This window comes from Marinicrinis sediminis, assembly GCF_042685085.1.
GTDB lineage: Bacteria > Bacillota > Bacilli > Paenibacillales > KCTC-33676 > Marinicrinis > Marinicrinis sediminis.
This window is the reverse complement of the sequence record NZ_JBHUMM010000007.1, coordinates 1-230,686: the sequence shown is the minus strand read 5'-3', so window position 1 is coordinate 230,686 and position 230,686 is coordinate 1. Positions and strand designations below refer to the sequence as shown.

The 230,686-nt window shown below is 48.2% G+C and carries 181 protein-coding genes, 5 tRNA genes, 3 pseudogenes and 1 riboswitch (1 of these 190 cut by a window edge); of the genes and pseudogenes, 129 read left to right on the top strand and 60 right to left on the bottom strand.

From position 1 onward, the window contains the following. The 6 genes and pseudogenes from ACFSUC_RS05005 to ACFSUC_RS04980 all read left to right on the top strand — a co-directional run. A protein-coding gene (locus ACFSUC_RS05005; protein WP_379928387.1) for an FtsK/SpoIIIE domain-containing protein crosses the window boundary here: on the top strand, positions 1-5,079 show its 3' portion. The gene continues 264 nt to the left of window position 1, outside the view; only the last 5,079 of its 5,343 coding nucleotides appear in the window; its start codon lies off the left edge, out of view; its stop codon occupies positions 5,077-5,079. 76 nt (positions 5,080-5,155) lie between these two features. Then, the gene (locus ACFSUC_RS05000) at positions 5,156-7,801 is read left to right on the top strand and encodes an N-6 DNA methylase (RefSeq protein ID WP_379928386.1); all 2,646 of its coding nucleotides are present in this window, start codon (positions 5,156-5,158) and stop codon (positions 7,799-7,801) included. Continuing rightward, the gene (locus tag ACFSUC_RS04995; RefSeq protein ID WP_379928385.1) at positions 7,802-8,692 is read left to right on the top strand and encodes a hypothetical protein; all 891 of its coding nucleotides are present in this window, start codon (positions 7,802-7,804) and stop codon (positions 8,690-8,692) included. It abuts the gene before it with no gap. Positions 8,693-9,394: 702 nt separating this feature from the next. Further along, a complete protein-coding gene (locus ACFSUC_RS04990) occupies positions 9,395-10,354 on the top strand; it encodes a D-2-hydroxyacid dehydrogenase (RefSeq protein ID WP_379928384.1) in 960 nt (319 codons plus the stop codon). A 283-nt stretch (positions 10,355-10,637) separates the two neighbouring features. Further along, complete coding sequence (locus ACFSUC_RS04985) at positions 10,638-11,012, top strand: deaminase (protein WP_379928465.1); 375 nt, start codon at positions 10,638-10,640, stop codon at positions 11,010-11,012. Positions 11,013-11,143: 131 nt separating this feature from the next. Then, positions 11,144-11,863 (top strand): annotated as a pseudogene (locus ACFSUC_RS04980) (transposase); the annotation flags it as partial. 118 nt (positions 11,864-11,981) lie between these two features. Here the strand turns inward: ACFSUC_RS04980 and ACFSUC_RS04975 are convergent. The 3 genes from ACFSUC_RS04975 to ACFSUC_RS04965 all read right to left on the bottom strand — a co-directional run bounded on the left by ACFSUC_RS04975 (position 11,982) and on the right by ACFSUC_RS04965 (position 14,849). Next, positions 11,982-12,833 carry a hypothetical protein gene (locus ACFSUC_RS04975; RefSeq protein WP_379928383.1) on the bottom strand — a complete coding sequence of 284 codons (852 nt, stop codon included), beginning with the start codon at positions 12,831-12,833 and terminating at the stop codon, positions 11,982-11,984. A 135-nt stretch (positions 12,834-12,968) separates the two neighbouring features. Beyond that, on the bottom strand, positions 12,969-13,916 hold the full coding sequence (locus ACFSUC_RS04970; protein ID WP_379928382.1) for a hypothetical protein: 948 nt from the start codon (positions 13,914-13,916) through the stop codon (positions 12,969-12,971). Between the two features lie 15 nt (positions 13,917-13,931). After that, positions 13,932-14,849, bottom strand: a complete 918-nt coding sequence (locus tag ACFSUC_RS04965; RefSeq protein WP_379928381.1) for a 3D domain-containing protein — start codon at positions 14,847-14,849, stop codon at positions 13,932-13,934. Between the two features lie 826 nt (positions 14,850-15,675). On the opposite strand from ACFSUC_RS04965, the gene ACFSUC_RS04960 reads away from it, so the two are divergent. From ACFSUC_RS04960 to ACFSUC_RS04935, 6 genes are all read left to right on the top strand, one after another. After that, positions 15,676-16,722 carry an ABC transporter substrate-binding protein gene (locus ACFSUC_RS04960; protein ID WP_379928380.1) on the top strand — a complete coding sequence of 349 codons (1,047 nt, stop codon included), beginning with the start codon at positions 15,676-15,678 and terminating at the stop codon, positions 16,720-16,722. An 89-nt stretch (positions 16,723-16,811) separates the two neighbouring features. Then, the gene (locus tag ACFSUC_RS04955; RefSeq protein ID WP_379928379.1) at positions 16,812-17,825 is read left to right on the top strand and encodes a FecCD family ABC transporter permease; all 1,014 of its coding nucleotides are present in this window, start codon (positions 16,812-16,814) and stop codon (positions 17,823-17,825) included. Beyond that, positions 17,822-18,859, top strand: coding sequence for a FecCD family ABC transporter permease (locus ACFSUC_RS04950; protein ID WP_379928378.1), 1,038 nt, complete (start codon positions 17,822-17,824; stop codon positions 18,857-18,859). The genes ACFSUC_RS04955 and ACFSUC_RS04950 overlap by 4 nt, the downstream gene beginning before the upstream one ends. 17 nt (positions 18,860-18,876) lie before the next feature. Beyond that, positions 18,877-19,677, top strand: coding sequence for an ABC transporter ATP-binding protein (locus tag ACFSUC_RS04945; RefSeq protein ID WP_379928377.1), 801 nt, complete (start codon positions 18,877-18,879; stop codon positions 19,675-19,677). 606 nt (positions 19,678-20,283) lie between these two features. Then, positions 20,284-21,399 (top strand): slipin family protein, encoded by a 1,116-nt coding sequence (locus tag ACFSUC_RS04940; protein WP_379928376.1) that lies wholly within the window; start codon positions 20,284-20,286, stop codon positions 21,397-21,399. 367 nt (positions 21,400-21,766) lie between these two features. Continuing rightward, complete coding sequence (locus ACFSUC_RS04935; RefSeq protein ID WP_379928375.1) at positions 21,767-22,825, top strand: GGDEF domain-containing protein; 1,059 nt, start codon at positions 21,767-21,769, stop codon at positions 22,823-22,825. A gap of 24 nt (positions 22,826-22,849) precedes the next feature. Here the strand turns inward: ACFSUC_RS04935 and ACFSUC_RS04930 are convergent, their stop codons facing one another. From ACFSUC_RS04930 to ACFSUC_RS04910, 5 genes are all read right to left on the bottom strand, one after another. Next, complete coding sequence (locus ACFSUC_RS04930) at positions 22,850-24,109, bottom strand: MFS transporter (RefSeq protein WP_379928374.1); 1,260 nt, start codon at positions 24,107-24,109, stop codon at positions 22,850-22,852. Positions 24,110-24,162: 53 nt separating this feature from the next. Next, complete coding sequence (gene aroA, locus ACFSUC_RS04925) at positions 24,163-25,542, bottom strand: 3-phosphoshikimate 1-carboxyvinyltransferase (RefSeq protein ID WP_379928373.1); 1,380 nt, start codon at positions 25,540-25,542, stop codon at positions 24,163-24,165. Continuing rightward, complete coding sequence (locus ACFSUC_RS04920) at positions 25,520-26,737, bottom strand: Coenzyme F420 hydrogenase/dehydrogenase, beta subunit C-terminal domain (protein WP_379928372.1); 1,218 nt, start codon at positions 26,735-26,737, stop codon at positions 25,520-25,522. The genes aroA and ACFSUC_RS04920 overlap by 23 nt, the downstream gene beginning before the upstream one ends. A gap of 79 nt (positions 26,738-26,816) precedes the next feature. Continuing rightward, positions 26,817-27,953: a DUF1611 domain-containing protein gene (locus ACFSUC_RS04915; RefSeq protein WP_379928371.1), complete on the bottom strand. Its 1,137-nt coding sequence runs from the start codon at positions 27,951-27,953 to the stop codon at positions 26,817-26,819. Positions 27,954-28,028: 75 nt separating this feature from the next. Continuing rightward, complete coding sequence (locus ACFSUC_RS04910) at positions 28,029-29,183, bottom strand: DUF1611 domain-containing protein (protein ID WP_379928370.1); 1,155 nt, start codon at positions 29,181-29,183, stop codon at positions 28,029-28,031. Positions 29,184-29,693: 510 nt separating this feature from the next. Between ACFSUC_RS04910 and ACFSUC_RS04905 the strand changes: the two genes are divergently transcribed. From ACFSUC_RS04905 to ACFSUC_RS04860, 10 genes are all read left to right on the top strand, one after another. Then, complete coding sequence (locus ACFSUC_RS04905) at positions 29,694-30,113, top strand: DUF3995 domain-containing protein (protein WP_379928369.1); 420 nt, start codon at positions 29,694-29,696, stop codon at positions 30,111-30,113. Between the two features lie 247 nt (positions 30,114-30,360). Next, complete coding sequence (locus tag ACFSUC_RS04900) at positions 30,361-30,840, top strand: DUF6530 family protein (protein WP_379928368.1); 480 nt, start codon at positions 30,361-30,363, stop codon at positions 30,838-30,840. A gap of 34 nt (positions 30,841-30,874) precedes the next feature. After that, positions 30,875-31,222, top strand: coding sequence for a GIY-YIG nuclease family protein (locus ACFSUC_RS04895; RefSeq protein ID WP_379928367.1), 348 nt, complete (start codon positions 30,875-30,877; stop codon positions 31,220-31,222). Positions 31,223-31,435: 213 nt separating this feature from the next. Further along, complete coding sequence (locus ACFSUC_RS04890; protein ID WP_379928366.1) at positions 31,436-32,386, top strand: calcium/sodium antiporter; 951 nt, start codon at positions 31,436-31,438, stop codon at positions 32,384-32,386. A 106-nt stretch (positions 32,387-32,492) separates the two neighbouring features. Continuing rightward, positions 32,493-33,371, top strand: a complete 879-nt coding sequence (locus ACFSUC_RS04885) for a phosphorothioated DNA-binding restriction endonuclease (protein ID WP_379928365.1) — start codon at positions 32,493-32,495, stop codon at positions 33,369-33,371. Between the two features lie 36 nt (positions 33,372-33,407). After that, positions 33,408-36,563 carry a DUF3427 domain-containing protein gene (locus ACFSUC_RS04880; protein WP_379928364.1) on the top strand — a complete coding sequence of 1,052 codons (3,156 nt, stop codon included), beginning with the start codon at positions 33,408-33,410 and terminating at the stop codon, positions 36,561-36,563. Between the two features lie 12 nt (positions 36,564-36,575). Further along, entirely contained in the window at positions 36,576-36,980 is a 405-nt protein-coding gene (locus ACFSUC_RS04875; RefSeq protein WP_379928363.1) for a (deoxy)nucleoside triphosphate pyrophosphohydrolase, read from the top strand. 196 nt (positions 36,981-37,176) lie between these two features. Then, positions 37,177-38,241, top strand: coding sequence for a Bug family tripartite tricarboxylate transporter substrate binding protein (locus ACFSUC_RS04870; protein WP_379928362.1), 1,065 nt, complete (start codon positions 37,177-37,179; stop codon positions 38,239-38,241). Between the two features lie 76 nt (positions 38,242-38,317). After that, positions 38,318-38,806 (top strand): tripartite tricarboxylate transporter TctB family protein, encoded by a 489-nt coding sequence (locus tag ACFSUC_RS04865; RefSeq protein WP_379928361.1) that lies wholly within the window; start codon positions 38,318-38,320, stop codon positions 38,804-38,806. 15 nt (positions 38,807-38,821) lie between these two features. Next, positions 38,822-40,324 (top strand): tripartite tricarboxylate transporter permease, encoded by a 1,503-nt coding sequence (locus tag ACFSUC_RS04860; protein ID WP_379928360.1) that lies wholly within the window; start codon positions 38,822-38,824, stop codon positions 40,322-40,324. Between the two features lie 12 nt (positions 40,325-40,336). On the opposite strand, the gene ACFSUC_RS04855 is transcribed toward ACFSUC_RS04860, so the two are convergent. After that, positions 40,337-41,791, bottom strand: coding sequence for a helix-turn-helix transcriptional regulator (locus ACFSUC_RS04855; RefSeq protein WP_379928359.1), 1,455 nt, complete (start codon positions 41,789-41,791; stop codon positions 40,337-40,339). A 95-nt stretch (positions 41,792-41,886) separates the two neighbouring features. Here ACFSUC_RS04855 and ACFSUC_RS04850 point away from each other — a divergent pair, with 95 nt between their 5' ends. The 3 genes from ACFSUC_RS04850 to ACFSUC_RS04840 all read left to right on the top strand — a co-directional run bounded on the left by ACFSUC_RS04850 (position 41,887) and on the right by ACFSUC_RS04840 (position 46,334). Continuing rightward, entirely contained in the window at positions 41,887-43,365 is a 1,479-nt protein-coding gene (locus ACFSUC_RS04850) for a sulfatase family protein (protein ID WP_379928358.1), read from the top strand. A 50-nt stretch (positions 43,366-43,415) separates the two neighbouring features. Next, positions 43,416-44,867 carry a family 43 glycosylhydrolase gene (locus ACFSUC_RS04845; protein WP_379928464.1) on the top strand — a complete coding sequence of 484 codons (1,452 nt, stop codon included), beginning with the start codon at positions 43,416-43,418 and terminating at the stop codon, positions 44,865-44,867. Between the two features lie 111 nt (positions 44,868-44,978). Beyond that, entirely contained in the window at positions 44,979-46,334 is a 1,356-nt protein-coding gene (locus ACFSUC_RS04840; protein WP_379928357.1) for a sulfatase-like hydrolase/transferase, read from the top strand. An 89-nt stretch (positions 46,335-46,423) separates the two neighbouring features. On the opposite strand, the gene ACFSUC_RS04835 is transcribed toward ACFSUC_RS04840, so the two are convergent. Continuing rightward, positions 46,424-48,049 (bottom strand): stalk domain-containing protein, encoded by a 1,626-nt coding sequence (locus tag ACFSUC_RS04835; protein ID WP_379928356.1) that lies wholly within the window; start codon positions 48,047-48,049, stop codon positions 46,424-46,426. A gap of 187 nt (positions 48,050-48,236) precedes the next feature. Here ACFSUC_RS04835 and ACFSUC_RS04830 point away from each other — a divergent pair, with 187 nt between their 5' ends. The 3 genes from ACFSUC_RS04830 (at position 48,237) to ACFSUC_RS04820 (ending at position 53,917) form a co-directional block, all read left to right on the top strand. Continuing rightward, positions 48,237-48,758 carry a YkvA family protein gene (locus tag ACFSUC_RS04830; protein ID WP_379928355.1) on the top strand — a complete coding sequence of 174 codons (522 nt, stop codon included), beginning with the start codon at positions 48,237-48,239 and terminating at the stop codon, positions 48,756-48,758. A gap of 180 nt (positions 48,759-48,938) precedes the next feature. Continuing rightward, positions 48,939-52,232, top strand: a complete 3,294-nt coding sequence (locus ACFSUC_RS04825) for an S-layer homology domain-containing protein (RefSeq protein WP_379928354.1) — start codon at positions 48,939-48,941, stop codon at positions 52,230-52,232. Between the two features lie 205 nt (positions 52,233-52,437). Then, a riboswitch (purine riboswitch) is annotated at positions 52,438-52,537 on the top strand. 84 nt (positions 52,538-52,621) lie between these two features. Continuing rightward, positions 52,622-53,917 carry an NCS2 family permease gene (locus tag ACFSUC_RS04820; protein WP_379928353.1) on the top strand — a complete coding sequence of 432 codons (1,296 nt, stop codon included), beginning with the start codon at positions 52,622-52,624 and terminating at the stop codon, positions 53,915-53,917. On the opposite strand, the gene ACFSUC_RS04815 is transcribed toward ACFSUC_RS04820, so the two are convergent. Both ACFSUC_RS04815 and ACFSUC_RS04810 read right to left on the bottom strand, forming a co-directional pair. After that, positions 53,907-54,125 carry a hypothetical protein gene (locus tag ACFSUC_RS04815; RefSeq protein ID WP_379928352.1) on the bottom strand — a complete coding sequence of 73 codons (219 nt, stop codon included), beginning with the start codon at positions 54,123-54,125 and terminating at the stop codon, positions 53,907-53,909. The two genes, ACFSUC_RS04820 and ACFSUC_RS04815, sit on opposite strands and share 11 nt — an antisense overlap. Positions 54,126-54,229: 104 nt before the next feature. Further along, positions 54,230-55,714, bottom strand: coding sequence for an MDR family MFS transporter (locus ACFSUC_RS04810; RefSeq protein WP_379928351.1), 1,485 nt, complete (start codon positions 55,712-55,714; stop codon positions 54,230-54,232). 194 nt (positions 55,715-55,908) lie between these two features. Between ACFSUC_RS04810 and ACFSUC_RS04805 the strand changes: the two genes are divergently transcribed. The 8 genes from ACFSUC_RS04805 (at position 55,909) to cydC (ending at position 65,001) form a co-directional block, all read left to right on the top strand. Then, positions 55,909-56,544, top strand: a complete 636-nt coding sequence (locus ACFSUC_RS04805; protein WP_379928350.1) for a TetR/AcrR family transcriptional regulator — start codon at positions 55,909-55,911, stop codon at positions 56,542-56,544. Between the two features lie 254 nt (positions 56,545-56,798). Continuing rightward, complete coding sequence (locus tag ACFSUC_RS04800) at positions 56,799-56,999, top strand: cold-shock protein (protein WP_379928349.1); 201 nt, start codon at positions 56,799-56,801, stop codon at positions 56,997-56,999. 209 nt (positions 57,000-57,208) lie between these two features. Beyond that, the gene (locus ACFSUC_RS04795) at positions 57,209-57,442 is read left to right on the top strand and encodes a cold-shock protein (RefSeq protein ID WP_379928348.1); all 234 of its coding nucleotides are present in this window, start codon (positions 57,209-57,211) and stop codon (positions 57,440-57,442) included. A gap of 94 nt (positions 57,443-57,536) precedes the next feature. Continuing rightward, entirely contained in the window at positions 57,537-58,259 is a 723-nt protein-coding gene (locus tag ACFSUC_RS04790) for a class I SAM-dependent methyltransferase (protein ID WP_379928347.1), read from the top strand. Positions 58,260-58,563: 304 nt separating this feature from the next. Further along, positions 58,564-59,967 carry a cytochrome ubiquinol oxidase subunit I gene (locus ACFSUC_RS04785; RefSeq protein WP_379928346.1) on the top strand — a complete coding sequence of 468 codons (1,404 nt, stop codon included), beginning with the start codon at positions 58,564-58,566 and terminating at the stop codon, positions 59,965-59,967. A 227-nt stretch (positions 59,968-60,194) separates the two neighbouring features. Next, entirely contained in the window at positions 60,195-61,211 is a 1,017-nt protein-coding gene (gene cydB / locus ACFSUC_RS04780; RefSeq protein WP_379928345.1) for a cytochrome d ubiquinol oxidase subunit II, read from the top strand. Positions 61,212-61,213: 2 nt separating this feature from the next. Further along, entirely contained in the window at positions 61,214-62,953 is a 1,740-nt protein-coding gene (cydD, locus tag ACFSUC_RS04775; protein ID WP_379928344.1) for a thiol reductant ABC exporter subunit CydD, read from the top strand. A 131-nt stretch (positions 62,954-63,084) separates the two neighbouring features. Further along, positions 63,085-65,001 (top strand): thiol reductant ABC exporter subunit CydC, encoded by a 1,917-nt coding sequence (gene cydC / locus ACFSUC_RS04770; protein ID WP_379928343.1) that lies wholly within the window; start codon positions 63,085-63,087, stop codon positions 64,999-65,001. 39 nt (positions 65,002-65,040) lie between these two features. Here the strand turns inward: cydC and ACFSUC_RS04765 are convergent, their stop codons facing one another. Beyond that, positions 65,041-66,330, bottom strand: a complete 1,290-nt coding sequence (locus ACFSUC_RS04765) for a glycosyl hydrolase family 18 protein (RefSeq protein WP_379928342.1) — start codon at positions 66,328-66,330, stop codon at positions 65,041-65,043. A gap of 200 nt (positions 66,331-66,530) precedes the next feature. Between ACFSUC_RS04765 and ACFSUC_RS04760 the strand changes: the two genes are divergently transcribed. Together ACFSUC_RS04760 and ACFSUC_RS04755 are read left to right on the top strand one after the other, a co-directional pair. Beyond that, a complete protein-coding gene (locus ACFSUC_RS04760; RefSeq protein ID WP_379928341.1) occupies positions 66,531-67,205 on the top strand; it encodes a GntR family transcriptional regulator in 675 nt (224 codons plus the stop codon). A 160-nt stretch (positions 67,206-67,365) separates the two neighbouring features. After that, a complete protein-coding gene (locus ACFSUC_RS04755) occupies positions 67,366-68,163 on the top strand; it encodes a formate/nitrite transporter family protein (RefSeq protein ID WP_379928340.1) in 798 nt (265 codons plus the stop codon). A gap of 156 nt (positions 68,164-68,319) precedes the next feature. On the opposite strand, the gene ACFSUC_RS04750 is transcribed toward ACFSUC_RS04755, so the two are convergent. The 3 genes from ACFSUC_RS04750 to ACFSUC_RS04740 all read right to left on the bottom strand — a co-directional run bounded on the left by ACFSUC_RS04750 (position 68,320) and on the right by ACFSUC_RS04740 (position 70,086). Further along, complete coding sequence (locus tag ACFSUC_RS04750) at positions 68,320-68,838, bottom strand: NAD(P)H-dependent oxidoreductase (RefSeq protein ID WP_379928339.1); 519 nt, start codon at positions 68,836-68,838, stop codon at positions 68,320-68,322. A 25-nt stretch (positions 68,839-68,863) separates the two neighbouring features. Next, positions 68,864-69,574, bottom strand: coding sequence for an SDR family NAD(P)-dependent oxidoreductase (locus ACFSUC_RS04745; protein ID WP_379928338.1), 711 nt, complete (start codon positions 69,572-69,574; stop codon positions 68,864-68,866). A 71-nt stretch (positions 69,575-69,645) separates the two neighbouring features. Continuing rightward, positions 69,646-70,086, bottom strand: coding sequence for a MarR family winged helix-turn-helix transcriptional regulator (locus ACFSUC_RS04740; RefSeq protein WP_379928337.1), 441 nt, complete (start codon positions 70,084-70,086; stop codon positions 69,646-69,648). 165 nt (positions 70,087-70,251) lie between these two features. On the opposite strand from ACFSUC_RS04740, the gene ACFSUC_RS04735 reads away from it, so the two are divergent. The 5 genes from ACFSUC_RS04735 to ACFSUC_RS04715 all read left to right on the top strand — a co-directional run bounded on the left by ACFSUC_RS04735 (position 70,252) and on the right by ACFSUC_RS04715 (position 75,506). Further along, positions 70,252-70,872 carry a helix-turn-helix domain-containing protein gene (locus ACFSUC_RS04735; protein WP_379928336.1) on the top strand — a complete coding sequence of 207 codons (621 nt, stop codon included), beginning with the start codon at positions 70,252-70,254 and terminating at the stop codon, positions 70,870-70,872. Positions 70,873-71,079: 207 nt separating this feature from the next. Beyond that, on the top strand, positions 71,080-71,748 hold the full coding sequence (locus ACFSUC_RS04730) for a bifunctional 2-keto-4-hydroxyglutarate aldolase/2-keto-3-deoxy-6-phosphogluconate aldolase (RefSeq protein WP_379928335.1): 669 nt from the start codon (positions 71,080-71,082) through the stop codon (positions 71,746-71,748). Continuing rightward, positions 71,745-72,764 carry a PfkB family carbohydrate kinase gene (locus ACFSUC_RS04725; protein ID WP_379928334.1) on the top strand — a complete coding sequence of 340 codons (1,020 nt, stop codon included), beginning with the start codon at positions 71,745-71,747 and terminating at the stop codon, positions 72,762-72,764. Before ACFSUC_RS04730 ends, ACFSUC_RS04725 begins: the two co-directional genes overlap by 4 nt. A 22-nt stretch (positions 72,765-72,786) precedes the next feature. Then, positions 72,787-73,785 carry an aldo/keto reductase gene (locus ACFSUC_RS04720; protein ID WP_379928333.1) on the top strand — a complete coding sequence of 333 codons (999 nt, stop codon included), beginning with the start codon at positions 72,787-72,789 and terminating at the stop codon, positions 73,783-73,785. Positions 73,786-73,802: 17 nt separating this feature from the next. Then, on the top strand, positions 73,803-75,506 hold the full coding sequence (locus ACFSUC_RS04715) for a glycoside hydrolase family 13 protein (protein WP_379928332.1): 1,704 nt from the start codon (positions 73,803-73,805) through the stop codon (positions 75,504-75,506). Positions 75,507-75,512: 6 nt separating this feature from the next. Here ACFSUC_RS04715 and ACFSUC_RS04710 read toward each other — a convergent pair whose 3' ends face one another. Together ACFSUC_RS04710 and ACFSUC_RS04705 are read right to left on the bottom strand one after the other, a co-directional pair. After that, complete coding sequence (locus tag ACFSUC_RS04710; RefSeq protein ID WP_379928331.1) at positions 75,513-76,409, bottom strand: manganese catalase family protein; 897 nt, start codon at positions 76,407-76,409, stop codon at positions 75,513-75,515. Between the two features lie 230 nt (positions 76,410-76,639). Then, complete coding sequence (locus tag ACFSUC_RS04705) at positions 76,640-76,888, bottom strand: YuzF family protein (RefSeq protein ID WP_379928330.1); 249 nt, start codon at positions 76,886-76,888, stop codon at positions 76,640-76,642. 201 nt (positions 76,889-77,089) lie between these two features. Here ACFSUC_RS04705 and ACFSUC_RS04700 point away from each other — a divergent pair, with 201 nt between their 5' ends. The 4 genes from ACFSUC_RS04700 (at position 77,090) to ACFSUC_RS04685 (ending at position 91,179) form a co-directional block, all read left to right on the top strand. Then, positions 77,090-80,107: an efflux RND transporter permease subunit gene (locus ACFSUC_RS04700; protein ID WP_379928329.1), complete on the top strand. Its 3,018-nt coding sequence runs from the start codon at positions 77,090-77,092 to the stop codon at positions 80,105-80,107. Positions 80,108-80,337: 230 nt separating this feature from the next. Further along, a complete protein-coding gene (locus tag ACFSUC_RS04695; RefSeq protein WP_379928328.1) occupies positions 80,338-81,849 on the top strand; it encodes an HD domain-containing phosphohydrolase in 1,512 nt (503 codons plus the stop codon). Positions 81,850-82,311: 462 nt separating this feature from the next. Continuing rightward, on the top strand, positions 82,312-89,214 hold the full coding sequence (locus ACFSUC_RS04690; RefSeq protein WP_379928327.1) for an S-layer homology domain-containing protein: 6,903 nt from the start codon (positions 82,312-82,314) through the stop codon (positions 89,212-89,214). A gap of 432 nt (positions 89,215-89,646) precedes the next feature. Beyond that, complete coding sequence (locus ACFSUC_RS04685; RefSeq protein WP_379928326.1) at positions 89,647-91,179, top strand: glycine betaine uptake BCCT transporter; 1,533 nt, start codon at positions 89,647-89,649, stop codon at positions 91,177-91,179. Between the two features lie 110 nt (positions 91,180-91,289). Here ACFSUC_RS04685 and ACFSUC_RS04680 read toward each other — a convergent pair whose 3' ends face one another. Further along, on the bottom strand, positions 91,290-92,864 hold the full coding sequence (locus ACFSUC_RS04680) for a glycosyl hydrolase (RefSeq protein ID WP_379928325.1): 1,575 nt from the start codon (positions 92,862-92,864) through the stop codon (positions 91,290-91,292). A gap of 281 nt (positions 92,865-93,145) precedes the next feature. Here ACFSUC_RS04680 and ACFSUC_RS04675 point away from each other — a divergent pair, with 281 nt between their 5' ends. Continuing rightward, entirely contained in the window at positions 93,146-93,964 is an 819-nt protein-coding gene (locus ACFSUC_RS04675; protein WP_379928324.1) for a helix-turn-helix domain-containing protein, read from the top strand. A 39-nt stretch (positions 93,965-94,003) separates the two neighbouring features. On the opposite strand, the gene ACFSUC_RS04670 is transcribed toward ACFSUC_RS04675, so the two are convergent. Next, positions 94,004-95,401 (bottom strand): sulfatase family protein, encoded by a 1,398-nt coding sequence (locus tag ACFSUC_RS04670; protein WP_379928323.1) that lies wholly within the window; start codon positions 95,399-95,401, stop codon positions 94,004-94,006. Positions 95,402-95,559: 158 nt separating this feature from the next. On the opposite strand from ACFSUC_RS04670, the gene ACFSUC_RS04665 reads away from it, so the two are divergent. The 4 genes from ACFSUC_RS04665 to ACFSUC_RS04650 all read left to right on the top strand — a co-directional run bounded on the left by ACFSUC_RS04665 (position 95,560) and on the right by ACFSUC_RS04650 (position 99,913). Next, positions 95,560-97,047 carry a cache domain-containing sensor histidine kinase gene (locus ACFSUC_RS04665; RefSeq protein ID WP_379928322.1) on the top strand — a complete coding sequence of 496 codons (1,488 nt, stop codon included), beginning with the start codon at positions 95,560-95,562 and terminating at the stop codon, positions 97,045-97,047. Continuing rightward, positions 97,044-97,403, top strand: a complete 360-nt coding sequence (locus tag ACFSUC_RS04660; protein WP_379928321.1) for a sensor histidine kinase — start codon at positions 97,044-97,046, stop codon at positions 97,401-97,403. The genes ACFSUC_RS04665 and ACFSUC_RS04660 overlap by 4 nt, the downstream gene beginning before the upstream one ends. Positions 97,404-97,425: 22 nt before the next feature. Beyond that, on the top strand, positions 97,426-98,745 hold the full coding sequence (locus ACFSUC_RS04655; protein WP_379928320.1) for an ABC transporter substrate-binding protein: 1,320 nt from the start codon (positions 97,426-97,428) through the stop codon (positions 98,743-98,745). Positions 98,746-98,842: 97 nt separating this feature from the next. After that, positions 98,843-99,913 (top strand): LacI family DNA-binding transcriptional regulator, encoded by a 1,071-nt coding sequence (locus tag ACFSUC_RS04650; protein WP_379928319.1) that lies wholly within the window; start codon positions 98,843-98,845, stop codon positions 99,911-99,913. Positions 99,914-100,098: 185 nt separating this feature from the next. On the opposite strand, the gene ACFSUC_RS04645 is transcribed toward ACFSUC_RS04650, so the two are convergent. The 3 genes from ACFSUC_RS04645 to ACFSUC_RS04635 form a co-directional block, all read right to left on the bottom strand. Further along, positions 100,099-101,481: a HAMP domain-containing protein gene (locus tag ACFSUC_RS04645; protein WP_379928318.1), complete on the bottom strand. Its 1,383-nt coding sequence runs from the start codon at positions 101,479-101,481 to the stop codon at positions 100,099-100,101. After that, positions 101,478-102,155, bottom strand: coding sequence for a response regulator transcription factor (locus ACFSUC_RS04640; RefSeq protein ID WP_379928317.1), 678 nt, complete (start codon positions 102,153-102,155; stop codon positions 101,478-101,480). Before ACFSUC_RS04640 ends, ACFSUC_RS04645 begins: the two co-directional genes overlap by 4 nt. A gap of 162 nt (positions 102,156-102,317) precedes the next feature. Then, entirely contained in the window at positions 102,318-103,004 is a 687-nt protein-coding gene (locus ACFSUC_RS04635) for a hypothetical protein (RefSeq protein WP_379928316.1), read from the bottom strand. 219 nt (positions 103,005-103,223) lie between these two features. Here ACFSUC_RS04635 and ACFSUC_RS04630 point away from each other — a divergent pair, with 219 nt between their 5' ends. Beyond that, complete coding sequence (locus ACFSUC_RS04630) at positions 103,224-103,781, top strand: flavodoxin domain-containing protein (protein WP_379928315.1); 558 nt, start codon at positions 103,224-103,226, stop codon at positions 103,779-103,781. A gap of 183 nt (positions 103,782-103,964) precedes the next feature. Here the strand turns inward: ACFSUC_RS04630 and ACFSUC_RS04625 are convergent, their stop codons facing one another. The 3 genes from ACFSUC_RS04625 to ACFSUC_RS04615 are packed head-to-tail and all read right to left on the bottom strand — an operon-like array spanning position 103,965 to position 107,330. Next, on the bottom strand, positions 103,965-105,152 hold the full coding sequence (locus ACFSUC_RS04625; RefSeq protein ID WP_379928314.1) for a glycoside hydrolase family 130 protein: 1,188 nt from the start codon (positions 105,150-105,152) through the stop codon (positions 103,965-103,967). After that, a complete protein-coding gene (locus ACFSUC_RS04620; protein ID WP_379928313.1) occupies positions 105,149-106,372 on the bottom strand; it encodes an AGE family epimerase/isomerase in 1,224 nt (407 codons plus the stop codon). The genes ACFSUC_RS04625 and ACFSUC_RS04620 overlap by 4 nt, the downstream gene beginning before the upstream one ends. 1 nt (position 106,373) lies before the next feature. After that, positions 106,374-107,330, bottom strand: coding sequence for a glycoside hydrolase family 113 (locus tag ACFSUC_RS04615; protein WP_379928463.1), 957 nt, complete (start codon positions 107,328-107,330; stop codon positions 106,374-106,376). A 304-nt stretch (positions 107,331-107,634) separates the two neighbouring features. On the opposite strand from ACFSUC_RS04615, the gene ACFSUC_RS04610 reads away from it, so the two are divergent. The 5 genes from ACFSUC_RS04610 (at position 107,635) to ACFSUC_RS04590 (ending at position 112,641) form a co-directional block, all read left to right on the top strand. Next, on the top strand, positions 107,635-108,945 hold the full coding sequence (locus ACFSUC_RS04610; protein WP_379928312.1) for an ABC transporter substrate-binding protein: 1,311 nt from the start codon (positions 107,635-107,637) through the stop codon (positions 108,943-108,945). A gap of 152 nt (positions 108,946-109,097) precedes the next feature. Continuing rightward, a complete protein-coding gene (locus ACFSUC_RS04605) occupies positions 109,098-109,988 on the top strand; it encodes a carbohydrate ABC transporter permease (protein ID WP_379928311.1) in 891 nt (296 codons plus the stop codon). Positions 109,989-109,990: 2 nt separating this feature from the next. Then, positions 109,991-110,821: a carbohydrate ABC transporter permease gene (locus tag ACFSUC_RS04600; RefSeq protein WP_379928310.1), complete on the top strand. Its 831-nt coding sequence runs from the start codon at positions 109,991-109,993 to the stop codon at positions 110,819-110,821. A gap of 100 nt (positions 110,822-110,921) precedes the next feature. After that, complete coding sequence (locus ACFSUC_RS04595) at positions 110,922-111,677, top strand: response regulator (RefSeq protein ID WP_379928309.1); 756 nt, start codon at positions 110,922-110,924, stop codon at positions 111,675-111,677. A gap of 19 nt (positions 111,678-111,696) precedes the next feature. After that, positions 111,697-112,641: an ROK family protein gene (locus ACFSUC_RS04590; protein WP_379928308.1), complete on the top strand. Its 945-nt coding sequence runs from the start codon at positions 111,697-111,699 to the stop codon at positions 112,639-112,641. Positions 112,642-112,751: 110 nt separating this feature from the next. Here ACFSUC_RS04590 and ACFSUC_RS04585 read toward each other — a convergent pair whose 3' ends face one another. Further along, positions 112,752-113,840: a lactonase family protein gene (locus ACFSUC_RS04585; RefSeq protein ID WP_379928307.1), complete on the bottom strand. Its 1,089-nt coding sequence runs from the start codon at positions 113,838-113,840 to the stop codon at positions 112,752-112,754. A gap of 255 nt (positions 113,841-114,095) precedes the next feature. On the opposite strand from ACFSUC_RS04585, the gene ACFSUC_RS04580 reads away from it, so the two are divergent. The 10 genes from ACFSUC_RS04580 to ACFSUC_RS04535 all read left to right on the top strand — a co-directional run bounded on the left by ACFSUC_RS04580 (position 114,096) and on the right by ACFSUC_RS04535 (position 130,437). Beyond that, positions 114,096-115,013 (top strand): lysylphosphatidylglycerol synthase transmembrane domain-containing protein, encoded by a 918-nt coding sequence (locus ACFSUC_RS04580; protein WP_379928306.1) that lies wholly within the window; start codon positions 114,096-114,098, stop codon positions 115,011-115,013. After that, on the top strand, positions 115,010-116,224 hold the full coding sequence (locus tag ACFSUC_RS04575; RefSeq protein ID WP_379928305.1) for a glycosyltransferase family 4 protein: 1,215 nt from the start codon (positions 115,010-115,012) through the stop codon (positions 116,222-116,224). The genes ACFSUC_RS04580 and ACFSUC_RS04575 overlap by 4 nt, the downstream gene beginning before the upstream one ends. 108 nt (positions 116,225-116,332) lie before the next feature. Continuing rightward, a complete protein-coding gene (locus tag ACFSUC_RS04570) occupies positions 116,333-118,024 on the top strand; it encodes a glycoside hydrolase family 13 protein (RefSeq protein ID WP_379928462.1) in 1,692 nt (563 codons plus the stop codon). Positions 118,025-118,207: 183 nt separating this feature from the next. Continuing rightward, complete coding sequence (locus ACFSUC_RS04565) at positions 118,208-118,798, top strand: TetR/AcrR family transcriptional regulator (RefSeq protein WP_379928304.1); 591 nt, start codon at positions 118,208-118,210, stop codon at positions 118,796-118,798. A 195-nt stretch (positions 118,799-118,993) separates the two neighbouring features. Continuing rightward, a complete protein-coding gene (locus ACFSUC_RS04560) occupies positions 118,994-121,015 on the top strand; it encodes a YhgE/Pip family protein (protein ID WP_379928303.1) in 2,022 nt (673 codons plus the stop codon). Between the two features lie 528 nt (positions 121,016-121,543). Next, positions 121,544-123,976 carry a nitrite reductase large subunit NirB gene (gene nirB / locus ACFSUC_RS04555; protein ID WP_379928302.1) on the top strand — a complete coding sequence of 811 codons (2,433 nt, stop codon included), beginning with the start codon at positions 121,544-121,546 and terminating at the stop codon, positions 123,974-123,976. Positions 123,977-123,991: 15 nt separating this feature from the next. Then, positions 123,992-124,327, top strand: a complete 336-nt coding sequence (gene nirD, locus ACFSUC_RS04550) for a nitrite reductase small subunit NirD (protein WP_379928301.1) — start codon at positions 123,992-123,994, stop codon at positions 124,325-124,327. A gap of 37 nt (positions 124,328-124,364) precedes the next feature. Continuing rightward, positions 124,365-125,207, top strand: a complete 843-nt coding sequence (locus ACFSUC_RS04545; RefSeq protein WP_379928300.1) for a formate/nitrite transporter family protein — start codon at positions 124,365-124,367, stop codon at positions 125,205-125,207. A 270-nt stretch (positions 125,208-125,477) separates the two neighbouring features. Then, positions 125,478-126,188 carry a uracil-DNA glycosylase gene (locus ACFSUC_RS04540; RefSeq protein WP_379928299.1) on the top strand — a complete coding sequence of 237 codons (711 nt, stop codon included), beginning with the start codon at positions 125,478-125,480 and terminating at the stop codon, positions 126,186-126,188. A 376-nt stretch (positions 126,189-126,564) separates the two neighbouring features. Further along, on the top strand, positions 126,565-130,437 hold the full coding sequence (locus tag ACFSUC_RS04535) for a carbohydrate binding domain-containing protein (RefSeq protein WP_379928298.1): 3,873 nt from the start codon (positions 126,565-126,567) through the stop codon (positions 130,435-130,437). Between the two features lie 119 nt (positions 130,438-130,556). Here the strand turns inward: ACFSUC_RS04535 and ACFSUC_RS04530 are convergent, their stop codons facing one another. Further along, on the bottom strand, positions 130,557-131,591 hold the full coding sequence (locus tag ACFSUC_RS04530) for a LacI family DNA-binding transcriptional regulator (protein ID WP_379928297.1): 1,035 nt from the start codon (positions 131,589-131,591) through the stop codon (positions 130,557-130,559). A gap of 292 nt (positions 131,592-131,883) precedes the next feature. On the opposite strand from ACFSUC_RS04530, the gene ACFSUC_RS04525 reads away from it, so the two are divergent. The 11 genes from ACFSUC_RS04525 (at position 131,884) to aspA (ending at position 144,356) form a co-directional block, all read left to right on the top strand. Then, on the top strand, positions 131,884-132,537 hold the full coding sequence (locus tag ACFSUC_RS04525) for a hypothetical protein (RefSeq protein WP_379928296.1): 654 nt from the start codon (positions 131,884-131,886) through the stop codon (positions 132,535-132,537). Continuing rightward, entirely contained in the window at positions 132,534-134,339 is a 1,806-nt protein-coding gene (locus tag ACFSUC_RS04520; RefSeq protein WP_379928295.1) for an ATP-binding cassette domain-containing protein, read from the top strand. The genes ACFSUC_RS04525 and ACFSUC_RS04520 overlap by 4 nt, the downstream gene beginning before the upstream one ends. Positions 134,340-134,723: 384 nt before the next feature. Continuing rightward, complete coding sequence (locus ACFSUC_RS04515; RefSeq protein ID WP_379928294.1) at positions 134,724-135,272, top strand: MauE/DoxX family redox-associated membrane protein; 549 nt, start codon at positions 134,724-134,726, stop codon at positions 135,270-135,272. After that, entirely contained in the window at positions 135,223-135,648 is a 426-nt protein-coding gene (locus ACFSUC_RS04510; protein WP_379928470.1) for a hypothetical protein, read from the top strand. The genes ACFSUC_RS04515 and ACFSUC_RS04510 overlap by 50 nt, the downstream gene beginning before the upstream one ends. After that, entirely contained in the window at positions 135,645-136,037 is a 393-nt protein-coding gene (locus ACFSUC_RS04505; RefSeq protein ID WP_379928293.1) for a hypothetical protein, read from the top strand. The genes ACFSUC_RS04510 and ACFSUC_RS04505 overlap by 4 nt, the downstream gene beginning before the upstream one ends. 296 nt (positions 136,038-136,333) lie before the next feature. Further along, on the top strand, positions 136,334-137,635 hold the full coding sequence (locus ACFSUC_RS04500) for a sugar ABC transporter substrate-binding protein (protein ID WP_379928292.1): 1,302 nt from the start codon (positions 136,334-136,336) through the stop codon (positions 137,633-137,635). 87 nt (positions 137,636-137,722) lie between these two features. After that, positions 137,723-139,033 carry a carbohydrate ABC transporter permease gene (locus tag ACFSUC_RS04495; RefSeq protein ID WP_379928291.1) on the top strand — a complete coding sequence of 437 codons (1,311 nt, stop codon included), beginning with the start codon at positions 137,723-137,725 and terminating at the stop codon, positions 139,031-139,033. Next, positions 139,030-139,854 (top strand): sugar ABC transporter permease, encoded by an 825-nt coding sequence (locus ACFSUC_RS04490; protein ID WP_379928290.1) that lies wholly within the window; start codon positions 139,030-139,032, stop codon positions 139,852-139,854. Before ACFSUC_RS04495 ends, ACFSUC_RS04490 begins: the two co-directional genes overlap by 4 nt. Before the next feature lie 70 nt (positions 139,855-139,924). Beyond that, entirely contained in the window at positions 139,925-141,733 is a 1,809-nt protein-coding gene (locus ACFSUC_RS04485; RefSeq protein ID WP_379928289.1) for a glycoside hydrolase family 13 protein, read from the top strand. Between the two features lie 184 nt (positions 141,734-141,917). Next, the gene (locus ACFSUC_RS04480; protein WP_379928288.1) at positions 141,918-142,853 is read left to right on the top strand and encodes a DUF4397 domain-containing protein; all 936 of its coding nucleotides are present in this window, start codon (positions 141,918-141,920) and stop codon (positions 142,851-142,853) included. Positions 142,854-142,931: 78 nt separating this feature from the next. Next, positions 142,932-144,356, top strand: a complete 1,425-nt coding sequence (gene aspA, locus ACFSUC_RS04475; RefSeq protein WP_379928287.1) for an aspartate ammonia-lyase — start codon at positions 142,932-142,934, stop codon at positions 144,354-144,356. A gap of 12 nt (positions 144,357-144,368) precedes the next feature. Here the strand turns inward: aspA and glsA are convergent, their stop codons facing one another. Further along, complete coding sequence (glsA, locus tag ACFSUC_RS04470; RefSeq protein ID WP_379928286.1) at positions 144,369-145,292, bottom strand: glutaminase A; 924 nt, start codon at positions 145,290-145,292, stop codon at positions 144,369-144,371. A gap of 203 nt (positions 145,293-145,495) precedes the next feature. Here glsA and ACFSUC_RS04465 point away from each other — a divergent pair, with 203 nt between their 5' ends. After that, a complete protein-coding gene (locus ACFSUC_RS04465; protein WP_379928461.1) occupies positions 145,496-146,440 on the top strand; it encodes a cell wall hydrolase in 945 nt (314 codons plus the stop codon). Positions 146,441-146,466: 26 nt separating this feature from the next. Here ACFSUC_RS04465 and ACFSUC_RS04460 read toward each other — a convergent pair whose 3' ends face one another. From ACFSUC_RS04460 to ACFSUC_RS04440, 5 genes and pseudogenes are all read right to left on the bottom strand, one after another. Continuing rightward, positions 146,467-146,844 (bottom strand): 2'-5' RNA ligase family protein, encoded by a 378-nt coding sequence (locus tag ACFSUC_RS04460; protein ID WP_379928460.1) that lies wholly within the window; start codon positions 146,842-146,844, stop codon positions 146,467-146,469. Then, a pseudogene (locus tag ACFSUC_RS04455) lies at positions 146,837-147,025 on the bottom strand (2'-5' RNA ligase family protein); the annotation flags it as partial. The pseudogene ACFSUC_RS04455 and the gene ACFSUC_RS04460, both read right to left, overlap by 8 nt. Before the next feature lie 111 nt (positions 147,026-147,136). After that, on the bottom strand, positions 147,137-148,855 hold the full coding sequence (locus tag ACFSUC_RS04450) for a sensor histidine kinase (RefSeq protein ID WP_379928285.1): 1,719 nt from the start codon (positions 148,853-148,855) through the stop codon (positions 147,137-147,139). A gap of 324 nt (positions 148,856-149,179) precedes the next feature. Then, positions 149,180-149,599, bottom strand: a complete 420-nt coding sequence (locus tag ACFSUC_RS04445; RefSeq protein WP_379928284.1) for a CBS domain-containing protein — start codon at positions 149,597-149,599, stop codon at positions 149,180-149,182. Positions 149,600-149,691: 92 nt separating this feature from the next. Beyond that, positions 149,692-149,940, bottom strand: a complete 249-nt coding sequence (locus ACFSUC_RS04440) for a hypothetical protein (RefSeq protein WP_379928283.1) — start codon at positions 149,938-149,940, stop codon at positions 149,692-149,694. Positions 149,941-150,357: 417 nt separating this feature from the next. Here ACFSUC_RS04440 and ACFSUC_RS04435 point away from each other — a divergent pair, with 417 nt between their 5' ends. Together ACFSUC_RS04435 and ACFSUC_RS04430 are read left to right on the top strand one after the other, a co-directional pair. Continuing rightward, entirely contained in the window at positions 150,358-151,863 is a 1,506-nt protein-coding gene (locus ACFSUC_RS04435; RefSeq protein ID WP_379928282.1) for an FGGY-family carbohydrate kinase, read from the top strand. A 174-nt stretch (positions 151,864-152,037) separates the two neighbouring features. Then, positions 152,038-152,688, top strand: a complete 651-nt coding sequence (locus ACFSUC_RS04430; RefSeq protein WP_379928281.1) for a GDSL-type esterase/lipase family protein — start codon at positions 152,038-152,040, stop codon at positions 152,686-152,688. An 81-nt stretch (positions 152,689-152,769) separates the two neighbouring features. Here the strand turns inward: ACFSUC_RS04430 and ACFSUC_RS04425 are convergent, their stop codons facing one another. The 4 genes and pseudogenes from ACFSUC_RS04425 to pulA all read right to left on the bottom strand — a co-directional run. Next, complete coding sequence (locus ACFSUC_RS04425; protein ID WP_379928280.1) at positions 152,770-153,210, bottom strand: bactofilin family protein; 441 nt, start codon at positions 153,208-153,210, stop codon at positions 152,770-152,772. A 47-nt stretch (positions 153,211-153,257) separates the two neighbouring features. Further along, entirely contained in the window at positions 153,258-154,259 is a 1,002-nt protein-coding gene (locus ACFSUC_RS04420; protein ID WP_379928279.1) for a M23 family metallopeptidase, read from the bottom strand. Between the two features lie 179 nt (positions 154,260-154,438). Beyond that, a complete protein-coding gene (locus tag ACFSUC_RS04415; protein WP_379928278.1) occupies positions 154,439-155,047 on the bottom strand; it encodes a TVP38/TMEM64 family protein in 609 nt (202 codons plus the stop codon). 367 nt (positions 155,048-155,414) lie between these two features. After that, a pseudogene (pulA, locus tag ACFSUC_RS04410) lies at positions 155,415-158,327 on the bottom strand (type I pullulanase); the annotation flags it as partial. Between the two features lie 162 nt (positions 158,328-158,489). On the opposite strand from pulA, the gene ACFSUC_RS04405 reads away from it, so the two are divergent. Next, positions 158,490-159,368: a glycosyltransferase family 2 protein gene (locus ACFSUC_RS04405; RefSeq protein WP_379928276.1), complete on the top strand. Its 879-nt coding sequence runs from the start codon at positions 158,490-158,492 to the stop codon at positions 159,366-159,368. Here ACFSUC_RS04405 and ACFSUC_RS04400 read toward each other — a convergent pair. Further along, a complete protein-coding gene (locus tag ACFSUC_RS04400) occupies positions 159,316-160,011 on the bottom strand; it encodes a response regulator (protein ID WP_379928275.1) in 696 nt (231 codons plus the stop codon). The genes ACFSUC_RS04405 and ACFSUC_RS04400 overlap by 53 nt on opposite strands. Positions 160,012-160,086: 75 nt before the next feature. Then, positions 160,087-161,268, bottom strand: coding sequence for a sensor histidine kinase (locus ACFSUC_RS04395; RefSeq protein WP_379928274.1), 1,182 nt, complete (start codon positions 161,266-161,268; stop codon positions 160,087-160,089). Positions 161,269-161,459: 191 nt separating this feature from the next. Here ACFSUC_RS04395 and ACFSUC_RS04390 point away from each other — a divergent pair, with 191 nt between their 5' ends. Both ACFSUC_RS04390 and ACFSUC_RS04385 read left to right on the top strand, forming a co-directional pair. Beyond that, positions 161,460-162,386 (top strand): ABC transporter ATP-binding protein, encoded by a 927-nt coding sequence (locus tag ACFSUC_RS04390; protein ID WP_379928273.1) that lies wholly within the window; start codon positions 161,460-161,462, stop codon positions 162,384-162,386. Beyond that, positions 162,379-163,158, top strand: a complete 780-nt coding sequence (locus ACFSUC_RS04385; protein ID WP_379928272.1) for an ABC transporter permease — start codon at positions 162,379-162,381, stop codon at positions 163,156-163,158. Before ACFSUC_RS04390 ends, ACFSUC_RS04385 begins: the two co-directional genes overlap by 8 nt. Before the next feature lie 92 nt (positions 163,159-163,250). Here ACFSUC_RS04385 and ACFSUC_RS04380 read toward each other — a convergent pair whose 3' ends face one another. The 6 genes from ACFSUC_RS04380 to ACFSUC_RS04355 form a co-directional block, all read right to left on the bottom strand. After that, on the bottom strand, positions 163,251-163,682 hold the full coding sequence (locus ACFSUC_RS04380; protein ID WP_379928271.1) for a bactofilin family protein: 432 nt from the start codon (positions 163,680-163,682) through the stop codon (positions 163,251-163,253). A 14-nt stretch (positions 163,683-163,696) separates the two neighbouring features. Continuing rightward, positions 163,697-164,710: a peptidoglycan DD-metalloendopeptidase family protein gene (locus ACFSUC_RS04375; protein ID WP_379928270.1), complete on the bottom strand. Its 1,014-nt coding sequence runs from the start codon at positions 164,708-164,710 to the stop codon at positions 163,697-163,699. A gap of 81 nt (positions 164,711-164,791) precedes the next feature. Beyond that, the gene (locus tag ACFSUC_RS04370) at positions 164,792-166,189 is read right to left on the bottom strand and encodes a GerAB/ArcD/ProY family transporter (RefSeq protein WP_379928269.1); all 1,398 of its coding nucleotides are present in this window, start codon (positions 166,187-166,189) and stop codon (positions 164,792-164,794) included. A gap of 22 nt (positions 166,190-166,211) precedes the next feature. Then, positions 166,212-166,439: a hypothetical protein gene (locus tag ACFSUC_RS04365; RefSeq protein WP_379928268.1), complete on the bottom strand. Its 228-nt coding sequence runs from the start codon at positions 166,437-166,439 to the stop codon at positions 166,212-166,214. Beyond that, positions 166,440-167,624, bottom strand: coding sequence for a Ger(x)C family spore germination protein (locus tag ACFSUC_RS04360; protein ID WP_379928267.1), 1,185 nt, complete (start codon positions 167,622-167,624; stop codon positions 166,440-166,442). It lies immediately after the preceding gene. Positions 167,625-167,629: 5 nt separating this feature from the next. Then, positions 167,630-169,216, bottom strand: a complete 1,587-nt coding sequence (locus ACFSUC_RS04355; protein WP_379928459.1) for a spore germination protein — start codon at positions 169,214-169,216, stop codon at positions 167,630-167,632. A gap of 145 nt (positions 169,217-169,361) precedes the next feature. Between ACFSUC_RS04355 and cls the strand changes: the two genes are divergently transcribed. Then, a complete protein-coding gene (cls, locus tag ACFSUC_RS04350; RefSeq protein WP_379928266.1) occupies positions 169,362-170,774 on the top strand; it encodes a cardiolipin synthase in 1,413 nt (470 codons plus the stop codon). A gap of 11 nt (positions 170,775-170,785) precedes the next feature. On the opposite strand, the gene ligD is transcribed toward cls, so the two are convergent. Next, a complete protein-coding gene (ligD, locus tag ACFSUC_RS04345; RefSeq protein WP_379928265.1) occupies positions 170,786-171,679 on the bottom strand; it encodes a non-homologous end-joining DNA ligase in 894 nt (297 codons plus the stop codon). 158 nt (positions 171,680-171,837) lie between these two features. Here ligD and ACFSUC_RS04340 point away from each other — a divergent pair, with 158 nt between their 5' ends. The 3 genes from ACFSUC_RS04340 (at position 171,838) to ACFSUC_RS04330 (ending at position 176,428) form a co-directional block, all read left to right on the top strand. Next, entirely contained in the window at positions 171,838-174,516 is a 2,679-nt protein-coding gene (locus ACFSUC_RS04340; RefSeq protein WP_379928264.1) for a LuxR C-terminal-related transcriptional regulator, read from the top strand. Between the two features lie 110 nt (positions 174,517-174,626). Continuing rightward, complete coding sequence (locus ACFSUC_RS04335; RefSeq protein ID WP_379928263.1) at positions 174,627-175,361, top strand: DUF4386 domain-containing protein; 735 nt, start codon at positions 174,627-174,629, stop codon at positions 175,359-175,361. A 122-nt stretch (positions 175,362-175,483) separates the two neighbouring features. Further along, positions 175,484-176,428, top strand: coding sequence for an ATP-dependent DNA ligase (locus ACFSUC_RS04330; protein WP_379928262.1), 945 nt, complete (start codon positions 175,484-175,486; stop codon positions 176,426-176,428). 45 nt (positions 176,429-176,473) lie between these two features. Here ACFSUC_RS04330 and ku read toward each other — a convergent pair whose 3' ends face one another. Together ku and ACFSUC_RS04320 are read right to left on the bottom strand one after the other, a co-directional pair. Then, positions 176,474-177,388, bottom strand: coding sequence for a non-homologous end joining protein Ku (gene ku, locus ACFSUC_RS04325; protein ID WP_379928261.1), 915 nt, complete (start codon positions 177,386-177,388; stop codon positions 176,474-176,476). Between the two features lie 290 nt (positions 177,389-177,678). Beyond that, positions 177,679-178,146: a chemotaxis protein CheX gene (locus tag ACFSUC_RS04320; RefSeq protein ID WP_379928260.1), complete on the bottom strand. Its 468-nt coding sequence runs from the start codon at positions 178,144-178,146 to the stop codon at positions 177,679-177,681. Between the two features lie 266 nt (positions 178,147-178,412). Here ACFSUC_RS04320 and ACFSUC_RS04315 point away from each other — a divergent pair, with 266 nt between their 5' ends. The 7 genes from ACFSUC_RS04315 (at position 178,413) to ACFSUC_RS04285 (ending at position 184,697) form a co-directional block, all read left to right on the top strand. Then, complete coding sequence (locus tag ACFSUC_RS04315) at positions 178,413-178,628, top strand: hypothetical protein (protein WP_379928259.1); 216 nt, start codon at positions 178,413-178,415, stop codon at positions 178,626-178,628. Positions 178,629-178,682: 54 nt separating this feature from the next. Further along, positions 178,683-178,871 (top strand): H-type small acid-soluble spore protein, encoded by a 189-nt coding sequence (locus ACFSUC_RS04310; protein ID WP_379928258.1) that lies wholly within the window; start codon positions 178,683-178,685, stop codon positions 178,869-178,871. Positions 178,872-179,002: 131 nt separating this feature from the next. Beyond that, positions 179,003-179,485: a tRNA (adenosine(37)-N6)-threonylcarbamoyltransferase complex ATPase subunit type 1 TsaE gene (tsaE, locus tag ACFSUC_RS04305; RefSeq protein WP_379928257.1), complete on the top strand. Its 483-nt coding sequence runs from the start codon at positions 179,003-179,005 to the stop codon at positions 179,483-179,485. Then, positions 179,482-180,252 carry a tRNA (adenosine(37)-N6)-threonylcarbamoyltransferase complex dimerization subunit type 1 TsaB gene (tsaB, locus tag ACFSUC_RS04300; protein ID WP_379928256.1) on the top strand — a complete coding sequence of 257 codons (771 nt, stop codon included), beginning with the start codon at positions 179,482-179,484 and terminating at the stop codon, positions 180,250-180,252. Before tsaE ends, tsaB begins: the two co-directional genes overlap by 4 nt. 34 nt (positions 180,253-180,286) lie before the next feature. Then, positions 180,287-180,748, top strand: a complete 462-nt coding sequence (rimI, locus tag ACFSUC_RS04295; RefSeq protein WP_379928255.1) for a ribosomal protein S18-alanine N-acetyltransferase — start codon at positions 180,287-180,289, stop codon at positions 180,746-180,748. 47 nt (positions 180,749-180,795) lie between these two features. Then, the gene (gene tsaD / locus ACFSUC_RS04290) at positions 180,796-181,833 is read left to right on the top strand and encodes a tRNA (adenosine(37)-N6)-threonylcarbamoyltransferase complex transferase subunit TsaD (protein ID WP_379928254.1); all 1,038 of its coding nucleotides are present in this window, start codon (positions 180,796-180,798) and stop codon (positions 181,831-181,833) included. A 536-nt stretch (positions 181,834-182,369) separates the two neighbouring features. Then, the gene (locus ACFSUC_RS04285; RefSeq protein ID WP_379928253.1) at positions 182,370-184,697 is read left to right on the top strand and encodes a hypothetical protein; all 2,328 of its coding nucleotides are present in this window, start codon (positions 182,370-182,372) and stop codon (positions 184,695-184,697) included. On the opposite strand, the gene ACFSUC_RS04280 is transcribed toward ACFSUC_RS04285, so the two are convergent. Then, positions 184,667-186,583, bottom strand: coding sequence for an ABC-F family ATP-binding cassette domain-containing protein (locus ACFSUC_RS04280; RefSeq protein WP_379928252.1), 1,917 nt, complete (start codon positions 186,581-186,583; stop codon positions 184,667-184,669). The two genes, ACFSUC_RS04285 and ACFSUC_RS04280, sit on opposite strands and share 31 nt — an antisense overlap. Positions 186,584-186,874: 291 nt before the next feature. Between ACFSUC_RS04280 and ACFSUC_RS04275 the strand changes: the two genes are divergently transcribed. The 10 genes from ACFSUC_RS04275 (at position 186,875) to ACFSUC_RS04230 (ending at position 201,746) form a co-directional block, all read left to right on the top strand. Further along, positions 186,875-187,825 (top strand): endonuclease/exonuclease/phosphatase family protein, encoded by a 951-nt coding sequence (locus ACFSUC_RS04275; RefSeq protein WP_379928251.1) that lies wholly within the window; start codon positions 186,875-186,877, stop codon positions 187,823-187,825. After that, positions 187,825-188,499 carry a 5-formyltetrahydrofolate cyclo-ligase gene (locus ACFSUC_RS04270; RefSeq protein WP_379928250.1) on the top strand — a complete coding sequence of 225 codons (675 nt, stop codon included), beginning with the start codon at positions 187,825-187,827 and terminating at the stop codon, positions 188,497-188,499. Before ACFSUC_RS04275 ends, ACFSUC_RS04270 begins: the two co-directional genes overlap by 1 nt. A 156-nt stretch (positions 188,500-188,655) precedes the next feature. Then, complete coding sequence (locus tag ACFSUC_RS04265; RefSeq protein ID WP_379928249.1) at positions 188,656-189,165, top strand: MogA/MoaB family molybdenum cofactor biosynthesis protein; 510 nt, start codon at positions 188,656-188,658, stop codon at positions 189,163-189,165. A gap of 92 nt (positions 189,166-189,257) precedes the next feature. Continuing rightward, on the top strand, positions 189,258-189,509 hold the full coding sequence (gene tatA, locus ACFSUC_RS04260; protein WP_379928248.1) for a twin-arginine translocase TatA/TatE family subunit: 252 nt from the start codon (positions 189,258-189,260) through the stop codon (positions 189,507-189,509). A 27-nt stretch (positions 189,510-189,536) separates the two neighbouring features. Then, complete coding sequence (tatC, locus tag ACFSUC_RS04255) at positions 189,537-190,307, top strand: twin-arginine translocase subunit TatC (protein ID WP_379928247.1); 771 nt, start codon at positions 189,537-189,539, stop codon at positions 190,305-190,307. Between the two features lie 344 nt (positions 190,308-190,651). Further along, complete coding sequence (gene groES / locus ACFSUC_RS04250) at positions 190,652-190,933, top strand: co-chaperone GroES (protein ID WP_379928246.1); 282 nt, start codon at positions 190,652-190,654, stop codon at positions 190,931-190,933. A gap of 133 nt (positions 190,934-191,066) precedes the next feature. Further along, positions 191,067-192,710, top strand: coding sequence for a chaperonin GroEL (gene groL, locus ACFSUC_RS04245; protein ID WP_379928245.1), 1,644 nt, complete (start codon positions 191,067-191,069; stop codon positions 192,708-192,710). A 361-nt stretch (positions 192,711-193,071) separates the two neighbouring features. Then, positions 193,072-196,155: a hybrid sensor histidine kinase/response regulator gene (locus ACFSUC_RS04240; protein ID WP_379928244.1), complete on the top strand. Its 3,084-nt coding sequence runs from the start codon at positions 193,072-193,074 to the stop codon at positions 196,153-196,155. A gap of 12 nt (positions 196,156-196,167) precedes the next feature. After that, positions 196,168-197,280 carry a response regulator gene (locus tag ACFSUC_RS04235; RefSeq protein WP_379928243.1) on the top strand — a complete coding sequence of 371 codons (1,113 nt, stop codon included), beginning with the start codon at positions 196,168-196,170 and terminating at the stop codon, positions 197,278-197,280. 113 nt (positions 197,281-197,393) lie between these two features. Further along, entirely contained in the window at positions 197,394-201,746 is a 4,353-nt protein-coding gene (locus tag ACFSUC_RS04230; RefSeq protein WP_379928242.1) for a cadherin-like beta sandwich domain-containing protein, read from the top strand. A gap of 358 nt (positions 201,747-202,104) precedes the next feature. Here the strand turns inward: ACFSUC_RS04230 and ACFSUC_RS04225 are convergent, their stop codons facing one another. Together ACFSUC_RS04225 and ACFSUC_RS04220 are read right to left on the bottom strand one after the other, a co-directional pair. Then, positions 202,105-202,473 (bottom strand): PIN domain-containing protein, encoded by a 369-nt coding sequence (locus ACFSUC_RS04225; protein ID WP_379928241.1) that lies wholly within the window; start codon positions 202,471-202,473, stop codon positions 202,105-202,107. Beyond that, positions 202,460-202,708, bottom strand: coding sequence for a hypothetical protein (locus tag ACFSUC_RS04220; RefSeq protein ID WP_379928240.1), 249 nt, complete (start codon positions 202,706-202,708; stop codon positions 202,460-202,462). The genes ACFSUC_RS04225 and ACFSUC_RS04220 overlap by 14 nt, the downstream gene beginning before the upstream one ends. Before the next feature lie 528 nt (positions 202,709-203,236). Here ACFSUC_RS04220 and ACFSUC_RS04215 point away from each other — a divergent pair. Next, on the top strand, positions 203,237-203,944 hold the full coding sequence (locus ACFSUC_RS04215; RefSeq protein WP_379928239.1) for a hypothetical protein: 708 nt from the start codon (positions 203,237-203,239) through the stop codon (positions 203,942-203,944). Between the two features lie 62 nt (positions 203,945-204,006). Next, complete coding sequence (locus ACFSUC_RS04210; RefSeq protein ID WP_379928238.1) at positions 204,007-208,245, top strand: cadherin domain-containing protein; 4,239 nt, start codon at positions 204,007-204,009, stop codon at positions 208,243-208,245. Positions 208,246-208,316: 71 nt separating this feature from the next. Here the strand turns inward: ACFSUC_RS04210 and ACFSUC_RS04205 are convergent, their stop codons facing one another. After that, positions 208,317-209,669 (bottom strand): dihydrolipoyl dehydrogenase family protein, encoded by a 1,353-nt coding sequence (locus tag ACFSUC_RS04205; protein ID WP_379928458.1) that lies wholly within the window; start codon positions 209,667-209,669, stop codon positions 208,317-208,319. Between the two features lie 254 nt (positions 209,670-209,923). On the opposite strand from ACFSUC_RS04205, the gene ACFSUC_RS04200 reads away from it, so the two are divergent. The 5 genes from ACFSUC_RS04200 (at position 209,924) to ACFSUC_RS04180 (ending at position 214,146) form a co-directional block, all read left to right on the top strand. Further along, positions 209,924-211,051: a fatty acid desaturase gene (locus tag ACFSUC_RS04200; protein ID WP_379928237.1), complete on the top strand. Its 1,128-nt coding sequence runs from the start codon at positions 209,924-209,926 to the stop codon at positions 211,049-211,051. A gap of 78 nt (positions 211,052-211,129) precedes the next feature. Beyond that, entirely contained in the window at positions 211,130-212,266 is a 1,137-nt protein-coding gene (locus ACFSUC_RS04195; RefSeq protein ID WP_379928236.1) for a histidine kinase, read from the top strand. Next, entirely contained in the window at positions 212,263-212,862 is a 600-nt protein-coding gene (locus ACFSUC_RS04190; protein WP_379928235.1) for a response regulator, read from the top strand. Before ACFSUC_RS04195 ends, ACFSUC_RS04190 begins: the two co-directional genes overlap by 4 nt. A 101-nt stretch (positions 212,863-212,963) precedes the next feature. Then, positions 212,964-213,389 carry an ion channel gene (locus ACFSUC_RS04185; RefSeq protein WP_379928234.1) on the top strand — a complete coding sequence of 142 codons (426 nt, stop codon included), beginning with the start codon at positions 212,964-212,966 and terminating at the stop codon, positions 213,387-213,389. 94 nt (positions 213,390-213,483) lie between these two features. Further along, the gene (locus ACFSUC_RS04180) at positions 213,484-214,146 is read left to right on the top strand and encodes a thermonuclease family protein (protein WP_379928233.1); all 663 of its coding nucleotides are present in this window, start codon (positions 213,484-213,486) and stop codon (positions 214,144-214,146) included. 50 nt (positions 214,147-214,196) lie between these two features. Here the strand turns inward: ACFSUC_RS04180 and ACFSUC_RS04175 are convergent, their stop codons facing one another. Further along, positions 214,197-215,138, bottom strand: a complete 942-nt coding sequence (locus tag ACFSUC_RS04175) for a cation diffusion facilitator family transporter (protein ID WP_379928232.1) — start codon at positions 215,136-215,138, stop codon at positions 214,197-214,199. Between the two features lie 211 nt (positions 215,139-215,349). On the opposite strand from ACFSUC_RS04175, the gene galU reads away from it, so the two are divergent. Continuing rightward, positions 215,350-216,258, top strand: coding sequence for a UTP--glucose-1-phosphate uridylyltransferase GalU (gene galU, locus ACFSUC_RS04170; RefSeq protein WP_379928231.1), 909 nt, complete (start codon positions 215,350-215,352; stop codon positions 216,256-216,258). A gap of 18 nt (positions 216,259-216,276) precedes the next feature. Continuing rightward, positions 216,277-217,602, top strand: a complete 1,326-nt coding sequence (gene tuaD, locus ACFSUC_RS04165; protein WP_379928230.1) for a UDP-glucose 6-dehydrogenase TuaD — start codon at positions 216,277-216,279, stop codon at positions 217,600-217,602. A 66-nt stretch (positions 217,603-217,668) separates the two neighbouring features. On the opposite strand, the gene ACFSUC_RS04160 is transcribed toward tuaD, so the two are convergent. Continuing rightward, a complete protein-coding gene (locus ACFSUC_RS04160; RefSeq protein WP_379928229.1) occupies positions 217,669-218,100 on the bottom strand; it encodes a LytTR family transcriptional regulator DNA-binding domain-containing protein in 432 nt (143 codons plus the stop codon). A gap of 378 nt (positions 218,101-218,478) precedes the next feature. Here ACFSUC_RS04160 and ACFSUC_RS04155 point away from each other — a divergent pair, with 378 nt between their 5' ends. The 5 genes from ACFSUC_RS04155 to ACFSUC_RS04135 all read left to right on the top strand — a co-directional run bounded on the left by ACFSUC_RS04155 (position 218,479) and on the right by ACFSUC_RS04135 (position 224,094). Further along, positions 218,479-219,516 (top strand): DUF4367 domain-containing protein, encoded by a 1,038-nt coding sequence (locus ACFSUC_RS04155; RefSeq protein ID WP_379928228.1) that lies wholly within the window; start codon positions 218,479-218,481, stop codon positions 219,514-219,516. 189 nt (positions 219,517-219,705) lie between these two features. Then, positions 219,706-220,869, top strand: coding sequence for an alanine racemase (gene alr / locus ACFSUC_RS04150; RefSeq protein ID WP_379928227.1), 1,164 nt, complete (start codon positions 219,706-219,708; stop codon positions 220,867-220,869). 209 nt (positions 220,870-221,078) lie between these two features. Beyond that, positions 221,079-221,360, top strand: coding sequence for a CopG family ribbon-helix-helix protein (locus tag ACFSUC_RS04145; protein WP_379928226.1), 282 nt, complete (start codon positions 221,079-221,081; stop codon positions 221,358-221,360). A gap of 4 nt (positions 221,361-221,364) precedes the next feature. After that, positions 221,365-221,715, top strand: coding sequence for a type II toxin-antitoxin system PemK/MazF family toxin (locus tag ACFSUC_RS04140; protein WP_379928225.1), 351 nt, complete (start codon positions 221,365-221,367; stop codon positions 221,713-221,715). Positions 221,716-221,856: 141 nt separating this feature from the next. After that, positions 221,857-224,094 carry a Tex family protein gene (locus ACFSUC_RS04135; protein WP_379928224.1) on the top strand — a complete coding sequence of 746 codons (2,238 nt, stop codon included), beginning with the start codon at positions 221,857-221,859 and terminating at the stop codon, positions 224,092-224,094. A 69-nt stretch (positions 224,095-224,163) separates the two neighbouring features. Here the strand turns inward: ACFSUC_RS04135 and cmpA are convergent, their stop codons facing one another. Further along, a complete protein-coding gene (gene cmpA / locus ACFSUC_RS04130; protein WP_379928223.1) occupies positions 224,164-224,313 on the bottom strand; it encodes a cortex morphogenetic protein CmpA in 150 nt (49 codons plus the stop codon). 146 nt (positions 224,314-224,459) lie between these two features. Beyond that, entirely contained in the window at positions 224,460-224,813 is a 354-nt protein-coding gene (locus ACFSUC_RS04125) for a hydrolase/acyltransferase (RefSeq protein WP_379928222.1), read from the bottom strand. A 95-nt stretch (positions 224,814-224,908) separates the two neighbouring features. On the opposite strand from ACFSUC_RS04125, the gene ACFSUC_RS04120 reads away from it, so the two are divergent. From ACFSUC_RS04120 to ACFSUC_RS04090, 7 genes are all read left to right on the top strand, one after another. Then, entirely contained in the window at positions 224,909-225,379 is a 471-nt protein-coding gene (locus ACFSUC_RS04120; protein WP_379928221.1) for a SprT family protein, read from the top strand. 54 nt (positions 225,380-225,433) lie between these two features. After that, positions 225,434-225,509: transfer RNA gene (locus tag ACFSUC_RS04115), tRNA-Asn, on the top strand. Between the two features lie 77 nt (positions 225,510-225,586). Beyond that, positions 225,587-225,675: transfer RNA gene (locus tag ACFSUC_RS04110), tRNA-Ser, on the top strand. A gap of 144 nt (positions 225,676-225,819) precedes the next feature. Beyond that, a tRNA-Glu gene (locus ACFSUC_RS04105) sits at positions 225,820-225,891 on the top strand. Between the two features lie 10 nt (positions 225,892-225,901). Continuing rightward, a tRNA-Lys gene (locus ACFSUC_RS04100) sits at positions 225,902-225,977 on the top strand. Positions 225,978-226,032: 55 nt separating this feature from the next. Continuing rightward, positions 226,033-226,115, top strand: a tRNA-Leu gene (locus ACFSUC_RS04095). A gap of 1,037 nt (positions 226,116-227,152) precedes the next feature. Further along, positions 227,153-228,025 (top strand): DUF3800 domain-containing protein, encoded by an 873-nt coding sequence (locus tag ACFSUC_RS04090; RefSeq protein ID WP_379928220.1) that lies wholly within the window; start codon positions 227,153-227,155, stop codon positions 228,023-228,025. Positions 228,026-228,285: 260 nt separating this feature from the next. On the opposite strand, the gene ACFSUC_RS04085 is transcribed toward ACFSUC_RS04090, so the two are convergent. Next, positions 228,286-228,417, bottom strand: a complete 132-nt coding sequence (locus ACFSUC_RS04085; RefSeq protein WP_379928219.1) for a toxin-antitoxin system HicB family antitoxin — start codon at positions 228,415-228,417, stop codon at positions 228,286-228,288. Between the two features lie 186 nt (positions 228,418-228,603). Here ACFSUC_RS04085 and ACFSUC_RS04080 point away from each other — a divergent pair, with 186 nt between their 5' ends. Next, positions 228,604-228,822, top strand: a complete 219-nt coding sequence (locus tag ACFSUC_RS04080) for a type II toxin-antitoxin system HicA family toxin (protein WP_379928218.1) — start codon at positions 228,604-228,606, stop codon at positions 228,820-228,822. A 32-nt stretch (positions 228,823-228,854) separates the two neighbouring features. Here ACFSUC_RS04080 and ACFSUC_RS04075 read toward each other — a convergent pair whose 3' ends face one another. Both ACFSUC_RS04075 and ACFSUC_RS04070 read right to left on the bottom strand, forming a co-directional pair. Then, positions 228,855-229,184, bottom strand: coding sequence for a DUF2628 domain-containing protein (locus ACFSUC_RS04075; RefSeq protein ID WP_379928217.1), 330 nt, complete (start codon positions 229,182-229,184; stop codon positions 228,855-228,857). Positions 229,185-229,195: 11 nt separating this feature from the next. Then, a complete protein-coding gene (locus tag ACFSUC_RS04070) occupies positions 229,196-229,873 on the bottom strand; it encodes a stalk domain-containing protein (protein ID WP_379928216.1) in 678 nt (225 codons plus the stop codon). A 152-nt stretch (positions 229,874-230,025) separates the two neighbouring features. Here ACFSUC_RS04070 and ACFSUC_RS04065 point away from each other — a divergent pair, with 152 nt between their 5' ends. Further along, positions 230,026-230,529: a GNAT family N-acetyltransferase gene (locus tag ACFSUC_RS04065; RefSeq protein ID WP_379928215.1), complete on the top strand. Its 504-nt coding sequence runs from the start codon at positions 230,026-230,028 to the stop codon at positions 230,527-230,529. The last annotated feature ends 157 nt before the right edge of the window (positions 230,530-230,686 follow it).

Genomic DNA, 230,686 nt, shown 5'->3' with positions numbered 1-230,686 from the left:
TCTTGTGATAAGCCCGCTATCTTACTGGCGAACACGAATGATGATCAAGGACAATCGTTAAGAGATATCGCAAGGGTTGGTGCAGCGGATCTGAAAAGTCAACCTGATATATGGGTTCAAGTGGCTAGTAGTGATCTTCCTCTAAGTGATGATCAAAAAAGACATTGGCAGCAAGCGTTAAAAGGTTTGCAAGAGGCAAATGAATGCAGCCTTGAAGAGTTCAGTGAATTTACTGTTAAAGTGCGTGAAACAATTGCAGAGAATGGTATTCCGGTTGTTAGAGCACTTGGCTGGGCGCTACCAGCACTTCGCATTCCACGTGATTCTTATTTTTTTGATGGAATCCCAGAGAATGCTTTGGGCCATGCAAGCAAATGGAAGAAGTTTTTTACAGATGCATATAATAAACGTGCTTGTTATCTATATAAGCAGCATCCGAATCGTCAAATCATTGAAAACAATGAAATTCGGGATTCTTACGATAAAGTGAAAAGTCAAATTGATCCTTCTGTTCAGCCAATCATGGAATTGTTCATTGAATCCAATGTGAGTTGGTCCACGGCTTCGGATAATCTTTCAGAACTAGAATGGGAAACAGATAAAGTCAACCTTCTATTTTTTGAATTGAAGCCAATGAAAATAAACCTAGCAGAAAAAACTAGGCAGTTATTTGATGACGAGTTTCCAGATACTCTAATGGATGAGGAAATTATCTATCTTGATAATTTAAATGAACTCTTTAAAAAGAAGAAAGCAAAGGAAGCCACGGAAGAAGATAAAGAATTTTACGACAAGCACCGTCACAATCTAGAGACAGAGAAGGCTCTTAAAGCAGAGTGGGATCGTTTTGTTTATGGTAAGGCAATTGAATGCACAGACTTTTTGGTTGGTTTATTAGAGGCAACAGAGCGTCTATTTGCCCAATGTGATAGTTTCATTGGAAAGAAGACTCTTAGGATTCGCACTCAGAAGACCACTAGTAAAAAAGCTTGGTTGGATATAAATGAAGATGTGGGGCTAGCTTTCTGTAATGCTTACAGGGGGCTTGAGAAGTTAACCAATTGGCAAGTAAACTGGGAAACTTACCATTTGTTTAAATACGATCAGTTAGTATTAGAATCTAGACAGAAGAAAGGCTTCAAAAAGAATACATCAACGGCCAAAGCGGCCATTCAAATCGCATTCTATATCGAGCTTAGTTACCTTGATTTACAGGGGTCAAAGCAAAAAAATGAAGTGAAACTGGTATGGCAAGGTAATCCTAATGAGATTGGACTAGAACTTCATGATGATTTAAGGAGACTTGCTGATAACCCTTTCTCTTACTCCAGTGTTTCACAAAATCCTGTTAGTAAGAAAGGTAAGCTACAGGGATTATCATTGAGCGATGTCGGTACAATCCAAGCAGTATTCGGACAAGATAGAGGGTCTCTAGTCGGTGTCTATGCAAAAACCACTGATTTACAGAAAACAGTCTTAAATAATCTGAAGAAGTTGCTTGAGGATGCAAGACTAACTCAGAACGACTATGAAACTCTAAAAGAAGCATGGGCTAATTTTTCAACTAAATATAAACAATCTATCAATGATTGGCTAATAGATGGAATCAGTTCAGATTCAATGATTGAACAAAGCGAGCTGTACGATAAGTTTTTACGAGTTCTCCAAGAGCATGCCTTGGGCGATATGAATAGAGTCCAGATTGCCCAGCCTGTTATGGATATCGGGAATGTCAGGGTAGATGGAGAAAAGAATAAACCCATGACTATTGTGACTCCTTGGCACCCCATGCGAATGGCGGCAAAGGTAGTTAAGGCGAGACAAGTCATTGGTTTAATAAACTATCTATTAACATCGGACCAAATTGATTTTGGCGATCAGCGTTTGTTCTTTACGGATCTCAAAGAAGAAATAGTAAGCCCATACTATCCAGAAGTTGCTATAGGGTATAAGGGGCTTGAACCGGTGCTTCTTTCAATTACAGATGCTAAGAATGATTACACCTTAATGGAAAGTCCGGTACGTACTGAAGAAGAAGTGCAGACGAATGAAGACCCGAAAGAAGCAAGTAGTAAACTTCTCAGTCTGGTAGAACGTTATTTGGATCTTCAACCTCATGAAAAAACGAACTTAAGCCTTGTTTTGTACAACTGTGATTCCACTAGACTTCCGGAGACAATTGTAAACTCGCTAGCAGCAATGCATGAAATTGAAGATGAAATTCGCTGTCAGGTGATTCTAAGGCATCGTGATACGAATAAGTTGAATGAATTATATATGAAGATGATAGAGAGTGCAGATAGCGACGCCGACTCCTTTGTTGCGAGTGAGGTCACCCGTGATTTTATGGCACGCCTTCGAGTAGGAGTGATGGCGCATGAGGCTACTGTAACTGACCCCAAAGAGGGAAAACTAGCTGATATTGTATTTTTACAAGATGTCATCTCGAGGCAAGCCAATCTTGAATGGGATGAGGTTCAAGTGAGGCAGATGCCAGAATTGCTTAACCATTATCCTCCGCGGTGGGCTAAAAGAAGATCGACGGCGAAGGACGAACTTAAATCTACTGTGTACTTGACATGCCCAAGTCAACCTTCTGTGGGTTGGGCTTACTTAACGTCCGTTTATTCAGTTGTTAAGGGGAAAGACGTTAACCCAGGTGCTTTTTATTTACCAGCAAGACAAATTTCGTTCCAGAATGACAAAGTGAAGGCCATTTTTGATGAGGCACACAAGCTCGGCGAGTGGGTAGTCAACTATGATGAATTGTTAGAACGTAGACAACTTAGGAACCTTGGGGTAAAGGTGATAAAGTACCAACACAATAAGTCCCATGGCTCAAACGTTGTTGTTTCGTCTAAATCTCAATTAAATTTGTTACATGTCCTCGTCAAAAGAAGGTTGAATGCTTTAGGTCTGGGATTATCTGAATCGGAATTAGTGCAGCTAACGGAGCGGTATATTGAGGATGCCAATGCAATATCAGGCGACATCGTTCTTCGTGCTGCGAAACGCGGTGTGTTTGCTGGTGAATTGATAGGTGTTGTACTAAGTAAGATGATCCTTCAATCCGAGATGGAAACAGAACAGGCTGTAGGGTGGTTTTTCCTTGATGATTACGCAAGTTGGCTTGGACAAAAGGAAGAGCAGATCGCAGATATATTAGCGCTTGCACCCAAAATGGTTGAAAACAAGCCGCGTCTACAAGTATTTGTTTCTGAAGCTAAGTATGTTGATGCCAAAGGTGTGTCCGAGGCGAGAAAGAATTCTTCAAAGCAGCTGCGCGATACCGTCTCGAGAATGCATAATGCACTTTTTGGCGATCCTGGTAGACTTGACCGTGACCTATGGCTATCTAGATTTAGTGATATGTTAAATGATGGTATTGAATTAGCCCCGAATTCTCCGTTCACTGTTGAAGAGTTGCGAGAGGGGATTCGGGCAGGGGAAATTCCAATTGAAATTAAGGGATATTCCCATGTATTTATATCAACGTTTCCCGATACATCTTTAGACAGTGAAAGAAATCCTATTACAAATGCTAAGAATTCTCATCAGGAAGTTTTTACTAGGGATCTTGTGAGAGAATTAGTCTTAGCCTATCATCAGGGAAAATCCATCATCGAAATCAGAGAGAAGCTTGATGATAGTAAGCCATGGGAATTAAGCGATGCTACATTACCCGCTCCAAGAATTAATTTTGTTGCTGCGAGCAATAATGGACTTGCTACGGGACAAAGTAATACCCCTAATAATTCCGATGACGATCAAATTGAGTTGAACTTTGTGAGAGATGAAACTCAAGGAGAGAATGAGGGAGCTGATCCCTTGAACAAGGGGAAAGCAACAGAATCGGTAGACCCAGAGGGAATGGAAGCCATCGTCAAAATGAGCGGTGAAATTCCTTGGGCGAATGCTCAGTTAGCAACGTGGATATTACAGAATGCTCAAAGTACTGAAGAAACCAGTGAAGATCAATCGTGGGTTAGTGAAATAGTAAATAAACTCAGAATGGCTTTGATTAGCTATAACTTGCAGGCGAAAGTAATTGGCCATCGATTGACGCCTAATGCTGTTGTCATAAGGCTTAAGGGATCGGACCAGTTAAAAGTTGATGATATCGATAAGAGGAGATCCATCCTTCTTACGACACATGCTCTTGATGTCATAAACATCATGGCTCGGCCTGGAGAAATAATTGTTTCCTTAGCACGCCCGCATAGGCAGAGCATATCATTAGCAGATGTATGGAAGGTAAGGAAGGTCCAAAACAATGCATCTGGGTTAAACATGAGCTTTGTTATCGGTGTCAAAGAAATCGATGGGGAACTGCTCTATCTAAATTTAGGTGGCGAGTTCGAAGGCGGGGCTCAGCATGCTCCACATACACTTATTGCGGGTGCTACCGGAAGTGGAAAATCCGTCTTACTACAAAATCTAATACTTGATATCTGCGTAACGAATAGCAAGAATCTGGCGCATATTTACTTAATTGACCCTAAATATGGTGTCGATTATATGCATCTTGAGGATATACCACATCTTGTTGAAGGTATTATCGATGACCAGAATAAAGCAACCCAGATACTAGAGGATCTTGTCGGTGAAATGAACGATAGGTACCTTAAGTTTAAAGAGTTCAAAGTAAACAACTTAAAGGATTATAATTCTAAGGTGGCTGATGCTGAGAAGCTTCCCCTAATATTTTTAATACACGATGAATTCGCTGAATGGATGCTTGTCGATGAATACAAGAGTGCTGTTTCTTCCATCGTACAGCGGCTCGGGGTAAAGGCACGTGCGGCAGGAATTCATTTGATCTTTGCAGCTCAACGGCCAGATGCAAATGTTTTACCGGTCCAATTGAGGGATAACTTAGGTAATCGACTAATCCTGCGGGTTGAGAGCGTAGGAACCTCTGAGATTTCCCTTGGGGAAAAAGGTGCGGAGAAGCTACTCGGAAAGGGACATTTGGCTGCAAGGCTTCAAGGGGAAAGTGGGTTAATATTTGGGCAAGTACCTTTTTTATCAATCGAGAATTTAAATAATGTGACTGGATTAATATCTAACCATAACTAAATTATAGGCTAGTTTGTTTCGAAATGTTACAAACTAGCCTCTATTACTAAATATATAAAAGATTGGAGGTTAAGTAATGTATGATTATGATAAAATAGAGATCTTCAAACATAGGCTCTCTCGTATTCTTGATATCGTTAGAAGTGATATCTCTGTAAGAAATTATGATCTTGATTTGTATGTCTTGAGTTTAGTTTTCTTAAAACGTGTTGCTGACAATACACCACATATTCAAAGATTATGGAAACATATTAGAAATAATGCTACCCACCTAAGAGAGTCTCGTATTGTAGCTTCAGAATTAGATAAAACTTTTTCTGAATTGGATGAATATCTAGGTAAGTATAATAATTTATTTCATGGAATTAAGTTTGAAAACTGTAATTTCATGACTAGTATTTATGCGATAATCGCTTACCTTGATAGTCTATCACTTTCATCAGATGAAATTTCTGATCATGATATGGGGGTTGCTTTTGAATATTTAATTCAAAGACTACGTTTCTATTCCTTAGGAGTTAGGCCTTACCCAGATGAAATAAAAAAATTACTTGTGAATTTACTAGATGTAAAACAAAATGAGAGAGTTTATGACCCGTTTTGTGGTACTGGGGGTTTTTTAACCGAAATTATTACAAATGCAAGGGAATACTCTGTGGAATCAAAAAGAATATCAATATTTGGACAGGAAAAGGACAGTAAAAATCATAGTATCTGCATAATGAATTTTATTATGCATGGAGAATATGATGTAAACATTTTTTTTGGTGATACACTATTACATCCTGGGAATATCCATGATAATCAAATAACTCAATTCGATAAAATAATTACCCGTATTCCATTTTCAGTGCGCAGTGATAACTACTACAGTGAGTATGTTCATGACAGATATGGCAGATTTCAATATGGTTTAGCACCACGGAAATCGTCTGATTATGCATTCATACAGCATATTATATCGAGCTTGAAACAAAATGGTAGGGCAATTGTTGTTGTTGATGATAGGCTTCTTGCAAGTGAAGGAAATGAGAGGGAAATAAGACGGCGTATTATCGAGAATGATTTAATAGAAGCTGTAGTATCAATACCGATGAAAGTAAGTTCTTTTTCAAAAAAATCATTCTCATTATTAGTGTTGAAAAAAAATAAAGAATCTTATAAAACGGGCAAAGTGTTATTTATAAATGGCCTATGGTATTCCGATTTTGATGGTAAGAGACATATGTCAAATGTAAGTTTGGATACAGTTGCAGAAATATTAAAGAAATACGATGAAGTAGAGGGAACTTCAAGAGTTGTTTCGTTAATTGAAATACAGGAAAACAATTTTAGTCTCAATGTAAATAGATATGACAGTATTTTTATTGAAAATGAGGTTCTTTTAAAAAAAGGAATAGGGAAGAAATTAAGGGATGTTTTTGAGATAGTAAGTGATGTTTTTATAAGACAAACAGAAGAAGATGAGCATGGATTACCTTATGTAAGAATTAGAGACTTAAACGAATCGATAAAAGAAAAATATATTAATACAAATGAAATTGAAAGAAGAAGGATGTTGATAAATAAGGAAGTCTTATCCAAACAAGCAATAATTATATCATTACTTGGAGAAAAATTAAAGCCGACTATTTATGATACTGAACATTCTCCTACAAAAGAGATAATTATAGGTCAAAACCTATTGGCACTAGTACCCAGAGTAAGGTTGATTAATATTGAGTATTTATACTATCAACTTTATAGTCCGAGAGTTTTAAATCAAATAGCAAAACTAAGAGCAGGTACCATCCCTAGAATTAAAAAAAATGATTTTTTAAACATTGTGATTAACGTTCCAGACCTAAAGTCCCAAGAGGAATACATAAAGGAGCAAAAGTTATCCCTAATAGAGATAGAGAGTCTACGAGATTTCAGTATTGAAAAAGAAAACGAGCTAGAGAGAACAGCACAAGACGCTCAAAAAGAAATAATTAGTACTCTTTCTCATAATGCATTACCATATATTTTTTATATTCATAGTAATATAAGTATTTTAAGAAAATTTTTATATTCTAAAGGTATGTTAGATGAATTTGTAGAAAACCCTATACAGAATACTAAAGATATTGATATAGAATTATTAATTGCTAGTGAGAGTAGCCTTGTTCGAGATAGTATAAGAGGTATATTTGATAGATTAGAGGTATATACAAAGACTCTCGAGGAATATATTGATCGTACCAATAAAATTATTAAATTAGATTTAAAAAAGAGTGATTTTAAAATAGTGAATTTATGCGATTTTTTGAATGAACTAGTGGATATTCATAGAAGAGAGATAAAAGACAAGTATCAAATATCAGTCGATTGTTTGAAAAATATATATTTGAACATGCATGAAGTGTCTTTTCGTGAGCTATTTAACCAGCTATTTAGAAATGCAGAGATGCATGCATTTGATATGAAAAATAATAAAAAAAATAAGAATACAATCAGAATTAAAGTCACTGAGAACGGGGATTTTTTAAATATTATCTACACAAATAATGGAAGACCATTTGATTTGTCAAAAAACGATTATATATCACCTTTGAAAAAAGGTAGAGAAAGCAACGGACAGGGCTTGGGTGGGGCATATATAAACAAAGTAATAGGTGCACATTCAGGCAGGCTTGAAATTAATCAAAGAGACAGTGGAATGGAACTTCACTTTATTTTACCCCTAAAGGAGAACTTGTAGATGTCCTCTAAAAATTATGTGTTATTAGTAGATGATAAAATAGGATTTGCAGAAGAACTAAAGAGATCCGCCCGCCCCCATAATATTGATATAGTACACAAAACCAATTTTAGAGATATGGAAGTAATATTACCATCCATTGCATCAAAGCTAACGCTTATTGTTCTTGATATAAAGTGTTTGAAAGAGCCAAATCAGCCGATAGAAGGTGAAGATTTTCTAACGATAGCTTTGTCATTACTTGATGAAAAATATAAAGAACTTCCACGAGCAATTTTAACAGCCGATGCAGAAGGATTCTCGACTGTGAAAACGTGGTTTCCTCAGGAGAAGCTATATAAAAAAATACCGGGAGATATCGAAGCATTATTTAATTATATTACTCAAAAGGGTCTTGAACTTGAGAATATTAAAATAAAAAATAAGTATTTTAATGTATTTCAGATTTTTGAGAGAGGTCATGTCGATATATCGATAGAGAATGAATTAGTAAACTTAATAAAAAATATGCATAGTGATGATTTATCCCAAATAAAAAGTAATTTAGTAACAATCCGTAGAGTTCAAGAATCAATTCTCCAGACAATAAATAAATTAGATAAAAGTATAGTTCCTGACAGTTGTTTCAAGCCAAATAATGACGTGAAATTTTGGGATGCTCACAAACATTTAGGTGGAAACAAACACCGGAGAAATAATCATCAACCTACCCAAACTGAATATTATTCTGGAGTAATTAAAGTGTTTTCTGAATGCGTATATAAAGTGTCAAGTGATAACGGAGCTCATAATCCATACCTTAATCCAGCATATCAGCCAACCTCATTTACTGTACAAGCAATGGTGTATTCATTATTTGATTTGTTACTTTGGTTCAAAACAACTGTTTGATTCTGTTGACGAACATCATCAACAACCAATAAAACTCAAACAAATAGAACAATATGCGTTGGATAAAATCCTTATACATCAAGGGTTTTATCCAACTAATACAGGACCAAAATAACTACCACATGTTCCCGCATGTGGTACATCCTGAAACACGGAAGCACATATTGAGATAAAATTTCACCCCAGAATACCCCAAACGCCCCTCGTTTTTTTTAGTCAAGGTGTAGCCAAAGGTCCTCACCCATGCAGGAGAGACAGTAATGACTTCTGGTCAACATAAAAGCAATTATCAGTGAACATGAATATAATCAAAATTACGGTGCAATGCGAATGCTGCTAGCGCTGACGCAAATAGACATTCTCACCAGTTAAATACATTGTGGAGGCTGAAACTTCAGGATTGTCAAACGATCTGAATGTACTGAGATTGCATCCTCACAGGATCTGATGTATCGCCATAATAAAATGCTTTCAAACAATATATTTAAGCACGTACCACATAGTAAGGTTGATATAAAGATTGAATGTGGCGTATCATGTAAACTAGTGTTAGCGTTTACAACAGGACTTGTATGTAGCTGATCGGAGAGTATTATCGGCATACAGGAACCAATAGATAGGTGGCTTGAAGGTCAGGAATGCAAGCTCTCAGATTACAAGACGGATTGAATGATGAAATGACCAGAAAAGAGGGACATATATATGAGAAAGATGATTTGTCTTTTAGATATGACAGATTCACAAAAAGAGCGGATAAGGAAACAAGCGCCGAATCTTGAGATTCATTTCGGCACTGCTTCAAGCATAGAGGATAGACTTTTTTTGGAGGCAGAGATCATTTTCGGCTGGGATACACGAATAGAAACCGAGACGCTTTGCAAACCCTCCAAGCTGAAATGGCTGCAAAGCTGGTCTTCAGGTATCGAATACTTGCCTCTTTCGCTCCTTGAGGAACGGAATATACATGTAACCGATGCGAGTGGAGTCCATGCCAAATCCGTTTCAGAAACTATATTAGCGATGATGCTGGGTTTTTCCAGAGGGATTGTGTCAGCACTGCATAATCAGGAATGCGCAAAATGGGAGAGTCCAGTAACATTGGCCGAAATGAACGGCTGCACAGTATCAATCATTGGGACAGGTGAAATAGGGAAAGAGGCTGCTCGATTATGTCGTGCATTCGGAATGCAAGTCATTGCAGTTCGACGTTCCGGAGAACCTATTCCAGAAGCAGATCTAACTTATCCAACGAGTTCGCTAAATAATGCGCTTAAAGAAAGTGACTTCGTCATTAATATTCTGCCATTGACAGAAGAAACGCACTATCTGTTTGACTTCGAGAAATTTAGTCAAATGAAGAAAAGCGCATATTTTATTAATGTTGGACGAGGCTCTACTGTGAAGACGGAAGATTTGGTCAAAGCTCTTAAAGAAGGTCGGATAGCAGGCGCTGGCCTGGATGTTTTTGAGGAGGAACCGCTCCCTGCAGAACATTCTTTATGGTTACTATCGAATGTCATACTCACACCTCATAATTCAGGCGGAAACACGATGAAAAACAGGGAGCGTCTTGTAAACTTGTTTGTGATGAATTTAGAGCGTTATCTAAACGGCGAAGAGCATGCAATGAAAAATGCCTTGGATTATCGAAAAGGGTACTAGACCTTCAGTAGCACAAAACAAAAAAACGCCATACCGTTCACGTCGATGAGGAAGGAACTTTCCCATTAGACTTGATGGTATGGCGTCTTTTTATAGGATGCGTGCCTAGAGGCACGCATCTTCTAGCAGGTGAAAGTTCGATCGCCGGAGGAATCAAGTCCCCGTATAGCTTGGATACTTGCGTATGGCAAAGTCTGTGCGTAAAGCGTATCAACGAAAGAACCTGTCAGAGACGGGGCGAGCAACCAACCTGGCCGTAACATGAAGTGAATCTTGCTAAGCTATTGGGCAATTTAGTGGAAGAAGGATTTTTGAAATAGATGTCATCAGACAAGCTGGGCAATTACTTATGGACAAGAAGTACAAAAACAAATGCACATTGTACTCAACAGTTGAACCTTGCCCGATGTGTGCAGGTGCGCTAATACTTGCGGATATAGCAAGATCCGTCTGGGCTCTAAGTGATGATTACTTGGGTGCTGTACGAATCATGAAGGCAGGGAACCATTTTAGACATAAGTTCGATAAGATATGCGTAACAGCAATGCCGTATAAGGATTTGGCAATATGGTCACAGAAACTGCATCGACTATGGGGTGAACGACGCGGGGTTAAGTATAGAGTAAGCGATGTCTCAGAGAATACCTGGGCGGATTGAGCGATGGTAGATCTCCAATATCATTATTACAATTAGACCACTGAGCCATTTCGCAACTTATCTGATTTGGAGCCGAATGCTTAGTAGTAAATACTGGGTATAAGAGTGGAATCTTTAATAGTAATCGATGTAAGTTTTTACAAAGACATACCGGAATCGAAGATCAAATCGTTGCCCTATATGCCAAAGAAGGAGTCAACAACCGCGAGATTCAGGATCATTTGCAGCAATTGTACGGTGTAGAAGTCTCTCCCACCTTCATTTCCAACGTCAAGAACAAAATTCTGCCCCTAGTGAAAGAATGGCAGAACCGACCACTCCAGGGCATCTATGCGGTGGTCTATTTAGATGCCATTCACTTTAAAGTGAAGCAAGATGGCGCGATCATCAACAAAGCAGCTTACATGGTCATCGGGATTGATCTCGATGGGATCAAGGACGTACTGGGCATGTGGATTGGCGAAAATGAATCTGCAAAGTTGTGGCTGAGCGTACTGAATGATTTGAAGAACCGAGGCGTAAGTGCATCATTCACCAGATTCGCAATTCCACCCGTTATGTCTCCTACAAGGATTTGAAAAAGGTGAAGCAGATCTAAAGCCCATTTATAAAGCCGCGACAGAGGAAATGGCTTTGATGGAACTGGATCTGTTTGAAGAAACCTGGGGAAGCAAGCATTCCCTCATCATTCGCTCCTGGTGCAACAACTGTGAGGAGCTTGCCACCTTCTTCAAGTATCCATCCGAGATCCGAAAGCTGATCTACACCACCAATATCATCGAAAGCTATCATCGCCAATTACGGAAGGTGACCAAGGGAAGAGCATCTTACCGACAGATGACGCTCTTCTATAGATGCTTTATCTCATCACCATGAATGTCACTTGACAGACCCCAGAAATGCACCTCAACCATATGGTCGGAGCCATTGCTTTGTAAAAATGTGAGGATGGCATCCCTATTCGTAGGATTATTCGTAAGAAGTCTCTTTTACGATTGTCGGATTTTCCATAAACACACCAGGCGAAGTGAAAAATGACTCTTTTGTTAACACAAATGCATCATTTATCCAAATGTAATTATATTTAAAGAACCCTAGTGGACTTTCCTTATTAAGGCCAGGAATCATTTTTGTACAACTAATTTCAGCATTTCCTGTCTGTGAAGTTGTAAGATTCACTTGAGTAAACCAGTTCGAAGGCTTGAACAAAGATAGATTGGGATTTTCAGAATAGAGATCAGATTTAAAATCAACAGTGAAATTGGTGCTGTGATCTAAAATATTGAAATGATCTGGTGAGGTGAAACTAATTTTAAAATTGTTTTCAGTATGAGATTGGTCCGTCATCGTATTTAGTAATGTCATAAAACGATTGTTTTGCGATCTCAAAATCAAGTAAGCCCATCGTTCATCGACGGGGTTTTGAATAGTTGCTTCTGGCTCATAGTAATTTAGTTTTATTGATAAAGCAGATTGTCCTTCTTCCAATTGAATCACTTGAACATCCTCGGGGTAAGCAAGTTCAGGGAGATCCAAATCCCATTCTTCATTAGTTGTTTTTATTTTCAATTGAAGTATATCACTTAGTCGATAGCTAATGTCTAACTGCTCAGGATCTTCGTCTGCATACCATTGTACCTGTAATGTAGAAAGATTTAAATATTCCTTCTGAGAACTAATTTCTTCAACAGTAGACAAATTTCCTTGTTGAATGTCATTAGGTATCCTTTCCTCTTGACCTGGATCGTTATTCATTTCCTGACCGCAACCAACAAGGATAATCATTAGTAACGTTATTATCAAATACACCTTTCCTGACATAAATATTCACCACCTATATGAATTATATTATTCACTTGAAAACAGTTAGGTTTCGAAAGGTCATCAGTCATAGAACCATAGAAGGAGAGATATGAATGAAAATCAACAATTCATATCTCTCTGATGACTTAATGCTCAATTATTTTTTTCTTGGAACTTTAAATCTAATTCTATTTTTTCAGGGGTGTCCGTTCTTGTTAGTAGAGCTTGTTGATTTAAGTCATATTCAAGAATACTATATCGACCATTTATTTTAATTGATTTATGATCTTTCCACTCAATTTTACCTATGTCATGTTCCCATATTGATTTCTTTATATTGCTAACTGATCCCTTATTATTCGATTTGGTAGCTGTTACAAGAAAGATATCATTGGTAGTCATATTACCTTCAAAAAAAGCGATGTTTTGACCTGTTTTATCAATGTTTGGACCTCCATAAATGACTACATCTATTGGGGATTCATAATAAATGTTACCCAAGTCATCTACAATCTTATTTTTCCCTTTTTCTCCTTCACCAAAGTGAGGTTGTGGAACATTGAAAAGTAATCGGTTATGTTTGTCATCCCAAGTAAACCCTAAACCGTAATAAGTATTTTCAATTTTTTTGCTTTCAATGTTTACTATCTCTATAACTTCAAGGCTAGGATTGATTTGTCCAACTACACCAAATCTTTTATTATCAAACCATCCGACTTTTAACCAGCTCGTTGCTAAATGATCAATAATTGGAATGTCTATTGTTTCTCCTGATTTAATATCTACAAATCCGATTTTTGGATCTTGATTTGAACTAGCAAATAAGTTATAAGCAAACGCCACCATATTTCCATCTGGTGAAGTAACGGGAAGAAGCTTCTCCTGTTTGGAGGAGGTTAATTTTTTACTTTGAAAATGAATTTGATTATTAATGATAGATGGATTAGATGTGCCAGAATTTTGATTAACTTCTGTTGAATTCATTTCGAAAAATGATAGATTATCAGTACTTATTGCACTGACGGTAACCGCAGAACAAGTAGCTAATATGAAGCAAATTATTATCCAATATAATAATGTTTTTGATTTGAAATTTACCATATCAACAAACCTCCATTACCATTTGTTGTTGCCAAGATAGGTGACAGAACGATTACTATTATTACAGATCGGATCTGTTTTCCATGCATTCCCTACACCCATATAAATATCGATATCGTATTGATTTATGGCACCACCTGCGTCTTCTGCAAGTCGTTTTCCAACGCCACTTATATCAACAGTTCCTCTTTGCCATGTTCCACTTGGTGCCCATCTTGGAATGTAGTATCTGTCTACCGCAATCGTTTTATTTTTTACTGGTGTTGTTCCAGAAGCAGTAGTAGGTGCTGTAAAAGAGTAATTGCTGGTCGAGGCATTATAGCGAATCCAAGTGCTGTCCTGAGACCAACCAGATCCATTTAATTTTACTGCATCTAAAAAGGATTGTTTGTACTTTCCTGTAATACCAGTTGCAGTTGCAGTTCGATTTCCTGAGAAATCTTTTTCATCTGGCGTGTTATAACATGTGCAATAAAAGGTAGATTGATAATTTGCTGTTAGTACATTGGTAATGTTGTTTGTTCCAGAACCGATATATGTCCCATCGTTAATTGAAGCTGTTACAGAAAAAGTCTGCACTCCGCGAACTTCGTAAGTAGCATATGTAGCATAACTAGTATTGATAGAAGATTCAGTGCCAATTTTTTTAATACTAGATGTATTAGGGTTGCTGAATGTTAGATATTTACCGATGATACCATAACCGCCACCAGACACTGTTGCTTTGACCGTTACTTTATATAAAACTTGAGCATTAGAATCTACAATATTCCAACCATTAACTGAAGAAGATGGAATTGATTCATAAGCATACGATAAAGTAATTCCTACTGTAGTAGCTGCGTGTGATTTAGTTTGATTAATAATTAAATAAGATGAACTACATAACAGAATCAATACAACGGTAAATAATACGTTCTTTCTTGAAAACACTTCACTCACCACCTATAGAAGTTATAAATCTACCTACTTTTTTAGAACAAAAATGCTTCAACTATCTGACTTTTTACAGATGATTTTTTAGAAAGATGCTCTTTTAAAAAGGGTATTTTAAGAGTTGATTTCTATGGACGAAGAAAAGCACGCATCCTTTCTTTTATATTTTTTTAATAAATAATTATAATAGGGTATATATCCCAGTTACAATCACATGAAAATAATACCACCTTTTAATATTGTTGTATATAGATCATTAGAATCACAAAAATTGAAATAGGATCATCTATAGCTTGATATTTGATCTTCAGATTAAAAAAATATTTTCGATATATTTGCTTAACGCTAAATTAAAACATACCAGCCGCCCTAACGTTACTATAAAAGATGTGAATCGTTAAGCAGGTCAGCTGCGAATAGATAAGAGGTATAAAAACAAATGAACACCATACTCAACGGTTGGAACTTGTCCTACGTGCGCTAGAACGTGAATACTAGCGGATATTGCAAGGTATGTCTGGGCGTTTAGCGATGATTACTTGTGTGCTGTACGCATCATGAAAGAAAGGAACCACTTTAGAGTAGCATCTTTGTTCGCGCCTGCACTATGGCAGGTGGTCTCTCGATGATACAGACGAGGGTCAGTTCCATAACCTAAAGACACCCGAAAGGGTGTCTTTATTGTGACAAAACAAATATATGATTGACAATTCAGTTGAAAATGATTATCATTTCATAGGTAATGATAATCATTTTCGACAATGATAAGTCTCACAGAGACAGATAACATTACATTACATATATAGGGAGGAAAACCACGAAGATGAAGAAAACGTTAATGATCGTGAGTATGATGATGGTGGTGCTTGTCATGATCGCAGGATGTGGGGGAGCAGGGGAGAATAACCATTCCAATCATGCTGCAAATCATACTAATCAAACGAATAACGAAGGTTCCAGCAATGATACAGCTGCCAATAATACGAGTGATAACAAGGATGTGCGCGTTATCCAGCACGCCATGGGTGAAACAACCGTGGAAGGAACACTAGTGAGAGTAGTAACCCTTTACCAGGGGGCGACAGATGTAGCCGTAGCCTTAGGGGTAATTCCAGTGGGAGTGGTGGAGTCCTGGACACAGCAGCCGATGTATGAATACTTGCGTGATGAACTAAAAGATGTTCCTATCGTTGGCTTGGAAACACAACCAAACCTGGAGGAGATATCCAAACTGAATCCGGATTTGATTATTGCTTCCAAGCTGCGTCATGAAAAAGTGTATGAACAGCTCTCACAGATCGCACCTACCGTGACGCATGAAACGGTATATAAATTCAAAGATACGGTACAGTTAATTGGACAAGCAACCAATCAGAAGGAAAAGGCAGATGAATTGCTGTCTAACTGGAATGAGCGGACAGAAGATTTTAAAACAAAAATCGCAACCAAGCTTGGTGAGAATTGGCCGTTAGAAGTATCCGTCCTCAATTTCAGAACGGATCATGCGCGGATTTATGTAACTGGTTTTGCCGGAGATATCCTGAGTGAACTAGGCTTTGTCCGTTCTGAAGTGCAACAAAAGGCAGCGGATGATGGCAATGTCGTATTGAAATTAACGGATAAAGAAAGTATTCCTTCGATGGATGCAGATGTATTCTTTATTTTCAACGCGGACGGTCATAGTCCGGATGCAGCCATGATTGAGCAAACTTATAAAGAGTGGACCAATCATCCACTTTGGAAGAACTTGAATGCGGTTCAGAATGATCAGGTCACGATCGTAGATGAGGTAGCATGGAATATGGGCGGAGGATATATCTCTGCAAATCAGATGCTCGATCAAATCTATGAACATTACGAATTAAAATAAGAGTAGAAAGTGCATAGGGGGAGTCATCCCCCTATTTTTAGCATCTAGGGATTACATAGCATGCAAGTTGATGGAAAAGAGTGATACATATGAATCCTATCTTCATCCGAACATCTCATAAAATTGTCGGCATTTGGTTAGGAATGGGCTTCTTGTTCCTCGCTTTTTGGAGCAGCATGGCTTTTGGTCAGACGACGACCTCTCCTGCGACCGTCTTGGAGGCCATTTTCCATTATGATGACAATTCCACCGAACATATCATCATGATGACCAGCCGTCTTTCCAGAGCTGTTATAGCCGTAACGATTGGTGCGAGCCTTGCAGTGGCAGGGGCGCTGATGCAGGCATTAACGAGGAATCCGATTGCATCGCCAAGTATCTTTGGAATTAACGCAGGTGCGTTATTTTTTGTTGTGTTTGCGACCGTTTTTTTCTCCTTTCATTCCTTGATTCAATTAATGTGGTTTGCTTTTCTGGGAGCGGCAATCGCGGCGGTTATGGTCTTTACGCTGGGATCGTTGGGAAGAGAGAGATTGTCTCCTATCAAAATCATATTAGCGGGGACGGCATTGACCGCATTATTCAGCTCTTTTACACAAGGTTTATTAGTGCTAAATGAGCAGAGCCTAGAGGGCGTACTATTTTGGATAGGAGGCTCAGTCTCTGGCAGAAGTATCGAGATGCTTCAGCCAATCTGGCCATTGATGCTGGGAGCCGGCGTACTGTCTTTTTTTCTTGCGCGTTCGATTAATATACTGACTTCTGGTGAAGACATCGCGAAAGGACTTGGCCAAAAAGTCATCTCAGTAAAAATAGGGATGTCGATTTCCATTGTTATATTAGCTGGAGGCTCTGTGGCTGTGGGCGGTTCGATTGGCTTTGTGGGACTTATTGTCCCTCACATCGTTCGTTCTATGGTAGGAACCGATTATCGCTGGATCCTCCCCTATAGTGCAATTTGTGGTGCAAGCTTGTTACTACTGGCTGATATAGGAGCAAGGTTTATCATTATGCCTGAAGAAATGCCAATTGGGGTTATGACTGCTATGATCGGCGCACCCTTTTTTATTTATCTCGCACGCAGGGGGGTTAATCAAAAATGAAAAAATATACGATCCTGCGTAATCGGACGGATACCGTATCGATTTTGCTGGATCATTTCGCGATAAAAATGTTCCTAGCCTTGTTATGTTGCACGGGTGTCCTGATTATGATCAGTCTATCCGCTGGAAGTACGTGGATAAATCCCCTGGATGTCCTCAAGCATTTGATTGGTTTGGGAAATGGAGAATATACCTTTATTCTCGATACACTCAGACTGCCTAGAATTGTGCTTGCCTTTCTTGTTGGGACATCACTGGCTATTTCAGGATTAATCTTGCAAGGAGTTGTCCGCAATCCACTGGCTTCTCCAGATATTATCGGGATCACGGGAGGAGCTTCAGTTGCTGCGGTTAGTTGTATGACGTTTTTTTCAGATATAAGCTTAAAGTGGATACCCGTGGCCGCGATAGCAGGAGCAGGGATCGTCTTTGTCATCATCTATTCCTTGTCATGGAAAAATGGTATTTCTCCAATCAGGCTTGTCCTTATCGGAATTGGGGTTCAATCCGCTGCTGGAGGGCTTGTGACTATGATGATTGTGCTAAGTCCCACTTACTCCACGAGTGAGGCCTATATATGGTTAACAGGAAGCGTATATGGGGCCAATTGGAACGATGTCTATGCGATGTTGCCATGGGTCATTGTATTCGTCCCGCTATCCCTCCTGTTATCTCGCAAAGTAAATGTGCAGGAACTTGGAGATGACTTGGCGCTCAGTCTAGGTTCTAAAGTGCAAGTGAATCGATTTGTATTGCTTTTTATTAGTGTAGCACTGGCAGGATCAGCGGTAGCGTTTGCAGGAGGCATTGGATTCGTAGGATTGATCGCGCCACATATCGCTAGAAAGTTGGTAGGACGATCGTTTGCGAGTCTGCTCCCTGTATCTGCATTGCTTGGGGGTCTAATCGTCGTCCTGGCGGATACGGTGGCGAGAACCGCATTTCTTCCGCTAGATTTGCCTGCTGGAGTTTTTGTATCCGGAATCGGTGCTCCATTTTTTATATATTTACTGTATCGTAATCGTTATGCCTAATAAAGGAGTGAAGCCGCATGATTGCTTTGGAAACAAAAAAATTAACGTTAACTTATGGAGAAAAACAAATCATTCATAACCTGGATATAGAGCTTCCCAAAGGAAAAATAACCGTTTTTGTGGGGAGTAATGGTTGTGGGAAATCCACCTTGCTTCGATCTCTTGCCCGTTTAATGAAGCCGAGCAATGGGGCAATCATGCTGGATGGAAAAAAGATTTCTTCCATGGTTACCAAGGAGCTGGCCAAACAACTGGCTATACTCCCCCAAGGTCCCATTACACCTGAAGGCATGACAGTGTTTCAGCTTGTCAAACAAGGACGCTATCCCCATCAGAGCTGGCTACAGCAATGGTCAAAAAAGGATGAGCAGCAGGTGCAAATGGCTCTGGCGAGCACTCATTTAACGGAATATGCGGATCAAGCGGTTGATTCATTGTCCGGGGGGCAGCGGCAACGGGCCTGGATCGCGATGACGTTGGCGCAAAATACCGATACGATCTTATTGGATGAACCCACGACGTTCCTGGATATGACGCATCAAATCGAAATATTGGACCTGCTCGCTCAGTTGAATCAGAAAGAGCAACGAACGATTGTGATGGTTTTGCATGATCTCAATATGGCTTGTCGCTATGCAGACCATATTGTTGCGATCAAAGATCAGGGGGTATATGAGCAGGGTGATCCGAAAGCGGTGATTACGGAAAGATTAGTCCATGACGTGTTTCATTTGGAGAGCAAGATCGTCCAGGACCCCGTCTACGGGTTCCCCATGTGTATTCCTTATAGCAACAATCGACCCCGAGCGCGAGAGTAGAGTCACTCGTTTCGAGAAAAGTACAAGTTGAATCCTGAGTTTCTGTAACGAAAAGGACACCCGATGAGGTGTTTTTTTATTTGGTCTTGTAATACTTTCGCCATGTTCGATTCGAATGAAAAGTGTGATGATAGAACCTGTAAGACACATCGGTTCTTATGCAGACGGTCGTAACGAGGCTGGGATGTCGAAGTATCCCGCAGTGCCATGCCAATTGGATGATGGTATCCTGTACGATCTCGTCGGTAAGATCCGCCACTGGGGTTCGATTCCCCAATCGCCTAGGGAGCGATTTTGGAAACTCGACTGTGGATCGAGCGACAACTTCTAAATGAAAGACCAGAAACAGAATCCTCAGTGGCTCGTTCGTGCACACTGCAGGAAGGCCATGAAATCCGTGGATACCGATAAGCGGAAATCCGGTTGTTGTGATCGGACAGAGGAAGCAAAAGGGTGAAAGTAGCGAGCATATCCGAGGACATTCGAGGTCATCCTTTGAATCCAAGTCCAACATAAACACTGGTAAACGGCTTGTCTAAAACGTGATTCCGCCTAAGCTGCAGGAGGATTCTGATCGACTGGTCGAAATATGAAGGGGGAACAAACATGTTTAAACAAGTGACGATACAGGCAGACCAGCGCGGATTGCTGTTTCGAAAAGGAAGTTATATGAAAAAGCTGCAACCGGGCACCTATCGTTATTGGAGCGGCTTGCAAACGACCGTAGTCGTCATGGATATGGCGAAGCCTTTCCTCGTAGAGGGAAGAGAGCTGCAATTGTTTCTGCATGATGAAGACCTTGTACGGGAACTTGAAATCGTACAAGTACGAGACCACGAATATGTCCTACATTACGAGGACGGACAATTTATACAGCTGCTCAAGCCGGGTACATATGCTTACTGGAACATCCTGAAAAACCATACGTTCTTGCATGCGGACGTCAGGAATCCGGAGCTGCCTGCGGAGATAGACCGCTCAATCCTGCCGAGGCTTGCTGTACATGTGCAGGCTTGGGAGATTGCCAGCTATGAGACCGGTTATGTATTTTATGATCATGTCCTGCAGCGGGAGCTTGCTCCTGGCAAGTACTACTTCTGGAAGGGGCCTGTCTCGGTCATGGTCAAGCCAGTGGATGGAAGGCAGCAGCAAATGGAACTGAGCGGGCAAGAAATCATGACAGAAGACAAGATCTCCCTGCGCTTGAATTTCGTCTGCCAATACAAGATTGTGAATCCGATACGCTCTCTGGAGATGAAATCCTTTGATGAGCAGATCCACATCCAGCTTCAGCTCATTCTACGGGAGTATGTTGGAACGCTTAAACTAGACGAACTGTTGAAACGAAAAGAGGACATCGCTTCGTTTGTACTGTCCCGCCTCCAAGAGAAGGGGGAAGCGTTCGGGATACACTTCCTCAGTGCGGGCGTGAAGGATGTCATTCTCCCAGGAGAGATGAAGGATATTCTGAATACGGTCCTGCTGGCAGAGAAGAAGGCGCAAGCGAACCTGATTACCCGCCGGGAGGAAACAGCTTCAACCCGAAGTCTACTAAACACGGCCAAACTCATGGAAGACAATCCGACGTTGTTCCGTCTGAAGGAGCTGGAATTCCTCGAGAAAATATGTGAGAAAATCGGTTCCATCTCCCTGACAGGCGGTGGAGATCTCCTGGATCGGCTAGACTCTCTCATTGGGGAGAAGAAAGCGGCGCGTAAATAGCGCGCTTCTTTTCTCTTCGTTAAACCGATGCAGCCTTCCTTCGAAGCAGAGTGAATCTCTATCTGTCAAATCAATGGCTCAAAAGGATATACGTGATGTACTCTGTCTACAGTGAAATAAATCCTCTGCCTGCTTGTATTCCTATTGAATGGCCAGCCATTTAAACTTAGACAAATGACAAGTGCGGTGAAGATTGTCCTTTCGTTTCCATACAGATCGAACATCCAGATAAGCAGGAATTTGATCACAGATTGCGGAATCTACTTATATACACCATCAATCAGCGTATTCTTGCCATTTGGAGAATAGCGCTGGTGTGGGATCGGAACGCCCTTGAAGGAACGGGGACACCGAGAGGGGAAACGGCATGACGTGGGAAAAATATGTGTATCGATTTGTATGGTTCAGTTTGTGCGTGGGAGCGATGGCGACGACGGCTCGCTGGATATTGGCGGTTTCCAATGGAACTGGTGACGTGATCGAGTACTACGGAGGCCCCATTGCCATCTGTGTAGAGGTTTTTCTGGCAGTGACTTTATGGCGAAAGCCTCATGTGATTGGCAGGGTATTACAGGGCATGTACTGGTTCATGACCGTTGGCATTAGTGTAAAGCTCGGCTATGTCCTGTTTGTCAGTGATGATCGGTTGTACAGTCAGTTCGTTCAGCTTTCGCCCTGGATGTATATCCAGTACGTACTACCATTCCTCATCTATGGCGGCCACCGAAAGGCAACGGTGGTCTCTTCGGTCGTGTTTTCCGGATGGGTCCTGCAAAGTGGCATCTATGTGATCATACAGCATGACCAGGAACTGGCAGAGAAAAGTGAACTGCTGAGTGTATTCATTCAGACGTATGTGGCACAGGGGATTCTGATTGTATTCATGGCGCTGTATGCCAGACTGAAACGGTATTATCTCGATGCGCAGAAGTCCGCGGGAGACATGGAACAGATGGCGAGTACGGACTTTTTACTGAACATTCCGAATCGCAGAGCCATCGAACTGCAATTCACCAAACAACTGTCGGAGGCACAGCAGAGCGGGAACCATCTCAGTGTGATGATGATGGATATCGATCATTTCAAACAAATCAATGATACTTATGGACATCAGGCGGGAGATGCGGTCCTGATCGAAATCTCCCTGCTGTTACGGGAACTGCTGCGGGAGCCCATTTCATTTGGCCGGTGGGGTGGAGAGGAATTTCTGATTGTGATGCCACTCCATGCGGAACAGGCCAATGCGTGGGCAGAACAGATACGCAGCAGGCTGGAGGCCCATGATCTTCCTTCCGGTCCCGTCACGGCCAGTTTCGGAATTGCCGAGTACAAGGAAGGCGATGATGCGAATACTCTGCTGCAACGGGCGGACCAAGCGCTGTATACGAGCAAGGAGCAGGGGCGAAATCGGGTGGAACTGGGTTGAAGCCGAATGAAGCAGCAGGGATCGTCATTCAAATTGCCGGACGGGTTTCAGCCATAACAGGAAGCAGAGCGCCACGATGAAGAACAAGATACCGGTCACACCCAATACCGAAGATGCACTGTAGGCATCCGCGAAGAAAGGGGCAATGATCAGACCGAGGGGCGGAACAACCGAGGTGATCGATCCCAGAGTGGCAAACACTCTGCCCTGGATGCTCTCTTCGACCTTCAAGCGAATGATGACCATAACGAGCAACGTACAATAGGAAAAAATAAAGCCGTGGCACAGGACAAAAAACAATCCCACCCAAACAGATTGAACGAAAGAAATCGCGATAAAGAGAGGGCCGAGCAAGGCCATACTGCCGAGAATCAACCAGCCCCGTTTTCTAAGCCTCTGATCGATACGCATAATCATGAATGCCCCCAGCATGTATCCGAGCGGTACACAAGCTTCAAGCATACCGAATTCAATGGAACTGACTCGCCATTCCTTGACCGCCAGCACCTGAATGAGCAGCAGAGAAGTGAGATAAAACAAGATCAGCAGCGGGTTGATCAAAGCTACACATCTGACAAAACGATTTTTGAAAATGTACTGGATGCCTTCTTTTAAATCGGACAGAAAAGACTTGCGTTCCTTGTTTTGATGAATGGGACTCGGGAATTTTCCGGCAGCCAGCACGCACAATCCCGAGATCAGAAACGTAAGCGCATCGATAAAGATCGCGGAAGCCCCGCCTAATGCAGCCACGACAAAGCCAGCCATAGACAAGCCTGTAATACCGGCAATATTGTCTGCAAAGCTGAGTGCGCCGGTCGCTTTTTGAATTTGGTCTTTTCCCACGATATTGATGAGAGAAGCCTGTGAAGCGGGGGCCTGGAACAAGCCTGCAAAAGCGGTGAGGCTAATCAGGAGGATGATCACACCAAACCGGAATTCTTGAAATGGAAACAGCAGCATGCAAGCGATCCCGACAACAAACAGAACGCGAATAAAGTCCATCCGGTACATCAGTTTTCTGCGATCCGTTCGGTCTGCAATTGTGCCCGCAAACGCTCCGAAAAAAAGGCTCATTGATATATGAATGAGCAGCACAATGGACATCAGCCTGGCGCTTCCGGTTTCCTTCAACACCCAAAAACTGATGGCGACGCTATGGAACCGGTCTCCGAGCACAGAGAAAATATATCCGAGCAAAATCCACTTGAATGTCTTGTTTTTCCACAATGATGGATGTGACAGCACCTGGCGATTAGGCTGCATAGACAAGTTGGCTTCCAACAACGCTCACTCCCTTTGATGAACATGCAAATGATGAACCATCCTCTTACAGTTTATTTCGGTATGATGCGAATATCCGCAAAATGAGCCAGATCCTCCAAAAAGGTCGGATAAGAGACTTTGAGACATGCCGCATCCTCAATAACCGACGCCTCAGGCAGGCTGCTTGCCAGAATCGCGGCGGTCATAGCAATGCGATGGTCGCCATGGCTATGCGTGTGGCACGCCTGCAACGACTTGCCCCCGATGATGATCATTCCCTTTGAACAAGTTCGCAGCTCCGCTCCGAATCGCCTCAGCACATCCGCTGTCGTATCGATCCTATTCGTATCCTTGTCCTTCAACTCCATGCAATCGATGATGGTCGTATCTCCATGGATTACCGTGCTGATGGCAGCAAGCAGGGGGATTTCATCAATCAAGCTTTGCACAAAGGCCATCCCTTCGATCCGGACAGGCTGCAGATGACGAGCAGGTTGAATATGAAGGTCCGCTACCGGTTCACTCCCCCATAAAGTTTCCTCGCTATAGCTGATATCCGCTCCCATGGCCTGCAACACTTGCACAAACCCGGTGCGGGTCGGATTGACCCCCACTTTTTTCAGGACGAGAGGCGGCATCTCCTCCCCGCGAAGCAAATAGGCAGCCATCAAAAATGCGGCAGAGGATATGTCGCCCGGGACATGCCTGTCTTGCGCTTTCAGCGGCATACACCCTTGAAGCTCAGTCACCTGCTCGCTTACCATCTTAACGTGAGCCCCCATGTCTTGGAGCATGAGTTCTGTATGATTGCGGCTCTGACATTGCTGCCGGAAAGCGGTGACCCCATTCGCAAACAAGGCGGCTGTCAATACGGCCGATTTTTGCTGGGCACTGGCAACGGTGGCGTTCCAGTGGATGGGCTTTAGCGGAAATGCCCCTTGTACTCGCACAGGCAGAAAACCTTCCTCGCCCAAATACGTAATCGCGGCGCCCATTTGACGGAGCGGCTCTACCACCCAATCCATCGGTCGTCTGGAAAGCAAGGCATTTCCTCTGATGACCACATCCAGCGAACTGCCTGCGATCAGGCTCATGATCAGCCTTGTCGCAGTCGCCGAATTTCCGATATAGAGGTCAGAGCGGGGCTGTTTCAATCCCGTCAGCCCCACCCCTTTCACGATGACATCAGCCTGATCCCACTCGATATGTACACCGAGCTGCTTCAAAGCCTCGATACAGTGGAAAATGTCGTCCGATTGCAATACTCCGCAGATTCTCGAAGTGCCTTCTGTGAGTGCGCTCCATACGATTGCTCTTTGCGAGATGGATTTGTCTGTCGATATCTGTTCAAATACCGTTTGGCTCATCAGCGGCTTTCGCCGGATAGCCAGATCAAATTGTTCAGGCAAACTGGAAACAGATGCCGTATTATGTCTTATTACGGATTCCAACCGCGATCACCTCATCGTCAGATAAAATATCTCCGCTAAATGATTCATGTACAGGTGGCAAGGGGATTTTCCGTGCTGAATTTGTTTCATAGTGGCGGTAACGCTGTCTCTTTCTCTCCAGGCCAAGATTGTTGATAAAGGTATAGTCCTTTAACGTGAAATGCCCCTTTGCAAGGCCCAGGTTCATGAGTTGTTCCCCCATCTCGGTTCGCACCAGCACTGTGGAGGAAGGAGCGTGATTGCCACCGAATTTACTGGATTCGAATATGTTGGGATCTCCGTCCGAAATGGAGATGTCAGCCACACCGGACCACCAGTCTGGGCACGTGAGACAGCGGAACGTCTTGTGCGCCTTGAACTCCTCGACCAGCCTGAAGAACGGCAGGCGGTGTTCTTCGCCGGCTTTCGTTATGACCTTGAATTCACCCGGGTAGCCCCCGTCCCGATACTTCATCTCTTGCACCTCGTCGAGGGAGAGATGCAGCAGATCGGTAATGATATGCTCGGTGCCTGCAATGGCGGTACTAGAAGCACAGCCGAGTTCAATCGTAAACTGAATGCGATCGGCGAGTGTTTTCAGTGCTTCCTGCTCGCCATGGTTCAGCAACTTTTGAATTCCCTGAATTTGGCAGGGCACCCCGATCAAGCCGATTTTCTCATAGTGAGTTTCTTTTAACAGATGCAGATTTGGGGTAATGCAATAGCTGGACTGCGCACTCTCTATGATCTGATCGACAGAGTCCGCTAGAAAGGCACGGGGTCTCCAGGGCTCTTCCTCATCTCTGCCCACCACAATAACGGCATCAGCCAAGCCTTCCGTCAGGGCTGTGATGGCAAGGGTTGTGCCAGCCCCTCCTGCCGAAGCTTTTTGCAAAATGTCCGGCGAAGACGCTGTAAGTTGGCAGGCATAACGATAGATGCCGGTCCATCGTTCCTCTTCCGATCGGGTGCGCGCAAACATCCGCTCTTCCGTCTGCGGCACACCGGTATCATAGCCTGGACAAATGTCTGAACAAAGGGTGCAGTCCTGACAGACGTCCAGCACTTCATTCATCTCCCCCTTGAACCAGGGAAGGGGAATGGAATCTGTTGCATGAAAGCCTACCACGTCTTTCGGACAGACTGCTTCACATAAACCGCAAGATGTGCATAAGTCAGGCTCAATAATATCCCTGTACAAGGTCATAAAAGACATTCATCTTCACCTCTTCCTTCTCCTATCCCTTCATGAGATGTGCGAATCGATACATGGCAAGATCGCAACTTGTACGCTCCTAGAGCATGACAGCGGCATGTTCTTTCTGTTCCCGCAATTGTTCCAGACGGTCTGCTATTTGATCCGGCTGCTTGATATAAACGACGGGAATGTCAAACTGGCTTTCCAATTGCTGTTTTCGCTGCGCCATCTCTGCGGGGGTCTTAAAGACAATCTCAGATAAACCGGTTTCCATTCGATCAGGAAGAAGCAGTTGAATCGGCTTTTCATAGCCATATATACGCAAGAAATCGAGACTGTCCCGAATTTTCTGATCATCCTCATATTCGACCACTAGCAATATGGCGTCTGGATCGAAAGCTTTCAGATAAGCAACCTGATTAGAGGTAATCAGGAAGTCATGGTGAGGCAGCAGCGCGCCCTGTCCGGCCAGTAGAATATATGGCGAACCGGCTTGCTCAGCTTTTTTCGCAACGGTTTGAATATAATAGGGATATTGGTCTATGGTCTGGGTAGCCAAGAACTTGAAAATATCTGCACTCGGCTGCTGGAACAGAAAGGCGGTCGGTTCTGTAATGATAGAGGTAGCGGATCTTCCTCTTTTTTTCAATTGGCGAAACAGACTCATCTGAGTCGTGAATTTGCCCAAACAACCTCGGGTGGCAAAAATTCCGACACGCAGGGAAGAAGGAGACGAGGTGTAACCCGTATGATCCGCTTCCAAATGCCGAAAGTACCTTTCCAGTTCTGTCTTGCCACGCAGAGGATGCATGTCCATATCCGCCAGCAGCTCATGATCCAGCTGGTCATCAAATTGAAGGGAAATCTCATGGGCACGCAGCCATTGCTTCGTTCCCGGTTCCACAATCTCATGCAGGCTGATGATGGTTATGCCTTTTTCATACGCACATTTGACGAGTGTTCGCCATTTTTCCGCCAGGTTATGGGCAGGATCGGCAAAAGGGTTGTTCCCCAGATCATTTACAATCAGGATATCGACTTGCTGTAAGCCTTTTTCGATGTCGTTCGTCATCGGAATGCCGGTCGTTTCACCGCCTAGCCGTGATCCAATATCCTCTGTGTGGTCACATGTAAAATCGATAACGGAACGAATCTCGACCTGCAACAAATCGCGAAACCGGATGAGACCACGCGTAATTTTATCAAACGGGTACAAGGCAACCTGATTCAACATCCCTTGCATTCACCTCTTTTTCCTGAATTAGGTGACGGCATTGTCATGTGAGCGCAGACGATCGCATGGAAATCGCTATGAAACGGAGACCGTGATCTTTTTTTCATCGATTAATGCCTCCATCTCATCGACAACCTTGTCTGCATGCAGGACAAATTCCACCTCTATATTGAATTTGCGTTCAAGTTCCTGTTTCCGTTCGTTCATTTCTGCCTCAGATCGGATATCGTACTCCCCGAATCCAATTTCAATTCGATTAGGCAGCAGCAGCCTGTGCGGTTTTTTCTGATTGCCATAGATTCGCAACACGTCGAGGCAATCTTGTATTCGATCGTCGTCATCATAGCCAACGACAAGCAAGGTAACATCCGGCTGATAGGCACTCAGATATGCGAGTTTGGTAGAAGCAATGATAAAGTTATGGTTTGGCAGCAACGATCCCTGTCCGGCCATCAGGACAATCTCCGCTCCGGCTTGCTCGGCTTTTTGCACGAGTGCATGAATGTAGTAGGGGTATTGGGCCAGGGTTTGCTGAGACAGAAACTTCATAATATCTGCTCCGGGCTGCTGAAATAAAAAGGCAGTCGGTTCCGTGATAATCGCGGTAGTCGCCCTGCCCCTGTGGGTTAATTCCCGGTATATGCTCATCTGGGTCGTGAATTTGCCTAAACAACCTCTCGTTGCGAAAATGGCTACTTTTAAAATGGAAGGGGAGCTGTCCAGCAGTCGTTGATCAAGCTCAAAGTGTTTGAGATAGGTACCGATTTCTGTATCATCCTGCAGGTTATAATGTTGGCTCATTTCACTTAACATGTCTGCATTCAGTTGCTGATCCACATGCAGTTCAATATCATGTGCTTGCAGCCAGCGCCGGGTATCCGCATCCGTAATTTCATGCACGCTGATGACGGTAATGCCGCGATGGGCAGCGTATAGGACCAGCTTTCTCCACATCTGGGTCAGGTCAAATTTCTGATAGGCAGATTGGCTATTGCCAAAAGGGGTACCCGTATCATTCAAAATCAGGGTATCGATCCCTTCCAGTCCTTCCTCCAGATTGTTCGTAAGGAAAATACCAAGACTATCTTCTTGTAATAGTTTCCATTCCACATGATCGCGAGAATCAATCGTAAAGTCGATGACCGCACCAATTCGTGCATCGATCAAATCTCTGAATTTGATCAAACCCTTCGTAATTTTGTTGAATGGATACAGGGCGATATTCTTCATCATTTCACCTCATTTTCATTTTTTCTTCGTGCACCGGGATGAACCCGGCAAAAGTCTATTCCTCCTTTAGTTGATGATCTTTGCTAATGTTACCATATTTTACATGACCTCTCCATAGCGAAATATAAGAGATGTTGTCAGTCAGAGTCGAAGTGCGTATGATCCTGACCGAGGAAAAGCGTGCTGTAGCTTCATCGTGTCAAATGCTTGGACAAGGCAAGGCATTATCCGCTATACTAAATGCAGGCAGATTGCCAATCGAATCCATGTTCCGCTGAACTGACGGGAAGCGGAAAGGTTCGCCTAGAGGATAGGCGCGAGAGGGCGCTATGCCCAGCAGCGATAGACTAATAGAGAAGATAGTGAACACAGAGAAGATAGTGAATACAAAGACACAAAAAATACATAGAAGATAGTGAAGTTCAAGAAGCTAGAGAAGATAATGAAGATAGAGATCATAGAGAAGAGAGAAATAAGTAACATGACAGAAGCCACAGGAGGAAATCAACGATGATGATATGGACCTGGACGATAAGTGGATTATTAGGTTTGCTTGGTTTGGTACATGTTTATTGGCTGTGTGGAGGTACACGTGGGGTAGCAGCGGCCATCCCCAGTCAGGATACAACCCCTCTCTTTCGTCCTGGAAAAATGGCGACGGGTGCAGTAGCGGTCGGATTGCTGCTTGCCAGTGTATTTGTGCTGGAACTCGGAAAGAGGGAAGACGCGCTTTGGATTCCAGAAAGGCTTCATGTGTACGGAGGTTGGCTGCTGGTGCTTTTGTTTCTTCTTCGTGCGATAGGTGACGGAAAATTCATGGGATTGTTTAAAAAACAGCACGGCACCCTGTTTGCCAAGTGGGATACCAATCTGTTCACGCCACTCTGTCTATTTATCGGCCTTTCTATTTTGGTCATAATGCTTGTATGACATAGAGGTATCAGGGGGAAGTTGACATCGTTCCATACAGGAGTGTAGAATGTATATAATTGAATTTAGTAAATTAGTAAATTAGTAAATTAGTAAATGAGTAAGTGAAAGATGACCAGCTCAAAAACCGGTGAATCAATGGACCATGTGATCTGAGGATCATGGAATGCATGTGACCAAGGGATCACTGAATCTAGTCATTTAGTAAATGAGTAAACAACTAAAATAAAAAGGTGGCGATTAGTTCATGAAAATTCCAACAAACCTCAAGCATAAACCTGTGATCGTATCGGAGGACTATGAGAAAGTAGATGGCCGATTCTCGCAGGATTCGGATGCCAAAGGCCTGTCACTTGGACTGGCACAGTGGAATGACCGTGGAAGAGTAGATATTTCTGCGAAGGTATGGCGTCATACAGGTGGAAAGTGGTCCAGACAGTCTGAGGAACTGCCGTTGCATCGCGTATTGGATCTGACCATTTTAATCAGTCGCACCCTGCAACATTTTCGTGAGGCCTATCGCTATGACAACTTGTATGATCCGGAGCAACCGGCGATCGATCGGGTGGGTTTACAAGGGGATGCGATGAATGTAGCCGTTTGTACAGAAAATGAACAGATCTTATCGGACATCCAGTTGTTTAATCAGGCGCTCAGTGAGGATGGAGAAATTATTGCAGAACGTCTGCGCATCTTATCCGGTATTTTAAGGGAAATGGGCTATTGATCGGGTAAGTGAAGAAGGAAGAGGAGTGAGGACCATGGATCGACGTAAGGAATTGCAGATGCAATATAAAAACATGAAGCCGGATATGGGGGTGTACATGATCCGTCCCAAGACGGAGAAGCGTGCATTCATTGAGGCATCAGCCAACCTGAAGGGAAAGATAAACAGATTAACGTTTACCCTAGGAATGAACCTGCACCCTAACCAGGCTTTGCAGCAGGATTGGTCAACATATGGAGAAGATGGAATCGAAATCGTGATCCTGGAAAAGCTGGAGTATGACAAGGACGAAACCAAGGAAGATTACTCAGCCGAACTGGAACTACTGCTTGAGATATGGAAGGAGAGACTGGAGGCAGAGGGCTATACCTGGTATACCTAGCATGCATGCTTTCCTTCCATGCAGTGTGAATCGTGTAATATAAAATGTGAAACGGACTGAAATGAACGACGTAAGCACTTCATAAGCGAAGTGCTTTTTTTGTTATACTGAATAAAACCATACAAATGATCATTTCCTTCTGAACCTTTGTATCAGCTTGATGAAATTCGGAAAAGGTATGAAAAACAGGAGCGAGGAGGCTATACGAATCGAATGGCATACATATGGTTGAGTGCCGGATTCATTTTGCTTATTGCTGGAGCCAATTATTTTGTGGACGGTTCATCGAAAATTGCAGCGTTTCTCCGTGTCCCTCCTATTCTCATCGGTCTTACTATTGTGGCTTTTGGTACCGGTTCGCCTGAAGCAATGGTGAGTATTATGGCTGCGATTGAGGGAAATGCGGGGATGTCACTCGGGAATGTGATTGGCAGTAATGTGTTCAACACGACCCTGGTTATTGGCGTGACCGCAATCATCATGGCCATTCGGGTGGAAAGTGAGACCATCAGGAAAGAGATCCCCTTCACTTTGCTGGCTACGACCGCTCTGCTTGTCATGATTAGCGATAGAACCCTGCAAGGTCACGATGTCAATGTCATTACCCGTGGAGACGGGATTCTGTTGCTGCTCTTGTTTAGCATCTTCATGTATTACATCTTCGAAGCGGCAAAGAACAGCCGTGAAGCCAATACGGTTGAGCAAGAGACCGGAACCAAGGCATCCTGGATGAAATATACCCTGATCAGCGTGGTCGGACTGGCTGCCATTATTTTCGGTGGGCAGCTGGTTGTGACGAACAGTACGACCATTGCCCTGGAATTAGGTATGACCCAAACGATGGTTGGCCTGACCATCGTCGCTCTGGGTACCTCCTTGCCGGAGCTGGTGACATCAGTGGCCGCTGCGCTTAAGAAACAGAATGAAATCGCGGTAGGCAATGTGGTTGGGAGCAATATATTCAACCTCTTATTCGTCGTCGGCGTCTCCTCTATGATCACACCTATGGAGCCTGAGGCGAAGATCGGAACCGATGTGTGGATGCTGATCTTTCTCACGCTGCTGCTGTTGATCGTATCCAGAACCCAGTACAAAGTTGGACGAATCGAAGGGATCTTGCTCGTGATCGGATATGCCGCGTTTATGGTATATGTCATCATGTAAAGGATCGAATAACCCGCCTGGATGATGGATGCAGAAGGAAATAGAGGAAGATATGGCGAATGCAGTTGTAGGTTGAATGAACTGAATTCCAGCTGAGTGGATTAACATGGATAAACACGAATGGTTGCGGCGTCTGTCACACTTATCGATATGGAAAAAACATGGGCAGCGAGCTCCTCATAAGCCACTGTTCATCCTTTATGCACTGGGCAGATTTCAACGCGGAGAGAATATCGTCGTATCCTATGAAGAGGCAAAGGGGCCCCTGACTCAATTGCTCAAAGAATTTGGCCCCCCAAGACGTTCCTATCACCCTGAGGAGCCTTTTGTTCGGCTTGCGACGGATGGGATTTGGGAACTTAGTGCTACAGTGGATCGGAGTAGCTTCACGGATAAACAACTGCGAAATCAGGGCATCAAGGGACAGTTTACGCCAGAGGTTGAAGAGTTGTTGCAGCAAGACCCGGCCCTGATTAGTCAGTCTGCTATCTATATTTTGGAGGATCATTTTCCTGAAAGTATCCATGAAGACATTTTACAGGCTGTCGGTCTAGCCCTTCACGTCCATACTTATCGGAAGAAGGCACGAGATCCAAAATTTCGAGAGCGGGTGCTTCGAGCGTATGCTTATTCCTGCGCGGTATGCGGGTTTCATGTGCGACTGGGACATCAACTTGTTGGCGTGGAAGCGGCACATATCCGCTGGCATCAATCGGGAGGACCGGACAGGGAAGAGAACGGTCTTGCACTATGCTCGCTTCATCATAAACTGTTTGATCGCGGTGTATTTACAGTGACAGACCAACATCGGTTATGGGTGTCGGAGGAAGCGCACGGTACCCGAGGTTTTGAAGAGTGGCTTCTTCGTTATCATGGAAAAGCCATCATGGAGCCGGTTCGATCTGAGTATGCACCTGGAGATCTGTACCTGGAATGGCATGTGCGTGAAGTGTTTCGGGGAAATGCGCGCAGGTATGAAGCATAATGAGATGGGGTAAGGATCTCGTCGGGGAGGCATCACATGAAACAAGGAATCTATGAGCAAGTCATCAATAAACTGACCGCACAGCAGTTGTTAATGCTAAACGAAGATGAATACCAGATTGGCAGAGAGCCATTGAACGTTGAGGAAGCAAGAAAACTTTTGTCCAACTACATTGCGACTGTGACTCGACGCGCCCTGAAGATGGTTCGCGAACAGCCCGGTAGTGACGAAGCGTTAACGCTTGCTCAAGTACAAACTTGCAACGACATGATTGCGACATTGAAGCATGCACTTGGGCCAGAGGAATGTGAGCAATTAAGACTTGATGAACAGGGAGAAATCCTCACATATATTTATACAAGACTGAATCATATTCGATCCGTACGGGATGAAGAGGTTATTCGTCCTACCACGCCACTTTCTCAAAGCTCCTTATTTACAGGATCTCACTATGAACCCAATATGCTGTTTGAATTAAAGAGAGAGATTATGACATCAGATCGAATCGATTTTTTGATATCATTTATCAAGTGGAGTGGATTACGCTGTCTCATGGATCAATTGGAGAGCTTTACATCAGAGGGTGGCAAGCTGAGAGTGATTACGACGACTTACATGAACGCTTCAGATTATAAGGCGATTATGGAGTTAAGCAAGTTGTCCAATACGGAATTGAAAATTTCTTACGATACAAAACGCACAAGGTTGCATGCGAAAGCCTATTTGTTTTACAGGGAAACGGGGTTCAGCACAGCTTACGTGGGTTCATCAAATCTGTCTAATCCTGCGCTGACGAGTGGACTCGAATGGAATTTGAAAGTAACGGAAAAGGATGCTTGTGATGTTCTAAAGAAAATGGAGGCATCATTTGAAAGTTATTGGAATGACCGTGAATTTAAATTATTTCGTGCCGCAGACGAGACTGAACATCATAAGCTACGCAGTGCCCTACAGTGTGACCATTCCATAGATTCTTCCTCAAAGATTTTCCCTTTTGATATTAAGCCCTATGACTATCAGAAAGAGATATTAGATAAGTTGCAAGCGGAACGGGAGATATACGGTCGTAACAGAAATCTCGTCGTTGCCGCAACAGGAGTAGGGAAGACGGTCGTTTCTGCCTTTGATTATAAGCGTTTTATCCAACAAAAGCCTCATGCTAAACTACTGTTTGTTGCTCACCGAGAAGAGATTTTAAGACAGAGTTTAGATACTTTTCGCTACATATTGAAAGACCTGAATTTTGGAGAACTTCATGTTGGCCAGTATCAAGCCGATTCGATAGATCATCTTTTTATAAGTATCCAAAGCATGAACGCACTGAATCTCACAGAGAAAATCTCCCCGACCTTTTACGATTACATCGTTGTCGATGAGTTTCATCATGCGGCTGCTCCTTCCTATCAAAAGCTGCTTGCTTTCGTTCAACCCAGCATTTTACTAGGGCTAACGGCTACACCTGAACGAATGGATGGTAAAGAAATTTTGTCCTATTTTGGAGATAGTTTTGCAGCAGAAATCCGTCTAACGGATGCGATTGATCGCAAGTTGCTTTGCCCTTTTCAATACTTTGCAGTCACGGATGAAGTAGATTTATCCAAAATAAAGTGGACAAGAAAAGGTTACGATTTAAATGAGCTTGAGAATGTATACACCCGTAACAAGCGAAGAGTCATACAAATTATAAAGAGTATGGAAAAATATGCGACCGATATGCAGCAGGTGAAGGGATTAGGTTTTTGTGTAGGGGTAGATCATGCTAAGTATATGGCGAAAATGTTTAATGAAGCAGATATCCCTTCTGTGGCATTGCACGGAAACTCAACGGCAGTAGAGCGTCATCAGGCGAAAACGAGGCTGGAAAATGGAGCATTACGCATGATTTTCGTCGTTGATCTATATAACGAAGGCATAGATATTCCAAGCGTAAATACACTTTTATTTTTACGCCCGACGGACAGTTTGACCGTCTTCCTGCAACAGCTCGGCAGAGGTCTGCGTCTACATGAGGACAAGGAGTGCTTAACGGTTCTTGATTTTATTGGACAGGCTCATCACAAGTATCGCTTCCAGGATAAATTCAGGGCCTTAACCGGAAAAACGAGGCACTCTATTAAACATTATGTTCAACATGGCTTTTTTCATCTTCCTCGGGGTAGTTTTATTCAACTGGAGAAGCAAGCGAGGCAGTATATCCTGGCGAATGTACAAGGAGCCGCCATCACACGTCGAAATCTGATTCAGAGAATGAAATATTTCGAGTCCGATACGGGTTTTACGTTGACGTTGGCTCATTTTTTGCAAGTCGAAGCGATAAGTGTGCATGAATTTTATGGTGGTCGTATGGGTCAACGAAGTTTTTATGGATTGAAAGCGGAAGCAGGGCTCTATGAGTTGGCCACACCAGAACAAACCCGTCCAGATTTGGTTAAACGAATCCCTGCTCTGCTACATCTTAACTCCAGAAGACTCCTTCAATTCTTGCTGTCCTACTTGAAGCAGGGAACAAAACCAGCAACGGAAGAACAGCAGCTAATGCTACAGATATTGTATTATACATTTTATCGCACAGAGCCTGCCAAGCTAGGATACAGCCATGTAGAAGAGGCCTTGAAACATATATTCGATGCAGAATCATTCAAACAGGAAATCATCGATATTTTTTCTTATACATTGTCAAAGCTTGACTTCGTAAGTAAACCAAATGAATTTCCGTACACTTGTCCTTTGGAAGTGCACTGCACGTATTCCGTCGATCAGATTCTGGCTGCATTTGGATATTGGAATGAGGAGCGTGCGCCTGCTTTTCGGGAAGGAGTGAAGTACATGGCGGATAAAAAAACGGATCTATTCTTCATTACCTTGAATAAATCGGACAAGGATTTTTCACCATCGACACAATATGAAGATTATGCGATAAATGAACATTTGTTTCATTGGCAAACGCAGAGTCGAACATCTGTAGAGTCCAACACCGCTCAGAGATATATTCATCATCAAGAGAGGGGAACAGGAGTAGCGCTATTTGTGAGAGCCTATAAGGAAGAGAACAAGTTCACCGCTCCCTATGTCTTTTTGGGAGAAGCGGAATACGTGCAACACGATGGAAATAAACCAGTCAACTTCGTATGGAGACTCAAGGAAGAGATGCCTCCTGCGATGTTGCCTGCTGCAAATAAGGCAATCATATAGGGAGGATCGGTTATGATCGATGTAGCGGCAGCCATTGTTACGAATGAACAAGGAGACGTGCTGATTGCGAGGCGAAAGGCAGGAAAGGCGCAGGGGGGGCTATGGGAATTTCCTGGCGGGAAGATCGAGCAGGGGGAATCGGTAGAGGCTTGCTTGAAGAGAGAACTGCTAGAAGAAATGAATATACAGATTGAACCTGTTGCTTTTTTCGGGATGCAGAAGCATGCGGAAGGGGATACAGCCATACGCCTGATCGCATACACGGCCAAATATATAGCGGGAGAAATAGAGTTAGTTGATCATGATGCGTGTGATTGGGTAGAACCCATAGCGCTGACTCACTATCTGTTTGCCCCGGCGGATCGTCCATTTGTATCGGCGCTCGCTGCAAGTCAGAGCCGGTTGCCAGAAGCCTGATTTATGAAAAATAGAGGTTTCGCTCCTCGGGCGAAACCTTTTTTCATTCGGGGTAATGAAACTTGCGGAAGATCGCTATGAGATCCATCACACAAAATGATAAATGAATTTCATACAATATGGTATGGGACAAACTCCTTCATTGACCTATGATCAGGATAGAGCATCCAAACAAATGAAAAAAGGGGCTGATCATATGCTAAACAAATCAGTAAAATGGAAGGGCTTCACTTGCCTGTTGATCGTATTGCTTGCTATTTCTCTTGCCGGTTGTGGAAGCGCTTCCGATAATCAGGCCAATTCGAACAAAGAGGCAAACCAATCATCCAATCAAGCCGGTTCGTCTAATGACCAAGGATCAGAAGGAATGGCCGATACCTATCCGGAAGGGCCCGTCACCATGATTATTCCGAATCCGCCCGGTTCAGTACTTGATCTCGTTGCCAGAGCGATGCAGCCGGCTTTTCGTGAGATTACCGGACAGCCACTCGTTGTAGAGAATCATCCAGGCGGGGCGGCGGTCATTGGTACACAAAAACTGGTGGAATCTGATTCTGACGGGTATACCATCGGCATGATTGCCAGCGGAGTGATGAGCTTGCGTCCTATCTTCATGGATGTAGCCTTTACGTATCCGGACGACTTCAAGCCCATCATTGGCGTTGGGGATTTTGAAATGGTATTCGCCGTAAAATCAGATGCGCCGTACAACACCATGAAAGAGATGGCAGATCACTATGCGGATCTGGAAGACCCGATCCGTGTCGGAACACCGGGTGCAAACAACTTTGCCCACATGAATGCAGTGCTGACGTCACAGAAAACGGGTATCAAGATCAATCACGTTTCCTTCGATGGAGGCAATGAAGCGACACTGGCTTTAATGGGAGGGAATCTTGACCTTGCCATTGTCAATTTGACGAATGTTTCCGCTCAGCTGGAAGCGGGCAATCTCAAAATATTAGGGGTGCCAGCCAATGAACGCTACAGCAATTTGCCGGATGCGCCGACGTTGAAAGAACAAGGAATAGATGTTGCATTGCGTTCCACCTTTTCGATCTATGGACCTGGACAAATGCCGGCAGAGCTTCAGACCAAACTGAATGAAGTCTTTCATCAAGTGATGGATTCGGATAAATTCCAGGATTTCGCAACCAAATCCAATCTGCTAGAGGCCAGAATGACACCGGAGGAAATCTCTGCAGAAATTCAATCCGATGTGACCAATGCCAAGTCCGTGATTGGCGAGTTGCAGAACTAAAAGCAACGAGAAAAGATCCTCTTTCCTTCATCCCTCGAACAGGGCTTACAACCATAATGAGACAGGTGTGGTTATCATGCATAAGAAAATAGAAGCCAAGCAAATCTACACAGTTTTGCATTATGTGTTTCCGGCGCTCGTAGGGATCATCCTCTGGATCATGATTCCATATCATGTTGAAACCGGACGATCCCTGCTGAATGAGCCGCAGAACACGAAGCTGTTCCCCAGTTTACTTGCATGTATCATGATTGGCATTACGATCATTCGGATTGTCATGTTCTTGATCACCAAGAAAGTAGAAGAGACAGGGACCAATCCTGCACTAAAAATGAATCGGAATCTCATTGCCGGCATTTTGCTGCTGCTGTTCTACGTGGTGAGCATGCAAGGATTGGGTTACCTGATTACAACGTGTATCGTCATCAATGTGGCTGCTTATTTGCTGGGGAGCGCAAAAGGATATAAGGTCATCTTGTTTTCGATTCTGGTGACCTTCGCCATCTGGTATCCTTTTGCCGTCGTACTGAATGTGAATTTGCCGGCATTACCCTGGTTTTTATAAAAGGAGTTGAACAACGTGGATATCCTCACAGCCATACAAACCCTAGCAGATCCAACGCTGATTCTGTTTATGATCCTGGGCGTATTGACCGGAACCATTGTAGGGGCCATACCGGGTCTGACCGGACCGATGGCCCTCGGTATTGCCATTCCGCTTACGTTCACCATGGAGCCGATGCAGGCTATTCTGCTGCTGTTTGGGATTTATTTTGGGGCGGTATATGCGGGCGCCATTACCGCCATTATGATCAATACACCGGGTACGAACGCCGGTGCCGCAGCGGCGCTCGATGGATATCCGCTAACCCTGAAAGGACAATCTCGAAAAGCCTTGCAAATGTCGGCCATCTCCGAATTTATCGGTGCCTTCATTTCTGTCCTTGCCCTGGTTCTGTTTGCGCCGTTACTGTCAAAAGTGGCCATGAACTTTGGCCCCAGCGAGTACTTTGCCCTCGGGATCTTCGGTTTGTCAGTCGTGGCAAGTGTAGCAGGCAAATCATTATCCAAAGCGCTTTTTGTTGCTGCGATCGGTGTATTTATTTCCTTGATCGGTCGAGATCCGGTGACCGGTGTAGCCCGTTTTACCTTCGGAAGTCCGTACCTGGAAGATGGCGTGCCCCTTGTAGCCGCACTCATTGGATTATTCGCCATCTCAGAAGTGCTGAAGAAATTTTTGTCTGGTCATCACTCGCAACAGCAGAACCAGAAAATTGAGGTCACAGGCGAAGCCCTGACTTTCAAAGAATTCAGACGTTCATTCAAAACGATGATCAAGGGTGGATTTATCGGGGTTTTCATCGGCATCTTGCCTGGTTCAGGCGCCGTCATTGCCTCTTTTCTCAGTTACAATGAAGCGATTCGATCATCGAAAACACCTGAGAATTACGGCAAAGGGGAGCTGGATGGCGTCGCAGCCGTCGAATCCGGTGCAGGTGGAACTGAAGCATCCTCCGTCATTCCGCTGTTAACCTTCGGTATTCCGGGGGATGTATCGACCGCGATCATACTGGGTGCCATGATTCTGCATGGGATTCAGGTAGGTCCCCAACTGTTTGAACATTCCGGGGGAATGGTGAGCAGTCTTTTCCTGGGCATTCTGATCCTGGAGATTATCGTGCTCATTGTAGGCTGGTATGGTTCCATTTACATTGCGAAAATCGCCAAGGTGCCCACCCAATTCTTGTTTCCGATCATTATCGTTCTGATCGTAACCGGAACCTTTGCGCTGCAAAACAGCATCTTTACCGTTTGGGTCACGCTGCTGTTTGGATTGATCGGTTTTGCCATGCACCGTTTTGGCTATCCCGTTCCACCGCTGCTTCTCGGATTGATTCTGGGCCCCATCATTGAACGGAATTTCCTGAGATCGGTGGCGACCACGGGTGGCGATCTGTCATTCCTGTACACCCGTCCTATTACACTCGGCATTTTGATTGCCGCCGTCTTTTTCATCTATCTCACCATCAACATGCACCGCAAATCACAAAAACGGATGAAGCCGGCAGGAACCGACTCATAACGAGGCAACGGTCTATCCCCATTCGTTCATCATCCACATGAGGGAAAGATCGTCAAAATAGGCAGAACCCGTTCCTTGCATCCCGATTCTCAACTTGGAAACCGGATGAGAAGAGGATTCAATCCGGGCATGATGGACCGCGAGAACATGGTTGAAATGAACGGAGTAGCGCTCGGTATCCAAATCCAGCTCTATTTCAACATGATGCCAGATGTCTGTTTGATATTCGATCCTGGATTGCGTCCAGATGCTGGCTTCCGTATAGGAAAGCGTGCCGGAGTGATTCAGACTGATACGCATGACGGGCGCATTTAAGACATTGATGAAATGAATGGCCATCGGTGAAGTGGTTTGCTGGACCATGACCCGAAACGTTAGTCGCAGGCGACCCGTCACCGGTGAAAATGTTCTTTCCGCGAACAGGGAGCCCGTGTCCTGCTTGGAGAAAAACAGGGCATGTCCAATCAGATCAGGCGCTTTCTCCACCGTAATCTCAGATCCGAAAATCGCATAATCCCGAGGCGTGCCACCAGCAGGCTGATCGTCAAACGTATCGTTGATGATCAGGGCACCAAATTTGAGAGGGGTCTGGGTTGTCGCCTGAGATATACCTGAAACAAGGTTTTTCCGATACTCGCTGGGCGACATGCCGAAATGATTTTTGAAGGCTCTGGAAAACGCAAATATATCCTTGGTTAAAAAAAGGGCGATATCCGAAATGGAAAGATCCGCATGTTCAAGCATGGAAGCTGCTTTTTTCATCTTGATGCTGTCCAGGTATTTTTTGGGGCTCATGGATAGCGATTGACTGAATGTGTTGGAGAAGTGAGAGCGGCTGATGCCCAGAAAGTCGGCCACATCCTGTACCGAAATATTCAGGTAATGCGTATTCATAAATTCCACGGCCTTGCGCAGCCAGCCGACTTCACCCACCACTTGATGAGGATGATCTTCAGTCTCTTTCCTGAGCTCGGCCATGAGGAGGAAGAAGATGCCGAGAGCCGACAGATGAGAATGGCGTTCCCGCGTGCTGACGATCTCCTCAAACTCCTCCACACGCTTGACAACGCTTTCATTCATGCGAGTGGCCTGGAATGGTTGAAATGGGGTAAGTCCAATCTGCTGAAGCAGGCTTTCGGACTGCATGCCGCCAAAAGAAATCCAGAACGTTTGAATCGGAGCGTCTGGACTTGTCTCCACACTATGAATGTGATGAGGAAAGACGGCGAAAATATCCCCTTTCTCCAACCTATAGGATTCGGAATCAAATCGAAAAGTTCCTTGTCCTTCAAACACGAAATGAAGACTGTAATAGGCCAGCATGCGAGGTGGAATGCGAAAATGAGGTTTGGCTATCTTTTTACCCGCGCGCATAATCCAGATGCCCCCCTGTTTGTCAAAGGAAGACGGATTCAAAAACCAGCGGGTCGAGTATTCGCCGGCATATTCACTTAATCCCTTATGCATATAGAGCCCCCTTGAACTTCGTGTGATGTTATCCTAGCACATCACATTATGATAAATCAATGGGCGAACCTTTTTTCAAGGAGGAGAATGGATCCATGACCACTCACAAAAACGTACTCCTGATTTTGACCGACCAGCAGCGAAAAGATTCCATGGGCTGTTATGGGAATCCGTATGCCCATACTCCTCATCTCGATCGGCTTGCCGCACAAAGTGTAAAATTTGAACGGTGCTATGTAGCCAATCCGATATGCATGCCCAACCGCATGTCTATCTTTACCGGGAGATATCCGCGCAGTCATGGCATGTGGACGAATGGGCTGCTGCTGGATCGGCAACCAGCTACAGCCGCAGACTGGTTTGCCCAGGCCGGCTATCAGACGGCTTCGATTGGAAAATTGCATTTTGCTCCGTATAGCGCAAAGGCAGACAGTGGGAGCCTGGAGTCAGCAGACAGGTGGAGATCGTTTTCGGACGATTTCGACTGGAATGGGCCCTATTGCGGATTCGATCATGTCGAACTGACCATTGGCCACACCAATCCCATTGCTCATTATGGGCGCTGGTTTCGTGAAAACGGCGGAACGCCTGAGATGTTAAGCCGAACCCCCTTGTCCGGGATTGCGGATACGGGAGCACGCGGATTGCCAGAGAAATTACATGATTCGACCTTTATCGCAGACCGGACGATTCAGTATTTGAAGACACAGCGGCAAGAGGACAAGCCCTTTTTCCTCGTTGCCAGCTTTCCTGATCCCCATCATCCATTTGATCCGCCAGAAGAGACCGCCGCTCGCTATCGGGACAAGCCGGTCAAGGAACCTGTTGGAAGCAAACAGGACCTGCAAACAAGACCGGATCATTACCAGATGCATTATGAAGGAAGATGGCATCGCAAGGGAGAGATTGAACCGGACTACCCCGATGAAATGACAGATACACAGATCAAGGAACGCATTCGAAATACGTATGCCATGGTGGAACTTATCGATCAGAACATCGGGAGAATGCTGGATTCACTCGAGGAATCGGGGCTGGCGGAGGACACGGTGATCGTCTTTACCTCCGATCATGGCGAATTGCTGGGGGATCATGGTCTATGGTACAAGGGGCCTTTCTTCTATGAAGGACTGATGAATGTTCCGCTGCTTGTTTCAGCCAAAGGCACCCTGGGTGCCCGCGTCACTAATCACCTGGCTTCCTCCGTCGATATTTTCCCTACTTTATGTGAGTTGGCAGGTATTTCTCCGCCAGACGATATCGATGGCCTTTCCTTAAACAGACACTTGATCGAACCGGATGAGGTCGTACGGGATCGCTGCATCATCGAATACAGACCGGGATTCGGGCAGACCGATACCGATTCCAAAGCGATTGTGACCGACCGCTGGAAGCTCGTCCAGTATGGCCATGGGGCCTGTGAATTGACAGATCTGAAGCTCGACCCTGAGGAAAGGCAAAACAGAAGTTGCCTTCCTGAAAACCAAGCCGTGATCGAAAGCCTGAGGCATCAGTTGCTCTGTGAAGTCATCCTGACAGAGAACAAGAAGCCCGAACAGCTTTCGCATGCATAATAGAGGATTGCATGAGGCGTCACGAATTTTAATGAAGAGGTGATGAGTTGATGTTGCACAATGCAAGCAAAACAACGACAACCAGAAAAGGATTCAAAGTCGTGCTGTCGCTACTGCTGGTGATGTCCCTGTTTGGTACGTTGATGGTACAGGCCGCCCAGGTGGAAACAAAGACGAATGGCATTCCATGGTATGACACCACGAACAATACGATCGACGCACATGGGATGAGCTTCATCAAGGTAGGCAGTTATTATTATGTATTTGGTACTCAGAGAGAGAATGGCACAGGGGTATATGACAATGTCTTCCGGACGATCAAAAGCTATCGATCTACCGTTTTGAAGAACTGGGAATACGTAAATGATGCACTGACTATCAACGACATGCCGGATGCTGCGAGCGGAGGAACGGGCTCCAGACCAAGTGTTATTTATAATCAGAGCACCGGCAAATACGTCATGTACATGAAACGCAAAGTCAATGGCGCCAAATATGCTGCCATCGCGACGAGCGATACGATCGATGGGCACTTTACATTTGAGAAATACCTGACCCCGTGGGGTGGAGAAGCGGCAGATTTATCGTTGTTCCAGGACGATGACGGAACGGCCTACCTCGTCTATGCAGAAAATGTCAATGCAAACGGCCATTCCGGACGTTCGATCTGTATCGATCAATTATCCAGTGATTATCTAAGCTCTGTAAGTGGTTCGCGTGCCTTGGAAGGAAGAGAAGCACCGGTCATGTTCAAAGCCAACTCCACCTACTATCTGCTTACATCGGGTGTGACAGGCTGGAATGCCAATCAAATGAAATATGCGACCTCCAGTTCGGTGCAGAGTGGCTGGAGTGCCATGCAAAATATCGGAAATTCAGTTACGTATGAGTCCCAGCCTAGCGACATTCTTGTCGTGAACGGCAGTGCCACGACCTCTTACATTTATGTGGGCGACCGTCACGATTCCAATTATCTGGGAGATTCCACGTACGTATGGCTGCCGATTCAATTCAGTGGCAGCTCCATCTATCTGGATTACTATGATTCTTTCCAACTAGATGCGGCGACTGGACAATGGAGTACCGGACAAAGTTCCAAGACCGTAGATAGTGTAGGCGGCGCAGCGAATGGACGAATGAACCGGGATGCCGGGACAGGAAATGTCGATACCGTTTCCGTTACGATGTCAGGTACTCAGGTGACCTGGAAGCTGAAAAGCACCGAACACGATATGTATTTCTATCTTGATAATGATGCTGGTGGTACGTCAGGACGTTTGCATTACGACCCTGCTACGGGCAATGTAGACACCGTTTCAACGACCAAAACCGGCAATAACGTCAAGTGGAGACTGTATGCCGCAGGGAACGGCAAATATTACATCGACAATCTCGGAGCAGGTTCGAGTGGAAGACTGCATTACGACCCTGTTACGGGCAATGTAGACCTGGGCTCCACGGGCTGGGTCGGGTCCAATGTACAGTGGACGCTGAGCCCATAGAACGCATGAATGGCATGGAAGCCATGACCATGCAGGTGCAATAACCAGACAGACCCTGGGATCAGGATCGCAATCCCGTGGATAAGAGAGGCAGTAGAGGAGAGGATCAGCTTGAATAAACAGCAGCAACCAAACGTGATCGTATTTTTTACCGATCAGCAGCGGTGGGACACAACGGGTGTACATGGCAACCCGTTGAATCTGACACCGAACTTTGACCGCATGGCCCGGCAGGGGACGCATCTTGCCCATACCTTCACCAGTCAGCCCGTCTGTGGCCCCGCCAGGTCCTGTCTGCAAACGGGACAGTATGCCACCACCACAGGCTGCTATCGCAACGCGATTCCGTTGCCAAAAGAAAGCAAGACGATGGCCCACTATTTCAAGGAAGCGGGTTATCGGACGGGCTATATTGGCAAGTGGCACCTGGCAGATGAGGAACCTGTTCCTGAGCGAAAGCGAGGGGGATACGAGGATTGGCTGGCGGCCAACGTGTTGGAGTTTTCATCGGATGCATATGATACGGTTCTATACAATCATCGCAACGAATCCATTAAATTGGCTGGTTATCGGGTAGATGCGATGACCGATGCAGCGATCCGATATATCGATCAGCATCAGGATGATCCGTTTTTCCTCATGGTATCCTATCTGGAGCCGCATCATCAGAATCATTCCGATCATTATCCGGCTCCTGAGGGTTATGAAGAGTCGTATACCGGACGTTGGTGTCCGCCAGATCTGGCGGCTTTGGGAGGAACCAGCCATCAGCACTTGGGCGGTTATTATGGCATGGTGAAGAGACTGGATGAAGCATTGGGCCGCATACGAGATGCACTGAAAAGCTTGCAATTGTCGGAGAACACGATCCTCTTGTTTACATCGGACCACGGGTGTCATTTCAAGACGAGAAATACCGAGTATAAACGCTCCTGTCATGAAAGCTCCATTCGTATTCCTGCCGCGATTTGCGGCTCCGTCTTTAATCGGGGAGGGCAGGTCAATGAACTGGTCAGCCTGATTGATCTTCCCCCAACTTTGCTGGATGCAGCGGGCATTCCCGTTCCGGAGCAGATGCAGGGTCACTCCCTGCTGCCCCTTGTTCAAAGGAAGTCCTGCGACTGGCCATCAGAAGTGCTGGTTCAAATCAGTGAAACACAAGTTGGCCGAGCGATCCGGACAGAGCGTTGGAAATATGCGGTTCATGCGCCGGACAAAGATCCCGTCATGGATGCAGGATCGAATCAGTATGAGGAGTTATTCTTGTACGATCTTCATTCAGATCCGTATGAGTTGGTGAATTTGATTGGCATGGACCCTTATCAGCCCGTACTGGAAGAACTGAGGACACGGCTGATAGCCAAGATGACTGAAGCGGGTGAACCCGAACCGATCATTGTCCCGGCAGCAAGACGACTTGCCGGACAACGAAGAGTCAGTGTGAAAGATCAGCATAAATATAAATAACATGGAACGAACAAACCCGACCAGCTACCGCATGGTCGGGTTTGTTTTATGGCAGATTCGCTTAAATACGTCGATCTCTTCTAAACGTTCTAGTGTGACTTGATCGTACCATCTGCCGATTTCCGTACTCCTTGTCCAACGGGTTCGCCCTTCAAGACTTCGCCGATGTAGCGGTCCCTATTCTCATAATAAAGGATGCCAACACCGGTTTTCTCCCCTTGTACGACTTGTCCGCGATAGAGGACGGTGCCGGACTCATCATAGAATACACCGAAGCCGTGCTGGTAATCATTTTCGAAGCTGCCTTCATAAATAAGGCTGCCGAAGAAATACATCTTCCCGTTCTTGCGCTCACCCTGAGACCACTCTCCTTCAAAGACCAGACGCCCCTGATAATACATCTTGCCTGATCCTTCGAAGGTCCCTTTCGCATACATTCCCTCATACATGTAGTTGTTCATATAACCGATGCCGCTTCCACTATAGGCATTTTCATGAAACATGCCGGAATAGAGCAGGGTGTCCGTATCGTCATACATCTTGCCTTCGCCTTCCCGGTTTCCATCTACAAACGGACCGATATAATAATGTCCATTGCCGTATACGAGCTTCCCTTCACCGTGATAACGGTTGTTCACAAAAGTTCCTTCATAGTAGGAGGCGGGGTAGATGACATCATACATTTTACCTTGGCCTTCAATCATCCCGTCTCTGACTTCGCCTTCATAGAAAATCTGTCCTTTATGCGTAAAGGTTCCTTTCCCATGCGGAACCCCGTCCCGTCTCTCACCCTCGTATCGGGTATCATCGGCGTACAGGATTTCGAGATTAATGGAGGTAATGCTCGTGTAGATGTCAATGGTTTGCGTCTCGCCGTCCCACAGCACCCGGCGACCCGTTGCTTCTCCAACGAAGCGAAGCGGAATCATCGTATGTCCGTCAAGAAGAAGGGGGGCAACCGGCAGGGAGACAAGCTGGCCATTAACTTTCGCAGTGCGACTGTCCATGGTGAGCTCAATCAGGAGCTGTTCCTTTTTTCCGGTTACGGTGCGGGTTGCAGCGTCCCATTCAACGTCCATCCCGAAGGTTTCAAACAAAGGACGGAACTGCACCATCGTGGTCCCCTTCATGATGACAGGATCTTTGGTGAAGGAAACAGGTTCGGTATTGTTGAAAACCTGGATTGCGGGACGGGAAGGATGCTCAGGTTCGTTAACAGGTTCCACAATCCGAATGCCCTTGTCTCTCAATTGTTTGACCGTGTCAGCTGAATCAGAGATCATATCGCTGCTCATATGTACCGTTTCCAGCGCGGGCATTTGCAATAGCGGACTCAGATCCTGAACCGGATTATCGGATACATCCAGCACACGCAGATTTGTCAGATGGGCTAGGGGTGTGAGACGGCTGATCCTATTTCCACGCACGGTCAGTTCTTGCAGAAATGTAGCGTTCTCCAGCCCAGACAACGAGGCAACGTTCATCGTCTCGTCGATATGAAGCTCCGTCAAAATCGCGATATCATCTGTCGTAACCGGTGCGTCTGCAGGGAGTAAAAGCTCGCTGTGTATCCACTCCGCCAATTTCTCATCGGCTACTACGGGTTGAGCTGTCTGGTCAGCATGAGCGGTCGCGGCGGCCGGTGTGACGGCCATGCCAATCATACTGACCCATAATACGAATGTCATAAAGCTTGCGGTCATGGTTTTGCGCAATGTGGGTTCACCATCCATTTTCGATTTTTTTGCCAAATATAATGAATACGCCAGAAGAAAGGAAATTCCTCCCTCTCCTTGGATGAAAGTTATGCAATCATCCAGAATTGGGGAAGAGGAGATTACGGGTGTCAGCGCGAAGAAATGAGGGTATAAAGAAGGCACAAACGCGCAAGGAGGAATGGAAATGACAAGCCAGTCGAATATAGATGAGGAACACAACAACAACACCGACAAGCAGCAGGAAGGAACATCCAACACAAAAAAGCATCATGAACTAACATCCAACATGGGCAAGGAGCTGGAAGTAAGATCCCATATGAATGAAGAGTCAGAAAGCTATCAGGCCTATTATTCCGATGAAGGGTTCTGGCGCAAAGTACGGAAGAAAGGCAAAAAGGCCGGTAAGAAAACCGTATACAGCGGACTGTTGCTCTATTACGCTCTGCAAAGCCCCCATACACCGCTGAAAGCCAAGATTCAAATTTATGGCGCGCTCGGCTACTTTATTCTCCCGCTCGATCTCATTCCGGATTTGATTCCTGCGGTCGGCTACACCGATGATTTGTCAGCTCTTGCCTGGGCAATCGGGATGGTCGCTATGAATATCAGTCAGGAGATGAAAGACAAGGCCAGGCAGAGAGTAGATGAATTATTTGGAGACGCGGAACATATCGGTGAAGACGAAACCCCTCTGTCGGAAAGCTGACAGAGGGGTTTATTTGTCGGCAAGTCGCGGGAACGGACTGTGATAATAAACAAGGAGTTCCGTACAATTTGTCGAATTTTTTACCAAGTGTGGAATATATGCAATCCCATACATAACCAACATGACGAACGCATCATGAGCCACATCACAGGATAAATGCCAACTACAGGAGGGTAAAGAATGACACGTATCTACAAGAAAGGACTTTCTATTTTATTACTCGTGATCATGGCGATCAGTACAGGGCTGCCGGGCAGGGCGATGGCGATCGATATCTTGCCAGGTCCAGCTGAGCCACTGACCATTCATCACGTTGCAGGAACGGGCTTTGCTAGCTATATCGGGGACGGCATTTCGGCGAAGTCAGCCGGACTGGCCAATCCATTTAATATGGTGATAGATGGAGAAGACAATCTCTATATTGCCGATCAACAAAATCACCGAATTCGCAAATTGAATTACCGGACGGGGATCATAACCACCATCGCGGGTACGGGCACGCCAGGTTTTAGTGGAGATGGAGGACCGGCTATACAAGCGCAACTGAACAACCCTGGAAATCTTCAATTTGATCCGCAAGGCAATCTGTACGTGGTCGATTCCTATAATGATCGCATTCGGAAAATTGATGCAAATACCGGCATCATCCAGACCGTAGCTGGAAGTGTCACAGGCTGGGGCTTTGATGGAGACGGAGGACCGGCCACGGAAGCGCGGATGGCTCTTCCTTATGCGGTTGATTTTGCCGCCAATGGGGATATGTACATCGCAGATGGCATGAACGGTCGAATCCGCAAAGTGGATGCACAGACGGGCAACATCGAGACCTTTGCGGGCGGTGGCAGCCTGGTGGGTACGGATGCAGACAATGGGCCTGCGGTAGAGGCTTTGTTAAGAGGAACCTATGATGTGGAAGTGGGACCCGATGGACATATCTATATTGCGGAGGAAACGGGTAACCAGATTCGCAAGGTCGATGTGAACACCGGTATCATCACGACTATTGCCGGAACGGGCGTGAAAATGACAAGCGGCACCGACGGATTGGCAATCGATGCGGCTATAAACCGGCCGTGGTCTGTTGAGTTTGATGCACAGGGAGACCTGTATGTTGTGGAGAGAGACGGCTTTATGATCCGTAAGATCGATATGCAATCCGGCTATATCACCCATGTGGCTGGAACAGGGGTAAATGGATACAGTGGAGACGGCAACAATGCCAAGGATGCCACGTTTAATTATCCGACAGGCGTTGCGTTTAACAGCAAGGGGATCATGTATGTCGCGGACAAGACGAATGATGTCATTCGTAAAATTCAGCCCGCAGATATCTCAACGCCAGCGGTGGAAAGTCTGCACTTTCAAACGGACGGACATGCTGCGATGAGAAATCAGGTTCAAATCGTCATGGATGAGTATGTGACGCCTGTTGCGGGCACCTATTTGACCATTCGAAAGGCAAGCGATCAGTCGGTGCATCAGCAGCTGGAGCTTACGGACCCGCGTATCGTGGCAACAGGGCTGATCGTGACCGTCACGCTGGATGTCCCGCTTGAGGATGGAGAGGTGTATTATCTCGATATAGACGCGCAGGCATTTGAAGATGAGAGCGGCAATCTCTTTCTGGGGATCACCCAATGGTATGAAGCTCCGAATAAACCGGTGATCACAGCCGCGGAGGAAGCAGACCGTCAGGTGACGGTGCGCTGGAATCCGGTATATGGAGCGGATCGCTATCAGATCTATCAAAGTGTCACAGAAGCGACCTACGGGGACGCCATTGCGACTGTGACCGGATCGGTGTATGCGTATGAGGCTAGCGGATTAACCAATGGATCGACGTATTATTATACGGTCGTCGCATCCAATCAGATGGGAGACAGCCCCTATGCGACTCAGGTGAGTGCCTCACCCAAGGCTGTTCCAGGCGCCCCGACTGAGGTAAGAGCGAATGCGGCGCATCGCAAAGCGACGGTGTATTTCACCGCACCGGAGGATGATGGAGGAAGACCGATTACGGGTTATGAAGTGACCGCTTCGCCAGGAGGGCTGCAGGCGACAGGAACGAGCAGTCCGATTGTCGTAGAGAACCTGGATGTTTTTCAGAGTTATTCCTTTACCGTTCGCGCCATCAATGAAGCGGGGACGGGCCTGGCTTCCTCGCCATCTCAATCCGTCATTCCGCGTGATCCGGCTGGAAGTGTGAATGTGCCTGCGGACGAACGTGCAGAAGTGCTCGTGAACGGCAAGCCGATTCAAGCAGGGAAAGTCAAGCTAGAGAACCATTCAGGAAGAACGACCGCTACACTCATTTTAGACCAGCAGGTGCTGGATAAGCGTCTGCAGGAAGAGGGAGATGGAGCCCGTATTTCTGTCGTGATGGATCAAGATGCTGATCGGACGGTTGCGCAGTTAAATGGGCAGATGGTGCAGAACATGAGCGCCAGAACGGCTGTGCTGGATGTTCAAACGAATCAGGCCCAATATACCCTTCCCGCTCAGCAATTGAATATAGAGACGTTGATGAAACAGTTTGGCACTGAAGTGAGTCCGTCTGAGGTAAAGATTGAACTTCAAATTTCAAAACCGGAGGAGCAGACCATTCAGCTTCTGGAACTGGCGGTTGCTCAGCAAGGGGTTTCGCTGGCCGCCAATCCTGTTGATTTTACGATTACGGCCTCGGTGGGAGACCGGATGAACTCCATTACAGATTTCAGTCGCTTCGTATCGAGAAGCATCCCCATGCCATTAGATTTTAGCAATAATCAGGTTTCTACAGCTGTGGTTATGGATAATGATGGACTGCTTCGACATGTACCAACCCAGATCACCCAGGTGGAGGGTGAAATGGTCGCCGTCATTCACAGTCTTACCAATAGCACCTATGGCTTGATCTGGCATTCGACCGAATTTGAGGATATGGAGAATCATTGGGCGAAGGAATCGGTTGAGGATCTAGGCGGCAGACTGGTGACAAGCGGATTTGAAGATCAGACTTATCGACCTGACCAATCTGTCACCCGTGCTGAATTCACAGCGATGCTCGTTCGAGCCCTTGGCATGAGGCTGGAGCGTGAAGCGGATTCCTCCTTTACGGATGTCACAGCGGACAGATGGTATCAGGATGGAATCGAAACCGCCTATCAGAAAGGGCTGGTGCAGGGATTTGAAGACGAGACCTTCCGTCCCGGTGAACCGGTAACGAGAGAGCAGGCGATGGTCATGCTGAATGGAGCGATGAAGCTGACCGACCTGCAGATAGAAGTCGCTGCGGCTGATGCGGAGCGTATGCTGGCTGTCTTCGAGGATGGGAAGGCGGTGTCCGATTGGGCATGGCAAAGTGTGTCCAACAGCTTGCAGGCCGGCGTGATTGCTGGCAGATCCAAGCATGAACTGGCTCCAAAAGCGATGGTAACCCGTGCAGAAGCAGCCGTGATGATTCGGCAGCTGCTAAGTAAAGCCAACTTGATCTAAGCAAACTGTATCCGAAGGTGAAAGGCCCCTTGTGAAAAGGGGTCTTTCATTTGCACCGATATCTATCATAAACGAACGATGTCGGTACATAAAATGCAATTGTTCGGAAAGAAGAGAGAAATCCACGAAAAACGGATTGACTTTTCCACCGTGTTCAGATAATCTATGAAAGGCAAAATGAATCACGCACGTATCATCACCTATCATCACGCATAGAACATTCACTCGTATATCCTCATAAAGATGGTTTGAGGGTTTCTACAAGGAGCCAAGCGATCCTAACTACGAGTACGGGATCCGTCTATCTAAAACGGCTCCTGTACGAATAGGTAGGATTTATTTGTTTGAACAGAAAACAATAGAAAGAAAGGCAAGGGAGGCAGCATCTTATGAACAGATGGTTTGCACTGAAGGAGCGCGGCACGACCGTACAGACGGAAGTGATGGCCGGGATTACAACCTTTTTTACCATGGTGTATATCGTTATCGTAAACCCGGGTGTACTAGGTCAGGCAGGCATGGATTTTGAAGGGGTGTTTATGGCGACCATATTCGCCAGTATCATCGGGACGCTAATTATGGGGATGGGCTCAAACTACCCGATCGTGATCGCACCCGGGATGGGGCTCAACGCCTATTTTGCCTTTACCGTTGTAGGGGGCGAGGTAACCTGGCAAATGGCTCTTGCAGCCGTTGCCATGTCCGGCATTTTGTTTGTGCTGCTCTCGCTGACCTCGTTTCGCTACATGCTGCTGGATGCGATTCCGGCCAGCCTGAAGCATGCGATAACAGCGGGCATTGGCTTGTTTATTACGTTTATCGGGTTGCAGAACGCCGGGATCATTGTCGATTCCCCTGCCACGCTGGTCACACTGGGTGATTTGCGCGAACCGATGACGTATCTCACCCTGATCGGACTCGTCATAACCCTGGTGCTCATGTCCTATCGGGTAAAGGGATATCTCTTCATCGGTATGCTGCTGACGGCTGTGCTTGCCTTTCTGATGGGGCTGCTGGATATGCCGGACAAATGGATCGGCTGGCCGAGCGGTTTATCGGAAACGGCCTTCCAGATGGATTTCAGTGGTGTATTTGAACACGGCCTGTATGCGGTCATCTTTACCTTTTTACTGATCACGTTATTTGATACAACGGGTACGATGCTGGGAGTAGCCGAGCAGGCTGGATTGATGAAGGACGGGAAGTTTCCTCGCTCACGGGGCGCTTTGCTGGCTGATGCGGTGGGCACGACAGCCGGTGCTGCGCTCGGAACGAGTCCTACGTCTGCCTATATCGAATCCAGTGCAGGTGTGGCAGTAGGAGGGAGAACGGGACTTACCGCTGTGGTCGTCAGTGTCTTGCTCGGCCTGACCTTGTTCATTGCCCCGCTGGCTCAGGTACTGGCAGGCATACCGGCGATTACGGCGCCAGCTCTGATTATTGTCGGATTTTTAATGATCAGTGTCGTTCAAAAAATCGAATGGACCGATTTTGAAGTGGTTTTTCCCGCATTTCTGATCATTGTCCTCATGCCGCTGACGTACAGCATCGCCACAGGCATTGGAGTGGGTTTCATTGTCTATCCGGTATTAAAGGGAATCAGAGGCAAATGGCGAGACGTGCATCCGATCTTTTATCTGTTCGCGGTATTGTTCTTCATCCAGTTGGTCTTCTTTAGTCACTGACTTTGTTTTCGCTTCGCTCCAATAAGGCCAACAATTTGACTGCAAGTTCCCTGTTTGCACAATCCGCCCAGACCTCCACCATCTGTTCCTTTCTTCGATTGGACAGCACGCGGAGGTCTTTTTTTACGATGCCCATCCAGTCCGGAGATTGCCACGTTTTTCGGCACACCCAGAACCTGCCGTCCTGCTTCATAATTTTCCATTTCATGCGCGCTGTTCCTCCATTCGAAAAATCCCTATCTGCAGGATCAGGGATATGCCTGATGCCTGAGCAGATAGGGAGCTGATTGTGGATATATATCCGTAGTGTCTTTAATGTCCGGCCATGATCGGAGCTTCAACCTCTGGTGAGCTGCCGTCTGATGGTGCCTGCTTTGGTTTCTTCAGTAAGAATCCAAGCAGCATGCCGATAAAGGCGATGACAGACAGGATGAAGAAAGTATCACTATAAGAGTCAAACAAGACGCCGAGCCCTTGCATCATGGACATCGGATCGAATTCGGGATGCGCCTCCATCCGGTTGGCCAGAATCGTGCTCAGTCCGGCAACGGCGAAGGATGTCATGACCTGCTGGGCCGCAGTAGTCAAGGAAGTGACACGTCCCACCAGATTTTGCGGAGCAGCCTGAATCAAATGCGTATTAAGCGGCATCATGGACAGACCCATACCTGCACCGAGCAGAGCGAGCGGCAGCATAATCATGAAGAGTCCATCCTCTGCCGAAACGGTAGAGAACAGATAGGAAGCGAGTGTTACGATTCCCATTCCGGTAACGAGCAAAGGTCTTACACCGAATTTGTCGAACAGCTTGCCGCCAATCGGCATGAACAATCCGGAAGCAATCGCTTGTGGCAGCATGATCAGACCGGTTTCCAGTGCCGTATAGCCTTTGGTGAGCTGCAGGAACAGGGGAACCAGGAACATCGAGCCAAACAGCGCGATTTGCGAGATCCACTGAACGATAATACCCTTGGTAAAATCAGGTGAACGGAATACACGCAGTTCCAGGAGCGGCTGCTTGCGAGACAGCTCGGCGATGATGAAGATAATCAACGCCACGACCCCGATGGCGATACCTCCGATGGTTTTACCGGACGTCCAGTCTACGGCTCCTTCACTGACACCGAAGGACAGCGCAGCAAAGGCAAGCGGTCCAAAGATAATACCTAGCATATCCAGGGCGGCAACCGCCTGGCGTTCGATATTAGGCAAAGTGCGTATGCCGGCAAAGATACCGATAATACCGATTGGAATGTTAATGAGGAAGATCCATTCCCATGAGGCATAGTCAACGAATAGTCCTGCTACCACTGGTCCGAGAGCCGGAGCTAGCAGAATGGGCACACCTAGCATCCCCATGACGGTTCCTACTTTTCCAGGCGGGCTGAGTCGGTAAATGATCGCCATCGCGATCGGCATGACCATACCGCCTCCCAAACCTTGCAGGATTCGGAAGAGAATCAGCATTTCGACGGTGTTGGCCAGTGCGCACAACAGGGAGCCGATGGTGAACAAGCCAACAGAGATGATAAAGATGCGTTTGGCGCCATACCGGTCAGACAACCAGCCAGCTAGCGGAATGACGGCAGCCTGGGCGAGCGCATACCCCGTTACAGTCCATTGAACCACGGACAAGTCGCGGCCGAATTCGGACATGAGGCTGCGCAGGGCTACGTTCATGGCGGTACCATCCAGAATAACCATGAATAATCCGATAATGATCGCCACGAGAGGGGCAAGAATCGCTTTGATGGACATCGATTCTGCTTCCGGGCTTGCTTTTGATGCAGTTGACATTTTTCTCCTCCTCTATCTTTCTCCTCCTTGATTGACCCCTGTCTCAATCAGGGATACAATAAGAAGAAATCATAACGTTATATGTTGTGTTAGGGCGGACAATTGTCCGCACTCTTTGGATCATAGCGGACAATTGTCCGGATGTCAAGAACACACACCGCCCCACACAAACTTTTAACAATGAGGTGACCAGCATGATCGCACCGGATGAAAGACCCCAGCTATCAGACAGAAGACGATTGATTCTGCATACAGCGCAAAAACTGTTCGACGAAAAGGGCATTGAGAATGTCAGTATGCACCAAATTGCCAAGACAGCGGGCATCGGGCAGGGTACCTTGTACCGTCGTTACCGTCACAAGGGGGATCTGTGCCTGGATCTCATGCAGGAAAGTTTTTATCGATTCAAACAAGAGGTGAGTCTGTATCTCGACCCGGTTGTATCCGACAAGTCGATCAAGCACATCCTGATGCAGTTTACACTGGACGTCCTCCAATTTATGGAGCACAAACCGAAATGGCTGAATACCGTTCAGCTCGCCAAGCAAACCTGCAATGAGGACAGGGGGCGTTTCTTTGATTCTGCTCCGTATCAATTTATCCAGGGGACCATTCGCCAGTTGCTGGAAGAAGGGATGAAGCGGGGGGAATGTCAGGAGATGGACCCGGACTTTGCCTCAAGAGCCATGCTGGCTGCCATGGCCCCGGATTTATTTGTTTACCTTACCCAGGACTGCGCATATACCGTTCCTGAACTGCATGAGCGATTTTGCAATCTTTATATTCATACGTTATTCCCTGCGCAAAAAGGAGGCATACATGGATCATAACTGGCATACAATAGGGTAGAGCTCGCCGAACGGGGAACCGAAAACGGGTGAAGATTCAGGTTGCAACTTGCTGTCATGTGTGCTACACTATGGGTATTATGGATCAGATTGATCGCGACCTGAATTCACGTGTTGTTGAGGGTTAGATTTCTCGTTGATTTAACCTTGAGCAATATGTGAATTTTTTATTTTATAAGCTTTTTATAACAATAAAGAAGATCATATAATTTAAAATGTAGTGGAGGTTTTCTTTCATGGAAACAGGAACAGTAAAATGGTTTAACGCAGAAAAAGGTTTTGGATTTATCGAAGTAGAAGGCGGCAACGATGTATTCGTACATTTCAGCGCAATCGTCGGAGACGGATTCAAAACACTTGAAGAAGGACAACGTGTTGAGTTCAACATCGTTCAAGGAAATCGCGGACCACAAGCTGAGAACGTAGTTAAGCTGTAAGCTTACGCGTTTTGGAAAGTGCCCTTAACATCGTGTTAAGGGCATTTTTTCATGAAGAACCTAACCTCATGCAGGGTGGGTTCATATGAATGGACTGGATTGTATAAAATAGGAAGTGAAGGTTCATCCTTTGAATATAATATCAGGAAACACACAGCTTGAATGGAAAACAGGCCGTAATCCGTAATCCATGACAGGGGGTATATGCGATGTACGTTCGAAAAAAGTTTGCAGAAGAAATCGTGGAAGAGGACACACAGATCTGGTCGTGTCCGGAGGAAGGCTGTAATGAGTGGATGCGCGACAACTTTTCCTTTGAAGCAGCACCTACATGCAGCCAGTGCCACACACCGCTTGTGAAAAGTGTGAAGAAACTGCCTGTGCTCGTGAATACGAACAAAAACCAGAAGTCATCTGAGAAAGGCATTCAGATTGGGAAGTAAAGAGCCAGACATCACGCTTTTCATCTTCTCTGTTACATCTGCCTCCTAAACGGGTAATCTAAGAAAAAGCAGGTTACTGAAGGAGGCGTTTCGGATGGAGACCTTTACAGAGAAACGGACGGAAGAACAGGCTAGACATCAACAGATGTATGAGGAATATGAGCTGTTTGAGCAAGGGACCTGGCTGGAGAAGCCAGATGAGCAGTTGATGGAAGAATTGCGGCAGATGACCCGTCATACACAGGCTGCTTCACTTCGCGTACTCGATCTTGGCTGTGGAATTGGACGCAACAGTATCCCGATGGCGAAGATCATTGGACCGCGAGGCGGGAAGGTTACGGGTGTAGACGTACTTGAAGATGCCCTTTCCAAACTGGAATCCTACAGCAGACAATATCAGGTTGAGGATGTTATCACGGTAAAAAAGGGAGACATCGAATATATTCGTATTCCCCCTCAATCCTATGATGTGATCGTCGCTCACGGCTGTCTGGAGCATGTCTCATCAGTTGAGCGATTCCAGCAGGCACTGTTGCAGCTGGCAGAGGCAGTCAAGCCTGGTGGCTTGATCTCTGTGGTCGTGAATACGCATGTTCGGGAAAAGGACGCGGAAACCGGAGAACCGTTAGAGCCTTCTCTTGAATTGAACATGTCTACAAGCGATACGATGGAAAAGATGAAACAGCAATTTAAAGACTGGCGGATTATGGAGCTAAGCACTTCGCCGCATGAAGTCGAAGAGGTGAGAGAAGATCGGGATATCCGGTTCCAGCATGATCTGATTCGCCTGACTGCCTATTGCCCGGTTTCGAACTGAGCATCCTCATCTGATCCATATTCATTGCAAGATATCAACGGATTAGCGTGGACAAAATCATATCTTTCACCCTCATGCATCGATCTGTACCGTATGAATTTACGGGAGGATCGATGTTTTTTTTGTTGCAGAAATGTGACTGTCTTCATAGATTTTCCGCTCACTCTCCCCAAAATGTGATAAATGTTACATCGCGGATGTAGGGGCTTTTTTATAATATCAGAAAGTCCACATGGGATGAGTTGAACGAGTGACAACAAATATGAAAATGAAGACAGCATGCAGCTGAAAAGGAGTGTTGGATGTGTTTGAAAGCTTGGATTTGGCACGCTGGCAATTTGGGATTACAACGGTGTATCACTTTTTGTTTGTCCCGTTGACCATCGGGATGGTATTTCTGATTGCCCTTATGCAGACCAAATACGTGATGAGCAATGACGACAATTATAAACGGATGGTGCAGTTCTGGGGGAAATTGTTTTTACTTAACTTTGCCGTGGGCGTCGTGACCGGGATTATGCAGGAGTTTCAGTTTGGCATGAACTGGTCGGATTACTCCCGCTATGTGGGAGATGTGTTCGGTGGCCCGCTGGCGGTTGAAGCGCTGGTTGCCTTTTTCCTGGAATCGACCTTTATCGGAATCTGGATCTTCGGTTGGGATCGTCTGCCGAAGAAAATTCATCTGGCTTCCATTTGGCTTGTTTTCGTGGGGACGTCGATATCTGCGTTCTGGATTTTGACCGCGAATTCATTCATGCAGGAGCCGACGGGTTATACGATCCGTAATGGGCGGGCCGAGATGACGAGTTTTGGAGACTTGCTGACCAACCCGCAGCTATGGGTTGAATTTCCCCATGTCATTGTAGCGGCTTTGACGACGGGCGGCATGTTCGTAGCCGGGATCAGTGCCTACAAGCTGGCACGCAAGCAGCAAGTAGAAATATTCAGGCCTTCCTTCTCCATCGCGATCGTCGTGACTTTGATTGCCAGTGTTCTGGTTGCCTTCACCGGTCATGAGCAGGCACAGCATTTGATGGAATCCCAGCCGATGAAGATGGCCGCATCCGAAGCCCTTTGGGATACGAGTGAAGATCCGGCACCTTGGACCGTGTTTGCCTCTATTGATACGGAAAAAGGGGAGAATGGTTTTCAGGTTGACATTCCAGGCGCTCTCAGTATGCTGGCCTACAATAAATTCGAAGGCAGCGTAAAAGGGATGAATGATCTGCAAGCGGAATATGAGGCGAAATATGGACCTGGCAATTATATTCCACCGGTTAAAACGACGTTCTGGAGCTTCCGCATCATGGTGGGTGCAGGCATGCTGATCATCCTGCTCAGTCTGATCGGTACGATTCTGATGCTGCGCAATCGTCTGGAGGGCAAGGTTCGTTATCTGAAATGGATGGTCCCAGCTATTGCTCTGCCATATATCGCGAATTCAGCGGGATGGATTATGACGGAAGTAGGCAGACAGCCTTGGGTTGTGTTTGGCCTTCAGAAGACCAGTGACGGGGTATCCCCGACGGTATCCGCCGGTATGGTTCTGACATCCCTGATCGGTTTTACCGTTATCTATGGCATCTTGGCAGCTGCACTGGTCTATTTATTTGTTCATTTTATCAAGATAGGCCCGGATGCGGATGTGCATGCTGGCCATGTGCCTCATCATCCTGACCGCGATGCGACGCAAGCGGGAGCGCTCTGAGGAATCATAGGGCTATCAAAGCTGTCAGGTGATCGGATAGGAGTAGAGAGCTAAGATATATAGCTCGGAATAGAGACAGAGATAGAGATAGAGAGAAAGAAAAAGAAAAAGAGAGAAAAAGAGATGGCAGAGAACCACGCTGGACACGCGATAGAAACACAATAGAAAAGCGATGGAATCGCGATGGACACGTGAGCGAGGGACAATAGAGGAGGCGAAACTGGATTATGATCGAGCTTGAGGTCGTATGGTTTATATTGATTACGGTATTGTTTGTCGGCTTTTTCTTTCTGGAAGGTTTTGATTTTGGCGTGGGTATGCTGATGCCGTTCCTGGGTAAAAAGGATATCGATCGCAGAATCATTATCAATACCATTGGCCCATTTTGGGATGGTAATGAAGTGTGGTTTATTACGGCGGGGGGCGCGATGTTTGCCGCATTTCCCCACTGGTACGCAACTTTGTTTAGCGGATTTTACATGGCGTTGTTCCTGATGCTGCTGGCCTTGATCGGACGGGGTGTGGCCTTTGAATTCCGCAGCAAGCTGGAGAGCAAGCGCTGGAGAGCGACTTGGGACTGGGTTATTTTCGTTGGCAGTCTGCTGCCTCCGCTACTGTGGGGGGTTGCCCTTGCGAATCTGATGCGGGGCGTGCCGATTGACGAGAGTATGAACTATGTAGGCAGCTTCTGGGATCTGATCAGTATATATTCCGTAACAGCGGGCATCAGCATCGTACTGCTGTTCATCTTGCATGGCGCGCTGTTCCTTTCCTTGAAAACAGAAGGGGAACTGAAGGAGAAAGCGCACAAAGTGGCGATGAAAGCCGGAGCGTGGACATCTGCCCTGCTATTGCTGTTCATCGTGCTTAGCTATGTCGAAACAGACATGTTTACAAGAGACGGGATTAGTCCTGGTGCGATTCCGATTTTGGCAGGATTCGCGTTGTTGTCCGTGCATTTTCTGATCAAGTCCAAGCGGTTCGGCTGGGCTTTTGTGATGACCGGGATTACGATCGCGCTGTCTACCATTACGGTATTTATGGATCTGTTCCCGCGCGTCATGATCAGCTCGCTGAATCCGGAATGGAATCTCACCATATACAACGCAGCTTCGGGCCAATATTCCCTCAAGGTGATGACGATCGTTGCGCTGACGACCGTACCTTTTGTACTGGCTTATCAGGCCTGGACGTACTGGGTGTTCCGTAAACGGGTCACGGAAAGTGATCATTTGGATTACTGATTATGAAAGGATTGTTTAAGCAGATTGGTTCAGCGCGCAAGCTGCTTGTCATCAGTATCGGCTTTGGCATTCTTACGGGCCTGTTCATCCTGCTGCAAGCGACGACTCTGGCCGCCATCATCGATGGCGCCTTCTTGCAGGAAAAGGATCTCCAGGCGCTGCTTCCACTGCTCTGGCTGCTCTTGTTGTGGCTGGTCCTGCGTATGATGATACAGACTGCCGGAGAGTGGGCGGCCAGCGCGATGACCATTCGCATCAAGCAAGATTTGCGAAGCCGGCTCGTACGGCATCTCGCGAAGCTGGGCCCCCATTATATGAAGCGGGAGCGCAGCGGGGAACTGATTCATACGGTATATGCCGGAATCGAGCATCTGGATGCGTATCTGGCCAAATATATTCCGCAAGCCGCCTATTCCATGATCATTCCGTTCGCCATTGGCATCACAGTGCTGGGGCTTGATCTGGTCACGACGGCGGTATTTATTGTGACCCTGCCCTTGCTGATCCTGTTCATGATTCTGATTGGCATCGGCGCCAAGGCGATGACCGATCGTCAATGGCGAACACTTGGACTGCTTGGCGGTCATTTCATGGACATTCTCAAGGGATTGACGACGCTGAAGCTCTACAATCGCAGTAAGGCTCAAATCGAAATCATTCGCGGAGTCAGTGAACGCTATCGCAAGACTACGATGGGAACGCTGCGGGTTGCGTTCCTTTCTGCTTTCGTGATGGAGCTGTTTGCCACGCTGAGTACGGCAATCATCGCCGTATTTTTAGGTCTGCGTCTCATTTCGGGCGAGATGGACTTTCGCAGTGCCTTTCTGATTTTGCTGCTTGCCCCGGATTTCTATGCGCCGATTCGGCAATTGGGCACGCAATACCATGCCGCGATGAACGGCATCTCGGCGGCCAAACGCATTTTCGAGATTCTGGATACGAAGCCGCTCGGATGGACGGAGGAAGACGGAGGCAGCAAACAGTTGCCAGCACAGAAAAAGGGCTATGCGATTGAATTTGATCAGGTGAGTTTCCGTTATCCGGATTCGGAGCAGGACGTGCTGAAAAATGTATCCTTTCGACTCGAACAGGGACACTGGCTGGCGATTGCCGGTCCGACCGGTTCAGGCAAAAGCACCCTGCTGGAGCTGTTAATGGGGTACCTGAAGCCGACATCTGGACGGATTCTCATAGAGGGCGTGGATTTGGCGGAGCTGTCGATCCAATGGTGGCGGGAACAGCTCGCGCCTGTGGCCCAGCGGGTGCATTTGTTTCACGGCACCTTGCAGGATAATCTGACGATCGGACATGCACAGGCTACCGCCACCGAAGTGCAGGATGCATGCCGAGACGCCAGACTGGATCAGCTGGTTGCGACGCTCCCTGAGGGGCTGGAAACGATCATGGATGAATCCGTACGTCTGAGCGGAGGCCAGGTACAGCGGATTGCGATCGCCAGAGCGTTGCTGAAGCCGTCCCCGGTATGGCTGTTCGACGAGGCGACCGCTCAGCTTGATGTGGAAACCGAGCAGATGATTCAGCATACCTTAAATCCGCTGTTGGCTGCGCGTACGGCCATTACGGTTGCTCACCGACTTGCGGTGACGAGAGAGGCCGATCATCTGCTGGTGCTGCAGGATGGCGAAGTGGTCGAAACCGGGACGCACGAGACCTTGCTCCAGCAGCAAGGATTGTATGCCTCCATGCTCCAGGCTGAGCATATGGAAGGGGCTGCGCATTGAAGGCGGCTGTCCGCAAACACATAGATGGAAGATTGGATTGAAAAATAGATGGAAGAGTAGAAGGAAAAATCATTTGCAGGATAGATGGAAGGGTGCGGGAACGAGCGCAAACTTGGAGAGGGGGAGGACAAATGAATATCATCAGGGAACTGCTTCGCTTTATCTTCCCTCATAAGTGGCTGGTGGCACTGTCTGTGCTGTTTGGTTTTCTCACCGTAGGAACGAATGTTGGCTTGATGGGCACCTCCGGCTACCTGATTGCATCGGCTGCGCTGCAACCGGAAACGGTCTTGCTGCTCTGGATGCCGATTGTCGGGGTGCGTTTCTTCGGATTGAGCAGGGGCGTCTTTCGTTATCTGGAGCGTCTGGCCTCTCACGATCTCACCTTTCGTATTTTGGCCAGACTTCGCGTGTGGCTGTATACCGGGATGGAGCCTCATGCCGTACGGTTGCTGGAGGAGCATCGCAGTGGAGATGTATTGAATTCCGTCATGAATGATGTTGATCAGATGCAAAACGTATATTTGAGAGTGTTGTCTCCGCCTGTCATTGCGGTGCTGACCGCGTTGTTGGGATTTGTCATTCTGGGAAGCTATGACCTTACATTAGGCCTGGTACTGCTTGCGATGATGACGCTCGCCGGGATCGCCATTCCGTGGTGGAATCGCCGGGCTACCCGGCAATGGGGGGATCGCCATGTGGCGGTTCGGTCAGAGCTCTATACGGAAACCTCCGACCTGATTGCGGGAATGGGGGAACTGACTGCCTACGGCAAACTGGATGACAAGCTGAATCAGCTGGAGGCAACACAAGAAGAACTCTCCCGCGTTCAGCGTAAAATGGGCGGCATCAGCAGTGTCAGCTCGGGCCTCATGTTCGGTGTCAGTCACATCGCGATGTGGCTAACCCTGCTATTGGCTATTCCGTTGACAGCCAGTGGGGAAATCGGGGGGATCGCCCTTCCGACGATTACCCTGGTTGCCCTGGCTTGCTTTGAAGCCATCATGCCGCTCCCGCTGGCCTTTATGGAATGGGATCAGACCGTTGCAGCAGGTCGCCGTCTGCTGCGTTTGGCGAAGGGGAACGCATTTGCCGATAAAGGGCAGGAAGATCGTGCACCGTTAACGGATCAGCAAACAGATCAGATAACAGATCAGACAATAGATCAGCAGGCTGTTCGGCGCTCTGATGATCCATATTCTCCGTCTGTGCATTCAGAGTTGCCTGATTCTGAACGTTCTTCGCAAACCGCTTTTGAACTGACAGAAGTGACGTACGCCTATCCGCAGCAAAGCTGTCCGGCATTGCAGCAGGTGTCGATGACCATTCCGGAAGGGGCGCATGTGGCGATCGTAGGCGAAAGCGGCTCGGGCAAGAGTACCCTGTTGCAGCTGCTGCTCAAGCTCCGTCAGCATGAACAGGGAGAGATCAGGCTGAATGGCATGGATATTCACCAGATCACAGAGGAAAATGTGAGAGAAGGCATCGCGTATATGCCGCAAAATCCGTATTTGTTCCATGCCTCGATTGCCGATAATTTGCGGTTGGCTAAACCGGATGCCACGCAGGCGGAACTTGAGGAAGCAGCTCGTCAGGCACTGATCCATGACACGATTGCTGCCTTGCCGCAAGGCTACGAGACGATTGTCGGAGAATGGGGAACGCGATTTTCAGGAGGAGAGCAGCAGCGTCTATCTCTGGCCAGAACGCTCCTGAAGGATGCCCGCATCGTATGCTTTGACGAACCGACGACTGGACTGGACCCGATCACGGAACGCGCCTTTTACAACAGCATGAAATCGGTACTCCGGGATAAAACAGTTGTTTGGGTCACGCATCGCCTGACGGGATTGAGAGAGATGGATCAGATCTGGGTGATGAATAAAGGTCGCGTGGAAGAGCACGGAACCGAGGATGTGCTGCTGACCAGAAACGGCAAATATGCACAACTGTGGAAGCAGAGACAGACGCAGCTGCACTGGCCTGCCGACTCCGGCCTGTCCGCCTCATCCAGCGGAAATACCCCTGCCTCCTCCCTGCGAACTTGATGAATGCGGGTGGACAGGGGAACCGCTCTGAATGGCGGGCTATGAACGCTTGACGACGTTGAATTGATCTTCGATGAGCAGCCAGTTCTGCGGAAAATCCAGGCCAAGCTTCCAGTAGCTCACCCCTCTGAGACCGAGCTCTTTTAGCAGCTTGAACTTGGCGAGAATCGATCTGGCATCCTCAAACCATACGATATGTCCTTTTCCCTCATCATCGATATAACGGAAGAACGGCGCCTGGGCCTTGTAATCATACTGGATGGCGCTGTTTTCCTTGCGTGCAAGCGCGATGGCAGCCTGCGGGCTGAGCGCTTTGGCGTACGGACCGCCCGGCACATACGGCAGCGTCCAGTCATATCCATACAGATTTTGCCCCATCATGATTTTCGAGCCGGGCATTTCGGTGAGGGCATATTCCAACACCTGACGAACCGGCCCGATGGGCGACACGGGCATGGGAGGACCCCCGCTGTATCCCCACTCGTATGTCATAATGACCACAAAATCCACGATTTCGCCATGGGCGCGGTAGTCGTGAGCGGTATACCACTCCCCGGTCTGCTGCGCGCTGGTTTTGGGAGCCAGTGCAGTGGAAATCAAATAGCCCTCCTGATGGATGCGGTCTGCAGCCTTGCGTAAGAAGCGGTTGTAGGCTTCTTTGTCTGCGGGTCGCAGAAATTCCATGTCAAAATGGATATCCCGGAATCCGAGCTGCCTGGCTGTGCGCAAGATTTGATCGAGCAATCGATTCTGCAGCTCTTCGCTGTTTAGGATGATACGGCCCAGCTCATTGCTGAACTGATCCCCTTCGAGATTAGTAACGACCATCATCAGGGTTACCTGCTGATTCGCAGCGATCTGGGATAAGCCGGTCAGCGGCGGAGCCTTCAGGGAGCCGTCCCGTTGAATCTGGAAACTGAACGGGGCGAGATAGGTCAGGTGGGGAGCTGCCTCCCTGGCTGCCTGAAGCAGGTCGCTGGAGACGCTCTCGCCACGCGGTTCGATATAGGCATTGAACTCTGCCGGGCGCTTGTTGGCGGGCGGTATATACAGGCGGGTCCCGATTTGCAGCGGCTGGCTGACACTGATCTGGTTCACAGCGGCAAGCGTGGGATACGGGATGCCGAATTTCTGTGAGAGGGTATACCAGCTGTCCCCCGACTGAACCCAGTAATAGGAGCCGGTGATGGGCAGGACGAGTGCCTGTCCGACGACCAGCGTCTGATCAGCCTGAATGTCATTGGCCTCGGCAATTTGTGCGATCGATACGCCGTATGCCTGTGCCAGACCGAACAACGTTTGACCTGGCTGAATCACATGAATCTGCATGCTTCTCTCCTCATTTCCGTTTCATTCTGAGCGTCGTTTCATGTCCACGATCTCTTTCGATTAGCGTATGCATGAAGGGCATACTGGGTGAATGTCTATTATAAAAAGAGATGAGAAATCCTGTCCTTCCATAAAACGGATTGAAATTCCAGTTGGGGTGAACTAGTATAGAAGTACACCATTATGGGAGGTTCCCGGTCATGAAGTCTGTCAAAACATCCACGAGAGATACGGTATACAATATACTGAAAGAAAAAATAATCGATTTGAGCCTGGCGCCTGGCATGACCATCAGTGAGAATGAAATGGCGGAGTCTCTGAAAGTCAGTCGCACCCCGATTCGGGAAGCGCTCATTCGCTTGTCCCAGGAAGAACTGGTTGAAATTTATCCGCAGAAGGGAACCACCATTTCCCGCATTGATTTATCTCTTGTGGAAGAAGCCAGATTCATGAGAGAGCAGCTGGAGCGAGCCGTAATCCGTGAAGCTGCCGAGCGGATTCCTGAGGCCATCCTGCATGAGATTCACTCCAACCTGGCGATGCAGGAAATCTACGCCAAAACCAAAGATATGAAGAAGCTTTATGAGCTGGATGGAGAATTCCATGAATGGATTTTCATTGGATGTGGGAAGCATAGAATATGGAAACTGATTTATTCCATGGATGCTCACTTGAACCGTCTGCGTATGCTACAGTACACCACCAGCCTGGACTGGGTGCAGGTAGTTGGCGAGCATCAGCAGATTGCCCGGGCGATTGAGCTGCATGATATGGAACTGGCTGAACAGCTCGTGCAAAAGCATCTGAATACCGTTCAGATTGATCAGGAGAAATTGAAGGAAGCGTACCCTACCTATTTCAGTCCATCCGTGTAACGAGAAAACAACGCCATATTGCTTAAAAGGCAAGCCGTCTGTTCCTGCTAAGGGGAATAGCGGCTTGTTGATTTTTGTAGCAATGACGATTGTCACATCTTCCGTCCTGGAAATGTGATAGTTTAAGTAGAGACAAATATATAGAGGGAGTTTGAGAGCCATGAATAATTTGGAGAGCGCACTGCTACAGGTAGAAGAGCTGGCTCTGAAGAAGAGAAAGATTCTGAACACCAGCTGGCCTCAATTTATGCTGAGAGCCATCATCGCAAGCATGTTTATCGGCATGGGAGTTGTGGTGGCCTTTACGACAGGAGATTTATTTTATCAGGTGCATTCCCCTTGGGCGTATCCGCTTGCCGCCTTTACATTTGGTGGCGCGATTATCCTGATTGCTTACGGGGGCGGGGACTTGTTTACGGGTAACACCTTTTATTTTACGTATGCAGCTCTGCGCAAGAGAAGCTCCTGGATCGATGCGATCAAACTGTGGCTGTTCAGCTACACAGGGAATCTCATTGGCGCATTTTTATTTGCTTTTTTAATTTTGGCGGCAGGCTTGTTTGCGCATGCCGATGCGGACTCGATGCTGATGGTGATTGTAGCCAAGAAAATGACGGCTCCGACGATGGAACTTTTTTTTCGGGGCATCCTTTGTAACTGGATGGTCTGTCTGGCTTTCTTCATTCCGATGACTCAGCAGGGAGACGGGGCGAAGATGTTTACCATGATGCTGTACGTGTTCGGATTCTTCATCTCCGGGTACGAACATAGCATTGCCAATATGGCCTCGTTCGCGATTGCGCTCGTATCGGAGCATCCGGACAAGATCTCGATGGCCGGCTTTGTTCACAATATTATTCCGGTTACTCTGGGCAACCTCGTTGGGGGCGGACTCTTCATGGGTGCCGTATATGCCTTTATCAACCGCAAAAAATCGGAACCTTCTCCCGATGCCTGATCACCCCTCTCGTGGGGCTTGATCCCGTATTGTGACAGGTCCTGACAAAGAACGCCTCCTGTGTATCTGGCCAGGAGGCGTTTTGCATGGTACAGATTGAATTAGGATGAACAAGCTCAATTTTGTATGATACCGGCTAATTCAGGATGAATGCGCTCAATCTTGCAAGGTGCGTACTAGGTCTTCAGCGCTTTCCTGAATCTGCTCGTCCGTCAGGGGATGTACGCCGTGCAGTACGAATGAAGGGCGAAACTTCATGCCAGTCAAGTTTGCCATAGCCTGGAAAGGCTTGGTCAGTTCACTTATACTGTACTGATTATATCCGCCGGCCTGGTAAGCGGGCGCCGGACCACCGGTGGAAATGGCCAGCATGAATGTTTTTCCATGCAGCTTGTCGCCTTTGGCTCCGTAAGCCCAGCCGTACTCCAGCACGACATCCTGCCATTCCTTCAGCAGGGAGGGGCTGCTGTACCAATAAAGCGGAAACTGAAAGACCACTCGCTCGTGAGCCAGCAAACGTGTCTGCTCTTGTTCTTTGTCAATCCTTCCGGTCGGATAAGCGCCGTACAGATCATGAACCGTCATATTTTCCTCCTGTTTTAGTCGCTCCATCCATGCCTTGTTTATTTTTGAGTTTTCCAAATGGGGGTGTGCAACGATGACCTGTGTCTTCATAGGGAATCTCACCTTTCAGATCGGATTATTTTTTAGTTTCCAGTATTTTATTTTCAAGCATTTCAGTTTCCAGTGATTTGGCTTCAAGCATTTCAGCTTTAAGTATCACTTCGATATCGGTACGTTCCTGCGACATGCGATAAAAGGCTTCGGCGGCATGGTTGGCTGTCAAACCGCTTCCTTCTTGTACGAATCCATTTACGGTTAAGGTGCCCACATAGATACCCACAGGTTGCAGTTCCTGATGCAGACTGTAGGAGAGACTGCGCAAACCGGCTTTGCTAATGGCCAGCGACGAATACGAAGCATGTGGCTGCAAGGCCAGACCTCCGCCCGTCAGCAGAATGGCCCCTTCCTTCATATGCGGAACAACCGCCTGTACACTTGTCAGTGCCCCTCCCACACTGATCTGAAAATCATGCAGCAGATCAGATACCTCCACTTGGGTCGGCATACCCGGCGTTCCCGCAGCAGCATTGTAGAGCAGTACATCGATACGTCCAAATGCACCAATCACCCGATCAATGGCCCCGCGTAGGCTGGATGCTTGCGAGGCATCCCCTACAGAAGTCTTGGCCATGATTCCCTGCGCGGCCAGCTCTTCTTCATAGCGCTGGAGCGTTTCGATGGAGCGCGCAACAAGGGCAATCTTATATCCCGCTTTCCCAAACTTTCTGGCTGTGTGTAGACTGATGCCAGGTCCAGCCCCGATAATCAGCATCGTTTTGTCTTTCATTCGGATTCCTCCTGTCCCCTATGGGGAAATTTTGATTTATATTTGTACATACAAATTAAGGTTAAAAAAAATTAGATGTCTCTGTCTGTCTCCAGTTTCACACTCGCTTCATGCAGCATTTTACTGAGCTCCAGGCTGAATTCACGACCGATGGAGGCCGCATAAGCGTCAAAAAAGCTCTTCAAGGCTTGTCTAAACTGCTCATACATGCGCTCTCCTTCATCCGTCAAGGAAATGGCGGTTTCTTTGCCGATCACATGACGCGTGACCAGCTTTTTCTTTTCCAGCTTATCGATGAATCGGGTACTGGTAGAAGGAGCAATCGACAGCCTTTGACATAGATCCTTTTGTGTAAGTTTCGGGTGAAAATGGATGACAAAGATCATGTACAGATAAGAAGGAGCGAGATCATCAAAGTCAAACATCTGATCGGCCATTTTGGTAATGTTGCGTGCAAACCGATTGGTTGTGAAGAACAGGCAGTTCATCAACACACTTTCTTCTTCTGTCATGTCATCCCATCCTTTACTAATCATTCTGCTCGGGTCATCATCATTTGTATATACAAATTAGCACACAAATCGGCAACGGTCAACTTGCTAACGACAGACGGGACATTTTGGTATAATAGCGGGAAGTGCAAGGCACAATACTAGATTTTTGGACAGGTGGTACACATGGATACACATGCGGGGAAACAGTCGGAAAAGCCAAATAGATCAGATAGACCGGAAAGACTGGAAAAGCTCATTTTGCATCCTGTACGGATGCGGATTATTCAGGCCTTGGTGGATGGAGCTCAATTGACAGCGAAACAGCTGCTGGAACGATTGGATGACGTATCCCAAGCGACCTTGTACCGCCACATACAAGTGCTGGAGCAGGCCCACCTCATTACCGTGACCGAACAGATCAGAAAGCGCGGGACGCTGGAGCGAATTTTTATGCTGCCTGAGCATCAGTCCCCGCTTACGCTGCAAGCACTGGAAAAGGTGTCCTCAGAAGAGCATTTCGCGTTGTTTATGAAATTTGCGACCCACGTAATGGCTGATTTTGGCGAATATGTGCATCAGAGTTCTGCGCAACTGATGAAAGACGGCGTCACTTATCGCCAGGTACCGCTTTGGTTGTCCGATGCGGAGAATGAGCAGCTTATCCGGCAGATGCGGGAGCTGATCGAGCGTGCTGCACAGAACAAGCCCAGAGCGGATCGGCGGAGACGATCGGTCACCACGATCATATTTCCTGAAGCAGAGGCGGACAAGGCAAGTGAGGAGGCAGGTGATGATCCGTCCTGACGCTCTTTTTCCATTACGGAACCTACCTCCGTTACCGTCTCGGAACTTACAGGCTGCCCGCCTTCATGTACGTGTGCAGGGGAGGCGTATTTGAGAAAATCAGGTACGCTTCGGGCAGGAAAAGCCATTGCACGACTTTATACTTGTATGCTAGTATACAAGTATAACATGACCACATGAAGCTAAAGGAAAGTCAGGTGGAGCAGCATGAACAAAATACACGTATACAACAGCATCATGGACAGTGGGATCGTCGCCATTATTCGGGAAAGCAGAGCTGAAGTGGCGGAGTCGATGACCGCCGCTTGCCTGGAAGGAGGCATTCAGTCCATAGAGGTCACGTTTACCGTGCCGAAGGCGGAACAATTGATCGAGAAACTGAGAGGAAAGCAGCAGCACCCTGCCATTACGATCGGAGCGGGAACGGTACTGGATGCAGAAACAGCCAGAATCGCGATCTTGTCAGGAGCCCAGTATATTGTCAGTCCGGCCTTCGATGCAGAAACAGCCAGATTGTGCAATCGCTATCAGGTGCCTTATATGGCGGGTTGCATGACGATCAAGGAAATGATCCAGGCGATGGAAGCGGGCGTTGATCTGATCAAGCTGTTTCCTAGCAATCAGTTTGATCCATCGTTCATCCGGTCCGTAAAGGGGCCGTTGCCCCAGGCCACACTCATGCCTACAGGTGGGATTGGTCTGGAGCAGATCGAAGCCTGGGTGAGAGCAGGCAGTGCGGCTATAGGTGCAGGAAGCGAGCTGACGAAGAGCGGGCGCCAGGGCGATTATGGTACGATTGCGAAGCTGGCAGCTCAGTTTGTGAACAGAGTGAGAGAGACACGGGAGCAGATGAACGGGTCAGGTGAGGCGGGATGAGCCAATACGTCGTAACCTTTGGTGAGATGCTCATTCGGCTCTTGCCCCCTGGACGGCTGCGATTTTCTCAAGCCGATTCGTTGGATATGTTTTTTGGCGGTGCGGAGTCCAATCTGGCGGTCAGTCTTGGACAATGGGGCTTGCCGGTTCGCTATGTAACCAAGCTTCCTGATCACTGGGTCGGAGACGGAGCGATTCGCTATTTGCAGCAGTATGGCGTTTGTACACGGCATATTGCGAGGGGCGGCCCGCGGATGGGGCTCTACTTTATGGAAAGAGGGGCCTCTACCTTACGGTCTCCCAAAGTGGTATATGATCGGTCGGGTTCCTCATTTGCAGCGGCCCGGACAGATGATTTTGACTGGAAGGAAGCGCTGGCTGATGCAAACTGGCTGCATGTCACGGGCATTACGCCAGCGGTTGGTCAGTTGACCAGTCTCCAGGAGGCGATCAAGGAAGCGAAGCGGCGTCATATTCCGATCAGTCTGGATCTGAATTACCGTGCTGCATTATGGAGCCGGGAAGAGGCAGATCGGGTCATGCGTCCACTGATTCCGGATGCAGACACAATCATCGGGTTGGACCAAGACTTGATTCAGGGTATGGGCGAGCAGCTTTTGCCCAATCAGCCTTATGCGAAGCGTGCGGAAGCGATCAGAAGAGGTTTGCAGCAAATGGAACAGCGGTATGGTACCGGCAAAGTCTATCTGTCCACACTTAGGAATCCGATTTCTGCGGCACGTAACCAGTTAAGCGGATACAGCCTGCAAAATGGTGAGATCAGGGAATCAGCCCTGTATGATTTTGAGATTGTGGACCGCGTAGGTGCAGGGGATGCCTTTGCGGCAGGATATATTTATGCCAAGCAGCAGGGTATGGAACCACAGCCTTGTATCGAGTTCGCAGTTGCAGCTGCGGCGATGAAGCATTCGATTGAAGGAGATGCCAATCAGGTATCCGTGAACGAAATTCAGGATTTTATGGCAGGAGAACGGTATGGCGTTGTAAAAAGATAATATAAATGGGGAGTGAATGAGAATGAAAATGAAAAAAGTACGTGCAATGGATTTGAATATTTCTGCAGTTGGCCTGGGTTGCTGGGCGTTTTCGGGTGAGAATCAGTGGGATGATTATGACGACAGTATGTCGATTCAGACGATTCATCAAGCGCTGGATCTGGGGATTAACTTTTTTGATGTGGCCCCTGTGTATGGACTTGGTCATGCTGAGAAAGTGCTCGGTCAGGCACTGAAAGAGCGCAATGTAAATCGGGCCGACGTCATCATTGCCTCCAAGGTAGGGCTCGTCTGGGATGCGGAGAATCGAGTGACGAACAACCTGACGAAAGAGAGCATCATGAAGGAGATTGACGACAGTCTCGAAAGACTGCAGACCGATTACATCGATCTCTATCAGATTCATTGGCCAGACCCGAACACGCCGATTCAGGAGACCATGTTGGCCCTGAATGAGGTTCAGAAGAGTGGAAAGATTAAATATATCGGCGTTTCCAATTTCAGCCTGGCTCTGACGAAGGAAGCGATGCAGTATGCAGAAGTGGCTTCTTTCCAGGGCTTGTACAATATGATTGAACGCAATCCATCGGAATATCACACGATTCCGCTCGGGTACCGGGCAGCGGACGAAATTCTTCCATTGTGTGAAAAGGAAGGCATGGCGTTTCTGCCATACAGTCCATTATTCCAGGGCCTTTTGACCGGCAGCTTTACCCGTACGAACAACTTCAGTGATCAAGACGTGAGAGCAAACAATCCGAAGCTGAGCGGGGATCGTTTTGATGCTTATTATGAGCTGGTAGAAGAGCTCAAGGCATTTTCGGATGAAATCGGCAAGCCGCTCAATCAGGTGGCGATGAACTGGCTGATTCAGCAGGATGCGGTAACCTCGGTCATTTGCGGGGCACAGACACCGGAACAAATGGTGTCAAATGCGAAGGCAGTGGAGTGGGCATTGACAGCAGAACAAATGAACCAGCTTAATGCAATGGTAGAGAAATCCGGCTTGCATCTGGAGTAAGAACAGGAGGATACGGTATGCGTAAATGGTGGAAGGAAGGTATCGTCTATCAAGTATATCCGCGCAGCTTCTATGACAGCAACGGGGACGGGATTGGCGACTTGCAGGGTGTCATCGAGAAGCTGGATTACATCCAGTCACTCGGAGCCGACATCATCTGGCTGAATCCAGTATATCGCTCTCCGAACGATGACAATGGTTATGATATCAGTGATTATTACAGCATCATGGAAGATTTCGGAACGATGGCAGACTGGGAGCAATTACTGGCGCAGATGCATCAGCGCGGTATGAAGCTCATTATGGATCTCGTTGTGAATCATACATCGGACGAACATCCGTGGTTTGTCGAAGCCCGCGCTTCCAAGGACAGTCTTTACCGGGATTATTACGTCTGGCGTCCGGCTGATGGCAAGCAGCCTCCGAACAACTGGCGATCCTTCTTCAGTGGATCGGTCTGGGAGCTGGATGAGCAGACTGATGAATACTACCTTCATCTGTTTTCCAAAAAACAGCCTGACCTGAACTGGGAGCAGGAAGAGGTCAGACTGGACATTTACAGCATGATGAAGTGGTGGCTGGACAAAGGTATTGACGGCTTCCGTATGGATGTCATCAATATGATCTCCAAGCCCCCTCAGTTTGAAGACGCAGCGCCAGTCGGGGATGACGGATACGCCAACGGCGGTGACGCCTTTATCAACGGCCCCCGCGTACACGAATATTTGCAGGAAATGAATCAGAAGGTGCTGCGGCATTATGATATCCTGACGGTTGGAGAGTGCCCGGGTACGAGCCCGGAAGAGGCGCTGAAATACGTGGGAGAGGATCGACAGGAGCTTCAGATGCTCTTCCAGTTTGAGCATATGAAAGTCGATCGCAGTCCGGACAACAAGTTTGAGACCATTCCGTGGAAATTGACGACATTGAAGCGGGTGTTGACCAAGTGGCAGACTGAGCTGCATGGTCGCGGATGGAACAGTTTGTACTGGATGAACCATGATCAGCCCCGAACCGTTTCCCGGTTTGGGAATGATGGTCAGTACCGCATTGCTTCGGCTCAGATGCTGGCGACATGTAATCTGACGATGCAAGGTACGCCCTACATTTATCAGGGTGAAGAAATTGGCATGACCAACGTCCATTTTACCGATATCGAGGATTATCAGGACCTGGAGTCCGTCAATTATTATCATACACGCATGAAACTCGGTGAAGATCCACGGCAGGTGCTCGAGCAGATTCATCAGCAGAGTCGCGACAACAGCCGTACACCGATGCAGTGGGATGCGAGCGAGCATGCCGGGTTTACGACGGGCTCCCCATGGCTCAAGGTGAATCCGAACTATGCCTCTATTAACGTGGAGCAGGACAGGGTCGCTGACCGTTCGATCTTCGCCTACTATCAGCAGCTGATTCAACTGCGAAAAGAACACCTTACCCTCGTGTATGGTTCCTTCGAAAACCTGCTGGAAGAGGATGAGCAGCTGTTCGCTTATGTTAGAAAGGACGAGCAGGGCACATATCTCATCATCTTGAACTTCACAGAGCAGGAAGCAAGGTTCCAGCTTCCCGATTATCTTCCGCATGGGGGATGGGAGAAATTGCTGGGCAACGATGATAACTATCACGACTCTGATCAAGATAAGCAGACACCAGCGAATCTGCAAAACATGATCTTTTCCCCGTATGAGGCTGCGGTCTATCGGTTGCAGCCCTAATGGACGCTAAAAGCCGGCTTCTCGCTGCAGACGCTTGGCAATCTCCATAAAGTCCTCCTGCGAGATGCCCGGGGCGAACTCCTCGGGCAGATCGTCAAGTTCTGGAATCGGGCCTCCTTGTGGTGTACCTTGTATGACCTCAAGGGGCTGCCCGTCTTCGGGATGTGTTCCCTTCCATATGTATTTAATATCCTGGTAATCCTGATCACTAAACGTATACAGCTTGCGATGAACGCCCTGTGCCTCATATTTTCTGGCCATGTCAAATTTGGCATTGTCGAGATTTGGTATCGGGACCAGCTTCGTGATATTGACACCTGTCGCGATTTCCAGCGCCTTGGCATAGGCCACCACATGTACCCCGCCACGCACCAGCAAATACCCGATCATTTCACGGGCTACCGGATGATTGGTCATCTCATAGACCCGCATTTTATGTGTTCGCGCCCCGCATTCCAGAAAAAAGTTGTGCAGCAAATCCAAAATGAGATTGCCACTATTGAACACGTTGTCCCCTGACCATGATTTTCCCATGGAATCGAACGGAAGAGATGTCTGCGCCGAGGCGATGAAGTGATACGTATTGCGTTTGTCTAGCCCGTCTCTGAGCGGCGTGTTGTCTGGCGGGTTCGGATAGGTCGTGCCTGTCAGACACTGATTAATGGTATGGGAAACGAGCTCCACATGACCGAATTCTTCCGCCGTAATGCTGGAGACCAGGTCATAGAACGGCTTCAACTTCTGCTTTTCCCTGAAATTAAACGATTGATACATATAGTTGTTCAGCGTGGACATTTCCCCGAATTGGCCACCGAGCAGCTCCTGAACAGCCGCTGCTGCGTTGGCATCGGCATATTTCGATTCCGGCAGCTCAATGAGCAGTCGGTTCGATCTTTTGATCATGTTTCAGCCTCCTGTTGTCAGTCATCCTGTTTATATGTATGGAGGAGGGGTTGTCGATTATGTGTGATTAGAAGAGCACGAGGAGAAGGAAAGGGAGAACCCTGATCCGGCGGGGTACTGAACCAGGGCCGCAAGCAGACAACCAGTCTGATAGACTTTTCACAGATAGACTTTTAGACAGACATCCCCTAGACATTCAGACAGACACACAGTTAAGAACGGAGCGTCTTTCAGGTTTCCGGCATGACCCAAACGATTTGCGCGATGCGAACAAAAAAAGTCGAGGTGCCTTTCGGTTCCTGCAGCACAATGTGATCAGGCTGCACCTCTGCCAGCGTTCCGCGTATGGAGCCGCGCACCGTGTCCACCACAATCGATTTTCCTTTTACGGTCAGCAAGGTTTGATACACATAGGGATCGACCAGTGAGATGGGCTGAACAGGGGGTTGATAAGTAGAGGTCGCGGGTTGATTATACATCGGGTAGTTCCTCCTCTGAAGATGGGGTTCAGCCTATTTTATGCAGACGCCTCGGCAACGTGAATGGACGGCGAGTTGCAGGATATGACCAAAGTCATGCCGAGGTTATGACTCTCTCCACGTCTCATCATGACTTTCACCCGATATAATAAGGATAGATCAAGGAAAAAGATGGGTACATATGGAAGGGGAAGAGAAACAATGACATGGTTTACAAGGTGGGCATTTGGCAATAAGGCGGCCGTCATGCTGATCGTGGCGTTATCGCTTGTGGTGGGGATTTTCAGTTACGCGACCTTGCCGATGGAACTGCTGCCAGAGGCAGACAATCCACAGGTTACGATTACTACGATCGGTCCGTCCAAGGATGCACGAACAATGGAGCAGCAAGTGACAACTCCGATTGAAGAGGCCGTTCTATCGGTAAAGGGAAAGAGTGGAATGTTCTCTCAAACCGGAGATGGATTCTCGCAAATCAACATGAATTTCGATTCCAAGACCAATATGAAAGATGCCAAGGCCGAAGTGCAGGAAGCGATTGCGAGCTTGCAGTTCCCTGAAGGGGTCATGAACCCTTTCGTCTTGCAGCTCAACACGAGCATGATTCCTGTCGCTCAGATTACGCTGGCCTTTGAAGGCGGACTGACCGATGAGAATGTCAAGCGCGTAGAGGACACCGTTGTGCCGGCGATTCAGAAGCTGGATGGGGTCAGCAATGTCGTGCTGTATGGGAAGACCACTCCCAAGATTATGATCGAGCCGAACATGCAAAAGCTCACTGAATTGCAAATCCCAGTGCAGGCTATCTACAGTGTGCTGGAGGGCAAAGAGGTATCGGTGGCAATCGGCGAACAGAATATTGATGGAATGAGTGGAAATGTCAAGGTACAGGCCGAGGTTCAGGATCTGTCCACGCTGAAGAAACTGCCGCTTGTTCCAGGGGTGGTGCTGGAGGACGTTGCAAACGTTCGTACGACCAGCGGACAGGAATCCATCAGCCAATTGAACGGAAATGACATCCTGTTCATGATGGTTTCCAAGGAAGCCAACGCCAACCAGGTAGCTGTAGGACATGCGGTAGAGCAGCGATTGGAAGAGTTGAACGGGGACATTGAGGGCGCAGATTTCAACATGCTGATGAATACCTCAGATACCATTCAAAGCTCTGTTAATCATATGATGCAGGAAGTATTGCTGGGTGCGTTGTTTGCCACGATTGTCATCCTGCTGTTCCTGCGCAATTTCAAAGCGACGCTGATTACAGCCGTATCGATTCCGTTGTCGCTCGGCATTACGCTATATCTGTTGTCCCTGTCGGGCGTCACATTGAATATCATTACCCTTGGCGGGGTGGCGGTTGCAGTCGGAAGGCTCGTTGATGACAGTATCGTCGTCATTGAGAATATTTTCAGGCGCATGCAGAAGGAAGCATTGTCCAAAGAACTGATTCTGAACGCTACCAGGGAAGTGGCTGGAGCCATTACGTCCTCTACCATTACGACAGTTGTGGTGTTTCTGCCAATGGGTCTGTTGCGCGGATCGTTGCAGGACTTCCTGTTGCCTTTCGCCCTGACCGTATCTTATTCCCTGCTGGCCTCCTTGCTGGTTGCCTTGACCGTGGTACCGATTATGAGTGCCTGGTTGCTTAAAAACAGCAAGCTGAAGGAACATCAGCCATCCAAACGATTTGCTTCATTTTTGAAATGGAACCTGGATCACAAGTGGCTGCCGCTTGTCCTGTCCGTCGCCTTGTTTGTCGGATCGATCTGGGCGTATGCAGCCATGCCGAAAGGGGCACTCGATGCGTCGGATGCTACCTTTATGACCGCAGGCATGGAATTTGAGAGCGATACCCCTATTGACACGGTGATCGCCAAGGGACAGGAATTTGCCGCACTGCTTCAAGGGCAGGAAGGCGTCAAATATGTATTGATGGAGCAGGGCAATAACGCTGAGCTGGCACAGTGGGGAGAAGTCGATTCCCCGACCAACGTGACGCTGACGATGGTCATGGAGGAAGATGGCGATGCGCAGGCTGTCATCGATCTTATTGAAAACCAGAAACCCAATTATGAAAATGCCCAGCTCTCTGTAGGCCAGTTGAGCATGATGGGCTCGACTTCTACCAACATCAACATCGACCTGTTGGGCGGAACAGAAGAGGAGCGCAGGGCTGCTGCAGCGGAACTTGTGCAGAAGATCAGAGAAGTCGAGCATGTGGAGAAAGTATCAAGCAATATGGATGCGACCAAACCGGTCTTCTACTTCAATGTGGACCCGACGGCTGCCAATGCGCAACAGATTGCCATGCAGTTGCAAATGATGCTGAACCCGGTCCCGATTGGCAGCATTCAGCTGGAAGATGCAGAGGCGCAAGTATTGGTTGATGCGATCGTCAAGCCGAGCAGCCAGCAAGACTTGACCTCCATGCAGATTCAGACCGAGCAAGGTCTCGTACCGATTACCTCCGTGGCCAGCTTTGAGGAGACAGAGGAAGCCACCGTTCGTTACCACAAGGACGGCAAAGACTATATTCGTGTCAGTGCGTCAGCCGTAGCCGAACAGCTGTCTGTGGTTGGAGCAGATATGAACAAGATCGTCAATGACATGGAAGTAGCCGAAGACCTCGAAATTGTCGTAGGTGGAGCGTCTGCTGACCAGATGCAAGATTTGATGGATCTGTTCGTTACGATGTTATTGTCGATTGCGATCGTTTATCTGGTGATGGTCATGACCTTCAAAACCATTCGGGCACCTCTGGCTATCATGTTCTCGCTTCCGCTCGCCTTTATCGGGGCCGTCCTGGGTCTGATCATTACCGGGATCAATCCGGACTTTACAGCAGCCTTCGGGGTACTGATGCTGATTGGTATCGTAGTCACCAATGCCATCGTACTGATCGATCGGGTGAGACATAATGAAGAGACCATGACGATTCGGGATGCCGTTCTGGAGGCTGCAACGACCAGAATGAGGCCGATCCTCATGACCGCGATTGCAACCATTTGTGCGATGATGCCGCTATTGTTCATGAAAACGGAAATGGGCAACATCGTTTCCCAATCTCTGGCGATCGTCGTCATCGGCGGATTGACGACAGCCACGGCGCTAACTTTGATCATCGTTCCCGTCGTTTATGAAGGGCTGTACTTCCGCAAGTCGAAAAAACAACGCAAGGCGCAAGCCGCGCTCGCAAATGGCGAAACACACAGTGTGTAAGCCATTGTAGCAACCCGAATAAGCACAGCTCATGCAACATTTACGAAATCGAAATTAGTAGAATCAGAACATCTGCATCGCGTCATGGCTTCTGCAACAGGCAGAGCCATGGCGCTTTTTGCATCCCCGGACATTTTTCTTGCAGGCTGAGGGGCGGAAAAGAAGGGAAAGCCAAAAAAAGAGAGAAGTTTGTAAGGTGTCATTCATCGCAACATGAAATGAGGGTCAACATGATACACTATCATTCCTTTGTCAGACAGGTTGTCAAAAATTATTTGGTCGGCTCTTCCATCGCCGTCATTTTGCTCGGAGGGGCGTTTATTTTTTTCAGCGCCCGCATTGCGGCTTCAGAATTTATTTATTTGTTTTTTCTGATGATGATCTCGTGTACCGTGATGGTCACGATGGAATTGTGGTTTTTCCGAAAACATTTGAAACCGATCAAGGACGTTTTTGTCCAGTCTAACCCTTCATGGCAGCAGTTGAAGGAAGCGTATGTCCATATTCATCGCATGCCACTGCTGTCCATTTTCCGAATCTTTGGCCCGCATTTTCTTGGCATGTCCATTCCTGCCTTTTCCCTTTCCGCGCTACTCATTTATTTCGATCGATTGAATATCCCTTATTCGTATCTTGCGTTTGCCTTTGGCGGTGCCGTACTGATCGCTGCGATGCATGCGCTGGTGGAGTTTTATTTAACGACGCGCAGCATTCGCCCGCTCATTCAGCAGGTCCGCATACTGGGCGTTCATGAACATCAGCAGGAGCTGACCCTGGAGGGGAAAGTGCTCGTAAGCATGGAGAAAAAATTCCAGCTGGGAGCCTTCCTGGTCGGAACCATCCCCTTGCTGCTCTTTAGTCTGGCGGTGCAATTCCGATTGGCGGATATGGGGATCTCCACCGCGGCTACGTTTTGGATGTGGACCCTGCTCATGCTCATTATCGGCATCACCTTTTCCTTCTTCGGCTCCTGGCTGCTGACCCGTGATGTGCAGCATCCTATCGGACAGCTTTATCATGCCATGAAGCAAGTACAGGATGGGAATCTGGAACAGAAGGTGCCAGATCTCTACTCTGATGAATTTTCCCGTCTGGTAACGGGATTCAACCATATGGTCGATTCTATCAAGGATCGAAACCTGCAAAACCAGCAGCTGGTAGAAAGCTACATCTCCACACTCGCTGCTGCACTCGATGCACGTGACCGTTATACGGCGGGTCATTCCCAGCGGGTTGCCCAGTTTTCAGTCATGATTGGTCACATGCAGCGCATGTCCGATATGCAGATAGAGCGGCTAAAGCGCTCTGCACTCCTGCATGATATCGGTAAAATCGGCATCCGGGATTCCGTCCTTCTCAAGGATGGCAAGCTGACAGAGGAAGAGTACGAGCAGATCAAGCTGCATCCCGCACTTGGAGAAGACATATTAAAGCAGGTTCACCCGCAAGAGGCGATGGCCGACCTGCTGCCGGGGGTACGTTCACATCACGAGCGCTATGATGGTTTTGGATATCCGGACGGCTTAAAAGGCGAGGACATTCCGCTTTTCGGACGGATTATTGCCATTGCAGACGCTTTTGATGCGATGACGTCCGATCGACCTTACCGTAAAGGCATGTCGATGCAGCGGGCGCTGGACATCATTGAGCAGGGCAGCGGAACGCAGTGGGACCCGGTATTTGCACCCAGGTTCGTCCAGGAAATGCGTAAGAAACTGGAAGAACAGTCCTTTGTTTTATAGCAACCAGTAGCAACATACGATCAAGCAGGAGCATGACGTGAGCTTAACGCTTGCAAGCTGTTCATCACTGGGGATGACCTGTGTGGTGGTTAGTGAACGTGAACAAACGGTACCATTGATCTGTCACCATTTGCGAGATCGATCTGAAGTGGATTGTGAGATAGAGCGGAATAGAAGTTAATAAGAAATGAAACAGCAGTGGTTACAGGATAAGTCGTAATCAGAAGAAGTGAAAGTGACGAATAAAGGATTTAGCAGAAAGGGACTCAGAGGGAGTCCTTTTTTATGTTGTCTTGCATTTATAGTCAAGGCGCTGTTTTTTCGCTAGCTTTACAAATTTACAACGTGATTCGACACGCATTTACAATTTGTTTATGCTATCTTGATCTTCTCTTAATAGAATATCCCTACACTTATCCTGATAGAGATCGGATGTGGGAACATCTAACAAGGAGGAGTAACATGATCAGCAAGAAGATTCACAAAAGCTTGTCCATGATGCTAGTCATTGCGATGCTGCTTAGTCTGACGGTACCCCTGAATGGGACACCTGTCGTACAAGCAGCGGTCACCAATGGGGAGCAGTCCCCGATTTTGATTACCGAAATCTTACCGAATAACGAAGGAACGGATGTGTATGAGTATATCGAATTTGTCAATGTATCCGACAAGCCGATCTATACGTCCGATCTTGTACTTTGGTACAACTACTCGGAACTGGGCAAGGATCTGTCCTTGCAACCGAAAGAAGACACCTTCATTCAGCCAGGAGAAGTGATGGTGGCCTGGTATAATACCAGCAGCCTGACTCTGAATGATTTCAATGCGCATTACGGAAGCAGTGTAACCGAGGAGCAGCTGCTAGAAATAGATGGTGACGGCTTTACAGGCGTCTCCAATGGCGGAGATCGTGAATTTGCATTCGCCAATCATGCGGATGAATGGATCTCGCATGCCTATTACGAAGGAGCAGACATTGGCAGCGGCTTGTCCGCGCAATATCGCTTCAGCACAAATGGAATCAAAATGGAGTTGTATGCGCAGCAGGCAACCCCAACGCCAGGGGTTATTGATCCTGCCCAAATCCCAGCCTCTTCGCTGAGTTTGCCAAGTGTGGCAACGAATCATTCCGCTCCGGCTTCTATTCCTGCGAATGCGGATTATGAACTGAACCTGACCATTGACAGCAGCAGCGAAATTCAGGCCGCTGAAATCCAGATAAAATCCGATACCATGCCGGCCTCTGAACGCATGCCGATGCAGTTGCAGAACGCCTCTGTCACCGGCGCGGTTTACACGAGTGACTATCAGGTAGTGGTGCCGAAGACGTACTTCGAGAGTGCCAGCCAATTGCAATATGGGATTCGCATGGTAACAGAAGCGTACGTCGCCTACGAACCCGATCCAACAAGTTCATATGTGGTGAATGTGACCGGTTCGGTCGTCAATGTGGCGCCGACAATGACGCATACCCCTGTAGATCTCATCAGCAGCACCGATGATCTTACGTTGTCCGCTACAGTGGAGGATGCAGAAGGGGATGCCATCGTTCAACCAACTGTGCATGTCCAGGCGGGTGCAGAGATGCCGTGGACATCCTATGCGCTAACCTCCGTATCCGGCCATGTGTATGAAGCCCATATCCCGTCTCATACGATTCTTCCCGGGGAACTGAGGTATTATCTGACAGCCGAAGACGATCTGCTTAATGAAGCGCGGCATCCGGCCGCCGCCGACACGTATCATCAGGTCGAGGTGACGCATCCGAATGTAACAAAAGTCAACCAGATGCCAAAGCTGCTCATTACCGAACTGGTACCCGACAGCACCAATACAGGTTCTGCGGACGGCTATGAGTTCATAGAGCTGTACAACAATACAACCCTTGATCTGCAACTTCAGGATTATCAGATTCTCTACCGTTATCCGGACGACAAGCCGGATCTGGTATGGGATATCACGGTAGACAAGATACTGCCGAGCCAGCAAACCGCTGTCATCTGGATGGAGAACAGCAGCAATCAGACGGAAGATACGGCTGCATTCAATGCCAATTATGGCACCGCACTGACAGATGCCCAGTTGTTCAAGCTGGCCAGTGACGGCATGGCCAATGGCAGTGAGCGAACCTTGATTGTGGCTGATGATTTCGGCAATGAAATCTCAAGTGCTGCTTACAATGATGGTGCTGAAGATGATACCGAGTCCGATCGGGGCATTGTGTACAAATACGCGCCGGATCAATCGAGCATGATCAAGGCAGGGCTGAATGAGCGTGCGACCCCAGGCAGCATCATGAGTGGACAGGTGCCAGCCCAGGCCGTCGATCTCGCTGCAGACATGGTGGCGCCGGTCATCCATCATATACCTGTTTCAACCGAATTGTCGCTCGAACAGGATTGGACGATTTCTGCAGACATGACCGATGACCGCAAGGTCGAGGGGGCACTTGTCTATTACCAATTGCATGACAGTCTTCCTTTTCAATCAGTTGAAATGAAGAAAGTGGCGGGTACAGAAGCGTCTTATACCGCAGACATCAAGCGCAATCTCTTATGGAGTGCTTCTGTTCGCTATTACATCGAGGCTTCTGATGGTGTGAACCTGGTGCAGAGCGATGTCCATACGACTACGCTTGAACAGCAGGAAGCGAGTCATGAAGTGATGCCACACCTGCTGGTAACCGAAGTGGTGCCGGATTCAACAAATGTAAACGGCTTGGACGGTTATGAATTTATAGAAGTCTACAACAATACGGATCAGCCGCTTTCTTTCAAGGATTACGTCATTCGATACCGCTATCCGATGGATGGACCGGAAGCTGACTTGCTGTGGGAACCCGAAACCGATGTACTCATTCCATCAGGCGAAACACTGGTGTTCTGGATCATCAACTCCGGCAATGGCGATCTGACCGTTGCAGATTTCAACAGCAACTATGGAACCAGCCTCGTTGAAAATGAAGACATCGTGCGTGTCTATTCCAACGGCATGGCCAATGGCAGCAAACGAGGTCTCATCGTCGCTACCCATACAGGATTCGAGGTGTCAGCAGGCTACTACAACTTGATTGAAGGAATTGATGACACCCAAGCGAACAAAGGGATCGTATACCGCTACCCGGCCAATGGCTCCCAAGACATGCTCAAGGTGAGCAGTGGGGAATTGGATGCGACACCTGGCAGTGTGATAACGATTCAGATTCCGGAACAGCGGGTGCCTTTGCTGCCGGATACAGAGGAACCTGTGTACACTTTCGAACATATGCCGGAGCACATTGGGGAAATGGAAAACCTGGCACTTGTGCTCAATGCCCAGGATAATCACCAAGTCAAAACCGTCTCCATTCACTATCGGGTAAATGGAGCGGGTGCATACAGATCTGAATACGTACGTGAGAGTTACGAAGATAAACGCTATTCTTACACAATCTATTATCCTGAATATTATCAGCAGCCATATATCGAGGTGTACTACACGATATCGGATGGGTCCAACACCGTGACCACTCCGGTGCAGACTATTCAGGTTAATCGGGCAGAAACGGCGCTCCCACTTCGCCTTAACATCCAGAATGACGAGATCGTACAGGGCAATGTCATGCTCAAGGCCACCTCTTCCGATGTGCAGCCAGAGCAAATCACGATGACCCTTGACGGTGAAGTGATGAATACGACGACGAGAGCGATGGAATCGGATGCCTACTTCGTGTTTGACATGAAGAAATCCAATCTGTATTTCAAGAACGGTGTCACGATTGGCGATGAGATTCTGCACATTTTCGATGACACGATCAATGAATATGTGACCCTATCCGTGCCCGTTCCTGCAGACAAGTTGCAGGTGGGCAGCAATCTGATTGCCGTCCGCTCCGGTACGAAGCTGTCTCCGTTCGATGCCAATCCGGAAGAGAATCGGGATGACTTCTATATGAAGAATGTCAGACTGCTGCTGGCAGACGGCACGCTGCTGCGTGATCCCGCCTATGCAGACCCGAACGAAGAGTTGACGATGGGAGATGGCGGCGGGGCTACGGCCTTTATTGAATTTGATTTCAATCTGGCAAGTGAAGCCTTCCAGGCACAAGCCTATGCATGGGATACGACACAAGCAGAAGACGGTCCCCATGTGGTAACTGCGATGGATGGTGTAAACGCGGATGTGACAACGACTTTCTTCGTCGATAATACCGCTCCGGTTGTAACGCCGAGTGTGGAAGAAGGACGCGTTTACAAGGGAGACATCCTGCTTGATGCGGAGGTGACCGATGCGATCTCCTCTATTGCCAATGTGACGGCTACTCTGAACGGAGAAGCGATTACGCTGCCGTATGAGACCTCCTCAGCTGAACTGACCGCTGGCGTACAGCAATTCTACATTCATGCTGCGGACACAGCGGGGAATGAGCAGGAGATGACCATTCACTTTACGGTAGACGCAGAGCATCCGGACATGCCGGTTGTCATTTCACCAGCCCATGGTGCGACAGGCATCGGCAGCAGTGCGGCGTTGTCCGTACAAGTCTCTGATCCTACTGGCGACCAGATGGATGTTCATTTCTACCGTGGTTTCCAGATGAAGCCGGGAGAGGCAGAAGTGAAGGTTTATGCCAATCAGGTGAAGACCGAGCCGCCTGCCATGCTGCATCCGGACGGAGAAACCTGGCTTCAGGCTCAGCAAATCGAGCTGCTTGAGGCCAGTGATGATCAATATGTCACGACAGACAGTGTCGGGGATTTCCCTTATCATCGCTTCGTTGTGGATATCGATTCCGCGGTAAGCAGTCAGGATGAAGTCGAACTGAAGTGGGAAGGCCATTCCCTGACAGGTCGTAAAGTCAGCATGTATGTATGGCAGCCGCAAGCAGGCAAATGGGTGATGGTGGCAGACCATATTGCGCAGGATGAAGAAGACTTCACCCTCATTGGCAACGTACAGGCAGGAGACGCGCTGCTGGATGGTCAAATCCATGTCATTGTACAGGATGAGATTCCAGCATCACCGGCAGAATACGATTATACGCTGGTCTGGATCTCGGATACGCAGTATTACTCGGAGAGCTATCCCCATATTTTCGAGAACCAGATGCAATGGATTGCAGACAATGAGGAAGAAATGAATATTCAGTATGTGTTTCACACCGGTGACCTGGTCGATGAAAGGGACGAGGAATACCAGTGGCTCCATGCCGATGAATACATGGGTATTCTCGATGACGCCCATATCCCTTATGGCGTGCTGGCTGGAAATCATGATGTGGGTCACAAGGAAGGAGACTATGAAGCCTATTCCCGCTATTTCGGTGAACAGCGCTTCAAGGACAAACCATACTACGGCGGCTCCTATCAGGATAATCGGGGGCATTATGACCTAATCTCAGCTGGCGGCAATGATTATGTCATGGTATATATGGGCTGGATTATCGGACAGGGAGAGATCGACTGGATCAATGAGGTCCTCAAGCAGCATCCGGATCGCATTGCCATCCTGAACTTCCATGAATATTTGATGGTGACCGGGTCCCGCAGTCCGCTGGGCGATCAGATCTATGAGCAAGTTGTGGTGCCCAATCCGAATGTGGTAGCGGTACTGAGTGGACATTACCATGACAGTGAAACGAAAATCGATCAGATCGATGATGATGGAGACGGTCAGCCGGATCGTCAAGTCTATCAGATGCTGGCAGACTACCAGGGTGGCCCGCAGGGTGGACAGGGATATATCCGTCTGTTGCATGTCGATCAGGATCAGAATCGCATACTCGTCAATACGTACAGCACGCTGCTGGATGATTACAATTACTATGATACGGCAGACTATCCAGGGAAAGATGAATTCATAATTGAGCTGGATTTGCAGCCGAAGGAGAAGCGGGTCGCAACCGATACATTTGAAGCCAATGTGTATACGAAGTCCATGATGGATACGGTTGAGAACGTCGAGAGCGGCGCACAAGCCGAAGTCGTCTGGCACGGATTAAAGGACAATCAGGAATATGGCTGGTATGTCATGGCTGAGGATGATTTTGGTGGTAAAATACGGTCGGAAGTAGCTACGTTCATGACACGAAAGCATACATCGGATTCCGGTTCTTCTCAACCAGATACGAATGAAGAGCAAGAACGCGAGCAACCGGTGAATGGCAAGAAGCAGGTAAAAGTAAAAGCCGACCCCCAGTCAAACGGCACGATCGTTTTACCAGAGGCATCCTTGCTGGAGGAACTTGAACGAGAAGACGTCAATGAGCTTGAAATACTCATCGAACAGCTGCAAGATAGCACTGGAAATGAAGAAATACAGCCGCAGGTTCGCCTTCAGTTTGAGAGCAGCCTCTTGAAAAAAGCGAAAGAAAAGAAAAAGAATCTGACGCTGCGTACTGGACAGATCGAGATCAAGATTCCGGCTGGATTGTTCGGTTCCGTCCTGGATGAGATCGGAGAAAATACCGATATCGTGCTCCAGGTTGCCACCCATACGGAGGAAGGCAAAGCGGAAACCAGACAAGCTGTAGCCGGAAACGCAGCATATGAAGCGACCGACATCGTCATCGATCTGACGTTTGCCATGCAGCACGAACAGGCGCAGGGAATGTCGAAAGAAGAGGAAGCGCAGTGGACAGGTAGCTTGAATCAGTTTGAGGAACCGATCACCGTTTCGTTCAAACTGACCGATGATCAATGGGCGCAGCTGGATTCGCGATATGCTGGCGTCTACTATGTGAACGGTGATCAGGTTGCATATATGGGTGGTACGATCGAGAACGGTCAAGTCACATTCGAAACCAATCATTTTTCCACCTACACGGTTTTGGAATATCACAAGCAGTTTGCAGATCTGTCGTCCCACTGGGCAGAGCAAGCCGTGGAAGAGCTGGCAGCCAAATGGATCGTCTATGGCGTCAATGAAAGTGAATATGCACCGGATGTCAACGTCACCCGCGGGCAACTGGCGGCGCTCATCGCACGGGCACTGAAGCTGGATACGGAGTCTGCATTCAGCACGGCCTTTGAAGATGTTCAGCAGTCACGATATGATGCGGACGCCATTGGCGCCGTGGCTCAAGCCGGCATCATGCAAGGGTATGGAAGGAGCTTCAGACCAGATGACGCCGTCACCCGTGAGGAAGCGGCGGTCGTACTGATGCAAGCTTATGTGTATCGCCACGGAGCTGCCCAAGAGACGGGGCAGGATGCTGCGTTCCGGGATGCGGAATTAATTTCCGACTGGGCATATCCATTTGTCCAGCAGGCTGCACACCTGAACCTGATTGAAGGGACAGGTGACGGGCAATTCGAGCCAGCAGCCGATTTGACCCGCGCCCAGGCGGCCATGCTGATCTGGAAATGGTTCAATCTCGAAGAATAGAAGAATAAAAGTTGCACCGAGCTATTGTACAAGTCGCATGTGTATAAATCGGCGCGATAGATGAAGAAACACGGAAAGGGAGATGCTGCTATGGCATCTCCCTTTTGCGATTCAGAATAGACATAACAGATACACAACAGATACACAACAGATACATGACATAGCTGATACAGGACAGACAGATCCATTCAGATCAAGTGAGCTTATGTCAGATCCATGCAGCTTAGGGCAGCCATGTTTTGACAGATTGTTTTGGAGGTAAAGATAGACAACACACCTATCGTCCGTCCTGAAACCGGAGGATTCGAATAGTAAATTTTAAATTTCAGTGCACAATATGGGAAAGAACCAGATTGAATGGTAGACGGGCTATGCGGTAAACTGATTTCATTTGGTCAACATTCGATTCAGACTAGAGAAGGGGGAAATTTCATGGTTTTTTACATAGCGGTTGCTGTCATTGTGCTCTTTGTATTATGGGGGGCCGTTTCGCCTGGGGGATTAGCTGCATCTTCCGATGTCGCCCTGGCGTTCATGATTGAGAAATTTGGATGGATGTACTTGATTGCAGCTTTTGCTTTTCTTGTGTTTGCCCTGTTTTTGGCGTTTAGTGAATTCGGCAAGATTCGTCTGGGTTCTGATGATGACGAACCGGAATATTCCAATCTCACCTGGTTTGCCATGCTGTTTAGTGCGGGCATGGGGATTGGCCTCGTCTTCTACGGGGTGGCGGAGCCGATGTATCATTATTTGATTCCGCCGGTTGGTGAAGGTGAAACACCGGAAGCAGCCAAGACGGCACTGCGCTATTCGTTCTTTCACTGGGGACTTCATCCCTGGGCGATCTACTCCGTAATTGGATTATCCCTGGCCTATTTCCAATTCCGCAAAGGCCAAAGAGGACTGATCAGTTCGACTTTTTATCCTTTGCTCGGCGAGAGAATCAATGGACCGATTGGCAAGGGCATCGATATTCTGGCCGTTATAGCCACAGCCTTCGGAGTGGCCACGTCACTGGGGCTGGGTGTGCTGCAAATTAACGGCGGTCTCTCGTATGTCTTCGACATTCCGAACGAAACCTATACCCGTATCCTGATCATTGTCATCGTGACGGTGTTGTACATGATGTCGGCCGCTACCGGTCTTAACAGAGGCATCAAGATCCTGAGCAACACCAATCTGGTGCTGGCACTTGGTCTGCTGCTCTGTGCGCTCATTCTGGGACCTACCGCCTTTATTTTTGATACGTTGACGGTAACGGTAGGCGGGTATATCCAGAACATTGTTCAAATGAGTCTGAGACTGACCCCGTTTACGCAAAATGACTGGATCGCGACCTGGACGTTATTTTATTGGGCATGGTGGATTGCCTGGGCACCATTTGTCGGCATGTTTATCGCCCGTGTGTCCAAGGGAAGAACGGTCAAGGAATTTGTGCTGGGTGTGCTGATCGTACCCAGTATCTTCAGCTTCCTCTGGTTTACGGTATTTGGAGGTACCGCCCTCCATTTTGAAATGTTCCAAGGCAAAGAAATTGCGGAAGCCGTCAGTGCAGATATGACCTCGGCGCTATTTATTACACTGGGGCAATTTCCGTGGGGGATTCTGCTTTCCCTCATTGCGACTTTTCTGATTATCACCTTCTTCATCACATCAGCGGACTCCGCCACATTCGTTCTGGGCATGCTGTCCTCCAAAGGGAAGCTGAACCCGACCACCAAAGTCAAGCTGACATGGGGGGTTCTGCAGTCCTCTATTGCGATTGTCCTGCTGCTGAGCGGAGGGCTCAAAGCGTTGCAGACTGCGTCGATCATTACCGCTCTGCCCTTTGCCATCGTGCTCGCCTTCATGTGTGTCTCCCTGCTTAAATCCCTCCGACAGGAGGCCAGGGAGGAACGCAAGAAAGAGAAGCGTCGCCGCAAAAAACTGGATGCCCTCCTCCTGGAAAGTGAAGAGAATAAATAATCCCCTCACGCAAACGGGGCCGTTCCAAAGGATATTGAATCCTCGGGACGGCCCCGTTTGATGATAGGGGGACAGGACGGCCTGCTGGCCTTTATCCTGCTCCGGATGTGTTATTCAATGGTGATCTGATCGACATAGATGGCACTGCTGCCGCTGCTGCCAGTAGGTGAGAAGAATTCGACCCCGATTTCCTTCACATCCCCACTATTGGAAAGCGAAGAGATTGGCAAAGTGAGCGTTGTGGTTCCCGAGCTGTTGATGGAGAAGCTGCCGCCATCCTGCCAGGTCCAGCCGGAACCTGTTTTCACGAACAGCTTCGCCGTCATGCCAGAACCCGGGTTCCCCCAGGAGGCATGCTTGACACGAGCTTTCAAGGTGGTTTTGCCGCTGAAATTATGGTTCTCCGTACGTTTTAACGTATACTTCTGATTGCCTGCCAGCGTAACATTTGCCTTCAGGGAATGCGTCCCCTCCGATTTCCATTCTGTTACAGACCAGGGCCCTCCGCTTACATTGAGGCCTGTCCAGCTTTGGGTAGAGCCCTCGAAGCCATACAGGGTGGTGGCAGATGTGCCTCCGCCAGAGCCCGCCTCGACGATCGGAGTCAGGGTCGAACCGTTCCAGATTTCCCCTCGATTGACCGTCCAGCTGTCATTCATCAGAGCGGACGCCCCCTGATTGTTATTGGGTCCCCATGCATCGTTCCAGGCCAGGAAATAGACGGCTTTCGGGAATTTTTGCTTGATCGCTGTCATCCATTGACTGTAGTCGAATGTGCCATTTGTCGTTTGCGGACCTATTTCGGCAAAGGCAAACGGTTTGCCGAGAGCGACCATTTCATCATAGCCCGTCAGGTTGGATGGATTGTCGATATAGGCGTCTAGTCCGGTCATATCCACGTATGCATCACCAGGATAGTAGGAGGTCTTGTTGTTGCAGTTGGCATCTGCTGAATAGACCCAGATCAGGTTGTTCAAGCCCTTGGTCGTGGTCAGATAGTTGTACATGTTGATCCACGTATCCTTGTAAGCCTGGGCACGGTTGGCATCGTACTGATTGTAGCCCGTGCTGCCCCACCAGAACCACTCACCGTTCATTTCGTGCAGGGGACGGAAGAGAACAGGCACGCCGGCATTCTCCAATTCCTGCAGACCGAGCGCAATCTTGTCCATCATCGCTTTCCAGCGGGCGCCTTCCGTCGTGGTGTGATTGTCCAGATTTTGAAACTTGGCCGTGGAAAGTGTGGTTTTGTAGCCACCGCCATTCGGATTGTCCGGACTTGGCAGATGCATACTAATCGCAACCAGCCCACCCTGATTCCAGTAGTTGATCAATTCCGTGTTGCAGCCATAGCTGATGGCATCGGTCAGACTGTTTAGTCCCGTCCACCAGCCTTTGGCATAGTCACAGGACAAGATGCCGGCATATTGATTGGTTTGGTTTTTCAGGTTATTCGTTTGGGTCATGGAGAATGTATCGTCACTGTAACCGGCAAAGTGACCGGATACGACTCGATTATCAGTCCGATTCGGCAAATGGGCAAGCCAGTTGTACACATCCTTGGTGGCCACACTAGCTCCTGAGTTGGATAAGGAAACCGTATGTGCGACGGCCTGACCAGCTGCGGACAGGGCCATGATCGCCACCAGCAACAACATCCATCCTTTTCGATTCCAATTTTTCATAGGGTACCTCCTATATTTTTTTGTCAGCGCTTACAAAAAGATTGGGTTTGATAGTGAGGAATCTATCATTCACCTCCAATTCCTGTTATTATAGTTATACAATAAATTGAATAAAGCGCTAACAATTCTAAATATAACACAGGTCAATTCGACTGAAAATGGACTGGATTGACCCAAAGTGGTTAATTTATGTGCTAGAGCCCCCATTTTTGTGCATGTCCAGGTCGATGTAGCCCTGGAATTTGCAGCATGGATGGTTGAAAACGAAGGAGGAATGGTGTGTGGTACCCTGGGAGAGACTGACGGTAGCCTGTCATCACGTGATGCTTCACAAGCAGGATCACAACTGGAAGGTAGTCAACCGAACCAACCCTTTCTCAGCACTGTGGTATTTATATGAGGGGGAGGCTCGGTTTCAGATTGGGGAAAAGGAGATAGGGGCAAGTGCAGGAGACGTACTGATCCTTCCTGCGGGACAGACTTTTCATGCCCGTCTGCTTCCGTCCTGCCGCAGGATTTCCAACTTTGCCGCTCGGTTCACACTGTACGCCGGTGATTCAATGGATTGGTTCAAATTGTATCAAATGCCTGTGGTCATTCACAAAGATGAGCATCCGATCCGGGAAGATGATCTGGAGGAGTTGATTCACTGGTCCCATACCCACACCCCGATGCGGCAATTTTTCATGGATCATGCGCTGCTTCGACTAGTCGGCCTGCTCATGGAGGCGAGGCTGCAGGAAGTGACGCCAACCTTCCACCCTGATCATCCGCTGCATGATCGTCTCTATCACGTTCTGCAATGGGTACGCAGTCATCTGCATGAAAAAATAACATTGGCAAAACTGGCTGAAATGATCCATGTTTCGGAAGATCATTTCATTGATCTGTTTCAGCGATATACGGGAAAATCACCCATCCAGTATGTGAATCATCTGCGGATCGAGAAGGCGAAGGCGTATTTGCTGAATCATCACTTCTCTGTCAAGGAAACGGCATATGCTGTCGGGATTCGGGATCCCCTGTATTTCTCCAAAATGTTCAAAAAACAGGTGGGTCAGTCGCCTGCCTATTACCGGAAGATGATGAGCGATTGGTAACCCCGTAAGCGAAGCGACTGACTGGAAGCCATGTTTGTCTTAGTATACCCATGTACGCGGGCGAGGCTGCTGCACCTGAATCATCTTCTGTATCAGGAGCTTGCGCATGTCGGCCAGCACCTCCGCATAGGCAATATCCTGCGCGAGATTATGGTATTGCATCGGATCTTTCTGCAGATCGTACAGTCCTTCCTTGCCGTTATCCTCACATAAATAGCGATACTGCTGTGTGCGAATGTTGCGCCATCCTGTAAATTCCATCAGGGCACATGCCTTGCCAGCGAAAGGTTCATTGCGCAGTGCCGGCAGAAGTGAGGTGCCCTGCAAATGGCTCGGGATCTGGATGCCGGCACAATCAAGCAAGGTAGGCAGCACATCGACGGCTTCCACAATCGATGTGCAAGATCGTCCCGCCTCTCGCATGCCCTGAGGCCAGTAGATCATCAGCGGTACACGGCTGATACAGTCCTCTCCAGGGTAACCTTTCTGATAGCGAAGATGATCGCCGAGATACTCCCCGTGGTCGGACGTAAACACAATTAGCGTGTTGTCATCCAATTGAAGCTCCTCCAGCTTGCTGCGGATTTGCCCGACATAATGATCGACCTCACTAACCATGGCGTAATAGCCGTGCTTCACAGATCGCAGCTCTTCATCCGAGAAATAATCCTCCCTGCGCAGTTGGTCCAGCTCTTCGGGCAGATCGGGCAGGGAAAGGGTCTGCGCATCATACAGATCCAGAAAAGACTGGGGGGCTACCCATGGTGTGTGCGGAGAGTAGAAGCCTGCGATACAGCACCAGGTATCCTGTTGATGTTTCTCGATAAAAGCCATCGTCTGTTCAGCCACAAAGGCGCTGTGTGTCAAATCCTCACGAGCAGGAAAAGGGACCGCATGCTTGGGCTCGCGCTCGATATGGGTGATGTCATCCTGGATGCCCATCAGGGAATACCAGGTCTCTGTTGCGGGCGGCAGTCCGAGACTGATCTTCGCCGCTTCCTCGGGCGCCTTCGCTCTAGCCCAAGCCCGGTACGCATCTTCATAACAGCCCGGCTCATCCGAAATTTCCAAATGATCGAATCCGTAGGATGGATGAATATCACGGTGATCCCGGTTCGAATGAGGGAGGGCATGCAGTTTGCCTATATTTCCAGATACATAACCGGCATTTTTGAGCATTTTGGGCAGCGTGACCGATTCCTCAGGCAGCGGCACCGCCATATGGGTAATGCCCAGCGCAGAAGGATAGAGGCCGGTCAGAAAACTGGCACGGCTTGGCATGCAGATCGGATTTTGTACATAATGATGCTGAAAATTGACACCTTGCTCCGCCAGTTTGTCCAGATGAGGGGTTTGAATCTCCTTGTTGCCATTGGCACCAAGCGCATCCCAGCGCTGTTGATCTGTATACACGATCAGAATATTGGGTCTCTTCATTGTGGTGGTCACCTCGTCATGAAAATTCAAAATGTTATATTTGTTATTTATATGTTATCACTAAAAACTAATATTAGAAACCTATTTTGTTTGGTATAATGAACGAGAACACCAAGAAAAAAACACCAACAAAGTCAATGATAGAGGAGATGTCCCTCATGCTTCACAAGATGCGTGCATCGATGAACCGACTGAAGGACATGCGGATGGAACGCAAGCTGATTCTGGTGTTCCTGCTGATCATTACCCTGCCGCTGTTTCTCATCAGCTATATCTCGTACAACAATTATTCGGACTCCATCGAAGATAATACGATCGCTTACTCCAAAACGGTGCTGTCGAAAATGATGGAGCGTACCGACGACTATATTGAGGATATGATTCGCATTTCTTCGATTCCTGCCTATGTCGATGAGATTCGCACCAATCTGATTCGATCGAATGAATATGAAAAGCAAAAAGTGAAGGGAGAGGATTCGCATGCGTTGCCCAGAGACTTCGATACGCTGCTCATGATTCAACGGGGAATTGAAGATAATATCTCTTTCATCAATACGATCAAGCGCGGAGCGAACTCCGTTTATATTTTCGATCAATTTGGAAACGGTTACTATACCGCCAAATCGGGAGGCGTACGCTTGGACATCCCGAAAAGCTATGAGCAATGGAAGCTGGAGGCCAGCGAATCCAACGGGGAGGCCGTCCTCGTCAGTACGCAAAAGTTTGTCAGCAATTTGCAGAGCACCCGCTATGCTTTTACCGTTGTACGCAAAGTGATTGACCGCTCCCTGAATCCGATCGGACTGATCGCAGTCGATGCGGATATTCGTTTCATTGAGGATCAGGTCATTGGGTTGGATCAGCTGACGAAGGGAAACACGGTCATCGTGGATGAACATGGCCATGCTATCTATGATAGTGAGAAGAAATGGGTCGCCACCAATATTCAAAATGAGCCGATCATCCAGCAGGCGAAGGGTGGCAGCGGCAGCTTTTACGAAATGGTAAATGGAGAAGAACATCTGTTTATTTACACGACCTCTGAGAATACGAACTGGAAGGTGCTCATCTCCATCCCGGTGAAGGAACTGACGAGAGAAGCCGCTGTTATTCGCAATGTGACCTGGTTTGCGACAGGTGCGGTGATCATCCTGGCCCTGGCGGTGTCCATCGTGTTCTCCTACGCCTTGACCAAGCCGCTGCGCAAGATGATTGCTCTCATGAGAAAGGTTCAGATCGGTGACTTGAATGTCCAGTTCCAGGTCAAGCACCGGGATGAAATGGGTCAGCTCGGCAATCAGTTTAATCGAATGCTGTCACGCATCCGGCATTTGATTCAGGACATCTACGAGATGGAGTCGCAGAAGAAGGAAGCAGAGCTGCATGCGCTGCAAAGTCAGATCAATCCGCATTTTATCTATAATACGCTGGAAGCCATCCGCATGATGGCCGAGATCAACGATGACACCGAAGCAGCCGATATGATCTCTCTGTTGGGCAAGCTGATGCGGTATAGCATCAGTGACTTGCGGGAGGTTGTCACGATAGAGAAAGAGCTCGAACATGTGCGCAATTATGTGGAGATTTTAAACTACCGTTATCCGAACCGTTTTGTACTGACGGAAACGGTACCGCGGAAGCATTGAAGCCTTATCCGGTCGTGAAACTGATCTTCCAGCCCATTATTGAAAATGCGATCTACCATGGCATGGAAGACGGACAGCCGACGATGCATTTGTCGATTGAGGTAGAGCAGAAAGAAGATTGCGTTGAATTCAGATTACGTGACGATGGCAGCGGCATCGGGCCAGAGCAGCTGGAACGGTTGAACGACCGTCTTCATCAGCAGCTGAAATCGGGTACAACGGATGGCAAGCGCCAAGGGATCGGACTGAAAAATGTCCATGACCGGATTCGACTGCACTATGGACATGACTATGGTCTGCATATAGAGAGCGAGCGGGGAATTGGAACGGAGATTACCATCTGCGTGCCGAAATAACACTGCAACGGGGGGATCTGCCATGTACAATCAAACAGAGAGAAAGCTGCATTTCAGGTGGATGGGTTGTCTGCTCATCGGGATGTGCCTGATGATGGGATTGGGGGCATGCAGCCAACAGGAAGAGGAAAACAACAGCGTGATCGACGGACCGGCAAGCGATCCAGAGATGCAGGGAACGATTACCTTTTTGACCAACCGTGTCGATTTAATTGAAAACGGAACGATGCGTCGATATGCGGAAGCATTCAGTGAAAAATACCCGGGCGCGACCGTCCAGTTTGAAGGACTGACGAATTATGCAGATGACATCATTGCCCGGCTTACGATGCGTGATTTGGGAGATGCGCTGCTCATTCCCAAGAATCTGACCAATCGGGAGCTGCCCAATTATTTCGAGCCGTTGGACCCTGCCATGATGGAGAATATGCGATTTACTGATCACAGAATGCATGAGGGACAGAATTACGGGCTTGCAACAGGCAGCAGCATTGAAGGCATTATTTATAACAAACGGGCCTTTGCAGCGGCGGGCATCGAGGAAGTGCCCAGGACGCTGGATGAATTTTATGCGGCCTGCGAGCAGCTCAAACAGGCGGGCATTGTTCCCGTTTACCTAAATTATGGCGCACAGTGGCCGATGAAGCAGTGGGGAGAGGAACTGGTGGTCTTTATGAATGAAGACCCCAATTATGTGAACAACATGATCAATCAGCCAGAGCCTTGGCAGCTGGACAATGCGTGGGGGCGCAGCATTATGATAGCGAAGACGCTGATCAATCGCGGGTACGTGGAAGACCGGCTCTTTGCAGACTACTGGGAAATTTCCAAGACCGAAGTGGCGACCGGAGAGGCAGCCATGTATTTTCTGGGCAACTGGGTGATCAATCAGGTGGTGGCAGCAGGGGCCAATTCGGAGGATATCGGTTTCTTCCCTTTCCCTTATGATAACAGCGGCAACTATTACGCACCCGTTAATCCGGACTGGTTCGTCGGGGTAAGCAAATTCAGCGAACATAAGAAGCTGGCCAAGGCCTGGATCGACTTTCTGGTTAAGGAATCCGGTTATATTGCAGACTCTGGCTTCTTGCCTGTCATCAAGGGGGAGGAAGCTGCGTTTCCGCAGATTCAGGAGTTTCTGTCCTACGAGCCGACGCTCGTCGAATCCGTACCCGTCTCGGACACGCTGCTTGAAATTGCCAACCGTGCCCAGATTGCCTTTTGGTCTGGCGAATATGTGCAGGAACTGGTTGCATCGCGGGATCTGGCCGCCTCATTTGAAGCGATCAACCAGCGCTGGAAGCGGGCCAGAGAAGAAGTGCTGGAATTGCCTGTGCAGTAGCTAACAAATAAAGCAGTTATCGCTAACAATACATGACGCATGCTAACAGAAATGGTATAATGGTGGCATATTAGAGGATAGGGGAAGGGACACAACCATGGCGAAAAAAGTAACCATGCAGCAAATTGCGGATTATCTGGGTGTTTCCAAATTTGTTGTATCAAAGGCGCTCTCCGGAAAAGGCGGCGTCAGTGATTCCACGAAGGAGCGGGTCATTGATGCCGCTTCCGAGCTTGGGTATTTCACTCAGAAAAATGCTTACGTGAAGCAGATGAAAAACGAGCAGGTCCGTCACCCCGCAAACGGAAGCAAGCAGTCCGTGCTGGTGCTCATGCCTAACATCCGTTTCCAGACCAAGGAGTCTCTCTACTGGGGCCGAATCCTGGATGGTTTGTCCGCTCGTCTGGAAGAGCGGGGCATCGGAATGGTGATCATTTCCGAGCAGAGCATGGATCATTTTATGAGCCTGCTCAATCCAGATGGCATACTCGGTCTCATCGGTGTCGGAGAGATCAATACGTCGCTGTTGATTGAGGTGCACCGCGTAGGTCTGCCGATCGTGCTGGTGGATCATGAGGATTCGTTGATACCTTGCGATACGCTGTTTGTTAATAATGTGGATTGCATGATCCGCATGACCAAGCATCTGATCGGGATCGGCCACACGGACATCCAATTTCTAGGTGATATTACCTACTCGCGCAGTTTTAAGGATCGCTGGATGGGCTATTGGGCTGCGATGGAAGATAAGGGATTGCCAGTCGATATGGAGGAACGGGTGCTGACCTTGCACGGGTATGAGTCTTCCGACTTTCTGGAGGAACTGAAAGGCTGGATCATGAAGCGGAAGAAAAATCGGACGCTGCCGACTGCCTTTGTCTGCGCAAACGATTCGATCGCTGTGGCGGCAGTAAAAACGTTGCAGGAATTGAATATCTCCGTTCCCGGGGACGTATCTGTGAGCGGATTCGACAATATTGAAGATTCCTATCAGATTAGACCGGCTCTTACGACCGTCAACGTCCCGAAGGAAGCGCTTGGCAGAAGGGCTGTCGACAAGCTCATTGAACGAATGGCAAACCCTGAGGCGCCATTTGAGAAGGTACTGATTGCGGGCGAGATCGTATTTCGGGATTCCATGCAGGAACGGGAAGGTCGTAAGCGATAACGATAAGCAGAACGAAAGCGAATAAACAAGATTGGACGCGGCAAGAGAATAGCGTATAACGGATAACGGAAAACAGGGAAGCGTGAGAAACCATCCGGTTGGAGGTCTCATGCTTCCCTCTTTGGTCTTTTCCCTGTGTCAGGCAGTTGCCTTGCCCGTACTTAGAAGAGGGGGCGGGCTCTTGGTTACGGGGAAGAAGGGGGCTTGGCTGGAATGAAGAACGTAAAGGCCACCCCGTTGCGTTCATTTTGAAGTCGTACCTCTGCATGATGGATGTGGGCGATGCGCCGGACAATCATCAGGCCGAGTCCATGTTGTCCATGGCTGCCTTTTGTATAGGGCATGAACAGCTTATCCTGCAACTTTTGCTCCAGTTCCGGACCGTCATTCCAAAAACGGAGAGCCCACATACCGGAAGCGTTCGGGCCGGGAACGTCGGTCAGACGAATTACAATACGATGACGGGCATAGCGAAGCTGATTGTCAATTACATTCTCGATGGCGATATTCCATTGTTCCTCATTTCCAGTGATGAAGGCTTCATCGAGCTGAACGTCCCACTCGACCTCCGGCTTTCGCCATTTCAGCCTTTCCACCGCATCCTCGACCAGCGTATGCAACGGAAAAGGCTGCATGGACAACTCCATTTCAGACAAATATTCCAGCTTGGTCAGATGAAGGAGCTGGGCGATCTTGCGCTCCAGCCTCATCGCTTCGCTCTCAATGACCTGAATCGATCCTTTCAGATCGCCTTTCGGGTAAATATCATCCTGTACGGATTGTGCGTAGCTGCGAATGACCATCACGGGCGTTTTCAGTTCGTGTGAAATATGCTGCAAATATGACTGCTGGGCATGATCCTGATGAATGAGCTTCTCGCGCATCCGTTCAATGGAATCAGCAAGTTCTCCCAGCTCGTCCTTGCGCTCCAGTGTGAAAGGCTGATGCCAGTCTCGTTCGCTGATCCGTCTGACATGCTCCTTCATCTGAACGAGCGGTCTCGATAAATAACGCGCCGCCAGCAGAGAGGGAATCCAGCTGACGAGCACCACGATGAGCACGACCCAGAGCAGGCGCTTGAAAAGGGTCCTCACCAATTCATCCCGGTAGTCTCCCCACATGTAGGATACGATAAAGTAGTCTTTCCCCTGGACATATCCTTTACGAATGACGTAAAACACGGTTTTGCCCTCGATGTCCCTCGAATAGCGCTGTGACATCTCCGTCTGGGTTTTCGCGTCCTGGATGATGATGTTCGTGTAGGGCGAGAGACTTTTGGAAACAGGGAGGATTCGCCCGTTCGGCAGGATGAGCAGATGATTGACCTTCCGAATATCCTGCGGATTGACTTCCTGGGAGGGCAGCTGATTGAAACGCTCCTGATTGACCGCTCCCCGATCAATCATCAGATGCTGCGCTTCTTCGATCGTCAGGAAGATTTCTTTATTGAAAAAGGATTTCAGGGTACTCGGGATCAGCAGTGCAATCAACAGGGATATGCCCAGACTCACAGCTGCCAGCAGCATCCAGATCTGAACAGCCAGCGAGTAGTTGCGGATGCTCTTCACGCCTTGACCATCCGGTATCCGAAGCCATAGATCGTCTCCACTCTCAGCTCGGGCAGACGCTTGCGTAAGCGCCGGACCAGATCATCTACGGCTCGATCCGTGCCGTAGTAATCGGCCCCCCATACGTGCTGGAGCAGTTGCTCTCTGGAAAAAGCTTGCCCTGGATGCCGGACAAACCACAAGAGCAGATCAAATTCCATGGAGGAGAGGTCGATCGAAGAGGTTCCGTGTATGACGATGCGCTTGTCTTCATCGATGTGGTATGGACCTGTTGCATGGATGCGGGTCGCTTCAGTGGACGCGGAAAGTTTATAGGCCCGTTCTAAAATATTTCTTGCCCGGATCATCAGCTCTCGCGGGAGGAACGGCTTGGGCAAATAATCGTCGCTCCCCATCTCGAGTCCGATGACACGATCAAGGTCTGCGTCCCGGGCTGAAATAAAAATGACCGGAACTTCCGGTGTCTCAGCCTTGATCTCGCGAATCAGCTGATATCCATCGAGATCAGGCAGCATAATGTCCAGAATCCACAGATGGGGCGGCCGGGAAATGGCAGCTCTCGCAGGTTCACCGGCTGTAAACGCGGTCACTTCCCATCCTTCTTTCTCCATATAGCTGACCAGCAACTCATTGAGATTCAGCTCGTCCTCGACCAGATTGACGCGATATCCCATGGCCATACCTCCTTGTACAGACCTTACGCTGCAATGACGACATTTTGTCTTCTGATGTTACTATACCAAGATTTGTACAAATGCAAAAGAAGGGATGCATCCTCGATGATGAGATGCATCCCTTCGCAAATCTGGCTGTGCTCGTCATGTACCTAGGTGGAATTAGGCATTTTCGGCATCTGCAGCATGTTGCAGTTTTTCAGCCAGCCATGTATTGCCTTGCTGAAGCTGTGCAAGCAGTTCATTCAGGGTAGACTGAATGGTCTCGGCATTATCGGCATCCAGTGCTTCGCCCAACTGCTTCATCAGTGCGTGCATGTTCTCATGATGAGCTTTGATCGCGTCTTTGGCTTCCGGGTTGATGCGATCCTTTTTCTCTTGCATGAGCGCTCTCAATTCTTCCTTCGTGATTTCACCGTTTTGAAGCTTTTCTTTTATGGCTTCCATTTCGGCTTTCATTTCCTCACTCTTCGCATCCTTCAGAGCCTTCATCTGTTCCATTAACTCACTCCGGGTGTCGAACGCGGCTTCCCATTCATCCGTTTGGTCAGGCGTGTATTGATCAGATAGCAGCGTTAGATAGGTTTGCTGATGGATGCCGGCCTGCAAGCCATGCTTGTGATGCTCACCGCGTTGTTCTTTACGATCCTGGAAGCGATCTTTCATTTCACCAAAGCGTGCCTTCATGTCACCGAAGCGCCCATCTTGCCAATTGCCCTGCTGGTTGACGGGTGGTGCCGGCTCAACCGTACCTCCTTCGCTAGTTTCCGAAGCGGCCATGCTTCCTGCCGCCGGTACCGCGATAGCTAGTGCAAGAACAGAGCTTGCGATGGTTTTCTTCCAATTCATGTTCATCGACTCCTTTGATTTCGTTTTCGTTGTTACACCTATAATGTAGACAAGAATTATGGGCACAATGTCAGAAGATTGTGGGAAATGATGTGAATGATGAAAAGGGAAAATGGGAACAGCATGAAAACGGTCACGGCAAAAAGGTGGAAATCGATCTATCATGGGGATAAACACAACTGTCAGGTATGACGCTACGTGTAAAGGAGGAAGGATGACGTGAAGCCGTCTTGCAACGAAAAAGCAGATGCTGCGCACATCGGTCTGCAGGCGAATGGAAGCCATACAGGCAGGGAGCGCTCGATCGTGGTTGTCTACAAGACGAAATATGGGAGCACACGCCGTTACGCGAACTGGATCGCAGAAGCGACAGGGGCGGATCTATATGAGCATGGGCAAGTATCCAGCGAGGATCTGATGGCATATGACACGATTGTATATGGCGGTTCTCTGTATGTGGTAGGTATGCTGGGTCTCTCGCTAATCAGGGATCATATGTCTGGCTGGAAAAACAAGCACGTCATCGTATTTTCCGTTGGCGCATCACCCGCCCATGAGTCTGCCATCACGGAAGTGAAGAAGAACAATTTCACAGTGGAGATGATGAAACAGGTTGATTATTTTCACCTGCGAGGAGCTTTCGATTACGGGCGGTTAAACTGGACAGACAAGCTGCTGATGTTCCTGCTCAAGAAGAAGCTGCAGTTCAAAAAGGAAGCGAAGCGGACGAGAGATGAGAAAGGCATGCTGGCCTGCTATGACCGTCCGGCAGACTGAACCCGGGAGAGCGAAATCGAGCCGATTGTGGCATGTATAAATAAGAGATATATGCAAAAGGAATGAGTACAAATGGAATGAAAATAGCCTCTCCTTTCTGTCCTCTGTAAAAGAGAATGGAAAGGGGAGGCTGTAAACGGGGTTAGGTCATAAATGGATAGGTTAGCTGAACTGCACCTGCTGCTAGCGGGACTGGGTGTAGGAGAGATTGCGCTGGATCAGATCCATACGCTGCTGCACACAGGCATAGGAGCGCAGGGGATCTTCCGGAGTATGCATGACGTAATCCAGCAATTGATCGACTGTGGTCGTGGCGACATGACAGCGCGTATCCGAGGAAGCATAGTAGATATACACATCCCCGTTCTCGCGTGCAATGACGCCATTGCAGAAGACGACATTGGATACATCTCCGATTCGCTCTTCTCCCTGCGGGGCGATGAGATGACCAGCAGGAGCGTGCAGAAGCCGCTCTGGCTGTTCGAGATCGGTCAGGAAAGCATACAGGACATAACGAAGGCCTGCAGCTGTATTGCGAACGCCATGTGCGATATGCAGCCATCCTTGTTCGGTCTTGATCGGGGCAGGACCCTGACCGTTCTTCACTTCCTTGATGGTGTGATAGTAACGGCGATCGATGATGACTTCTTCATGAATGACGGCATTTTCCATGGAATCGGACAACCCCCAGCCAATGCCTCCGCCTGAACCGGTGTCGATGAAGCCATCTTGCGGTCGCGTGTAGAACGCATATTTGCCATGAACAAATTCCGGGTGCAGAACGACATTCCGTTGCTGCGCGGACGGGGTTTTGAGATCGGCGAGACGTTCCCATACTTTCAGATCCCGCGTACGGGCAATGCCACACTGGGCCACGGCACTGGACAGGTCGCCGGCTGGTGCATCAGGGTCCTTGCGTTCTGTGCAGAAGAGCCCGTAGATCCATCCGTCTTCATGCTGGACAACACGCATATCGTATACATTGATGTCCGGGTCATCTGTCTCGGGCATGACGACTGGCTGATCCCAGAATCGGAATCGGTCAATCCCGCTCTCACTTTCGGCGATGGCAAAGAATGACTTCCGGTCATCCCCTTCTACTCTGGCTACCAGATAGAACTTCCCGTTTAACTCAATCGCCCCCGGATTGAACACACAATTGATGCCCATCCGTTCCATGAAATACGGGTTGGTTTCCGGGTTCAGGTCGTATCGCCATATAACCGGAGCATGTTCGGCTGTCAAAACAGGATGCTCGTATCGGTCAAAGATGCCATTTCCGAAAGGCGCTTTCTCATTCTTCTTGCGAATGGTGGCTTCATACTTTTCATGGATTTGCTCATATCTCGTTTCAAATACAGATTGGCTCATCGTGATCCCTCCATTGTGATAAGTTGATCGATGCGTTCGATCATTTCGATACAGGCACGACCGTTGTGGTATGGACATTTCCAGGCACTGACCTTTGGTGCGTCCGGGACGGGCTGTCCTTCTCGGGTGACACCCCAGTACCATTCGCCGTGCTTCCGGTCAATCAGATACTGTTGAATGAACGACCAGGAATTTCTGGCAGCCTCCAGATACGATTGGTCCCCACTCATTTGATACGCATTGAAGAACCCGACTACTGCCTCGGCTTGCGGCCACCAGTCCTTATTCGTGTCGATCAGCCCGTCGCGGGCAGAGGCTTCATTCAGGAGGCCCCCATCTGGATCCACCCCTTCCTTCAGCGTGGCTTCGGCCATCTTGAGCGCCACCGTCTTCACCTGTTCCAGCAATCCCGGATTTTCCAGCACTTGAGCAGCCTCCACGAGCAGCCAGCTGCCTTCGATGTCATGTCCGTAGGAAATATGATCAGACTTGACCGTCCATGCCTCATCCAGAAACAGGTGGAAGTGTCCGGTCTCGGTGTCGATGATGTAGCGGATCGTCGTTTCAATAAGCTCGGTGAGCTTGTCTGCCAGCTCGTCAGCAGGCCATATCCGATACAGATTCGTATAGGCCTCCAGCACATGCAAATGGGTGTTCATCGACTTCTTCTCATTCATATCCTTGGCGCTGAGGCTTACTTCCTCCATCGGCTCCCACGCTCGGGACAATGCCTCCACATATCCCTTGTACTGTCGGTCATAGCTGTAGCGCTCCATAAGATGGAAGAGCGCAATCGCCTGCTCGCGTGCTTGATCGTGGCCAAAGGCCCGGTTGTATTCGGCCAGGGCGTAGATCACAAATGCCTGTCCATACACCTGCTTCTTGTCCGCTGTAGGTCTGCCGATTGGGTCCACCGCCCAGAACAATCCGCCAAATTCTGCATCGACGAACTGAGAAGTCAGAACCTCATAGGCCCGGTTGGCCATGTCGGCATATGCCGGATCAGGATTCAGGCGATAGGCGGACGAAAAGGTCCATAATATACGTGCGTTTAATACCAGTCCTTTTTCAGCGTCTGTCTGGACCTGCATCGTCGGGGAGATTTCCCCGTAAAACCCGCCTTGTTCTTCGTCTCGCGTATGCGTCATCCAAAACCGTAAAATGTTGTGCTGCAGCTCATCCTCGAATTGTTGCTTCCATGCTTGCATATCTGCATTCATGTCAAGAGTTCACCTCGCTTGATTGACTTTGCTTTTCCAGTTTTCTCTGATAATAAGTCGCCACGATTTCTTCCGCAGGCTTGGCGTAGACGTTGTAATCTTTGTCTGCGGCTGCCTCTTCTGCGGCATACAGTTCAGCAGGCCAGTCCCACAGCATAAATCCGCCGACCCATTCCCGCTGTTCACAGTGCCGAAACATTTCTTCATAATAAGCCTTTTGTTCCTGCAGGTTCACCTCTCCTGCCAGTTCCCAGTCATTAGGGAGCAGGCTGGAGCCCGTACGGCTCGGACAACCGGCCTCCATGAACAGGAAAGGCTTTTCATGCTTCTGTACGACCGCTTCAATGCGATCGAGCTGGGCTTCCCAATCATGAATCGGATAATAGCCGCTTGAGGAGATCACATCTACCGCATCCCACCACTTCACCTGGTCTTCCTGATATTTGTCGCAGTTGTAGGTGAGAGGTCCTTTGTATACGCTGCGAATCTGTCGAATCAACTGTCTCCATTCCGCTTCTCTGCGGTCTGTCTGCACCATTTCACAGCCAATGCACAGCATGTCGCAACCGGTGGCTTCTGCAAGACGTGCATAGTGCAGCATAAAGGAAGTGTAAGACGCAAACCATTCAGACCATTTAGGCTCGCAAGGCACGTCGATATCAAAGAAATTGATGTGGGCCCGCCAGGTGCCATCCGCACAGTTGACCACGGGCTTCAGGCAAACCTTGAGTCCCAGACTTTTGGCCTGCTGCACGGCCTGGATCACCTCCTCGTCCGTTACGGTAGGGGCCTGCCAGTATGGAATTTCTGTGGCATGGGCATGCGCCTGAAGGGCGCCAAATGCAAGCGTTGTCCAGGAAACGTGCAGATTTTGCTTCATGGTTTTCATAGAATGCTGCGCGGATGCAGAGGTCCAGCTTCCTCTTATACCGGTCCATCCCCAAGTCATGCCCGCCATATAGTCTAGTGAAAGGGACACGCTATCGCCTCCATTTCTAGTTATGATTGTTATGCTAACAAATATAACTAAAGCATATCAGGGTCTGTTCAGCACGTCAATATCGGAATCTCTTTTCCGTGATGCACGCTTCATCTTTATACATTAAAGCGATTACATATTCATTTGTTATGAATTTGTTATGGTCATTTTTACAGGACAATTGAAGACTATAAAAGAAAACGCAGACCATTTTTCGGCACTGCATCATGAAGTATACTGTACCTGTAAGCGTTAACAAACAACCAAACGAGGGGGATTTCAAATGAAAAAGTGGTTACCGTTAGCTTTAACATTAGTGATGATGCTAACAATACTGGCGGCTTGTGGCGGAAACAACAATAACAACAATGCCAATGGCAACTCCGGAAGCAATGCCAATGCTGGAGCCAATAACGGGGAAGATGGAGCAGGCGAGGCGGAACTTAGCGGAAAAGTTGTCTTTCTGACCAATCGTACGGATATGGTCGGCAAGGAATATGCCGATTATGAGAAGCGCTTTGAAGAGAAATATCCGGAAGTAGATCTGGAGTTCGAAGCGATTCAGGATTATGACAAGAATGTCAAGATCCGTATTGCTTCTGGCGAATTCCCGGATGTTGTCTTCATCCCATCGCTGCCTAACTCGGATTTGCCGAAGTACTTCGCGCCACTAGATGATATTGAATTCTCCGGCGATATCTATTTCAAGGATTTGAAAGCTTATGAAGGAAACATGTACGGGGTTCCATCCGGTGCTTCCACTGTCGGGATCGTATATAACAAGAAAGCTTTTGAAAAAGCAGGCATTACAGAAACACCTAAGACGTTGGATGAATTCTATGCCGCTGCTGAAAAGCTGAAAGCAGCAGGGATCGTGCCTTTCGCTTCCAACTTCAAGGACAAATGGCCACTGCAGGCCTGGTATTATGATGTGCCGACGATTTTGACCGGTTCTTCTACCCATCAGGCTGATCGTGTAAAAGTAGATGATCCGTATGCCATGGACGGTCCATATGGTCAATCCTTCACTATTTTGAGAACGATGTATGAAAAAGGTCTGTTGGAGAAAGACGTCAATTCGACGAACTGGGAGCAGTCCAAGAAAGAAATCGCACAAGGCAATTTCGGCATGTACCTGCTTGGTAACTGGGTTATCAATCAGATTATTGAGAATGGCGCAGCCTCCGAAGACATTGGCTTCTTCCCGTTCCCGGCTGACAACTCTGGCGAACTGAAAGCGCCTCTGAACAATGACTGGGTGTATGCGGTCAACAAAAACGGAAATGTAGAAGCGTCAAAAGCTTTTGTGAAGTGGATGGTGGAAGAGTCTGGTTATGATGATTTCGCTGGATTTATTCCGGTATTGAAGTCGAAGGAGCCTCAGCTTCCACAGCTGGCTGAGTTCAATGGATACAATCCGACTTTTGTAGAAGCAACGCCAGGTAATGACGATGCAACCGCTACCCAAAACAAGGCACAGCTGGATCAAGGCTCTCTCGTACAGGAATTCGTCTTGACGGATGATCCGCAAGCGGTCGTAGACAAGTACAACGATGCCTGGGCTAAAGCGAAAAAAGATCTGGGAATCGAATAAAGATAGTTCGACACACGTTTCAACACGGATTATGGAGCGTATCGGGACGGAATGGATGATCGGTGGGGGTCATCCATTCTCCTGTTCCTCCTGCAAGGTAATCTGCAGGATGGTGCCCGGCACGGATCTTATACAGGAGGAAGGGATCACCAATGCTGAGTAAAATGGGGTTCGCTGCACAGAGAAAATGGATCATCGTAACCTTTACGATCATTCCCTTGGCACTCCTTCTGACCTTCTCTTATTATCCCGCAATGGAGCTCGTCAGACTGAGCTTTACGAACTGGGATGGTTTGAGTCCGGATCAGGACTGGATTGGATGGGCGAATTACAAGGAAGTCTTCTCGAACCCTGAAATTTTCGGGGTGTTCAAACATAACTTTGCGTATTTTGTAGTAGGGATTGTGCAAAACATCGTCGCGATTTATTTTGCTGTGATTTTGAGCAGTAAGCTACGAGGGAAAAACTTTTTCAGACTGTTGTTATTTTTACCGTACATTTTAAATGGCGTAGCCGTAGCCTACTTGTTTGCCTATGTATTTGATACGACCAATGGTTCTCTGAACTTCTTACTTGGAAAACTCGGATTTGATTCCCTGGCTGAAACGAGCTGGCTCGGAAATCCATCCTTCGTCAACTATACATTGGCTTCTGTTGGTTTCTGGAGGTTCATGGGCTTCAACATGGTCATCTATCTGGCTGCCCTGCAATCCATTCCGAAAGACATGTATGAGGCAGCAGCCATCGATGGAGCCAGTGGATTCAAATCTTTTCTCTATATTACGTTACCGAACATCTACAAGATTATTGAGCTGAACCTGTTCCTGACCGTAACCGGCGCCCTCGAAGTCTTCGATCTGCCGTTTGTCTTGACCAACGGGGGACCAGCGGGAGCGAGTGAGACGTTTGTATTCAAAATTATTGAGACCGCCTTCCAGTTCAACAACTATGGTCTGGCATCTGCGATGAGTGTTGTGCTGCTGACCTTCGTCATCTTTGTCCTGTCGATCCAGCGGTATCTGCTTAATAAAGGAGGGAACTAGATATGGAGCAACGGAATCGGTTGGTAGAAGTGATCAAATATATGTCCTTGATCGTGGCCGGATTTGGCGTCCTGTTCCCTCCGTACATTATTATCGTCAATGCGTTCAAGACGAAGGATGAATTTTATGACAAGTCATCCATTGCCCTGCCTGACAGCTTCCTGAATCTCACGAACTTCATCGAAGCGTTTCAACAGGCAGACATGGCGCTGGCCTTTGGCAACACGATCATCATTATCGGTGTCACCCTCTTTCTCAATGTATTGCTCGGTTCGGCTTTCTGTTATGCAGTTGGCAGATTCGATTTCAAGGGAAAAGGACTGATGGTCGGGCTGTTCCTGTTTGCGACGATTATCCCGCAAATTACCACACAGGTCGTCAACTTCAAGACCGTCCAGGCACTCGGGATGACAAACAACCTGATGGGACCGGTACTCATTTACGTCGGGGCGGACATCTTGCAGATCTACATCTATTTGCAGTTTATCCGCAACATTCCGTATGAGCTGGACGAGGCGGCCATGCTGGAGGGTGCTTCCCTGTTCCGCATTTTCCGGACGGTAATCTTCCCGCTTCTGGCCCCTGCGACCGCAACGCTCGTCATTTTGAAAACGATCCATATTTATAATGACATGTTTGTCCCGTTTCTCTACTTGCCGAAGCAGGAGCATGTCGTGGTATCCACGTCATTGATGCGATTCTTCGGTGTGAACAGCGGAGACTGGCAGATGGTCTCATCCGCGATTCTGATTATTATGATTCCGACCGCGCTGCTGTTCCTGTTCCTTCAACGCTACATCTTCTCCGGCATTACAAGCGGAGCGGTGAAATAAACCGCCCCATAGTGAACTTTGTGACCAATAAGACTGGGCTGCTGCCTGGTCTTTCTGTATACTGGGAATATCACATATCGATAACAGGAGGCGTCCATACATGAGGATGATCATTGTAGATGATGAGGATTTCATTCGATTGGGCATGGAGAAGATATTGTCCAAAATGGATATGGACATTGACATCATCGGTTCCTACAGCAATGGCATGGATGCGCTGAATCACCTTTCCAAGCTGAATGAGCAGGAGATCGATGTGTTGATTACGGACATCAAGATGCCGATTATGGATGGACTCAAGCTGGTGGAACACGCAGGTGAACAAATGAAAGGGCTTTCGATGATCATACTCAGCGGATTCAGCGAGTTTGAATATGCACGCAAAGCACTTCGGTACGGGGTCGTCGATTACTTGCTCAAGCCGGTAGACAAGCAGCAGCTCTATCAGTTGCTGCGTCAGATTTATGACCGCAAGGCACGTAGTCCGCAGGTTGAGCGGGAACTGTCAACGAGCGGGGATAAAGCCCATTCGGAGCACTATGTAATCGATCAGATCAAGTCCATCCTGGATCAGGAGTACGATCAGCCCTTTGAACTGGAAAAGCTGGCCGAAACGATCGGCATGAGTTCCAGCTATATAAGCCGCCTGTTCAAAAATGAGACTGGCGCCACCATTACGGATTACCTGATCCAGTTGCGCATTGCAAAGGCGAAGCAATTTCTCACCGATCATCCGAATTTGCGCAACTATGAGATCGCCCAGTTTGTCGGATATGGGGATGCAGTCTATTTCAACAAGCTGTTTAAGAAAATGGTGGGCATGACGCCCAAGGAGTACAAGGAAAAAAGTCGCTAGCGAATAAGGGGAAGAGAACATGAAGCGTTTTGCAGTGGGAATTGATATTGGAGGAACGAAGGTCGCCATAGGGCTGGTATGTCCGGAGGGAGAACTGCTGGCTCAGCAGCGGATTCCGATGGACAGACAGGCCTCGGCAGAGGAAATGGTTGCCCGCATCATGACGACGACGGAGGAGTTGCTGGAGGCGAATGATCTGCGGATTGGCGATGCGGCCGGGATCGGGATCGGGGCACCGGGCCCGCTGGACACGAGCAGGGGCATATTGGATTGTCCGCCTAATTTGCCGGAATGGCACGGCTTTGCCGTCGTAGAGGCGATGAAGCAACATGTGCCGGCATCCGTGCCGATTCGGATGGAGAATGATGCGACAGCTGCGGCGTTGGCCGAGAAGTGGGTCGGCGCAGCCCAGAATGAAGATCATTTTGTTTATTTGACGATCAGTACAGGCATCGGAGCGGGTGTGTATACACATGGCCGACTGGTGACGGGTATGTCAGGCAATGCGGGGGATGTGGGTCATATTGTAATTGATCCTTCTCAGGGAACCTGTCCGTGCGGACAGAAGGGTTGCTGGGAACACGTTGCATCCGGTACGGCGATTGCCAGACAGGCTGCCGCGCTGATGGAGCAGCCAGGGGACAAGCCGAGGGACAAGCCGAGGGACGCACGGGAGGTCTTCGAGGCATATGCTGCGGGAGATGAGCGCATGACAGCGTTGGTTGAACAGGTGTTTACGTATATCGGCATGGGCTGTGTAACACTCATTAACATCCTGGACCCGCAAAAAATCGTGATCGGCGGTGGCGTGTCACAGGTTGGCGATCCGCTGTTTCACTCGGTTCAACAGTATGTCAGACAATATGCGCTCAGTCCGAAAGGAAAACAGACCGAGATCGTACCGGCTCACCTTCATCAGGGAGCAGGGGTTATCGGGGCTGCGGCGCTCATATGGGTCTCATAGAAAGGCAGCGGTATCCTAAGCGGTGAGGAGGATACCGGATGACCTCCGCAACGAAAGCCCTCTCTCCGGGGAGAAAGGGCTTTTTTGCGCTGTGTATATAAATTCCGGGCCTATACGGATAAAAACTGGATGCAAACCGGCTTGGAAATGTCGAGGCTGTGTTCGGTTTGAGTCAGCTTGCCGGACTTGGCGTCACGGGCAAAGGTCACAATGTTGTTCGAATCCCGATTGGCTGCGAGCAGGAAGCGTCCGTCTGGTGACAGCGCGAAGTTGCGTGGATGCCCGCCGCCTGTCGGCGTATGCTCAACCAGCGTCAATCGTCCGCTTTGCGGATCGATGGCATAGACCGCAATACTGTTGTGATCACCGCGATTGGAGCCATAGAGGAACAGTCCGTCAGGAGAGATGTGAATATCGGCACAGGACGCTTCTCCTTCTGCGCCGTCTGGCAGTGTGGATACGGTTTCGATTTCGGTCAGTTTCCCTGCAGAAGCCTCATAGTGGAACGCAGTGATGGTTCCGTTCAGTTCATTGATGACGTAACCGTATGGCAATGCGGGATGGAAGGTGAAGTGGCGCGGGCCGGAACCGGGTGCAACCTTTACTTCATCGTGTGGAATCAATTGATGTCCATCCACGTCGAGCTTGTAGACGAAGATGCGATCCAGGCCGAGATCGGACACGATCGCGTACTGATTGGCTGCATCCATGAAGACCGAATGGGGTCTGGCCTGGGTTTGGGCCGGATGAATGCTTGTGCCCTCATGCTGCTGAATCTGGGCGACAGGTCCGAGCGTCCCATCTTCCTGGATCGGAGAGAGACCGATCATGCCGCCGTGATAGCTGGATACAATGGCGTTGCGGCCGGTGGCATCCAGAGACACGTGACAGGTGGTTTTGGGCACCGTAGACGCCTGATTCAGCCTGGACAGGGATGCGCTCTGTACATCGAAGGAGAAGGCAGCGGCTGCGCCTGTCCGGTCTCCTTGCTCATTTTGCTCCTCGGTCAAGGCATACAGATGGTGCGTGCTCGCCTTGACGGCAAGAAAGGTCGGGTTTTTCAAATCCGAAACCTGGGATTGGATCTCCAGCTGACCGGTTTGCGGATGGTAGAGACAGACCGTAACCCCCGGCTCATCCTTTTCTGCATAAGCTCCGATCATGGCAAACACTTTTTGAGAAGAGTCCTTCATCGTCATCATGCACCTCATTTTCTATAGAATGATATGTAAGCATTATCGCAAACGAAGAAAATTTAGGCAAACGGCATTCATTAAACGATGTGAAAAGGGGGAAAATAGGAACAGTTTCAGCGAAAATGTGCAGCAGGCACTTCATTTGAACCTTTGCAAATGCATGCAGTTGTAATATAGTGGAGTAAGTGCTTTATCATCATAACGTGTGAAAGTGCCATGCGATCAATCTGATTGGATACATAAGATAGGAGGGATAAAATGAATCCGAAGCTGAAAAAGACCATCTTTTTCACGCTCAATGCCCTCATATTGGCCGTGGCCTTTTACTTTCTGTTTACAAAAGTAAACATGACCTTTTCAGATATATGGAACTTTCTGCTGCATGCCAATCGCTGGTTTTATCTTTCTCTTGTTGTGTTTACGCTCTTCCTGGTGATGCAGGCTTGGAACTGGGTGCAGATTCTCAATCATCCCGGTCGCCTCATTGCCCAGACAAAGGGGCTGCTCATCTACATCAATTCCCAATTCGCCAAGTACATCCCCGGGGGTGTATGGAATTATGTCGGTCGCATCTATATGACCAGTCAGGCAGGGGTGGCGCTGCCGCATCAAATGCTGACGATTTTCTATGAGAACGTACTGCTGGTCATGGCAGCTGCGATCTATGCGGTCTATTTATTATATTTGCTGAATATGTTAAGCTTGTTCGGAATGATTTTGTGCTTTATTGGTTTCGGACTGTTTTATGTTTTCTACAATCCCGTTACGCGATGGTCAGAGAAGAGGCTGCGAAAGTTCAAGCGATTCCGCGAATTGCAGTTGACCTTGCCGCGTAAAACCTTCTTTACCTTTTTGACCTACTTTCTGATCAGTCACTTTATTATGGGTTTGGCGTACTGGATGCTGCTGAAGAGCTTTGGTCTTGAAGATGTCTCCCTGTTTTTTGCGGCGGGCACGTTTGCGCTTGCCTGGCTGGTGGGGCTGCTCAGTCCCTTGCCTGGTGGCATTGGGGTTAGAGAAGGGTTTTTAATTTACTTGCTATCCTTCGAGGTTTCGCTTGATATGGCTACGCAAATCTCGATTATTACACGCATATGGAACGTGCTCAGTGAGCTGGTGTTCTTCCTGCTCATGAACGCTTATGCCTTATTGAAGAAAGGTTGGAAACATACATGAAGAAAAGAAACGTCCTGCTGGTGACCGGTGTATTTCCGCCAGGCGTCGGCGGGATGCAGAGCTATTATCATAATTTGAGTCGCGAGACGAAGCATGACATGACCGTGTTGGCCCCCCACTATCCAGGGGATGAGGCGTTCGATGCGAAGCAGACTTACCGGATTCAGCGTGGTCACTTCCTCCAGGACGAGAAGATTCAGCCGTCCAGCTGGATTCGCTTGTTTCGAATGACGAAGAAGACCATCAAGGAGCAACAGACGGACATTACGATTTATGGCTACATTCTGATCGGTTTTATCGGCTGGCTGCTCAGTGTGTTTTCCGGCAAGAAATACATGGTTTCTACGCACGGAAAGGACATGCTGGAGTTCAAGAAAATTCCGATCCTGCGTACGATTACGAAGATGATTCTGCGCAGAGCCGATGGCGTACTCGCGAACAGTGAATATACGCGGAACCTGGTGGAAGGCTATGGCGTCCCCCGTTCCCGGATTCATATCGTGAATCCCGGCGTGGAGCAGCACTTTGAGAAACGAGACAAGTGTCCCGAACTGGTCGAGCGCTTTGGCCTGCAGAACAAATATGTGCTGATGACGCTCAGCCGCCTGGTGAGAAGAAAAGGACACGATAAAGTGATTGAGGCGCTTCCTAATATTCGTAGGCAGGTGCCCAATGCCGTCTATCTGATCGTCGGGGATGGTCCTGAGCGGGAGCGACTGCAGGCGCTGGCACTGGAGCACGGGGTAGAGGATGCTGTGATCTTCGCGGGTCGCGCCAGGGACGACGAAGAAATTCATCGTCTGTACAATACGTGTGACCTGTTTATTATGGCCAGCCGTCATCTGAAGGTAAAAGGGGATGTTGAAGGCTTCGGCATCGTTTACCTGGAAGCGGCAAGCTGCGGCAAGCCGGTCATTGCCGGGAACTCCGGTGGTGTGGCTGAAGCGGTGCTTGATCGCAAAACAGGTCTGCTGGTTGATCCGCTGAATGTAAAGGAAATTGGCGACGCGGTGATCGAGATGGTAACAAATGATGTGCTACGCGAGGAATTGGTAGAAGCAGGATTTCATCGGGCCAAGCATCAGTTTGACTATGTCTATCTGGCAGATATCATGGACAGCTACATTACGAAGCTCTGCGAAGCGCCAGGAACTTCGGGCCGATCTCGCAAAGTGGCTTCCAAAGAGTCCGAGCCGCGCTTTCACGTATAAAGACAAACCAAATCAAGAGACAAAGAGATGGACAAGCCTGGGATCGGGCAGTTCCATCTTTTTTTCCTTAAATGAACCGCACATCAGGAGGAAACGTACATGACAGCAATGAAACGCACATGGTGGAAAGAAAGCGTTGCATACCAAATCTATCCGAGAAGTTTTATGGATTCCAATGGCGACGGCATCGGTGACTTGCAGGGGGTGATCTCCAAACTGGATTACCTGAATCAGCTTGGTGTGGATGTCATCTGGATCTGCCCAATCTATGATTCCCCGAACGACGACAACGGCTATGACATCCGCAACTATTATGATATTATGCGCGAGTTTGGCACCATGGCTGATTTTGAAGAGCTGCTGGCCCAGGCCCATGAGCGCGGTCTCAAGATCATTATGGATCTCGTTGTCAACCATACCTCCGACGAGCATCCGTGGTTTATCGAGTCCAGACAATCACCGGAGAGTGAGAAGCGAGATTACTACATCTGGCAAGATGGTGAGAAGGGTCAACTTCCTAACAACTGGGAATCCTTTTTCAGCGGACCGGTGTGGGAATGGGATGAAGCAAGCCAATCTCATTACCTGCATCTGTTTTCCAGAAAGCAGCCCGATTTAAACTGGGAAAACCCGAAGGTCGTGGAAGAAATCCATGCGATGGTCAAATGGTGGCTGGACAAGGGTATTGACGGCTTTCGGGTAGATGCCATTAACCATATCGGCAAGGCAAAGGGCTACCCGAACGCACCGAATCCCGACAAGCTGGATGTGGTTCCCGCACACTATTACTTCCTCAACCTGCCGCTCGTGCATGACAAGTTGAGAGAAATGAATGAGAACGTGTTTAGCCATTATGACATCATGACCGTCGGAGAAGCGCCAGGGACGTCACCAAGAGAAGCGCTGCTCTATGTGGAGGAAGCTCGCAAAGAACTGGATATGGTCTTTCATTTCGAGCATATGAATATGGATCATCCTGGCGGGTCGCAAGGGAAATGGGGCCTGAAGCCATTCCCGCTGACGCGGCTGAAGCAGGTGATGACACGCTGGCAGGAGGAATTGCACGGCAAAGGCTGGAATGCCAACTATTTGTCCAACCACGATCAGCCGAGACAGGTTTCCCGTTTTGGCGATGAAGGGGAGTACCGGACGAAGTCAGCCAAAATGCTGGCTACCTTTATTCATACGCTGGAAGGAACCCCTTTTATTTATCAGGGGGAAGAAATCGGGATGACCAATGTGAAGTTTGATTCCATTGCAGCTTATCGGGACGTGGAGATTCGCAATTATCATCAAGCCCAGCGAAAACGCGGAAAGTCCGAAGCGGACATTTTGAAAGCGGTCTGGGTGAAAGGCCGGGATAATGCACGGACCCCGATGCAATGGGATGATTCCGCTCAGGCCGGCTTTACGACCGGAGAACCATGGATCGCCGTTAACGACAATTATCGTGCAATCAATGTGGAGCAGGCTCTCCAGGACCCGTCATCTGTGTTCTATTATTATCAGAAGCTCATTGCACTGCGCAAGCAGTCGGATGCCTGGGTATATGGTCGTTATGAATTGCTGCTCGAGGAGCATCCTGACATTTATGCCTATACCCGTACGAGTGCAGAGGAAAAGCTGCTCATCATTCTGAATTTCAGTGCCCGTGAAGTCTCGCTGCAACTGCCGGACGGTCTGGTCAAGGCAAGTCCTGAATTGCTCATTACGAATGCCGACGAGGCTGAGGCTGCAAAACAGGCTGATCTGAGCGCACGTATGCTGGAGCCGTACGAGGCAGCTGTCTATCGAATTTGATAAGTTGCCATGTGTCTGAGTTCGTTTGATCTAAATCAAGGGAAGGCTATGATCAAGTGGAGCAGGACTTGTCTGCTTTGCTTGATTTTTTTATCCTTCTGTCATACAATCAAATAGTGACCAAATGACCGAATTTGGAATTTGGTCAAATTCAGGTCTGGAGACAGTTAGGGGACAACTAGAATGAAAAATCCGACCGAACGCAAGCAATGGGTGATGGAGGCTGCTTTCAAGTCCTTTGCCTTGTTTGGATACAAGGCGACGACGATGGAGCAGGTGGCGAAGATTGCGAATGTAGGAAAAGGGACGATCTATACCTTTTTTGCAACAAAAGAAGAGCTGTTTCAATCCATTATCGAACAGCTGATTATTGAAATGAAAGTCGTCGCGGAGGATTTGATAGACCGCAAGCTGTCCTTTTTCGATAATCTGCATCGGGTACTGTACGGCATGCTGCAATTTCGGGATAAGCATGAACTAACCATACGGCTCTCGCATGAGGTTCAGGAAATGGGGACGCCCATGGCAAAAGAAGGACTACAGCAAGTGGAGCAAGCCATCCGCAAATTTATCGAGCGGGAAATTGAGCGCGCGATTGCACAGCGAGAGATCAAAACCTGTGATCCGAAAATCACCGCTTATGTCATGTTCAAACTGTATATCGCGTTCATCTCAGACTGGTCGAAGAAGCATGAAGCCTTGTCCAAGGAAGAGATTGCGAGACTGTTTCAGCTGTATTTGGGTGAAGGACTGCGCCTCGATTCAGCGAGATAAGCAGTCATTTTTTTTCAATAAAATTGACCAAATGAACAAAACAGTCATTTAGACTGATCACATAGATGAAGAACTGGCAACCCTTCTCACCAAGAGAGAATAAGAAATGGTGAGAAAAATAAAGAGAGAAAAAGAAAAATTGAAAAAGAGAAGAGAGAAAAAGAGAAATCAAACAGAGGATAAGGGAGAGAAATCATGAAAAAAACGTTCAGTTCCATTGCGGAATGGAAAGCCATTTTTCGTAACAGAAAAGTATGGATACCGGTTATGGCCGTTTTATTTGTTCCACTCTTGTATACGTTTTTGTTCTTATGGGCGTTCTGGGACCCGTATGACCGGCTGGATGTATTGCCGGTTGCAGTCGTCAATGAGGATGAAGGGGCCCAGTGGAACGGGGAATCGATTCAGCTTGGAGATGGCTTCGTGGAATCCTTGCAGCACCATACCGGGTTTGACTGGCGTTTTGTATCCGAATCGGAAGCCCGGGCAGGGCTGGAGAACAACGATTATTATATGATGATTCACATTCCGGCCGATTTCTCCCGGCAGGCGGCCTCGATATCGGGAGATGTGCCAGAGAAAGCTGAACTGATTTTCGTTCCGAATGAAAGCTATAACTTTCTGTCCGCCCAAATTGGCGGCTCGGCTGTCAAAGAATTAAAGGATAAGCTGGCCGAGCAGTTGTCTACCGCCTATACCGAGGCTATATTTGTGCAAGTGTCCGCCTTGGCTGACGGACTGACGACGGCTTCGGAAGGGGCCATCACCCTTTCTGAAGGAGTAGGCGAATTATCCATTGGCGCTGAAGAGCTGGCGAACGGGACCGCAGCATTGAAGAATGGAAGTGAACAGCTCGAGTTGGGTTTGTCTCCACTCCTGGGTGGCGGTCAGGAACTCGCAGCGGGAACCGGTGAATTGCGGTCAGGAATGGCCGGACTGCATGAGGGCCTTGCACGGCTGCATGACCGTCATGGACAGCTGGTGAGCGGAGGAAACGAGCTGAAGCAGGGTGCATCTGAGCTGAAGACGGGATTGACCCTTCAAATGGCGGCCATGGCTCAATATGAGGAGCAGGCTCAGCGGTTAACGGAACAATGGCGTGCATATGGTGAAGCGAATGGATTAAATGAAGACCCGGCCTTTCAGCAGCTTGTTGCCCTCAGTCAGCAGTTGAATGGTGAATGGGCGACGATGATGAAGCGTTCTGAACCGATTGCGCAAGGGGCGGAGCACGTTCAAAGCGGAGCGGTGACTCTGGCTTCGAATATGGAGGCCTTTCAGGTCAAGCTGGCCGAGACGCTGCAGGGCGGTGAGAGCCTTGCGGCTGGAGCCGAGGAGCTGAATCAAGGTGCTGCCCAGCTTGATCAAGGGTTGCAGGCTTATGTGTCTGGGGTTTCGAATCTTCATGCAGCATCCGGGCAGTTGCAGGCAGGCTCGCTGCAATTGAAAGAGGGTCTCTTGTCCGTACAGGAGGGAGTGACTGAATTCAGTACAGAGCTGTCAGAGGGTGCCCGGTCCGCCCAGTCTGTTCGCGGGGGTGAAGAACGGTATGATATGATCGTCAATCCGGTTCAGATTACAGAGCAGAAATATACGACCGTGCCGAACTACGGCACCGGATTTTCGCCGTATTTCATCTCTCTGGGTCTGTTTGTAGGAGCATTGCTGTTTACGATTGTCTTCCCGATCAAGCAGCCTGCGGTTCAGCCTGCTGCGGCATGGCGATGGTTTGTCAGCAAGCTGGCTGTTCTGATTCCGGTAGGCATCGCGCAGGCGCTCATCGTGGACGGCGTTCTGCTGTGGGTGCTGAAGCTGGAAGTCGATCATACCAAAGCTTTTATCCTCTTCACCATCCTGACCAGCGTGGTCTTTATGACACTCATTCAATTTCTGGTCAGCGTTATGGGAGATGCGGGTCGTTTCGTTGCCATTCTGATTCTGATTCTGCAATTGACGACCAGTGCCGGAACCTTTCCGCTGGAGTTGATCCCGGAATTTCTGCAAGGTTTCCATGCCTGGCTCCCGATGACCTACTCTGTGACCGGTTTTAAGGCCGTGATTTCAAGCGGAAATGCCGCGCAGATGTGGGACAGTATCCAAACAATGCTCCTTTACGCAGGCGTCCTGTCTGCCGCTACATGGCTGTACTTCACCTGGATATATGTCAGATCGAAGAGGCAAGACACGGCACAGCAACCGGATGCGATGGCTGTCTGAGTCATAGTGAATAGAAAGTAGTAGCAGATAGAAGCAGGTAGAAGGAGATAGAAGTATCTAGAAACAGATAGATGGAGTTAGAAGGAAGGGTATAGAAGCAAATAGAAGGGTATAGAAGGGCATAGAAGCAAATAGAAGAAAATAGAAGCAAATAGAAGGGTATGAAGCAAATAGAAGGAGATAGTAGTAAATAATAAGAGATAGAAGGAATCAGATCCAGCAGGGAAGCAGTCGCTTTCCTGCTTTTTTGGTATGCGCCCGGCCTGCCGAAGCGGATCTTTCTCACACAATTGTCACAATTTCGGGTCGAAAATGAAGCCTGGAGTGACGATTGTCACGTTAGGAGGCCCTCTTTTTTCTTACAATGATTACGAAATCAAGAAAGCAAGAAGCAGCACCAGGAACGCTACACATCCATTCAGTACTTTTTGTACGTTTAATCAATTTCAGGGACAGAAGATGATATGCCGGAACGCATCGGCCTTCATCACAACCTGATAGACATGAGGAAAAAAAGGAGTGGCACACATGACGGAAAAGCGCAAACAGCTCGTTCTGATTGGCAACGGCATGGCAGGCATCAGCACGATTGAACAAATATTGAAACTGACCAGAGAATATGACATTACCGTATTTGGACAGGAGCCCCATCCCAACTATAACCGGATTATGCTGAGCTATATGCTGGAGGGAAGCAAGCAGCTTGAGGATATTATTCTCAATCCGATCAGCTGGTATGAAGAGCAGGGTATTCGCCTGTATCTCGGCAATGCGGTGCAACGTATCGATGAAGGGCAACAGATCGTATATGCTGCGGACGGAACTAGTGTCCCGTATGATGAGCTCATTATTGCGACCGGTTCGAAGCCGTTTATACTGCCGGTTCCAGGCGTGGAACAAGAGGGGGTCATCGGCTTCCGGGACATTCAGGATTGCGAGAGTATGATGCAGGCTTCCCGGACGGTTCGCAAGGCCGCAGTTATCGGAGGCGGACTGCTCGGTTTGGAAGCAGCGAAGGGACTCACTCAGCTCGGCATGGAGGTAACGGTCGTTCACTTGATGGAGCATCTCATGGAGCGTCAACTCGATCGTGTGGCCTCACGCATGCTGAAGTTGGAACTGGAGAGACAGGGCATCTCCTTCCTGATGGGCAAACAAACCGCAGAACTGCTCGGAGACGGACAGGTGAGCGGACTGAAATTTACAGATGGCACGGAGCTAGAGGCTCAGCTGGTCGTGATGGCGGCAGGTATTGTGCCGAACAAGGATGTCGCAGCGGAGACAAACATCGCCTTGGGCAGAGGGATCATCGTGGACGACACCATGCAGACGAGCGTACCGCATATTTCCGCAGTAGGGGAATGCTGTGAGCATCGCGGTGTGTGCTACGGCCTTGTTGCCCCGCTGTTTGAGCAGGGACAGGTGCTGGCGAAGCGCTTGGCTGGTGTCGAGACGGAACCGTATACGGGTTCAACCGTATCGACGAAGCTGAAAATTTCCGGCGTCGATGTGTTTTCTGCTGGTATCTTCCAGGAGGAAGAACATCATCAGGTGCTGACCCGTCAGGATGACTGGAAGCAGACCTACAAGAAAGTGCTGCTGGATCAAAATCGTATCGTGGGAGCAGTTCTGTACGGAGATGTCACAGACGCCGCCGTGATGGATCGTGCGGTGAAGAAGCAGGAAATCATGACCGATGAGCTGTACGGGCAATGGTTTGGCGGAAGTACAGAAACTGCCGGAGCCGGTATTGCGGTAGAAGCTATGGATGACAGTGAGATTGTATGTGGCTGTAACGGAGTGACCAAGGGCAACATCGTGAGCTGCATTCAGAATGAAGGATTTACCACAGTCGATGAGATCAAGGCTCATACCGGAGCGACGCGCAGCTGTGGAGGCTGTAAGCCGATGGTAGAGCAGATACTCTCGTATGTGCTGGGAGAAAACTATGAACAGGGTGAACAGAAGGAAACCATCTGCGGCTGTACGGATCTGAGTCGGGATGAAGTGATTGCCGCCATGAAGGAAAAACAGCTGATGCACGTCAGGGAAGTGATGAACGTGCTGGGCTGGAAGCAGGAGGAAGGCTGTTCGAAATGCCGTCCTGCATTGAACTATTATCTGGGTATGCTATGGCCCGAGCAGCATGAGGACGAGAAAGATTCCCGTTTTGTCAACGAGCGTCTGCATGCCAATATCCAGAAGGATGGAACCTTTGCGGTCGTGCCGAGAATGTATGGCGGGGTAACGACGCCGCAGGAACTGAAGCGCATTGCGGATGTGGCGGAAAAATACGAAGTCAAGATGGTCAAGGTGACAGGCGGACAGCGCATCGATTTGCTTGGGGTGAAGAAGGAAGATCTGCCGAGCATCTGGGCAGAGCTGGATATGCCGTCGGGTCATGCGTATGCCAAAGGTTTGAGAACGGTCAAAACGTGCGTAGGTTCGATGTTCTGCCGTTTTGGCACGCAGGATTCCATCTCGATGGGCATCGCGATGGAGAAGCGCTATCAGGGACTATACATGCCAGCGAAGTTCAAGATGGCCGTCAATGGCTGTCCACGTAACTGTGCGGAGTCCGGCACGAAGGACTTGGGCATTGTAGGGAATGACGGCGGCTGGGAGCTGTACGCCGGCGGGAACGGAGGCATACGCCTGCGGGCCGCAGATCTGCTGTGCAAGGTGAAGACAGATGAAGAGCTGATGGAAATTTCTGATGCGTTTATTCAGTATTACAGAGAAACTGGAAAGTACGGCGAGCGTACCTCTGACTGGGTGGAGCGCCTCGGTCTGGAAGATATTCGCCAGGCGGTGGTAGAGGATGTCACGCAGCGCAAGGAGCTGGCAGCACGGTTGATGATCGTGATCAATCAGTATCAAGATCCTTGGAGAGAAGTGCTGGACAACGATGAGCTTCGCACAGGGCTGTATGAGCCGATTCAGATTGCCATTGAACAGTAGGGAGGAATCGTCAGTATGAATACACAGGTGAACGAGCAAATGCGTTATATCTCATTAGGCAGCAAGCATGCTTTTCCAAAACATTACGGCAAGCTTATCCGGGCAGGCGAACAGGAAATTGCTATTTTTCATACTTCTGACGGACAGCTCTATGCACTGGAGAACAAGAGCCCGCATCCCAAAGGCGGGACGCTGACAGAAGGGATCGTAAGCGGACATGATCTGTATTGTCCCCTCCGGGATTTGCGCATTAATCTGGAAACGGGAAAGGTGTACGCCCCTGATGAAGGTCAGGTTCGCGTTTTCCCGCTGAATGTGAAAGGTGAAGAGGTCTGGCTGGGACTGGAATAACCGAGTTTGAACGAGAGTGGAATAAGGAGTGATGGAGATGGTGAAAGACACCCTGGATGTGATGACACAAGGGGCATTGAACAAGAAGAAAATGATGGAAGAAAGCCTGCTTCGCTATCTGGTAGCTGCGGCTCTGGCTGGCGGATATGTGGGACTTGGTATCGTGCTCATATTCCGTGTAGGCGGGATTCTGCATGCAGGCGGTTCCATCTATACGACGATGCTGATGGGCATGTCCTTCGGGGTCGCCCTCACGCTGGTCATCTTTGCCGGCTCAGAGTTGTTTACCGGCAATAATATGTTCTATACCATTAGTACCTTGTCCAAGGCGACAACCTGGAAGGATACCCTTTATAATTGGGTATGGTGCTATGCAGGCAACCTGCTGGGCGCCCTGGTGCTATGTCTGCTGATTGTAGGCAGCGGCATCTTCAATAACATCCCCGAGAATCACTTGCTCATGAATGTTGCGAAGATGAAAATGGAGCTGGGATTCAGTGAATTGTTTTTCCGTGGGATTCTTTGTAACTGGTTCGTATGTCTGGCGATCTGGACTTCCATGCGCACGAAAAATGATGCCGCCAAGCTGATCTTAATCTGGTGGATGCTGTACGGCTTTATCGCATCCGGTTATGAGCACAGCATTGCCAATATGACGGTCCTTAGCCTGTCTCTCATGCTTCCGCATCCGGAGACCATTACGATGGCTGGCTGGTTCCATAACCTGATTCCGGTTACGCTCGGCAACATTGTGGGTGGCGGACTGTTTGTGGGCTTCATGTACTGGTATGTATCCGGCAAGAAGAAAACGAAAGCACAAGAACAACCCGTTGTGCAAGAGGCGCCCGTACAGGCCGCAACTCCTCAGGCGCAGAACTGAGCAGAATAGAACTAATCAGAACAGAACTAATCAGAACAAAACTGAACATATCTTGGTGAATAAAGGCATCTGGACCTCGTTCCAGATGCTTTTTTCGTTCAAAGGGCTATGGCTGTTGCCTCATATCTGTCATAATGTGGATACCCATGATACTGATACTTACGATATCTATGATAGCCATGATACACACAATACCCGCGATACCTGTCATCCTGTAGATACAGATTCCAATCAGGTATCAACGTTGAGTCAGAGAAAGGAGTCTCGATCATGCAGTTATTGCCACAGCAATGGAAGTCTGTTCTTCCCGATCCGCTGTTTCCCGATCCGTTGCACCCTTCTGCACCCTCAGCCTTGAACACCTTTTTGCAGAAGGAATACGAAGAGCATCGGGTCTATCCGCCGGCGGATCTGATTTATTCCGCGTTTACGTATACCTCCTATCAGGAGGCCAGGGTGCTCCTATTGGGACAGGATCCTTATCATGGTCCCGGACAGGCGCATGGACTCAGTTTTTCCGTTCAACCCGGTATACGCATTCCGCCATCATTAAAAAATATCTACAAGGAACTTCATGCCGATACCGGACTTGCCATTCCCAAGCACGGCTGCCTGATCCCCTGGGCGCAACAGGGGGTGCTCCTGCTGAATACCGTCTTGACAGTACGGGAAGGGAAGCCAGCCTCACATCAGGGATACGGCTGGGAGGATTTTACCGATCAAGTGATTCGTCGTTTGAATGAACGGGACACCCCAATGGTCTTCGTGCTGTGGGGCAAGCATGCGCAATCCAAGCAGGAACTCATAACGGGCGGGCATCACCTGGTTCTCACCGCTGCTCATCCGAGTCCGTTTTCTGCTCATCGCGGATTTTTTGGCAGCAAGCCCTTTACCCGGACGAACGAGTTTCTCCAACAAAGCGGACAGTCGCCAATCAACTGGGCGCTTCCGAAGGAACTACCTCCAAATGGCTCGGCCTGATGATGTGCTTGAAAATGACCGCTGATGAAATCATGCATTGACCCCGTTGGACGACCCATGTTAAAATAAGAAAAAGAAACCGGTTTCATTTACATGCAGATCGGTTTCTTTTTCTACTTATTTTCCTCCCCATTCCCTGTATGACCCTGCATGTTCATCCCATCTCCCATCTTCCAGCCATACACCTTCATTCGTGATCGGATTCAGCGTACCTAGCGTACCCGTGATTGCATTCAGCAGGCAGATAGAAAAGAGGGGGTTTTCGTGAAAATAAGTAAGCGCTTACAGAAAGGTGGTGAACAGAGATGCAGCCTGAAAGAGCTGCTTGCGGAGCGGTTGGAGAGCCGAACCCATAACTAAATAATGGAGGTATGTAATGAGGAAAAAAAGAAGGATTCAAACGGCACTATTGTTGCTGTTGTCGCTGATGCTAATGGTTCCGGCCATGGGCTTGCAGAGCGCCTCGGCAGAGATCGCGGCTTCCCATGTCTATCACAATCACATGCCGAACTTCTGGGCTTACTATGATACCGGACAATACGCCAGTACACCGGTCGGGGCTCCGATCCGGTATACCTATGATGGACAGGTTATTGAGCTTAAGAACAATCCACCGTCAAACTATACGTACTTTCTCCCCAATGGCAGCCCGATGCCCCATGACGATCTGACCAGCTATTACTCCCATCATGCGAAAACAGGTGCCTATCTCGACTGGCCATGGAACGTAGCAGGAGCGCTGGATCAGAATCATCCCCAGGCGCAAATGCATGTCACCATGTCTGGTTCAGTTGTAACCAATGTCAATGATTTGATGTACCATGGCAATGTCCCGGGGTACGCTAATCCCAACTGGGGCACACCATGGAAGAATGCCTACAACAATTTGCGCACAACCAACAATCAGCGCACGCTCGATCTGATTCATTTTACCGGGCATCACAGCATGGGGCCGCTGGTTGGCAATGACTACATGCTGAAGGACCTGATCTACCAGAGCGCCGTGCTTGCCCAGCCTTACTTTATGGGCAATGACTTCAAGAGCTCCAAAGGGTTCTTCCCGACAGAGCTCGGCTTTTCAGAGCGCATTATTCCGGTCTTGGAAAAGCTGGATATTGAATGGTCAGTCATCGGCAACAACCATTTTTCCCGTACACTGCGAGATTATCCATACCTGAATAACCCCGGTGTTGATACCCTCGTATCGCCACCGAACCGGGCGGATATGCAAAATGTAAGCAATGTCGGCTCGTGGGTATCCCAGCCAATGTTTAATGAACAGCAGGTCGTGCGCAACAAGTTCCCGTTTGCCTCGACCCCGCACTGGGTGAAATACGTCAATCCCGAGACCGGACAGGAATCTAAGATCGTAGGAATTCCGGTAGCCCAGGCAGAGAGCTGGGAGGAAGGATATCAGGGAAGCGTAACCGCTAGTGCGCTCAAGCCGTTTGAAGGGCTGGTGCCGCAAAAGCAGTTTTTCGTCATCGCCCATGACGGCGATAATTCGTCCGGTCGTGCCGGATCGGAAGAAACCTGGCGCAATGCTGGCAATGTGACGTATGCAGACAGTGGCGTGAAGGGGATGGGGATTGATGAGTATCTGCTTCAGCATACGCCGCCTGCTTCGGATGTCGTTCATGTGCAAGACGGTTCCTGGATCGATACGAGAGATTCCTCTTCCGACCCGCAGTGGCATCACTGGAAACTGCCATTCGGCATCTGGAAAGGCCAGTTTGCCGATTTCAACCAGGTGATGGGAACCAATTATGCGCCTAAAACCAATATTTTTGGCCAGGAAGAGGGGATGACGGTTTCCTTTGAATATGGCTATCACTATCTGGAGCGCAATTTTGCCCTGTTGCAGGCTGCGCTGAATTATGCCCAGACTGCCGAGCAGATTTGGCTGGATGGCCATCCGAATCACTGGCAGCCGACAACCGCACTGGACCAGGAAATTACGCACACAGGCAATCAGCTGAATCCATGGATGATGTCCTTCCCGGTGAAAGGCAATGAGGCGATGGATTATGCAGGAGGGGCCAATCCGGCGGAACTGTCCTGGTACTTCCTGCTTCCGGCACTGGATTCCGGCTTTGGCTACTATGATGAGAATCAGGATGATCATGTCAAGCCGACCTTGTCGTTTAACCAATCGCTGCATTTCTCCAAGCCGTATGTCAACGCTCGTTTGAATCAGGACGACACCGGTCCTTCTGTCTGGTGGCCGCAGCGCTGGCCATATAACCCGGGAAGCGCCAACAAGGACAAATCCCAGGGGTGGACGCTGCACTATTATGACAATTCATTTGCGGTGTATACGTATGCTTATGATGTCAACGGCATTCAGAGCATCAAGCTCAAAATGCGTACACATCAAGGTCAGTGGGCTGATACGGCCGACAATACGTTCCGCGTGTATGATCCTGCTGCCCTCGCTGCTCAGGGCGTACCGAACATTACGCCGTCCAAAGTCGGCAACTGGACCGAGTACAATATGAATGTACGGGATCTGACGCCGGATATGAACGGTGTGGACTGGCAGTCTGCGACGAAGCAGACGATGCAGGTGCTCCCGGCACAGGAGATCGGAGATCTGTACTATACGTATATTGATGATTACCAGAATGAAATGGTCGATTACTACATTGAAGCGGTAGACAGCAAAGGAAATGTGACGAAGAGTGATATTCAGACGGTATTTGTGGGAGCGGGCCAATACCGTGAGGAAGCGGATGGCACGATTGTGGAGGATATGAACGGCCCGATCCAGGGAACCTATCCGTTCGTGACCGATACTCCTCCTGTGGTGGATACGACTCCGCCAACGGTCCCAGCCGGCATCACTTCACCGTCCCAGACGAAGAGCACCATTACCCTCAACTGGACCCCGTCTACGGATGACGTGGGCGTGGCCGGCTATCACATTTATCGGAACGGTAGCCAGGTCGGAAGCAGTACAACGCCGTCCTTTACTGACAGTGGACTGACTGCGCTGACCGCCTACACCTACAAGGTATCTGCTTATGATGCCAAGGGAAATGAATCAGCCCAAAGCTCGAGTGTTTCCTTCTCGACCAACAATCAGGGCAATGAAGTGACAGTGTACTATAAGAAAGGGTTCAGCAACCCGTATATGCATTATCGTCCGGCAGGCGGCACCTGGACTGTCGCGCCCGGCGTACAGATGCCAAATGCGGAAGTCAGCGGCTATGGCAAGTTGACGATCGATATTGGCAGTGCAAGTGCCCTCGAGGCCGTCTTCAATAACGGCAGCGGCACCTGGGATAACAATGGTGGTCAGAACTACCTGTTCAATCCGGGTACCTGGACCTTTAATGCGGGCACCATTACGGCAGGAGCTCCCGCTACTGATACGACCGCACCGTCCGTGCCGGCAGGCTTGCAGGCATCAGCCCAGAGCAGCACGGCGATTCAGCTGTCATGGAATGCGGCAACGGACAATGTGGGCGTACAGGGCTACAAGGTGTATCGAGGCGGCAGCCAGATTGCGACGGTATCTGGTACTTCCTATACCGATACGGGTCTCTCCGCCGGGACGTCCTATTCCTATACTGTCAAGGCCTATGACGCGGCCGGAAATGAATCCGCGAGCTCTAGTACAGCCACCGCTACCACTTCTGCCCAGGGTAGTCAGGTGACGGTGTATTACAAGAAAGGGTTCAGCACGCCGTATATGCACTATCGTCCGGCAGGCGGTACCTGGACCGCTGTTCCTGGTGTGCAGATGCCAGCCTCTGAAGTCAGCGGCTATACCAAACTGACGGTAGACATTGGCTCAAGCAGCAGCCTGGAAGCAGTCTTCAATGACGGCGGCGGCACCTGGGACAATAATGGTGGTCAGAATTACAACTTCAACCCGGGTACCTGGACCTTTGACGGTGGTACGATTACGGCGGGGGCGCCCAGTCCCGTCACCCAAGTCAGTGTGACGTTTCAGGTGACCGTACCGGGCAATACACCTGCTGCCGGTCCGGTTTACATGGCAACCAGCCTGGGCAGCTGGAATCCGGCTGCGCCTGCGTATCAGTTAACCAAGCAGGGAAATGGCACCTATGCCATTACCTTGACCGCTGCACCCGGTACCCAGATGCAGTACAAGCTGACACGCGGTTCCTGGGGAACTGTCGAGGTAAACAGCAATGGTTCGGACATTACGGATCGGAGTTACACCTTCCCTACGTCCAGTGCGACGCTTTCCCTGAATGTTCAGAGGTGGAAGGATCTGTAATCCAGTCGTACAAGATTGTATACAGCAGCAGATATAGAGCAAAAACAGAGTAAAGACAGCGTATCGCGCAAGCACGAAAACCCGGGGCCTGAGGGCTCCGGGTTTTTCATCCATTTCGTTTAAGGTCGGGCAATCTGATTCAGTCTGGTCGATTCACGTTCGATCAGTACGGGCGAGATAAAGGACTGATGAGGGGCTGCGACAGATTTCTGTTGATGCAACTGACTCATGAGCATTTGTCCGGCATCGATGCCCAATTGAAAGGTATCCGTATTGAGACACGTAAGGGGAGGCGTCGTATAAGGTGCCAGCGGGTAATTGTCGAAGGTGGCGATGCCCATTTCCTCCGGTACCTTGATGCCGGCTGCTACGATCGTCTGCAGAGCCCCGAAGGCTACGTTGTTGTTCATGCAAATAAACGCGTCAGGACGTTCATCCTGCTCCAGCAGGTGCCGGATAAACGCGCGGCCATTCTCTTCGTTGGAGAAGCCGGTGCGAATCCACTTTTCCTGTACGGGCAGTTGATGTTCAGCGAAGGTTTTCTTGTAGCCCTTGATCCGGTTTTGGAAAATACGGTCTGCCCGTTCGCCTCCCAGGAAAGCAATGCGCTTATAGCCCTGATCGATGAGATGCTGGGTCAGCATACTGCCGCCGGTTCGATTATCCAGATCGACAGAGAAGATATCGTCCCTTCCATCGAGTTCCCCGAGGGAGACAAACGGAAAAGACAGCTCCAGCAATTCGGAAGCCATCTCCTGTGTCAGGATCGAGTTGTCCAGGACAATGCCGTCTACACGCTTGTTGTAAATGTACCTTGCAAAAAAGTCCGATGTCTCCAGATTGCCGATATTGCATATGGTTAACTCATAGTGATGGGACGCGATCACACTTTCCAGTCCCCCCATGATATTGTAGAAATCATGATTCAGGAAGTCATTCTGGCGAGACATATCGACGACAAGCCCAATGTTGAAGCTGCTCTGTCTGGCCAGTTGGGTAGCAATGCTGCTGGGTGTATAATTCATCTGCTTCATAATCTCGCGAACCTTGCGCTTGGTCGCTTCCGAGATGGTGGGGGAGTCGTTCATTACTTTGGATACGGTGGATTTGGATACACCAGCAGCCTTGGCGATATCATTGATTGTAACCTTCATAATCTTCTCCTTCGGCAAAAAAAATTAGCATCACATAAAAATATTGCCAAAAATTAATAGATGTGCTAGATTTAACAATAGAAACCGGTTTCTTTGTCCATTGTTGTTTTAAAATTACTGTATAATCGGTAGTTTTTCGATAACAAGAACATCATGCCATTTCGTCCTTAGGATACCCTGGTTTCTCACTTTTAAATAAAGGAGGTGAGCTATATGTCTTGTCCTGGTGGATGGACCGTGAGTTCTTGTGGTGGAGAATACATCTGTGATTCCAGTCATCCTTGTGTAAACGGTGGAAAGTATTATATTACAAAAACCAGATGTACTAGTCCTACAGGCGGTACTACTTATTGTTATAACTCATCCAGAAGTTTTGCTGGCTGTTGCTAATGCAAGTATATCCAACTCCCTCTGCGAAGGGGGTTGGATTCTATATGATTATACAAGGGATGATTTAATGATAGACAAATTTATTAAATATGACAATGAGGAAAAAGAACATTTGCAGTTTTTAAAAACGTTGAATCCATTAGAAGTAGGTGAATATATATCGAATATTTCTCTGAATTCGATTGAGAAGAAAGAAGTACATTTGTATGATTTAATCACGGATCATTTAATTGTAACAATTTTTAGCCAGCACTGTGATGTCTGCTCAGAAGGGATGGAATCATTGTATCAGTTCTCAATTGAGAATCCTCATGTAAATATAGTGGGGCTTTTTCAATTTGATGAAGAAAAGTATTTAAGAATTGAGAATATGTATGAAGGACGTATTCATACTTTTTCCTGTTCAATAGATCAACTACATAATGAGCTCAGAAGCTTTGCTATGCCCTGGGCATATTGTGTGAATCAAGCCGGTCAAGTATTAACTAGTTCGCCTTGTAATCGTGTGGAATTATTCGAACAACTCGTATTTCCTTTCAAGAGACATTGGATATGAAGAGGAAAAATGCCATATCAGCCCTCTTCATTCTTATCAAATACGCTCCATTTACAATTTCAATAATCCTCGTAATTGTTTGTTTAATTCCATTATTATCAGGAATAAATTTGAGTCTTACTCAGAATTTGATTAATGAAATAACAGAGCTATATCATTTCGGAGATGTTATTGATTTGTTATTTTTAATAGCCAGTATTCAAGTATTAATCGGGATACTTGATGTAGTAAAAAAATTTTTGGAAGAAAAGTTCTCTATGTATGGGCAGCAAAGATTGCAAGAATATCTATTGAAGTCTTTAAATTTCACAACGATTACAAACCTAGAAAGAGCAAAGTTTCGTAATGATATGTTTTATGTCTCAAATAATTATATGCTGATTAACCAGCTTGTAAGTGCAGCTTTGGCGATTATCCAACAAACTGTGCTTATTATTACTTACAGCTACATTATCGTAATTGTAGATATGTACATCATTATTGTAACTATACTATGTTCCATTCCTATATTTATTTTTCATAATCAACTCGTGCTAAAAAGAGAAAATTTAAATATTAAGTTATCAGAAAAGGAAAGAGAGTCACAATATTATTTTGACAATATGATGAGGCCTGAAAATCAAAGAGAGCTTAAAATATTTGATATAAAACCATTTTTTCTATATAAATGGTCGAACGCAATAAAGTTCACTTTCATTAGAAAAGTGAACTTTATGAAAGAAGAAAGCGCTTGGCATGCAGCATCGAAAATAACTAACTTAGCAGGTTTTTTGATTGTTCAAATCATTCTTATTAAAGGAATTGCCGGAGGAAGCGTAAGTTTGGGAGAGTACGTGGCAGTGACAGCCGCTTTTGGAGTCTTAGAAGGGTCTGCGATCTCATTGGCATACCAAATTAGCATAGTTAAACAGTTTTACTTTATAAAGGAGAAGTACGAAAAGTTAATCAATGAATATATCTATTCGTCGAATACTCAAGTAAATAAAGAAGTATCAGTAGCTAATCATACATGCGCATTTAGTCAGATTGTGTTATCAAACTTATCTTTCAAATATCCAGATTTTAATGAGCCAGCTTTAAAAAATCTTAATTTAACGATAGAAGCAGGTCAGTCTGTCTCTATAGTTGGTGAGAACGGATCGGGAAAATCTACTTTAGGTAAAGTTTTACTAGGAATGCATGAAATTATGGATAACACATTATTTTATGATGGAAATGATATAAACAACTTAAATCGAGAAACAATTTATAAGAGTGTATCCACAGTTCAGCAAGATTTCTTAAAGCTTCCTGTTTCTGTTTATGACAATATTACCTTTGACCATAATCTTAAAGATAAGAATAAATGGGGCCAATTTACTGAACTATATGCGAATATTTTACCTTTTAATATTGAGAATCACGAATCTCAATTGCTTGGTAATGAATATTTGGGAGGGAAACAACTGTCAGGTGGTCAATGGCAACGGATTGCTCTCGCCAGAGCACTATACAAAAAATCATCGTTATTGGTTTTGGACGAAGCCACGTCAGCACTTGATCCAGAAAATGAGGTTGCTATTGTAAATGATATCTTAGAGAAAAGAAAAAAGGAAATGACCATATTTATAACACATAGGTTAAGCATCACTCCACTCACCGATAAGATTCTTGTGATGCACAATGGAAGGATAATTGAAGAAGGGAACTTTAGTGAACTGATGAAACTAAATGGTAAATTCAAGAAAATGTGGATTTCACAAAATAAAGAGAAAGGTGATTTGAATGAAGCAAATGAATTTCAAGGAATTGTTCAATTCTAGTAATCGTACGACTCCATTGAACATAGGAAATCTCTTTCCAAGTGAGCGAAATATTATCGAGGGAAAATGGTCTGCTATATTTGTCACACTCACTTGTCTTCATTGTATTGACCTTTTACCCCATTTAAATACACTCAATAAAGTTACAAAAGTACCGATCACCGTTTATATTGTTGCGAATCAAAGCGAAATAAACCACCTCGTTAACTATTTCAAGTTTGAGTTCCCGGTTGTCATGATTACATTGGATCAACTGGTTAATGAGTTTCATGTATTTGAAACTCCGTATTTATATGTAATGGATGAAGAAAATCGGGTAGTACTAAACAAAAGTTTGGATACGCATGAGCAATTATATGAACATTTGAATACAATCCAATCACAATGATATATGTCTACGTGATTGATTTTGTATTGGCTCTTATATTTGGAGTTAGTCTATTCGCTAAGTGTCTAAATCCAAAAGATTTTTCTATGCATATTCGTTCTTATGGAATCATTCCTCATCAGTACTGCAACTTCATCACAGTACTTGTCATAGGTGCAGAAGGAGCATTACTAATAGGATTTGTATTTCAAATGATGATAAAGGTCGTGGTGTTTTTTGGAGTGGTAGTTGTATGTTTTTTTACAATAATATTGTGGAGAGCGAAAAAGGATAAGTTGAATAATAATATATGTGCTTGTTTTGGTGAAATACATTGGTTAAATAAACATGGAATATTTAGAAATGTGTTAATTATATCAATCCTCTTAGTGAGATTTCAGATGCCTGTGTATGAGATAAGTCAAATTACAGGAGTAATAAAGTTATTAAGTTTAAGTTTCTTAGTTGCGTGCATTGAAAATTTAACGGAATGGAAGAAATTAAGGAGTTCGAAAAATGCTAATAGAAATATTACTTATCCTGGTCATCCTCATCAATATAATTAGTGTGATGGGTTTAATAAAAATAAAGAAAAAGAAAATTAGATATATATCAACCTTACTCGACGAGATTAAATCACGTTCTATACAAGAATGTAATCATATTCATGTGATATTTGTAGATTATGGAGGCTCGCTTTTTTCTTATCTTGACCAAATGCTTGAGATGGATCTTGTCATTATACTATATGCACCTGAATGGTTAATTCAAATAAAGAAAAATCAAAATTTGAAATGTGAACTCATTTCTATAAGTGAAAAGGGATACTGGGATAAATTTATGATACTTCATAATCAAATTGTAAGGCTTGATCATGGGAAACTTCGAATATATAGACAAGTAATTCCTTATCTTCATTCACTTAAAGGGGTAGTTAAATGAAAATTAAAGATGCTCAGCTTATTGTCGGTGATGTGGTTATATTTGATGAAGAAAGAAAAAGACACCAGATTATAGATGTTAGAAATGATTTGCAAGTGGAGATGTGTCCTTCGGTTTACACTGTGCATATATTAGTGAAGATGTGGTTTGAAGAAGGAACTGATCAAGCTTTTTTGATAGTCCTTGATCCTCATAATGATGTTGTTTTTCAAAAAGAATTACCACCGTTAGAGAACTATCGAACAGCTAAAATGAATGCTGGTATGGACTGTTCATTGGAAGTGAAAATGCTAGTTACAGTAGAAGGAAATTATCGTATTGAGCTTTATGGCTCTTCTGGTTTAATGACTGAGTATCCTGTATATGTATTACGAAAAACAATTGAGTAAAAAGTATATGAGAAAAAAAAGAAAATATACTATTGAATAGTGAAGATTATTGTGATAAAGTTATGTCAATGAAACCGGTTTCCTATGAAAGTTATTTCTGTATACAGGAAACCGATCATCCTAAATCTTTTAGAGGAAGTGGTTAGATTTTACTTGATATGTAAGCGATATCAAAGTGAATCTTGAAAGGGGATGAGTGTGGAATTTAACAGTTGCTTAAGCGAAGATATTGATGTGTCACAAAGTAAAGCAATTATTTTCAAAATTATTAGAATTTTTAAACAGGGGGAAATAGTATGTTGAAAAAAAGTATGGTTTTGATTATTGCAATGGTTATGGTATTTTCGATGGCTGCTTGTGCTAGTAACAACAACGCATCGAAACCTGAAAATGGAGGCAGTTCAAATACTCCGAACAATTCAAACAACGGAAATACTGGGGAAAACGCGGAAGCCCCTGCACTGGCACCTGAAGAAGGCGCCAAGCTGCTTGTCTGGGATGACCCGGCTGAAATTGAATATACGAAAGCTGTTGCACAAGCATTTGAAGAAAAGTATGGAGTGCCTGTTACCGTAGAAGGCGTACCTGCTCCTGATCAGGCGAATGAACTTGCAAACCGAGGCCCTGCATTGTTAGGAGCTGATGTTGTCATGTTCCCGCATGACAAGTTAGGTATTGCTGCATCTTCTGGTCTCATATTACCAAACGATGTATTTGCCGAAGAAACCATAGCTAGCAACGCTGAAGCAGCTATTCTCGCTTCTTCCTTCGAGGATAGACTGTATGGATATCCAAAATCAATTGAGACATATGCTTTGTTGTATAACAAGGATTTAGTGACAGAATTGCCTGAAACTTTTGAAGAGTTAGCTGCCTTTGCAGAAGAATTTACCGATAAGGATGCCAGAAAATATGGATTGATGTGGGAAGCTAAATCTCTTTATTATAATCACATGTTTATGGCACCTTATGGAGGATATATCTTTGGAAACAATGGAACAGATATTAACGATATCGGACTGGATAACGCTGGATCGGTTGAAGGGATTAAGTACTATCAGGAACTAAGCAAAATCCTGCCAGTAAATGTGGATGACATTACAAGTGATGTGAAAAATCAACTATTCCAGGAGAACAAACTTGCATTTAATATTGATGGTCCATGGGCAGTCGGATCACATAAAGGGAAAGTAAACTTCGGTGTTATGCCGCTTCCAAAATTGCCAAATGGTAAAGAACCGGTGACATTGTCTGGTGTACGTTCTTACTATGTAAACTCTTATACAGAATATCCAAATGCATCAAAATTATTTGCTTCTTTTGCTACGAACAAAGAAAATGCACTGCTTAATTTCGAAATGACAGGAATCTTACCTGCAAATACCGAGGCGAGTGAAGATCCAAAAATTAAAGAAGATGAAATTTTAAGTGGTTATATTGAGCAGTTTAAACATTCTGTTCCGATGCCTTCTGTTCCGGAAATGAATAGTGTATGGGAACCTTTGCAAGGTGCGTTCACTGCAGTATGGGATGATGGAGCAGATGTGGAACAATCATTGAACAATGCGGTGAAAACCTTGAAAGAAAAAATTCAGTAATAGCTGAAGCTTCAATCTCATAGAATCATCGGCCTCTGGCAGGCTGATGATTCTATGATTTTCTAAGAAAGGAGACCGCAGATATACATGCAGACACACAAACAGAAAGCAACGGTTCTCTCTTTCCTCTTCATGGGACTCGGTCAATTGTACAACCGACAATGGACGAAAGGCATTCTGTTGCTGTCGATCGGTGTCACCGGTTTACTCTTGTCACTGTTCTACGGGATTGAGAAGTTGACAGGACTTATTACATTAGGGGATCAGCCACGAGGAATGGTAGAAGTAGACGGCATCTTCCAAGTGGTGGACGGAGACCACTCTATTTTCTTTATGGTTAAAGGCCTGATTGCCCTGCTGCTGATGCTGCTATTATTCCTCGTTTATATACTGAACGTTCGCGATGCGAGATTTACGGGAGGAACACGGGATCAGGGTGAGCCTGTGGAGAGCTTTCCGGCCATGCTTCGGAGATGGAAGGAAGACCAGTTTCCGTATATGATCCTGGCCATTCCCTTTGTTTTTGTCTTGTTTTTGAATGTTTTGCCGATTATTTTCAGTATTTTGATTGCGTTTACGAATTATGCCGCACCGGTTCTTCCTCCAGCCAATCTGATTGACTGGGTCGGGTTCGAAAACTTTGCGGATCTGGTGACACTGAAAACATGGAGCCGGACGTTCTACGGTGTGTTTGTCTGGACGATGATCTGGGCCGTGCTGTCGACATTCACGACCTTTATGGGCGGAATCTTGGTGGCGGTACTTATTAATCAGAAAGACGTCAAACTAAAGAAGTTTTGGCGTACGATGCTGATCATTCCATTTGCCATTCCGAACCTGGTTTCACTGCTCGTTTTTCGAAACCTGCTCAATACGGAGTTTGGTCCGATTAATCAGTACTTAAGATACTTTGGACTGGACGGGCTGCCGTGGCTGCTGGATCCTTTTTGGGCTAAAGTAACGGTTCTAATGGTGAACATGTGGCTCGGAATTCCAGTCATCATGATTCTGGTTACCGGTATTCTTACCACGATTCCGAAAGATTTGTATGAAGCGGCTGAAGTAGACGGAGCAAGCAAAGTACAGATGTTTGCCCGCATTACGATGCCGATGATCATGTTCTCTATCGCGCCGATTCTCATTATGCAGTTTGCAGCCAATATCAACAACTTCAATGTCATATTCTTGTTAACGAACGGAAATCCCGTCGTATCCGAATATCAATATGCCGGCGCTACCGACTTGCTCGTCACCTGGCTCTATAAATTAACGTTGACGAACCGACAATATAACTTCGCCTCGGTCATCGGCATTATTATCTTCATCATCATTGCGGGCTTGTCCATTTACAACTTCCGTAAAACCCGCTCGTACCGAGAGGATGATATGATCCAATGAATCTAAGATTATTCAGCACCTATGCAATTCTGACCTTGCTGGTCATAGCGGCTGCCTATCCGGCTCTGTGGATTGTCATGTCTTCGCTTAAAGTGGGAGACAGTCTGTACAGTGAGACCTTTATCCCGAGAGCCTTTACCCTGGAACATTACCAGGATCTGTTCAACAGCAACATTCACAAATATCCAATCTGGTTTATGAATACGCTGAAAATTGCCGTATTCTCCACGATCCTGGGGACGTTTATCACCATGCTGGGCTCGTATGCCATTTCCCGCTTCCGGTTCAAAGGCCGCAAGCAAACGATGATGGGCCTGCTGATCTTGAACATGTTTCCCGGATTCATGGCCATGATCTCGATTTTCATTCTGTTGTCCCAGATCAAAATGCTGGACAATCACTGGGCACTGGTGATGGTCTATAGTGCAGGGGCACTGACGATGAATTTCTTCGTGGCCAAAGGCTTTTTTGATACCATTCCCCGGAGTCTGGAGGAAGCGGCACGGATGGACGGAGCGGACCACATGACCGTTTTCATGAAGATCATCCTGCCGCTGTCCAAGCCGATGCTAACCTATATCAGTCTCATGATTTTTACGGGAGCATGGGTGGATTTTATCTTCGCCAAGCTGATTCTGGTGTCGCAGGACAAGATTACACTGGCTGTCGGACTGTATGACATGGTCAACCAGCGCAATTCTACGGAATTTACCATGTTTGCAGCTGGAGCTGTACTGCTTGCGATTCCGATTATCGTCATTTTCTTCTGGTTGCAACGATTCCTTGTCGAAGGACTGACGGCTGGAGCGAACAAAGGTTAAATAAACAGATTGCCATCCATTCATTCGGTCATAGGAAAGGAAGTAACAACAGGCAAAAGGAGATTAAATCATGCTGTTATCAACGATATTACATGTATCTGAACCACCCTTCGCATTCCCGCTCAATGAGCATCAACTGAAGCTGCGTCTTCGTGCGCAAAAAAACCAGATCAAGACCTGTACGGTTCTGTATACAGATCGCTATACCTCGCCTGGGAAGGAAGAGGCGCTGGAGCTGGAGAAGATCGCAACGACGTCCCATTTCGATTACTTCGAAGGCATCGTACGGGCTCCATCCAAGCGGGTTCGCTATTCCTTTGTTCTCACAACCTTCGAGGAAGAGCACATTTGGTATGGCGAGATGGGGGCGTCTTATTGCATTGATGAGGCTGGAACCTTCCAGTATGCCTATATTACGGAAGGCAATCTGCATCATGTCCCTGCATGGCTGGAGGATGCCGTGGTCTATCAGATTTTTCCCGATCGCTTCTATAACGGAAATACCGGCAATGACCCACAGCCGCTGTGCAAGTGGGAACAGGAAATTCCGGAACGGGATTCCATGTACGGGGGAGATCTGCAAGGCATTACCAAGAAGATGGACTATCTGAAAGAGCTGGGCATCAATACGATCTACATGACCCCGATCTTCGAATCGCCTACCAATCACAAATACGATACAACAGACTATTTCAAGATCGATGAGCAATTCGGCGAGATGGAAGACTTGAAGCAAATGATTGAGAAAGCGCATGAAGCGGGTATCCGGGTGATGCTGGATGCGGTCTTCAACCATACCGGAGATGGCATGCGGTACTTCCAGGAGGCGAAAAAGGACCCCGTACACTCTCCTTATCGAGACTGGTATTTCTTTGCGGAGCCGACGGGCACGCACTCAGAAGAAAGTGGCGTATCGTACGAGACCTTCGCGCAGAATGTTCCCAATATGCCGAAGGTAAATACGAGTCATCCGGCTGTTCAGGAATTTTTCGTCAAAGTCGGCCGCTACTGGATTGAGGAAGCCGGCATCGACGCCTGGCGTCTCGATGTAGCCAATGAGGTGGACCCTGAGCTGTGGAAGCTGTTCCGCAGGGAGATCAATCAGCTGGATGATCAGGTGGCGATCATTGGAGAAGTGATGCATGCGGCCGGGCCATGGCTGCGGGGAGATCAGTTTGACGGTGTCATGAACTATTTGTATCGGGAGATTATGCTGGAGTTCTTTGCCAAGCAGCAGATTGGTGCGTCTGCCTTCGTGCGTCGTCTCAATCATATTCGAATGATGTATACGGATCAGGCCTATGCCGGGATGCTTCAGCTGCTGGACAGTCATGATACGGAACGCTTCCTTACTTCCTGCAAAAAGTACGGGAAGGGATGGGAAAGTGAACAGACGGCAAAAGGCCGAATGAGATCAGCGGTATTTTTCCAGCTTACCTCTCCGGGGGTTCCCATGATTTATTACGGGGATGAAGTCGGTATGGAAGGGGAAACCGATCCCGACTGCAGAAGACCGATGATATGGAAGGAAGAGCGACAGGACGCGGAGATGCTCGCGCTATACAAGCAGCTTCTGTCAGCCAGACAGCAGTTTGTTTCCTTGCGCAGGGGGGCGTATCGGGACTGGTTTACGGACGAAGCCAATCAGGTGATTGCCTTCCGGCGTTTTTGCGAGGGTGAGCAGGCTGCAGTGATCATCAACAGCTCTGCGAATGAAGTGAAGCTGTATCCGTCCAATCCATTCCATGGCATGGGTGCGGAGGAACAGGTAGTAGATGCCTTCAGCAGACAGTCAGGCAAGGCTTCAGAAGTATTAAAATCGGTTGTTCTCCCGCCGTATTCAGGACGAATCTATGTTTATAACTCGAATAAGCATTAATCATTTATTCCAAGTGGACGGCTGAGATCGAAGCGTCCACTCATCGTAGACATGTAAGATCAGATCCCGTTGTGACCTTGTACGCAGGTGTCACAAGACGGGGTCTTTTTTTACGCATGTTGAACCTTTCCCTCGCATATGGTTATGACAGTGAGAACATTTCGAGCGAATGAGGAGGTTCCCAATGGAAGATTGGAGAATTATGCTGCAAAAGTCCAGTATGTACGGGATTCTGGCTGATTACTATACGTATACCAATCCGGAGATGCATATTCATTACTACAAGAAATACTTGCACTGTGTAGAGATGCTGGCGGCTTATGTCAAGCATTATGGAGACCCCTATGAGCAGAACAATCCATCTCCTGCTGCCATTCAGCCCTATCAGCAGGGACCATATGCACCAAATGCACCAAACGCACCAGGCGCTGCCCAAGGCGCCAATCTGATGCCGCCGATGCCCGCTATGAACATGCCTTACGGAAACATGCCAATCCATCCGATGCATGGCATGCAGATGTCTCCGCACATGGTCAACCGCATGGAGATGGCTCGCATCAGAGTCTTGCATGCCTCGCCGGATGCGCCGGCAGTCGATGTCTATGCGAACGGCAAGAAAGTGGCCTCGGGTCTGAAATACAAGCAGGTGACGGATTATATGCCGGTACCGCCGGGAGATTACCAGGTCGAGGTGTTTCCGGCAGGGGAAAAGCAAAAGCCGGTTTTGAGCCAGCAGGTTCAGGTATCACCAGGAAATACGTATACGGTAGCAGCCGCAAACAAGCTGGCTGATTTGAAGCTCATCGCCTATCTGGATGAGCCGTTTGTAGCGCCTGGACTGAGCAAATTGCGGTTTATCCATTTAGCACCTGATGCACCTGCGGTAGATGTGGCCCTGAAAAAAGGGAATGTTGTATTTTCGAATATTTCCTTTGGCGGCAGCAGTGCGTATGCCCCGTTGCAGCCAAACCGGTATGATTTTGAAGTGAGAGCAGCGGGTACCCAGCAGTCGGTGCTGGATGTGCCACAGGTCAACCTGGAGGCAAAGGGATACACCATCGTCGCCGTTGGCCTACTCAAGGGCAAGCCGGCTCTGGACGCCATTTTGCTGTATGGGTAGACAGCACACATAGGTATTTCCTCCCTGGATCGGGCACCCTAGAAGAAAAGGATGGTTCTACCATCGGTCGACGGAGGGATGAGGATGCAAGGCTACCGAAAAGAGCATGATTTCTTGGGAGAGAAACAGGTAGAGGCAGGTTCATATTACGGGGTGCAGACGTTACGAGCAGTGGAGAATTTCCCGATTATGGGTGTGCCGATTCATCGGCAGCTGATTGTGTCGCTGGCGAAGGTAAAAAAGGCAGCAGCGCTGGCCAATATGGACATTCAGCTTCTGAAAAAAGAAATTGGGGAGGCCATTGTCAAAGCGGCCGATGAAGTGATGGCCGGAAAATGGATAGAGGCATTTATCGTAGATTCCATTCAGGGCGGGGCAGGGACATCCATCAATATGAATATGAATGAGGTGCTGGCCAACCGTGCACTGGAATGGATGGGACACCAAAAGGGAGAATACTTTCATTGCAATCCGAACAACCATGTCAATATGTCCCAGTCTACGAATGATACGATTCCGACAGCGCTGAGAATTGCGGCGTACCAGCTCACCCAGCGGCTCCTGCAAACGATGAGATCCTTTCATATGACCCTGCTCAAGAAGTCCAGGCAGTTTGATTCGGTCATCAAGATGGGCAGAACCCACCTGCAGGACGCCGTGCCGATTCGTCTCGGACAGGAATTCGCTGCGTACGCCGGATTCATGAGCCGCAACATAGAGCGGGTTGATCAGGCTTGCCGGCATTTGCTGACCATCAATATGGGGGCAACTGCAGTTGGCACGGGTTTGAATGCCGGTACGGCATACATGGAGAAGGTGACAGGTTATTTGCAGCAGTTATGCGGCCTGCCGCTCAAGCATGCCGGCGATCTGGTTGATGCCACGCAAAATACGGATGCCTATGTAGAGCTGTCAGCTGCGCTGAAGGTGACTGCGGTTAATCTGTCCAAAATGTGCAATGATCTCAGGCTGATGGCTTCTGGTCCCAGAGCAGGCTTGTCGGAGATTTTTCTGCCGCCCAGACAGCCGGGGTCTTCGATCATGCCAGGCAAAGTAAATCCGGTCATGCTGGAGGTGATGAACCAGATAGCCTTTCAGGTGATGGGCAATGATCATACGATATGTATGGCCAGTGAAGCCGGGCAGTTTGAGCTCAATGTAATGGTGCCGGTCATTTCCTTTAATTTGTTGCAGTCTCTGGATATCCTGAACAATGGATTGTGCGTACTGGAGAAATACGCCATGGAAGGGCTGGAGGCGAATATGGAGCAGTGCAAGCAGTACGTCAGTCAAAGCTTTGGCGTGATCACGGCACTGAATCCACATCTCGGCTATGAAACGGCAGCTCAGATTGTGAAGGAAGCTCTGAAAACCGGGGCGACGGTCAAAGAGATTATTCTGGAACGGCAGCTGTTGACGGAAGAGGAGCTAACCGTGATTCTCGATCCTTACCAGATGACGTCGCCCGGCATCGCAGGGATTCAGTTTCTACATAATCAGTAGAGCATGCACGACTTAGAACATACTGAACTCCCAGGCCTCACTCATCCGTTCCAGCATGTGCATGCCGGCAATGCTGTTTCCTTTCTCATCCAGGGAGGGTCCGATAATCCCAATTCCCATCCGGCCGGGTACAAGGGCCAGGATGCTGCCAGATACGCCGCTTTTGGCCGGGATACCAACGCGAATGGCAAATTCGCCGGAAGCATTGTACATGCCGCAGGTCACCATAAAGGTTTTGGCAATGCGCACATATTTGGCCGGAATGAGCTGCCTGGAAGTGTCTGGATCAAGGCCGTTATTGGCGAGGATGACAGCCAGACGAGCCAACTGCTTGCAAGTCATTTCAATGGCACAATGCTTGAAATACACATCCAGCTGTTCCTCCACTTTTCCTTCCAGCACGCCTACATCCTTGAGAAAGTAGCCAAGCGAGCGATTTCGGTTGGCCGTGGCTTTCTCAGACTCGTATACGTCTTCGTTGAAGCCGATGTCCGGGTCGCTGGCCAGGTGTTGAATAAAGGCCAGTATGCGATGCCATTTCTCTTCTGGTGTTTCACCTCCGATTAGCGAGGTCACGGTAATGGCGCCTGCATTGATCATCGGATTGAACGGTTTTCCGGGAGGTACGAGCTCCAGTTTCAGAATGGACTTGAAATTGTCTCCGGTTGGCTCCATGCCTACGTGGGAGAATACGACTTCTTCCCCTCTGTCCATCAGAGCCAGGATCAGGGTGAATACTTTTGATATGCTTTGCAGCGTGAAGATTTGGTCACAATCCCCCAGAGTGAGGGGAGAACCTTGCACGGGGTGAATCGTGATGCCAAGCGCATCCGGGCTGGCCTGCGCCAATGCGGGGATATAATCGGCCACTTGACCTTTGTGCACAAGGGCACGGCTCTCTTCCATCCAATTCAGCAGCAAATGATCATTTGTCATGAATCCCTACCCTTTCTGCCATTCATTTCGGCCTGTTTGCCTTTAGTTTACTATAAATCGGGCGATAAATGCTTCACATTCCCCTATCTCTGTGGAAAAGTCAATGGTAAAATTTACGGAAACGGATTCAAAAACTTTCCTGTCCTTTTCCAACCTTGCCATGGTAAATTAAAACAAGAGAGGAGCGATGGTTTTTGAAGCATGTGATGCAATGGACAGGTTTGGTGGCGATCGTGATCGTGATGATGTTCAGTTCTGTACCCCCTACTTCTGCAGCAGCCACTCCGAGCTGGACCATTAACGGTGAGGCGTATACGTTCGACAGCAAACCGCTAATGAAAAATCAGCGCTGGCACTTGCCCATACGTGAGGTAGCCGATGCGCTGCAAGCAAATATTGAATGGGATCAGCAAGCACGTTCTATTACCGTATTGTCTCCCTATGATGATGAGGTCATTATGGAGTGGAAGCGGTATGTGACGACGATGAATGATGAAAAGTATATTTCCGATTCGGCGCCGTTTATGTCAAATGGACGCCTGTATATTTCAATGAGACATGCAGCGGAAATGCTGCATATGCAAGTCAACTGGGAACCGGAAGGCAACGTCATTTCCCTTCAGCTCGTTCCCCTGTATGAAGTCAAGGAAGACGATACATGGCAATCTGTGAGCAAGCAGCTCGAGGTAGAGGTAGAGAAACTGAAACAGCGCAATACCCATATCGAGGGCAAACTGGCCGCAGGGGATTCCATCAAATGGGTGATCCCGTCCATGATGAGTGAGGAACTTGTGAATCCGAACCTGATTTTGCTGGCCAAACTGATTTTCGCTGAAGCGGGATATGAGAGTTATGAGGGGCAGCTGGCCGTGGGTAATGTGGTCATGAACCGGGTCGCGCATTCCAGTTTTCCGTCTACTTTGCAGGGCGTTATTTATGCGCCCGGACAGTTCACACCTGCCCGTACAGGTAAGCTGGAGCGAATGGAGCCCTCCGATGAGAGTCTGCAAGCCGCCAGAGAAGCACTTCTGGGGGTCAATGTAGCGGGGGACGCGTTGTATTTTTATAATCCGAAGGTGTCCGGTGGTTCTTTCTTCAACTCGTTGGAGGTTGTGGTCAACATCGGCAATCACCGATTTGCAAAATAGGACAGTTATGATGATTCGGCCACCCGTCAAATAGAGTGAAACGGCATAATGCGCCAAGGATGATACATGGGAGTATGACCGATTCGGCTTTCATAAATGACGACAGAATGAGCGACCCATTTCAAGGGTGGCTCATTTTGTTTTTCTGTGGAGAGGGAAGACAGATCGAACGCGGAATTCGCGTGACCGGACTGATATCGGCGGGCAACGGTAATATGAGGCATATAGGGACGAGATTCGGGGTGAACGAGCTGCTGCTCCACACAGTAGGTGTAAAGGGTGTGTTGCAAGGTTTGCAAGGGTGGCGGTGACGTACATCCCTTGTACAAAATACGTGGAGCACGTTCGGAACCGAAAACTCCCCACTGTGTCATCTCCAGACAGAATGGGGAATGGGGTGGTATGATGGCATATATCTTCCAGCCATTTGGCGAGCTTGTTGAGCTTGTCTAAGGCAAGGTCTCCGATGAACTGCAAGGTAATATGATAATCTCGGCTGTCTGTCCAGGTTCGAAACTCAGGCTGCATGGCGAGTCCCTGAACCTGCTGATTCAGCCTCTGCCTGATCTGGAGGGGCAGAGGCAACGCGACAAAGGCACGGACGGATGGATGTACCAAACGAAAGCCTCCCCTGGTCGTTCCGACTTTTTCTGCTTGGCATTAAGTTGCCCCATCCAGCCTGCTTTTCATACCTGTTTATTGGTCCAGCGGGATCAATACTGTGAAAATAATGGTGCCATTTTGGGACCATACGTCAATGGAACCGCGATAATGCAGCACCCGTTCTTTCGTAACCGCCAGTCCGATGCCGTCATGGCTGTCAGAGGTTTTGGTACTGTATCCGGCAAGGAACATCCGGTCCACTTCCTCGCTAGACAGGGAGCGCCCGGGATTCTTCACCTGAATCATCAACTGCCGCTCTACCGTTTTGACCTTGAGATCGACGATGCGCTCATCTACTGGGAGCATGAGGACGGCATCGAAGGCATTATCCACAAGGTTGCCGATGATTTTGACGATATCTACCGATTTCACACCGAATTTGAGCTTGTCGACATCGGTGAGCTGGTGACGAAGATGTATTTTTTTAGTCACTGCCACGGTCAGTTTGGACTGCACGATCGCGGCGATAGCCGGCTGTCCGACCCGAATCAGATCATTGACTTCCCGAATCTCGCCAATGAGCTCAGCGGTGTACTGCTTCAGGGCCTCTGTCTTGTTCATGCTGACGAGACTATGTATGGTCTGCACGTGGTTGAGAAAGTCATGGCGCTGACCACGGATGGTCGTAAACATTTCATTTAACTGTTCAATATACGCAATCTGGGCCGACTGGACCGCAACCTCTCTCGTGGCCTTCATAAAGCGCATAATGATCCAGATGACGATCATGGTAATGAGAAGGGCAATCAGGATGGAAATGCCCATCATGGAAAATTGTTTGTTCAGATTGTTCTGTATGGTTTGGTAGTCGCCTACGATGCGGATGACATAGGAGGTGGTATCGTCCTTCACCGGAATATAGGATTGCCATACTTTCTGATCATTGAGCGTCGCCACTTCACTGATCATACGCTGCTGTTTCATAGATCGATTGACATACGTCACATCCGCCTGTTCGTTTTTAAACAAATAGGAACCATACAGAATAGGTCGGTCTCGATGATGAACCCATTCCTCATCATGCTGGTTTTTGGCTTTTTTTAATTTGTCATTGCCAAATTTGCCATGGTTGAATACCGTAATTTCCTTGATGAATGTATTTTCACGGAGCATGGATTCAATGACCGCAGTGGGTCCGGTCATCTGGTCAAACACATCGAGCTTTTTCATATTGATATACGGATCGATCATGTAATTGGTCGTACCATCATAGAAATAGCCCCATTTGAACACTTTCTCAGGGTCCGAATTGGCCACCTCGAAAGGACCAGCCCAAAAGTGAGGAAGGGTTTCGCCGCGACCGACCGTAACCGGCTCCTCCCTGTACAACTGCCGGAATGCCTCGTACCAGAATCCCCAGAAGTTCGTGCTGAGTCCGATTTCATTTGCTTCTGTAGAGCGATAGCCTACGATATCGTCGTCCGTCTGCTTGAACAGCGTGACGGCTTCAAGACCGATTTCGTCACGTAGCTTTTTCAGTTGTTCATTGGTGACTTCCTCCAGATCGGCAGGAAGTGCATATTTATATACCAAAGAAGCGGTTCGTAGCTGTTCCGCCAGTAATTTCTCTACATAATCCGTTCCCAGCTGGGAATGTGTGATGGACATCCGTATATGCTTGGCGACCGTCTCCATCCGTTCGGTGAGCTGATCCTCAAGCGTTCTTTTAGTTGAATAATAGTAGACGAGATTATTGACCAAGAGCAGCAGAATAATAATCAGGCCAATGAAATATAGAAAGCGGGAACGCATAAGCCAGCAACACCTTAATATAGACAGAATAGGTGATCGGATCACCTTCCTTATTATACCTTTTTTTTATGCAAGTTGAATAGAATTAAGTATGTCAAGCTCATGACGGATGAGGAGAGAAAGCCGATTAGCATGCATGCAAAAAGACCCGTGCAACGGGATAACGTTACACGAGTCTCTGTAAATTACAGTCAAGCATACAGATCAGGCTGCAGGGGATGCCAGCAAATCGATGTGGCATGGGCAAAGCTAGGGAACTCGTTATGCCTGATGAGTAGCGGACAAGGAGCAAGCTAAGTCAGCTAGGATCAAGCTAAGAGCAAGCTAAGAGATAGCAGCAGACGATTGCATGAGTGTAGAACAGTATTCAATAATTTCTCTTCGTCTGATCATGCCGATAAAATGCTGCTGGTCGTCGACGACGGGAATAAAATTTTGCGCAATCGCCAAGGTGAGCAGATCTTCAATCTGGGCGTTGATCTCCACCGGCTGATTTTGCATTTTTTGGGGTACGTCCTTGAGACGGATATGCTCTATGGTTTGAAAATTTAATTCAGGCGTTTTTTTCAATGCCCACAACAGATCACCTTCTGTAATGGTTCCCACGTACTTCCCTTCTGCATCTAATAGCGGAACGGCCGAGTACCGATGGAACTCCATTTTCTCCAGTGCTTGGCGAATGGTAGAATCTGGCGTCAGGCACACACATTCATTTTTTGGGAGTAAAAAAAACGCGATATTCACTTTCATCATCTTCCCTTCAATTATGTAAGGTCTATGCGCTCACAGACATACATACGCAGGAAGCGGTGAAAGGTTTCTTCTTTTTTGATCAGCTACTTGTCTCCACGGTCTACCGAGAAGCGCGTTTTGTGGCGATGAGGTTCTTCCTGATCGTACAAGCTTTCCTTGGGTTCCAGACTGACTAGCTCCCAGGTTGCCGTGCCCAGTTGCGGGTCAGAAGGAAAGGCCTCGCCTCGCTTGACCATCTCTTCACGTCCCCATTCATTGCGATATACGCCATCTACTTCACATATCTCGTGCGAAATAGGGTTCATTTGCTGTTTAGGGTGTTGATCTGCCATGGAATGGTCTCCTTTCACGTTTTTTCTCTGTTTATTCTCACTTTATAAGACGAAATATTATCCTTGATGCCTTTTAAGACCGATGAAGAAACGAAAAGAACCCCGCAGGGTTCTTTTCTGTCGATGCGGTTGGTTGTTTTTCCTTTCTCATCCCTCAAAGCCGAGTGTCGATCAATGTCTGAGAATAACCAGACGAATCCAATTACATCAAACATCCAATCTAATGAGTGGCAAAAACGACTGGCGCTACGTTCAACGGAACCATCACCTTTCCTTTCGCACCGACATCCATTATTATGGACAACGATCTGAAACTTATACGTGCACGGTATAGAATTTTGCAGAAAATATTGGTACAGTGAAAGTTGCAGGAAGGAACAGGCCAATGACATTACTCATGAAAGAAGTGAATACATCGTGTACATCATCGGTATCGATATCGGAACCACTCACAGTAAAGCCGGTTTGTTTGATCTGAATGGACGCCATATTCGAACAGCAAGCCGTAAAACCCCCACTCATCATCATGAACAAGGATACGCCTATTATGATCCGGAGGAAATCTGGTCACTGATTGCCTCCGCCTTACAGGAAATTACGGCTGATATACCCGCGGAGCAGATTCGGAGTATTGGAATCGCGAGCATGGCTGAGAGCGGGCTCATGGTTGATCGGTCGAGCGGAAAAGCCAAATCCCACTTCATGCCTTGGTTTGACAGCTGTTCTCAGCCGCAGGCGGATCGGATCAAGCAGGAGACAGACCTGGTGGAGAGATTTTCTCTGTCGGGCTTGCACATTGGATTCAAGCACGGACTGGCCAAGATTTTGTGGCTGAAAGAACATCAGCCTCAGTCGCTGGAAAATGCCGTATGGCTCTCTGCCTCTGGCTATATGCTGTATCGTTTGACGGGCCAGTTTGCCTCTGATTACTCCCTGGCTGCACGTACGCTGGCCTTTCGGATCGACACACTGGAGTGGGACGAGCCGTGGATTCGACATTTCGGACTAGATCCGGCTCTGTTTCCACCGGCTTATCCTGCCGGAGAGAAGATGGGTGATACGACTGCTGCGATTCAGTCGCTCGGGATCGCGCCGCAAACTCCGGTCACGATTGCAGGACATGATCATGTAGCCGCCGCGTTGTCCGTCGGGGCTGTCACCCCTGAGATCGTCTATGATTCGATGGGAACGGCGGAAACGATGGTCGGTACGATGGCACCCAAGTCACTGGGTCAACGGGAATATGACGCAGGTCTGTCCTTTGGTATTCATATCGCGAGGGGACAGATGTTCTGGATGGGAGGCAATGCCTCATCGGGTGGTTCGGTTGAATGGCTTCGCGGCTTGCTGGCTGATGAACAACTAACCTATGAGCACCTGCTGCAGCTCCTCGCTGCCGTTAGTCCGGAGCCAACGGGTCTGCTCTATTACCCGTATTTGACTGGCAGTGGAGCGCCTCTGCCGCAGTCGACGGTGAAGGGCTCGATGATCGGACTGCGCAAGGAACACGGCAAGGGGGAGTGGCTGAAGGGTGTGCTGGAAGGCACAGCCTATCAGCTGCAGATGATCCGGGAAGAAGCGGAGGGCATTTCCGGTCAAGCGATTGATGCGCTTGTGGTCGTGGGGGGCGGCACACGTAATCCGCACTGGCTGCAGGTCAAATCGGATGTGCTGAAGGTTTCCTTGACTGTTCCCGATATTGAGGAAGCTTCCCTGCTGGGTGCGGCTCTTGCTTCCGGCATCGGTGCCGGTATCTATGCAGATGCGCAGTCTGCGGCCGGGGTCGTTCAGTCTGCTGTTGCCAAACGTGTGGAGCCAAATGACGCGCACCATGAGCGGTATCGTCAATTGTACGAACACGGGTACAAGAAACTCCAGACTCCGCTGCGCACATTTTTTCAAGACATCGCTGCCCTGAAATAGATCACGAATCTCTTTCATAGCAGTCGTTAATAGGTTTGAAGTCTTTGAGCTGCGAAAAGGTCGCCCTTTACAAGGGTGACCTTTTCTTTTGTGATTGCCGCGCTTTTTTTGTGTAGAAGCCTGCGATTGGTGAATACATTGGTAATAACCGGATAAAAGGCGGGTGATGACAGAGTGAAGCGTGTCAGTTATACGGCGATAGGGGATTCCCTCACGGCCGGCTACGGTGCTCCTTCGGGGAGAGGGTTTGTACCGATTGTAGCCAGTATGGTCGGTCATCGCATCAAACAAACCGTTACCATCTATGATTACGGGGTAAATGGCGCAACTTCCAGCGATATGCTGCATGGACTGAGGACCAATTCGCTTTTGCGCGCACATATCGGGGAGTCTCAACTGCTGACCATCACGAGCGGGGGCAATGATCTGATTGAAGCCGCGAAATCGTATATCTGGAATGAAAGCAGGTGGCCGCTTAATCGGGCCCTTGTCACCATTAAGCACAATATCGCTCAAATGCTGCAAATCATTCAAAGTATAAAAGGCAAAGACTCCTATCAGCTCATTTTGCTGGAACTGTATGATCTGGCTCCCGATATGGCTGAAGTGGGCCGCTATATCCAAGCGTACAATGCAATTTTGCATGGCTTTTCAAGCCGGCATATTCGAATTGCTCCCATCTATCGGGCTTTTCAGCATCGGGAGCGGTATCTGCTGTCCGGAGACGGGGTTCATCCGAATGAAGCCGGTTATCGGGTCATGGCGGATGCGGTTTATGAGACCATTCAATTTCCGATTGTCAGGACACATCGCACACGCAAATAAGAAGGTGCAGAAGAGGGAAGGGATATCCTCTTCTGCACCTTGGTGTGATGCGAGACTGGTGGTAACTGTCATACGGAGGGTCTAGCGGTTGGCAGAAGCCTGCTGCATGTTTCGCTGATCCGATCCGGACTCTTCCTGGCTGCTGCCCGACTTGATGTTCTGAATGGACTTTAGCTCCATTCGGCTGTTGCCCTGGAAGATGCCGCCTTGGGCAATGACCAGAGAGCCCGCGGTCAGATTGCCAATGAGCTTTCCGGTATGTGTGATGTGCAGATTGCCTTTCGTCTGGACGGCGCCCTGGATATGTCCGGCGTTGATGATATTACGGGCGATTATATTGGATTCTGCCATTCCTTTCTCACCGATGGTGACGTCTCCCTGGCAGATGATATCCCCAATCACCTTTCCTTCAATTCGCAAGCTGGCCTGTGATTTGATTTGTCCCTCGACAATGCTGCCTTCTCCGATTAACGTATCCGTGTGACTGGCTTTCATTTCTTTTTTTCCTTTGCTTTGCAGCATAAGTTCCTTCATCCCTTTCTTGAATCGGTTAGATCCGGCGTCCCTTTTTACGGCAAGTATGCGGCCGGGTTCTGTATGCGGCCTGACTGATGAACCTCATAGTGGAGGTGGGTGCCTGTGCTGCGCCCGGTACTTCCCATTTTGCCAATCGTGCTTCCTTTCTGGACGGATTCTCCCTCCTTGACGAGCCTGCTGCTTAGATGCATGTAGGTCGTCTGGAGCCCATACCCGTGAGAAAGGATGATGTAATGGCCCTGGCTGGAACTGTATCCGGCCGCTTCCACGACTCCGTTGGCCGTCGCATAGATGGGATCTCCAGCTTCGCCGTCGATATCCAGTCCTTGATGAAATCGTACGACGCCAGTGAACGGATCTTTGCGATAGCCGTATGTAGAGGTAATGCGTCTTGTACGAGTGGGCCATACGCTAGGCGTGGCTTGCAGACGTTTCAGCTGATTGTCCAGCTGTTGCTTGGCATCCTGCAGGGAAGTTGTGAGCATACTCGCTTCCTCGGTCGCCTGTTTCAAGCTTTCATAGTGAACGTTCGTCCATTCCTTCCACGAAGTGGACAGATGGCGAGATGGCATTTGCGGGGTCATGGCGGCCTGAATCTGGACGGGATGCGTGGCGGATGAAGCCTCTTCTCCCAAAATGGTTAAACCGGATGATTTGCCCCCCTTTAACATCGCGTGATTGCGAAGCTCTTCCTCAAGCTGTTTCACGGCTTCCATTTGCTCCATGAACTGCTCGGTTTGCTCAGACAAACGAAGCATGTCATGCTCAAGCTGTTGAATGGTTTCGTCTTTTTCTTTTTTCAGATCGGCATATTGCATTTCTTGTGAGCTGATCTCACTACGCAGGAACGAAATGGTGCTCGTAAAACGTTTATGGACATCCATTTGCCAAACAAAGAGCATGAGGATCAGCACAGCCAGGACCAGAGGGAAGAGGAACAGCCAATAAGCAGCGAATCGTAGTCTTCTTGTCGACTGGTTTGCACCAGGAATAAACAAGAAGGTGAACTTGTGATGCCATTCCGGTTTGCTCATTCCAACTCACCAGCCTGTTTTCTAATCTTTCGATTTCAATGTATGAGGGAAATAGGACAGATAGAATCGAAATTCTCAGGGACAAGCAAGAAGAGAGAGGAAGATGGACAGAAAATAAGAAAACCCTCCCTGCAAATTGCCATGCAGCGCATAGCGGTATACAGAGAGGGATGGAATGTTTACGGGCGATGGTCTTCGGAAAGGTGGAATCGCTTTTCCAGTCGCTTGCCCACCAGCCACAGTATCGACAGGATGGCAAGACCTACGATCCATTTCCAGGGTTGATAGAGGAAAGAGGTGATATCGTAGCCAACCAGGGTAATGATCAGGATCATAATGCTTTTCCCCAGCATGATGGCGATAAAAAAGACGCGAGTGGGGAGATTGGACATGCCTGCTGTAATATTGATGAGTGCAGAGGGGGTAAACGGGAAACAGGAAAGCATGAAAATGGGGGTAAAGCCCCTGGTCTCGATCCACCTGAACAGACCCTGGCTTTTGCGCAACTTTCGTTCCATATAATGACGGAAGCGGCTGCCGAGCCATCGGCTGAGACCGAACACACTCATGGCTCCGAGGACGACCCCGATCCAGGAGAGCAGAAAGCCTTCCACTGGCCCATAGGCATTTACATTGGCCACGATGATGGCGAACAGAGGCAGGATCGGCAGAAAGGCCTCGATCATAGCTGCTGCAATCCCCGGCAGCGGACCCAGTGCTTCATATTCATTCAAATAATGCTGAATGTCCGCCATGCTAATTTCTTTAACATTCTCTATGATGCTCACGTTTTCACCTTCTTCTAGAAGTCCATCCTATTCTACCACAATGCTTGTTCATTTATAAGACATGATGAAGTGTGAAAAAAACCGCAGCTTCCAGTAGAAGCTGCGGTTACATCATGGATCATACAGAATGGATCTGACAGATACCATTTATTTAACATAATTAATGAAATATGTCATAAATGATTAAGATCATCAATGATTAGACAGATGTGCTGGAAGACTGCTTGCGCTTCCACAGGAAGAAAGCTCCAGCGGCAAGGATGACCAGAAGCGCGGCGGCAAGAGACCAGATGAGTGTCTGGGAATTCGAGGAGGCTGCCGCAAGGTCCTCTTCGTCACCTTCGGCTGCCAGGCCGTTGTTCTCTCCCTGATAGAGCACCATGGCACTCCTGGCAGGCACGTCAATCTGATTTCCTTCCAGCGTCGTAATCGGCTGGGTTCCCGCCTGCTCGCCGTTCAAGACGACATGCCAGCTTCCATCCTTCGGAAGGGTGACCTGCTGATTGTTCTTGTCTGCGTTGTACACAACCGCAATGGTTTCCCAACTGTCCTGATTGGCATGATCGTTTATGGTGTAGGCGACCACTTCACTCGGCGTGTCAATAAAAGCGATATGCTCCTGAATGTCTTCCGCGGACGTCATACGGAAAGCGGGGTGGCTTTTTCGCAATTCAATCATGCCCTTGAAATAATCCACCACATGCTGATACTGATCTTTGCGCACCCAGTCAAGCTGATTGACGCTGTCAGGGGAGCGATAGCTGTTCTCGTCACCGCCCTTGGTGCGCATAAATTCCTGTCCGGCGTGGAGGAAGGAGATACCTTGGGAAGTGAGGACGATGGCAGAAGCCAGCTTGTGCATGCTTTCCTTTTCCTCATCGGAGGCATCGGGATTGGTAAAGGTCAATTTATCCCACAAGGTGTTATTGTCGTGTGCTTCTACATAGTTGACGGACTGATCAGGCTCTACGGCATAATGCTGAATGAGCGAATTGTAAAAGACGCCCCCGGCCGCTGCTCCCTTGATCAAATAGGAATCCTGGTATTTCCCGTTCACCCAGCCAGGCTCATTTTGGTTGAAGACGGAGCCTTTGATACCGTCCCGGGTGGAATCATTGAATTGTCCAATGCCCGGCAATTGACTGGCATTGTTCTGATTGGCCTTTTCCCCGGCATCAAGCTGTGTACCGAGATCCCACCCTTCCCCGATGGTGATGATCGATGGATCAATCTCATCGAGCGCTGCGCGCACCTCATTCATCGTATCGATATCGTGTATGCCCATCAGGTCAAACCGGAAGCCATCTATGTTGTATTCTTTCGCCCAGTAAACGACGGAATCGACGATCAGCTTGCGCATCATTTTTCGTTCGGAAGCCGTGTCATTGCCTACGCCGGAACCGTTGACCAGTTGTCCATCCTCCGTATAGCGGAAGTAGTACCCGGGAACGAGCTGGTGCAGACTGGAGGTATTGACTGCAAACACATGATTATATACCACATCCATAATGAGGCGCAGATCATGGTCATGCAAGGTTTGAATCGTCTTTTTCAATTCTGTGATGCGTGTATACGGATTGTAAGGGTCTGTCGCGTATGAACCTTCCGGTGCATTGTAATTTTTTGGATCATAGCCCCAGTTGAACTGAGGGGTGTCCAGTTTTGTCTCATCGACACTCGCATAGTCATAGAACGGCAGAATCTGTACATGGGTCACACCGAGATCGAGAATGTGATCCAGTCCGGTCTTGGTACCATTGGGACCGGTGGTCCCTTTTTCTGTCAGACCGAGGAATTTTCCTTTGTGCGTAATGCCGCTCTCGGGATGCATGGATAAATCGCGCACATGAAGCTCATAGATGATGGCATCGACCGCATGTTCGAAGGCTGGCTTGGAATCGGGCTTCCAGTCGTCCGGATTCGTTTTATCCAAATCAACGACAACGCCCCGGTCTCCGTTCACCGTTACGGTACGGGCATATGGATCGACGGCTTCGTTCCAGCTGTCCCCGATCAATACTTTGTACGTATAGATCGTTCCGTCCTGATCCCCGTCCAGCTTGGCGATCCAAGTGCCGTTTGCATCTCTCTGCATATCCAGCTCCGTTCCGTTCTCGGTATCCCAGCTGTCATAGGTGACCAACTTTGCTTCTCTCGCAGTAGGCGCCCACACTCTGAATCGGGTCTCATTCTTCGTATATACGGCACCCAGGTCTTCGCCCTCATACGTCATGATGTCTTCAAAGGATTGGCTGCTGAAAATGTCTCCCATGGTCAGACTGGCCTCGATATAGCCTTCTTTGTACAACGTATAAAACTGATTCAGATCAACCGGGTCCTTGAGCTGAATTTCCGCATTCCTCATATAGCCGTCTTCACTCAGATCAAGCGGAGTGACCTTCAGAATGGCAGGGCTGGCTTGCTCGCTCTTCAGAGAAAAGCCCATGTCGCCGTCCGTCGGCTTGAACGGTATATTGGTTTCGATCGTCAAGGTATCAATTTCATCGAGCTCTGCACTCATAATACGGGGAGAACGATCTACCTGGGATTCCTTATAATGCACGCGTTCCTGGTTCTGGGCCAGCCAGATTTCTGCCGTACCATCCTCCTTTATTTTGGATATGAAGCGATCTCCGAATTCTCTGTCGTTCCATTCATTATCTGCTGTACTTTGCCGTACGATGAATCCGATTTGACTGGCGTCCTGCATGCCAGTCAAGGTGAAGCGAGCTACAGCGCCAAAATCGTCCTGTTCGCTAAAGGAATACGACGCCCCGTCCTTTCCTTCGGGCCATGCCCACAGATTCCATCCTTCGTAGTTCTGGTCATAGCGGTAGTAGTGAACTGTGACCTCTACTTCGTCAAAGCGCTGTTCTTCTTTCGGTTTGCCTTGTTCGGAGGTATAGACGGTCGAATCACCGCCAATCAGCCAGATTTCTGCTTCTCCGCCCAATATATCCTCGATGAAGCGATCCTCATCGATATCTTTTTCCCAGTCATCTGTCCGTACGATAAAACCGACGGAGGTGTGATCCCCGTTCAGGGTAATCTCGGCGACCTGACCGAAGGCATCAGTGCCAGTGAACGGATAAGCGGCCCCGTCTCCACCTTTCGGCCAAACCCACAGATTCCAGTCCTGCGTACTGCCTTCCGCAGCCTGATAGTGAATGGTTACCTGGGTCTGTGCTTCTGCTGAAACCGTTTGCAAAACTGGCGATGGCGAAATCACACTCATCAGCATCATCAAAGCTGCAAGCATCGCGATCCATTTTTTTCTCATTTTATTTATGTCCCCCTTCTGTCTGTCTACCCGTGTGCAAGCGCATTGAAAACGTTTGCATCTTTTATTATATCGGATGATCAGCAGGTTGCCAAGAGAGAAGAGATGAAGAGAAGATTGGAAATTTGATACAATGAAAAGAAAATAGAAAGAGGGAATGAAGTGGATACGAGTGCAGTTGCAACCGTCGTGATTCCTACCTTTCATCGATTGATGACACTGGCAGAAGCTTTAGAATCGTTAAGCAGGCAGAGTGAGAAGAGATTTGAGGTTATCATTGTCAATGACGGGGGAACGGATGTCATGCCCGTGGTAGCTTGTTACCCGGAGCTGTTGATCAAGGTGATTTCATTTCCGCGCAACCGTGGTCATGTCGCGGCGCGAAATGCAGCGATCAAGCAGGCCGTCACCCGATACATCATGCTGCTGGATGATGATGACCTGGTCGCTCCGAGGCACATGGAGCTTATGCTGGAAGCGTTGGAGAGGGAGCAGGCACAGCTGGTCTACAGTGATGCGGAAATTTTCCGGTATGAGATGGGGGAGCTGGGAAGGCAGTCAACGACTCGAACCCCGTTTTCGTTTGCGTATGATCCGGTGCTGCTGCGATCGTTTCTGACGATCATTCCCTCAGGCACCCTCTATGAACGATCCGTTCACGACAAGATCGGGCTGCTCGATGAAGAGGTGGCGAATTACTGGGACTGGGATTTCTTCCTGCGAGTCTCTGCCTCGTGCAAGGTGACGCGTTTGCCGGTGGCTAGCACGTTTTATGCCTTCTCGGGCAGAGCCAGCGATCATCAGTCTGCCCAGTTCACGCCGAAACGCGGGAGGTATCTCGCCAGATTGTGCAGCAAGCATGGACTGGGGATGCTGAAGATGGAGAATTTTGATACGATGACCCGAAGTGCAGAGCTGGCTGCCCGTCAGGCCGTCACCCGCCGCATATGGGATGGCTCGCCCATTTACAGCCGCTACCCTCAATCAGTCAAATCATCCCCTCATCCTGGGCTTTCCTCGCTGCCTGAATCCGATCTCTGACATCGAGCTTGGAATAGATGCTGGAGATGTAATTTTTGACGGTTCCTTCGGACAAATACAGTTTTTCAGCGATTTCACGATTGTTGAGACCGTTGGCGATGCATTCGAGGACCTGCAGTTCGCGTTCACTTAATCCGTACAGGTCGTCCTGGCGCTTGTGAAGCAGTGAAGGCGGGGCGGCTTCCTGTCCTTGTGTGGTTTCATTGGATTGTTCTTTCAACTGGCTGACCAGCATTTGAGCGATATCCTGCGGAATGAGACTGCCGCCCTGCTGAACCCACTTGATGCCGGAGATTAGTTCTCTCGGGTGAATAGCCTTGAGCAGATAACCTTCCGCGCCGCCACTAATCGCTCCCACCACATAGTCCACCTCCTGGAAGGTGGTCAGCACGATCACGCGGATATGTGGATACTGGGCTTTGATTTTCTGTGTAGCTGCTACGCCGTCCATAACTGGCATATGGATATCCATGAGCACGACGTCCGGGGATAGCTCTTCACACATTTCCAGCGCTTTCAGTCCGTTTTCCGCCATTCCTACTACCTTCAGTTCGGGGTCCATATCGAGCACGATATGCAGGCTCTCCCGAATGAGATCCTGATCGTCGACCAGCAAGATTCTGATTTCCTCTTTGATTGACATGAGCAAGACTCCTTTGACATAATCGTTTGCCATCCTGGGCCGCCGTCCCTTGTGTGCATCTGCCGGGGAAGGGGGCTACAGCGGAAATGTGCATGTGACACGGGTGCCCTCATGCAGTCTGGAGGTCGTGCGAAGGGTTCCGTTCAGCCCTTGTACGCGATCCTTCATCGATTTTAGTCCAAATCCGTATATCAGTTTGTCGGTCCCGATGCCATCATCCTCAATTTCAACATGAAAAGCCTGAGGTCGATAAGCCAGCACGACTTGAATATGTTTGGCCTGTCCATGCTTTTTCGCATTGGTCAGCGCTTCCTGAATGCAGCGGATGGCATTCATTTTCAAGGTGCGTGACAACTCCACCGGTGTCCCGATCGTACGCAGGTTGATGCTGGTTTGCGTATGGAGGGCAAAGTCATCGGTGAGGCGCTGCAAGTACGCCAGGAGTTGAACTTCCTCCGATTCAGGCGCAATCTGATGGATGTTTTTACGAATTTCATCCAGCCCGGTACGGGTCACCTCACGCAGCACATCGAGCTTCTTCTTGGCTTCTTCAGGCGCGGTATCCATCAAATAATGAACAGCGTCCATGCCCATGATGACCGATGTAAACGTATGGCCCACGGTATCGTGAAGCTCTTTGGCCAGCCGGTTGCGTTCTTCCAGCTTGCTGAGGGCCTCGACTTCTTTAATATATTGCTGCAGCACTTCATTCTGATAGTTGATGAACTGATACTGTTCCTTGTTCTCATCCAGCAGTTTCTGCATATCCCGATTGGATTCCAGAATGCGTCCAAAGGAAAAGCCAATTCCGAACAGCAGGAAAGTGTTCAGTAACAGATCCGGATAGAGCCATACGCTGCCATCGGAGATGAGCCAGGAAGTGAGCAACGGAAATGCGAGCAGATAAACCGGAAGCACCCATATGTATGTACTGCGATGAGCGAGATAGGCGACCAGCAAGGTCGGAAACAAAATGAGACCGACTTCTTCGCGAACAAAAAACGACAGGTAGAACTGGAGTGTTCCGCTTGTAATCAGAACGACAAATGGAAACCATCCCTTGTGAACATATCCCTGTCTCCAGAAAAAAAGAGGCAGTCCGAATGATCCCAGCAAGGAGAGGGTGAAGGGCCAGAACGGAACATGTCCGAGTGCAGCTGGCTGAAACACAATAAAATACATGCCAAGCAAATGCCAAAAGAAATGGATGGCAAAGAGCCCCCAATCGAGCCAGTGCCACTTTCTGCGATCAATCATTGCCATCCTCCTTTATGATGAATCTTCATAAATATTCGAGATTTTGTAACTATATTGTATAAGAAACGTAAGTAAAGAGATAGTGAAAACAGTCATACATGAATATGACCGATGATATGACGAATTGCACTGGCTGCATGACAGGAAAAAAGAGTAAGATGAGTGAGAGTGTAAGAGAAAGGAGCCAAATCATGTCAGACGTAATCGTACAATTGAAGCAAGTAAGCAAGCGTATCGGTAAAAAGAAAATCATTGACCAGCTTTCCTTTGATATTCCAAAGGGTGAGGTGTTTGGATTTCTGGGTCCCAACGGGGCAGGGAAGACGACGACCATTCGAATGATGGTGGGGTTGATGTCGATTTCCGAGGGTGAAATTCTTATTAACGGACATAGTGTCCGCAATCAGTTCGAACAAGCCATCCGCGAAGTAGGGGCGATTGTAGAAAATCCGGAAATGTATAAATTTTTGACCGGTTATCAGAATCTGGTTCATTACGCGAGAATGAATGATGGCATTACGAAGGAACGAATTGATGAAGTAATCGAGCTGGTGGGCTTAACCAAACGCATTCACGAAAAGGTCAAAACGTATTCACTGGGTATGCGTCAGCGTTTGGGTGTCGCGCAGGCTCTCTTGCACCGTCCATCCCTGCTCATTCTCGACGAACCGACCAATGGACTGGACCCGGCGGGCATTCGCGAGCTGCGGGAATATTTGCGTCGACTCGCGAGAGAGGAAGGCATCTCCATCCTGGTGTCGAGTCACTTGCTCTCAGAAATGCAGATGATGTGTGATCGTGTGGCGATTATTCAGCAGGGCAAGCTGATTGATGTACGTATGATTGAGGATGAGAATGGGGATGCAACGGGTGCACGTACATATGTATACGAAGTAGGGGCAGCCGAAGCCGTCATGAGTCTGCTTGGCTCGGAAACGGCGTTTCAGCTGAAACAAGTCTCTGAGGAAGCGGTCGAGCTTACACTGGAGCGGGCGCAGATTCCGGTGATCACCAAAAAGATCGTCGAAGCTGGCATCGACGTGTATGGCATACGCGCCGTGACCAAATCGCTGGAAGACCAGTTCCTAGAAGTGACAGGAGGGAATCAGATTGCTTAATCTTGTACTAAATGAAAATATGAAAATTTATCGCAGGCTGCGCACATGGATCATGGTCGGCATTATGGTTGTCGTGGCCGTCATTGCTTCGTTTGCCTACCATAACCTGACGCTTGCTGATGGTTCTGCGGAGTTCTGGGGAGCTATGGTCAACCTTTCCATGATCTCGTTCTTTATTTTTATTTTTACCATTATCATTGCTGCTGATATTGTGGCCGGAGAGTTTACGTGGGGGACAATCAAGCTGCTGCTGATTCGTCCATCCAGCCGCTCGAAGGTACTGCTCTCCAAATATATCAGCATGCTGATATTTGCCGTTTTCCTCTGTATTGTATTGTTTGTGGTGCTGTTTCTGCTCAATGCGATCTTAACCGGCTTTGACTTCTCACAGGAAAGCTTTGCAATACCGGATAGTGAACATCCATTCGTCTATTTGCTGAAATATTATGGGCTTACCATGCTTTCCTTGCTGATGGTTGCCACGTTTGCCTTTATGATTTCCAGCGCATTCCGCAGCAGTTCGCTGGCGATTGGTCTGGCGATGTTCATTTATTTTACCGGTTCCATTATTACAGCCATTTTCATGCGATATTCCTGGAGTGATTACCTCATTTTCAAGCATCTCGATCTGACGATGTATCTGATGGATGATACTGGCGGGTTTGCGGATCATATGTCTCTGGGCTTCTCACTGGGTGTACTGGCCGTATACTTCGTGGTGTTCAATATTGTGAGCTGGGTCGTATTTAGCAAGCGGGATGTAGCGGCTTAAGCGAAAACGGATGTTGGATATACAATAGAAATAAAGAAGGGTTGTCTGCTAGCGCGATGCGCGTGCCAGACAACCCTTTCTCTGTTTACTTGTTATGCATCTGCATGGATGGCATTCGATTCTGTTGAAGCCTTCGATTTTGCTTGTGGTTGAGCCTGAGGGGCTTCTGCCGTTTCACGCATGGAGCTGGTGCCGGTAAATCGGGCGCCTTGCTCGATGACGAGATTGGCCGCGCTCACATTGCCTTCCAGTCTGCCCTTGCTCGTGATAGTCAGCATACCGGAAGCTTGAATCTCGCCATGAACTTCTCCGGCGATGACCACATGGCGTGCGGAGATATTCGAGTGGGCATTCCCGTTTTCCCCGATGACTACGTCCCCGTCGCAATGAATATCGCCTTGCATGGTGCCTTCTACCCGTATCGATGCTTTGGAAGTGATGTTTCCTTCAAAAACAGATCCTTCTCCAATTAACGTATCCGTCGTGGCTGGATCGACTGCAGAAGCCGGTTTAGATTTGAACATGTGCATTCCTCGCTTTACTTCGTATTCATATAAGGTCTGGGATCAACACGTTCTCCATCTACAAGCACCTCATAATGGAGATGGGGCCCTGTACTTCGTCCGGTAGAGCCGACTTGACCGATCCAGTCTCCTTTTTGAACCTGATCACCCTTGTCCACAACCATTTCACTCAGATGCATGTACCACGTTTCGATGCCGTTGCCATGCTGGATGCGAATGTTGTAGCCTCTGGATCGATCGTACCCTGCGTGCAAGACAGTCCCGTCCGCGGTGCTCATCACCTTGGTGTGGGTGGAAGCACCGATGTCGATGCCGGAATGAAAGCTGGCATAACCCGAGAACGGGTCTTTGCGATAGCCGAATCTCGATGTGATCTGTCTCGATTGTACCGGCCACAAGCTGGGGGTCATGGCCTGCAAATGCTGATAGGCCAGCATGTCATGCTTGGCATCTTGCAGGTTGACAAACATCGTATCCAGATCATCGGTCAGATGATGAAAAGTATCGGACGTATGTTCAGCCATTTGTCTGGCATCCAGCGTGTACAGGGAAAGGGATACGCCCCCTGTTCCGGTATGAATCGGCACTTGAGCGGCAGAAGCAATCTGGACCACTGATGATGGTTCAGACAACGGTTCAGCTGGCCCATTCGTTTGAGCCTGTTCGCCTTGAGCGGTCATATCACGGAGTTCATCTTCCAGATTTTCAAGCTGCTCCATCTTCTCCAGCACCTGATTGGCTTGCTCGGTTAATCCGGTGATGTCGGCTTCCAGTCGGGCGATGGTTTGCTCTTTTTGCTGCACCGTCTGATTATGCATTTCCTGCTTCATGATCAGTTGCTGTTCCAGTGTGGCGCGCAGTTTGGCATTGTCCTGATACAGGTAAAAGAACAGCACGCAAAGGCTGCACAGGATGAGGATGCTGGCAGGAACAATCCAGAGCAGGCTGCGTTGTATGGCGAAGCGGCGCACAGAGGCGTCTGCTTCAGGAATGACAACAATCGTCAATTTTTTCGTATGTATGCGCATGCAGTTCTCCTTCTAACGAACTATTCCCTTTAAAAAAAGAGGGACGAAAGACCTTATTCGATAAACGGGATACAGAATCCTTCAAGCAGATGGATTTTTTTTCTGTTGTGATTGAGGATCGGCCTTCATGACCTCCATGTATGTGCATAGTGCGAGGAAGAGGAGGAAGAAGGCGTACAACAGCCCGATCATATTGCCCATCCAGGGGGTAGGCATATCCAGCCAGGTGCCGGTAAAGAGCATGCCCCCGATCAGGATTAGTGCGCCCCACCCGAGCCAGTAACTGTAGGATTGCTTTGTTTTCTTCTGCTTGGAACCAGATCGTGACAGACGGGCGCGCACATAGATCAGGACCAGGAGCGGGAACATCACAAAGATCGAATTAAAAATGGAGCTGTAATGGCTGGTGGAATACGCTTTGGACACATTGCCGAATGAAAAGAGGGTGAGCAGCAGCAGAACGAGTGCCAGTCCTTTGTTATCATACCTACTGTGTGATTGTTCGGTTAGCTGGGTCCAGCCGATCAGTATGGCCTTGTATGCGAAGGCCACCTTCATCAGAATGAGCGGCAACCAGATGCTGAATACGACAAGATCGACCCGGTCGAGAAAATCAGTGACGTGGATTTGCTGAACGAGATTGTAATTGGGAAACAAAAAGCGATGCGCCAGCACTTCTCCAAATACAAGCGTAGACAGGACGAGCAGCAGGCAGAGAAAGATACTGGATATCACACCGCCATATCGGATGGCAGATTCGGTACGGTGATGGTCGGAAACGGTGTGCAGAAAGACACCAATCATCATCATGTCCCCGTACAGACCGAGATAGGCCATATTGCCAAACAGCATCTGTCTGGGTTCGCTCATTAAAATAGGTTGTATGAATTGAAAAGAGATTTCATTGAGCAGAAAGAGCGGAAGCAGCAGAATCAGGATGACGGTCATGGGCAGGATCATGCCGTTGATTCGCACCAGCTCTTCAATGCTGATGCTCCCGTAGTACATAATCAGGATAAAGAAGAGCAAGTTCAGGATTTCAAATGGCGTTCTTAACAGTAATGTGGACTGCATGAAGGAGGAAATGGTGAACAAGTCCCGTACGAGAGACATACCGAAAATCATCAGAAAGACGATGTTAATGCCTTTCCCGCCCCATCTGCCAAACAGTTGTTCATTGATGGCATATAAGTTGCGGCCAGGATATTTGGCCGACAGGGTCTTGTAGATATGGGCGATGAGGAAGATAAACAGAATCGGAATAAAGAAGGCAAACCAGGCATCCCGATGCAAAATGTTGAGGATTTCCTTGGGCAGCACGAGCAGCCCGCCCCCGAGCACGATCGTGGTGATCATGCCGGAAAGCTGGCGGTGGCTGATGATTTCTTTAGGCAACTGGGAAGCAGGGGCACTATGACGATTGTCAGGTTGTTTGCTTCTGCTTCCTCGTTGCTGATTGTCCAGCTGCTTGATTCGCATGACCATTTCCTCCTCTGCAAATTCACTTCATCCAACTCATCAGCCAAGGTGCCAGGGTAGAGGAAAAATAGTCGCTTGGCATAGGCACCCTCACCCCTAACAAAACAAACAGGTACAAGATCAATGACAAGCTGTAGATCACGTAAAACGGGTACGGACGTTTCTTCATAGCAGGCTTGGCGGCGAGCTGGTCCCAGGCCAGGCAGGCAAGCCACAGCAGCAAATACAAAATGAGAAACAGACTGTTCAACTAGATGCCCCCCTCGCCGATGATATTTTCTTCGATCAGTCCGATCCGGGTAATCGTGGGATGAACGGTCACCTGAATGTCCAGGTCTCCGAATACGTCAGACCATTCATCTTGATATCGATCCAGCCACAGCTGCGGATACTTGCGTCCAAAAGCGTTGCCAATCCCGATGTTATCCGCCCTTTGCGCCTGCATCAGCTTTAAGGCTGCGTCGATTTGATCTTCTATTTGTTGCCGAATGAGCGTCTTGAAGCGATTCATTGTTTCCTCTTTCAGCAGATCGGTGTTCGTCTGGGATTCCAGAATACCCAGGTCTGCGTCCACCCGAATGGATATACGCGGTTTGCTGTCCTCCAGCTGGATGTCCATCGACAATTCGGCATGGTTGACATTGTACGTAATCGCGGCTTTTTTGCTTATTTTCACCGTGCCGCCAGGAGGAAAAATGTCGGACTGAAGCCAAAGCAGTCCTTGTTCGGCTTCCCCGGTAAACGTGCCTACCATACGTTCGTCCTTGAACTGCGCGTAGCCCAGATGGTTGATTTCCCTGGACGTTTCAATCCCGATTTCATTTTCCTTCACTTCCATATAAGGAATGGTCAGGTCCATGCCTTTTTGAGACATGATGACCGAAGCATTTTTCAGTGTCATGGGCTTCATCCCGAATGATTTGGTAATCTCTCGGATGGATTCGGCAGGAAATCGCTCCAGTCGTGGCTGAGCATTGATGAGTTCATAGGCGGGCCCCTTCGAGATGACCACATAGGCAGACAGCCGGTTTTCAGGCACTCTTGCCAGCGCGTCAAAATAAAAGTGGATGCCTTTTTCGGCAATGGCTTCACTAATGATGAATACACGCCGATGTGCATAGAACAGCTGTCTCGACATGCGTTTCTGAAGCTTGGCTGTCGCGGCGCGAAGGGTGGGGGCAATCGCAGAATCGACATAATAACTGCTGCCGCTGCCTGCTGATCCACCGCCGCCTCCCGTGGCCCCGCCCAGCTGACCGGCAAGCGGGACCTGGACACTCATGCGAACCTGATTGTCTGGCGCGACATCAATGGCGGTTGCGACTACGATAGCGGTATCATTGATCTCCACCCGATCCCAGCAACTGGTGCATAGCAGCAGTACACCGATGCCGCATAGCATCTTGGATATGGTGTTGGTCATTTTGCCTGGCATGATCCCTACTCCTTTGACTTGTGGCCATATTGACCGCCAAATTTAAGAAAGATCGATTTCATGCTGGACGATTGTCGATCTTCATCTTGTACCTGCAAGAACTGTGGTCGCTTCTTCATTAGCTGCAGCGGAGCCCTCATAAGTATATCCAGTAAGGCATTCGGATTGGCAGGAGCGAGCGGGGCGAGATAAGGCACGCCCAGGGAACGCAGCTTGGCCATATGTCCGAGAATAAGCATGGTCATGATGACAATGCCTACCGCACCAAACAGCGAGGCCGAAATAATGAGCGGAAAGCGCAGCATGCGAATGGCGATGGCGCCGTTGTAACGGGGAATGGTGAACGACGCAATTCCCGTAATGGAAACAATAATAACCATTGGAGCAGACACAATGCCGGCTTCAACCGCAGCTTGACCGACAACGAGGGCCCCGAGTATACTCACAGTCTGACCGATCGTTTTGGGCAAGCGCACACCTGCTTCACGCAGCGCCTCGAACGTAATCTCCATAATCAGGGCCTCGATGACCGCCGGAAACGGGATGGCTTCCCTGGATGCTGCCACACTGAGCAGCAGGGAAGTGGGGATCAAATCCTGATGAAAGGTGGACACCGCCACATAGAAGGCGGGTGTAAACAGGGAGACGATCAAAAAAATAAAACGCAGCCAGCGGATTAGGGTGGAAATCGGCACACGTTCATAGTAATCCTCGCTGGCCTGCATAATCATCCAGAAGGTAAAGGGCGCAATGAGAACAAACGGCGTGCCGTCCACCATGACGGCGATGCGACCTTCCAGCAGACTGGCTGCAACCGTATCCGGTCTTTCCGTATATTGAATGAGCGGAAACGGGGTGATGCTGGTATCTTGAATAAATTCCTCGATGTATCCTGATTCAAGAATGCCGTCGATGTTTATGTTTTTAATGCGGCGTATGACTTCAGCTACCGTTGCAGGGTCCGCAATGTCATCCATATAGGCAATCACGATACTGGTATTCGTCTGGCGTCCTACTGTCATGGGCTTCAGTTTGAGCGCAGGGGTCTTGATCTTGCGGCGAATCAGCGAGGTGTTTACGCGCAAGCTTTCTACAAAGCCCTCCCTCGGCCCGCGCACGACGGATTCGGTTTCCGGCTCAGAGATGGACCGAACGGGTGCCCCTCGCACGCCCAGCATCATCGCCGTTGTGCTTCCTTCTACGACCAGACCGGTGTCACCGCCCAGGACGGATACGAGAAAATCGGCAAACTGTTCGGTACTCTGAATCTGCGAGACAGGTAGGGAGACATTTTGCAAGGCTTCCGGTGTCAGCGCTTCTCCTTTCCATACCATGAGAGATTGCAGCATCTCGTTGACCATATCGGAATTGACAAGTCCGTCGACAAATATGATGAAGGCTTTCTTGCTCTTCTGAATCTGGAATTCGCGGATGACGACATCGGAGCAGTCGGAAAAGATGCGAAGCAGATGGTCTTTGTTTTTTTGTAAAGAAGATGCGAAGTGAATGTCTTTCATCTCATCGACAAACGGGTGTTCCATTCCGGTATGGACCGGATTCGCTTTTTTTCTGCCTGCTTTTTTTATCCACATATCCACATATCCACACCTCCGGATTCCGATTCAATGCCTCTTCTTATCCACAAGTGGATAATTTGGCGTAACAGGTATATAATGTCCAAATAGTTGGTTCGTCATGAAAGGTCGCACAAGCCTGGTTCACGGGAGGAGCTGCAGGATGCACTGGCTCGTATTTTTTCTTTGTCTGGTTATCGTTCAGATTTTCACCATATTGATTCTTGAATTTCGAAAGCCATCCAAGACGGTGGCATGGTTATTTATTTTATTTGTCTTCCCAATCATTGGTTTTGTTATGTACTACTTTTTGGCGAGCGAGTATCGTTCCCGCAAAAAGGTAGAAAAACGAACGCTCCATGCTCCCTTTGATATGAAGCGGCAATATCGGTCTTATTTGAAGAGTGAGCCGGTGCCGGCTGTGATTACAGCGAGACTTGGCAAGCTGTTGGCCAGCATTCCCTACTCCCCGCTTTCCTCGAACAATCGTGTTGAGGTGTTGTTTAATGCCGTAGATACATATGAAGCCATGATGAAGGCGATGAAAGAGGCGCAGGAACATATTCACCTGGAATATTATACGTTTCGTCCTGATGAGGCTGGACAACCCTTCTTGAAGCTGCTGCGCAAGAAAGCGATGGAGGGGGTGCGCGTGCGCCTGATCTTTGACGGTGTCGGTACGATGGATTTGAAGAAACCGGAGCTCACCTTGCTGAAAGAGGCCGGGGTAGAATTCACCTGTTTTCTGCCGCCGCTGTTTGCTTTTTTTGACAAGCGCATGAATTACCGCAACCATCGCAAGCTGGTCGTGATTGACGGGAAGGTGGGCTTTCTCGGAGGTATCAATATTGGCGAAGAATACCTTGGCGGCAATCCGAAGCTGGGTTACTGGCGGGATACGCATTTGAAATTGACCGGAAAGGCCGTACATGCGCTCCAGTACGTATTCATGAAGGACTGGCAGCTGTCCAAGGAAGAGGAACTGATCGAAGGCGGTTTGTTTCAAGGGGATCTGGAGGAGCATGGCATGGAGCCGGTGCAGATTATTGCCAGTGGACCCGATGCCGCATGGGACTCGATTTTGGAAGCTTACTTCTCTGCGATTTCCGCTGCCGAGGAATCCGTGTATATTACAACCCCGTATTTTATTCCCGATTCCAGCGTCATCATGGCGCTGAAGACGGCGGCCCTGAGCGGCGTAGATGTACGGGTGATTTTTCCGCAGCGTTCCGATTCTGTGCTCGTACGCTGGGCTTCTCTCTCCTATCTGGAGGAACTGCTGGAAGCCGGAGTGAAATTTTATGAATATACACGGGGATTTATCCATGCCAAGATCCTGATTGTGGATCGCAAGATCGCGTCCGTTGGGACAGCGAATATGGATATGCGCAGTTTTTTTGACAATTTTGAATTGAATGCCATGCTGTATGATCCGAAGAACATCGCGGTTCTGTTGCGGGATTTTCAGCAGGATTTAAAGGATAGTGAAGAAGTAGAGCTGAAGGATTTCGAGCAGCGTTCCAGATGGATGAAGATGAAGGAAGCCGTCGGCAGAATGCTGTCGCCGCTTCTGTAATCTCGGTAGCTTCAGCTTCGGCTAAGCAGATATTGCAATTGATCATGCAGGTTTTGCGGGGGGACCTTCTCGATGAGGTCCCCTTTCTGCTGAAGCCGCTCCGCCATATTCAGTAAATGGAAATCTGCCGCCTGCACGCCGTTGGCTGCTTCTTCCCAGCTGACAGGGGCAGAGACAGGCGCTCCCGGTCTGGCCCTCGGGGTATAGGGGGCGGCCAGCGTCTTGCCATGCCAGTGCTGAAGATAGTCGAGATAAATCTTGTTGCCGCGATCCTTGATCAGGCGTTCGATGGTAAACAGGTGCGGATACGTTTCCACGAGATACTGCGATATGAACTTGCCCAGGGCACGCAGCTGTTCGAAGGTGGGTCCCTTCACCAGGGGGACGAGAATTTGAAAGCCTGTAGCGCCGGACGTCTTGGCAACGGACTGAATGTGCATGCCGGCGAGCGCTTCTCCGACCAAACAGGTGGCTTCACAGACGTCAGGCCCTCGTTCATGGGTAGGATCGATGTCCATCACCCAATAGTCCGGGAGTGGATCATGTATACGGTGCAGGGCCGGATGAAATTCCAGACATGCCAGGTTGGCCATCCAGATGAAATCCGCACGGGATGTCGGGACAATGTAGTTCAGGTTATCCTGTGTATGGGTGTGGATAAAGGGAGGGGCATGCTCGGGACAGTTTTTCTGGTAGAAGGATTTGCCGCTGATGCCCTGGGGATATCGGATGGTAGTTAAACAGCGCTCACCTGTATGCTTCAGTAAATAAGGTACCAGCGCCGCCAGATAATGCACATAATCCAGCTTGGTAATGACAGGCTCTTCCCACAGTCGTTTGTGGGGATGGGTGAGGGTGATTTCCTGGGATTCTACCGTTAGCAAATACGCGTCTTTGACTGCCATTTAATCTGTTCCTCCTCGGATGCAAGGCTTGGACACTTGTGGGACGAGAGACCGCTGAAACCGTGGTTGATGGCTGAAAAAGGCAATGGTATATTTAGGATATGCAGACATCTATTTTATCCACAAAACTGTATATGCCTTCATCGCGGCGCAAAATCGTGGCACGTTCAAGGTTGATCGAGAAACTGGAAAAAGGACTGCATCGCAAGCTGACTCTAATCTCGGCATCCGCCGGATTTGGTAAAACCACGCTGGTCAGCGAATGGATGAAACAAAGTGAACGCCCTTCTGCCTGGCTGTCACTGGATGAAGGAGATCAGGACCCTGTACGCTTTCTGTCGCATGTGATTGCAGCGCTGCAAACAACGCTGACGAGCGAGATTGGAGAAGGCGTATTTCGTGTGCTCCAAAACCCGCAGTCCCCTCCAGTGCCGGTGATATTAACCACGTTGATTAATGAAATTATGGCCGATCCTCGCCCCTTTATATTCGTGTGCGATGATGTGCATGTCATTCAGCATGCTCCGTCTGAGCAAGCGATTGCCTTTCTGCTGGAGCATCTGCCGCCCCACATGCATCTTGTTATGGTTACCCGCGAAGACCCTCCGCTTGCGCTGCTTCCCAGGATGCGCGTACGGGATGAATTGAATGAGCTCCGTGCGCAGGATTTGCGTTTTACCCATGAGGAAGTGACCCGTTTTCTCCATGACTCCATGTCCTTGAAGCTGTCTATGGAGGAATTGCTCCAGCTGGAAGCACGGACGGAAGGCTGGATCGCGGGCCTGCAGCTTGCGGCCATTTCCTTGCAGTCCTCACATGCCTCCGGTGAAGAGAAGGATACCGAACGTTTTATACAGTCCTTTAGCGGCAGTCATCGCTTTGTCCTGGATTATTTACTGGAGGAAGTGCTGCACAAACAGCCGGAAGCAATCCAGCAATTTCTGCTGTATACCTCTGTGCTGGACCGCTTTACCGGATCTCTGTGCGAGGCGATGCTGGGAGAGCGCGAGGAAGGTGGACGAAGCGGGACAGGTGCGGGACAACAGATGCTGGAGGAACTGGAACAGGCCAACCTCTTCCTCGTGCCGCTGGATAACGAGCGCCGCTGGTATCGGTATCATCACTTGTTCGCAGAGCTGCTAAGGCAGAGACTGGAGCAAAGCTTCACCGTTTCTACGGACAAAGGGGCTGTGAGCATAAAGGATTTACATATTCGGGCTAGCAGATGGTATGAGGAACAAGGTCTGGACATAGAGGCTTTTCAGTATGCTGCTGCGGCCCACGATATAGACCGCGCGACCCGCTTGATGGAAGGAAACGGCATGCCATTGCCTTTTCGCGGAGCGGTGAATCCGGTGAGGAAGTGGTTGGCGTCTCTGCCCGTGAAGGAGATGAACGTCAGACCGTCCCTTTGGGTGATGTACGCCTCTGTTCTACTATTTGTTGGTGAGATTGCCGGGGTGGAGCCCAAACTGGAAGCCGCTGAATGGGCCCTTGCGGACTTGCCGGAGGATGAAGCCATTCGGGATCTGATCGGTCATATTGCTGCAATCCGTGCGGCGTTGGCGGTGACGCGCCATGATCCAGATGAGATTATGTTCCAGTCCAAGCGGGCACTCGCGTATTTACATCCAGAGAACATACCTGTGCGTACTTCCACGAGCTGGACCATGGGCTATGCACATGATCTCAAAGGAGAACGCGTTCCGGCGAGCCAGGCTTACGCCGATGCCGTCATCATTAGTGAGCAGATCGGCCATTTTATCATTCAGATGATGGCAGGGATGGGTCTTGGCCATATACAGGAAGTGAATCTTCAATTGGAGCTGGCCGCCGATACGTATCAGCATGTTCTGGATGCGGCAGGGCATCCACCTGTTCCCGTTGCCTGTGAAGCTTATCTGGGTCTTGCACGCATTTATTATGCCTGGAACAGGTTGGAAGAAGCGGGCTCCTTTGCTGAACAGGCGCTTGATTTGGCCGGACAGCTCGACCATGTGGATCGTGTGGTTGAATGCGAACGGTTTTTGGCTCGTCTGAACCGGGTGCAAGGCGATCGAGCGAATGCAGCGGTACACCTGTCGAGAGCGAAGCAGATTGCCAGACAGCATCAGTTTGTCTATCAGCTGGCCCACATCGCAGCTGAGGAAGTAGAGGCCTTGCTTGAAACGGGAGAGCTTGGCGCTGCTGCTTCGATGGTGCAGACCTATGATCTTCCCTTCAGTGAGGTGCGGTTGCTGCTCGCATCGGGCAAGGTCTATGAGGCACTGCAACGATTGGCGCCGCTGCGCAGAGAGGCCGTCGATCAGGGATGGCCAGACCAACGCCTCCAGGTCAGTATACTGGAAGCACTTGCTTATCAGGCGCTTGGGGATACCCATAACGCGCTTATCCGACTGACTGAAGCGGTGAACCTTGCGGAGCCTGCCGGAAGTGTTTGCAGTTTTGCAGATGAAGGAATGAGTATGACAAGGCTGCTAGAGGTGGCAGCAGAGAAGAGGCTGCATACGGCTTCGAATTACGTGCTGCTATTGCGGGATGTATGCCGTGAGAACGGCTCATTCACCCCGGTGCCTGTGACCGGGAAAGACGGCTCTGTAAGCCCCGCAAGCCCTCCGATCGAGCCCCTTACCCCTCGAGAGCAGATGATGCTGCAACTCATTGCAGAAGGACTCTCCAATCAGCAAATTAGCGAGCGTCTCTTTCTTGCATTAAGTACAGTGAAGGGATACAACCGAAATTTGTACGGCAAATTGCAGGTGAAGAGGCGAACGGAAGCGGTCGCCCGTGCCAGAGAACTGGGCCTGCTCTCCACCTTTCCCCATGATCATACTTAAGTAGGTATTCGCCACTCCCTCTGTCACGCTACACTGGAGTCAATGAGTCCTCGTGACAGGAATATACAGACCTGTTGGTGCGAGAGTATAGGGGAAAGAAGGAGAATGGTATGCAGCAATTGAACCATCGAGTGGCAAGGACGGCAGGCCTGCTTTATTTAAGTGTGATCGGGTTTGGTGTATTTGCACAATTTTTTGTACGAAAAAAGTTGATCGAGCCGGGAAATGCGGCTGAGACGGCCCGTCAGATTAAGGAGCACGAAGCGCTGTTTCGTGCTGGATTTGTCAGTGATTTAATGATGATCACGTGTTACTTTTTGTTAGCTCTGGCCTTGTACGAATTGTTTAAAACGGTTCATCAGAAGGCATCCGCGCTATTTGTCCTGTTTACATTGGTCGGCTCTGCCGTGCTTGCGGTCAATATGCTGAACCATTTTGCAGCGCTTGTATTACTAAGTGAACCCCAATATGCAGCGGCGTTCGGCACTGCCCAGTTGCATCATTTGCTGCTGTTCTTTTTGGATATGCATGCAAACGGCTATATGGTCGCCCAGGTTTTTTTCGGTCTGTGGCTGTTTCCACTTGGGTATGTGGTCTTCAAATCAGGCTACGTACATCCGATTTTTGGCCTGCTGCTCATGATGGGCTGTGTCGGATATCTGCTTGATTTTATGGCGTATTTTCTCATTCCCGGTCAAGCAGAGTGGATTTCGGCGGGGACGCTGTTTGCAGATCTCGGGGAATTCTCCCTCTGCTTTCTGTTGCTCTATAAAGGTTTCAAGCCTCAACATTCCGGGAAAAGACGTTCTCAGGGGCAGAAGCTTACGGAGGATGCAGGGAACTGAAGGACGACAGATATCTTGATGCAAGATCATACTTGCGCTTATGCAAGACCCCGACTTCGAGGATGGAACGGGGAGCGGGCGGTTATCCTACATTCAGATGGCAGGATGAAGGAGATACGCAGATGAAACCACTCGTACCGTTTGAACCGGTGAAGGCCAGAGCAAAGGAAATGCCAACAGGCGCGAACTGGATCAGTCAGTTGAAATGGGATGGCGTACGCATGCTCACCTATTTCCAGGATGGACAAATCGAACTGTATAACCGCAGACGAAATGAAAGAACGAGACACTATCCGGAACTCGGAGAGGTGTCTCGTTATCGTTCTGCGAACTCTCTCATCCTGGATGGAGAGGTGATTGCCATGCGGGAGGGAAAGCCGTCCTTCTACGAAGTGATGAAGCGAGATGGTATTCGGCACACGCATCAGATACAGGGACGTATCCAGCGTGTTCCGGTTCATTATATGGTGTTTGATCTGCTGTACCTGAACGGGGAGTGGGTCACCTCAAGGCCTCTGCGTGAAAGGCAGGCATTGCTTCAGGAGGTCGTCAGACCCGACGAAACTGTGCAGCTGGTTGAGAGTTTTACGGATCATCATGCGCTGTCCCGATTTGCCAAGGATCATGATCTCGAAGGTATCGTCTTCAAGGATATGTCCAGTACGTATGTGATCAATGGCAAAGACGACAGGTGGCGCAAGCAGAAAAACCATCAGGAACTGATTGCCGTAGTGGGGGGCGTCACCTTTCGAGGCGCTGTAGTGAACGCACTGTTGCTGGGATTGTATGATGAGGAAGGAAGACTATGGCACATCGGGAATGCGGGAGGAGGGAAGGTAAGTCAGCGGGAATGGCAAGAACTGACCGAAGCCATGCCCTCCCTTGCACAGGAAGCGTGCCCGTTTGTCCACGTACCGGCGGGTACGAAGCAGATGCGATGGACCCGGCCGCTGCTTACGGTAAAGGTGCAGTATCTGGAATGGGCAGAGGGCCATATGCTCAGACAACCGACCATACTGGGATTTGTGGCGATTCCACCGCAAGAATGCCGGTTTTCCTCTATTTAAAACACCCCATGACAAGGCAGGCAGGTCAGTGGGGTGCAAGTCGCTTCAGAGTGATGCCGGCTCTTTTTCTTTCTTTTTGACGGGTGTTCTTTTTTTGGAAGCAGGTTGATCCACAGTGGCCGATTCGGATTTGTTTTTGGCAGCGGCCTTTTTTGGGCTGTTTTTTTTGGTTGACTTCCTGGCTTTCTGATCCGGTTCTGTCGCTTTCAGACTGGCCTGCAGAGCGGCCATGAGATCGATCACGTTGGTTTTTGGCTGCTCAGGCGTCACCTGGACTTCTTCACCTGCGATTTTCCGGTCAATGAGCTGCTGCAGTTCTTGTCGGTATTCATCGTGATATTTTTCCGGCTCAAATGCAGCAGACAATTGTTCGATCAGCATCTGGGCCATGTTTAATTCCTGGTCGTTGACATTCAACTGTTCTGGCAGGTTCGGCACTTGCTGAACGGTGCGAATTTCATCGGGGAAGAAGATGGTTTCCAGGCACAGGCACTGATTGTATACCCGTATGGCAGCCAGGGAACTTTTGGAACGAATGGTCACCTTCGCAATGCCAATTTTGCCCGTAGACTGCATGGCCTGCATGAGCAGTTGGTAAGCATTGGAGCCTGTATCTCCCGGTCCTAAATAGTACGTTTTCTGAAAATAGATGGGGTCGATATCTTCGAGGTTGACGAAATCCAGTATTTTGATTTCCTTGTTTTTCTCTCCGCCCAGTTGTTCGAGTTCTTCTTTCTCAAATAAGACAAAATGCTCGGGCTCGTATTCATAGCCTTTGGCAATCTCTCCCCATTCCGCCTGCTCATCGCAATGCTTGCAGGTTCGAACATAGGAGATCGGCGATCCGCACTTGGTATGAATATAGCGCATGGCAATATCTTTGTGTTCGGTTGCGGCAAACATGCGGATCGGAACATGCACGAGTCCGAAACTAATGGCGCCTTTCCATAAAGTATGCATTCGGGTCATCCCTCCCTCTCTCTCGTCGTGATAGGAAGCAGCGGGCGGCAGGTTGTATCAATGGTTGAGTCAGATTGTTGAGTTAGGTTGCTGAGTCAGGTGCGGGTGAAGAAGCTGTTGGAGATCAGTGACAGGTTGGGCTGCTGTTTCGTTGCATTCGTGAATGGATGTCTGTCTGCGTACGAATAGTATGACCAAAAAAAGACCCCTCCATCATATTGGACGGAAGGGTCGGATTTGTGTGGTTCATTTTGTTGTCAGATGTGCAAGTTGTGAGAGCGCTTGTCGTACTATTTCAACATGACGACAAAAATTTCAAACTGGCCGATCCCTTCCAGCGTGAGCGGAATGGAAAGTGCCTGCTTGGTTGCCAGTGCCCCTTGGGCCTCGTTGTCGCGGATCAGCATAGGTGGGGTGATGTCGATCTGAATGCCCTCATCATAGAGCAGACTGCTCGCATTCCCGCTAATCATGTTGCCAAGTTCTGCGATTGCACTTTGACTCATTTCATCAAATTCAGTAATTGAGAAACCGCCCATCATCCCGGAAACAATTCTTAGTGCCACCTGCTCAGGGAAACCGAACACAATGTCTCCTTCTAATTGGCCAAAGATGCTGATTTTGAGCCAAACGTATGTACCGCTGAATTCAATATGCTTGATAGTAAGTTCACCGCGTGACGGTGTTACCGAGCACATCTGTTCCAGTACGGTCGTTGCAGATTGCAGAAAGGGATTGATATGCTGGGCCTGTTGCATACGAATCACTCCTGGTCATGGCATTCAACCTATAGACCTAACCTGCTCCATCAAATTATGTAAGAATAGTCATGATGTTATAGGATGAATTGCATAGAATTTTTTATCATTATACCATAGATGTTTCCGCTTTCGTAACACAATTTCACAATATTTTCGACAAAGTTTTTGAAAATTCTACACAGATGCGCGGATTAAAATCGGAAGATCAAGGAAATCTTAACAATGAACAGATGAGAGAAATAGAAGGAAGGAGGGAAAGAGAGATGACAGCTTCCCATCAAGATCACGAATATGAAGGACGAGACCGCCATGACATGGATATCGATCGCATGGTAAACGAAGGGCTGGGCGGGGGACAAGTGACGTTTCAGAACGGACTGGTCGATGACTCCACGACGGATACGATGGATGAGGGAGATTCGATTTTGAACCAAATCAATCGCTCCTATGAACAGCCTGAAGCATTCACCGACCTGTAACGGATTCGTCTGCCGATGACGGACCTGCAAATCGAAGGAAAGGAATGAACGACCATGATGGATGCCAAACGGGCACAGGAGATTGTAGACGCTGCGGAAGAAATTGCTGTGCAGTGTGAGGGCCAGTCTGTATGGATTGACAAGGTGGACAAGATCAGCGGTTCAGCAAGCATTCATATGAAAGAGGACCCTTCGATCCAGAAAATTGTCCCTGTTGAACAGCTGAAGGAAAACGTACACTAGCTGGATACGATTCGAGCTATCCTCCTCTTTTGTCCGACAAGAGAGGAGGATTTTCATGTCCGGCTTTATTGCTCCTGTCCTTCGACACCGATATAATAGAAGGCATGGACTTAAAGGATGGGTGGGACGTCATGAATCGTCAATTTACATATCGATCCGGGCAGGTAGCGGATACACAAAGGCTGGCTCAAGCACTTGCCTCCCGTCTAAGCGGTGGCAGTGTAATTGTGCTGGACGGAGATTTGGGAGCGGGAAAGACGACTTTTTCCAAAGCTTTTGCAGCCGGTATGGGTGTGCAGGAGATGGTCAACAGTCCAACCTTTACGCTGATTAAGGAGTACGAGGGTGCCGAGCGCCCTTTTTATCATATGGATGTGTACCGACTGTCGCTGGAAGAGGCGGATGAACTCGGACTGGATGAGTATTTTGAATCAGAAGGCATCACCCTGGTAGAGTGGGGCCTGCTCATTGAGGAGTTGCTGCCGGAAACGTATCTGCATATTCATATTGCACAGACGGACATCCATCAACGGATGTTCACCCTGACGCCATTTGGGTCCCCGTTCGACGAAATATGTGAAGCATTAACGGAAGCAGGTGTACTGAACAAATGATCGAATCGAAACAATCCGTCCAGGAAGCATCTAGGTGGCTGGCACTGGATACTTCTACGGCAACCTTGTCCGTCTCGCTGCTGACAGGGGAAGAGGAAGAGGCATCCATTCAACTGGAGGCGAACCGCAATCATTCGATACAACTTCTTCCTACCGTCGAGAAATTGATGCAGGAGAGACAGTGGCCGATGTCGTCGCTGGACGGTATTGCGGTAGGTAAAGGGCCCGGCTCTTACACCGGCATCCGGGTGGGCGTGACCGCAGCCAAAACATTGGCCTGGGCTTTGCAGATTCCGGTTATAGGCGTCTCCAGTCTGCATGCGCTTGCGCTTCCTCATGTGGCAGAACAAACAGAGGTCTGGGTCGTGCCCGTCATGAATGGACGAAGAGGACAAGTCTATACGTCCCTTTATACCCACCGGAAGCAACCGGGACTGGCAGAGGACGGCATTCGGCTGCTGGATCACTGGCTGTCTGAACTAAAGCAACGTGTGGAAGCGCATGGAGCGGACAGGATCAGTCTTCAATTTATCGGGGAAATTGCCCCGTTTGAACAGGAACTGAACGGGTTTCAGCAAGACATGTCCGGCATCGCCAGTGTCACTGTGCAGGAATCCCTGATGCGTGCAAAGGCTGTGGGATGGCTGGGGATGGATCAGGCCCGTCAGGATGGTTCATCTGCATCTGCCGTGCATACCCTGGTTCCCAACTACACACAGCTTGCCGAAGCAGAGAAAAAACTCAAAGCCAAACAGAAGTCACGATAACCGTGATCAGGTGTCAGTAAAGGAAGTTGCCTACATGGAATCTATCGAATCAATGGAACCGCAAATACGAAAAATGACCCTGCAGGACGTTCCTGCCATTTGCATGATCGAGAGGGAAGCATTTGCTACGCCCTGGTCAGAGGAAGCCTTCATTCACGAATTGACTCAGAATCATTTTGCCTGTTACCTGGTGATGGAGACCGGGAATCAGATTGTCGGATACGGCGGCATGTGGATGGTCATGAATGAAGCTCATATTACCAATATTGCCATTACTGAAGCTTATCGCGGACGCAAATGGGGCGAGAAACTGCTTGATCGGCTGCAGCAGATTGCCAAGGATTATGGTTGCTCAGGCATGACGCTGGAAGTACGTGTCTCCAATGAGATTGCGCAGCAGCTGTACCGGAAATTCGGTTTCCGGGAAGAAGGCATTCGCAAGCGGTATTACTCCGACAACCAGGAGGATGCCCTGATCATGTGGGCGGATCTGTAAGCGGTCAGTTGGCAAGACAATATTGAAGAAATGAATGGTGAGAAATCATGAAGAAACAACCCGTTCGCATTTTGGCTATTGAAACGAGCTGTGATGAGACTGCGGTAGCGATTGTAGAGGACGGAAAACATGTGCTGGTCAATCAAATATCCAGTCAAATGAAGACGCATGAGCAATACGGGGGCGTCGTACCGGAAATTGCCTCCAGACAGCATGTCGAGAGCATGACGATCATTTTGGAAGAGGCGCTGCAGAAAGCGAAGCTTTCACTGACGGATCTGTCGGCCATTGCCGTAACGAAAGGCCCGGGGCTTGTCGGATCTCTGCTCGTGGGTGTCACAGCTGCCAAGTCATTGGCGGCCGCTACACAGCTCCCGTTCATCGGCGTCCATCATATTGCCGGGCATATTTATGCCAATGAGCTGGAGCATGAACTGACGTATCCCCTGATTGCGCTTGTCGTTTCAGGCGGTCATACCGAGCTGATCTATATGAAGGAGCGCGGCTCCTTCGAGATTATTGGTCAAACGAGAGATGATGCTGTCGGTGAAGCCTATGACAAGGTAGGTCGTGCGCTGCAGCTGCCTTATCCGGGAGGACCGCATATTGACCGTTTGGCTATGGAAGCGGACGGCACGATCGAGCTGCCGCGTGCATGGCTGGAGCCCGATTCCTATGATTTCAGCTTCAGTGGTCTGAAGTCAGCGGTGATGTCTATCCTGAACCAGGCCAAAATGAAAGGCCAAACCGTAGAACCTTCACACGTGGCGCACGGCTTCCAGGCCTCTGTCATCGATGTCCTGAGTACCAAAGCGATGCGTGCGGCAGAGCAATATGGGGCCAGGCAATTGCTGCTTGCAGGAGGAGTTGCAGCCAATCAGGGTTTGCGGCAGGCATTGACCGAAGCCTGTGCAGCCGCAAACATCCCGTTTGTTTATCCGTCCATGGCGTATTGTACCGACAATGCGGCCATGATTGGCGCCGCTGCATTTCTGAAATGGGAGCAACAGGCGTTTACCGGACTGGACATGAAGGCGGAGCCGCTTATGTCCTTGCCGGAATGGGCGGAAGGCCAGATATCGTGATAAGATTGCAAGTGTCGATTACCAAACGATGTAGTACGCTGACTCAGCCATAACAGGTTCTCATGCAGCAAAGGCATCAATAAGATTAGCGAATAGAGTCGGCCATAAGACGTAGTATGAGTTTGAACAAACCGTGAGCCCCATCAGTGGATTCCCCGTGAGTCCGTGTGGCGCTCACGGTTTTTTTATATTGAAGTTCCTGTGTATAAAAAGTTATACACAGCTTTGCTTGAGTTGTGTACAACACCGTCAAAGTCCGCTCCAATCGGCTCCATGCTGTGGATGCAGAAGTGGATACTGTGGGGATGAGTTTTTCACCCTAGTCTGTGCATAGTGTGGACAATGTGGATAAAATCTGTGGAAAGAGTGTATACAAACTGTTATAAGTTGTGGGTAATGTGGACAATGCTGTGGATAAATGAAAGATGAATGGACAGAGAAAGGGCTGGCCGCTCTATCGTGGAAGTATGGAAACCCGAGGGGTTGGAAACGATGGAACTGATGAAACGGGCGAGTTGGAAGAGGGGGCGTGAAGGATGATGAGGGCAGTTTGGAAATGGATCGGAACCATCGGTTGCCTGTTGCATATGTTGCTGTCTACAGGGACGGTATCTGCGTTAACGCCCAATAGTCAACAGGGAACGCCACCACGCTCACCGGATACCCATCGGCATGTATGGGTGCTGTCCGTACCCGGTTTATCCTTCCTCGATGTTTCAGAAGTGCTGGATGCAGATTATCCGCATTTGCGTATGCTGTTTACGCAAGGCATGTCAGCAGGTATGAATGTGCGAACACCGGAAAGAGGAGTAGAGGACGTCTACCTCGCGCTTGGGGCTGGAAGGGGAGCGTATAGCCCTGCCACCTATCAGTTTGAACAGGCTGCCACTTCCCCGCCATCACGGGAGATCGCGTATGCGTTTCATACAGGGGAACGCAGAAAGGGACAGATTTTTTTGCCTGAGATCGAGAAGGTGAAGCGGCTTCAGCAACGAGGGGCTCACGATGGTGTGCCTGGCGCACTAGGGGAGGAACTGGCGAAACAGGGAATTCAGGTTCGGGTGTATGGCAATCGCGACAGGGGGAAGGGAGCAGACGCTGCGATGCTGCGACATGCCCCCTATCTGTTGATGGATCATTCCGGACAGGTGGAAGAGGGAACGATTCACCAGGGAACGAATATTCAGCACCCCAATCGTGCTTATGGGATGCAGACGCACTATGCGTGGCTGCAGGAACAGCTTGGAGAGCTCGCGGACATCAGGGATTCTTCCGTCCAGGCCAGTTCGGCTGTGACGCTGGTGGAACTGGGTGATCTCGATCGATTGCTGTCCAGCAAGGAGTTGTTAAGCCTGGATGTCTATCGGGACCAGTATGTGCGGGTGTTGCGCGATTTAGACCGCATGGTGGCTTTTGCCATAGCCCGGTTATCAGCCACGGATACGCTGTTGCTCTTTTCCCCGTTGCCTCAGGGAGAGGCCGTGGTGCAAAAATATTTGCTGGCACCTATTGTCGTTTATCCTGGTTCATTCGATTCAGACTCAGATTCACCTCCCACTGGCGGCTGGCTTACATCGCTCACGACGAAGCGAACAGGGATCGTCAGCTATGCAGATTTTGCGCCTACTCTGCTGAAACTGCTGGGCGTGGAGAGTCAAAGTGAGCAGGGAGGGTGGATCGGGCATCCGATGACACAGATTGCCTCAGAGGATGCCATCTTTCAACTCACGGATTGGATGCGGGAGGCTGCCGAGGTATATCGGTTACGGCCTCGTTTGCTGATTCCTTTTGTAACCTACGAGGTGTTGATGCTCATTGTCCTGATTTTGATTTGGCTGGTCAAGCCAGGTAAACGCAGGCTAAGTGTCGCTACTTTTATAAGTTATACATTGTTAGCAGCACCGGTGGCCATGCTGTGGAGCGGGTATGTCGGTTCTGGCGGTGTAGTCGGCATGTCCTTGTTCTTTCTGCTAGCGTGCCTGTTACTCAGCGTGATTTGCATGCGTTTTCGCGGCTTGTACGGAATCGCCATCATGACGACGATTACGGTCTATGCGATTTTAATCGACGGGTTAACGGGTGCGAATGGCATGCAGCATTCCGTTCTCGGTTATGATCCCATGATCGGGGCCAGATATTACGGGATTGGCAACGAATTGATGGGAGTCCTCATTGGCGCTGCTCTGATGTCTGCCCTGATGTGGATACAGATAAGTCGCATTTCCGGTACAGGGAAGCCGTGGACTCGTTTACATGGTGTGCTGCTCGGTTTGCTGGTATGGGGTTATCTGGCTTCCCCTATGCTCGGAACAAATGCGGGTGGAGCCATAACCACAAGTGCGGCGGTGGTGTATGTGCTATTGTATGGAGGCAAGCGCAGGCTGAGGCTACAGTGGCGGCGATCCGTTGTGGCGGGCTCCCTGTTCGCGGGGCTGGTCGTGGTGGGTTTCATACTTTGGCTGCTGAATCTTCCGTTGCTTACAGGGGGAGAAACGGGGCAAAGCCACATTGGCAAAGCCATGAGACAGCTCGAACAAGGCAACTGGACGTATGTGTCCCATCTTGTCCTGCGCAAGTTGCAGATGAACATGCATTTGGTCAGTGTGTCCATGTGGACGAAGGTATGGGTGGTGACCATTTGTCTGCTGCCGGTTCTGCTGCTTCATCCCAAAGGCTTGTTGCAGAGATGGCAGCAGCAGTATCCCTATCTGATCGCAGCCTGCACAGCTATCTCGATCAGTGCGGTGGCCGCTTTTATCGTCAATGATTCCGGCATCGTAGCGGCTTCCACTATGATCGTGTTTGCCGTGGTCCCGCTATTTATCGTTCATTTTCAGGAGCTCAGTGCTTCCCAGTCGGCATAAAGGACATCTAGCTGGTTTTTGCGGGCTTCCAGTTTTTCATTTTCTTCTTGTAGCTGTACATAATCAGCTGCAATCTTCGGATCGCTGATGGTGGCTTCGATCCTCGCAATTTCATCCTCCAGCTCCGCAATATCCTGCTCCAGCTTTTCGATTTTTCGCTGGCGGTTTCGTTCTTCTCTTTTCTGCTGTTTGCTCTGTTCATAGGAATCTGGGGAAACGGTGGCGTCTTGTTGCATAGATCTGTCAGAACCTGACGAAGTGATTTCCGACAGCTCCTGTTTTTTTTCGATGTAGTCGTCGTAATTTCCCAGGAAATGTTGGACGCCAGATGCAGAAAGCTCGACAACTCTCTCGGCCAGCTTGTTCAGGAAATATCGGTCATGGGAAATAAAAAGAACGGTTCCCTCGTAATCCATCAGAGCGGACTCCAGGATTTCCTTGCTGAACAGATCCAGATGATTGGTCGGCTCATCGAGAATGAGGACATTGGCTCTTTTCAGCATGAGTTTGGCCAGGCTGACCCGTGCTTTTTCTCCTCCGCTTAACGTCGAAATTCGTTTCTGCACGTCTTCCCCGCTGAACAGAAAATTGCCCAACAAGGTGCGAATCTTGACTTCTTCCAGGTGAGGGTGATCGTGCCACACCTCATCAAGGATCGTGCGGCTGAGATTCAGTTCTTCCTGTTCCTGGTCGTAGTACGCGACGGAGACGTTCGATCCCCAGTGAATGGTTCCCTGCTGGAGAGTATGCTGGTTGACGAGCAATTTCAGAAGCGTAGATTTCCCTGTGCCGTTCGGGCCGACCAGTGCAACCATCTCTCCGCGGTGCAATTCAAAGGCCACATCTCTGAACAGCGGCTTGTTTTCCTCATAGCCAAAGGCAAGCTGATCGACCTTGAGTACATCTTTTCCCGTCATTCGATCAATCTCGAATGAAAAGCTGGCCTTTTTCAGCGCGCCGGAAGGTTGATCAAGCCGGTCCATTTTCTCCAGCGCTTTTTGGCGGCTTTGAGCTCGTTTGGTCGTGGAGGCTCTCGCCATATTGCGACGAATAAAGTCTTCCATCTTGGCAATTTCATGTTGCTGCTGCTCGAACTGTTTCATCTCAATTTGATAATCTGCCTGCTTGAGCTGCAAATAGCGGGAGTAATTGCCGGTATACCGTTTCGAACGATGTCGTTCAATCTCGTAAATGGTGTCGACAAGCGCATCTAGAAAATAACGGTCATGGGAGACGACGATGATGGCACTGGGATAGTGACGCAGGTAATCTTCCAGCCAGCCCAAAGTTTCAATGTCCAGATAGTTGGTCGGCTCATCGAGCATGAGGACATCGGGCTGCTGAAGCAGCAGTTTGCTAAGAGCCAGACGTGTTTTCTGACCGCCGCTTAATTGATGGACTTCGGTATCCCGTGGGAAGTCGCTGAAGCCCATGCCATGCAGGACGCTTTTGATTTTCGTTTCGATCTCATAGCCGCCTTCTCTGCGAAAACGCTCGCTCTTCTGATCGTAGTTTTTTAGCAAAGATTCATATTTTGCATCCGCACTCTCGGAAGCACGGTCAGCGATTTGCTGTTCCAGAGAACGGAGTTCTTTTTCAAGTTGCAGGAGAGGCAGGAAGACCTCCTGCATTTCTTCCCACAGGGTTCGCTCAGAGTGAAGACCACTGTTCTGAGCCAAATACCCGATGGTCACCTCTTTCGGACGATGAAGCTCTCCGTTGTCATAAGGGAGCTCCGCTGCGAGGATTTTCAGCAATGTCGATTTTCCTGCGCCATTAACGCCCACAATGCCGATGCGTTCTCGTTCCAGTACTTGAAATTGAATGTTCTCCAAGATAATGTTGGTGCCGTAGCTTTTAGAAATGCCGGATGCTTGCAGCAGCATGATGCTTCCTCCTGTTTCGGTTCTCGTTATTCACATCTTCCGTAATCTGTTGAACGTGATCTCTATTCAATCGTTCTATTCGAATCGATCTATTCCAAACATTCGTGTCATACATTAGGGATACGGATAATAGTCTACCTGAGATAAGGGGGAAAGGAAAGATCATTGCCAATATTTCCATCTCCAGTGTGTAAGCCTTTTCAATTATAATAGTAGAAAAGGAATGTTCCCCACCGTATAGAAAGATTGCTCACTACAGCGAAGGGGTCAGACATCAGGGGGTGGGACGGGATGCTGGGACGGCTTGGAAAACAGCCAATTGTACAAATGGCCTTGCTTGTATTCTTGCTATCTGGCATGTTGCATGCGGGCACAGAGGTGAGAGGGATGGCGTTCAAAGAAGAAACAGCAGTCGCCACTTTCACGGCTTCTGGGTTGATGCCAGGCACGCTGTCGGTGATGACCTATAATATTCGGCACGCGTGGGGGCTGGATCAGACAGTGGATGTGGAACGGATTGAGAGAGATATCCGGCAAATGGATGCAGATATTGTCGCTTTGCAAGAGGTGGATCGCTGGAATCCAAGGAGCGGCTTCCAGGATCAGATCGGACGACTGGGGGAGCGGCTGAATATGGCCTGGGCTTTTGCTCCCTCGTTGAAGCTGGGATTTATGGAATACGGCAATGCCATTCTCAGCAAGTATCCGATTGAATCCGCAGATGTGCATGTACTGCCGGGCAAGACAGAGAAGCGAACGATGCTGTCCGTGACCGTGCGCGTAGATCAAATGCCGGTACAAATATGGACGACGCATCTTGGGGTCAGCGAGGCGGACCGACAGCAGCAATTTCCATTGCTCATGACAGCGCTGGAGCAGACAGATGATTCGCCGCACGGACAAGGGGAACCAGATCTGCTGATGGGTGATTTCAATATGCTGGACAGCCATCCTCTCATGCAGGCAATCATGAAGGGCTGGAAAAAGGCGAGACCGGAAGGACTGACCGCCACCGTGCTGAGCGGAAGGGAACTGGATCATATTTTCTACCGGGACAAGTGGAGACTCTTGCAAAGCGGGGTGAGGGTAACCGAATCCTCTGATCATCATGTTGTATGGGCCCGGTTTATCCGGCAGGATGCTTGGCTGGATGCTCCGCCTTCCCCCATGCCTTCGGTGGACGTTCGTGCTACAATAAGGGTAGCGCATTCTGAGGTTGGGAGAGTTCGGAGGGATTTATGATGACGATGGGTGTAGCCCGGCAAAAACAGCAACTCCGAGAGAAATGGCGACAATGGCGAGAGACCCTGTCCCCGCAGGAGCATGCGATCAAGTCTGAGCGAGTGTGCAGCCGATTGATCGACGTATTGGACGGCCTCCGGACAAGCAGCACAGCTGATACTCCTGGAGACCATTCACCGTTTTCAGTCTTTACCTTTGTACCGTATGGTTCGGAGGTGAATATCCGCCCTGTGCTGGAGTGGATGTGGGGGAAAGGGATACAGGTCATTTGCCCGATCTGCATGTCGGACAACCGGATGACCTTGCACGCGGTTTCCGGATGGCATGCATTAAGACCGGGAAAGTGGGGGATATTGGAGCCGGACAGGTCTTCTCCGGGACCGTTGCTATCCCATGAACTGGATATGCAAGCCGTGATTTTCCCTGGCTTGCTGTTTGATCTTGATGGTCGGCGGCTAGGCTATGGCAAAGGCTATTATGATCGCTGGTGGGCACAAGCGGTTCAAACGATACAGGCGAGACAAGCGGATGATTCTCGGTCTCTGACGGAAGAGGGAGAACCGCTAAAGATCGGAGTTGCCTTTCGAGAACAGCTCCTCGACCACATTCCAAGGGATACGCATGACGTGGTTATGGATCTGGTTGTCACAGATGAAAATTCACAATATTGTTAGAAGGAATTTTGACAGATATAGTTTCCTGCATGAAAATGCAGTACAATAATAGCGAGACATCAGACAGATACTGACATCAACAGCATATCGGATAGATCCATAGATAGAGACGAATGGCAACATCGATCATTTTGGTGAGAGATCGGAGGCATATGGATGAAGTGGAGGACAGCGATCCTGTCGATCAGCAGCCAGCATGGATTGACAGGAACCGAGGACACCAGTTCCCAGGTCATCAGGGAATTAGTCGAAGAAGAGTATGGCAGTGAAGTGGTGGACTATCGGGTGGTGCCGCATCAGATGGAGGATATCATTGCAGCACTGATCGAAATGAGTGATTACTTTAAGGCGGATCTGATTCTGACGACAGGCGGCAGCGGATTTTCACCGCGTGATGTCACGCCGGAGGCCACGAGAAAAGTGGTGGAAAAGCTGGCTCCCGGGATCTCGGAGTGGATTCGCTATCGCGGATTTATGCAGGAAGCGGACTATTATAGTACGGATCGTGGCATAGCCGGCATCCGCGGACAATCGCTGATTGTGAATTTGCCCGCCGAGCCCAAGCAGGTCCATGAGAGTCTCAATGCCATTTTGCCAAAGCTTCCAGGTATGATCCGTGTCCTTCAACAGACGGATCGTGTACAGGACGAGCTGGAGCCGTTTTGATGAAATTTGGACAGACCAGCATGATTCGCATTGTACGATCACTTTACAACACAATTTGAGATACAGCACGATGAGGAAGGAGGAAAAAGAGAATGGGATTAGGCAGTATTGGTGTACCGGGACTTATTCTCATTTTGATTGTCGCACTGCTTTTATTTGGACCGAACAAGCTCCCTGAGCTGGGCCGGGCATTTGGCAAGACGATCAAAGAATTCAAAAAAGGCACAAAGGATTTGCTCGATGATGAGGAGGATCAGAAGTCCTCTGCCAGCAAATCCGAAGGGAAATCTGAATTGGAATCGAAGCAGGAGACGAAGAAGGAATCTCGTCGCTTGCCGGAATAAAATCGAAGTGCAGGTTGGTGGACGTGAATGAGCAGTCAGCCAGAGATGACGTTTGTAGACCATTTACATGAATTAAGAAAGAGAATCATGCGAGCGGTAATCGTGCTTGTCCTGACGATGGTGGTCGGACTGATCCTGGCCAAGCCGATTATTACGTATCTAAAAGGTGTTGAACCCGCTTCCCAGATCAACTGGAATGTGTTCTCGCCATGGGATTCCCTGCGCATTTACATGAATGTTTCGTTCTTGTTCGCGTTTTTGGTTTCTCTGCCTTACTTGCTCATAGAGCTGTGGGGATTTACGAAGCCCGCACTGAAGAAACATGAGCAAAGTGCGACCATTGGTTACATCCCTGCTGCGGTCCTGCTTGGCCTGGTAGGCCTTGCCTTTGCTTATTTTATTGTGTTTCCGATGGCGTTTTATTTTTCGACAACGGTAACGGACAGCCTTGATCTGACAGAAACGTACGGCATATCGCAATATTTTTCATTTATGTTTAATATTCTGATTCCGATCACCCTGCTGTTTGAACTGCCGATTGTGATCCTGTTTTTGACCAAAATTCGCATTCTGAATCCTTTTCTGCTGAAGCGATTCCGCAGACTGGCCTACCTGATCATGGTGGTGACAGGGGCTCTGATTACCCCGCCTGATATGATCTCCGCTGTTGTGGTCTCCCTCCCGCTAATCCTGCTCTATGAATTAAGCGTATGGATCTCACGTCGGGTGTACCGCAAGCTGGAGGAACAGGATCGGGAACGGGAAAAGGCGGCAGAGGAGATGGATGAATCACAGTGAGTTCTGTGAACCCTGTGAACTCTGTGAACTTTGTGAATCTGTGAATGCCTAGATACGTGTGGTGATAAATACCCGACAAGAGACAACGGTATTCTCTTCTCTCTCTGTCGGTCAGGCCGCTCCCAGGAGGAATCCGGGGGCGGCTTTTTTGTGTATGTTTCGGCTTTGTTTGGGAGAGTCTGCTTAAGGTGTGCAGATTATAAAGTTTTTCATTTGACCTCTTGCATTCTAACTCTAAAATCAGTAAACTAATAATTGTTGTTAGCACTTGAAGAGTTCGAGTGCTAAACAAGTCAAGTTTAAAAAAATACATCATAACATTCCATTAAGGAGGCGCATTTTCAATGATCAAACCTTTAGGCGATCGCGTAGTCATTGAACCAATCGCGAAGGAGGAGACTACAGCAAGTGGTATCGTACTTCCAGACACAGCTAAGGAAAAGCCACAGGAAGGAAAAGTGGTAGCAGTGGGCAGCGGAACACTGAAAGATGGTGAGCGCATTGCTTTGGAAGTGAGCGAGGGAGACCGCGTGCTCTTCTCCAAATATGCCGGAACTGAAGTGAAGTTTGAGGGTAAAGAGCTTTTGATCATGCGTGAAAGCGACATTCTTGCTGTACTGGCATAAAGACCGCTCATCCTTAGACGTTTGATGCTTGCGTGGTACAGGGATGTTACGTAACGATAGAGAGTTGAAAGACTGAGTTTTATATTCATGAACAATGGAACAATGAACGAATAACTAGGGAGGTTGTTTACTCATGGCAAAAGAGATTATTTTCAGTGAAGATGCTCGCAGAGCAATGCTGCGTGGTGTAGATGCACTCGCAAATGCGGTAAAAGTAACATTGGGACCAAAAGGACGCAACGTGGTTCTGGAGAAAAAATTCGGAAGCCCGCTTATCACGAATGACGGGGTGACCATTGCAAAGGAAATCGAGCTTGAGGATGCTTTTGAAAACATGGGTGCTCAGCTGGTTAAAGAAGTAGCAACCAAAACAAACGACGTAGCCGGTGACGGTACGACAACGGCTACTGTATTGGCTCAAGCGATGATCAGAGAAGGTCTGAAAAACGTAACAGCTGGCGCAAATCCAATGGTGATGCGTAAAGGAATCGAGAAAGCGGTAAGAGCAGCAGTTGAAAAGCTGCAGGACATCTCCAAGCCAATCGAAGGCAAGCAAAGCATCGCACAAGTTGCGGCGATCTCTGCTGCTGACGATGAAGTAGGCGAACTGATCGCAGAAGCGATGGAGAAGGTTGGAAAAGACGGTGTTATTACCGTAGAAGAGTCCAAAGGATTCGTTACGGAGCTGGAAGTTGTAGAAGGGATGCAATTCGATCGCGGATACATTTCCCCTTACATGATCACAGATACAGACAAGATGGAAGCCGTATTGGAAGAGCCATACATCTTGATTACCGATAAAAAAGTAACCAACATTCAGGAGATTCTGCCTGTTCTGGAGAAAGTCGTTCAACAAGGCAAGCCGCTTCTGATTATTGCAGAAGACGTAGAAGGGGAAGCGCTGGCTACATTGGTCGTGAACAAACTGCGCGGAACGTTCAACTGTGTAGCGGTTAAAGCGCCAGGCTTTGGAGATCGCAGAAAAGCAATGCTCCAGGATATCGCAGCGCTGACAGGCGGTCAAGTGATCACAGAAGAATTGGGTCTGGATCTGAAATCCACTTCCATGGATCAACTGGGTCGTGCGCGTCAAATCCGTGTAACAAAAGAAAACACTATCGTGGTGGACGGTTCTGGTGATCCACAGGATATCGCAGCTCGCGTATCCCAAATCAAAGCTCAATTGGAAGAAACCACGTCCGAATTTGATAAAGAAAAGCTGCAAGAGCGTCTTGCTAAACTGGCAGGCGGCGTAGCGGTTATTAAAGTTGGGGCTGCGACTGAGACTGAATTGAAAGAGCGCAAGCTTCGCATCGAGGATGCTCTGAACTCCACTCGTGCAGCTGTGGAAGAAGGTATCGTAGCTGGTGGTGGTACGGCTCTGATGAACGTCTACCAGGCAGTTGCAGCGGTTGAAGCGGGTGGCGATGAGCAAACAGGTGTGAACATGATTCTGAAAGCACTGGAAGCACCGGTTCGCACGATTGCGTCCAATGCGGGTGTTGAAGGATCGATTATTGTGGAGCGTCTGAAAAATGAAGCTGCTGGCGTAGGATACAACGCTGCTTCCGCAGAATGGGTTAACATGATCGAGAGCGGTATCGTAGACCCTGCGAAAGTGACTCGTTCCGCGCTTCAAAATGCAGCATCCGTTGCTTCCATGTTCTTGACGACAGAAGCTGTCGTAGCCGACAAGCCAGAAGAAAACGCTGGCGGCGGAGGCATGCCTGACATGGGCGGCATGGGTGGCATGGGCGGTATGGGCGGCATGATGTAATCGAGCCATTATCGAAGTCATTCGATGATGAGCGACCGCGATTAAGCGGTAGGCTCGATTGCCGATGGAGCACAGAAAGCTCCATGAGGAAATGAAGGCTGTGAAGCTTTTAAGGCAAGGGTTTCTCTTCAGAGAAACCCGGATTGCCCACATTGTGTATAATGAAGGCACCTCAGAGTGATGGAAATCACTCTAAGGTGTCTTCTGTTTTTTTAAGAAAGGGACATCATATATTAGGCGTATTCCCACTAGATTTTGCCCATAATTGCTTGACACACACCGCACCCGTTGGTCACTGGTTGCATGAACTGGTTTGTGATACTGTAAAGATATTGAAAGGTACTTTCAGAAGGAGCACTACATGTTACATTCACTCAAGCCAAAGCATGTCGGTATCATCGGAAGTATCCTGCTGATCTTCATGACATTGCTCTTAATCGCCTATGCTCAATTATTGCCCAATCGCGATGCTCCGCGAGCCGAGCGTGGACAGCTCGATTTATCGAATTGGAATTTTGAAGCAGCTGGACAGGTATATCTCAACGGACAATGGGAGTTTTACGAAGAGCTACTGTATCCAGCAGATTTTACAGCCCGAACGCCCGGTCACCCATCCTATTTATCTGTTCCAGGTATTTGGACAGGGAAAACACGTAACGAAGGGATGGATCGCAGAGGCTATGGTACATATCGGCTTACGATGAAGCTGAACGAAGCGGATAAAGTTTTCGGATTGAAAACGAAAAATATTCGGATGTCTCACCGCCTGTATATCAATGGACAATTGATGGGTGAAAGCGGTACTCCTGCTGCTGGCGTAGCAACATATAAGCCCGGCAATACGCCGTATACGGTGTTTTTTCAAAACGATACGAATGAAGTGGAAGTCGTGCTGCAAGTGGCCAATTACCATTTTCCCACAGGCGGGGTCGTGAATGCGATCTCGTTCGGGCTGCAGCAGGATCTGATCATACAAAGCGGGATGGAATTTGGGCTCGATTTAGGCATTATCATTATGCTGGCTATATTCAGTGTTTATCATTTGGGTCTCTATATACTTGTGCGCAGGGATAAGAGCTATTTGCTCATTGGACTCTTTTTATTATCCTGCGTATGCTTCCATCTGTTGTATGGGGAAAAGATATTTCAAAGAATGTTTCCTGACTTTTCTTTCGTTTTGACATATAAACTGATAGAGCTTAGTATTTTTTCTATATTTACACTATTCATTATGATTCTTTTTTCTGTCAATGATCGTTTACTTTCATCAGAGAAGTTAAAATGGGTAGTCACTCCATTGGTTATGTATTTGGTGACAGTCGTGGTCGCTCCCTATACGTGGCATATGGATGTGCGATACCTTTTATTTCTTTACATGGGACTGATCTTTCTTTATTTCATCATCAAAGGGATTGTGTTTTTCCCGCGAACAGCTTATGATTCAGCGGATCGTATAGAAGTGTTATTGTTTATAGCTGGAAATGTGTCCATTATTGTGTTTATTGTGAGTGGACTGCTGTACAGTGAAAATATGATTCCGCATGATTTGGCCGGAAAAGGCGGCTTAGTCAGCTTTATTATCATCATCAATATTTTGTTGATGATCCGGTTTTCCAATGCTTATGATAAAAATGAACTGCTTACCCAGCAACTGCGCATGTCTAATCAGCTCAAGGATGAATTTTTAACGAGTACATCCCATGAGCTGAAAACTCCGTTGCACGGTATTTTAAATACGGCTGCCCATATGCTTGAGGATGAACAGCAGCCCTTATCTGACAAGCAGCGACATCATCTATACCTCATTAAGGATACCGCTACGAAGCTGTCCATGTTGATTCGTGATCTATTGGACGTAACGCAATTAAAGCATGGACAGCTGCGGCTAAACCGTGCTGCGGTAGAGGTTAAGGTTGCGGTGCAGATGGTACTGGAATTATTGCAATTTGAATTGACGGGTAAAAAGGTTACTCTCATTAACTCGGTTGAGCCGAATATTTGGGTGCATGCGGATGAGAATCGGATTAGGCAAGTGCTGTATAACATCGTGTCTAATGCCATCAAGCATACAGAAGAAGGCACGATACAGGTTACTGCCCATGTGGAGGCCAGCCAGACTAGCATTGCGGTAACAGATACGGGCGCAGGGATGACGAACGATCAGCACGAGCGAATATTCGATTACTTTGTGCGGCTGGATGAAAGTCGTCTTCAGGACGATTCTTCGGGAGCGGGGGTAGGTCTGTACATTAGTCGTAAGCTGCTCGAGCTGATGGGCGGGGAAATTTGGGTCGATTGGTCCGAGGTTGGACAAGGTACACGAATGAAGTTTACGCTGCCGAGCAATCCGTTTCCGGAGAGCTTGTCCGAAGCAACGGCTGCTACAGCTGCTACAGCTGCTGAATATCCTAAGCAAGTACGGAATTATCCCAATAAGGAGTTAGACATTATAGAGGTGCATGATCATACGATTCTGATCGTCGATGATGAGCCCTCGAACATTCAAGTTCTTTTAAATGTATTAAGTTCAAGCTACAATGTGCTGACCGCTTTTTCAGCAAAGGAAGCAATGGACAAGCTGCGACAGCATCATGACGTTGATCTCGTCATTTTGGACGTGATGATGCCGAGCACTTCGGGAATCGAATTGTGTCGAACCCTTCGAGCTAGCAACACGCTTCTGGAATTGCCTATTTTACTGGCTACGGTCAAAGACGCTCCGCAGGATATCATGATCGGCTTTGATGCGGGCGCGAATGATTACGTGACAAAGCCGTTTGAAGGGAATACCTTACTTGCCAGAATCCAAACATTGATCTCGGTAAAAACGTCGTTGCAGGAAGCTTTGCAAAATGAATATGCCTTCTACCAGGCGCAGATAAAACCGCACTTTTTGTACAATGCGCTCAGCAGCGTCATTTCCTTCTGTTATACGGATGGGGAGAAGGCCGCTCATTTACTGTCCCGGATCAGTCAATATTTACAGACTATTTTGGAGCTGGATCGTTCTGTACAATATGTTCCTTTGCAGCAAGAATTGGAGCTGATTGAAGCGTATGTGGAAATAGAAGAGGCTCGTTTTGGGGATCGGTTTGAATTTCACATGCACGTTGATAAGAGCCTTCAGAACGTAACCATTCCTACCCTGTGTATTCAACCTTTTGTGGAAAATGCAATTCGGCACGGTTTGTTTAAAAAGGAAGGAAGGGGTAAGGGAGTGCTTTGCATGAAGGATCAAGGGGATCGTATCCAGATAAAGATTGAAGATAATGGCGTAGGCATGTCCCAGGCGCACATAGCGTCCATTTTCGAAGATAAACAGGTGGGGCGGGGAATCGGAATTGTGAATATTAGGAAAAGGATGCAGGCCATATCAGGAGCGGAGCTAAAGCTGTATTCCGAGCCGGGAAGCGGAACGATCGTCACATTGCTGTTGCCAAAGTAGAGGGGGATCACATTGTTTGAGGTCGTTATTGTAGAGGATGAGCAACCAATTTTAACTTTAATGGAGCTGTTGATTGGCCGCAATACGAGCTTCACTGTGAAGGGCGCTTTCACGAATCCGCTGGAGGCGCTGGCATGCTTGCATGAGCTGAAGCCGGATGTCTTGTTTCTGGATGTGGAAATGCCTGCGATGAGTGGGCTTGAGCTTGCACAGCAAGTCATGGAGCATTCTGAGCATACACACATTGTATTTACAACGGCGTACAAGCAATATGCATTGAAAGCCTTCGATGTGGATGCGCTGGATTATATCGTAAAGCCGGTCACACCAGAGGCGATAGAACGAGTAAGAAACCGGTTGGTGAAGCAGCGTGGCGGAATGAAAGACAAGAACAGCGCTTCTGCAATGATACCGATTCGCAGCTTTGGAGGCTTTGAGGTTTGGGATGCGCAAGGTAAGCTGGTGCATTTTCCTACCCGCAAAACGGGAGAACTGTTTGCTTATATGCTGTGTCATGCGGACAAGGATATCGATAAATGGCAGCTGGTAGACCTGCTTTGGCCGGATAAGGACGGGGAACGCGCCTTACATAACCTTCATAATACGATTTATAGAGTGAAAAAGGTGCTGCTGCACTGCGAGCTTGGGATGAACTTGGTCAAAACAACACAAGGTTATATGCTGGAATCGGGTAATGGTCTATATGATCTAAAAGCGTTTCAACAAGCAGGCTTTGTGTGGGAAGCTGCGACTTTTGATAGAGCGCGTTCCGAACAGCTCTATTCATGGTATCAAGGAGCTCTGTTCGCCGGTAAGGAGTATGTATGGAAGCTTCCGCTAGAAGAGCAATTTCGTAATGTGTATGAGCGGCTTGTGCGCATGCTAATGCGGGATGATCTGTTGCAAGGAGAACAGGAGAGTGCAGAGCAGCGTTTCCATGCTTGCTTGACTGTTGAACCTGATCATACGGAGCTGCATATTCGATTGCTTGAGATTTATGCGGGAAGTGTACACAAGGATCGTATGAGGCGGCAGTATGCGAGCTTGGAAGCGTTTTATCGCGAACAATTGGGAGTGGAACAACTGAAGGAGCTTAAGCGTAGAGCGGCTTCCATATTAGAATGAGATCGTCTGACTCTGATTGTCACTTCTACCATTCCTTCTTGTGAGAATCTTGTGAGACCGGTTTGTTAGAATAAACTGGACATGAATAAGGCAATCAGAAGGAGTGTAGTCAGATGTTAAAGAGGGGTAAGCATAGCTTCAAAGCATGCATGTATGTACTGCTTATGATCGTCATCCTATTTGGAGGACAACCCGTATTTGCGGGCGTTCAGACTGCAGAAGCTACGATTAACTTTGGTGAAAAAATCGTATTGTCCACTGATAAGTTTGGCAGTTATGATATTGTATCGATGGGTGAGGATGATGACGGAACGTTACATGCAATGGGTGGGCAGTATAATGGCGGGTATCGAGTGTCCACCTTGAGAGATCTAAGGGGGGCTTTGGAGTATGAAGTGTTTAGTGGTGATACACATGATATTTATGGTTCCAGCTTGGTTGACCTCGACAATGACGGTTACTTGGATCTCGTGACGGCTGGTCCGAATGGGGAAAATTTTGTATATCGTTGGAATGCAACAGATGACCGCTTTGATTTAGTAGATACGGTACCGCAAATTGGGTCTGCATTTTTTTATGGTAAAGGTGTTGTTTCTGGCGATTTTACCAATGACGGTAAAGACGACGTATTATGGATTGAACGTTCTAATCCAGATACTAATCTGTATTTAGGTATTAACAATGGCACAGAAGGGAATGTTAGCTTTTCTTCTGTTACTCAAGTCTTGAGTACGGAGCACGTTACGAATTTGGGCAATCCCAACAAAGCTACAGGCGATTTCAATGGCGATGGACATCTCGATTTTATTATGGCAATCAGTGAAGCCGGGGCCTCTTATGCCATCGCAATCGGTGATGGGAACGGGAATTTTTCTTTGGAAGCTGAACCGACTAGCGGCGATACATTCATTGGCACACACGTTTCCGTAGGGGATCTGAATCAAGATGGAAAAGATGATTTTGTATTAGTACGCACGGATAATAGTAATAGAAAGCATGAGGTGCTGCTGTATTACCGGAACAGTGCGAATAATGGGTTTGACAAAATAAAGCTGCGTGAAGAAGATGAATATGCTGTAGGAGAAGCTAAGCTCGGCGATCTCAATAAGGATGGATTTCCTGATCTTGTGCTGACCCCAGTGCAGTTTGGGAGACAACTCGATGTTCATCTAAATCGCGGGGGTTCCTTTCAGACCGCTCCAGACTGGACAAAGAATGTGGGTCATATAATTGATCAGATTTTTCTTTATGATATAAATTCTGACGAAACGGTAGATATCGTGACTTCTAATAATGATGGGATCAATTATTACCCGCAAGCAGCACTGCCCACCGCATCGCCAACGTTAAGCGGAACAGCCGCAGTAGGACAAACCTTGACGGCATCATCCGGCTATGCGGATGCGAACGATGATGCCGAAGCAGGAACCACGTACGCCTTTTATCGCTATGATGCAGACGGTGTGAGCAATGAAACAGAAGTTCAAGCGGCATCGACAACGAACACGTATACAATTCAATCAGCCGATATAGGGAAAGTGATCAAGGTGAAGGTGGTGCCGAAAAACGCGAACGAAACGGGAAGCGAGGCCACGAGTGCAGCCACAGCCGTCGTCTCTTCCAATGACGCTGAATTAAGCGGGCTAACCGTAAGTGAAGGTACCTTAAGTCCCGTCTTCTCATCGGATCAAGTCAATTATACAGTGAGCGTCAGCAATGAAGTGACAAGCATCACGGTGACACCGACATTGTCCGATGCCAACGCCAGTGTCACCGTCAATGGAACGGGTGTGAACAGCGGCGCGGCATCCACGGCGATCAACCTGAATACAGGGGATAACACAATCACGGTGAACGTCACGGCGGAGGATGGCACGACTACGGGTACATACACCGTGAAGGTTCATCGCGATGCACTGCCCACTGCATCGCCAACGTTAAGCGGAACGCTCACAGTGGGACAAACCTTGACGGCGTCATCCGGCTATGCAGATGTGGACGGTGATGCAGAATCAGGAACCACGTACGCCTTTTATCACTATGATGCAGACGGTGTGAGCAATGAAACAGAAGTTCAAGCGGCATCGACAACGAACACGTATACAATTCAATCAACCGATATAGGGAAAGTGATCAAGGTGAAGGTGGTGCCGAAAAATACGATTGGAACGGGAACAGAGGCAAGCAGTGCAGCCACAGCCGTCGTCTCTTCCAATGACGCTGAACTAAGCGGGCTAACCGTAAGTGAAGGTACCTTAAGTCCCGTCTTCTCATCGGATCAAGTCAATTATACAGTGAGCGTCAGCAATGAGGTGACAAGCATCACGGTGACACCGACATTGTCAGATGCTAACGCCAGTGTCACCGTCAATGGAACAGGTGTGAACAGCGACGCGGCATCCACGACGATCAACCTGAATACAGGGGATAACACAATCACGGTGAACGTCACGGCGGAGGATGGTCTGATATCCCAAACATATACGATAACTGTAGACAGAGCTTACTCCAGTAATATGCAGCTAAGCAGCATCGAGAGCAGTGTGGGAACCTTAAGCCCGGTATTTTCACCTGATACGGATACTTACTATATCCATGTAGATAATCATGTAGACAACATAACAGTAACAGCTGATGTCTATGATGAGCATGCTACCTTGAGCATGGATGGGCAAATCACGAGCACGAAAACCATCTCGCTATCAACAGGAAACAACGTAATTCCCATCGTTGTAACAGCCGAAGATGGGGGACAAAAAACGTATACAGTAACAGTGAACCGTGCCAAATCAAGCATTGCCGATTTAAGCAAACTGATCGTGGACAAAGGCGTATTAACACCAAGCTTCTCGCCTGCAGTTGATTCATATCGTGTAGAGCTCGCAAACGTAGAAACAGACATCACGGTTACAGCGGCTGTGTATGAAGTAAACGCGACATTGACCATTCATGGAGAGGCAATAAGCACGAAGACAATCCCGTTAACTCCGGGAAATAACCTCATTCCTATTGTGGTTACGGCCGAGGACGGTACCACAAAACAATATGAAATTGAAGTGAACCGGGCAACAAGGAACAATTCTAGTGATAGTGGATCAGGTGGATCGGTAGAAGAAAGAACTGTGAATGTGGAAAGTGGTAACAAAGGATCAACAGTATCCAAAACAACGATCAAGAGAACGACAGCAACGGATGGGAAAGTTACCGATGCAGTCACATTAACAGAAGAAAGCGCCAAGGAATCGGTTAAAGGACTAACCGAGCAAGGGGATCATACCGCACGTATTGTGATTTCAGATCCGGAGGATAACGCTGATGAAGTTCACGTATCGATTCCGAAAGAAGCACTCAGCGAGCTTAAAAACGGAAAAACAAGCCTAATTATTGAAACAGAGAATGCGACTCTTTCCATAGCGAACAGTACGCTATCTCAATTCGATGAAGACCTCTATTTCCGTGTCATTCCTATCAAGGAACAATCGGAAAAAGAAAAAGTCATAGAAAGAGCGAAGAAGGAAAAAATGGTGCAGGAAGTAGCCAAGGATCGGGAAATTGCTGTATTGGGCAGACCGGCAGAAATTGAAACAAATATGCAATCCCAACCGGTCACGATTACCTTGCCCTTACACTCGGAGGATGTACCTGCCGATGCAGCAAGCAGGCAACAGCTTCTAGATAACCTTGTAATCTTTATCGAGCATAGCGATGGAAGCAAGGAGCTGTTGCAAGGAAAGCTAGCAACGCAAGCGGACGGTTCAATGAACGTTACCTTTAGCATTAACTATTTCAGTACCTTCACCATGGTATACATGGAAGGTGCAGATACGTATTTTGCCCAGCTTGAGGAAGAAGAAAGCCACCTCATCCATCATGCGTATATTGCCGGATATACAGACGGGACCTTTAAGCCTGACCGGAACATTACACGAGCTGAATTGGCAACTATACTTGCAAGGAACTTACCCGACGCGGAACAAAATGATGAGAGTGAAAATAAAACATTCTCTGATTTAGCATCGAGCCATTGGGCCTATGAACATATTCAAAAGGTCGCCCGACATGGCATCATGCAAGGTTATACAACGGATGAGTTTAAGCCCGATCAACTGATGACAAGAGCAGAGATGGCAGCGATCGCTTTTCAATGGCAGGGCTTGGAGGCAACTGGAACGCACAACTTCACGGATATAGAAGGCCACTGGGCAGCCGATATGATCTCCGCTCTAGCTGACACTGAAATCATGATTGGCTACCGCGATGGAAGCTTTCAACCGAACGAAGCCTTGAGCCGAGCGGAAGCCGTTACCGTGATTAATAAACTGCTAGGAAGAGGTCCGTTAACAGAGGTTCCAGCTCCAATCTGGCCAGATGTTCCAACGTCTTACTGGGCGTATGAAGACATTGCGGAAGCATCAATGGATCATATGTTTAGAATTGAAGGGGATGTAGAAATATTTGTTGAGTAGATCAATGAAGTAATGTGTAGCTGCCATGAATTCAAGTTCATGGCAGATACAGTTTTTGTGAGGCTAATCATCAATGTGGATGTATTTATCAGATGGTGTCGCAATTTGAAGTTGCATGCAAACAAAAGCTAACGCAATGAAGTAAAAAACGTAAACTTGGGTTCAAGCTGTTACGGTTTGTTACCTTATGGGATACATGATGTAATCAGGCTCCTGGAGCCTTGTGCATCAACGATTCCTCCTCGGAGGAACGCCGTTTAATCCGTTTGACCATCGTTTAACCCTATAAAATAAGTAAAGGCTTCTCACGTGTTCAAAAGTTTGAACGTGCTGAGAAGCCTTTTTATTAACCGTTACGTTATTCATCAAGTAACTGAATTAATTTTTTATCAAAGGTATGAATGGTATGTCCACCTATCTTTGAATAGGAAAAGAGTAGTGCATCGACAAAATCAATTTTTATTTCACTGTATTTCTTCAGGGCTTCAACTAAGATGTTTCTGTCATGAGTTCTTATGTTGCTATAGGAGAGTAAGTTCCACAGCGAGTCAAAAATATGGGCTCGTTCCACTTTGTACACTTTTTCCAATACATAAACGACTTCCGCAATTACCTCATTGGGAATAAAGATGTTTTGGTCTTCCATCTTTTCTCTGGCTTGCTCTAAGAATTGCTGGGCATCTTGAAGCAAATATCTCAATATAATATTTGCGTCAACGATATTCATGTTTATCCTGTACACCCTTTGCCCAAGCGTCTTGTTCAAGTTGGAGCAAATCCAGGTTAGCGTATTGTTTTAATGCTCCTCTGGCCGTGGGTTCCACTCTTGGGGTTTTCTTAGAAGAAAATGGGTCGTGAATAGGCAATATAATTAGCTCAACGTCTTGGTTCCTAAGGTCATCAGGAAGGTCGACGATGTTCTTTAAAGCATCGCTGTTCGTCACTTTTCTAATAAAACTCATGGAAATCACCATCCTTATATTAAGTATAACTTATTGAGAAACAACACTCAATTGGGGAACTGGAGTGTTACGATAAAAATACGGTAGAAAAACGAATCGTCGAAGAAGCTTGTTGCATTTGAAGTTGCGTGCAAACAAAAGCAAATGCAATGAAGTAAAAAACGTAAACTTGGGTTCAAGCTGTTACGGCTTCTCACGCGTTCAAAAGTTTGAACGTGCTGAGAGGCTTTTTTATTATTCTGTTCCCCCTCTGGATGATTTTGATCAAATATCAGCGATGGAATGTAGTATCTGAATTTTCAATGCTACTATATCTAGATCCTTATACCTATATGAATAAAAAATTATGTCTAATTTTGCTGACAAATGGTATAATTGACCAACAATGAAATGCTTGTTTCTGAAAACATGTAGTCCAATAGGAGGGGGTATACGAAGCGAAATTCATCAAGGGTCATGATAGAAGCGTGCTGTTGTGGCAATTAAGATATTGCATCGAAGTCAATTACATAATGGAGAGGAAAAACAATGACAAAAAGAAAATTCAACAACGAACAGTCCAAAAGAGCCATTGCATGGGTGTCGATTTTAGCGTTTTTCGTTTCATTCTTTGCCCCGTTAGGCGGGATCGAAAAAGTCAGTGCCTCATTCGAAGCAATTACGGGCCTGAATACGCCAGTTGGATTCGATTATTATAACGGAGAAGTGTATGTGGCTCAGGCTACTCCAGGTGGTTCTATCGTTAAATTTGATTCTACCGGAACCAAGACGGACATTGTGACGGGTGTGCATCCTCTTGCTGTGACGGTTCATTCTGACGGTCATCTATTTTACAGAGCCAATAGTACGGTCTATGTGATAAAAAAGAGTGAATTAGATACCCGAACAGACACGACCCAACCGGGAGTCGAGTTATTTGCTTCACAAGTACAGCTTACTGGTATGGAATTTCATTCGAACGGAGATTTATATATCGCGGCTGGTACTTACGTCTGGAAAATACCAAAAGCCAAAATCGATACATTTCTAGCTGATGCCAATCAAAAGTTAATTTATTCAGATGGTCCAGGTGGAACAACAGATAAAATTGAAGTCGTGAAAACACTTAGCTCTCCCAATCATCCCTATGATATCGAATTTGATCCAAACGGCAACCTCTATATTGTCGCAGCGGAAGCCGGAAGATTTGCCAAAGTAGATCGTAGTTCCTTGGAAGGGGTTCACGGGTTGATTTAGTAGATAGTGATTATATCTCACTTTCGGGTGTTGGGGGTATAGCCTATGATGAAAATGGCAAGATGTATTACGTCAACCTTTCGAATGGTTCGATAGGCCGCAACAGCGCGTACGATTCAACACCACCAGCACCAGCAGCACCTGCAACACCAACAGGGTTAACAGTATCTTCTGCAACAGAGACAACCGTAGATCTGACCTGGTCGAACCAAACGGATGATAACGGAGGTTACAAGATCTACCGTTCAACGACATCCGGTGGCTCATTCACTGAAGCGGGTTCAACAAATGCAGACGTGGCGAATTACCAAGATACAGGTTTAACAGGGGGAACGACGTATTACTATCAGATTTCAGCAGTACATAATGCGGCTGAAAGTAGTCCAACAAATGAGGTTTCCGCTACAACCACCGTTCCTGATACAACCCCGGTCGTCGCAATTGGAACCGACGGAATCACAGAGCCAGCCGGTGGACAAGACGATGGGATCATCAATAAAGTAGAAAGTGAAAGCAACTTTACAGTAGATGCGAAATTTACCGATGCTACTTCTGATACGGGAACGATTTATCTAGTACCGAGCGGGAGTTATGCGACTGAGGCTAACTTGCAAGCCGTGGATATTGCAGCTGTATCTGCGCCGTTAAATAACACGGATTATGATTTGACCGTTACAGCTAACTCATTAACAGACCATACGCAATATGACTTGTATGCCGTTGACGCAGATGGTGATGTATCCAGTCCGGTAAAAGTGTTTGACACAGACTTTTCCATAACCATTACATCATCGGGCACCGGCGACTTGGTTGCCGACATCAGCATTGTAGAAGAAACGACAACGATGGATCCAACCTACGGTGATGATAACGGTAAGATTGTCGTATCAAGCGGACAGCTCACTTCGACGGATGGTGAAGCCTTTAAAGTTGAGCGATTTTTTGACTATTTACCAGACGGGGAAATAGACCCAACCACCATTGAACATACCTATAGCAATCGTAACCCTTATGTATATGGAAACGGTCAGTATGGTGCTTCTTACAATGGAGATCTTTTAACGGGATTAGACAGTGACGGGACAGGTTCAACGGGTGGATATATCTTTACGAATGAAAACTATCATGCTTATATTCGTTTTGTTGACCAAGCAGGAAATCCGACCGTTTGGTATTTCGTTAATCAAGATGAGAAGAACAGCGCACCGACAAATGTGATGTTAGACAGCCAACATATAGATGAAGGAACCGGAACAAATGTAAAAGTCGGAACCTTGTCTACAACGGATGATGATCAAGGCGATACGCACACGTACACATTGGTTTCAGGTGAGGGTGATACGGATAATTCTTTATTTGATATTGCCAATACAAATGAACTCGTTGTGAAAAATCGATCTTCCTTAACGGCAGGTCAAACGTATTCCGTTCGCATTCAGACGAACGATGGGAAGGCTGAATTTGCAAAGTCCTTTACCATATCCGTAAACGATGTTCAGTTACCACCTGCATACGAATCAGATTTGTCGGATGGCAGTCACACGGTATCGATCGACGAGACTGTGAATGCCGGAGTCTTGATTTATGATGTGGATGCCAATGACGGGGATGGAGGAAATACGGATACGAACGTGACCTATGCCATTACGGATGGCAACACGGATGTAGATGGAGACAGCACCTTGCCATTTGCCATCGATCCGAATACAGGTGTAGTCACGGTACAGGATGCTGGTGACTTGGATGCAGAAAGCGGGACGACAAGCTTCAGCTTGACCATCCAGGCGAATGATGGTGAAGCTACCCATAACCTGAGCACGGCCGCATTAACCGTTAATCTAAATGATATTTCACCGCAGGTTACGGCAAATCAAAGCTTCTCGGTGGCTGAAAGTGAGACGAATGGCGCGACCATCGGAACCGTAGCAGCTACAGGAGATGATGATTCGGTTACCTTTACGATTCAGAGTGGCAATACCGGCAGCGCTTTTGCGATCGAGGCCACAACAGGCGTGTTGAGCGTAGCGAATACATCCGCGATCGATTATGAAGCCAGTACGAGCTTTGCCTTGACCGTGCGTGTAAGCGATGGCACGAATCATGCTGACGAGACGGTGAGCGTGAATGTTACAAATGATAATGAAGCACCGAGTGATATCGCATTGTCAGTTAGCCGTGTGAATGAGAACGAATCCTCGGGTACACTGGTCGGAACATTATCTGCAACAGATGAGGATAGCGGAGACACGTTCACTTTCAGTTTGGTGAGCGGCAGCGGTCATACCGATAACGCAAGCTTTGTGATTGAAGGAACGACGTTGAAGACAGGTGCTTCATTCGATTATGAAACGCAAGACACTTACAGCATCCGAGTGCGTGTTACAGATCGTCAAGGAGCATTCTTTGAAGAAGCCTTCACGATTGCCATTCAAGATGTGAATGAAACGCCAACCGGTGTAAGCTTAACCACCAGCAGCGTAGATGAAAATGTGGCATCAGCCACAATCATCGGTACCTTGACCGCGACCGATGAGGATGCCGGGGAGACGTTTACCTACCTGTTCGCAAACGGAACGGGAGACACGGACAATACCAGCTTTACAATAGATGGCAGTACACTGAAGACGAATGCGGTGTTTGACCATGAAGTCAAGGACAGCTACAGCATACGCGTTCGTGCCACGGACAGTGCCAACAACCTCTATGAGGAAGCTTTAACGATCCGTATTCAAGATGTAAATGAGACACCGACCGACATCACCTTATCCTCAACAGAGGTGAGGGAAAACCTTTCAGTGGGTGCGATTGTGGGGGCTCTAAATACGGAAGATCCTGATCAAGGAGATACCTTTACGTATACGTTGTCAGCTGGAGGAGACCATTTTTCAATTGAGGGAAGCAACTTACTGACAAAAGCGATCCTGAATTACGAAGCAAAGTCTAGCTATGACATCGAAATAAATGTAACGGACAGCGGCGGAGCGACTTATACAAAATCATTTACGATCCAGGTCATAGACATGAACGAAGTGCCTCCAAAGCCAGCAGACAATGAGGTCGAAGTGCTTGTAAATGGTAAAGTGGAAAAGGCGGGCACTGCAACGACAGAGGAAGTAAAAGGTCAGAAGGTGACCCGTGTTGTTGTAGATGAAGCGAAGCTGCAGAAGCGTCTTGAGGAAGAAGGTATGGGCGCAACCATTACAGTACCGTTCAATCCGGATAGCGATGTGGCGGTTAGTGAACTGAATGGACAGATGATCAAAAACATGGAGCAGAAGCAGGCTGTTGTCGAGATTCGCAAAGGAAATGCATCCTACACCTTGCCGGCTCAGCAAATCAATATCGATGTGGTTTCAGAGCGGTTCGGCACAAATTTGGTACTGCAGGATATTAAAATAAAAATCGAAGTCGCTGAATCACAGGAAGATACGAAGCGTTTGGTTGAGCATGCAGCGAGTCGAGGCGGTTTCACGGTGGTGGCGCCACCACTTGATTTTAAAGTGCAAGCTGTATATGGGAATAAAACGGAGGAAGTGACGAAGTTCAACGCCTATATCGAGCGTACCGTCACCATACCGGAAGGCATGGATCCCGATAAAATCACGACAGGTATTGTGGTTGAACCAGATGGAACGGTCAGACATGTGCCAACAAAAGTGATACAAACCGATGGCCAGTATGTTGCGCAGATCAACAGCTTGACGAACAGTACGTATTCGGTAGTCTGGCATCCCGTAGCATTCAAGGATGTAGAACAGCACTGGGCGAGAGAAGCTGTAAACGACATGGGCTCTCGTATGGTTATCAGCGGTATCGGTCAAGGCGAGTTTCAGCCAGACCGGAATATTACCCGAGCTGAATTTTCGGCCATCATCGTAAGGGGATTAGGACTGAAATTGGAAAGTGGCACCGTGCCTTTTGCAGATGTGGAGCCAGCTGTCTGGTACCATGATGCCATCCATACGGCTTACGCAAATGATCTCATAAGCGGTTTTGAGGATGGTACCTTCCGTCCGAATGAAAGCATCACGCGTGAACAAGCGATGGTGATTATGGCCAAGGCCATGAAGCTGACAGCTCTGACATCCAAGCTTTCATCACAATCCGCAGAGGTGGTATTACAGCCATTTGAAGATGCAGCAAATGCTTCAAGCTGGGCGGCAGAAAGCGCTGCTGCCAGCGTACAAGCAGGAATTGTGTCGGGTCGGAACCAGAACCAATTAGCACCGAAAGCATTTGTTACAAGAGCTGAGGTTGCGATGATGATGCAGAGACTATTGCAAAAATCTGATTTGATTTAGTCAACAAAGCCCCATCCATTTTCATTCACATGGATGGGGCTTTGTGATGGGCTAAACGTCTTCATGGGCATCTATGACAGCATGTGCCCGATATCGGAGGCAGCGGTCGGATAGGCATAGAGCATCTTCTTCAAATCTGTGATCGGAATCTGAAATTGAATCGCAGTGGCAAAATGGTTGATCAGCTCATCGGCTTCGTTGCTGATCAGATGCGCGCCCACAATACAATCAGACGACCTGTCAATGAGCAACTTATAGGCCGCGATTCCTTCGTTCGTTCTTTTGTAGGTGAACCAGTCTGTCGTTTCCTCGTACTTGACTTCAATCGTGTTACTGGATGCCGGTATGTCTTCTTCCCGCATGCCGACCGCGGCGATTTTTGGAATGGTGAAGACGACAGTTGGAATCACGGGATAATCTACGGTCTTGCTCTGCGCTTCCAACAGATTGGCTGCCACGATATGCGAATCCATACTGGCGACAGGGGTAAGCGGAAGTCCTCCGGATGAGGCGGCATCCCCGGCGGCATATACATGTGGGTTGCTCACACTTTGCAAATATTCATTTACTTTTACGCCCTGCTTGTCTCGTTCCACCTGTCCTTTCTCCAATGCCATATCGAGCGCAGGGATTCGTCCTGCCCCATGGACGACCATATCGGCTTCGATCGACGTTTGCTCCTCTCCTTGATCCAGCATCACCTGGTAGGCATTGTCCATCTGCTCAATGGCGTGAAGACGAGCATTCAGGTGCAGCTGGATGCCGAGCTTCTCGGAGTGCTTCAGGAGCAGATCTACCAGGTCGTGATCGAATGCACCCAATGGTTGCTCATCCTTGTGGATGATATGCACTTCAGCGCCAGCTCTGGCGGCTATATGCGCAAATTCGAAGGAAATAAAACCTCCCCCGACAAATACAATTCGTTTCGGCAATGCTTGCAAATCCAAAAATGCCTCACTGTCGATCAGATGCTCTTCGCCCTCAATACCAAGTGCAGCAGGCTCTGCTCCGGTGGCAATGAGGATATAGGTTCCCTCCAGCACTTCATCATCAACCCGCAAGGTTTTTTCATTTTGAAAAATGGCCTTCCCATGGTACGTATCTATTCCCTGATCATGCAGCATCGATTCCTTGTTCTCCGAAACCCCTTCCGTGAAAGTGCGTTTGAACCGCATCAGATCCTCCCATTTCATGGAGGCGCTATTCGGAACGCCTTTATCCTGCATGCGTCGGTTCCAATCTATCAATTCAGCGGCTCCTGCCAATACTTTTTTGGGGTCGCAACCTCGCAGAGCACAAGTTCCTCCAAATGGTTTGTGATCTATCATGGCCACACGCCACCCTGCCTCTGTACACTTTCTTGCAGCAACGGACCCGGCAGAACCGGAACCGATCACAATCAGATCGTACGTTTTCAACTTGATCACTCCTTATCCATCATGCTTTCTGACTCTATACGCATTCTTTGTCACAACCATTCGAACTGAAACAGGATCTTCTATCCATCCGGAGGGAATGCAGACCGAAAAAACCGCTATAGGATACGGGTTGTCGGATCATATATGACATTTGTCATAGGGTTGACCTTACATTTATGACTTATAAGAAAGGCAGATTCATCCTATAGTAAAGGAAAGTGAAAGAAGAAGAAGCGAAAGCTGAGGAGGAAAATCATCACATGAATTCGTCTCGCATTGTCCAACTCAAGAAAGAAGTGGCTCCTCTTGAGCATACCAACCTGAAAACGAGTATCTTCCAGATTTTCAACACGATTTTGCCCTTTATGCTGCTATGGTATCTGGCCTATGCAAGTTTATCGATCTCTTACTGGCTGTCTGCGCCGCTTCTTGTACTGGCCTCAGCTTTTTTGGTGCGTACGTTCATTATATTTCACGATTGCTGTCACCAGTCTTTCTTCAAGAGCAAGCGGGCTAATGACATACTCGGCACACTTACGGGCGTGCTGACCATGGTTCCTTATCAGCAGTGGAAGCACACCCATACGATCCATCATGCGACCAGCAGCAACCTGGACAAACGAGGAACGGGAGACATGTGGCTTCTTACCGTCGAGGAATATCGGGAGGCATCATTTTGGCGCAAGCTGCAGTACCGCTTATATCGCAACCCGCTGGTCATGTTCGGACTGGGACCGATCGGCGTATTTCTCATTGAGTATCGATTCAATCGCAAAGGCGCTCGCCGTACAGAGCGAATCAATACGTATGTGACCAATGTGCTGATTGCAGCTTTGTATACTGGCATGTGTCTGCTAGTCGGCTGGGAAGCATTTCTGTTGATCCAGGGTCCGGTGTTTTTCATTTCGGGACTGCTGGGAATTTGGCTGTTTTATGTGCAGCATCAATTTGAAGACTCATATTTCGAGCACGACGAGGAATGGAGCTACGTGCAGGCTGCGGTAGAAGGCAGCTCTTACTACAAGCTGCCCAAGCTGCTGCAATGGCTGACGGGGAATATCGGTTTTCATCATGTGCATCATCTAAGTCCCAAGGTGCCGAATTATCACCTCGAGAAAGCGCACGACACGGTAAAGCCTCTTCAAAAAGCGACGACGATTACGCTCATGACAAGTCTCAAATCCCTTCGATTCAAGCTGTGGGATGAAGAAAACAAGAAATTCGTCACATTTAAAGAGGCGAAGATGGAGCCTCACACTTCAATCGATCAAGCTGACGATGCTCATGCACGGACAACGGGACTGAGACAAGTGGAACAGGCAATGAAACAGAGCGACAGCAGTCGCAAGCGACGTGGAAATTCAAGACCAAGCCTCCAAGGGAAATGAGGATATGGTAAAATAAAAGCATTGCAACACGAATCAGGATCGGACGCGTAACAGGAACGCCGGGGAAGGATGAACAGCATGCAAACTTGGAGTCAGAAACTGCGCAAGCATACGGGACTTAGCCCCTATGTGTGGGTTGTGTTCTATATCCTGCCGTTCTATTTTATCTTCCATTCCGCTTCCGCTATTACGATTGCCAGCGGCATCATCATGATCACGGCCTTTTTTGTCGCCTATGTGCTGTCATTTATATCGAAGGGATGGACGATCTATCTGTGGACGAGTGTGCAGATTGCCATCTCCACCGCCATGGGCTTACTGTTCGGGTACGTGTACTTCTCCCTGTTTCTGGCCTTCCTGATTGGAAACCTGAAAAACAAGACCGTATTTTTCACCCTTTATTTTATTCATCTTACAAGCACCGCCTTTACGATTAACTATGGCTTCGCGACAGATAATTCCGTGATCATTACACAGCTTCCCTTTGTTTTCCTTAGCCTGATCGCGGTCATCCTGCTTCCGGTAAGCACATATAATAAAAACAAGGAAGAGAAGCTGCAGGGTCAACTGGAAGACGCCAACAAGCGAATTTCCGAACTGGTCAAGCTGGAAGAACGGCAGCGTATTGCCAGAGACTTGCATGATACGCTGGGGCACAAGCTTTCCTTGATCGGGCTCAAAAGTGATCTGGCGGGCAAGCTGATCGACAAGAACGCCTCCCAGGCGCGTCAAGAGCTGGCAGATATACAGTGGACGGCTCGCACGGCACTGAAAGAAGTGCGGGAAATCGTGACCCAAATGCGAGGCGTCAAACTGGAGAATGCCTTGCAAAATGTAGAGCAGATGCTGAATGCAGCCAACATTGAATGGGAGATCGAAGGAGATCCCAGGCTGGAACATACTTCCCTGATTGCGGAAAATGTACTCAGCATGGCACTGAAAGAAGCGGTTACGAATGTCGTCAAGCACAGCAAAGCTACCACTTGCTCGATCATGATTCAGTCATCAAGCACCGAGCTTCTGCTCGAAGTGAAGGACAACGGAGTGGGCATTGCAGATCCAGTGGAGCAGTCCCGGGGCAACGGGCTTCGAGGGATGAAGGAACGATTGGAATTTGTGAATGGCAGCTTGGGAATCATCTCGGAAAAAGGGACTCGAATCCACATTCGGGTGCCCAACACAGTGAGGCAAGTGGGAGCGGAGGGTAAGCCATGATTCGCATTGTAATCGCAGAGGATCAGAAGATGCTGCTGGGAGCGCTGGCCGCCTTGATTGATCTGGAAGAGGATATGACGGTGGTCGCTCGGGCCAACAACGGGGAAGATGTCATGGAACTGGTTCACCAGCACCAGCCCGATATTTGTCTGATGGATATTGAAATGCCGGGGAGAACTGGACTGGATGTGGCAGAAGAGTTGAAAAGCATCGACTGCCGGGTGATCATTCTGACGACCTTCGCGCGGTCAGGATACTTTGAGCGGGCCGTCAAGGCAGGGGTGCATGGCTACTTGCTAAAGGACAGCCCGAGTGAGGAATTGGCCAGCTCGATACGGAAGGTGATGGCTGGTCAGCGGATCTATGCACCGGAACTGATCGATGAGGCCTACAGCCAGAGCAACCCGCTCACTGAACGGGAGAGTGAAGTGCTCGGGCTGATTGCGGACGGCAAAAACACAAAGGAAATCGCTAACGAACTGTTTTTAACCAATGGAACCGTCCGAAATTATATCTCCGTTATTCTGGACAAACTGGACGTTGGGAACCGCATTGAAGCCGTAAAACGGTACAGGGAAAAAGGCTGGTTTAAATAAATGCTCCGTTTCCAGGGGATGTTTCTTTCGTTTCGTAGCCGGTTCTCCGGTTTACAAACATAGAAAGAAATTATGCTCGAGGGAATGGGAGGAATGACCGGATGTATGTAGGGTTAATTGGCATTACCCTGGGATTGTTCTTTTTTTCGCTGTTTGATTTTATGAAAAAGCGAGCATACCGAAAAAGCTATGTCAGCCTTGCGATGTTCATGAAACTGGTAGTGGTCATGGTTATCGTAATGCTGAGTTTTGCTGTGCTCTATTATTTGATGTCGCTTAAAGGCGTCATTCTGGTGGAGAGTCTGTCTTCCCGTAAGCCTGTAGATCCCAGCTTCATGAACTTGCTGTATTTCAGTGGAGAAACCCTGCTGTCTGTCGGTTACGGAGATATGCTGCCTGTTGGCGCCACTCGATTTTTTGCCATGGTTGAGGCACTTATCGGCATGCTTCTGCCGGCAGCTACCTTTATGAAAGCCTTGCATGATACGTATTCAGGGACCTCCTCATCCAAGCAGGAACAAGGATAAAATAGAATCGGTCAGGAAAGTCAGAAAACGAGAAGGCGCGATCGGGAACGACAAGGCGCGATAGGCCACGATTGGAAAGGACGTAATGAACATCATGAGAAAATGGTTGTGGCTTGGATGCCTTTTGCTGCTGCTGACAGGCTGTCAGCAAACCCAGACAGGGATGGATGGCAATACCCAGCTTGTGACTCGGGTTGTGGACGGAGATACGATGAAGGTGATGGTCGATGGCAAGGAAGAGACCGTGCGTCTGCTGCTTGTCGATACCCCTGAATCGGTTCATCCGAACAAGCCGGTTCAGCCATTTGGACTGGAGGCTTCTGCCTATGCCAAAGATATGCTGGAGGGCAAGGAAGTCAGACTGGAACTGGATGTGTCTGAGCGGGACAAGTATGGCCGTCTGCTCGTCTATATGTGGCTGGATGAGCATCGGATGTTCAACGAGATGCTGCTGGAGCAGGGACTGGCCAGGGTTGCATATATCTATCCGCCCAATGTCAAGTATGTCGATCCGTTTCGGGCAATACAACGTGAGGCCCAGCGTAAGGAAGCAGGTATCTGGAGCCTGGAGAATTATGTATCGGAACAAGGCTTTGTAGAGGACGCAGACAAGAATGACCCCATCCCGAGCAAGAGCAACATCTCCTATCGCAGCTGCAAGGAGGCACGAAGTGCGGATGCAGCGCCATTGTATAAAGGGGATGCCGGATATGGCAAACATCTGGATCGGGACGGGGACGGCATCGCCTGTGAATAAATTGAAATATGCCACTTAGCTAAGGCATAAGAGGAGGAAGGGACCCGTTGTTAGCGGGCCCCTTCTTTTTTATGTTGCAGAAATGCTTTACCATATGCGCCATGCGGATGCAGGGAAGCATGCTCCACCTGTACGGTCACATGCTCAATGCCGTATTCAGCCTTCATTTTCTCCGTTACAGCCAGAATGACACAATAAGGCTGAATGTGTTCATGCACGAATAGATGGGCTGTCAGAGATTCATGATCGGTCGAGACGGACCACAGATGCAGTTCATGAACATCCTCTACCCCTTCAATCGCTCCCAGCGCAGCCCTGATTTGATCCAGGTCATACTTTTGGGGGACGGCTTCCATGAGGATCAGCCAGGCTTCCCGCGTGATGCGCGCGCCTCCAGTAAAAATGATGATCCCGATGCACAGGCTGACGAGCGGATCGAGCCATACCTGATCCGTTATATAGATCAGGATTGCGGAAATGATGACCCCGATTGAACTTAGTAGGTCTCCGATAAAATGCCACAATGCGCTGCGAACGTTCAGATTGTTCTCCTCCCGGATGCTGTGGCTGAGTACCAGGGTTAAGACCAGATTGACGACAAATCCGATACTGGAAATGATCAGCATTAGACGGAGATCAATCGCTTCGGGGAAGAAAAATCGGCGTATGCCTTCTACAAAAATACCGATGGAAATGATGCATAAAGTTAAACCATTGAGGAAGGATGCAATAATTTCAAAGCGCAGGAAACCGAAACTGAATCTCGCATTGGGGGGCCTGGCAGCCAAATAAATGGCGGTCATGCTTAATCCTAATGCAAATACATCGGAGACCATATGGGCCGAATCTGACAGCAAGGCCAACGAATGGGAAAGGATGCCTCCAACCATTTCGACCACAGTGAAGAATGCAGTGAGCACCAGCGTCATCCATAATGCCTTCTTTGAGCGGCTCTGCTGTTTTTCATGCCGAAGATGATGATAATCGTACATCTTCCTTATCCCCCTCCATGTACACGATTGTTATTTATCGTAATCAATATCGCACAACGGTACTGTAACTTGTGTCACAGGAAGAGGTTTCATGACAAGCGGCTTCATGCTTTCAGTCATGGAGGGGCTATGTTAAAATGAGGAAAGTAAAAGCACAAATGTCATGCATCGCTGTCTTTATCCTTTATACCGATGAAACGGAGGAAACCGTGTGACCATTAAAAAAGCGATCATTCCCGCAGCGGGACTAGGGACGCGCTTCCTGCCAGCTACCAAGGCGCAGCCGAAGGAAATGCTGCCCATTGTGGACAAGCCTACGATTCAATACATTATTGAAGAGGCAGTCGCATCTGGCATCGAAGATATCTTAATTGTCAGCGGTCGCGGAAAACGGGCGATCGAGGATCATTTTGACAAGTCGTTTGAGCTCGAGGAATCTCTCGAGAGAAAGGGCAAGCAGAAAGAACTGGAGATGATACAATCTATCTCTGAGCTGGCCAATATTCATTATATTCGTCAGAAGGAGCCTCTAGGACTCGGACATGCGGTGTGGTGTGCGCGCAAATTTATCGGAAATGACCCCTTCGCCGTTTTGCTTGGCGATGACATCGTACAGTCCAGACAACCCTGCCTGTCGCAGTTGATCCAGGTGTATGAGCAGGTTCAGACCTCTGTTGTCGGTGTACAGGTGGTGGAACCGGAAGAAGTATCGAAGTACGGCATCGTGGCGCCGAAGGATCTGTTGTCGAACGAATCGGTGCTGGAAGTGGAGAAGCTGGTGGAAAAGCCGTCTCCGGCTGAAGCGCCATCCCGGTTTGCCATCATGGGCCGTTATATACTGATGCCCGAAATCTTGAACATTCTCGAAAATCAGGCACCCGGAGCAGGTGGAGAAATTCAGCTGACCGATGCCATCAATGAACTCAATCAGCGGACCAGCGTCTATGCGTATGCGTTTGAAGGGAGCCGCTATGATGTAGGAAATAAATTCGGTTTTATTAAGGCCACCATCGACTTCGCCATGCAAAGAGCCGATCTCAGGGAAGACGTTCTTCAATACATAAAAACGATTGTAGATCATGAAGCGAACCAACTGGTATCGCCTCAAAGAGATCAATAAGAAAGGGTTGGAGTGTGGATGAGAAAAATCACGGTGATTGGAACAGGATACGTAGGACTCGTATCGGGAACCTGCTTTGCCGAGATTGGAAATCACGTGACCTGCTGCGATATCGACCAGACAAAAATCAATAAACTGAAACAAGGGATCATCCCGATTTACGAGCCTGGGCTGGAGGAAACGGTTGCCCGAAATGTGGCTGAGGAGCGCTTGTATTTTACGACCGATATCCCATCCGCTATCCGGGAAGCTGACATTATCTATATTGCAGTTGGGACGCCGATGTCCGTGACGGGTGCGGCTGATCTCCGTTATGTCACAGAAGTGGCCAAGACCATTGGCGAGAACTTGAACGCATACAAGGTGATCGTCAATAAGAGTACCGTACCTGTGGGGACGGGGAGACTGGTTCAGCGTGTGGTGCAGAGCTACCTGTCAGATACTACCCAAACGTTTGATGTGGTATCCAATCCGGAGTTTCTGCGTGAGGGATCCGCACTGCGCGATTGCATGAATATGGAACGTGCAGTAATTGGGGCTACCAGCGATAAAGCCGCTCAGTGGATTGCAGATTTGCATGCGCCATTCCAAACGGATATTTTGATCACTTCGCTGGAAAGTGCAGAAATGATCAAGTATGCCTCCAATACCTTCTTGGCGACCAAGATTTCCTTTATTAATGCCGTGGCGAACATTTGCGAGCGGGTAGGTGCGGATGTCACAGAAGTGGCCAAAGGAATGGGCATGGACAGCCGGATCGGTTCAAGGTTTTTGCAGGCTGGCATTGGGTATGGGGGGTCTTGTTTTCCAAAGGATACGCATGCGCTGGTCCATATTGCAGATTCGGTAGGCTATGATTTTCATCTGATGAAATCTGTCATCCGTACGAATGATGAGCAGCGTGAGGTTGTCGTGGAGAAGGTGAGACAGGTACTGGGTCCTTTGAAGGGAAGGCAGCTTTCTGTACTTGGACTGGCGTTCAAGCCGAATACAGATGATATGCGAGATGCGCCGTCTCTACAGATTATTCCGGCGTTGCTGCGCAAAGGGGCAAGGGTTAAAGCATTTGATCCGATAGCTTCCAAAGAGGCTGTGGTGCATTTCGGGGATAAAATCGAGTATTGCACCCGGTTGGAGGAGACGATTCAGGGTGCAGAGGCTATTTTGATCCTGACGGAGTGGGATGAGATCAAGCAACTTGATCTGGACAGGGTGAAGGAGCTGGTGCAAGCCCCTGTGATCATCGATGGTCGGAACTGTTTTTCACTTGAAGAAGCGAGAGCGCACGGATTTATCTATCATTCCATTGGAAGACCGGTGGTTGAGCAGGCTGAAGACAACTGACAGGAACCAGATGAGACACCTATTCAGGAAGAATCCTCGGAGAGCCAGTTTCCGGGGATTTTTGCATCAATAATCTTCCTGTGCCTCAGCAGCGCTGGCAGATGTGCCCTTTTCGACCTTGATCTCCAGACTTTTGTTCGTGTTATTTGCAATGACGCGCGCGATTTTTTTGTTATAAAGCTTTTGTTTAATGAATGCAATGGTGGCATACTTGCTTTGCTCTGATGGATGCTCGTCAAAATAAATCTTGCCCTGCTTGCCGTCCATTTTCTTAATCCGATTAAAATTGACGAGATTGGTTTTGTCCGTCAGTTCAAAGCCGCGGTGATAGAGATGCTCTTCCCAATCCGACAACGTTGAGATATGCCAGAATTGCTCGTTCTCCGTGTGGTAGAGAATGTTGCGGCGCTCAAGGCATATGTAAATGACGTCGTTCAGATCCAGCATGACCAGTTCAGTCGTGCCATTCTCTAACTCTTTCAATACAGGTATATGCATCATTCTCACTCCAAAGATTTATATACATTTATTTTAACGTGTTTTAGTAGAATCAATCAAGGATTTTCATCGAATTCCCTGCCAGTGTCAGAGAAGTTCACGTATTGATGCAAGGAATATTCAGATTTCCTCACCGAAATTAGAAGAACAGGTAAATCATCCCTCGATGCTCCAACATTCTGTGATACTAGAGCATTCTCATTGCTCTTCACCCAACGATCCTTCCGCCTTACTTCGTGTCCAGGCATCCCCGAGCACACTATACACCCACCATACTTTCCAATTATGAAAGCTCGTCATGCCAGTCTGCATAAATGTCCAAGTTCCCTCATAGACATGTATCAGTCTAGAACAATTTGGTGAAGAGGGGATGATGATATGCGTAAAATCACGGTGCTGCTGGCTCTTGTGATCTGCGCTTCCGTCTTTATGGCGGGTTGTGGTAGCAAATCGGCAAATGATGTAGTGGGTGACTTGCAAGGAATTTCAGAAGATTTGAACAGTTATTATGGAGCCGGTGTGATGACGCTCAATATGGGTGAGAATCCGCAGCGGTACGGGGTAGAGGTTTCCTATCAGGAACCGCATTATTATCGCATCGCCCTGACCAATATGGAAAAGGACATTACCCAAATTGTTCTCCGCAATGATGAAGGTGTCTATGTATTAACACCGCATTTGAAGAAAAGCTTCCGTTTCCAGAGCGACTGGCCGAGCAATCAAGGTCAGGTGTATCTGTTCCAGACTTTGGCAGCCAGCATACTGGAGGATGAACAGCGGCAGTTTGTGCTGGATAAAGAGAACAAATCCTATGTATTTGATGTGAATGCCAACTACCAGAATCATGCGTTGGTTCGACAAAAAATCTGGCTCGATCAGAAAAGCTATGCTCCGAAAAGAGTCGAGGTCGCCGATGCCAACAATCAGGTGCTTGTGGAAGTACAATTCGACCAATTTGAATTCAACAAGTCGTTCGAAGCCGATTCCTTTGACATGCAGCGCAATATGACCAGCTATCATCTGCAATCCATTCCGACGATGGCGACGGAAGGGGAAGGTGATGCGGGGGAGGCACCTGCTTCCTTCGGGGTACGGATGCCTGCCTATACTCCAGCGGGAGTGGTTCATGACGGGGTGCATGATATTGAATTTGGCAATGGTACGGCCGTCATGCTGCAATATAGCGGAGACTATCAATATACCATTGTAGAATCCCATCCAACGGACCATCCGGTAAGCAGTGAGCAAGGTGAGATCATCGACTTGGGCTATACGATCGGCATTTTGTCCGGTGACAGCTATAAAATGCTTACCTGGTACGATGAAGGCGTGGAGTTTCGTTTGTCTTCTGGCAACTTGCCGAAAGAGGAAATGATGAAGATCGCTCAATCTGTTCAAGGTCAGATGGGCAAGTAATCCTTTCATATCGCGGCAAAGATGCCGAGTTTCGAACAGCGTCAGGCTGAAAAATCACCTTGTTGCCAAGGTATGGTTCCGTCTGTGTTCCTGCATTGACAGCGCACGAGGTTCCCTTTAACATAGAGCTTATTGACAAAATTATCGGGAGGATATCGCATCCTGATTTTTAGAAGAAGGTGAATCTCGGTGGACTCGATTTTTCGGCCGACGCGAGTCGAAATCTCTTTGGATGCCCTTACACACAATGTCGCACAATTTCGCCGCCATCTTCCCCCAGATATGAAGCTGATGGGTGTGGTCAAGGCGAATGCGTACGGTCATGGAGCGGTTCCGATCGCGAGGGAACTGCAATCGCTTGGCGTGGATGCACTATGTGTGGCCATTTTGGATGAAGGACTTGAATTGCGCAAGCATGGGGTACATGTACCCATTATTGTCATGGGCTATACGCCTGCAGAAGGGCTGAGACTGGCAGCCGAACATGATATTGCGTTGTCTATGTATGACCCGGCTTTATTAAATGAAGCAGAAAACATCACCTTGCCCCGACCGCTGCGTGTCCATGTGAAGATCGATAGTGGAATGGGACGAATTGGACTGCATGAGAAGGAGCAGGCAATCCGCTTTATTGATCAGGCCTTATCCAATCCAGCCCTTGAGGTGGAAGGACTTTTTACGCATTATGCCAGTGCGGATGATCGGGACAAAACCGCCACACATGGGCAGCATGCCAGATTCAACGAGATTGTTAGCCATTATGCCAGGCAGGACATTCATTTTCCCTGGATTCACGCCGGAAACAGTGCAACGGCGATAGATACACCTGAGCTTTCCTTCAATGCTGTTCGGATCGGAGTCAGCTTGTATGGCATGTACCCATCGCAGGAAGTAGATCGAACGAACGTTCATCTGCTGCCGGTTATGACCTATAAATCCGGGGTGTCGATGGTGAAGGTATTGCCGAAAGGGAGCGGAATCAGCTACGGCTCAACCTATGTGACGCAAACAGATGAGCAAATTGTGACCATCCCAGTAGGGTATGGTGATGGCTATTCCAGAATGCTCTCCCATCAGGCGCACGTCTTGCTTCACGGTCAAAAAATACCGGTTGTCGGAAATATCTGTATGGATCAATGTATGGCCAATGCTTCCGGTCTCTCCCATATTCAAATGGGGGATGAAGTTGTGCTGTTCGGCTCTCAGCAGGATGCTTCCATTCCAGTTGAGGAAATTGCGGATCACCTGGGCACGATTAACTATGAAGTGACCTGCATGGTTTCCAACCGTGTACCGAGAGTATATATCCGGCAGGGGCAGATTGATCAAATTGTGAACCCGCTATTACATTAAATTCCTGCTAAAAATTATGGCAGAAAAAGAGGAATATTCGACGAGAAGGCGAATATATATGTCTAGGATATCAGAGAGTGATGGCGGTAGAGCGGATGATCGTATAGCATAATGGATATACGATGCACATATACTGCATTTGTATAAAACTGCATGCTTTACGTCATAATGGTAGTATGGGCGTGGAAATGTTTTGGGGGTGCGAATCGGTGACAAATGTGAACAACACCAAAAGGATTATGATTAGCTTGCCTGAGTATCTGCTTCAAGAAGTAGACGGAATTGTACGCAAGGAAAACTCCAACCGCAGTGAATTTATTCGACAAGCCATGAAGGTGTATTTACTGGAGCGCAAAAAAAGAGTGCTTCGTGAAACGATGCAAAGAGGCTATATGGAAATGGCCAAGATCAACCTGAATATGGCTTCAGAGGCTTTTTATGCGGAGGAAGAAGCGGATCTGACTCTTGACCGCTTAGTTAGCGGGGTGTGAGCGATTGATTGTAAAACGTGGTGATGTTTTTTTTGCTGATCTGTCACCCGTCGTAGGTTCTGAACAGGGAGGCGTGCGTCCGGTCCTGGTGATTCAGAATGATATCGGAAATCGATTCAGCCCGACGGTTATTGTTGCTGCCATTACGGCGCAAATCCAGAAAGCAAAGCTGCCCACTCATGTCGAGATTGATGCGAAAATGCACGGATTTGACCGGGACTCGGTCATCCTGCTGGAACAAATTCGAACAATCGACAAACAAAGGCTGACAGATAAAATTACGCATTTAGACGATGAGACCATGAAAAAAGTAGATGATGCCCTGCAAATTAGTATGGGTTTAATTGATTTTTAGTCATCATTCAGTAAATCGGATACAGGGCATACAGCATGAAAAAGGCTTCATCTGCAACGGCACGCTCAGATACACGGTGCGCCGCAGAATGGAAGTCTTTTTTTTCATCATCATACACAATCAGAATCAGGAGGAGCCGCAATGAACGCACCAACAAGTCAAAACCAGAGCGAGGCCGTTGAACAACCGGTCACAGTAGAAATGAATGAACAGCAGCGAAAGGGACAACAAACACGCATATGGAAGCAGATCGCCTCGGATGCCGGTGTCTCGGTCCAACAGGTCCGTACCGCTGTCCAGCTTCTCGATGAAGGAAATACGATTCCATTTATATCCCGTTATCGCAAAGAGATGACAGGCGAGCTGGATGAGACAGCGCTCAGAACCATTGAGGAAAGACTTCAGTATCTCAGAGGTCTGGAGGATCGCAAGCTGGAAGTCATGCGGCTTATCGCCGAGCAAGGCAAGCTGACCGATGAATTGAAGCAGCAGATCCTCGCGGCTGAGAAGCTTCAGCTCGTCGAGGATCTATATAGACCGTACCGCCAAAAGCGTAAAACAAGAGCGAGTGTGGCCAAGGAAAAAGGACTGGAACCCCTCGCCTTGTGGATACTGGAGCAGCACAGGCAGGCTGATCTGGAGGCAGAGGCAGCCAAGTATGTACAGAAGGACGGGGATGTGCCTGCCGTTCAGGATGCACTGGCAGGCGCATCTGATATTATTGCCGAACAGGTATCAGATGATGCAGAGATCCGTGCCTGGGTGCGTACTTACACCTATCAGAACGGTCAGCTGCATACCGAGGCGAGAGATGCGGAAGCTGAATCGGTATATGAAATGTATTACCAGTATCAAGAGCCTGTGCGAAAATTGCCGCCGCATCGCATTCTGGCCATTAACCGGGGAGAGCGTGAAGAAGTCCTAAAGGTCAGACTGGAAGTAGAGACAGACCGCATATACCAGCACATACAGAGAAGGCTGCTGAAAGGGCAATCACCCGTTCAATCATGGATCATAGCTGCGATAGAGGACGGATACAAGCGTCTGATTGCGCCATCTGTGGAACGGGAAGTGCGTGGGGAAATGACAGAAAAGGCGGAAGAACAGGCTATACAGATTTTCTCGGAAAATTTGAGAAGCTTGCTGCTTCAGCCACCTGTACATGGCAAGACCGTGCTGGGTGTGGACCCGGCTTACCGGACAGGCTGCAAGCTGGCTGTCGTGGACGGAACAGGCAAGATGCTGGACATTGCCGTTACCTATCCCACTCCGCCGCACAACAAGATATCAGAAGCAGAGACCATATTCACGGCACTGACTGAAAAACACGGGATTGATCTGATTGTGATCGGCAACGGGACGGCTTCTAGAGAGACTGAATTGTTCGTGGCGTCCTGGATACAGAAACGCAGTGACAAGAAATCGTTGCACTATCTGATTGTGAATGAAGCCGGCGCCAGTGTATACTCAGCCTCCAAACTGGCCCAACAGGAATTCCCTGAGCTGGACGTGGCAGAACGCAGTGCCATTTCTATTGCCAGAAGGATTCAGGACCCGCTCGCTGAGCTGGTGAAGATTGATCCGAAGTCGATTGGTGTCGGGCAATACCAGCATGACGTCTCTCAGAAGAAACTGGAGGAATCGTTGAAAGGCGTCGTAGAGTCGGCTGTTAACCATGTTGGTGTTGATGTGAATACGGCCTCTCCTTCCTTGCTGTCCTATGTATCCGGCATCAATGCCACGACGGCCAAAAATATTGTCAAACATCGGGAAGAGCATGGCAGGTTTTCAGGCAGAAACGGATTAAAGAAGGTACCGCGGCTTGGGGCGAAGACGTATGAGCAATGCATTGGCTTTATGCGCTTGCCAGGGGCAGACAACCCGCTGGACAACACGCCGATTCATCCGGAATCCTACCCGGTTGTAGATCGATTATTTGCCATGTTGCAGGTAAAGGTTAGCGATGTAGGCAGTGAAGCGCTCAAGCAAAAGCTGTCCAGCCTGTCACTCGAGCAAATGGCAGCGGAACTGGAAGTCGGCGTCCCGACCTTGCGGGATATTGTAGACAGCCTGATGCGTCCGGGCAGAGATCCTCGAGAGGAACTGGAAGCCCCGATCTTTCGAACCGACGTACTGAAGCTGGAGGATCTGAAGCCGGGTATGGAACTGAAAGGAACCGTGCGGAATGTGATTGATTTCGGTGCATTTGTAGACATCGGAGTGAAAAATGACGGTCTGGTCCACATTTCCGAGCTGAGCGACCGGTTCGTGAAGCATCCGATGGATGTCGTGGCCGTCGGAGATGTTGTCACCGTTTGGGTATTGGCAGTGGATGAGAAGAAGGGGCGAGTCAGCCTCACGATGAAGCAGCGGAATTAACCTACAGAAAAATGCTCCCGGTGATGGTTCCGAGAGCACGACGACGTGTGAAAGCCCGAGTTCATTCCATTAACCTTGAGGGGTAGCGTGATGATTTTCCACCTGTGAAACCTGTGAGGAAAGACGGTAGAAGAACCAGCAGTCATTCAAGAGCTTAATCTGCCTGAGGTTCTTCATCCGGTATGCATGCTCCAACTGCTTGCAAAGCCAATTCGGCATGATATGAGCTCCTTTCTATTGCAGCCTGCCTGCCGTGCACATGCCTGTCGCAGTATCCGGGTGCAATATCGTAAGGTACTCCTATCATACGTCACATGGGCAAAAGTTGTGCAGGTCCGATCCTGCTTTTTTGTGGAAAACGTCGATTATTGCTCGTTCTCTTCCTCATACCACTGTTCAAGCTGAGCCTGCAAGGCTCGAATTTCGGTCAGCAGGGAAATGAGTGGATAGGATTTCTCTTCGATGCGGGAGAATGCTTCCTCTAGCTGGTTGATATAGTCCAGACCAGAGATGAGCGGATAACGTGGATCATGCAGCTCCAGCGCATCGCACTCCGCAATCAGGGTTGGAAGGGTAGGTACGTTTTGGGCGGTCAGCTTGCTGACTTCCTTTTGCAACCTCACATTCAATGCACTTAACTGATACGCATGGGTAGCAGGCATTTGTACGAATTCGATGCCCGCTCCTATTTGAAAAATAACCGTTCTGAATGTTTGCATATTCGATTATGTACTCCTCTCTGACTGTCGCGCGTTTCTACTTGACAGTTTACCTGATGTGTCCGTCATAATTCAAGACAAAGGGGGGTAGAGGCTTGAACAATGAACAACTGCAAGCCTGGGTGGAGGACATTTCGCTGAAGTGGTTCGGCCTTCCCTTTCGCCACCGGGCTACCTTTAACCGCAGACTCACCGCTACAGGTGGGCGATACTTTACACACAGTCATCATATTGAAATTAGCTGGAAGCAGTATGAAGTGCACGGGGATGGGGAAGTGGAGAAAATCATCAAGCATGAGTTATGCCACTACCACTTGCATTTGCTCAAACGGGGCTACCGGCATCGTGATCCTGAATTCAAGGAATGGCTGCAGAAAGTGGGCGGTACGCGCTATTGCAGACCCGTCAAGCCGAGACAGCCCGCACCCATGCGGTATCAATACCAGTGCAAGGGATGCGGGACAAGCTTTTATCGGCGCCGCAAAGTCAATTTACTCAAGTATGTGTGCGGGGGCTGCAATGGGAAATTGAAGGAAATCCCCCTGGCTAAACTGCCAGAATCATGAAAGAGACGGATGCTTGACTCGGCACCCATTTCATGATACATTATTTCTTGTCCTTCCCTGATAGCTCAGTTGGTAGAGCACTCGGCTGTTAACCGAGTTGTCACAGGTTCGAGTCCTGTTCGGGGAGCCATTTCTTTTTTTACAGCTTAGACATACAGTTGGTTATTGGCTGGTTACGCATCGGATGTTCCGTTGCCAGGCTCAGTTGGAGAGGTACCCAAGAGGCCGAAGGGGGCGCTTTGCTAAAGCGTTAGGGTGTAACAGCCGCGAGGGTTCGAATCCCTCTCTCTCCGCCATAAGATTGTATGGTTTCAGCTGCGTGAAGCGGCTTTTTTCATGGGCAATTGCAGGCTTGAGAGCTGGAAAAAATAAAAGCTTGTCAAATGCAAATCAGCTTGCTATAATATCTCTTGTCGCTAAAAACGACATGAAGCAACCAAGGCCCCTTGGTCAAGCGGTTAAGACACCGCCCTTTCACGGCGGTAACACGGGTTCGAATCCCGTAGGGGTCACTTTAATCAAGAGCCATTAGCTCAGTTGGTAGAGCACCTGACTTTTAATCAGGGTGTCGAAGGTTCGAGTCCTTCATGGCTCACCAGTTTATATCTTCTGCATACAATATGCAGAGAAGGATATAAGCCAATTGCATATGTGCGGTCGTGGTGGAATGGCAGACACGCTATCTTGAGGGGGTAGTGGGTGTATACCCGTGGAGGTTCGAGTCCTCTCGACCGCATACAGACGAAAGTCCTTGCACAGCAAGGGCTTTTTGCTATTCATAGAGATCTGATATAGATGGGAACGTGCGTATTGTTTTCATTAATTGGGGACGAGGAGCAAATTTATCGGATTTTTCAACTGCATCTCGGCTAATCTATCGTGATGTGCGAATAAATGTCGGCTGTGGATTGATGTTTGGAGTGCCCTAGTCACTTCTGTATGGCTCTCATTGATGCTCTTGCTTCAATGAGAAGGGTTGCGCTGGAATTACTCAGATCATGGAATCTCACCTTTTTCAGAGCATGTCTCTTATCAATGTACTCCACCATTCAGAAGGATACGTGCGATAGAATGGTTTTTACTGATCCAGAATGAGATACATACTCTCGATCTTCGCCCTGCAACTTCTCAACATCTATATTTGCTTCTTTTCTAGTCCCCATTTTATCTTGTGAATCTCTAACTCTAGCAAGTACCAGGCTGGCATGTCGAAGGTGCGTTTCGAGTTTTTGACTTCGGCTACTTTTCGACTGCTTTGCTGTTCTCTGTGAGGGAGATGCTTTTCTTGACTCCGATCGTTTTACCCTTGAAACACACCTAGTCATTCAATCCCCAGTAGTTTGTCGCGTCTACAACCTCCAATCATCGCACCTAGTATAAAGAGTCTCCATCGTCTCGGTTCATGGTGATAGACAATCTGGAAAATGAGATGGAATTTCAAGTAAACGATATTACGATTGTTCGGATCATCGTGGCACCTGGTTCAACTGGCCAAGCAGCTCGGAGTCGGGTTCCGGCTGCTCCAGGTGCTGTCCCTCGAACTAGGGATCGTGGCCAGCATTGTTTAGGTGGCTCCAAGTGATCAAAAGCAGACGATACTTGTAGGTATCCTGATGGGTCTTGCCGCAAACTGTTTGTGGAGTGGCGCGAAGAATACGATTCAAAATAAGCCCCTACTCCATTTGCTTCGGCTGATGGAGTTTTTTTATTGCGAATGCTAGTTAATAGATTGTAGTATTAAAGAGATGATATTTTAAAAAGGGAGTAGTGAGAGTGATTATAGATTGGAGGAAAAGACCAACAATCCTTGAATATTGGCCAAATGATTCAGAGTTTATACTTGGTATAGACGAGTGTGGTACACCCGATATAAAGTACATTAAAAGATGTGTTAGGAAAGGCGTTGTTCCAGATGAAAACCACACTCAACTTACTTTAACGGGCATTGTACATACGCGAGAAACTCATACAGAGCTAATTGAATCGATGAATACGATAAAATACAAATATTGGAAAGAGGGGGTGTGTAGGTATGGGAACAGTTTAAAGAGAGTATGTTTTCATAATAAAGAAATCAGGAAAAGGAACTCTCCTTTTAATTTAGTTAATTATGATGAATTCTTCATGGAATTAATTGATGCGATAAAGCTTTCAAAAACAAGGATTATCTCATGCTCAGTTAATAAAGTGGAATTTTATAATAGATATAGAGATAACGAAACATATAAAACTTCGCCTATTCATCCTTATAAATTATCTCTTGAATTTGTTTTGGAAAGATTTTGCCATAGACTTAATGAACTTAACAAAAAGGGTTTTGTTTTATTGGAGTCACGAGGTTTTAAGGAGGATTATAGATTATTACAAGATATAAAGTATTTGTTAGACAACGGTAACTATCACAATCCTAAGAGTCATTTCGAAAACATATCAGGAATTTATTTTAACCCAAAATGGTCTTCAATCCACGATGATAAAAAGTCATACGTAATACTTGAATATGCAGATATTATTTCTTACTTCATTCACAAACAGGTTAAAGAAGGATGGGCTTCTAAAAACCAAATTTTTAATTTAATCGAGAATAAGTTTTATAGGTATCCCAATTACTATGGATGGGGTCTAAAGGTTTTTCCAAAAAAATAACCGCCACAGTATTGCACTGGGCGGACGATCGGGTCAAACCCGATCCCTCGCTAACTATTATACACTATTTTTAATTATTGTAAACACTTTATAAGAACAAATGTTCGATTTACGTAAAGGTTAACAGCAAATTTGAACCACGAAGAGGGTAGAACTCGACAGGGTGCAAGTGAATGGTAAGTGGTTTCAAATTGTTAAAATACTGGACCTGGAAGAATGAAAAATCCCCGCTCAGCTAATAGGCCAAGTGGGGTATAGATTTACTTGTTCAACTTATACAATGTATATTGATTCAATGACACACCCTCATGCTTGGCTTTTTCTGAAAGCTGCCTGTGAAGTGTTTTTGGAAGGCGCAGGACAAATTTCCCGCTGTACTCTTCATCTGCCATAGGTTCAGGAATATCATCGCATGAGCTAGCTTGGTTTCGATGTACCCCTTCATGGCATTTCGAGTCATCGTGTAGGCTTCCTCGATCGCTCTGATCTGGATGTTGTAGGGTAAATCCATGTAGTATTTTATACTTTTATTTTCTACATTTTAAAGATAAGGATAGAACTAGGGTAAGGAATGGGAGTTGTCACTCCACCTTGAACATAACGGATACATGCCAGATCGAACCAAAGGCTCTCATCATAGTTTAGGAAATGCTCAAGGTGAGGTGATCACCATACCGAGACAACATCCGGTCAAGGCGGTATACGTCAAAGACGTATTGGAAAGGATTGGGGACTCGTGTGAGTTCCTCCATCCATATTCCGTAGTATCATATAAAGTATCGAAATTCGACCAATGAACATAAAAAAAGTCCATCCATTTTTGGATGCGCTAAAAAAATCTTTTTCCTTCTGGCTTAATTCGATATTCCCCAGCAGGCATCGAGAGAGGAGAGCGTTCTGACTCAAGATAACCTCTTTTACCTAAATCTACTATGTATCGATTGTTGTACACACTTGCAAAGATAATCCATGTCACGATCATCCCAATCCCCACTGTAAAGATGCCAACAAGAATATCTGTGATAAGCATGATGATCATCCATTTGAGATCGCCCCGGAATATGGGCACAAATGGCCCGAAGAAAAACGTTGTCCAAGAGAAACCTTTTTTACAAATAATCTCGTGACCAGATTGATAATGTTTCAATATAACTCTCATGATTGATACCTCTATTTTAAAATGATCTCAGTTTCGGTCTCATCCGCAACTCGGTTGAAATCTTTATCGATTACATACTTGAGCAATAATCTCATGCTGGTGATGTCCTTGAAGTGACTGTTCTTTACAGGAAATACGACAATACCTTTCTTCACTACTTTACCATTAAATTCAGAAGTAACCCTTGAATCCGACATCAAAGTATCCTCAATCTGCTCCTTCGTATTCAAGACCATGTCAGATTGATCAACATACCAGGTAAGTTTTTCATCAGAAGTATTCTCTGCAGTAACGTCAAGGATAATCACGGGCTGTGTTTCTGCAGAAAAGCTATACTCTCTATAGGCTGGATCGAATGTTACTTTAGATACATTGAGTTTCATCGGCCCGCTTGTTACGTTTACATTTACGTTGAATGTTTTGAGGTCACTGGTTAAGTTTGCTGAAGTATCTTTTCCGACAATCGTAACGGTGCGGGTCGAAGCATCATATTTCACATCAGCTCCGAGCATTTCGGCAGCAGCACGAAGTGGGACGTATGTAGAGCCATCGATGATTTTCGTCTCAGCATTGGAAACCTTACCGTTGACGATCAGGGTCAGGCCGCTGCTTGCTGCAAACACTCCTGCAACAAAAACGGCCATAAGAGTGAAAATAGATAAAGCAGTAATGATAATTTTCTTCTTCAAAGCAAATCCCTCCCAATATTTATACCATGGAAGAGATTCGTCAAAGTTTTACAATTTCCTGCTTCTGTTTCCGGTATATTTGCTGGGGACGAATGGGGGACATTATTCCATGCTATAATAGCGATATGACAGGTAAACAAGGGAGTGATTCGATGTGTGCACCCGTGATTTATCGGGTAGAGGAGATGACTGCTCATCTGGAAGGTTTGTCTGACTTGCTCATTCAGACGGTAGCGAATGGGGCCTCTATCGGATTTCTCCATCCACTGGCCGAATCTGCGGCTCAACAGTATTGGAGAGAGGTGCAAAATGAAGCACCTATCTTCTTAGTAGCTTATATGGAGCAGCAGTTAGCAGGAACCGTGCAAGTACAGCTTTGCATGAAGGAAAATGGCAGACACCGCGCTGAAATAGCCAAGCTGATGACACATCCTGTGTATCGCAGAAAAGGGATTGGTCAATTGCTTATGCAACATGCCGAGCAGCTTGCGCGTGAGCATCATCGTTCATTGCTCGTTCTGGATACGAGAGAAGGCGATCCATCTAACACCCTATACAAAAAGATGGGTTATGTGGAAGCGGGGAAAATTCCGGATTTTGCTCTGTCGAGTAGCGGTCAGCTGGATGCAACCGTCATTTACTATAAACTCATATAGGTGGAAACAAATAGGCCTGTCACGGGAGTGTGTCTGAACTGCTCCCCGTCAAGTAGACAGATAAAATAATAAAACTGTATTCATTGGGCTCCGTCAATCACGGAGTCCATTTTATGCTGCATTTGCGAGCATTTGGCGGTACGTCATCGGAGACATT

Excerpts from the sequence above, each read along its gene's own strand:
- ACFSUC_RS05000 (WP_379928386.1), top strand. The coding sequence starts at position 5,156 with ATGTATGATTATGATAAAATAGAGATCTTCAAACATAGGCTCTCTCGT.
- ACFSUC_RS04995 (WP_379928385.1), top strand. The coding sequence starts at position 7,802 with ATGTCCTCTAAAAATTATGTGTTATTAGTAGATGATAAAATAGGATTT.
- ACFSUC_RS04990 (WP_379928384.1), top strand. The coding sequence starts at position 9,395 with ATGAGAAAGATGATTTGTCTTTTAGATATGACAGATTCACAAAAAGAG.
- ACFSUC_RS04975 (WP_379928383.1), bottom strand. The coding sequence starts at position 12,833 with ATGTCAGGAAAGGTGTATTTGATAATAACGTTACTAATGATTATCCTT.
- ACFSUC_RS04970 (WP_379928382.1), bottom strand. The coding sequence starts at position 13,916 with ATGGTAAATTTCAAATCAAAAACATTATTATATTGGATAATAATTTGC.
- ACFSUC_RS04960 (WP_379928380.1), top strand. The coding sequence starts at position 15,676 with ATGAAGAAAACGTTAATGATCGTGAGTATGATGATGGTGGTGCTTGTC.
- ACFSUC_RS04955 (WP_379928379.1), top strand. The coding sequence starts at position 16,812 with ATGAATCCTATCTTCATCCGAACATCTCATAAAATTGTCGGCATTTGG.
- ACFSUC_RS04950 (WP_379928378.1), top strand. The coding sequence starts at position 17,822 with ATGAAAAAATATACGATCCTGCGTAATCGGACGGATACCGTATCGATT.
- ACFSUC_RS04945 (WP_379928377.1), top strand. The coding sequence starts at position 18,877 with ATGATTGCTTTGGAAACAAAAAAATTAACGTTAACTTATGGAGAAAAA.
- ACFSUC_RS04940 (WP_379928376.1), top strand. The coding sequence starts at position 20,284 with ATGTTTAAACAAGTGACGATACAGGCAGACCAGCGCGGATTGCTGTTT.
- ACFSUC_RS04935 (WP_379928375.1), top strand. The coding sequence starts at position 21,767 with ATGACGTGGGAAAAATATGTGTATCGATTTGTATGGTTCAGTTTGTGC.
- ACFSUC_RS04920 (WP_379928372.1), bottom strand. The coding sequence starts at position 26,737 with ATGTCTTTTATGACCTTGTACAGGGATATTATTGAGCCTGACTTATGC.
- ACFSUC_RS04915 (WP_379928371.1), bottom strand. The coding sequence starts at position 27,953 with ATGTTGAATCAGGTTGCCTTGTACCCGTTTGATAAAATTACGCGTGGT.
- ACFSUC_RS04910 (WP_379928370.1), bottom strand. The coding sequence starts at position 29,183 with ATGAAGAATATCGCCCTGTATCCATTCAACAAAATTACGAAGGGTTTG.
- ACFSUC_RS04905 (WP_379928369.1), top strand. The coding sequence starts at position 29,694 with ATGATGATATGGACCTGGACGATAAGTGGATTATTAGGTTTGCTTGGT.
- ACFSUC_RS04900 (WP_379928368.1), top strand. The coding sequence starts at position 30,361 with ATGAAAATTCCAACAAACCTCAAGCATAAACCTGTGATCGTATCGGAG.
- ACFSUC_RS04895 (WP_379928367.1), top strand. The coding sequence starts at position 30,875 with ATGGATCGACGTAAGGAATTGCAGATGCAATATAAAAACATGAAGCCG.
- ACFSUC_RS04890 (WP_379928366.1), top strand. The coding sequence starts at position 31,436 with ATGGCATACATATGGTTGAGTGCCGGATTCATTTTGCTTATTGCTGGA.
- ACFSUC_RS04885 (WP_379928365.1), top strand. The coding sequence starts at position 32,493 with ATGGATAAACACGAATGGTTGCGGCGTCTGTCACACTTATCGATATGG.
- ACFSUC_RS04880 (WP_379928364.1), top strand. The coding sequence starts at position 33,408 with ATGAAACAAGGAATCTATGAGCAAGTCATCAATAAACTGACCGCACAG.
- ACFSUC_RS04875 (WP_379928363.1), top strand. The coding sequence starts at position 36,576 with ATGATCGATGTAGCGGCAGCCATTGTTACGAATGAACAAGGAGACGTG.
- ACFSUC_RS04870 (WP_379928362.1), top strand. The coding sequence starts at position 37,177 with ATGCTAAACAAATCAGTAAAATGGAAGGGCTTCACTTGCCTGTTGATC.
- ACFSUC_RS04865 (WP_379928361.1), top strand. The coding sequence starts at position 38,318 with ATGCATAAGAAAATAGAAGCCAAGCAAATCTACACAGTTTTGCATTAT.
- ACFSUC_RS04855 (WP_379928359.1), bottom strand. The coding sequence starts at position 41,791 with ATGCATAAGGGATTAAGTGAATATGCCGGCGAATACTCGACCCGCTGG.
- ACFSUC_RS04850 (WP_379928358.1), top strand. The coding sequence starts at position 41,887 with ATGACCACTCACAAAAACGTACTCCTGATTTTGACCGACCAGCAGCGA.
- ACFSUC_RS04845 (WP_379928464.1), top strand. The coding sequence starts at position 43,416 with ATGTTGCACAATGCAAGCAAAACAACGACAACCAGAAAAGGATTCAAA.
- ACFSUC_RS04830 (WP_379928355.1), top strand. The coding sequence starts at position 48,237 with ATGACAAGCCAGTCGAATATAGATGAGGAACACAACAACAACACCGAC.
- ACFSUC_RS04825 (WP_379928354.1), top strand. The coding sequence starts at position 48,939 with ATGACACGTATCTACAAGAAAGGACTTTCTATTTTATTACTCGTGATC.
- ACFSUC_RS04820 (WP_379928353.1), top strand. The coding sequence starts at position 52,622 with ATGAACAGATGGTTTGCACTGAAGGAGCGCGGCACGACCGTACAGACG.
- ACFSUC_RS04815 (WP_379928352.1), bottom strand. The coding sequence starts at position 54,125 with ATGAAATGGAAAATTATGAAGCAGGACGGCAGGTTCTGGGTGTGCCGA.
- ACFSUC_RS04810 (WP_379928351.1), bottom strand. The coding sequence starts at position 55,714 with ATGTCAACTGCATCAAAAGCAAGCCCGGAAGCAGAATCGATGTCCATC.
- ACFSUC_RS04805 (WP_379928350.1), top strand. The coding sequence starts at position 55,909 with ATGATCGCACCGGATGAAAGACCCCAGCTATCAGACAGAAGACGATTG.
- ACFSUC_RS04800 (WP_379928349.1), top strand. The coding sequence starts at position 56,799 with ATGGAAACAGGAACAGTAAAATGGTTTAACGCAGAAAAAGGTTTTGGA.
- ACFSUC_RS04795 (WP_379928348.1), top strand. The coding sequence starts at position 57,209 with ATGTACGTTCGAAAAAAGTTTGCAGAAGAAATCGTGGAAGAGGACACA.
- ACFSUC_RS04790 (WP_379928347.1), top strand. The coding sequence starts at position 57,537 with ATGGAGACCTTTACAGAGAAACGGACGGAAGAACAGGCTAGACATCAA.
- cydB (WP_379928345.1), top strand. The coding sequence starts at position 60,195 with ATGATCGAGCTTGAGGTCGTATGGTTTATATTGATTACGGTATTGTTT.
- cydD (WP_379928344.1), top strand. The coding sequence starts at position 61,214 with ATGAAAGGATTGTTTAAGCAGATTGGTTCAGCGCGCAAGCTGCTTGTC.
- cydC (WP_379928343.1), top strand. The coding sequence starts at position 63,085 with ATGAATATCATCAGGGAACTGCTTCGCTTTATCTTCCCTCATAAGTGG.
- ACFSUC_RS04765 (WP_379928342.1), bottom strand. The coding sequence starts at position 66,330 with ATGCAGATTCATGTGATTCAGCCAGGTCAAACGTTGTTCGGTCTGGCA.
- ACFSUC_RS04760 (WP_379928341.1), top strand. The coding sequence starts at position 66,531 with ATGAAGTCTGTCAAAACATCCACGAGAGATACGGTATACAATATACTG.
- ACFSUC_RS04755 (WP_379928340.1), top strand. The coding sequence starts at position 67,366 with ATGAATAATTTGGAGAGCGCACTGCTACAGGTAGAAGAGCTGGCTCTG.
- ACFSUC_RS04750 (WP_379928339.1), bottom strand. The coding sequence starts at position 68,838 with ATGAAGACACAGGTCATCGTTGCACACCCCCATTTGGAAAACTCAAAA.
- ACFSUC_RS04745 (WP_379928338.1), bottom strand. The coding sequence starts at position 69,574 with ATGAAAGACAAAACGATGCTGATTATCGGGGCTGGACCTGGCATCAGT.
- ACFSUC_RS04740 (WP_379928337.1), bottom strand. The coding sequence starts at position 70,086 with ATGACAGAAGAAGAAAGTGTGTTGATGAACTGCCTGTTCTTCACAACC.
- ACFSUC_RS04735 (WP_379928336.1), top strand. The coding sequence starts at position 70,252 with ATGGATACACATGCGGGGAAACAGTCGGAAAAGCCAAATAGATCAGAT.
- ACFSUC_RS04730 (WP_379928335.1), top strand. The coding sequence starts at position 71,080 with ATGAACAAAATACACGTATACAACAGCATCATGGACAGTGGGATCGTC.
- ACFSUC_RS04725 (WP_379928334.1), top strand. The coding sequence starts at position 71,745 with ATGAGCCAATACGTCGTAACCTTTGGTGAGATGCTCATTCGGCTCTTG.
- ACFSUC_RS04720 (WP_379928333.1), top strand. The coding sequence starts at position 72,787 with ATGAAAATGAAAAAAGTACGTGCAATGGATTTGAATATTTCTGCAGTT.
- ACFSUC_RS04715 (WP_379928332.1), top strand. The coding sequence starts at position 73,803 with ATGCGTAAATGGTGGAAGGAAGGTATCGTCTATCAAGTATATCCGCGC.
- ACFSUC_RS04710 (WP_379928331.1), bottom strand. The coding sequence starts at position 76,409 with ATGATCAAAAGATCGAACCGACTGCTCATTGAGCTGCCGGAATCGAAA.
- ACFSUC_RS04705 (WP_379928330.1), bottom strand. The coding sequence starts at position 76,888 with ATGTATAATCAACCCGCGACCTCTACTTATCAACCCCCTGTTCAGCCC.
- ACFSUC_RS04700 (WP_379928329.1), top strand. The coding sequence starts at position 77,090 with ATGACATGGTTTACAAGGTGGGCATTTGGCAATAAGGCGGCCGTCATG.
- ACFSUC_RS04695 (WP_379928328.1), top strand. The coding sequence starts at position 80,338 with ATGATACACTATCATTCCTTTGTCAGACAGGTTGTCAAAAATTATTTG.
- ACFSUC_RS04690 (WP_379928327.1), top strand. The coding sequence starts at position 82,312 with ATGATCAGCAAGAAGATTCACAAAAGCTTGTCCATGATGCTAGTCATT.
- ACFSUC_RS04685 (WP_379928326.1), top strand. The coding sequence starts at position 89,647 with ATGGTTTTTTACATAGCGGTTGCTGTCATTGTGCTCTTTGTATTATGG.
- ACFSUC_RS04680 (WP_379928325.1), bottom strand. The coding sequence starts at position 92,864 with ATGAAAAATTGGAATCGAAAAGGATGGATGTTGTTGCTGGTGGCGATC.
- ACFSUC_RS04670 (WP_379928323.1), bottom strand. The coding sequence starts at position 95,401 with ATGAAGAGACCCAATATTCTGATCGTGTATACAGATCAACAGCGCTGG.
- ACFSUC_RS04665 (WP_379928322.1), top strand. The coding sequence starts at position 95,560 with ATGCTTCACAAGATGCGTGCATCGATGAACCGACTGAAGGACATGCGG.
- ACFSUC_RS04655 (WP_379928320.1), top strand. The coding sequence starts at position 97,426 with ATGTACAATCAAACAGAGAGAAAGCTGCATTTCAGGTGGATGGGTTGT.
- ACFSUC_RS04650 (WP_379928319.1), top strand. The coding sequence starts at position 98,843 with ATGGCGAAAAAAGTAACCATGCAGCAAATTGCGGATTATCTGGGTGTT.
- ACFSUC_RS04640 (WP_379928317.1), bottom strand. The coding sequence starts at position 102,155 with ATGGGATATCGCGTCAATCTGGTCGAGGACGAGCTGAATCTCAATGAG.
- ACFSUC_RS04635 (WP_379928316.1), bottom strand. The coding sequence starts at position 103,004 with ATGAATTGGAAGAAAACCATCGCAAGCTCTGTTCTTGCACTAGCTATC.
- ACFSUC_RS04625 (WP_379928314.1), bottom strand. The coding sequence starts at position 105,152 with ATGAGCCAATCTGTATTTGAAACGAGATATGAGCAAATCCATGAAAAG.
- ACFSUC_RS04620 (WP_379928313.1), bottom strand. The coding sequence starts at position 106,372 with ATGAATGCAGATATGCAAGCATGGAAGCAACAATTCGAGGATGAGCTG.
- ACFSUC_RS04615 (WP_379928463.1), bottom strand. The coding sequence starts at position 107,330 with ATGGCGGGCATGACTTGGGGATGGACCGGTATAAGAGGAAGCTGGACC.
- ACFSUC_RS04610 (WP_379928312.1), top strand. The coding sequence starts at position 107,635 with ATGAAAAAGTGGTTACCGTTAGCTTTAACATTAGTGATGATGCTAACA.
- ACFSUC_RS04605 (WP_379928311.1), top strand. The coding sequence starts at position 109,098 with ATGCTGAGTAAAATGGGGTTCGCTGCACAGAGAAAATGGATCATCGTA.
- ACFSUC_RS04600 (WP_379928310.1), top strand. The coding sequence starts at position 109,991 with ATGGAGCAACGGAATCGGTTGGTAGAAGTGATCAAATATATGTCCTTG.
- ACFSUC_RS04595 (WP_379928309.1), top strand. The coding sequence starts at position 110,922 with ATGAGGATGATCATTGTAGATGATGAGGATTTCATTCGATTGGGCATG.
- ACFSUC_RS04590 (WP_379928308.1), top strand. The coding sequence starts at position 111,697 with ATGAAGCGTTTTGCAGTGGGAATTGATATTGGAGGAACGAAGGTCGCC.
- ACFSUC_RS04585 (WP_379928307.1), bottom strand. The coding sequence starts at position 113,840 with ATGACGATGAAGGACTCTTCTCAAAAAGTGTTTGCCATGATCGGAGCT.
- ACFSUC_RS04580 (WP_379928306.1), top strand. The coding sequence starts at position 114,096 with ATGAATCCGAAGCTGAAAAAGACCATCTTTTTCACGCTCAATGCCCTC.
- ACFSUC_RS04575 (WP_379928305.1), top strand. The coding sequence starts at position 115,010 with ATGAAGAAAAGAAACGTCCTGCTGGTGACCGGTGTATTTCCGCCAGGC.
- ACFSUC_RS04570 (WP_379928462.1), top strand. The coding sequence starts at position 116,333 with ATGAAACGCACATGGTGGAAAGAAAGCGTTGCATACCAAATCTATCCG.
- ACFSUC_RS04565 (WP_379928304.1), top strand. The coding sequence starts at position 118,208 with ATGAAAAATCCGACCGAACGCAAGCAATGGGTGATGGAGGCTGCTTTC.
- ACFSUC_RS04560 (WP_379928303.1), top strand. The coding sequence starts at position 118,994 with ATGAAAAAAACGTTCAGTTCCATTGCGGAATGGAAAGCCATTTTTCGT.
- nirB (WP_379928302.1), top strand. The coding sequence starts at position 121,544 with ATGACGGAAAAGCGCAAACAGCTCGTTCTGATTGGCAACGGCATGGCA.
- nirD (WP_379928301.1), top strand. The coding sequence starts at position 123,992 with ATGAATACACAGGTGAACGAGCAAATGCGTTATATCTCATTAGGCAGC.
- ACFSUC_RS04545 (WP_379928300.1), top strand. The coding sequence starts at position 124,365 with ATGGTGAAAGACACCCTGGATGTGATGACACAAGGGGCATTGAACAAG.
- ACFSUC_RS04540 (WP_379928299.1), top strand. The coding sequence starts at position 125,478 with ATGCAGTTATTGCCACAGCAATGGAAGTCTGTTCTTCCCGATCCGCTG.
- ACFSUC_RS04535 (WP_379928298.1), top strand. The coding sequence starts at position 126,565 with ATGAGGAAAAAAAGAAGGATTCAAACGGCACTATTGTTGCTGTTGTCG.
- ACFSUC_RS04530 (WP_379928297.1), bottom strand. The coding sequence starts at position 131,591 with ATGAAGGTTACAATCAATGATATCGCCAAGGCTGCTGGTGTATCCAAA.
- ACFSUC_RS04520 (WP_379928295.1), top strand. The coding sequence starts at position 132,534 with ATGAAGAGGAAAAATGCCATATCAGCCCTCTTCATTCTTATCAAATAC.
- ACFSUC_RS04515 (WP_379928294.1), top strand. The coding sequence starts at position 134,724 with ATGATATATGTCTACGTGATTGATTTTGTATTGGCTCTTATATTTGGA.
- ACFSUC_RS04510 (WP_379928470.1), top strand. The coding sequence starts at position 135,223 with ATGCTAATAGAAATATTACTTATCCTGGTCATCCTCATCAATATAATT.
- ACFSUC_RS04505 (WP_379928293.1), top strand. The coding sequence starts at position 135,645 with ATGAAAATTAAAGATGCTCAGCTTATTGTCGGTGATGTGGTTATATTT.
- ACFSUC_RS04500 (WP_379928292.1), top strand. The coding sequence starts at position 136,334 with ATGTTGAAAAAAAGTATGGTTTTGATTATTGCAATGGTTATGGTATTT.
- ACFSUC_RS04495 (WP_379928291.1), top strand. The coding sequence starts at position 137,723 with ATGCAGACACACAAACAGAAAGCAACGGTTCTCTCTTTCCTCTTCATG.
- ACFSUC_RS04490 (WP_379928290.1), top strand. The coding sequence starts at position 139,030 with ATGAATCTAAGATTATTCAGCACCTATGCAATTCTGACCTTGCTGGTC.
- ACFSUC_RS04485 (WP_379928289.1), top strand. The coding sequence starts at position 139,925 with ATGCTGTTATCAACGATATTACATGTATCTGAACCACCCTTCGCATTC.
- ACFSUC_RS04480 (WP_379928288.1), top strand. The coding sequence starts at position 141,918 with ATGGAAGATTGGAGAATTATGCTGCAAAAGTCCAGTATGTACGGGATT.
- aspA (WP_379928287.1), top strand. The coding sequence starts at position 142,932 with ATGAGGATGCAAGGCTACCGAAAAGAGCATGATTTCTTGGGAGAGAAA.
- glsA (WP_379928286.1), bottom strand. The coding sequence starts at position 145,292 with ATGACAAATGATCATTTGCTGCTGAATTGGATGGAAGAGAGCCGTGCC.
- ACFSUC_RS04450 (WP_379928285.1), bottom strand. The coding sequence starts at position 148,855 with ATGCGTTCCCGCTTTCTATATTTCATTGGCCTGATTATTATTCTGCTG.
- ACFSUC_RS04440 (WP_379928283.1), bottom strand. The coding sequence starts at position 149,940 with ATGGCAGATCAACACCCTAAACAGCAAATGAACCCTATTTCGCACGAG.
- ACFSUC_RS04425 (WP_379928280.1), bottom strand. The coding sequence starts at position 153,210 with ATGCTGCAAAGCAAAGGAAAAAAAGAAATGAAAGCCAGTCACACGGAT.
- ACFSUC_RS04420 (WP_379928279.1), bottom strand. The coding sequence starts at position 154,259 with ATGAGCAAACCGGAATGGCATCACAAGTTCACCTTCTTGTTTATTCCT.
- ACFSUC_RS04400 (WP_379928275.1), bottom strand. The coding sequence starts at position 160,011 with ATGTCAATCAAAGAGGAAATCAGAATCTTGCTGGTCGACGATCAGGAT.
- ACFSUC_RS04395 (WP_379928274.1), bottom strand. The coding sequence starts at position 161,268 with ATGATTGATCGCAGAAAGTGGCACTGGCTCGATTGGGGGCTCTTTGCC.
- ACFSUC_RS04390 (WP_379928273.1), top strand. The coding sequence starts at position 161,460 with ATGTCAGACGTAATCGTACAATTGAAGCAAGTAAGCAAGCGTATCGGT.
- ACFSUC_RS04380 (WP_379928271.1), bottom strand. The coding sequence starts at position 163,682 with ATGTTCAAATCTAAACCGGCTTCTGCAGTCGATCCAGCCACGACGGAT.
- ACFSUC_RS04375 (WP_379928270.1), bottom strand. The coding sequence starts at position 164,710 with ATGCGCATACATACGAAAAAATTGACGATTGTTGTCATTCCTGAAGCA.
- ACFSUC_RS04370 (WP_379928269.1), bottom strand. The coding sequence starts at position 166,189 with ATGCGAATCAAGCAGCTGGACAATCAGCAACGAGGAAGCAGAAGCAAA.
- ACFSUC_RS04360 (WP_379928267.1), bottom strand. The coding sequence starts at position 167,624 with ATGCCAGGCAAAATGACCAACACCATATCCAAGATGCTATGCGGCATC.
- ACFSUC_RS04355 (WP_379928459.1), bottom strand. The coding sequence starts at position 169,216 with ATGTGGATAAAAAAAGCAGGCAGAAAAAAAGCGAATCCGGTCCATACC.
- cls (WP_379928266.1), top strand. The coding sequence starts at position 169,362 with ATGCACTGGCTCGTATTTTTTCTTTGTCTGGTTATCGTTCAGATTTTC.
- ligD (WP_379928265.1), bottom strand. The coding sequence starts at position 171,679 with ATGGCAGTCAAAGACGCGTATTTGCTAACGGTAGAATCCCAGGAAATC.
- ACFSUC_RS04335 (WP_379928263.1), top strand. The coding sequence starts at position 174,627 with ATGCAGCAATTGAACCATCGAGTGGCAAGGACGGCAGGCCTGCTTTAT.
- ACFSUC_RS04330 (WP_379928262.1), top strand. The coding sequence starts at position 175,484 with ATGAAACCACTCGTACCGTTTGAACCGGTGAAGGCCAGAGCAAAGGAA.
- ku (WP_379928261.1), bottom strand. The coding sequence starts at position 177,388 with ATGCATACTTTATGGAAAGGCGCCATTAGTTTCGGACTCGTGCATGTT.
- ACFSUC_RS04320 (WP_379928260.1), bottom strand. The coding sequence starts at position 178,146 with ATGCAACAGGCCCAGCATATCAATCCCTTTCTGCAATCTGCAACGACC.
- ACFSUC_RS04315 (WP_379928259.1), top strand. The coding sequence starts at position 178,413 with ATGACAGCTTCCCATCAAGATCACGAATATGAAGGACGAGACCGCCAT.
- ACFSUC_RS04310 (WP_379928258.1), top strand. The coding sequence starts at position 178,683 with ATGATGGATGCCAAACGGGCACAGGAGATTGTAGACGCTGCGGAAGAA.
- tsaE (WP_379928257.1), top strand. The coding sequence starts at position 179,003 with ATGAATCGTCAATTTACATATCGATCCGGGCAGGTAGCGGATACACAA.
- tsaB (WP_379928256.1), top strand. The coding sequence starts at position 179,482 with ATGATCGAATCGAAACAATCCGTCCAGGAAGCATCTAGGTGGCTGGCA.
- rimI (WP_379928255.1), top strand. The coding sequence starts at position 180,287 with ATGGAATCTATCGAATCAATGGAACCGCAAATACGAAAAATGACCCTG.
- tsaD (WP_379928254.1), top strand. The coding sequence starts at position 180,796 with ATGAAGAAACAACCCGTTCGCATTTTGGCTATTGAAACGAGCTGTGAT.
- ACFSUC_RS04285 (WP_379928253.1), top strand. The coding sequence starts at position 182,370 with ATGATGAGGGCAGTTTGGAAATGGATCGGAACCATCGGTTGCCTGTTG.
- ACFSUC_RS04280 (WP_379928252.1), bottom strand. The coding sequence starts at position 186,583 with ATGCTGCTGCAAGCATCCGGCATTTCTAAAAGCTACGGCACCAACATT.
- ACFSUC_RS04275 (WP_379928251.1), top strand. The coding sequence starts at position 186,875 with ATGCTGGGACGGCTTGGAAAACAGCCAATTGTACAAATGGCCTTGCTT.
- ACFSUC_RS04270 (WP_379928250.1), top strand. The coding sequence starts at position 187,825 with ATGACGATGGGTGTAGCCCGGCAAAAACAGCAACTCCGAGAGAAATGG.
- ACFSUC_RS04265 (WP_379928249.1), top strand. The coding sequence starts at position 188,656 with ATGAAGTGGAGGACAGCGATCCTGTCGATCAGCAGCCAGCATGGATTG.
- tatA (WP_379928248.1), top strand. The coding sequence starts at position 189,258 with ATGGGATTAGGCAGTATTGGTGTACCGGGACTTATTCTCATTTTGATT.
- tatC (WP_379928247.1), top strand. The coding sequence starts at position 189,537 with ATGAGCAGTCAGCCAGAGATGACGTTTGTAGACCATTTACATGAATTA.
- groES (WP_379928246.1), top strand. The coding sequence starts at position 190,652 with ATGATCAAACCTTTAGGCGATCGCGTAGTCATTGAACCAATCGCGAAG.
- groL (WP_379928245.1), top strand. The coding sequence starts at position 191,067 with ATGGCAAAAGAGATTATTTTCAGTGAAGATGCTCGCAGAGCAATGCTG.
- ACFSUC_RS04240 (WP_379928244.1), top strand. The coding sequence starts at position 193,072 with ATGTTACATTCACTCAAGCCAAAGCATGTCGGTATCATCGGAAGTATC.
- ACFSUC_RS04230 (WP_379928242.1), top strand. The coding sequence starts at position 197,394 with ATGTTAAAGAGGGGTAAGCATAGCTTCAAAGCATGCATGTATGTACTG.
- ACFSUC_RS04225 (WP_379928241.1), bottom strand. The coding sequence starts at position 202,473 with ATGAATATCGTTGACGCAAATATTATATTGAGATATTTGCTTCAAGAT.
- ACFSUC_RS04220 (WP_379928240.1), bottom strand. The coding sequence starts at position 202,708 with ATGAGTTTTATTAGAAAAGTGACGAACAGCGATGCTTTAAAGAACATC.
- ACFSUC_RS04215 (WP_379928239.1), top strand. The coding sequence starts at position 203,237 with ATGACAAAAAGAAAATTCAACAACGAACAGTCCAAAAGAGCCATTGCA.
- ACFSUC_RS04210 (WP_379928238.1), top strand. The coding sequence starts at position 204,007 with ATGTATTACGTCAACCTTTCGAATGGTTCGATAGGCCGCAACAGCGCG.
- ACFSUC_RS04200 (WP_379928237.1), top strand. The coding sequence starts at position 209,924 with ATGAATTCGTCTCGCATTGTCCAACTCAAGAAAGAAGTGGCTCCTCTT.
- ACFSUC_RS04195 (WP_379928236.1), top strand. The coding sequence starts at position 211,130 with ATGCAAACTTGGAGTCAGAAACTGCGCAAGCATACGGGACTTAGCCCC.
- ACFSUC_RS04190 (WP_379928235.1), top strand. The coding sequence starts at position 212,263 with ATGATTCGCATTGTAATCGCAGAGGATCAGAAGATGCTGCTGGGAGCG.
- ACFSUC_RS04185 (WP_379928234.1), top strand. The coding sequence starts at position 212,964 with ATGTATGTAGGGTTAATTGGCATTACCCTGGGATTGTTCTTTTTTTCG.
- ACFSUC_RS04180 (WP_379928233.1), top strand. The coding sequence starts at position 213,484 with ATGAGAAAATGGTTGTGGCTTGGATGCCTTTTGCTGCTGCTGACAGGC.
- ACFSUC_RS04175 (WP_379928232.1), bottom strand. The coding sequence starts at position 215,138 with ATGTACGATTATCATCATCTTCGGCATGAAAAACAGCAGAGCCGCTCA.
- tuaD (WP_379928230.1), top strand. The coding sequence starts at position 216,277 with ATGAGAAAAATCACGGTGATTGGAACAGGATACGTAGGACTCGTATCG.
- ACFSUC_RS04160 (WP_379928229.1), bottom strand. The coding sequence starts at position 218,100 with ATGCATATACCTGTATTGAAAGAGTTAGAGAATGGCACGACTGAACTG.
- ACFSUC_RS04155 (WP_379928228.1), top strand. The coding sequence starts at position 218,479 with ATGCGTAAAATCACGGTGCTGCTGGCTCTTGTGATCTGCGCTTCCGTC.
- ACFSUC_RS04135 (WP_379928224.1), top strand. The coding sequence starts at position 221,857 with ATGAACGCACCAACAAGTCAAAACCAGAGCGAGGCCGTTGAACAACCG.
- cmpA (WP_379928223.1), bottom strand. The coding sequence starts at position 224,313 with ATGCCGAATTGGCTTTGCAAGCAGTTGGAGCATGCATACCGGATGAAG.
- ACFSUC_RS04125 (WP_379928222.1), bottom strand. The coding sequence starts at position 224,813 with ATGCAAACATTCAGAACGGTTATTTTTCAAATAGGAGCGGGCATCGAA.
- ACFSUC_RS04085 (WP_379928219.1), bottom strand. The coding sequence starts at position 228,417 with ATGGCAGATGAAGAGTACAGCGGGAAATTTGTCCTGCGCCTTCCAAAA.
- ACFSUC_RS04075 (WP_379928217.1), bottom strand. The coding sequence starts at position 229,184 with ATGAGAGTTATATTGAAACATTATCAATCTGGTCACGAGATTATTTGT.
- ACFSUC_RS04065 (WP_379928215.1), top strand. The coding sequence starts at position 230,026 with ATGTGTGCACCCGTGATTTATCGGGTAGAGGAGATGACTGCTCATCTG.